Source organism: Bradyrhizobium sp. CCGB12, from assembly GCF_024199845.1.
Taxonomy (GTDB): Bacteria; Pseudomonadota; Alphaproteobacteria; order Rhizobiales; family Xanthobacteraceae; genus Bradyrhizobium.
In genome coordinates this window covers 6,372,933-6,599,889 of sequence record NZ_JANADO010000001.1, presented here as the reverse complement: position 1 = coordinate 6,599,889, position 226,957 = coordinate 6,372,933, and the positions used below count along the sequence as shown (strand labels likewise).

Here is a 226,957-nt window from a genome sequence, read left to right as displayed (position 1 = left end):
TAGAGCCCGCGCTCGGTGCGCAGGCGGATGAAGGCGGAGCGGAATGCATCGTTCGGCACCACGTCGGCATAGTCGCCGCTGACCCGCTGGGTCAGCCGCACGTTGTTGAGCCCGATCTGCTGTCGCCGCGCGATCTCGGGCGAGGTGATGACGTCGAAGGGACGGTTGGCGAACAGCGCCAGATAGCTCGGCACCTCCAGGAATTGCCGGTAGTCGGTGTTGATCCAGATGCCGAAGGTGCGTTCCTTGCGCCGCGTCACCATGTCGGCGCGCGGCCCCATCACGGTGACCACGAGATCGTAGTTCGTGCGGTCGGCCGGCGTGGACGCATCCTTCTCGACCGAGCCGAACAGCACCAGCTCCTCGCCGGCATAGTTCGGAGTCACCGTGACGCGGTGGTTGGAGACCGACACGATCAGCCGCTCGGCACGCGCAGCGCCGCTGAACAGCAGAACGAGACATGCCATGAGCAGCGCGCGCATCATCCGCTCACTCCCAGCTCACGGATGGTGAAGAGATCTTCCGGGCGGATCACGAGCTCGATCGCGAAGCGGACGCCGACCGAGAGGATCAACAGGCCCAGCAGCAGTCGCAGCTGCTCGCCGCGGATCTTCTGGCCGGCACGGGCACCGAATTGCGCGCCGGTGACGCCGCCGACCATCAGGATCAGCGCCAGCACGGCGTCGACGAGGTGATTGGTCACCGCGTGCAGCATGGTCGCGAACAGCATCGTGACCAGGGTCAGCACCATCGAGGTGCCGATCACGGTCGAGGTCGGCACCCGCAGCAGATAGATCATGATCGGGACCAGGATGAAGCCGCCACCGATGCCCATGATGGCGCCGATGAAGCCGATCACGATGCCAACGGCCACCACGGGAATCACCGACAGGTAGATCTTCGAGCGCTTGAACCGCATCTTCAGCGGCAGCCCGTAGATCCAGCTGTGGGTGCGGCGCGGCGGCACCGCGCCGCGCCGGGTCCGCATCAGGGCGCGCAGGCCTTCGGAGAACATCAGGCTGCCGACGGTGGTGAGCAGCACGACGTAAGAGAGCGCGATCATCAGATCGAGCTGGCCGAGCGCACGGAGCTGGGTGAAGGTCCAAACCCCCAGCGCCGTGCCGGTCACGCCGCCGCAGAGCAGGACGCTTGCAAGCGCTGGATCGATCGCGCGCCGCCGCCAATAAGTAATTGCGCCGGAAAACGAGGAGGCCGCGATGTGGCTCGCGACGGAGGCGACCGCGACCGCCGGCGTGATGCCGATGAAGATCAGAAGCGGCGTCATCAGGAAGCCGCCGCCGATCCCGAACATGCCGGACACGAAGCCGACCGCGGCGCCCATCGCCAGCACCAGGAAGACGTTGACCGGAAGATCGGCGATCGGAAGGTAGAGCTGCATTGAACCACGCGCCGGCGAGACGGATCGATTGCCGTGTCCCTCAATAGCGGAATTCACCGCAGGGAGGGACCGGGAATTTGGAGCGTGGTGAATGGGCGTGACCAGGCGCCACGAGAAAGCACACGTGGTTGTCACATCGACGGTGCGCTCCCTCCCCCGCTTGCGGGGGAGGGTTGGGGAGAGGGTATCTCCGCAGTGAGATTCCCCAAGAGGACAGAACCCTCACCCGGCGCGCGGGACGATGCTTCGCATCGCCCGGGACGCGCCGACCTCTCCCGCAAGCGGGAGAGGTGCACTGAGCCCGCGGCTCGTTCTGTCTACCTAAACCTATTTGCTCTCAATGCGCCGCCGAGGCCGACCTCTTGGTCGCGACCGGTTTCGGCGCCGGCTTCGCGCTCGCCTGCGGCGCGCCGTCCCAGCCGCCAGCGGGCGTTGCGACATTGACGGCGTCGTCGGGCTGCGGCTCGGCGCTGAAAGTCTGGATCGCGAGCTTGGCGGCGGCGAGCGATTGCGGGTCGAGACGTTTTGCGACGTCGTCGCGCTTGCCGGACGAATCCGCATCGCCTTGAGCGGCTGCGAGGCTGAACCATTTGTAGGATTCGGCCAGGTTCTGCTCGACGCCGATGCCGCGGGCATAGAGGATGCCGAGGTTGAACTGGCTGTCGGCGACGCCGCGGTCGGCGGCCTTGCGGAACCACTGCGCCGCGCTCTTGTAATTGGCGCCGCGGCCACCGCCATCGGCATCGAGCACCGCGAGATTATGCATCGCCTTGGCATTGCCGCGCTCGGCAGCCTGCGTGTAGTAGCGGCGGGCGATGTCGGCATCCCTCTTCACGCCAAGGCCCTTTTCGTAGAGCGTGCCGAGACGGAAGGTCGCGGGCACCACGCCGGCCTGTGCCGCGCGATCGTACCATTTGACGGCTTCGTCGTAGTTTGTGGCGACGCCCTTGCCCTCGGCAAAGCGCAGGCCGATCTCGTAGGCCGCGGTGGCATCGCCCTTCATCGCAGCGCTGCGCAAGGCGGGGCCGCCGATGGCGTCAGGCAGCTTCTCGCTCGGCGGCACCTGGATGAGGCCGAGCTTGGCGCGGCTTGTGCCGGACAGCGCGCCGGTGACGTCGCTGGAGACAGGCGGGGCCGCGGCAGGCGCCGGCGGGATTTCGACCGAGGCCGAATTGCCCGGATTGGCGGCGGGCGCCGGCGCGGCATTGTTCTGGGATTGCCGTCCAATCGGCGTCGGCGAGGTCATCGACGGTGTGACCTGCTCGGGCGTGGCGGGCTTGGTCTCGACGGGGGGCGGCGGGGCCAGCGGTGTGGGCTGGCTCGAGGTATTTTCCATCGCCTGCGGCGCCGGCGGCGGGCTGCCGCCTTCGAGCAGGTTCATCGCCATCTTGAAGGTGCCGAGCACGATCACGACCACGCTCGCGCCGACCAGCAGCGAGCGGATCTTCGAGGTGATGGTCGAACCGCCGTCCTGGGCCTTGTCCTTGCCGCGACTCGCCGCCTTGGCGCCGCGGCCGGCTTTCTCCGGCGGCTGTGCGGCGGCGGCCTGGGCTGCGCGGCGCGCGGCCGCGATGAAGCTCGATGACGACACCGGCTCCTTCGGCGCAGCAGGAATCTCGCTGATCGCGCTCTCGGAGGCGGCAATGCGCTCCGACGGCGTGGCGACGCGTCCGCCCGGCCGTGTGCCCGGCTCGAGCGGATGATCCGGCGGCAATTCCGGCGCCAGCGCTGCGCGCGCGGGTGCGGTGTGCGGCTCCAGGATTTCGCTGATCGCACGCGGCGGCAAGGGTGGTGCGGCTTGCGGTGCCGCCGGCACCGGCGGCGGCGCGATGGGGGCGGCGGCGTGGAATTCGCGCGGCGCGGCGACGAAGGCGGCCTGCGCGGCGGCGGGATTGGGCAGCTCAGGCTTCGGGTCGTATTTCGGCTGCTGCGGTTGCGGCCGCGGCTCGCGCGCCATCGGCGCGGGCTCCATCGGAGCCGCCATCGCCATCGGCATCGGCTGCGAGGCCGGTGGCGCCGTGCGCACCGCGCGCAGATCGCCCTCGATCATCGAGAGGCGATCGACGACGTGGCCGAGCGCGCTGTGAACGGCGTCGAGCGAATCCTGGGTGCTGCGGTTGGTCTCGGCCTGGCTGAAGCGGATGTCGGAGAGCTCGCGCTTGACGAGATCGACCATGCCGGAATCCGGCGGCGGTGCGGAGCTGCGGCTCTCCGCGAGGGCCGAATAGGTCGCCTGCTGGCGCTCCAGGTGCCTGAGGATGTCGTGCAGGCCATCCTCGACGCGGCTCAAATTGCCGTTGCGCGGATCGGCGGCGGCCTCGATCCGTTCCAGCAGATAGGAGACGCGCTGCTCGAGATGCGCGAAGGTCGAGGCCGAGTCGTTGCCGACCTGCATGCGGTCGAAGCGGTCCGACAGCGCGCGGATCGCAGCTTCCAGATGCTCGGTGCTCTCGGCCGGCTGAGGCCGCTCGCGCGTTTCCAGCGCGGCGGTGAGCGCTGCGATGCGCTGCTCCAGCACCGCAAAACTGTCGCCGTGGCCGGAGGCGCGGGTGATCTGGTCGACCTTGGACGACAGCAGCTGCACGTCTTCGGAGAGACGTGCCAGCGCTTCGTTGGAGGCGACGTTGGAGACGATGGCGCGCAGCGCGGAGATCGCGCCTTCGAGCTGCTGCACGGTCGAGGGATCGTCATTGGCGCGCAGGATCAAATCGAGCTTGGCGCCGAGATTGCGGATCGCCTCGTCGTAGCCGGTGAGCTGCTCCGCCGGCGTCAACGTGCGCAGCACCTGCTTGATGTCGGACAGCGCGTGTTCGATGCCGGACAGGACCTGGCCGTCGGTGCCGTTGGATCGGGTCTCGTCGATACGACGATGCAGCGAGCGGATCTCGTTCTCGATCAATTCGATCGCGCGCCGCGGCATCGCCTCGGTGATGGCGTGCCGGATCTCGGCAAGCTCGCTGCGGAAGGCGGTGATCGCCTGCTCGGTATTGTCGGGCCGCTGGAGCGACTCGATCTGGCTCGTGATCTTGAGCAGATGGCGCTCGAGCGACGAGAAATCCGGCTGTGGCGGGGGCGGTGCGTAGGCGGGGGCGGGTGGCGCCGCCATCGGCGCAATCGACGGCGCGGCGCGCGGCGGCATCTGTCTGGGCGTAAAGCCGTCGAGCTCGCTCTGTCGCGCGGTGATCTCGGCGACCGCGACGTCGAACGAAGCTGGGCTCAGGGGTGGTGAGCTGCGATAGACCTGGGCGGCCGCGCGCTCGACCGCATCGGCCTGGCGCTGGCGCGCCTCGACCGGTGACGATGCCGGCCGCGGCGCCTGAGGCTGCTGCGGTTTCGAGATTTGCGACAGTCGTGCATCGAGCCGCGAGATCGCATCGTTCAGCTGACGCGCGACGCCCTGCTCGCGCGAGACGTCCTGTCGCGAAGCGTCCTGACGCTGCGCGGGCTTTGAAATCCGTTCGATCTGCTGAGTGATCGCGTCGAGCCGCTGATGGATGTCCGCAACTTCTCGGCTTTCCTGGCTCGGTGCTTGCGGCATGTGGTGCGGACGCTGGTCGTAAGGCGCGCGAAAGTTCGGCTGAGCGGTCTCGCCGAGCGTGGAGTTCAGCCAATCGTTGAGCGACATGCCGGCTCTGCGCGCAGCAGCTTCGGCCCGCTCCCGGACGGATGGATCGATGCCGTCAACACTCCACGATACGCGCGAATTCATGACTCTGTCCGGTTCCGACTTCGGCGCCCCACCCGGCACCTCCAGCCTCCCCACGCGTGCCGGTTGCAATCACAACCGAATTTGGCGCGGGTCGTCTGCCTCGAAAACCGACTTTTTCCTGTTACGGTAAATAACGGGTTAAGGAACGCGCCGCCGGTGTCTTAAAGTTGGGCGGGCATGCCAGCCCCGGAACAGGTGCGCTCCCTCCCCCGCGTGCGGGGGAGGGTTGGGGAGAGGGTGCTTCCGCAAAGAAACAATCTCCTAGAGGACAAAGCCCTCACCCGGCGCTTCGCGCCGACCTCTCCCGCAAGCGGGAGAGGTGACCAGCACCACCGATTGTCATCTACCCCTTGCCCTCGCGCTTGCCATCCTCCAGCGGCACCACCGTGGCCTTGCCGCTCATCGCCGACAGTGCCGCCAGGGTCTCCTCGCAGAAGTCGGCCACCATCTGCTCGTGCCGGGCGCCGAGGCGGAGCAGGAGGAGGTTACCGAGATCGAGCCGGCCTTCCGCGGTGCCGTCCGGAAAACGCTTCTTCAGGATGCGCTCGTAATTGGCGTGGCGGTCGCGATGGTGCTCCAGGCGGGCCATCAGGTCGGTGCGCAGCGGCTCGATGTCGATGCTGTCCAGTGCATGAAGGCGAACCAGGAGGTCGTCCTTGGTCGAGGCTGGCGTGCTTGGCCGCGCGGCCCAGTGCCGCAGCGCTGTTCTGCCCTCGGGGGTGAGCGTATAAACCAGCTTGTTGGGCTTGCCTGATTGCACGACCTCGCGACCCTGGATGTAGCCGCGGTCGCGCAGCCTGGAGAGCTCGCGGTAGATCTGCTGGTGGTCGGCCTTCCAGAAGAAGCCGATCGAGGAATCGAACGTCTTGGCGAGCTCGTAGCCCGTCATCGGACGTTCCGTCAGGCATGCGAGGATTGCGTCGCCCAGCGCCATGACCGGCCCTCCTGTCTCACATCCAACCTGCTTGACTTTATGCGCATCGGCGCATATGCGTCAATGTGCATATGAGGCGGCTTGCAAGCGGGTCCAAGACCCGACTGAAAAATCCAGCGGAATCAACCTTCTCGCTACTGTGCATGGGGTTGTTTTCGCACTCTTTGCCCTTGCCCTGGGAGGGACCTGAGAATGACCGGCCTCGATTCCTGGTACGCCTACATGAAGTCTCACGACGGCGCCGCGCTCTGGGACCTCCTGCACCCCGATGCCGTGTTCGAAAGTCCCGTCGTCCACACGCCGCAGCGCGGGCGCGACATCACCTTCAAGTACCTCTCCAGCGCCGAGAAGGTGCTCGGCGGTCCTGGCTTCAGCTATGTCGGTGAATGGCGCAGCGACAACGGGGCTGTGCTCGAATTCAAGAACGTCATCGACGGCATCGAGATCAACGGCGTCGACATCATCAGCTTCGACGGCGAGGGACGCATCACGCATTTCAAGGTGATGGTGCGGCCGCTCAAGGCGATCAACATGCTGCACCGCTTGATGGCGGAGCAGCTTGCAGCCGCACAATCATAACCCCAACATCACCCTTCAAGCCCCATGCCGGGAGAACGCCATGCCGATCTATAAAGCCCCCGTCGAAGACGTGAACTTCCTGCTCAACGACGTCTTCCAGATCGACCGTTACGACAATCTGGCGGGCTTCTCCGATGCCTCGAGCGACGTGCGCGAAGCGATCCTTGGCGAAGCCGCCAAGCTCGCCGAAGAGGTGCTGCAGCCGCTCAATCGTGTGGGCGATCTCGAAGGCTGCAAGCGCACTGAGGACGGCAGCGTCACCACGCCGAAGGGTTTCAAGGACGCCTTCAAGCAAGTGGCAGAGGGCGGTTGGCTCGGTCTGTCGGCACCGACCGAGTTCGGCGGCCAGGGCCTGCCGGTGACGCTGAGCCAGGCGGTCAACGAATTCCAGATCTCCGCCAACATGGCGTTCTCGATGTATGGCGGCCTCACCATGGGCGCGACCGCGGCGCTGCTGGTGCACGGCACGCCGGAGCAGAAGCAGACCTACGTGCCGAAGATGGTGGCCGGCGAATGGACCGGCACCATGAACCTGACCGAGCCGCATTGCGGCACCGACCTCGGCATGCTCCGCACCAAGGCGGTGCGTCAGGCCGACGGCAGCTTCAAGATCACGGGCACCAAGATCTTCATCTCGGCCGGCGAGCATGACCTCGCCCCCAACATCATCCACCTCGTGCTCGCGCGCATCGAGGGTGCGCCCGCCGGCATCAAGGGCGTCTCGCTGTTCGTGGTGCCGAAGTTCCTGGTCAATGCCGACAGTTCGGTGGGCGCGCGCAACGGCGTCGTCTGCGGCTCGATCGAGCACAAGATGGGCATCCACGGCAATTCCACCTGCGTGATGAACTACGACAACGCCACCGGCTGGCTGATCGGCGAAGAGAACAAGGGCATGCAGGGCATGTTCGTGATGATGAACGAGGCCAGGCTCGGCGTCGCCGTGCAAGGTCTCGCGCAGTCCGAAGTCGCCTATCAGAACGCCGTCGCCTATGCCCGCGAGCGCATCCAGGGCCGCGCGCTCACCGGCGCCAAGGCGCCGGACAAGCAAGCTGACCCCATCATCGTGCATCCCGACGTGCGCCGCACGCTGCTCTCGATCCGCGCCTTCAATGAAGCCGCGCGCGCCTTCGTGATGTGGACCGCGCTGAAGAGCGATGTCGCCCATCGCTCCGAAGACCCGAAGGATCGCCAGGCCGCCGACGACCACATGGGCCTGATGACGCCGGTGCTGAAGGGTTTTCTCACCGATTACGGCTTCGCCAATGCGGTGCAGGCGCAGCAGATGTATGGCGGTCACGGCTACATCGCCGAGCAGGGCATGGAACAGTTCGTGCGCGATGCCCGCATCGCCATGATCTATGAAGGTGCCAACGGCATCCAGGCGCTCGACCTCGTCGGCCGCAAGCTGCCGCGCGACGGCGGCCGGGCCATCATGGCCTTCTTCGGCGAGGTCATGGCCTTTGCCAAGGAGAACGGCGGCGACGAGGCGCTCAAGCCCTTCATCGCCCCGCTCTCGGCGTCGCTTGGCCATCTCCAGCAGGCCACGACGTGGCTGATGCAGAATGCGATGGCAAAGCCCGACAATGCGGGCGCTGCCGCAACCGATTACCTGCATCTCTTCGGCTTCGTCGCGCTCGGCTACATGTGGGCGAAGATGGCGAAGGTGACCAATGCCAAGATTGCCGAGAGCGGGGCGACGCCCTATCTCTCGACCAAGCTCGTCACCGGCCGCTTCTTCATGGAGCGGATGCTGCCGGAGACCGCGGCCAATCTCGCGCGCATCCAGGCCGGCTGCGCCACCATCATGGAACTGCCGGCGGAAGCGTTCTGAGCCTGCTTCCGCTGCCGGCTCCCAATCGTATCTGAACATCACATCAGGAGGGCGTCATGCCTGAGGCATTCATCTACGACCACGTTCGCACCCCGCGCGGCCGCGGCAAGGCGGACGGCGCGCTGCACGAAGTCACGGCGCTCGCGCTCGCGACCGTGCCGTTGAAGGCGCTGAAGGATCGCAATAACTTGCCTGAGGATTCCGTCGACGACGTCGTGCTCGGCGTGGTCGATCCGGTCGGTGAAGCCGGCTCCGACATCGCGCGCTTTGCCGCGCTGAAGGCCGGTCTCGGCGAAGCCGTGCCCGGCGTGCAGATCAGCCGCTTCTGCGCCTCCGGCCTCGATGCCGTGAACTTTGCCGCAGCTCAGGTGATGAGCGGCCAGCATGAGCTCGTCATCGGCGGCGGCGCCGAATCGATGAGCCGCGTCGGTATCGGCGCCTCCGGCGGAGCCTGGCCGATGGATCCTTCGATGGCGGTGCCGGCCTATTTCATGCCGCAGGGCGTGTCGGCCGATCTGATCGCGACCAAATACGGCTTCTCCCGCGACGACGTCGATGCTTATGCGGTGCAGAGCCAGCAACGCGCCGGCAAGGCCTGGGACGAAGGCCGCTTCAACAAGTCGGTCGTGCCGGTGAAGGACATCAACGGCCTCACCATCCTCGCCAAGGACGAGCACATGCGTCCCACGACGACGATGCAGTCGCTGGCGCAGTTGCAGCCGTCGTTCACGATGATGGCGCAGATGGGCGGTTTCGACGGCGTCGCCGTGCAGTCGCACCCCGAGATCGAGCGCGTCAATTACGTGCACCACGCCGGCAACTCCTCCGGCATCGTCGACGGCGCCGGTGCCGTGCTGCTCGGCAGCAAGGAAGCGGGCGCGAAGTATGGCCTGAAGCCGCGCGCAAAAATCCGTGCGTTTGCCAATGTCGGCTCGGAGCCGGCGATGATGCTGACCGGTCCGGTCGACGTCACCGAAAAGCTGTTCGCACGTTCCGGCATGAAGAAGTCGGACATCGACCTGTTCGAGCTCAACGAGGCCTTCGCCTCGGTCGTGCTGCGCTACATCCAGGCCTTCGACATCGACAACGCCAAGATCAACGTCAACGGCGGCGCCATCGCGCTCGGCCATCCGCTCGGTGCGACCGGCGCGATGATCCTCGGCACCGTGCTCGATGAGCTCGAGCGCACCAACAAGTCCACCGCCCTGGTCACGCTGTGCATCGGCGGCGGCATGGGCACCGCGACCATCATCGAGCGGGTGTAACGAGCTGCCGTAGGGTGGGCAAAGCGAAACGTGCCCACCACTGATATCTCCGCGAGTGATGGTGGGCACGGCGCAAGAGCGCCTTTGCCCACCCTACGAGATCACCATCAACCGCCGCGCCTGCGATCGGCTGCGGCACCGAGGAGCAACCAACATGTCGTACAAGAACTTCAAGGTTGAGACCGATTCCGACGGCATCGCGCTCGTCACGTGGGACATCCCGGGCCGTTCGATGAACGTGCTCGACGAAACCTCGACCAGCGAGCTCGACGCGATCGTCAAGGCGACCACGGCTGACGCCGCGGTGAAGGGCGTCGTCATCACCTCCGCGAAAGAGGCGTTCTGCGCCGGTGCCGACCTCTCCATGCTCGAAGGCATGAACCAGGCTTACGCGAAGGTTCTCAAAGAGCAGGGCGAGACCGCCGCCAACCAGATGCTGTTCGACCAGAGCCGCCGCTTCTCGCAGGTGCTGCGCTCGATCGAAACCTCGGGCAAGCCGTGGGCGGCTGCGATCAACGGCCTCGCGCTCGGCGGCGGTTTCGAGATCACGCTGTGCTGCCACTATCGCGTCGCAGCCGAGAACCCCAAGACCCGCCTCGGTCTGCCCGAGGTCAAGGTCGGCCTGTTCCCCGGCGCCGGCGGCACGCAGCGCGTGCCACGCCTGGTGCCGCCGCAGGACGCCATGACGATCCTGCTCAAGGGTGATCCTGTTACGGTGGAGAAGGCCAAGGCGCTGAACCTGATCCACGCCATCGTTCCCGCCGCCGACCTCGTCAAGGCCGCGAAGGATTGGATCAAGGGCGGCGGTAAGGCGGTCGCGCCCTGGGACGAGAAGGGTTTCAAGCTCCCCGGCGGCCCGGTGTTCTCCAAGGCCGGCATGATGATGTTCCCCGCCGGCAACGCGATCTATCGCCGCGAGACCTACGACAACTACCCGGCCGCGCGCGCGATCATGAGCTGTGTCTATGAAGGCCTGCAGCTGCCGATCGACGCCGCGCTGCGTGTCGAGTCGCGCTACTTCACCTCGGTGCTGCGCTCGAAGGAAGCGGCTGCGATGATCCGCAGCCTGTTCCTGTCGATGCAGGAGCTCAACAAGGGCGCGCGCCGTCCGAAGGACGTAGCCCCGACCAAGGTGAAGAAGATCGCCGTGATCGGCGCCGGCTTCATGGGCGCCAGCGTCGGCTACGTCTCCGCCCGCGCCGGCCTCGACGTCGTCCTGATCGATCGCGACCAAGAAAGCGCCGACAAGGGCAAGGCGCATGCGCAGAAGGTGATCGAGGAGCAGATCAAGAAGGGCCGCGCCAAGCCTGGTGATGCCGAAGCCCTGCTCGCGCGCATCACGCCGACCGCGGACTATTCCGCGCTGAGAGACGTCGACCTCGTCATCGAGGCCGTGTTCGAGGACCGCAAGGTCAAGGCGGAGACCTTCGCCAAGGCGCAGCAATATCTCAAGCCCGACGTGATCTTCGCCTCCAACACCTCGACGCTGCCGATCACCTCGCTGGCCGAGAGCTTCAAGGACCAGGGCAAGTTCGTCGGCATCCACTTCTTCTCGCCGGTCGAGAAGATGATGCTGGTCGAGATCATCCTCGGCAAGAACACCGGCGATCTCGCGTTGGCGACCGCACTCGATTACGTCCGGCAGATCGGCAAGACGCCGATCGTGGTCAACGACTCCCGCGGCTTCTTCGCCAACCGCTGCGTCGGCCGCTACGTCGCCGAAGGCAACGAGATGTTCCTCGAAGGCGTGCCGCCGGCGATGATCGAGAACTGCGCCAAGATGGCCGGCATGCCTGTCGGCCCGCTCTCGCTCTCGGACGAAGTCGCGCTCGACCTCGGCCTCAAGATCATGAAGGCGACCGAAGCCGATCTCGGCCCCAACGCCATCAATCCCGATCAGAAGAAGCTGATGGTGGAAATGGTCGAGAACCAGGGTCGCCTGGGCCGCAAGAACAGCAAGGGCTTCTACGACTATCCTGAGAAGGGCAAGGGCCAGAAGAGCCTGTGGCCGGGTCTCTCCGCGCTCCAGCCGAAGCAGCTCGATCCTGATACGCTCGACGTCGAGGAGCTGAAGCAGCGCTTCCTGGTGGTGCAGGCGGTGGAAGCCGCGCGCACGGTGGAGGACCATGTCATCACCGATCCGCGCGAGGCGGATGTCGGCTCGATCCTCGGCTTCGGCTTCGCGCCGTTCACCGGCGGCACGCTGTCCTACATCGACTTCATGGGCACGAAGACGTTCGTCGAGCTCTGCCACAAGCTGGAGGCAAAGTACGGCTCGCGCTTCACGCCGCCGAAGCTGCTCGAAGAGATGGCCGCCAAGGGCGAGACCTTCTACGGCCGCTTCGCGCCGAAGAAGGCGGCGGCTTAAGGCGCGCTCGTAGCTCGTAGCCCGGATGAAGCGCAGCGCAATCCGGGAAAGTCTTTCAGCTCGCGAGAGCCCCCGGATTGCGCTTTGCTCCATCCGGGCTACGAAGAAATAAAAGAGGCCGGATCATCGATCCGGCCTTTTTATTTGCCGTTGCCGAACGGCGAGAACGCGCGGCCCGACACCGCATCGTCGGCGAGACTGGCTTTCCAGGTGCCTTCGTCGCCGCGGCCGATGCGGACCTCGAAGCGCCAGCCTTTCTGGTTGGTGAAGGCGATGTCCGTTCCGCTCTTCCCTTTGGCGTAGCTGCACGGATATTCGGTCGGGCGGTCCGGAAAGACGATCTTCCCTTCCTTGCTCTCGAACACGGTCGAGGTGATCTGTGGATGGATCATGAAGATGCAATCGCGCTGCGGCGCGGCCGGTGTCGACAAGCCAAGCATCGCGAGCGGCGCGCCGGCGGCGGCGGTCATGAGGACGATCATGTTCATGAGGCAACTGTCTCCGGGGGCTGTTCCTTCGACGGCGTCGCCGATCGAATGGTTCAGCATGAAAAAGGCCGGATCGTCGATCCGGCCTTTCGCCTGTTGCAGCATGCGAGCGTTTACTTCGCCTGGGCCAGCCCTTCCTTCTTCAGCGCTTCCTGCACCTGGGGCCGCGCCGCGACGCGGGCCTTGTAGGCGGCAAGGTTCGGCATCGCCGAGAGGTCGAACTTCATCCGGTCGCCCCAGGTCAACATCGTGAAGAGATAACCGTCGGCGACCGTGAACTGCTTGCCCATGAGATAGTCCCGGCCGGCGAGCTGGCTGTCGATGTATTTCAGCTTGCCCATCACGCGGTCCCTAAAGAAGGCCTTGGCCTCGTCGTTCAGCGCCGGCGCGAACAGCGGGCCGAAGCTCTTGTGCACCTCCGAGGTGAGGAAGTTGAGCCATTCGAGCAGCTTGTAGCGCTCGGAACTGCCGTGGGCCGGGGCCAGCGCCTTGCTTGATGCCTGATCGGCGATCATCTGGACAATCACGGGACCTTCGGTCACGATCTCACCACTGTCGAGGCCCAGCGCAGGGACCTGGCCCTTGGGGTTCAGCTTCAGATAATCCTCACCATTTTCGAGCTTCTTGGCCCGGATATCGACCTTGACCAGCTCATAGGGCAGGCCGGCTTCCAGGAGCGCGATGTGGGGGGACAGCGAGCAGGCACCGGGCGAATAGTACAGTTTCATGGAATTTCCTCCTCTTGACGCTTGGCTCGTGCGAAAGAACGACTACATGCATCTGCTTGAAATAGTCAAGATTGATGCAGCTGCATCAAATGAGGTAAGAGACGGGCGACGAGCTTGAGCGGGACCATGAAACGCAAACCATCGACCGAGGCAACTTCCGCCTGGATCCGCCTGATGCGGGTGCAGAGCCGCGTGCTCGATTGCGTCGAGCAGGACCTGAAGAAGGCCGGCTTCCCGCCGCTCGCCTGGTATGACGCGCTGCTCGAACTGTCCCGCGCCCCCTCGGGCGAGCTGCGGCCGGTGGAGCTCGAACGCCAGATGCTGATCCCGCAATACTCGACCTCGCGCCTGATCGACCGTCTGGTCGACGAAGGCCTCGCCTCGCGGCGCGAATGCAAGATCGACAAGCGTGGCCAGTTCGTCGAGATCACGGAAGCCGGCCGCGAGTTGCAGAAGCGGATGTGGGGCGCCTATTCCGCCGCAATCGAGAAATATGTCGGTTCGAAACTGTCGGATGCCGACGCCGTCAAGCTCAGCGCTCTGCTCGATCGGTTGGGCTGTTCGTGCGGCGAGATGAAATTGCCGCCCGTCGCCAACGTCAACGAAAGCACACCGTCGCGATGATCGCGCGGCAAACCAGCACGTCCGCGCGCCCGGCGGGTTCGCGGACCTTCCCCGTCACCCACGCGCGTTCGGTCGAAGCGCTTTTGATTAGAGTTTGATATGGCGCGAGACCAGATCGATATGACGCCACTGCAATCGCGCGACGAACTCGTCGCGTGGTTCGAGGCCGGCTGCAAGGACCCGTCCGAATTCCGCATGGGCACCGAGCACGAGAAGACGCCGTTCACGCTCGAAGGCCACCGTCCGGTGCCGTACGAGGGTGTGCGCGGCATCGGCGCGTTGCTCGAGGGCATGAAGCTCCTGCTGGGCTGGGAGCCGATCATGGAGCAGGGCAACATCATCGGCCTCTACGACGTCACCGGCGGCGGTGCGATCTCGCTCGAGCCCGGCGGACAGTTCGAACTCTCCGGCGCGCCGGTCGAGAACGTGCACCAGACCCAGAGCGAGTTGATGGCGCACCTAGCGCAGGTGCGCGAGATCGCAACCCCGCTCGGCATCGGCTTCCTCGGGCTCGGCATGACGCCGTCCTGGTCGCGCGCGGACATCCCGGTGATGCCCAAGGGCCGCTACAAGATCATGACCAATTACATGCCGAAGGTCGGTCAATACGGCCTCGACATGATGTATCGGACCTGCACGGTACAGACCAATCTCGACTTCTCCTCGGAAGCCGACATGGTCAAGAAGCTGCGCGTTTCGCTCGCACTCCAGCCGGTCGCGACCGCTCTATTCGCCAATTCGCCGTTCACCGAGGGCAAGTCGAACGGCTTTCTCTCCTTCCGCTCCGAGATCTGGCGCGACACCGACAATGCGCGTTCGGGCATGATGCCGTGGGCGTTCGAGGACGGCATGGGGTTCGAGCGCTATGTCGACTATGCGCTCGACGTGCCCATGTATTTCGTCAAGCGCGGCGAGCATTATATCGACGTGTCGGGTTCCTCGTTCCGCGCCTTCTTCGACGGCCGCAACAACAACCTTCCCGGCGAGCGGCCGACGCTGTCGGACTGGGCCAACCATCTCTCCACGATCTTCCCGGAGGTCCGACTCAAGCGCTATCTCGAGATGCGCGGCTCCGACGGTGGCCCCTGGGGCCGGTTGCCGGCGCTATCGGCGTTCTGGGTCGGGCTGCTCTATGACGATGTTTCGCTCGACGCCGCATGGGAGATCGTCAAGCACTGGAGCGCGCATGAACGTCAGGCCCTGCGCGACGACGTGCCGCGCTTCGGCTTCAAGTCGCGGATCAAGGATCGCTATCTCTTCGAGATCGCCAAGGAATGCCTCGTTCTGGCACATGCCGGCCTGCGCCGGCGCGGCCGGATCGACCAGCTCGGCCGCGACGAGACCCGGCATCTGGAGCCGCTCGATCGCATCATCGATTCCGGCCGGACGCCGGCCGAGGAGATGCTGGACAAGTTTAATGGTCCCTGGAAGGGTTCGGTGGAACCGGCCTACGCGGAATACGCTTTCTAGTCCCATGGGCTAACGACCGGGCATTGAGCCGTTCATCGCCCGTACAGGTTTGCGGCGATCAAATGATCGGCTGAAAAAACCTGAGCGTCGTCAATAACTCGAAAGCTGTTCCAATGGGGAAGGGCCGCCTGTCCGGGGGCGTCATCGCAAGCGTCGTGGCATGCGCCGCGCTGCTTTCGCTCGCGCTTGCGAGCGTGCCGACGCAGGCCCAGACGGCGTTCGATCGTCCGGGCGGCGATTATTTCAATACGCCGGTCGCGTCAGGCGATCCCGAGGATTGTGCGCTGCTCTGCGAGCGTGACCGCCGCTGCCGTTCCTGGAGCTTCAACTATCCCGATGTCGAAGGCGGCTCGGCCGTGTGCTGGCTCAAGAACACGGTGCCGGCGCGGGTGCCGGGCAGTTGCTGCATCTCTGGTGTGCGCGGCGCCGGCGTGATCGAGCCGCGCATCGAGGGCGTGGAATCGTCGATCGATCGCCCGGGCGGGGACCTGCGCAATTTCGAGCTCAAGGTCGGCGAAGGCGAAGAGGCCTGCAAGGCCGCGTGCACCGCCGACAACAAATGCCGCGCTTTCACCTATGCCCGTCCCGGCTATACCGGCCGGGAGGCGCGCTGCTTTCTGAAGAAGGAAATCAAGCCGCCGCGGCGGAAAGCGGGATTTACGTCGGGCGTGGTGCGGTAGGCGCCGCCATCATTGCGAGCTTAGCGAAGCAATCCGGAATCCCTCCGCGGAACCAGCCTGGATTGCTTCGATGCGCTCGCAATGACGAGGAGGATGGAGCGGCACCTCACTCCGCCGCAACCACCGTAAGCTCCGGCCACAGTGCCTTCCATCGCGCGGCCTTCGCTTCGTAATTGGCGACGGAAAAATTCAGCTCCCGATTCGGCCGCACGATCAATCGCGCGACGTCGTCGAAGCCGTGCGGTGCGTAGATGTCGAAACCCTCGCCCGCGCGTCTCACCCCGATTTGCGTATTCTCTGTGAGGAAGCGGTCGATGCCGTCGGTCGAGCGCATCAACGGCGGATAGGGCAGGCCATGCTTGTCGGGGTACCACAGATGCACGCGCGCCTGGTTGCGGATCTCGACATTGGCGCCGAGATGCGCGAGCCGCGCATGCACGTCCCGGATCACCGCGTCCTCCGCCTCCCATGATGTATCAGGATCGAAATAGAAAATGTCATAGTCGGAAATGCCATGGTCGATCGCGCGCCTGGTGATCACGTTCCACACCGTCTGCACCAGGCACCCCGCTACCAGCCACGCATCCGGCAGCGCCAGACGATGGAGCTGCTCGATGATCGCAACATTGACCGGATTCTTGAGCGCAAGTGCGAGGAAGCGATCGCGATCCATCGCGGCCGTGACCTACAGGCTGGCGTCGAACGCCGCACGTGCCGCCTTCGAAGCGAGGCCGCGCCAGCGCCGCCGCAGAAGAGGCTCGACGATTGCGCGTTTCGCTTTGGACAGCCGGATCAGCACGATCGGATAGTCGGCGTAATGATCGGTGAAATAGAAGATCTTGGGCTGGCTCTCGACCAGCATCGCGCGCTCGTCGATCGGGACATCGGGCATCACCATGCTGTCGCCGTCTTCCTTGAGGCGCGTCAGCATCTTCTTGCGCACTTTCAGTGCGGGCGTGCCGTAGGAGGTGCCGTCCTCGACCTCCGGCCACGTCAGGGCAAATTTTCTGACGTCGTCGAAGGTCATTTGATCAAGACCTCGGGGATCGGTTCAATGCACGGCGGTGAAGAACCGCGCCAGCCTGAAGCCGGACAGCCAGGTCCACACCGGTTGGCCGCGGATACCGAGATCCCAGGAGCCGAGCACGGCATCCGCGCGGCCGACCAGATTGTCGATCGGCAACAGGCCCACACCGCCGGAGCGCAGCGGCACGCGGCTATCGGCGGAGTTGTCGCGGTTGTCGCCAAGCACGAAGAGATGGCCAGGCGGCACCGTCACTTCCGGCGTGTTGTCGAGCGGGCCGTTCTCGCGCATCTTGAAGATCAGGTGCGAGACGCCATTCGGCAGCGTCTCGACATAGCGATAGGCGGGCTCGCTGCCGCCATTGTCGTCCTCGGCAGCGCCGACGCCGTCGGGCTTGAGCTCGGCGGGGCGGTCATTGATGAAGAGCTGGCCCTGCCGCATCTGGATGCGGTCGCCGGGCAGACCCACGACGCGCTTGACCCAGGCCTGCGAGCGATCACCGGGCCAGCGGAACACGACGACGTCGCCGAGCTTCGGCGTCTCCGCGAAGACGCGGCCGGTCTCCGGGAGGTTGATCTGGATCGGCAGCGACGAGGTGCCGTAGCCATAGGGGAATTTCGAGGCGAGCAGCGCATCGCCGATCAGGAGCGTCGGCTCCATCGAGCCCGACGGCACGTAGAACGGTTCGGCGAGTGCGCCCTTGGCAATGAACACGGCGGCGACGATGCCGGCGAGCTGCATCAGCTGCCCGCCCCAGCCGCTGCTCTTCCGCTTGGTGGTGACCGTTGCCTTTTCTTCCACGCTCATGCGCCCGTTCCACCCACTGTAATGCGCTCCATCAAAAGCGACGGCTGACCGACGCCGACAGGCACGCCCTGGCCGTTCTTGCCGCAGGTGCCGATGCCGGTGTCGAGCGCGAGGTCGTTGCCGATCATGCGGATGCGATGCAAATCGGTCGGGCCGTTGCCGATCAGCATGGCGCCCTTCAAGGGCGCGCCCAGCTTGCCGTTCTCGATCTTGTAGGCCTCGGTGCATTGGAACACGTATTTGCCCGAGGTGATGTCGACCTGGCCGCCGCCGAAATTCGCGGCGAAGACGCCGTTCTTCACGGAAGCGAGGATCTCGGCCGGATCGCGGTCGCCCGCGAGCATGTAGGTGTTGGTCATGCGCGGCATCGGCACATGCGCATAGCCCTGGCGGCGGCCGTTGCCGGTCGGCTTCATGTTCATCAGGCGCGCGTTCTGACGATCCTGCATGTAGCCGACCAGGATGCCGTCCTCGATCAGCACGGTGCGGTTGGTCGGCGTGCCCTCGTCGTCGATCGAGAGCGAGCCACGGCGTGAGGCGATGGTGCCGTCGTCGACCACGGTGACGCCTTTGGCCGCGACCTGTTGGCCCATCAGGCCCGCGAATGCGGAGGTCTTCTTGCGGTTGAAGTCGCCTTCGAGGCCATGGCCGACCGCTTCATGCAGCATCACGCCGGGCCAGCCGGCCCCTAACACCACGTCCATCTCGCCGGCCGGAGCCGGAATCGACTCCAGATTGACGAGCGCCTCGCGCAGCGCGCCGTCGGCGGCTTCGCGCCAGGACCTGCTCTCGATGAATTCGGCATAGCCGGCGCGGCCGCCATAGCCCTTGCTGCCGCTCTCCTGGCGGTCGCCCTGGCCGGCGACGACGGAGATATTGACGCGCACGAGCGGGCGGATGTCGCGATAGCTCTCGCCGTCGGGCCGCAGGATCTCGACCACCTGCCAGGTCGCACCCAGGCTGACGCTGACCTGCCGCACCCGCGGATCCCTGTCGCGCAAGTAGGCGTCGATCTCGGCGAGCAGCTTGACCTTGGTCTCGAAGCCCGGCGCATCCAACGGATTGTCGTCGCCATAGAGCCGCACATTGGTGCGCGGGGGCGGCGCGGCAAAGCTGCCGGAATAGCCTCCGCGTACCGCCGCGACGGCATCCGCGGCGCGAATCAGCGCCGGCAACGAGACGTCGGAGGAATGCGCATAGCCGACCGCATCGTCCTTGACGGCGCGCAGGCCAAAGCCCTGCGAGGTGTCATAGGTCGCCTGCTTCAGCCGCCCATTGTCGAACATCAGCGCTTCGGTCTGGCTGTATTCCAGGAACAATTCGCCGTCGTCGGCACCGGCGAGCCCGCGCGCGACCTCGTTGCGAACCTGGTCGCGATCGAGATTGGCACGGTCGAGCAGGGAGGTTGTGGCAGGGTTGGTCATGCGTCCGTCCATTAGCCGGGGATGTGGGGCAAGATAATGGTTTCGGACCGGTTCCGCGAGGGCGCCAAGCCTCACATTACGGAAACAATAGGATCGCTGCCGCGGTTGTTCAGCCGCCCTACGGCAGCTTGTCGTAGCCCTCGCCGAGCCCGTTCAGGCTGAGCGGGAAGCCGATGCCTTCTTCCGGCGTCTCGAAGATGATGAAGGTCGCCGTCTTGGCGCTGCGGAGCTGGCCGAGCAGCTTGTCGTCCATGACCACTTCCGCCACGCAGCCGTTAGGCAGGCAGCGGACAAAACCGGCGCGGCCGACGTCCTGGTTATCGAGCTTGAGCCCGAGGCCGGACGGCAAGAGCACGCCGAGCGGAGCGACCACCCGCATCAGGCGGCTCTTCTGGTCGGCGGTCTTGAGCACGATCACGGTAAGGCCGGCATTGGAGCGGTCTTCGGCCACCACGCTCTGGATCAGGGCGCATTGCTCGGTCTGGGCGCCCGGCGGGGTGTCACAGCGGATCTGCCAGTCGCCATGGACGGAGCGCACCGCGCCCTGCGCATGGGCAAGGCCGGGCAGGGCCAGGAAGGCGACCGCCGCCAGCAGGATGGCCAGCATCGTGAAGCCGCCGGCCTGCCTTGCCATGCATCTCGAAAGCCCCATCGGGTCGGTCCCTCTGCTCGCCTGGATTGCTCGCGCCTGGCGGACTCATACGGGAATGACGGCGTCTTGAAGGCGATTCCCAAGCAAATTCCGCGCCGCCGCGCGCCACCATCGCCGGCACGAATCAGGTTCCTGCGCGGCTGACTGCCAGTGCCTACCGCGGGCAATTCCGCTGTCAAGCCGCAGCATGCCGGGGAACGGTATTTTTGTTTGATGTTACTAGGAAATATCTTGCGGGTGACGTCAGACAGATGAGGCCCAAGACTGCATTGCGATAGATCAAGAATTATGGTTTGAGAGGCTTGATTTCGGCGTTCTAGCGATCTGGCCCCAATTCCTCTTAGAGGTATTCTTGCGCGGCGGTTTGTCAGACGGGCGGATCGAATAAGCGTTTCCCGGAAACAGGGGAGCGCACGTGGGGTGACTTCGTAAGGGGAGCGCGAACGGCATGAGGATGTCGATGGGCCGGATGGGCCGGCAGTTGCTGGGATTGGCCGTGGCGGGTCTGACGCTGGCGACGGGCGGTGTGGCATTCGCCGAGCTCGGGCAACCGGCGCCGTGGGAGTGGACGCTCCAGCAATCCGGCTCGCCGGTGATGGACAACATCGTCTGGTTCCACAACTTCCTGTTCGTGCTGATCACCCTGATCACGCTGTTCGTCCTGGCGCTGCTCGTGATCGTGGTCGTCAAGTTCAATGCGAGGGCCAATCCGGTGCCGTCGCGGACCACCCACAACACGCTGATCGAGGTGGCCTGGACGCTCGTTCCGGTGCTGATCCTGGTCGGCATCTCGGTGCCGTCGTTCCGCCTGCTGTTCCTCGAGCTCGACATTCCGAAGGCGGATATCACCATCAAGGCGACGGGCAAGCAGTGGTATTGGTCCTATGCCTATCCCGACAACGGCAAGTTCGAGTTCGACTCGCTGATGGCCCAGGACAAGCAGCCCCGCCTGCTCGGCGTCGACAATGAGATGGTCGTGCCGGTCAACAAGGTGATTCGCGTTCAGGTTACCGGCGCCGATGTCATCCACGCCTTCGCGATGCCGGCTTTCGGCGTCAAGATCGACGCCATTCCGGGCCGGCTGAACGAGACCTGGTTCAAGGCCACCAAGACCGGCATGTATTACGGCCAGTGTTCGGAACTGTGCGGCAAGGATCATGCCTTCATGCCGATCGCGATCCGCGTGGTCGACGACCAGGAGTTCGCCTCCTGGGTCGAGACGGCGAAGAAGAAATATGCGAGCGGCGGCACCAGCACTTTCGCCTCCGCGGCCGGCCCGACGCAGTAAGCGCCGGGTCAAGGCTCGAGGGACTGAAAGCGACAGAAAGGGCGGGACCTCCAAAGGGTCCGAACGGGACGCAAGGCAGGATTTGAAAATGGCAACGAGCGCAGCGGCACACGGCGATCACGCGCAAGACCACGGACATGACGAGCATGCCCATCCGACCGGATGGCGGCGCTACGTCTATTCGACCAACCACAAGGACATCGGCACGATGTACCTGATCTTCGCGGTCATCGCAGGCGTCATCGGCGCCGCGATGTCGATCGCGATCCGGGCCGAGCTGATGTATCCGGGCGTGCAGATCTTTCACGAGACGCACACCTATAACGTGTTCGTGACCTCTCACGGCCTGATCATGATCTTCTTCATGGTCATGCCCGCGATGATCGGCGGGTTCGGCAACTGGTTCGTGCCGCTGATGATCGGCGCGCCTGACATGGCGTTCCCGCGCATGAACAACATCTCGTTCTGGCTGCTGCCGGCCTCCTTCGCGCTGCTCCTGATGTCGACCTTCGTCGAAGGCGAGCCGGGTGCCAACGGCGTCGGCGCCGGCTGGACCATGTATGTGCCGCTGTCGAGCTCCGGTCATCCGGGCCCAGCCGTCGACTTCGCGATCCTGTCGCTGCATCTGGCGGGCGCCTCGTCGATCCTCGGCGCCATCAACTTCATCACCACGATCTTCAACATGCGCGCACCGGGCATGACGCTGCACAAGATGCCGCTGTTCGTGTGGTCGATCCTGGTGACTGTGTTCCTGCTGCTGTTGTCGCTGCCGGTGCTCGCCGGTGCGATCACCATGCTGCTGACCGACCGCAATTTCCACACGACGTTCTTCGCGCCTGACGGCGGCGGCGACCCCGTGCTGTTCCAGCACCTGTTCTGGTTCTTCGGTCACCCCGAGGTGTACATCCTGATTCTGCCCGGCTTCGGCATGGTCAGCCAGATCGTCTCGACCTTCTCGCGCAAGCCCGTGTTCGGCTATCTCGGCATGGCCTACGCCATGGTCGCGATCGGCGGCATCGGCTTCGTGGTGTGGGCGCACCACATGTATACGGTCGGCATGTCCTCGGCGACGCAGGCCTATTTCGTCGCTGCCACGATGGTCATCGCAGTTCCGACCGGCGTGAAGATCTTCTCCTGGATCGCCACGATGTGGGGCGGCTCGATCGAATTCAGGGCGCCGATGATCTGGGCCGTTGGCTTCATCTTCCTGTTCACGGTCGGTGGCGTCACCGGCGTCGTGCTGGCAAACGCCGGCGTCGACCGCGTGCTCCAGGAGACCTACTACGTCGTTGCGCACTTCCACTACGTGCTGTCGCTCGGCGCCGTGTTCGCAATCTTCGCCGGCTGGTATTACTGGTTCCCGAAGATGTCGGGCTACATGTACAATGAGACGCTGGCCAAGGCTCACTTCTGGGTCACCTTCATCGGCGTCAACCTGGTGTTCTTCCCGCAGCACTTCCTCGGCCTGTCGGGCATGCCGCGCCGCTACGTCGACTATCCCGACGCGTTCGCGGGCTGGAACCTGATCTCCTCGGTCGGCTCCTACATCTCCGGCTTCGGCGTCTTGATCTTCCTCTACTGCGTGATCGACGCTTTCATGAAGAAGGTGCCGGCGGGCGACAATCCGTGGGGTGCGGGCGCAACCACGCTGGAGTGGACGCTGCCCTCGCCGCCGCCCTTCCACCAGTTCGAAGTGCTGCCCCGCGTGCAGTAAGCCATCGTCCGCGGCGCCCGTGACGGGCGCCGCGGCTCTATCACGAAGCGAGTTGAATTAAGTGTCAGTCCTCGACCACAACGCCATCGACATCAATCCCCGCATCTCCGAAGCGGAGGTCGGCGATTACATCGCGCTGCTCAAGCCGCGGGTGATGTCGCTGGTGATCTTCACCGCGCTGGTCGGGATGGCGATGGCGCCCGGAAATTTCCACTGGGTGCTGGCGATCACCTCGCTGCTCTGCATCGCCGTCGGCGCCGGCGCCTCCGGCGCGCTCAACATGGCGCTCGAAGGCGACATCGACGCGAAGATGTCGCGCACGGCGAATCGCCCGATCCCACGCGGCCGCATCACCCGCCCTGAAGCCATGACGTTCGGCATGACGCTGGCCTTCTTCTCGGTGATGACGCTCGGCATTCTCGTCAACTGGATCGCGGGCGCGCTGCTCGCCTTCACCATCTTCTTCTACGTCGTGATCTACACGATGTGGCTGAAGCGCTGGACCGCGCAGAACATCGTGATCGGCGGCGCCGCCGGCGCGCTGCCGCCCGTGGTGGCCTGGGCCGCGGTGACGGGAACGGTCGACGTCGAGCCACTGCTGCTGTTCGCCATCATCTTCTTCTGGACGCCGCCGCACTTCTGGGCGCTGGCGCTGTTCCGCTCCGACGACTATGCGCGCGCCGGCATTCCAATGCTGCCCAACGTCGCCGGTCCCGACGCGACCCGGCTTCAGATCCTGCTCTACACCATCGTGCTGATCGCGGTCGCCGCCGCCCCTTGGGCGCTCGGCTATTTCGACGCGGTCTACGGCATCGTCTCGCTGATCCTCGGCGCCGGCATGCTGGTGCTCGCCGTCAACGTCTATGTGCGCCGCGAGCGAAGCCAGTCGCTGCGCGCGACCCGCAAGCTGTTTGCCTTCTCCATCCTTTATCTGTTCGCGCTGTTTGCGACCTTGCTGGCCGAGGTCGTGTTCCGGGCGCTTGCTCCGATGGCATGGGGCGCATGAGGCAGGGATGGCCGACAAACCCGAGCCAGATGGAATCGTCCTCACCGAGGCGCAGAAGAGGAGCCGTCGTCAGCGCTCCATTGCCATTGCTTTGGCGCTCGGCGTGCTCGTGGTGCTGTTTTTCGCCGTCACCATGGTCAAGGGACCGGCAGTTCTAGTGCGGCCGATGTAGGGAAGATGGATCACGAGCCGACCATATCGCGGGATCAGAGCCGGACGGCCAGCAAGGGCCGGATCGGTGGTCTCGGCCGCGACGCGCTGGTCGCCTCGATCTGCGGCGGCGTGGTGGCGCTGATGGTCGGCGCCTCCTACGCGGCGGTGCCGTTCTACAACTGGTTCTGCCGCGCCACCGGCTTCAATGGCACGACCCAGGTCGCGACCTCCGCGCCGGCCACCGGCCCGATCGCGCGGAAGATTTCGGTGCGTTTCGATTCCAACGTCGCGCCGGGCCTGCCCTGGAAATTCGAGCCCGAGCAGAATGAGATCGAGGTCAATATCGGTCAGGTCACGACCATCTACTACACCGTGACCAACCAGGCCGCGCGCACGACCGCGGGCCAGGCCGCCTATAACGTCGCGCCGCTGACGGTCGGGTCGTACTTCCAGAAGATCAACTGCTTCTGCTTCACCGAGCAGACCATGGCGCCCGGCGAGAAGCGGGAGATGCCGGTCGTGTTCTACGTCGATCCGTCGATCGCCGACGACCATGAGAATGACGGGCTGAACACGATCACGCTGTCCTACACGTTCTATCCGGTGAAGGATCCCGTGGTGAAGCCGCTGGCATCGGGCGAGGACGACAAACGCAAAGGGAATCTCTGATCGCCGGGCTCGTGCTCAGGGGATTGGACGCAAGGGGATAAGTGCCTGATAGGCACGGGATTGAGGAGAGAGACCGCAATGGCAACGGCGCACACCAAGCATCACGACTACCATCTGGTCGATCCCTCTCCCTGGCCGGCGGTCGGATCCGTCTCCGCCTTCATCATGGCGGTCGGTGCGATCACCTGGATGCACCACATGTTCTCGGCTGCGCCGATCGTGTTTGGCGTCGGCACCGTGGGCGTGCTCTACACCATGGCGAGCTGGTGGGGCGACGTGATCAAGGAAGCCCAGTACAAGGGCGACCACACCCGCGTCGTGCAGCTGCATCACCGCTACGGCATGATCCTGTTCATCGCCTCAGAGGTGATGTTCTTCGTGGCCTGGTTCTGGGCCTATTTCAACGCGGCGCTGTTCCCGGCCGACGCCGTCCACGCCACCCGCGACGCGGTGTTCGGCTGTGGCCTCGGCACCCAGGCCGGCGCCTGCGCCGTTCCCGGCACCTGGCCGCCGAAGGGCATCGAAACCTTCGATCCCTGGCACCTGCCGCTTCTGAACACGCTGATTCTGCTCACCTCCGGCACCACGGTGACCTGGGCGCATCATGCGCTGCTCGAGAACGATCGCCAGGGCCTGAAATACGGCCTGATCCTCACCGTCGTGCTGGGTGCGCTCTTCACCTGCGTGCAGGCCTATGAGTACAGCCACGCAGCGTTCTCGTTCGGCGGCAACGTCTATGGCGCGACCTTCTTCATGGCGACCGGCTTCCATGGCTTCCACGTGCTGGTCGGCACCATCTTCCTGCTGGTCTGCCTGTTCCGCGCCTATGCCGGTCACTTCACGCCGACGCAGCATCTCGGCTTCGAGTTCGCCGCCTGGTACTGGCACTTCGTCGACGTGGTCTGGCTGTTCCTGTTCCTCTGCATTTATGTCTGGGGACACGGCGCCGAGACCATGGCCCACGGCGCACACTGAGCCCGCGAGGCAGATGATCAGAAAGGGCGGCCGCAGGGCCGCCCTTTCGCTTTCCGGCCGCCGGAAGCTTCGGCGGAAACTGTGCTAGAGTTTGCCATCATGAACGACACCGCCGGCCCATCCGAGTCCGAAACGACGGTCCTGCAAAGCGCACTGCGCGGGCTTGCCTGCAAATGTCCGCGCTGCGGCGAGGGCAAGCTCTATGCGGGCTTCCTGACGCTCGCGCCGCGCTGCGACCGCTGCGGTCTCGACTATGCTTTCATCGATACCGGCGACGGCCCGGCGATCTTCATCATCATGCTGGCCGGTGCGATCGTCGTCGGCTGCGCGCTGGTCGTCGAGGTCAAGTATCAGCCGCCGTTCTGGCTGCATGCGGTGCTCTGGCTGCCGCTGATCCTCGCCACCACGTTGTTGCCGCTGCGCGCGATGAAGTCGCTGCTGATCGCGCTGCAGTTCCACCACAAGGCGGCGCCGGGCCGGCTCATCGACCGCGCGAAATGAACGGGATTGTGCGCAAGCCTCGCGTGGCCGGCTTCGCGCTGTTCACGCTGCTCCTGATGGCTGTTTGCCTCGCACTCGGCGTCTGGCAATTGCAGCGCCGGACGGCCAAGCACGAGCTGATCGCGGCCCTCACCGAACGGCTTGCGACGTCGCCGGTCGCGCTGCCGGCGCCTGCGCAATGGGCCGCGCTCAATCCTGCCCGCGACGAGTTCCGCCGCGTCAGCTTCACCGCAATCTATGCAGCCTTGCCCGATGCGATGGTCTATTCCTCCGGCTCGGCCGTGCGCAAGGACGCCTCCGGCCCCGGCACCTGGGCATTCCTGCCGGCGCGGCTTCCGAGCGGTGAGATGGTCGTGATCGATGCGGGCTTCGTCGAGAACACGATGCAGGATCGCAGCGTCGAGGATCGTGCGGTGAGGAAGCTCGTCACAGGACAGCCTGTCGTGCTCACCGGCTATCTGCGCTTTCCCGAGGCCCCAGGCTGGCTGACGCCGGCGGAGAACCGCGACAAACGGCTTTGGTTCGTGCGCGATCATCCGGGAATCGCAAGCGCGCTCGGCTGGGGCGCGGTTGCGCCGTTCTATCTCGATCTCGAGCAGCCGGTGCCCGAGAACGGCATTCCGCGTCCCGGTCCGCTCGACGTGCATCTCAAGGACGATCACCTGCAATACGCCATCACCTGGTTCGCGCTCGCAGGTGCCGTGTTGATCGCCTTCGCCGTGTGGGTGAGGGGGCGACGCACGGCCTGAATTTTCCGTAGGTTCCGGGGAGGAGCCCGGGATCGTCCGGGGTTTATTATTCAGCACATATTCACGAGTGTGGGCCTAAGCCGCGCCAGAGATATCCGCGGCAAACAGGATGTTGGCGTGAGCGATATTGATCAGATGGGAATCGTCGTCGACTGGGTGGACGCCTGCCGGAAGGGCGACCTTGCGATGCTGCTCGACCTGTACGCCGACAACGCCGAGATCGAATGCACCTGTAACGGCAAGCGTCGCTATCACGGCCGCAGCGAGCTCGAAGCCTATTGGCAGCCGCAGCTCAGCGCCTTCTCCTCGGCGGGCTTCGGGATGGAGGAGATCCATCCCGCGCCCCACGGTGTCGATCTCGAATACTCCATCGCTGGTGCGCTGCGCATTCGTGCTTCGTTTCGCTTCAGCGCCGAAGGCAAGATTCGCAGCACGCTGTGCGAGCCGGCGCGTCAGAACGCGCATGACGGCTGCGTGTGCTAAAGCATGATCCGGAAAAGTGCGAAGCGGTTTTCCGAAAAGATCATGCTCAAACAATAACCTAAAGCGCGATGACGGTTCATCCGAATCTCATCGTGCTTTAGCGGAAAGCCGGCTGGTCTCGCATCGTCTCGACCGGCAAGCGGCAGCGTACATGGGTTCGTTCGTCCGCGCGCAGCAGTGACAGCGATCCGCTGAGCGCGCGCACGCGCTCATGCATGCCGGTCAGGCCCCGGCCGAAGACGTTGCCCTCGGGAAAGCCGCCGCCGTCGTCGGATATCTCGATGACGAGGGTGTCTTCGAGGACCATGGCCTGTACATGAGCATTGCTGGCCTCGGCATGACGCAGCACGTTGGTCAGCGCCTCCTGGATCACGCGATAGACGGTCTGGGCCAGCGGTCCTTCGATCCCGTTGAGACCGGGATCGATCGTGGCAGTCAGGTCGACATGCGGTGCCTGCTTGCGAAAATTCCGGAGCAGCGTCTGCACGCTGGTCTCCAACCCCAATTCCTCGATATAGAGCGGCCGCAGCCGGTCGAGGATACGGCGGTTGGTCTGCTGGAGCGCCTCGACCGATTGCAGGACGTTTTCCGCCGAATTGCCGAGATTTCCCATGGCAGGCGCAGTCTCGATCAGGGCGATCGTCCCGGCGCGGATGCTGAACAGAAGCGGGCCGAGTTCGTCGTGCAATTCGCGGGCGAGATCACGCCGCTCGTCGTCCTGGAGCCATACCAGGCGGTGCAACAGGTCGCGATTGTCCTGACTCAATTGCGCCAGCGTCGCCGCCAGGGCGTTGGCCTCTTCGCAGCTCTGCCGGATCTCCGGCGGTCCTGCTACCGGGATCGGCGTCGCGTAGTCGCCGCACCGCATCCGCGTGAGACCTTCGCCGAGATTTTGCAGAGGGCGCAGGGCCGACCCCGCGAAAACATAGGCAATGGTGCTCGTGAGCACCATCAGCAAAGCGACCAGGCTCGTCAGCGCGAGAAAGCCGATCCACTTCTCGAACAGGTCGGCCGACAGGTCCGGCAGGAACAAGATATCGCCGACCCGCCTGCCGTCGATCATCACCGGGGACGCCGTATCCATGTCGGGGATGATAAGCAGGTCGATGAACCATTGCGGTACGCCATGCAAGTTGCGCAGGCCGTCCTTCGGAGAGGGCGCAGGACCCTCTTCTACGGCCCGGAATTGGATATCTGAGGCGTTCCCCAGAGAATGGACAAAGTCATCGAGTGTCCGTCGTGGATTGTCAGAGGTGCGCAGCGTGTTGTTGAGCGCGGCAGCCACTGCCCGGGTCGAGCGGCGCCCCGGCTCGCTTTCGTCGGCGAGCTGGCCGGTTGCGAAAGTCTGGAGCAGTATGCCGCCCATGATGAGCGCGGCGAAGAAGCTCGCGCCCAGCGGGAGAAAGAGTTGGGTTCTGAACGAGAGTCGTTGCCACATTAGGTCAATTCTAACGTGCTTTGGTGGAATTCACTCTTTCCATTTGTTCCCGGCGGTCTATGAGTCGAAAAACAAGAGAGCGTGCGATGCAAGATACCGCCAAGCCGGCGACCAAGGTCCTGATCGTCGACGACCATCCCGTGGTGCTGTCCGGTTGCCGCACCCTGTTCGCGTCCGACCATTCGATCCGTATCGACGAGGCGACCGATGCCAAATCCGGGCATCGCGCCTATGTCAGCAAGCGGCCCGACGTCACCGTGATCGACATCAGCCTGCCCGATGTCTCCGGCTTCGAGCTGATGCGACGCATCCGCAAGGATGATCCGGACGCCAAGATCATCATGTTCAGCATGAACGATGATCCGGCCTTCGTGGTGCGGGCGGTCGAGCTCGGGGCGCAGGGCTATGTCTCCAAAGGCGACGATCCCAGGATCCTGCTGAAAGCGGTGCGCAAGGTGGTCGCGGGCGACAATTTCATCTCGCCGCAGCTTGCGGAAGCCGTGACGTTTTCCGGCGCGGCGATCAAGGCCAATCCGGCCTCGCAGATGACGCCGCGGGAGCTCGAGATTCTCCGCCTGCTCGGGCGCGGCGACAAGATCGTCGAGGTCGCCGAGGCGCTCGGCATCTCCTACAAGACCGTGGCGAACACCACGTCCTTGCTCAAGCAGAAGTTAGGGGCCAAGAACCACTCCGACCTGATCCGGATCGCAGTGGAAATCGGGATGAGCTGACCTCCGCCAACGACCGAACCGGCTGCTCCAGGATGCAGCGGTTCGGTCGACGGATCGGCGTCGCCATCGGCCGGGCAATGCATGGACGATGGCTGACACCATCCGCCGACCCAATCGGCCGCCACGGCATTCGTTCCTCGGGCGGGCCATAGTTTCGGGAAAAAGTGGCAGCATGAAGCAAGTCAGTGCCCGTAGCCGCAGGTGAAGGCGTTCGGCACTTCGGGAAAATCAGGAACATCTGTCGCTGCTTGCCGTTTTGGCTCTTGACGATCTGACGACAGCTGACGAAAAGCTTGCGCGAACAAGTCTTGGCGGGTCGGGGGACCCCGGACGAGGCAAACCGGTCTGCACACAACGACAGGCCTTCCAAGAGAAGGGCTGCGGCGATGCCGCAGCCCTTTTTCATTGGGCAAGGTGGGGACCGGAACCGGTTTCCCGATGGCGCAAAACACTTTATGGTGGCCCAAAGCCTCTAGCTTGTAACAACTAATTTCGTAAAATCAAAGGCTTAACGGGCGAGCTGAGGCTTGGTCGGCCTTTGGAGGGCAGTTTGACTCGTTATATCTCGACCCGGGGCGAGGCCCCCGAACTCGGCTTCTGTGACGTGATGCTGACCGGGCTCGCCCGCGACGGCGGCCTGTACGTGCCTGCCACCTGGCCGCAGCTTTCGGCCGAGACCATCGCCGGCTTCTTCGGCCGGCCCTATTGGGAGGTCGCGGTCGACGTGATTCGTCCCTTCGCCGGCGGGGAGATTTCGGACGCCGAACTCGGTCGTATGGCCAACGAGGCCTATGCCACCTTCCGCCATCCCGCGGTGGTGCCGCTGCGCCAGATGTCGCCGCACCAGTTCGTGCTGGAGCTGTTCCATGGCCCGACGCTCGCCTTCAAGGACGTGGCGATGCAGCTGATCTCGCGGCTGATGGACCATGTGCTTGCCAAGCGCGGCCAGCGCACCACCATCGTGGTCGCGACATCAGGCGATACCGGCGGCGCCGCAGTCGAAGCTTTCGCGGGGCTTGAGAATGTCGACCTCATCGTGCTGTTCCCGCACAAGCGCATCTCCGAGGTCCAGCAGCGGATGATGACGACGACGGGGGCTGCCAATGTGCACGCGCTCGCCGTCGAAGGCACCTTCGACGATTGCCAGGCGCTCGTGAAGGGGATGTTCAACAATCATCGCTTTCGCGATGCGACCTCGCTCTCCGGCGTCAACTCGATCAACTGGGCACGCATCGTCGCCCAGGTGGTCTATTACTTCACGTCGGCCGTTGCCGTCGGCGCGCCGGCGCGTGCGGTGGATTTCGTCGTGCCGACCGGCAATTTCGGCGACATCTTCGCCGGTTACGTCGCCAAGCGCATGGGGCTGCCGGTGCGCACCTTGCGTATCGCCGCCAACGTCAACGACATCCTTGCCCGCACGCTCAAGACCGGCATCTACGAGGTGCGCGAGGTGCACGCCACGGCGTCGCCGTCGATGGACATCCAGATCTCCTCGAATTTCGAGCGGCTGCTGTTCGAGGCCGGCCGGCGCGACGCGGCGGGCGTGCGCCGCCTGATGGATTCGCTGAAGCAGTCCGGACGCTTCGTGTTGCCCGATGCGACGCTGGCTGCGATCCGCGAGGAGTTTGATGCAGGGCGCGCCGACGAGATCGAAACCGCGGCTGCGATCCGCGCCGCCTGGCGCGAGGCAGGCGAACTGGTAGATCCCCATACCGCCGTGGCGCTCGCGGTCGCTGACCGCGATACCACCGACACGACGGTGCCGAGCATCGTGCTCTCCACGGCCCATCCCGCCAAATTCCCCGACGCAATCGAGGCGGCCTGCGGCCAGCGGCCGCAATTGCCTGCCTGGCTTGACGGATTGATGACCAAATCCGAACACATGAAGGTGATGAAGAACGATCAGGCGGAGGTCGAGCGGTTCGTGCTGTCGGTCAGCCGCGCCGCAAAGCAGGGAGTTGCCGGATGAGCGTTGAGATTTCCAAGCTTGCCTCCGGCCTGACCGTCGTCACCGACAAGATGCCCCATCTCGAGACCGCGGCGCTCGGCGTCTGGGCCGGCGTCGGGGGACGCGACGAGAAGCCGAACGAGCACGGCATCTCGCACCTGCTGGAACACATGGCGTTCAAGGGGACGACCAAGCGCTCCTCGCGCGAGATCGTGGAGGAGATCGAAGCGGTCGGCGGCGACCTCAATGCTGGCACCTCGACCGAGACGACCTCCTACTACGCACGGGTGCTGAAGGCCGACGTGCCGCTCGCGCTCGACGTGCTCGCCGACATCCTTGCCAATCCTGCCTTCGAGCCGGACGAGCTGGAGCGCGAGAAGAACGTCATCGTGCAGGAGATTGGGGCTGCGCAGGACACACCCGACGACGTCGTGTTCGAGCATCTCAACGAGCTCTGCTATCCCGACCAGCCGATGGGGCGTTCGCTGCTCGGCACTGCCAAGACGCTGCGCGGCTTCAACCGCGACATGCTTCGCGGCTATCTGTCGACGCATTATCGCGGGCCCGACATGGTGGTGGCCGCCGCCGGCGCCGTCGACCACAGCCAAGTGGTCGCCGAAGTCGAGCAGCGCTTCGCGAGCTTCGAGGCGACGCCGGGACCCAAGCCGCAATCCGCGCAGTTCGGCAAGGGCGGCGCCAAGGTGGTCCACCGTGAGCTCGAGCAGGCGCATCTGACGCTGGCGCTGGAAGGCGTGCCGCAGAACGACCTGTCGCTGTTCTCGCTCCAGGTCTTCACCAACATTCTCGGCGGGGGAATGTCGTCGCGGCTGTTCCAGGAGGTGCGCGAAAAGCGCGGCCTCTGCTACTCCATCTACAGCTTCCACGCCCCCTATACCGACACCGGCTTCTTCGGGCTCTACACCGGCACCGATCCGGCCGATGCGCCGGAGATGATGGAGGTCGTGGTCGACATCATGAATGATTCGGTGGAGACGCTGACCGAGGCCGAGATCGCGCGGGCCAAGGCGCAGATGAAGGCGGGCCTGTTGATGGCGCTGGAGAGCTGCTCGTCCCGCGCCGAGCAGCTCGCCCGGCATGTACTCGCCTATGGCCGGCCGCAGACGGTGCAGGAGCTGGTGGCCCGGATCGATGCTGTCAGCGTCGAATCGACCCGGGATGCGGCGCGTGCGCTGCTTTCGCGTAGCCGCCCTGCGGTGGTTGCATTGGGTAGCGGCAGGGGTCTGGACACGGCGGTGTCTTTTGCGGAAGGATTGACCCGGGCGCGCGCCAAGGCGCGGCTGCATTAGGAGCCGCCGCGCAAGGGGCACCCGCGCCGGGAAGCATCACCATGGCCCTCTTTCGCCTGCCATCCAGTGGACCCGCCGCCCTCGCGCCGCGCGGCAACGGGCTGCTGCTGCGCGCCCCGCAGATGTCGGACTTCCTGCAATGGGCTCACTTGCGCGAAAGCAGCCGCGACTACCTCACCCCCTGGGAGCCGATCTGGCCGTCGGACGACCTCACCCGGTCCGGCTTCCGCCGCCGCCTGCGCCGCTACTCCGAGGATATCGCCGCGGACCGTTCCTATCCGTTTCTGATCTTTCGCGAGCTCGACGGCGCCATGGTTGGCGGCATCACGCTGGCCAATGTCCGACGCGGCATCGTGCAGGCCGGCACCATCGGCTACTGGATTGGACAGCCTCACGCCCATCGCGGCTATATGACGGCTGGGCTGCGGGTGCTGCTGCCGACGCTGTTCGGCGAGCTGAACCTGCACCGCGTCGAGGCCGCCTGTATTCCCACCAATGCGCCGTCGATCCGGGTGCTGGAAAAGTGCGGTTTCTCCCGCGAGGGGCTGGCGCGCCGCTATCTCTGCATCAACGGGGTCTGGCAGGACCACCTGCTATTCGGCCTGCTGCATGAGGATTTCCGCGGCTGAGCCGCCACCCCTGCGGCCAAAGTCTTGATCGCCCCGCCTCATTTACTGCCCTATTGCTTGCCTCGTTGCTTGCCTTGGGTTCGCCGATTTTGGCGATATAACGGCGCGGGCCGGCCTGCGATCGGCCGGAATGCTGGAATGGAGTATAGGTGTCGATGGTGAAGGAGCTTCGGTCATCGCGGAATGCGTTGCGGCGCGCGACGGTGGTCGCGTTGACGTTGTCGGTTGCGCTCGCGTTCGTCTCGCCGGTGGCGGCCCAGTCCTTCAGCGACCGCTTCAAGAGCCTGTTCGGCGGCCAGTCCGACGAGCCGGCCCAGCCCAAGCCGGCGCCTGCGCCCGGCCAGCCGACTGACGACGACCTCGATTGCCCGCAGGTCACCGTGCGCGCTGGAGCGTCCACCTATGCGGTTGGCGCCAACGGCAAGCCGGCCGTCGGCAATGATGTCCGCTTCCAGGCCTCGATCACCAAGATGGCCCGTGAATGCGTCCGGAACGGCGGCGATATCGCTGCCCGGATTGGCATCCAGGGTCGCGTCATCGCCGGTCCCGCCGGAGCGCCTGCTACGGTCGAGGTTCCCTTGCGTGTTGCCGTGGTGCAGGGCGGCGTCGGCGAGAAGGTGATTGTTTCGAAGGCCTACCGGACCACGGTCGGAATGACCGAGGGCGGCAGCGTGCCCTTCACCTTCGTCGCCGAGGATCTGGCCTATCCCGTCCCCTCGGCCGCAGTCGCCGACACCTACATCTTCTATGTCGGCTTCGACCCGCAGGCGCTCTCGCCCGAGCCGAAGGGGCGGAGAAAGAAGTAGGCAAAGTCGCGCGACAAGCTCAACGGATCACTACCCGCCTTCTACGCGCTTGCGCCCTGGGGTGGACAATCCAATATTCCGAGACAGCGAGGCTAAAGCAGCCCCGCCTTCGCGGGTATGACACCAGACTTGTGGCTACAGATCGGCCAATCAAAAAGCCGGCGCTCACGCGCCGGCTTTTTGATTGGTGAAGGCAGAATGCTCAGTTCAGCTTCTGCCTGACTTCGCTGATGCCCTTGGCGAGCAGGTCGTCGGCGACCTGGCCCTTGACCGACTGCGACAGGATCGTCGAGGCGGCCTGAACGGCGGCTTCGGCGGCCGCGGCGCGCACATCGGCCAGCGCCTGAGCCTCGGCGAGCGCGATCTTGCTCTCCGCGGTCTTGGTGCGGCGGGCGACGAAGTCTTCCATCTTCGCCTTGGCGTCGGCTGCGATGCGCTCGGCTTCGGCCTTGGCGTTGGCGATGATGTCGGCGGCCTCGCGCTCGGCGGTGGCACTACGCGCCTTGTAGTCGGCGAGCACCTTGGCCGCCTCCTGCTTGAGGCGCGTTGCGTCGTCGAGCTCGGCCTTGATGCGGGCGGCGCGATGATCGAGTGCCGTCATCGCCGTCTTGAAGATCCCGAGATAGCCGAACACGACCATCAGGATCACGAAGGCGACGGCGACCCAAAATTCAGGTTCGAAGAACATCTCGACTAACCCTTCAAGGACGCATCGACCGCGGCATTGACTGACGCAGCGTCGGGAACGACGCCGGTGAGCTGCTGCACGATCTGGCCTGCCGCATCGGCCGCGATGCCGCGGACGTTGCTCATGGCGGCGGCGCGGGTCGAGGCGATGGTCTTCTCCGCCCCGGCGAGCTTGGCCGCCAGCTGTTCTTCCAGCGCCTTGCGCTCGGCGTCCGCCTGCGCATTCGCCTTGTCGCGGGATTCGTTGCCGATCGCCTGTGCCCGCGTGCGCGCCGAAGCGAGCTCGCTTTCATAGGCCTTCAGCGCCGCGTCGGACTGGTCCTTCAGCTTCTGCGCTTCGGCGAGGTCGCCCTCGATTTTGTTCTGGCGCGCCTCGATCGCACCGCCGATGCGCGGCAGAGCGAGCTTGGACACGATCACGTAAAGCAGGACGAAGAAGATCGCGAGCGACACCAGCTGTGAAGCAAAGCTGCTGCTCTCGAACGGCGGGAAACCGCCACCGTGGTGACCACCGTCAGCCTCGGTGTGAGCGCCCGCCGCCGGACCTTTTGCGCCGCCATGACTCTCAGCCATGGAGTTCTCCTGTTGCTGTCACGCGCGCCGTCCCAGGGGCTGGAACGGCGCGAAAAACGTCGTTCTCAGAGCGGAACGAACAGCAGCAGCAGCGCGATCAGCAGCGAGAAGATGCCGAGCGCTTCGGTCACGGCGAAGCCGAAGATCAGGTTGCCGAACTGGCCCTGAGCGGCCGACGGGTTGCGGACAGCTGCGGCGAGGTAGTTGCCGAAGATCACGCCCACGCCGACGCCCGCACCGCCCATGCCGATGCACGCGATGCCCGCGCCGATAAGTTTTGCTGCTGCCGGATCCATTTTAGACTCCTTGGAAGAAAGATTGCGTTGTGGGTGGAAATTCCCCGGACCGCTCAGTGTCCCGGATGAATGGCGTCGTTGAGGTAGATGCAGGTCAGGATCGCGAACACGTAGGCCTGGAGGAACGCGACCAGGAGCTCGAGCGAAGTCAGCGCGACGGTGAGCGCCAGCGGCAGCACGCCGCCGATCCAGCCGACGGCGCCGAGCGAAAAGCCGAGCATGGCGACGAAGCCTGCGAACACCTTCAGCGCGATGTGGCCGGCCAGCATGTTGGCGAAGAGACGGACGCTGTGGGAGACCGGCCGCAGGAAGAACGACAGGATCTCGATGAACATGACCAGCGGCAGGATGTAGATGGGGACGCCGTGGGGAACGAAAATCTTGAAGAATTTCAGGCCGTTCTTGTAGATGCCGTAGATCAGGACGGTAAAGAACACCAGAAGCGCGAGCGCCGCGGTGACGATCAGATGGCTCGACACCGTGAAGGTGTAGGGGATGATGCCGACCAGGTTCGAGACGCAGATGAACATGAACAGCGAGAAGATCAGCGGGAAGAACTTCATGCCTTCCGCGCCGGCCGTCGAACGGATGGTCGAGGCGACGAATTCGTAGGAGATCTCAGCGACAGACTGGAGCCGCCCGGGAACCAGCTGTGTGCTGCTGGCGAGCATCAGGATCGAGATGATCGCGACTGCCACCAGCATGTAGAGCGACGAATTGGTGAAGGCGATCGTATGATTGCCGATATGGCCCAGGGTGAAGAGAGGCTCGATGTTGAACTGGTGGATCGGGTCGATTTTCATCAGCGCGGCATCTCTTGGTCTGCCGGGCTATGCCGGCGGGTCTCGGTCTGCCGGCCGGGCCGGCCCGCACCGGCGAAGCCGGCGCGACAATTCCTCTCCTGTGCGGATCGGCTTACGAACCACCGCGCCTGTTTTGACCCGCGCCCGCCGACCTCACCACATTCACCACGCCGGCGACGAAGCCCAGCAGCGTGAACACGATAAACCCGAAAGGCGACGTCGACAGCAAGCGGTCGAACCCCCAGCCAATCCCCGCTCCGACAATGACGCCGGCGATCAACTCCGAGGATAACCGGAAACCAAGCGCCATCGCCGAGGCTCTGGCCGCTCCGTCTCCACCGTCACCTGCGGGTTGCTCGGTCTTGATCCGGCGGTCGCGAAATTCGGACAACCTCTGATCAAGACTTCCGAGCCGTTCGGAAAGCGCAGCTTCCTCGGACGATTTATCGCGATCCCCATTCTCGCCGTGTCCCGTGCCCTGTGTCATGCAACGAAGACCCGAAACGCCGCGGCTGAATGGAAATTACGCCCGCCACCCTCAAAAGCCGCGCGGACCATACTGATGGCCTATAATCAAGTCAAGCCAAGTCACGATTGCGTCGCTTTCTCTTATGTATCTGATTTGCTTGATGATATTGGCGCGCGCGGCAGCGCTGCACACAGCGTGACGCCGCACCGCAGCAGCTGTCCGCATGATCGGCAGATGCAACCGCCATTTCGCCGCGCTGCCGGGATCAAACGAACCATTGCCGTCGTTGATATCGGTGGTGCGTTTTGGGCGGCGGATCGCCGCGGCGGGGTGTAGAATTGCGAAAGTGCCACACCTGCGCGTCGTGGCGGAGAGCGCGATGAGACCTGTGACGTCATCCACAACATCATGGCTTGCGGCAGGAACGTTCGCCGCGGTGATGGTCGGCTGCGGCGGCGTTGCCGCGCAGTCCGCGCCCGACAGCGAAAACGGCCGTTACAGCATGACGCCCATCACCGAGGGCGTGCTGCGGCTCGACACCCGCACCGGGACCCTGTCGACCTGCTCCAAGAACGGCGCCGGCTGGGCCTGCTACGCCGTGCCCGACGAACGCTCCGCGCTCGATGCCGAGATCGGCCGGCTTCAGGCCGAAGTCGAGAAGCTGAAGGGCCAGCTCGCGGCGGGGCCGACGGTGTCGGGCAAGATCGACGAGCCGCTGCCGAAATCCGATCCGCTCAAGAAGGCGGAGCCGCAAGCACGAGAACCCAAGGTCGCCGAGGGTGAGCGCAAAATCGAGATTCCGCTGCCGAGCGACCAGGATGTCGACCGCGTGATGTCGTTCCTGGAAAAGGCCTGGCGCCGGCTGATCGAGATGGCCAACCGCGTGCAGAAGGACGTGTCGGGGAAGATTTAGTGCGTAGCGAGATGCCGTAGGGTGGGCAAAGGCGTTCTTGCGCCGTGCCCACCATGTTTGATCCGTTGTGTGAATTGGTGGGCACGCTTCGCTTTGCCCACCCTACGGCTACGGCGACTATCGGAGTTGAGAGACTATTGATGACATCAGGCAAATCCGTCACGCGCTCGGCGCCATCGTCAGTGCAAGCCACCACCATCGCATCGTCGCTGCTGACGGTGCAGACGCCGGGGCGCGGCTTCACCGATCTCACCAGCGAGGCCGCGAAATTCCTCAATGAGGCCCACGCGCGTGACGGCGCGCTGACGCTGTTCATCCGCCACACCTCGGCCTCGCTGACGATCCAGGAGAACGCCGACCCTTCCGTCCTCGTCGATCTCAGCACGGCGCTGTCCCGGCTCGCGCCCGAAAATGCGCCCTGGACTCACGACACCGAGGGGCCCGACGACATGCCCGGGCACGTCAAGACGATGCTGACGCAGACCTCGCTCCAGGTCCCGGTTCTGAACGGCAGGCTCGCGCTTGGCACCTGGCAGGCGGTCTATCTCATCGAGCATCGTGCTCGCCCGCACCGCCGCGAGATCGTGCTGCAATTCATCGGCAGCGATCAATAGTCCCACAAAACAAAACCGGCCGCGGAGACCGCGGCCGGTTCGTATCGGTTGAGATCGGTGCTGCCGATCAGATCGCCTTGATGTCGACGTCCTTGGTCTCCGGCAGGAACAGGAAGCCGATCACGACGGTGATCGCCGCGAAGATGACCGGATACCAGAGGCCTGCGTAGATATCGCCGGTCGAAGCCACGATGGCGAAGGCCGTCGCCGGCAGCAGGCCGCCGAACCAGCCGTTACCGATGTGGTAGGGCAGCGACATCGAGGTGTAACGGATGCGGGTCGGGAACAATTCGACCAGCATCGCGGCGATCGGGCCGTAGACCATGGTGACGAAGAGCACCAGGACGAACAGCAGTCCGATCACCGCGGCGACCTGCGGGCGGAAGATGTCGAACGGATGCGACATCTTCACGATACCGGCGTCGCCGGCCTTCGGATAGCCAGCTGCCTGCACGGCGGCGAGGATCGCCGGGTTGCTATCCTTGGCGTTCGTGTAGGGAACTTCCTTGCCGTTGACCATCACCTTCACGCCGGAGCCGGCCGCACCTGGGATCGTCGAGTACTTGACCGACGACTGCGACAGGAAGGCGCGTGCGGTGTCGCAAGGCGAGGTGAAGACGCGGGTACCGACCGGGTTGAACAGATCGCCGCAGCCCGCGGGATCGGCCACCACCTCGACCTTGGTCTGCTCGATGGCCTTTTCCAGCGCCGGGTTGGCGTTGGTGGTGATCATCTTGAAGATCGGGAAGAAGGTGAGTGCCGCGATCAGGCAGCCGCCGAGGATGATCGGCTTGCGGCCGATCTTGTCGGACAGCATGCCGAACACGATGAAGAAGCCGGTGCCGAGCAGCAGCGACCAGGCGATCAGGAGGTTGGCGGTATAGCCGTCGACCTTCAGGATCGATTGCAGGAAGAACAGCGCGTAGAACTGGCCGGTGTACCAGACCACGCCCTGGCCCATCACGCCGCCGAGCAGGGCGAGCAGCACGAGCTTGCCGTTCTGCCAGTTGCCGAAGGCTTCCGTCAGCGGCGCCTTCGAGCCCTTCCCCTCTTCCTTCATCTTCTGGAAGATCGGCGACTCATTGAGGCGGAGACGGATCCAGACCGAGATGCCGAGCAGCAGCACCGAGACCAGGAACGGGATGCGCCAGCCCCAGGCCGCGAAATCGGCTTCGCCGGTCGCGGTGCGGGTGAACAGGATCACCAGCAGCGACAGGAACAGGCCGAGCGTCGCCGTGGTCTGGATGAAGGAGGTGTAGAAGCCGCGCCTGCCGTTCGGCGCATGCTCCGCGACGTAGGTCGCCGCACCGCCATATTCGCCGCCGAGCGCCAGGCCCTGGGCGAGGCGCAGTGCGATCAGGATGATCGGAGCCGCGATGCCGATGGTCGCCGCGCTGGGCAGCAGGCCGACGATGAAGGTCGACAGGCCCATGATCAGGATGGTGACGAGGAAGGTGTATTTGCGGCCGACGATGTCGCCGACGCGGCCGAACACGATCGCGCCGAACGGACGCACCAGGAAGCCCGCAGCGAACGCCAGCAGCGCGAAGATGTCGCGGGTGGCGGGCGGATAGGCCGAGAAGAACTGCGCGCCGATGATGCCGGCCAGCGAGCCGTAGAGATAGAAGTCGTACCACTCGAAGACGGTACCGAGCGAGGAGGCGAGAATGACGAACCGTTCGTCCTTCGTCATTCCTCCCGCGCTCGTCTGAGACACAGCCACTGTCGACATGTTGAGTCGCTCCCCGAAATGCGTTTCCTCGCGCCCCAGATGTCCGGACGTGCCGGATCAACCCAGGTCCTGGCTGCAAGGTAACATCGGCGTGAAACCCGCCCCAATACGACTTTCGGCCTTGCGCACTGACGCGCGGCTGACAATGCGGTATCAGGAGCCAGCACAGGGGCTCGACGGCTTCCCGATTAACCCCTTTGCAGCAAAGGGATAATGTGCACTTGCATGCCACGGCCGCTCAGGGAAGAATTGGCCCGCCGCGGCATCAGTCCGCCGGCTCGGCGCGAACAACAGCAAGAGAACGATGAACGCTCCCTCCACCCATCTCGTCATTGCCGATGACCACCCCCTGTTCCGCGACGCGCTGCGGCAGGCGGTGGCGGGCGTCCTGATCTCGGCCAGGATCGACGAGGCCGGATCGTTCGAGGATCTGACCAAGCTGCTGGAACAGACCTCCGACGTCGATCTGGTCCTGCTCGACCTTTCGATGCCCGGGATCTCCGGCTTTTCGGGCCTGATCTATCTGCGGGCGCAATATCCGGCGATTCCGGTCGTGATCGTCTCGGCTTCCGACGACAGCGCCACGATCCGCCGCTCGCTCGATTTCGGCGCCTCCGGCTTCATCCCGAAGCGTTTCGGCGTCGAGACGCTGCGCGACGCCATCCTCAAGGTGATGGAAGGCGACGTCTGGGTTCCCGCCGACACCGATCTGTCGGCCGCCGCCGACCCCGACACGACTCGCCTGCGCGACCGCTTGGTGACGCTGACGCCGCAACAGGTCCGGGTCCTGATGATGCTGTCGGAGGGGCTCCTCAACAAGCAGATCGCCTACGAGCTCGGCGTCTCCGAGGCCACCATCAAGGCGCACGTCTCGGCCATCCTGCAAAAGCTCGGCGTCGAGAGCCGCACCCAGGCCGTGATTGCCGCCGCAAAGATCGCCGGCGGCCAGTGGAAGCAGGGCACGCCGACGGGCTGAGAGAGGCGCTACAGCGTCGTCAGAAGCGCGCTGGCCGCCCCGATATCCGCTGTTTCGGAGCCTTCGGCAAAACCCTCGAGGGACGATTGGAGCAATCGTTTCGCCTCTTCGCGCCGCCCGCGTTCGGCAAATAGTCCGGCGAGATCGATCGCGGCCCGCAGCTCCCAGGCTCTGGCGCCTTGGCGACGGCTCAATTCCAGGGACTGCACGAAATGAACTTCCGCCTGCTCGGCCCCGGGCTGCGGCAGCGACAGGAGGACCCGGCCCTTCATCCGCAGCAGCTCCGGCATGTAGAGATGATCGCCGCCTTGTTCGACGAGGTGGATCGCATCGTCGATCAGGCGTGCGCTCTGCTCGGTCTGTCCGAGTGCCAATAAGCCTTGGACCATCGCGATGTTGAAGGTCGTGGTGAGCAGCTCGTAGCCGGCGTCGTGGAGCTCGCGCAGACAGGACTTGATCGTCTCGACGCCATCAGCGGCATCTCCACGCCGGATTGCCAGCTCGCCTTTGACGCCGCGGCCGACCGCGAGGTACGGGCCCATCGAGCGCGATTGGGCATGTGCGATGAAACGGTCGATGTTTTCTTCCGCGCCGTCGAGGTCTCCGTTCCAGAGATCGATCGAGACAGCCCAGATCAGCGCGATGCAGAGCGTGATCGGATGATCCATCTGTGCGGCTTCGGTGACCGTCTGCCGCACCAGTTGCTGCGCATGCGCGGGCCGGCCCTGCAACCAGAGCTCGCGTGCGAGCGAAATGCCGGCCCGGTTGCGATGATCGAAGCCGTAGACCGTGCTGATCCGTTCCGTGCCGGGCCCCTGCCAGGCGGCCTCCAGCATCGTCATCGCGTCGCGATGCTCGCCGGCCAGATGCAGCGAGACGCCCAGAAGCGAATGGGCGAGGGCGATCGAGGCGGCATCGCCGAGCGCCTCGGCGACGGTCAGGCTCTGCCGGGCATAACCGAGGGCGGCGTCGAACTCTCCCATCCGCTCGTGGAAGATATGCATGCGGCCGAGCAGCTGAAGCTGGTTGATCTCGTCGCCGCGCGCCTCGGCGATCGCAAGGCTCCGGCTCAAGGCGGCGCGCGCCGCTTCGCTGCCGCCTCGCGTGAACATCAAGGTGAGGCCGAGGGCAGCCTGGATGTGCATTTCCTCGGCGCTGCCGCGCGAGGATGGATCGATCGCAAGCAGCGCCCGTTCCGACCAGCGCCGGCATTCGATCAGGAGCGACATCGCGAGGAAGATCGGTGCCGCCGCAGCGGCGAGCGCGATACCGATACTGATATTACCGTCGCTGCCGAAGCACCAATCGAGCGCGGCGCGCACGTTGTGAAGTGCGGAGAATTGGATCGCCCGTTCGTCGGCGCTCGGCACCGTGGCCCATGTCGAGCCGGCCTGCGCCAGCCATTGCCGGTAGTAGGTGGCGTGGCGGGCGGCGAGGGACGCTTCGTTCGGCTCGATCTCGAGCAAATAGGCGCGCGTGGTGTCGAGCAGTCGGTAGCGCATCATGGCGCCGATCGGACGCGGCGCGACCATGGACTTGGCGACGAGGCTGTCGATGGCGTCGAACAGGTGGGAGCGATCGACGCGCTCGTCCGGGACGACCTCGAGCGCGGCATCGATGGTGAAGTGACCCGCGAACACCGCAAGCCGGCGCAGCACCAGGCGCTCGGTATCGGACAGCAGCCCGTAGCTCCAGTCCAGCGTCGCCTGCAGCGTCTTCTGTCGTGGCGGCGCGGTGCGCTGTCCCTGCCAGAGCAGGTTGAGGCGCTCGTCGAGCAGGGTGGCCGTCTGCTCCAGGCCGTAGGCTTCGACCCGGCCGGCGGCGAGCTCGATCGCCAGGGCCATGCCGTCGAGCTTGCGGCAGATTCTTGCGATGATCGCGGCATTGGCATCGTCGAGCGCGAACTGCGCGCCGCTGGCCGTGGCCCGTTCGAGGAAGAGTTGAAGTGCGGGATAAGTCTGCGCCGCAGCAGCGGTTAGTCCGGACTCGTCCGGGGGAATGGCGAGCGGCGCTAATCGATAGACCTGCTCGCCCTCGACGCGCAGGGCTTCGCGGCTCGTGGCCAGGATGTGGACATGCGGCGCGGCTTGGAAGATCTCCGCGGCCAGCGGCGCCACGGCGGCGATGACGTGTTCGCAATTGTCGAGGATCAGCAGCATCCTCTTGTCCCTGACATGCGCGAGCAGCGCGGGCAGGGGATCGTCGGTCTGCGCCGGCAAGCCCAGCATCAGCAGGATCGAGGTGATCACGAGATCGGGATCGCTGAGCGCGGCAAGATCGACGAAGTGCGCGGCATCGGCGAAAATCTCGAGCAGGTCGTGAGCGATCGCGACCGCAACGGCGGTCTTGCCGACGCCGCCTGGGCCGGCGATCGTGACGAAGCGCGATGTGACGAGCTTGTCCGAGACGGCGGCGATGACATCGTCGCGCCCGACCATCCGTTGCAGTCGGTTCGGCAGCTTCACGGGCGACAGGTCCATCCGCGGTGCGGCGCGCCGCTGTGACGAAATGTCCGACTGGGAGATCGGCGCCACGAAGCAATAGCCGCGGCCGGACAGCGTGGTGATGTAGCGTGCGCCGTCCCTGCCGTCGCCGAGCGCCTTGCGAAGGGCTGCGATGTGAAAGCGCAAGCTGGCTTCTTCAACGGTCAGGCCCGGCCATACCAGCGCCATCAGATCCCACTTGCTGACGACGGCGTTCGGCCGAGACATCAGCGCGATCAGAATGTCGAAGGCTTTTGCGCCCAGCGTCAGTGCGACACCGTCGCGCGTCACCAGCCTTTCATGCGGCGTCACGGTGAATGGTCCGAACGTTAGGGTTCCTGCCGCAAACCCGGCCGGTTCAGTCATCACGAAATCCTGATCCTCTCGAAATGATCCGATAGCCAGACGCGTGCGATCCGGCAAGGCGCCTGCCTGCATCGGCCTCAGACCGTGGATGCAGGCCTTGTGAGGCGCGCGAGGTGAGGCCTCACAACTTCTCACAACTCCAAACGGGTGTCCTGCGGCAGCCGCTGCTAGTCAGTTGCGCAACGGCAAGGAGACCTTCATGACACAAGCGGCAAAGCTGCTCTACACAGCGAAGACACACACCAGCGGCGGTCGACATGACGGCATGTCGCGCAGTTCTGACGGTCGCCTCGACGTCAAATTGTCGCCGCCGGGCGCTGCAGGCATCGGCACCAATCCCGAGCAATTGTTCGCTGCCGGCTGGTCGGCGTGCTTCGAAGGCGCCATGGAGATCGCGGCGCGCAAGCGGAAGGTCGACCTTCCCAGGAAAAGCGCGATCGATGCGGAGATCGATCTCCTGCTCGACGACGGCGCTTACTCGCTGAGGGCGCGCCTCAATGTCAGCCTGCCGGGTCTCGACCCTGAGATCGCGCGCGGCATCGTCGATGAAGCGCATCAGACCTGCCCCTACTCCAAGGCCGTCCGCGGCAATATCGACGTCACGGTCGCGCTGATCTGACGCACCATCACCAAGCATCGAAAGGCAGCACCATCATGAAGCAGATCATCGACCAGCACCGCCGCCAGTTTTTCGGCGTCGCCGCGGGAACCCTCGCTCTTGGCCTCGGCGTGATCGACCTCGCCAACGCCGAGACGAATGCGCCGCGATCCTCCGCAACGAATGCGTCCTTCGGCGCGATCAAGCAGATCGATGCCGGCGTTCTCGATGTCGGCTATGCAGAGGCAGGCCCCTCGAACGGTCCCGTGGCGATCCTGCTGCACGGCTGGCCCTACGACATTCACGCCTTCGTCGATGTCGCGCCGATCCTGGCAAAGGCCGGCTATCGCGTGATTATCCCTTACCTGCGCGGCTATGGCACGACGCATTTCCTCTCCAGTGAGACGCCGCGAAACGGCGAGCCTGCGGCGATGGCCGCCGACATCATCGCGCTGATGGACAGGCTCGATATCAAGAAGGCTGTTGTCGCCGGCTTCGACTGGGGCGCGCGCACGGCCGACATCATCGCCGCGCTATGGCCGGATCGCTGCCGGGCACTTGTCTCGGTCAGCGGCTATCTGATCTCCAGCCAGGCCGCGGGCAACGCACCGCTGCCGCCGCAGGCCGAGCTGCAATGGTGGTATCAATTCTATTTCGCGACCGAGCGCGGCCGCGCCGGATACGAGAAGTACACGCACGATTTCGCCAGGCTGATCTGGAAGCTCGCCTCGCCGCAATGGAAGTTCGACGACGCCACCTTCAATCGAAGCGCAGCGGCGCTCGACAACAAGGACCATGTCGCGATCACGATCCACAATTACCGTTGGCGACTCGGGCTCGCCCAGGGCGAGGCGAAGTACGAGCATCTCGAAAAGAAGCTCGCGGCAGCTCCCGTCATCGAGGTGCCGACGATCACGATGGAAGGCGACGCCAACGGCGCGCCGCATCCGGACCCGAGCGCCTATGCCAAGAAATTCTCCGGCCGGTACGATTTCCGGCTCATCACCGGCGGCATCGGCCACAATCTGCCGCAGGAAGCACCAGAGGCCTTTGCCAAGGCTGTCATCGACGCCGACCGCGCCTGAGCCTCCGTCAGCACCTCGGTCCAGCCAGGCTGGACCGAGCATTGCCCGTTGATCCCAGCTTGATGAAACGTCATGACGCCAACCGAACCTCAGAAGAAAAGATCTCCCTACGCCACGATGATCGTGCTGACCGTCGTCCTCCTCGTCGTGCTCCTGACCTGCGTGCCGTATCTCGTCACGATCGCCTCCGCGGAGGGGCCGGCGGAACAGAGCGGGGCGGACGCCTCGCCGATCTTCGGCGTCACGATTCCGCCGGGCTACAAGCAGTGGGAGCTGATCGCGCCGGCCGAAGAGGCGGCGCCGCTCGATGAGCTTCGCGCCGTGGTCGGCAACCAGACTGCGATCGATGCCTATCAGGACGGAAAGCTTCCGTTTCCGGACGGCACTATTCTGGTCAAGCGCGCCTGGAAGCGGAAACAATCCCCCGAATTTGCGTCCGCGACGATTCCCGGCGCCGCCACCACGGTCCAGGTGATGGTGAAAGATGCCAAAAAATATGCCGCCACCGGCGGCTGGGGATTTGGTCGTTTCATCAACGGCAAGCCGGTGGACGAGGCCCAGCATCGCACCTGCTTCGCGTGCCATGAAGCGCGGGCCAAGGGCCGCGATTACGTCTTCACGCGGCTGGCCCCCTGAACGGCCGAGAGACGATCATGTCCAGGACCTGGTTCATCAGCGGCAGCTCTCGCGGGCTCGGCCGGGCCATCGTGGAAGCCGCACTCACGGCGGGAGATCGCGTGCTGGCTTCGGCCCGCGACCCCAAGCCGCTCGAATCGTTGCTCGCGCGCTTCGGCGAGAGGCTTCGGCTTGCAACGCTCGACGTGACCGACGAGGCGGCAGCGCAAGCAGCCGTCGGCTTCGCCGTGGCGACGTTTGGCGGGGTCGATGTGGTCGTGAACAACGCCGGCTACGGCGATCTCGGATCTGTCGAGGACACGCGCCTGGACTCGTTCCGTCGGCAGATCGAAGTCAACCTGATCGGCACCATCATCGTCACCAAGGCGGCGATCCCCGTGATGCGTCGGCAGCGCCGTGGGCACATCGTCCAAGTCTCATCCGTCGGCGGGCGCATTGGTGCTCCGGCCCGCGCCGCCTATTCGGCCGCGAAATGGGGCATCGAGGGCTTTTCGGAATCCCTGGCGCGCGAGATGGCGTTGATCGGCGTGAACGTGACGCTCGTCGAGCCCGGCGGCTTCCGCACCGGCTTTGCCCAGGCCGCGCATGCGACCTGCGAGGGACGGCCGGAGTACGACGCGGTCGTTGGCGCTGCCGTCAGGATGCAGCGCGATTACGATGGCCGCCAGCCCGGCGACCCCGCCAAGGCTGCAGCCGTCGTGTTGAAGCTGGTCGGCATGGCTCATCCACCTCTGCGCATCGCCCTCGGCAGCGACGCCGTGAACGCCATCGCCGCGACGGACAGGCTTCGTCTCGAGGAATTGGAAACGTGGCGCGCGCTCAGCGTATCGACCGATTATTGACCCGCGCGTCTCACTCCGCCGCCACCATCTGCTGCGTGCGCCACTGGCCGAGCAGGGCGCGGAGCGAAGCCGGCTTCACCGGCTTGTTGAGCACCGCGACCTTCTCATCCCGCGCAGCCATTTGCACGGCGGGGCTGCGGTCGGCGGTGATCAGGATCGCGGGAATGCCGTCGCCGAAGCGGCGGCGGATGTCGCGGATGGCTGCGATGCCGTTGCCGCGGTCGAGGTGATAGTCGACGAGCAGGCCGGTGACGCCTCGTCCGGCGGTCTCGATCGCGGCGATCGCGCCTTCGGGATCGGCAACCGCGATCACCTCGGCGCCCCAGGCCTTCAACAGCGTGCGCATGCCGTCGAGGATCGCCGCATCGTTTTCGATGCACACGATCAGCGCGCCCGAGATCGGCGTGCGCGCCAGCGGCGTCGCGCTGGTCACGGCGGCGGTGTGGGTGATCGCCTTCGCCGTTGGCACCGTCACGGAGAACATCGAGCCGCCGCTCACATTGCCGTCGATGGCGATGCCGTGCTTGAGCACGCGCGCCAGCCGCTCGACGATCGAGAGCCCCAGGCCGAGGCCGCGTGCGATGCGCGCGCCCTGTTCCAGACGGTGGAACTCCTTGAAGATCTCGCCGCGCTTGACCGGCGGGATACCGACGCCGGTGTCGTAGACGCAGATCTTCAGCGACGGGCCTTGGCGGCGGCAGCCGACCAGAACGCGGCCGCGCGGGGTGTACTTGATCGCATTGGAGATCAGGTTCTGGAGCAGTCGCCGCAGCAGCAGGCGGTCCGATTCGACCGGGAGCGAGCAGGGCACGAAGGCAAGCTCCAGGCCCTTGGCGCGCGCAATCGGCGCGAACTCGATCTCCAGCGAGCGCATCAGATCGGCCATCTTGAAGCTCGAGGTCGAGGTCGTCATCGCGCCGGCGTCGAGCCTGGAGATGTCGAGCAGCGCGCCGAGGATCTCCTCGATTGCCTGGAGCGACTCGTCGATGTTCTCGACCAGCCGGGTCTCCTCACCATTGTGCTGGCGCTCGACAAGGCTGGTGACGTAGAGGCGCGCCGCGTTCAACGGCTGGAGAATGTCGTGGCTGGCGGCGGCGAGGAAGCGCGTCTTGGAGATGCTGGCATCCTCCGCGGTGCTCTTGGCCAGCGCCAGCTCCGAATTCAGCCGCGTCAGTTCTTCGGTGCGGTCGCGGACGCGCTTTTCGAGCGTCGCATTGGCGCGCTCCAGTGCTTCCGCCGCCTCGAACGTGGGCGTGACGTCGGTGAAGGTGATGACGAAGCCGCCACCGGGCATGTGATTGGTGAGCACCTCGATCACCATGTGGCGATCCGGCAGGCGTTCGAGATAGGGCTCGCTGTCGGTGGTGTAGGCGGCCAGCCGTCGCTCCAGCATGGCCTCGCGCTCGACCGGGTCGTCCGGATCGCCCACGCCGATGAACTCCAGGATTTCGCGAAGCGGCGTGCCGAACTGGATGAAATGCGGGGGAACGTTGAGGAGATCGCCGAACTGCCGGTTGGAGCAGATCAGTTGCAGGTCGGCATCGAAGACCGCGATGCCCTGACGCACGTGGTTGAGCGCGGTCTGAAGGATCTCGCGGTTGAAGTGCAGCGCTGCATGGGAATCGTCGAGCAGTTTCAGCGCGGCCTTCGCCGAGACCGTCCGCTTGCGCAGCAGCAGCGACATCACGAGCCGCGAAGACGCCGCGCCGATCGAGGAGGCGATCAGGTGCTCGGCGTGCTGCAACAGCTCGAAATCGGCGGGCGCCCCGGATTCGAGCCGCACATTGCGCCGCGCCGAGAAGGCCTCGAACGAATGGCGAGCGCGGTCGGGCCCGAGATATTGCGCCACCGTGGTCTGGATGTCCTGCACGGTGACGGTGGTGCGCCAGCGGCGGAAGCTCGGGGAGATCGGCGCGAGCGTGTTGGGGACAAACAGATCGGCCTGTACCAGCTCGATCGAAGACGGCCGGCGTGCCAGCGAGAGGAGCACATAGGTGAGGATGTTGAGCGACAGCGACCAGATGACACCATGCATCAGCGGCGGCAGGTCGGCGCCGAACAGTGCCTGTGGCCGCAGCGCCTCGATTCCGAACGGTCCATGCTGGAGCAGCAGGATTCCCGTGGTCGAGCCGTCCATGAAGCTCGGGATGAACAGCGTGTAGAGCCACACCATGAAGCCGACCAACATCCCGCCGATTGCGCCGCGCGCCGTCGCCCGCCGCCACAGCAGCCCGCCGAAGAAGCTTGGTGCAAGCTGGGCGATGGCGGCAAACGACAACAGGCCGATCGCTGCGAGCTGGGTGTTGCCGAGTGCGCGGTAGTAGAAATATGCCATCACCATGATGGAGAAGATCGCAAGCCGCCGCGAGCGCAGCAGGAAATCGCTGAAATCGGCGCCGCCGGTGCGTCCCTCCGGCCGTCGTTGCAGCACCAGGGGCACCACGAGGTCGTTCGAGACCATGATGGAGAGCGCGACGCATTCGACGATCACCATCGCGGTCGCCGCCGACAGGCCGCCGACGAAGACGGCGACGCTGAGCAGATCCGCGCCGCCCTCGATCGGCAGGGCCAGCACGTACATGTCGGGGTCGGCCGCGCCGAACGGGAAGCTGATGAGACCGGCGAGCGCGATCGGGATCACGAACAGGTTGATGGCGACGAGATAGAGCGGGAACAGCCAGCGCGCGCGGCCGACCTCGGCGTCGGAGGAATTTTCCACGACGCTGACGTGGAATTGGCGCGGCAGCAGCATGATCGCGCACAGCGACAGCAGCGTCATGGTCAGGAAGTTGCCGATCGACGGCGAGTAGTTGATGGTGCGCACGGCCTCCGGCGTCTTCATGGCCCGCTCGATCAATTCGTGCGGCGAGAACATCCAGAAGGTGACGAAGATGCCGGCAGCGAGGAAGGCGACCAGCTTGATGATGGACTCGGTCGCAACCGCGAGCATCAGGCCGTGCTGATGCTCTGTGGCGTCGGTCTGGCGGGTGCCGAACAGCACGGCGAAGGCCGCCATCGCCAGCGTCACCATCAGCGCCATGTCGCCGAGGATCGGGATATGGGAGAACGCCTGGTCTTCGCTCAGGATCGTTCCGAGCGAGGAGGCCACCGCCTTGAGCTGGAGCGCGATGTAGGGCACCGAGCCGATGATGGCGATCAGCGCCACGGTGGCTGCCACGGCCTGGCTCTTGCCGTAGCGCGCGCCGATGAAGTCGGCGATCGAGGTGATGTTGTGGGCTTTGGCCAGCTGGATCACGCGCCGGAGCACGCCGGCGCCGAGCCCGATCATCAGGATCGGGCCGACATAGATCGCCAGGAAGTCGGTCGAGGTGCGGGTGGCGAAGCCCACCGAGCCGAAGAAGGTCCAGGAGGTGCAGTAGATCGCCAGCGACAGCGGGTAGATCAGCCCGGAGGCGCGGCGTGGCCCGGCCTGCGAGCGGCGGTCGCCGTGGCTCGCCACCAGGAACAGAAAGCCGATGTAGCCGAAGGCGGCGGCGATCACGCCCCAGTCGTGCAGCATGGCGCGCGTGTGTCTCCCTGGGCGCGCTGGCCGCGCCCGATCTCATTTTCCCAGCAAATCTAGCGCGTTGAGCGGTCGCAAGCGACAGCGAAATGCTGCGTTGGGGGCGGGAACTGGGGTTGTCGTTAAGGGGCGGGGCGAGTTGCCCGCTCTCCCTCGCCCCGCTTGCGGGGAGAGGGTGGGGTGAGGGGGGCTCTCCGCGGGGACGGTGGCAGTTAGACTCGCGGAGAGTCCCCCTCACCCGGATCGCATCTGGCGATGCGATCCTGCCTCTCCCCGCAAGCGGGGAGAGGCGAAAGAGAAGCCTACTCCGCTGCCAGCGATTTCTGACGCAGCGGCAGGCCGAGGCGATCCCACACTTGCACCAGGGCCTCGGCGAGCGCATCGATCAGGCCGTCGTCGTGATAGGGCGACGGCGTGATACGCAGGCGTTCGGTGCCCTTGGCGACGGTCGGATAGTTGATCGGCTGAATATAGATGCCGTGCTGTTCGAGCAGGAGATCGGAGGCCTGCTTGCACTTTTCGGGGTCGCCGACGAACAGCGGCACGATGTGGGTGTCGCTCGACATCACCGGGAGGCCTGCGGCATTGAGGATCGCCTTGACGCGGGCGGCGCGGTCCTGGTGGCGTTCACGCTCCCAATTCGAGGTCTTCAGATGCTTGATCGCGGCGGTCGCGGCCGAGCAGATCGCCGGCGGGAGCGCGGTGGTGAAGATGAAGCCCGGCGCGTAGGAGCGCACGGCGTCGATGATCTGCCCATTGGCGGCGATGTAGCCGCCGAGGCAGCCGAACGCCTTGGCCAGCGTGCCTTCGAGGATGTCGATGCGATGCATGACGCCGTCACGCTCGGCAACGCCGCCGCCGCGCGGGCCGTACATGCCGACCGCATGAACCTCGTCGACATAGGTCATCGCGCCATATTTCTCGGCGAGATCGCAGATTTTGGCCAGCGGGGCGACGTCGCCGTCCATGGAATAAAGGCTCTCGCAGGCGATCAGCTTGGGCCGGTTCGAACCAGCTGCTTTCAACAGCTCTTCAAGATGGGCCAGGTCGTTGTGGCGGAATACGACCCGCTCGCAGCCGGACTGCCGGATGCCCTCGATCATCGAATTGTGGTTGAGCTCGTCCGACAGGATCAGGCAGTTCGGAATGAGCTTGGCGATGGTGGCGATGCCCGTCTGGTTCGAGACATAACCCGACGTAAACAGCAGCGCGGCTTCCTTGCCGTGGAGATCGGCGAGTTCGGCCTCGAGCTGGACCAGAGGATGATGCGTGCCGGCGATGTTGCGGGTGCCGCCGGCGCCGGTGCCGACCCGGGTGGCGGTCTCGACCATGGCGCCGACCACCTTCGGGTGCTGGCCCATGCCGAGATAATCGTTCGAGCACCAGATCACGACGTCCCGCTTGCCCTTGGGCGAGTGCCAGACCGCATGGGGAAACCGGCCGGCGGTGCGCTCGAGGTCGGCGAACACGCGGTAGCGCCGCTCGGTGTGAAGGCGGTCGAGGGCGGAATCGAAGAACTGGTTGTAATCCATCGGCAAAACCTGCAGCGGAACCTGGCCCAAGGCGGCCGGTCAATTTTTAGAGCCTTTCCAGCTCCGATGTCCATGCGCCCTCGCACATTTGAGGCAAGGCGAGCGTGCCAATTGATAACGCCGGCCCGGCGGCGATTGTTGATTTGTATCAAGCGCCTAGCACGGGCCTGCCGGCCACGACCGGAATTGCCGGGGAGGCGGGAGCTGCCGTGGACATTTTGTCCATGGTGCGGCTCCCTCCATGATTGCGGCGCTGGTCGCGCCGAGACCATAGCCTCGCGGCGCTGCACGCGATTGGGCGCTTACGTCGTCCTGAACCGGAGCACGCCGTCCTGCGTCTCCGCCGTCAACCGGCCCTCGACGATCATGTAGTTGACGTGGGCGACGAGCTCGCCGGCGGCAAAGCCCATCTGGTGCTCGTCCAGCACATGCTTGTTGAAGACAACAGGCACCAGGGCGCGCGAGGTCTGCGGCACCTCGCGGCAGGCTTCCGCGATCAGGCGGCAGCGCTCCTCGTGGTGGTCGGCGAGCTGCTTGATGCGGGTCTTGAGCCCGTAGAACGGCACGCCGTGGCCGGGCAGCACCAGCAAATCATAGGGCAGGGTGGTGGTGAGGCTGGCGAGCGAGGCGAGATATTCGCCGAGTGAGTTCTGGTCGGGCTCGACCGCCCACACGCTGACATTGGGCGAGATCTTGCTCAGCACCTGGTCGGCGGAGAGGAACAGCTTGTCGTCGGCGCAATACAGCATCACCTGGTCGAGCGCGTGTCCGCCGCCGGTGATCACCTTGAAGCGTCGCGTGCCGATCACGACCTCGTCGCCATGCGAGATGCGGCGGTAGGACGGCGGCAGCACCGAGACGCGCTTGAGATAATCCTGGCCGCGGCCGAGCAGCTTTTCGGTCAACGACTCGTCCATGCCATGGCGGCGGAAGAACAGCCGCTGCGCCTCGCGCCGCTCTTCGGTCCCGCGGTTCTGGTGATAGACCGATTGCAGATATTCGACCTGCGACATCACCAGCGGGCAGTTGAACCGCTCGACGATCCACCCGGCGAGACCGACATGATCGGGATGCGAGTGGGTGACGATCAGGCGCGTGATGTTGACGCCCTTCAGCGGCCCCTCGAACAGTTTGGTCCAGGCCTCGATGGTCTCCTCGTTGCCGAAGCCGGCATCGATCATCGCATAGCCGTCGCCATCGGCGAGCAGGTAGATGTTGACGTGGTTGAGGCGGAACGGCAGCTTCAGCCGCGCCCACAGCACGCCGGGCCTGATCTCCACGACCTCGTCGGGGCCGGGATGCTGTTCCCAGGGATAGCGCAGAGCCTCGGCCGAGGAGTGCGCGGTGTCGGTTTTCGAGTTCATGCTACCGGCTTAGCCCCACTGACTGCGGTGCGCCAGCCGAAAAAGGATGTGGGGCCCGGCCGCATAGCGGTCATTCGGGCAGTTTTCCGTGGCCCGGATATCGCCTTGCTCCTCGCCGGCCGCGCTTCGGACGGACCGCTCACATGAAGCCAGGATTGCGAGGCAGATAGCGGCTCCAGTCGCCGAATTCACCGGCAGAGACGAGCACCATCGGGAACGTGATGCGCATGCCGTGCCCGGCGGCCGCATCCAACGCAGCCGCATTGGTACCAGGCAGAAAAGCTGAGACATCAGCCGCGCCGCTCTCTTCGGCAAGCTTGAGCGCTGTTGCAAAACCAGCGCCCATGTTGCCGGGCCGCGCGACCGCTAAGGGGCCGACGTGTCCACCTGAATGGACATAGGCATAACCGACGCAGTCATCGCCATCATAAAACAGGACGCCGCGGTTATTGGCATCGCTGAGCAGAAACTGGTGATGCTTCGCCCGGGAAAAGCCCAGGGCACTCATATCGATCTCCGCCAATCGTTCGCGGTCAAGCTCCGTATTCCTGATATCCATGCAGCGCAAATGATCCGCCTCGCCGCGACGATTGTTCAGCGAGTCCCGAGCGGCCTTGAAAAAATAGATCGGCAGGCGGGGGTAAAGCCCGTGGCGGATATAGAGTCCTTGCGAGACCGTGTTGAAGGTAAAGGTGATGAGGGCCCGGTTGACGGCACCCACCTTGCCGGCCTGCTCGAAGGTGCGTCGCAGGAGCGCGTCGCCGATCCCACGTCCCTGCTGGTCGGGAGAGACGAACAGTTCGGCGAGAAACCAGAAATCGTCGCAGACCCAGCTGAACGCAAAGCCGACGAGATCACCATCGGCCTCGGCCACCCAAAGGCCGTCCGGATCATCCTTCAGCGAGAACAGCTGGAAATCGGCGGGGCGCAAGCTTGCCATCGGGCCGAAGCCGTGCCGCACGGTGAGGTCGTTGATGCTGCGCACGACGAGTGCTTCGGCGGCCTGCAATTCATCTGCACGCGCAGGTCGAAAGGTAATTTGCATGACGCATCTTCCCGCTGCAAGGCAGGAAAGCATATCATCGCGACCGGCTTGAACAAGCTCAAGCCGGTCGCGCGCTAGCGCGTCGCCGAAAGCTGCTTACGCCGCCCGCATGTTGTTGAGAAACGCGTCGATCTCCACACGCAGCATGTCGGCCTCGCGGCGCAGTGCATCGGAGGCGCCGAGCACCTCGGAGGCGGCGGCGCCGGCCTCGGCGGACGCTGTGGAGACGCCGACGATGTTGCTGGAGACCTCGCTGGTGCCGCCGGCGGCATGCTGGATGTTGCGGGCGATCTCGCGGGTGGCGGCGCCCTGTTGCTCGACCGCAGCCGCAATCGTCGTGGTGACGTCGTTGATCTCGCCGATGATCCGGCCAATGCCCTGGATGGCGCCGACCGCCGAGGTCGTGATGTCCTGCATGCTGGCGATCTGGGTGCGGATCTCCTCGGTCGCCTTGGCGGTCTGGCTCGCGAGGCTCTTCACCTCGGAGGCGACCACTGCGAAACCGCGGCCGGCTTCGCCTGCGCGTGCCGCCTCGATGGTGGCGTTGAGCGCGAGCAGGTTGGTCTGCGAGGCGATGGTCTGGATCAGGTCGACGACGACGCTGATGCGGCTCGCGCTGTCGGCGAGGCCCTGCACCGTCGTATCGGTGGCGCCGGCCTCGTCGACCGCCTTCCTGGCGATCTCCGCCGAGGTCACCACCTGGCGGCTGATCTCGGCGATCGAGGACGACAATTGCTCGGTGCCGGCCGACACGGTCTGCACGTTGACCGAGGTTTCCTCCGCGGCGGAGGCGACCGCGTTCACCAGCGCGTTGGACTCGTCCGCGGTGCTCGACATGCTCTGTGCCGTCGATTGCATCGAATTGGCCGATTGCGCGAGATTGTCGAGCGCGCTGCGCACCGTGCCCTCGAACTCGGCGATCTTCGCCTCCATGCGCGCGGCACGCTCGGCTTTGGCGATGCGATCCTTGTCCTGCTCGCCGGCGAGCGCCCGGGCTTCGATCATGCTGTCGCGGAACACGGTCAGCGTGTCGGTCATCGCACCGATCTCGTCATTGTGCTTCGCGCGTGCGATCTCGGTCTCGAGGTCGCCGGCCGACAGCAATTGCATCGCGCGCTGGAGCCCGCCGATGCGGCGCAGGATGTTGCGGCCGACATAGAGCCAGACGAACAGCGCCGAGCCGACCAGCATCAGCGCGCCCAGCGCCAGCATCGCGGTCGTCGCGAGCGAAATCTCGTGCCGCGCCTGGAAGGTCGATGCGTTGGTTTCCTTCTGCACGCCGTCGACGAGCTGCTGCACGCTGATGCCGAGGCCGACATTGAGCTTGCGGGTCTCGTCCAGGATGGTCTGGCCGTAGTCAATGGCGTCGAGCTCCTTCTGGCGAATTTTGAACACGCCGGTCTTGCCCTCGCCGAACGCGAACAGCTTTTGCACGGTGTCGCGCACCGCCTGCATCGAGGCCATGCTCGGCAGGTCCTCGAGGTTCGACTTGACGCGATCGCGCGTCGCCTTGAACTCCTTCTCGATCGCCTCCCGCGTGTCGCTGTTGTTGGCCGAGAGGGCCGCCATCATGTCGGCCGCCATCAGATTGCCGTTGGTGGAGATCGTCGCGACCTGGGAGACGGTGCGGGCGGCTTCGGTGGCATCGTCGGCGGAAACTTCCGCGGCGCCGAGAATCGCGTTCAGACGCGTCTGCGCATCCAGCATCGCCGGGCCGGCCGCGCCGACGAAGGCGAGCTGGACCTTGCGCAGCGCTTCATACTGCTTGTCGTGCAGCGCCCCGGTCTCGAGCCGCTCGCGCGCGGCCGAAACCAGGCTCTGGGTCGCCTCGTCGATGCTCTTGACGGTGTCGCGCAAGGCGGCCGCGACCTGCTTGTCGGCGCCGAGCTCGATGATCTCGCCGAGCTTGGCCATGGCGAGCTGCTGGATCTCTTTCACCTTCTTGGTGCGCTCGTTCAGCGCCTCTTCGGAAGGTGATGCGAGGAGGCCGGGGCCCTGCGCCGCGAGCGTTGCGCTTTGCGAAGCGAGCTGAAGGCTTGCAGAGAGGCGTGGAATGTCGCGGCCGCTCAGATCCATCATGGTGCTGCCGAGATGGTTGAATACGAAGCCGGCGCCAGCCGCGATCACGAGGCCCATGCCGGCGATCACCGCGAAGGCCGTGAACAGGCTGCCGCGCACGCCCCATTTCGGCAAATTGAGACGCGGCTTGAACCGGCCGAGACTGAAACGCATCGCCATCGAAATTCCCCCACCCTCTTGCTTCTGCTTGTGGGCCGGGAGTATCGGGCGCGCCGGTTAAAAAATCGCAATTCGTGCAATCGCTTGTGTGTGGCTCCGCAGGGCGAAAAAACAGGGGCCGGCAACAATGCCGGCCCCTCACCTTGATAATCTTTTGCTAACAGATCAGTAGCGCGCGACGGCCGGGCTTGCCCAGTTGAAGCGGTAATTGAGGCCCGCCTTGACGGTGTGGTCGTCGGTGGTGAAGTTGCCGGTGCCGACCAGCGGGCCAGCGACGAAGTGCGCGTCGCCGAAATTGTAGTACTGGTACTCGGCCTTGGCCGACCAGTTCGGGGCGAACATGTATTCGAGGCCGGCGCCGACGGTGTAGCCGTTGCGGTGATCGCCATCGATGATGAAGCCGGTCGGCACGCCGCCGATCGTGACCTTCTCGTTGTTGTCCGAATAGGCGTAGCCGCCCTTCACGTAGAGGAGGCCCGGACCCCAGGTGTAGCCGACGCGGCCGGTGATCGAGCCGAGGCCACGCTGGTCGTTGGTGTAGGCCACGCCGCCCGGGAATACCGCGCCGACGCTGCCGGAAAGCCAGGAATATTGGCCTTCGACGCCGACCACGAAGTTCGGGTTGAGCTGCCAGTCCGCGCCGACCTGCACACCGCCAAGGAAGCGGCCGTTGCCGTTGTTGCCGGTGGAGAGGCCGTTGAAATTGTTGTCGCTGGAGAAAGCGCCGCCGAGATGGGCGCCGAGATAGAAGCCCGTCCAGTTGTAGATCGGCGCGGCGTAGGCCGGCGCGGGCGCCTTGTAATAGTTGCGGTTACCGAGATCGGCGCCGACGGCCGGCGCAGCGGCGCCCACCACGAGCAGCGCAACGGTCGCAAACAGAATCTTCTTCATCATCTTTAACTCCAACACGTAATTTCCCCGGCAGGCGCGCTTTCCGCGCTGTCGTTGGTTTTGCAGATAGCTCGCTTTTGACGAAAATGCTGTCACATGCATGGCACAACGGCGGCCAAGGTAACTTATTGGGCTGTAAATGATTTTCGTGCTTAATGGCGGCTTAAGAAGTGGTGAAGGAAGGCTTAACTTCGCGCATCAAAGGTAACTTCCGCGCGCCTCTTGTTAACCAAGACGCCGGCGCGCCTCATCGCGCATCTGCTCGCGAAAGGCGGCACGCCTTGCCGGCCGGTCTTCCTCGCGCACGTCGTGACGATCGAAGATGTCGAACTTCTCGAGGATCGGATAGCGCTCGCTCGCCATCGCGAGCACGCGCAGCACCTTGGTTGCCGATGGCGTCGGGCCGCTGACCTCCCAGCGCCGGATGGTGTCGGCGCCGCCCTTCTCCGGCAATCCGCACAGCCTGGCCATGTCGGCCGCGGTGAGCTTGCGCTCGAGCGCCTCGGAGAGATCGTTGCGGAGTTGCTTCAGTTCGGCGCCGGTCATGTTAATTGCGTCCAGGGAAGTCGCTGAAGGCCATGCACTAGCGCTGATTCGGGTCCATCCGAAGGCGGCGGGTGCGCGCCCCGCGCTCCGGCACTTTCGTCCGCGCACGGAGTTATGAAGGAGAACCCCTGGAAATTTGCCGATGAATGAACACTTGGCATACCGGGGTGTGCATCTGGCGAAAGGATCAGCCATGAAAACCCTTAAACTCGCCGTTGCCGCGCTCATCACGACCGGACTGCTGGCTGCGCCTTTCGCGGCTGAAGCGAAGAAGGCCCGGTCGAGCCGGCATCACAGCACCGGCGTGATGGCGCCGACCTATAGTGGTGCCGGAGCGCCGGCGGCACAGCCCAGGGCGTCCTATGGTTCGTCCGGACAGACGGTCGGCACGGTCACGGCGCCGTCGGTCGGATCGTATAATTGGCCCTCGGTCGGCGTGACCAATTCGACCCCGACCTGGAGCAACACCACCAGATAGACCGATGCGGATCAGTGTGCGCCGCTCGCCATATCGGAGAGTAAGTAGAGCGCGACCAGCAATGTCCCGACCGACAGCATCGTCGTGATCGAGACCGTGGCCGCGACCAGCTTCTCCTCGACCTTGTGCTCGTGGGCGAGGACATAAACGGTCTTCGCCGTCGGTACGGCCGCGCAGACGACCGCCGCGACGGTGTAGAGAGGGTTGAGGCCCAAGACCACACTGAGCCCGTAGACGATCAGGGGCATGACCACCAGTTTCACCGCCGCGAGCCCGAACGACGCCGTCATGTTTGAGCGCAGGCCCGAGACGGACAGGCCGAGGCCGATGGCAAACAGCGCACAGGGCGTGAGCGCGGCCGCGATCATGTTCAGATAGGCTGCGACCGGCACCGGAATCGGCAGGCCCATGATCGCCCACACGAGACCGATGAGGGTCGACAGCACCATCGGATTGAGCAGGATCTGCTTCGCCAGGCCAGTGGATTGCGCAGGCCCGCGCGCCTCCCGTTCCAACAGGATGACCGTGATCGGAAACATCACTCCGGCCACGAACACCGTCGCTACAGCTGCGGGCAGGACGGCGGGCTGGCCGTAGATCGCGTGGAGGATCGGCAGCGCGACGAAGCCGGTGTTGGTCATCGCCGCCGCCATCCCATGGATGGTGCTGCTGGCGAGATCGCGTTTGCCACCCGTGCGGACCGCCAGGAACACCAGCGCGAAGCAGATCAGTGAACCGCCGCCGAATGCGAGCAGGAAGCGCCATTCCAGCAGATTGCGCGCCGGCTCCTGCGCGATGGTGACGACCAGCAGCGCCGGCATGGCGACGTTGTAGGCGAAATGCACCAGCGCGTCGGCAAGCGAGCGGGAGAGATAGCCTGATACACCGGCGAGCCAGCCGGTGACGATGATCGCGAATACGGGAAGAACGAGGCTGGCGACCTCCATCCGGCTTCCCCCTCTGCCAAACGGCGACAAGGGCAGGTTACTCCGGCGATGAATTGTCGTCACCGTGTGATTTGCTTCAACCGATGCTCGCCCGGCAGGTCCTTGTCAATCGCACAGCCGTCCTGGGCGGGCGGTCAAATCGCCAGGGAGGAGTGATCGTCCTCGCTAGATGCCCCTGCCGGCTTGCTTCCCGATCACGCAGCGCCATGCAGCCAGGCGCTCCGCCGGATGCTGATTCATCCAGTCGGCGAGCTGCGGTGCGCCCATCAGGCAGGATTGCACCGAGATCTCGGCAAAGTCGGAGGTCGTCACGATCTGCTCGTGACAATTGGTCGGAGAGGCGAGGCTACAGAGCACGGCGATGATCTTGATCATGCAAGGTTACCCCCGTCGCCGCCGACGAACGCGCGGCCGACCGCTGCCTTGTCTTGTCTCTCGCTCGCCGGGTCAGCCGGCGGGAAAATGCTGTCGTAGATTGCGCGTGCCTCCTGGATGAGGCGCGCACGCTCGCGCTCGGATCTCGAGACAAATCGAATAACTTCGCCCATGTTGGCTCCGAATGTCAGTTGGCAAACCTGTCATGAGATGACATCGATCATTCCATTCGCATGTATGACGCCGTTTCGGCTTTGAAACGACGCAGCCGTTCACGTCGGCACAAAAGCGCGTGAGGCGCTCCGGCGGTCGGACGTCCCGGTTGTTCTCTCGCGTGAATTGTGAAGCCGTGCACCGCCTCATGGTGCGCGAGGACCGGTGCCAGCTTACCCCTTGCTGCCGTCAGCAAGGACAGTCTCGCCAAGCAAATGCCGCTCCATCGAATATGTTTCTCGTTATGCCGCGTGCAAGTTTTGGAACGATCTCGAATTCGGGTGGCGCACGCCTTCGCTCATGTCGCCGACGCACGCTCCTTCCGCCCGGGCACCGCCGCGAGCAGCTCGCGCGCATAGGCATGCTCGGGCGCGGCGAAGAGCTGCGCGGTCGGCTTCAACTCGACGATGGCACCGCACAGCATCACCGCGATGCGATCGCAGATCTGGGCTGCGACACGCAGATCGTGGGTGATGAACAGCATCGACAGCCCGAGGCTCGCGCGCAAAGCGACGGCCAGCTTGTCCCTGTCCCCATCCGATATCGAGGCTCACATAGTCTTATTCGACGCCGCAAGATGAAAGCCTCGCACAAAAAATGTACATCGCGTCCTGTTTTCACTTGATTCCTTGTCTTGCCACGGAGACAAGTCGGCCATGGACAATGCCACACGCTCCGAACGATCCCGCAACGCCGCGCTCGAAGCGGCCATCGCGATCATCGCGCGCGACGGGCCTGGCCGGTTGACGCTGGACGCGATCGCGCGCGAGAGTGGGCTCAGCAAGGGCGGCGTGATGCATCAGTTCCGCACCAAGGAAGCGGTGCTGAAGGCGTTGCTCGACCGGCAGATGGCGCATTTCGAGGAGTTCTCGAACCGCTATCAGGCGAAGGTGAGCGCCACATCCGCAAATCCCGAGCTTGCGACCCAGCTCGCGACGGTGCGCGAAGCGGCCACTGCGCCGAATTCGGCGGCGTTGGCGCTGGTCGCGGCCATGGTCGAGAATCCGCAGCTGATGTCGCTGCCGCGCGACCGCGAGATGAAGCGGGTTGCGGCGATCAAGGCCGAGGCTGCCGATCCGGATCTGGCGTTGTTGCGCTGGGCGGCGGCGAGGGGGCTGCTGCTGAGCGGCCTGTTCGGCATGTCTCCGCTCAGCAAGGCGGAGCATGATCGGCTGTTCGCGCGTCTGCTCGACGATAAGCAGTGGACTGGCCTCGAACAGCCGGCTGAGCCGCGCTCTGCAAAATCCGGCGCGGCGAAGGCTGCGACCCCGCGCAATCATCGTTAACGAACTCCAACCGGACGCTGCCCAAAACCGCGCCGGCGGCCGAATGTGTCAGGTCCTCATTTTCGTACTTTACAAACCAACTAGTCGGTTTTATAAATGGAAGCACTGAGGCGGCCCAAGGCATCTGACATGGCCCCGGACGGTGCCTTGGGCTGGCGATGGTGAAGGCCGCAGCCGCGTCTGGTCCCTGAACGCGGCTGCGGTTGCCACTGCCTCACCTAACGCCGCAAGAGGAGTCTGGAATGGATCGCTCGATCGCACTGCGCGGTCTGGGAACACTGATGCTGTGCACGGCCATGGCCGGCTGCGCCTCGGTGGCACCCGCGCCCTATTCGGAGATGGCGTCCTCGGCTTACATGGCCCCCGACCAGTCGGACGCTTCCGGCCGCGTACCCTACCGCTATTCCACACAGGTCGACTGGCGTGCCTATAACAGAGTGATCCTCGAACCCGTCGTGGTCTATCGCGGCCGGGATCACCAGTTCGGCGACATGTCCAACAAGGACAAGGCGACGCTCGCCGCCTACATGCAGACCTGCTTCGCCGAGCGGCTGCGCGGCCGTTTCACGCTCGTGCGTGAGCGCGGGCCGAACACGCTGCGGATCAGGCTGACGCTCACCGGCGCTGTCACCAACACCCCGGTGCTCGGCACGCTCTCGCGCTTCGACCTCGCCGGCGCGGTCTACAACGGCGTGCAGGCCGCGCGCGACGGCGAGGGGACCATGACCGGTTCGGTCATCTACGGCGTCGAGATATTCGATGCATCGACCTCGCGCCTGCTCTCGGCCTACGTCACCAAGCAATATCCTGGCGCCTACGACATCAAGGCCAGCGTCGGCGCGCTCACGGCCGCCACTGCCGGTCTCGACAAGGGCGCGGACGCGCTGATCGCGCAACTGAACTGACGCCGCGACCCAACCAACGAAAGGTGCTGCTGATGAATTTTCTCCTTCGCTTCGTGGTGCGCGTCGCGATCACGATCGTGATGATGGCGCTTGGCGGCCGCGCCGGCGCCGCGCCGCCCGATCCCAGCGGCACATGGCTGGTCGAAGACGGCCGTGCCCGTATCCGACTCGAGCGTTGCGGAGCCGCGCGCGATCGCATCTGCGGTTTCATCGTCTGGATGAAGGAGCCGGCCGACAAGCGCGGCCAGCCCTATCGCGACAAGGAAAATCCCGACCCCGACAAGCGCGCCCGCGCGCTGCTCGGCCACCAGCTCATCATGGGCTTGCAGGCGATGCCAGATGGACGGTTTGCCGGCGACATCTATAATGCCGAGGACGGCAAGTTCTACTCGGTCTCGCTGTGGCGCGAACCCGCCGACCGTCTCAAGCTCAAGGGCTGCCTGATCAAGTTCTTGTGCCAGACCCAGACCTGGCAGCAGACCCTCGACGTCCTGCCCGGCCAGCTCGTCGGCCTGACCGGCGACCTCAACGGCCCGCGCGCCGACAAGGAATGGGCGCAGGTGCCGGCCCCGAAGCCGATGCAGGCGAAGGCGAAGTAGGGGCCCGACGCCGTGGTCGCCTTCCCGGTCGACGATAGGGCGGACGCTGCTTCCACAATTTCGTCATTGCGAGCGAAGCGAAGCAATCCAGAATCTTTCAGCGGTGAAACTCTGGATTGCTTCGTCGCTTCGCTCCTCGCAATGACGACGTGGGAGGTAGTCGAGGCCAAAAGTCTAGTCCGACTGTTCTGCGTGTTTACGCCAGTGCGAGTGTCTCTTACCTTCCCCTGGAGGGGGAGGTAAGAGCAGCGCCGCGTCTTACCTCAACCCCGCCCGCCGGAATCCTTCCAGATAGTGCTCGCGGTCGGCGTCATTGGCCCATGGCAGTTGCGTCGCGATCCAGTGCAGCGAGATACCGGGCTGGGTGCGCCGGAGCTCACTCAGCGCCATCTCCGCGAGCATCCCGTCACCGGTCATGCCGGCGGAGACTGCGAGCACGCGGTAGGCGCCGGTGAGGTCGCCGCGGTGGCGGATCGCCTCGCGCGCGAGCGCGATGGCCTCGTCATAGTGCCGTTCGGTGAAGCGCGCATAGCCGGCGATGCCGTGGTAGATCGCCAGCGAAGGATCGCGCGGCGAGAGCCGGATCGCCCTCTGCGCCGCCGCGAACGACTCCTGCGACCGTCCGGCATAGGACAGCGCCAGCGCGTAATAGCCCTGGGCGAGCGAGAAGTTCGGATTGAGCGCGAGCGCCCGCTCGAACTCGGACAGTGCGTCGGCCAGCCTGCGTGTCGAGAAGCAGACGGTGCCGAGCGCAGCATGCGCCCAGGCATCCTCATGGTCGCAGCGCACGGCCGCGAGCGCGGCAGCTTCCGCGACAGGCGCCACTGCGGCAAGCTCGGCCCAGCCGAGATGCACACCGAACATGTGGTTTGCCGCCAGCACCGACAGCGCCTGACCATAATTCGGGTCGATCCCGATCGCGCGCTCTAGCAATACGCGGGCGGCCTCGTGATCCTGCCGCGTCACGCGCCAGTAATGCGACAGAGCCCGCATCAGCAGGTCCCATGCATCGAGACTCGACGGCGGCTTGCGATCGGCGCGGAAATTTTCCGCTGCATGGATCTGCGGCTCGATCGCCGCGGCGATGGCGTTGGTGATCTCGTCCTGCACGGCGAAGACGTCGATCAGCTCACGATCATAGCGTTCGGCCCAGAGGTGACTGCCTGACGCAGCGTCGTTGAGCTGCGCGGTGATGCGCACCCGGTTGCCCGCCTTGCGAACGCTGCCTTCGACGATGTAGCGGACGCCGAGTTCCTCGGCGATCTGCCTGGTGTGGACCGCGCGTCCCTTGTAAGTGAAGGACGAATTGCGGGCGATCACCATGAACCAGCGCTGTTTCGACAGCGCGGTGAGGATGTCCTCGCTGATTCCGTCGCCGAAATAATCCTGTTCGTGATCGCCGCTCATATTCTCGAACGCGAGCACGGCAATCCCCGGACGTTCCGCCGCGGTGCGCAAGGGCACAAGCTGGGTATCGGCCGGCGCGGGCGAAGCTGCCACTTCTTCCAGGACGTCGCCGACGAAGCGAAAACCCTTGCGCGGAATGGTCTTGATCAGCCGCTGGGTGGCACCGTCGTCGCCGATCGCCTTGCGTGCAGCGTTGATCCGGCTGTTCAGGGCGGAATCGGAGACGATGCGGTCGCTCCAGATCTGGCTGATCAGGTCATCCTTACTGACCACTCGCGTGCGTTGCACGACCAGATAGAGCAATAGATCGAACACCTGCGGCTGCAAGGGGACGGCGACCCCGGCGCAGGTGAGCTCCCGCAGGTCGCTGTCGAGCACGTTGTTTTCAAAACGAAATCGCACGTTTGTGTCGTCTCAAGCAAAAATCAAAGTCGTCTCAGGCGAAAATCAACCGTCCGCGAAAGTCTTGGACCGTCCGATCCGGCATGGTGCAGCGACCAATGAAGTGCCGACATTTTGGCACAACGGAGCTGTTTATGACCCAAATTGATCACCAGGTTCATTCGATCGGCCCGGAGATTGCGGGCTCACGCATTTTCAAATTCATCGCCTTTCTGTACGGAATTGCGGCTTATCTCGTGTTTTTCGTCACGATCCTCTATGCCATCGGCTTCGTGATGGGGCTGGTGGTGCCGAAGACCATCGACACCGGGGCCGACACGCCGACGGCTGAAGCCGTCATCATCAATCTGCTCCTGATGACGCTGTTTGCTCTTCAACACAGTGTGATGGCGCGCCAGCAGTTCAAGGCATGGTGGACGCAGTTCGTCCCCAAGCCGGTCGAGCGCAGCACCTACGTGCTGCTTGCGAGCCTGTCATTGCTTCTCCTGTTCTGGCAGTGGCGTCCGCTGCCCGCGATCATATGGAATGTCGAGAATCCGGATCTTGCCGTGACGCTGGTCACGGTGGCCTTCGCTGGCTGGGTGCTTGTGTTCACCTCGACCTTCATCATCAATCATTTCGAGTTGTTCGGCCTGCATCAGGTGACGAACCATCTCGTCGGCAGGGAAGCGCCGCCACCGCGTTTCAAGACGCCGCTGCTCTACAAATTCGTCCGCCATCCGATCTATCTCGGCTTCATCATCGCATTCTGGGCGGCGCCGGTCATGACCGCGGGCCATCTGCTGTTCGCCGCCGTGACCACGCTCTACATCTTCGTCGGAATCGCGCTCGAGGAGCACGACCTCGTCGAACTCTTCGGCGACGAGTACCGGCAGTACAAACAACGGGTGTCAATGCTTATTCCCTGGCGCAGATCAGCATAGTCTTCGCCTAGCGCCGCGCGTCCACCGAAAGGAGGACGCGCAGGCGTCCGACGCCTGATATCGATCCCTCATCAACGGAGAGACCAATGAAACATGTCGGAAACTGCTTCTGTGGCGCGGTCACGGTCGAGGTCACGGGCGCGCCGGAGGCAATGGGTTATTGCCACTGCAGCTCCTGCCGCTCGTGGTCGGGTGGGCCGGTGAATGCGTTCAGCCTGTGGAAGCCGGAAGCCGTGCGTATCACCGAAGGCGCCCAGAATGTCGAGACCTTCGCCAAGACGCCGCTCAGCGAGCGCAAGTTCTGCAAGAAATGCGGCGGTCATCTCATGACCAACCACCCGCCACTCGGCCTGGTGGACGTCTTCACCGCCACCATCCCCACGCTCGCATTTTCGCCCGGCGTCCACGTCAACTACGCCGAGACGGTGCTGCCGATGCGCGACGGCCTGCCCAAGCTGAAGGATTTTCCAGCCGAGTTCGGCGGCAGCGGCGAGATGATGCAGGAGTAGGCGTTGCTCTTCCTTCTCTCCTTGCGAGAGACGGTGCACCGTCAACGTGGGGCGCCTACCGCATCCCCGCACGCCGAAACCCTTCCAGATAATGCTCGCGATCTTCCGCACGCTGCATCGGCAGCTCGCGCGTGAGCCAGGCGAGCGAGAGGCCCGGCTGGGCGCGATGCAGGCCTTGCAGCGCGGTTGCCGCGAGCTGAGCATCACCCGACATTCCGGCGGCAGCCGTCAGCACGCGATGCGCCCCGACAAAATCGGCGCGCTGCCGCATCGATTCCCGTGCCAGCTGGATCGACTCTTCATAATTGCGCCCGATGAACTGCGCATAGGCCGCAACTCCGCAATAGATCGCCGCGAGCGGATCGCGCGGACTGAGGCGCAGCGCACGGCGCGCGGCGGCATCGCCCTCCTGCCATCGTCCCGCGTAGCAGAGCGTCACGCCGTAGAAGGCGTGCGCCATCGCGAAATTCGGATTGAGCCTCAAGGCCAGCTCGAACTCGGCCAGCGCGTCGTCGAAGCGGCGGCGGAACAGATAAGTGTAGGCGAGGCCGTGATGAGCCCAGGCGTCCTCGCGATCGGCTTCCACCGCAGCCAGTGCCGCGCGTTCGGCGACCGGCACCGTCGTGGCCATGTCGGCCCAGCCCATATGCGCGCCAAAAATATGACTGGTTGCGAGCAGGCCCAGCGCCTTGCCATAGGCCGGGTCGATTGTGGTCGCCTTTTCCAACAGGCTTTGCGCGGCCGCATTGTCCTCGCGTGTGATGCGCCAGTAATGCGACAGCGCGCGCATCACGAGATCCCAGGCATCGAGGCTGCCCGGCGGCTTTTGCTGGGCGCGAAAGCTTTCGGCGGCATAAAGCTGCGGCTCGATCGCAGCGACGATCGCCTCGGTGATCTCGTCCTGCACGGCGAAGATGTCGGCGAGCTCGCGGTCGTAGCGTTCGGCCCAGAGATGGCTGCCGGTCGAGACGTCGTTGAGCTGGGCCGAGATGCGCAGGCGATCGCCGCTCCGCCGCACGCTGCCTTCGACCACGTAGCGTACGCCGAGCTCGCGCGCGACCTCGTGAATGTGCACGGCGCGGCCCTTGTAGACAAAGGACGAGTTGCGCGCGACGACGAAGAACCAGCGCAGCTTCGACAGTGCGGTGATGATGTCCTCGCTGATGCCGTCGGAGAAATAATCCTGCTCGCGGTCGCCGCTCATATTGGTGAAGGGCAGCACGGCGATCGCGGGCCGGTCGGGCAACGCGAGCGGCGCCTGCGCAGTGCGGCCGGGTTCTGGCGCGGCCGCGCCGCGCATCGCCTCGACGTCGCCGACGAAGCGAAAGCCCTTGCGCGCAATGGTGCGGATCAGCGCCTGGTTCGCGCCATTGTCGCCGATCGCCTTGCGCGCCGCGTTGATCCGGCTGGTCAGGGTGGATTCGGAGACGCTGCGCCCGTGCCAGATCTTGTCGATCAGCTCATCCTTGCTGACCACCCTGTCACGGTTCTCCATGAGATGCACGACCAGGTCAAAAACCTGCGGTTCCACGGCAACGGGAACCTGCTCGCGGCTCAGCTCGCGCAGGTCGGTATCTAGGAGATGGTCCCGGAACATAAATTGCACGTCGAAAACTCAGTCCTCACAACGACATCAGGGAATGTTGAAAACAAAATCGATTTCGACTTGAAGTCTGTGAGTCCGCCGACGGGCCGACACGGTTCACCACGATTGCGTGATGGCAGTCATGCTGGTTGCGGGGAGGCATGCAGCCGGAACCAGAACATGGCGGTGCCGGTCAGATTGTCGCGGGGGCAGGTGCTGAACCTGATATTGCCTTTGGCACAATTCATCACCGTCACCCCGAGGCTCAGCGCGCGCTGCTTCGCATCGCACGCGTCGCGCCTGGGGGATCACCTGGGGGATGACGGGGTGAACAGCACTGCAGCCCGCATGTCGCAGCCCTCAGGCGGGCTGCGAGGTCAGGGGCACTACGGGCAGGAATGGCGCCGGCCGTCGTTGCCGAGATAGGTGCCCGTGTTCGGATTGTAGGACTTGTAGCGTTGCATGCAGTACTGCACGTCGCCTTCCGGCGGCGGTCCATAGGCGACGGGCGGTGGCGGGTAGCCCGGTCCGTCATAATAGGGCGAGCCGTAATAGTAGGGCGCCGCGACGGCGCCACCGATCAGCGCACCGGCTGCGAGCCCACCGACGAACGCACCGCCGCCCCAGCCCCAGCCGCGACGTCCGTACCAGCGCACTTGTTCGACCTGACCTTGGTCGGCGTGTGTCATCGCCAGCGGTTGTCCGATCGGTGCGGACGACGCCGTTGTCAGTGTTGCCGTCGACAGGCCTGCTAGCAGACAAGCTCCAGCAACGAAGCGAAACGATTTCAACATTGTGGTCTCCTCGCCATGCGGCGGCTCTCGTGCCGCACGTCAGTGATAGTGCAACGGGAGAAGCGTGCTGAATTAAAGTTTGGACAGGAATGGGATTCGCGCTTCGTCGCAAGAGCTCCTCGCGATGACGGTGCCGAGACAGCGCGCGACATCGCTCCAACGTCGTACGGGCTTCTCAGGGCGACACCGGGAATATGTGACGAACGATGAATGTCCATTGCCGAACCCCGCGACCCGCGTAAGCTGCCCTCCACAAAACACACCAACGACGAAGAAATGCCCATGCCCGCTTTTCCCGCTTCGACCACCGTGCTCGACTCCATGCTTTTCCGCGACGCCTTCGGCACGCCCGAGATGCGGGAGGTGTTCTCCGATGTCGCGCTGGTGGCGCGCTACGCTGAGGTCGAGGTTGCGCTGGCGAGGGCGGAGGCCAGATGCGGCGTGATCCCGCAAGACGCCGCCGACCAGATCGCGGCACGGACGAATGTTGCCGCGCTCGACTTCGATCTGTTGCGGCAGGAGACCGACATCGTCGGCTATCCGATCCTTCCCCTGGTGCATCAGATGGTGAAGCAATGCGGCGAGGCCGGCCGCTATGTGCATTGGGGAGCGACCACACAGGACATCATGGACACCGCGGTGGTCCTGCAACTCCGCGCCGCGCTCGGGATCGTCGAGCGCGACATCGCAGAGCTGCGCAAGATCCTCGCCGACCTGTCGCGGCGCTATCGCGGCACGCCGATGGCGGGTCGCACCCATCTCCAGCAGGCGCTGCCGGTGACGTTTGGCTACAAGACCGCGATCTGGCTCGCGATGTTCGACCGCCATGCCGAACGTCTGGCACAATTGAAGCCACGGGTCCTGGTCGGCCAGTTTGCCGGCGCCGCCGGCACGCTGGCCTCGCTCGGGGACAAGGGGTTCGAGGTGCAGGAAGCGCTATGCGCCGAACTGAAGCTCGGCGTTCCCGTCTTGACCTGGCACGTCGCGCGCGACGGCTTTGCCGAGGCCGTGAACTTTCTGGCGCTCGTCACCGGTTCGCTCGGCAAGATCGCGCTCGACATCATGATCATGGCCTCGACCGAATTCGCTGAAGTCTACGAACCCTTCGTCAAGGGCCGCGGCGCCTCCTCGACCATGCCGCAGAAGCGCAACCCGATCTCCTCCGAACTGATGCTCGCGGCGTCGAAGGCGGTGCGCCAGCATGCAGGCCTGATGCTGGATGCGATGGTGCAGGATTTCGAGCGTGCCACCGGTCCCTGGCACGCCGAATGGATCGCGATCCCCGAAAGCTTCGTGCTGACCGCCGGCGCGCTGCACCAGGCAAAGTTTGCGCTCGCGGGCCTCATCGTGGACGAGGCGAAGATGAACGACAATCTCGCCATCAGCCGCGGCCTGATCGTGGCAGAAGCGGTCATGATGGGGCTCGCCCCGCAGATCGGGCGGCAGGAGGCGCATGATGTGGTCTATGACGCCTGCCGGCTCGCCAATGACAAAGGCTTGACGCTGGCGGATGCGCTCTCATCCGATTCCCGGGTCTCGAGCCGCATCGACCGCGCCACAATCGAGGCGCTCACCTCACCAAAAAATTACCTCGGCCTTGCGCCCGCCATGGTCGACCGGGTGCTGAAATCGGCAACGCGTTGAAAACCAAGTTGCGTGAAACTGCGTATCTTCTCGGTGTCGCAAGGTGCTCGCGTACTTGCGCCTCGCGATGCTAGGCTTAGATTGAACGAGAGACTTCGGCAGAGGGCCCGGCATGACTGATCACCGCAATTCCGCTACTCCCATCGATCCCGCGAAACTCGACCGGCTGGCTGAGGTGGCGGTGAAGGTGGGCCTGGGCTTGCGGCCGGGACAGGATCTTCTTCTGACGGCGCCGGCGATCGCGCTGCCGCTGGTGCGGCGGATCGCCGTCCACGCCTACAAGGCCGGCGCCGGCATCGTGACGCCGATCCTGTCGGACGAGGAGATGACGCTGGCGCGCTACCGCCACGGTCACGACGACAGTTTCGATCGTGCTGCCGGCTGGCTGTATGAGGGCATGGCCAAGGCATTCTCGGACAACACCGCACGGCTCGCCATCGTCGGCGACAATCCGATGCTGCTGTCCGGAGAGGATCCCTCCAAGGTGGCGCGCGCCAGCAAGGCCAACTCCATGGCCTACCAGCCGGCGCTGGAAAAAATCGTCAATTTCGACACCAACTGGAACATCATCGCCTATCCAAGCCCGTCCTGGGCCAAGCAGGTCTTTCCTGACGATCCCGAGGACGTCGCGATTGGCAAGCTCGCGGATGCGATCTTCGCGGCGTCCAGGGTTAACCGTGAGGACGCGATGGGAAATTGGGCGAGCCACAATGCGGTGCTGCGCGAGCGCACCAACTGGCTCAACGGCCAGCGTTTTCGCGCGTTGCAATACTCGGGGCCGGGCACCGACCTCACCATCGGCCTTGCCGACGGCCACGAATGGGAGGGCGGCGCCTCGCTCTCCAAGAACGGCATCAGCTGCAACGCCAACATTCCGACCGAAGAGGTCTTCACCACGCCGCATTGCCGCCGCGTCTACGGCCACGTCGTGAGCTCGAAGCCGCTGTCCTACCAGGGGACCCTGATCGACAACATCGCGGTGCGATTCGAGGACGGCAAGATCGTCGACGCAAAAGCCTCGCGCGGCGCGGAGGTGCTGAGCAAGGTGCTCGACACCGACGAGGGTGCGCGTCGCCTCGGCGAGGTGGCGCTGGTGCCGCATTCCTCGCCGATCTCGCAGAGCGGGCTGTTGTTCTACAACACGCTGTTCGACGAGAACGCCGCCTCGCACATCGCGCTCGGCCAGTGCTACTCGAAATGCTTCGTCAACGGCGCGCAGCTCACCCCGCAGCAGATCGCCGCGCAAGGCGGCAACCAGAGCCTGATCCATATCGACTGGATGATCGGCTCGGCCGAGACCGATATCGACGGCATTCTCGCCGACGGCAGCAAGGTGCCGGTGTTTCGCAAGGGCGAGTGGGCGAAGTAAAACGTGTTGCGGCCCATCCTTCGAGACGCCCGCCGCTGGCGGGCTTCTCAAGGATGAGGTCTCGTTTCGCGGAGAGATAGCAGACCCTCATGGTGAGGAGCGTCGCCTCATGGCGCGTCTCGAACCGTGAAGGCCAAGCATATTCGTCTCTTCAACGCCTTTCAGGCCGCCGCGTTGCGCAGCATCGGGTTGCTGTCTACGCTGAAGCGGTTGAACAGCGTCGTGAACGGGCTTCCGTCGGTGGCCCGCACGATAGCCTCGGAGGCAGCCACCGCTTCGCAGAGCGCGCCAATCGGATCGTCCGCATCGGGCAGGCCGAGCGCGCCGCGGATTTCCTCGCGGGCCTCGTTGATCTCGTCCTCGTCGTCGAGTGTCGCTTCCAGCGCATCCGCGGCGCGCCGCATCTCCTGGAGATCGCCACCGGCGGAGAATTTGAGGATGTCGAGCCAGTAGGGGCGGGCGACAATGAGCTGAACGAACGCTTCGAAATTCTCCGCGATCATGCCGGCGCGCCCCTCTGATGACACGTAGAGCACATTCTGCGACGGCAGCAGCACGAACGCGCCGCCGGAACCGTCGCTACCGATCTGCCTGGGGTTTTCGACGCCGTCGATGGTGAACCAGGGCTCCTCATCCGGCGTGAACGAGACATCGAGGCTGCCCAGCCAGGCGACGACCTCGCTGTTGGCTGTCAGGACCTCAGGCGTGAGGGGCATTGGCATGGCTCCTTCCATGGTCACTTTCGCGCATTTTGTCGCACCCCGGAAAAGATGGGTTCATGGGCGCGAATTCGCAGCGGAATCGCGACGTTAGCTGCTTCGCACCTGCAACTTACGGCTGATTGTCGGTGCCCGCGTAAGGAAGAATTAAAAGCCGGTCACTAGCGTTGCGGACATCATTGGAAACAGTCCGGGCTTCGACCCGGCCAAACCTTATTTTATTCCCTGAGGAAACAGATGTCGCGCGCAATGATTGAAATCGGCAGTTGCAATGTGGATCTGGAGCTGCGGCCGATCGAGCCGTCCTGGATCATCGAGGGTAACCCGGTATCGCGTTCGCACGTCCTGTCCACCAGCGCCGACGGCACGGCCCAGACCATCATCTGGGCTTGCACCGAAGGGCGCTTCAACTGGTACTACGATATCGACGAGACGATCATGATCATGGAAGGATCGATCGTGCTCGAGAGCGACGGCATGCCGCCGAAGCGCTATGGTCCCGGCGATGTCATTTTCTTCCGTGACGGCGCCCATGCCAAATGGCATGTCGAAGGGCACGTCAAGAAGATCGCCTTTTGCCGCAAGACCAATCCCGTGGTGATCGGATTCCTGATCCGCGTGGTCAACAAGCTCAAGAAGATGTTCGCCGCTAGCGGCGAGCGTCGTCCGGCCTCGCTGATGGGCGCCGGCTAGAGCTCGATCAGTAAAATTTCAAGGACGCTTCCCAGCGGCCACGACGGAAAAGGGACCGGGATCAACATCCCGGCCCCTTTTTTCGTCACGACGGCAGCTCGAGCCGATAGAAATCGGTCGCCGTTTGTGAGAACAGCGCCGTCTTCTCGGTCTCGCTTAGGGGAGACGCGATGCGCTTGAAGGCATTGAAAATCACCTGGTAGCTGCACTGGCCCTTGTCCGGCGGGAAGTTGCTCTCGAACATCGCGCGTTGGGGGCCGAATGCCTCGATGCAGGTTTCGATATAAGGCCGCCAGGCCGCGGCAAGCTCCTCCGATGACGGCGGTCTCGCGCGCAAATGGAAGTCGTAGCCGAGCAGGCACATGGCGAGCCCGCCGAGCTTCACGACCACGTTCTCGCATTTCGCGATCTCGCGGATCGAGGCGCGCCATTGCGGAAACACCTCCTCGCGCCGTCCCGCAAAGCGGCCGACGCCAGCGGGGCCGCCGCAATGGTCGAGCACGATCCTGGTGTCGGGGAAGGCGCGGGCCAGTTCGGTCAGCTCGTCAATCTGCGGATGGAACAGCCAGGCGTCGAAGCTGAGGTTCAGCGGCGCGAGGCAGGCAAAACCCTTGCGGAAGGTCGGATCCCGCAACAATTCCTTCGGCCTGTTCGCATACATGCCGGCGACGACAGGGTCCTGGTCCCAGGCCGAGGAATGCCTGATGCCGCGGAAGCGGCCGTTGCCGGCCGCGATCTCTGCTTCGAGCACCGGCTTGGCCGCGTCGCCCAACAGCAGATTGGCGTGGCTGACGATGCCGGCACAGATCGCCGCCTTGCCATAAGCACCGCTCGCGCTCATCGCGGCAACGCCATTGGCGAACTCGACTTCGCCGACGGGTCGGAACGCCTCCGGGCCATGCGTGCGATACATCGCGCGGCAATCGACATAAACGGTCGCAATGACATCGTGGCCGGTCGCGATATCGGCCGCCATCTCCTCGATGAGATAGCGGTGCCCGCGATTCCAGAGATGATGATGGGGATCGACGATCGGCCGCAAGGGATCGATGATCTCCTCCTGATGCAGCGCGAGCCAGTCCTCGCGCGGCTCGACAAACAGCCCGCTCGTGTTGGCGGGCAACCCGCTTGCAGCCATCGGCGTTCGCTCCCTCGATGTTTTTGTGCCGGGAGCCTAGCACCCCATCTCGTCACGCAGCAGCGCGCGGCATGCAACCGCCCCCGTCATCGCGAGCACAGCGGCGCCGTCAGCACGTAGGAGGTGCGCTCCCTCTCCCGCTTGCGGGGGAGGGGTGGGGTGGGGGTGTCTCCGCGCCGGGATTGTTTGAGGTTTACGGAGAATGTCCCCAAGAGGAGAGAGCCCTCACCCGGCGCTTCGCGCCGACCTCTCCCGCAAGCGGGAGAGGTTGCAGCGAGCCTGTGGTTCGATCGGTGCGCTCAAAAATGCGACGAGCGGCTTAAGCTTTGCGGCGCTTGGCTCTCACATCGACTATCAACCGCCAGTCCGCCGACGCGGCAGGCTTGACCTCCCCGAGCCAATGGAAGGAATTGCCGGTGATCTCCGTAAAGCTCCAGCGCGTCAGCTCGCCGGCGTCGGTTGTGCCTTCCTGCACGATGTCATCGCCTCGCGACCGGCCGATCTGCTGGCGGAACACGCTGCGGCCGGGGTCGAACCAGGAAATCCGCCACGCGGCAATGGTCGGGTCATAGACACGCAGCGTCGTGCCGTACCAATTGCCGGCGATCGGAAAGGCCGGCGCGCCCGCGGGCCGGGGTATGATCCAGACATCCTGCACGGCACGTCCCTCGAGCACCCAGCCAAAATGGATTTTGCCGGGCGCGGTGTGTTCCGTTCCATCGGGCCCATGGGCGGTGATTTCGGCGTCCCAGTCGCCGACGAAGCGGCCGTAAAGCTGGAGCGCCGCCGCATGCTCGGGGTTCGGTCCGTCCGCGTGCAACAATTTCGCAAAGTCGGCCATGGCGATCTCCTGTTGTGGGGAGAACATCACGGACGGGCGGCGGCCGACTTGGAGAAAATTGCGCGTCAGACCCCGTCGAGGATGATCACGGTCGGCTTCGACGGCAGCGCATCTCGCGACATCCGGAACGAGCGCTCGGTGCGGTGGTCGATCTCGAACTGCTGGCCGATCCGGCGCATGAAATCGTCGAGCGGGGTGGCGAAGCGGTGCATCGGCAGCACCACCGAGGCGCGTAGCCGCTTGGTGATCTCGGAGATGCCCTCCAGCGACATGGTGTAGGTACCGTCGATCGGCACCATCACGATGTCGAGCCGGCCGATCTGGGCGAAATGGCTGTCATCGAGCTTGTGGTGGAGATGGCCGAGATGGCCGATGCAGAGGCCAGCAACCTCGAAGATGAAGATCGAATTGCCGTCACGGATCATGTCGGTGCCGGCATCGTCGCCGAAATAGCGGCGGATGTCGGTCGTGACGTTGCGGACGAAGGTATCGCCGATGCGCTCCGAGACGATGGCCGGCTTGCCGTCCTCGCTCCAGCCATGAAGCACATGGGGAATGCGCTTGTTCGGGAACAGGGTGTAGTGGGTGCTGTGGGCCCGGTTCATGGTGACAACGTCGGGGAGCCGCCCGACCTGGTAGGCGCCGCTATAGTCCGTGGCGATGCGCAGGCCGCCGGGCGTGTCGATGAAATAGGTGGAGTGGCCGGCATAGGTGATCTCGACCTCGGCCGAGCCAGCGGCCTGCCGGAATGCGACCGGCATCGCGCGGGGCGCCGCGTTGGCCATCGCCAGGCATTCGCTGCGCTGAGGTGGCTGCTGGGCGAGGGCAGGTGCGAGGAATACGCCGAACAGCGCCAGAGCCGCCGAAACCAGTCGCCACATGCATCCGTTCCCGATGACTTCGGGGGAAAGTCTAGCGTGCTATGCGGCGTGTCGCCAATGGGCAGCGATCAACAGCGCGTCAGTGTCGCACCTCTCGCGCGCGTCTTATTCGCGCCTTGGGCTGAACTTCCAGGTGATGGCGACGAGGCCGGCTGTGATCAGGCCGCTGATGAGGCCGGCGATCGGCAGGGCGAGCAGCAACGCGGCGGTGGCCGCCCAGCCGATCGAGGAGAAGGCCTCGGCAAAGGTCGCGAGCCGCGAGGAGGTCTGGCGGCGGCGGAATTGGCTGCGCCGGGCCTGCACCCGGAACCAGAGCTGGATTGCGGTGGCCGAGGCCGCGCTGACGATGATCGCGCCGCCGCTGATGGCCGCCTGGATTGGCGAGGCGACGGCCAGCGCTGCGACCAGCGGACAGAAGATCGCGGCGATCGCGATCAGCACCACCTCGATCTTGGCGCGGATGACGCCGGACGGCATCAGCGGCGCGGTGGCAACGAGGTCGGGGGCGTCCTCGCCCGAGATGGTCAGCCAGGCAAGGCCGCCGGCGAGCTGTCCGGCCGCCATCACGATGACAGGCGTGATCAACGTCAGCGCCGCGGAGTTGTCGGCAAAATTGCGCCAGAGCAGCAGCGCGGGCGGCACCAGATACAGAAGCTGCATCAGGGTCTGCGAGACCAGCCAGGGATCGCGCCACAGGAGCACGAATTCCTTGCGCCGCAGCGCCTGCTGTCGCGATCCGCCGCGGAAGGGGCGCTCCCTCGCGCGCACGCGGCCCGATGTGCCATACGCGGCCGCATCGATGGCAGTGTCGGCGAAGCGGCCCGAAAAGATCGCCATGACGCTTCCGAGCAGCATCAGCCCGAGCGCCAGAAGCAGCAACAGTGCCTCGCTGTCGCCCATGGTCGCCCGCGCAGGCCACCACCAGATGCTGTCGACGTCGGGCGCGTAGTCGGCGAGGCTGCCCGAGGTCAGGATGGTGAAGCGCGACAGCGTGCCGTAGGACATGATCGCGGCGACCTGGAGCGCGATCACGAAGCCCGCGCCGATGATCGCGGCGACGATCTGGGCGATGAGACGCGTCCGCGCCGGGCCGATCAGCCGGAACAGCAGGATGGTGATGGCGATCGAGATCGCAGCGGCCGACAGACCCATCGCGATCACGACGCCGAACGCGCTAAGCCAGCGCGCCCCGCCGCCGATCACCAGCACGTCGATGAAGGGCGTCGAAAACAGCAACGCGATCATCGTGACGGTGAGCGCGATCGCGGCGATGCGGACCGAGAACAGATTGGCCAGCCTCGCCGGCGAGGACATCATGAGGTCGAGATCGGCGCGTGCGTAAAACACCCGCGTCACCGATTCGATCGCCTGCGACAGCATCAAGGTCCAGGCCAGAAAGATCGTCGCCGAGATCACGATCAGCGAGGATTTGTCGAGCGGCAGTTGCAGCTCCGCGAAGCGGCCGATCACGGCCCAGGCCGGCAGGTGCAGGAGTGCGGCGAAGAAGAGCAGGCCGATCACGGCAGCGCGCGCGCGTTTGCGCCGGCCGCCGGTCATCATCGCGAACCATTCGCGCCAGGCGAGCCGGAGCTCGTGGCGGGCGAACCAGGACAGCGCGGTCGCCGAGCTCATGCGGCGTCCGGAAGTGTCACCAGCGCGATGAAGAGATCCTCGAGGCTGGTATCGGAATGGCCGTTCTGCCGGCGCAGCTCGTCGAGCGTGCCTTGGGCGACCAGATGGCCCGACGCGATCACGCCGATGCGGTCGGCCATGCGTTCGGCGACCTCGAGAATATGCGTGGTCATGATGACCGTGCAGCCCGCTCGGACGCGCTCGCTGAGGAGGCCCTTCACATGGCGGGCGGAGACGGCATCGAGGCCCGTCAGCGGCTCGTCGAGAATGATGAGGCGGGGATCGTGCACCAGCGCGCCGGCCAGCGCCACCTTCTGGCGCATTCCCTTGGAAAAGCCCTCGCAGCGTTCGTGCCGGTGCGGCTCGAGCCCGAGCGAGGTGAGAAGCTCCTGCGCGACCGGCTCCGAGGTTGATGGCGCGATGCCCCAGAGGCCGGCGACGAATTCGAGATATTCGAGCGGTGTCAGCTTGTCATAGATCATCGGCTCATCGGACACCCACGCCATCACCTGCTTGGCGGCAACTGGGTTGTGGAGCGCATCGATGCCGAAGATCGAGACCGCACCGGTATCGGGCCGCAACAGGCCGGCAACCATGCGCAGCGTGGTGGTCTTGCCGGCGCCGTTGGGGCCGACCAGCGCGTAGAATTCGCCGGCGCGAATGGTGAGATCGAGGCCATCGACCGCCAAGCGGTCAAAACGCTTCGTTAACCCTCGGACTTCCAGCGCCGACTTGTCCGGCTTCATGACGGCCACCATCCGGTTTTGCATCGCTCGCGACCATGCCCCCAAGATGTTTCGGCACCGTGAATCTACGGCCTACAAATTCCGCCATCCGGTTTCGACTAAAGGCAAGTCACCGTTTGTTGACAGCGCTTTGCGGTTCAGGCTGAATTGGCGACGGGACAAATGGTGCTAACGCAGCGAAACGACTGCGTAGCGACTGGACACAAGATGCGACGAGGCGGTCAACAAGAACCGTCGGTTGCATCGGGAGGATGCGCGGCGATGCTGGATTTCGTTCAGCAGCTGGTCAGCGGTGTTGCGCTCGGCTGCGTCTACGGCCTGATCGCGCTCGGCTTCGTGCTCGTCTACAAGGCCACCGAGGTCGTCAATTTCGCCCAGGGCGATTTGATGATGCTCGGCGGCTTCTTCGCATTCACCTTCATCGGCATGATGGGCCTGAACTACTGGATCGGCTTTGCCGGTGCAGTGGCGGCCATGGCGCTGTTCGGCATGCTGGCGGAGCGCGTGGTGGTGCGGCCGATCCTCGGCTATCCGCAATTCTCCATCATCATGGCGACGATCGGCCTCGGCTATTTCCTGCGCTCGATCGCCGGCATGATCTGGGGCACCGATGATCTGAAGATCGAGACGCCGTTCAGCGCGGGCGTGCTGCGCATGGGCGCGCTGGTGCTCGCCTACGACAAGCTCTCGGTGATCGCAGCGACCGTGATCCTGTGCACGCTGCTGTGGCTGTTCTTCAACAAGACCACGCTCGGCACGGCGATGCGCGCCAGCTCCGAGAACATGCTCGCGGCCTATTACATGGGCATTCCGGTCAAGCGCGTGGTGTCGATCGTCTGGGCGATCAGCGCGGCGGTGGCGACCTGCGCCGGCGTGCTGCTGGCGCCGATCACCTTCATCCATTCCAATGTCGGTCTCGTCCTCGGCCTGAAGGCGTTTCCCGCCGCCGTGCTCGGCGGCTTCGGCTCGATCCCGGGTGCAGTCGTCGGCGGCGTGCTGATCGGCGTGATCGAGAGCATGGCCGGCTTCTACCTGCCGGAGGGCTGGAAGGACGTCGCGCCCTACCTCGTGCTGCTGACCGTGCTGCTCCTGAAGCCTGAAGGCCTGTTCGGCCACCACGTCCGCAAGAAGGTCTGAACGCCATGCGCTTCCTGTTCAAGACCGACTATGAAGACGACATCAAGCTGTTTCCGCATTCGGGCTACCTCGTCTCCTATGGCATCCTGCTCGCGCTGCTGCTAATCGCGCCCTACGTGCTCTCCAGCTATCTGATGAGCCAGCTCGTCTTCGTCTGCATCTATGCGACCGTCGGTGTGGCGCTTCTGATTCTGACCGGCTTCACCGGCCAGGCCTCGCTTGGGCACGCCGCGTTCCTCGCGATCGGGGCCTACACCGCGGCCTATTTGCAGAAATACAACGTGCCGTTCCCGGTCTACTTCCTCGCCGCCGGGGCCCTGACCGGCATCGTCGGCGCGTTGGTCGGCTTTCCCGCCCTGCGCCTCACCGGCATCTACCTCGTCATCGCCACCATCTCGTTCGCCTTGATCGTCGAAGAGATCCTGGCGCGCTGGGAGAGCGTGACCCACGGCAACGAGGGCATGCGGGTCAAGACGCTGTCCCTGCTCGGCGTCGCGGTGCCGCGCGACAGCCCGACTTTCTATTATCTGTGCCTTGCCGTGCTGGTGCTGACGATCGTCGGGACGCTGAATTTGCTGCGCTCGCCCACGGGTCGCGCCTTCGTCGCGATCCGCGACAGCGAGACGGCGGCGCGCAGCATGGGCGTCAACGTCGCGCTCTACAAGGTGAAGTCGTTCGCGATCTCGGCGGCGATCACCGGCTTTGCCGGCGTCCTGTTCGCGCACAAGCTCTCCTTCATCTCGCCGGAGATGTTCACGCTGCAGCTCTCGATCGAGTTCATCATCGTGATCCTGATTGGCGGCACCTTCAGCCTGCACGGCGCGGTGCTGGGCGCGATCTTCATCGTCATGATCGATCCGTTCCTGACCTATTTGAAGGACGACATGCCCGGCATCATCGCCGGCATCGCGGCGACATTCGGAGCGGGTACGGCGACTGCGGCCAACATCCAGTCCAAGGTCGCGGCCTTCGCCTCGCTCAACGGGCTGAAGGGCGCGATCTATGGTATCATCATCGTGCTGTTCGTGCTGTTCGAGCCGCTCGGGCTCTACGGCCGCTGGTTGAAGATCAAGCTCTTCTTCCAGCTGTTCCCGCTCTACAAGCGCGCCACCTTCAAGCGGCAGAAGATCTACGTGAAGTCGGAGCGCAACCGATGAGCTATTTTCGCGCCGAGAACCTGTCGCTGCACTTCGGCGGCCTCAAGGCCGTCGATGCGGTCTCGTTCGCGGTCGAGAAGGGCGAGATCCTGTCGATCATCGGTCCCAACGGCGCCGGCAAGAGCTCGATCTTCAACCTGATCTCGCGGATCTACCGGCCCACTTCGGGCCGCATCTTCTTCGAGGACCGGGACATCACCGAGCAGCCGCCCTACGACATCGCCAAGCTCGGCATCGCCCGCACCTTCCAGAACATCGAGCTGTTCGAGAACGCGACCGTGCTGTCGAATCTCCTGGTCGGCCGCCACCGCCATTCCACCACGCAGCTCTGGCAGGAGCTGCTGTTCCTGCCGAGCGTGCGCGCCAACGAGAAGGTGCACCGCCGCCGGGTCGAGCAGGTCATCGAATTCCTCGATCTCGAACCTTATCGCGACAAGCTCATCTCCGGCCTTCCCTACGGCGTGCGCAAGGTGATCGAGCTGGCGCGCGCGCTGTGCTCGGAGCCGAAGCTGATCTTGCTCGACGAGCCGTCCTCCGGCCTCAATGTCGAGGAGACCGACGACATGTCCTTCTGGATCCGCGACTTGAAGAACGAGCTCGGCGTCACCGTGCTGATGGTCGAGCACGACATGTCGCTGGTCAATCGCGTTTCCGACCGCGTCATCGCGCTGAACTATGGCCGAGTGCTGGCGATGGGCTCACCGGCCGAGGTGCAGCAGCACCCCGATGTCGTCGCTGCGTATCTGGGAGCCTGAGGCGATGGATGCGACCGCGACCCCCGAAACCATCCTGAAGCTCTCGAACGTCGAGAGCTATTACGGGCCGATCATGGCGATCCGCGGCATCTCGCTCGAGGTGCCCCGCGGCCGCATCGTCACGCTGCTCGGGGCCAATGGCGCCGGCAAGACCACGGTGCTGAAGACGATTTCGGGCATCCTCGATCCGCAGAAGGGCGCGATCGAGTTCATGGGCAAGCCGATCCAGCGCATGGAAGCCGACAGGATCGTGAGGCTCGGCCTCAGTCACGTGCCGGAGGGGCGCGAGGTCTTCCCGTTCCTCTCGGTGCGCGAGAACCTGATGATGGGCGCCTATCCGCGCCGGGACCGCGACGGCGTCGCGGAGGATCTGGAGCGCGTCTACGGCTATTTCCCGCGCCTGAAGGAGCGCATCAACCAGCCCGCCGGCCAGCTCTCCGGCGGCGAGCAGCAGATGCTGGCGATCGGCCGCGCGTTGATGAACCGGCCGACGCTGCTGCTGCTCGACGAGCCTTCGCTCGGCCTGTCGCCGCTGCTGGTGAAGGAGATCTTCACCATCATCCGACGCGTCAACGAGGAGCAGGGCATGTCGATCCTGCTGGTCGAGCAGAACGCCAAGGTGGCGCTGGAGACGGCGCATTACGGCTATGTCCTGGAGATCGGCCGGATCGTGATGAACGACACCTGCGACCGCTTGATGCATTCCCAGGACATCCAGGAATTCTACCTTGGCGCCAAGGAAGCGGGCGCGCGCGGCGAGCGGCGCTGGAAAAAGAAGAAGACGTGGCGGTGAGGAAGAGCTGGCAGTAAGATGAGATTGCCCATCCGCAAAATAGACCGCCGGCAAGGCAGGCAGCGGAGGCAGGCGACAAGGAGGAGAGGCGCATGGCCCGACCGGCGGTGCTGACGGTCGCTGATACGATCGCGAAGAGCTTTCTGTGCGCCGCCGAGACGCGGGGCGACAGGCCGGCGATCCGCGAGAAGAAATTCGGCATCTGGCAGCCGACGAGCTGGCGCCAATGGCTGGAGATCTCCAAGGAGGTCGCCTATGCGCTTCGCGCGATCGGCTTCATGCCCGGCGACGTCTCCTCGATCATCGCCAATGCCGTTCCCGAGTGGGTCCATGCCGACATGGGGATCCTCTGCGCCGGCGGCGTCGCCTCGGGCATCTACCCGACCGATGCATCGTCCCAGGTCGAGTATCTCGTCAACGATTCCGGCACGAAAGTGATCTTCGTCGAGGACGAGGAGCAGCTCGACAAGGTCCTCGCCTGCCGCGCCCGCTGTCCCGGCTTGCGTAAGATCATCGTGTTCGACATGGAGGGCCTCAGCGGCTTCTCCGACGACATGGTGATGTCGCTCGACGAGTTCCGCGCGCTCGGCCGCAACCACATGGTCGGCCGTGAGGCGTTGTGGCAGGAGATGATCGACAGTCGCAGCGCCGGCGACCTCGCGATCCTCGTCTACACGTCCGGCACGACGGGACCGCCCAAAGGCGCGATGCATGCCAACCGCAGCGTGACGCATCAGATGCGGCACGCCAACGACTTCATCCCGGCGCAGGAGGACGATGAGAGGCTGCTCTTCCTGCCGCTCTGCCATGTCGCCGAACGCATTGGCGGCTACTACATCTCGGTCGCGCTCGGCTCGGTGATGAACTTTGCCGAAAGCCCGGAGACCGTACCGGACAATTTGCGCGAGGTGCAGCCGACCGTCTTCCTCGCAGTGCCGCGCATCTGGGAAAAATTTTATTCCGCCATCACCATCGCGCTGAAGGATGCAACGCCGCTCCAGCAATGGGTCTATCGCCGCGCCATCGACATCGGCTACCGTATGGTCGATTGCCGGCTCGAGGGCAAGACGCCGCCGCTGTCGCTGCGCATCGCCAACCGTCTCGCCTATCGCATCGCGTTCCGCAACATCCGCCGCATGATCGGGCTCGACCGCTGCCGCATCGCCTTCACTGGCGCGGCGCCGATCGCGCCGGAGTTGATCCGCTGGTATCTGGCGCTCGGCATCGACATGCACGAGCTCTATGGCCAGACCGAGAATTGCGGGGTCGCGACCATGATGCCGGCAGAGCGGATCAAGCTCGGCTCGGTCGGCACGGCCGTACCCTGGGGCGAGGTCGCGCTGTCGCCCGACGGCGAGATCCTGATCAAGGGCGACTTCCTGTTCATGGGCTATCTGAACCTGCCGGAAAAGACCGCCGAGACCATCGATTCTCGCGGCTGGCTGCACACCGGCGACGTTGGGACCATCGACAATGAAGGCTTCGTCCGGATCACCGACCGCATGAAGGACATCATCATCACCTCCGGCGGCAAGAACATCACGCCGTCCGAGATCGAGAACCAGCTCAAATTCTCGCCCTACATCTCGGACGCCGTCGTGATCGGCGACAAGCGGCCGTACCTCACCTGCCTCGTGATGATCGACCAGGAGAATGTCGAGAAGTTCGCGCAGGACCACGACATCCCTTTCACCAACTATGCCAGCCTGTGCCGGGCGGTGGAGATCCAGGATCTGATCTGGCGCGAGATCGAGCAGGTCAACGGCAATTTCGCCCGCGTCGAGAGCATCAAGCGCTTCTATCTGATCGAGCGCCAGCTGACGCCTGAGGACGAGGAGCTGACGCCGACCATGAAGCTGAAGCGCGGTTTCGTGAACAAGCGCTACGCCGCCGAGATCGAGGCGATGTACCGCGAGCGTGCCGTGGCTTGAGCATGATCCGGAGGATCATGCTCAAGAGAGATGGATTTGAGAAAACGGCGAAGGCTTGAGAGGCCCGATCCTTCGCTCAACACGGGCCACTGAAGGAGGAGACTGCAATGTCGAAATCGCTGAAGGCGCTGGGCCTGGCGGTGAGCGCCCTTGCGCTGACCTGTCTGCCGGCCGCCGCTCAAACCAAGGTCACCAATGAAGGCATCTCGGCAGGCGAGATCGTCATCGGCACCCACCAGGACCTGTCGGGTCCGATCAAGGGCTGGGGCGTGCCGGTCTCCAACGGCATGAAGATGGCGGTCGAGGAGGTCAACGCGGCGGGCGGGATCCAGGGCCGCAAGATCAAGCTGGTGGTCGAGGATAGCGGCTACGATCCGAAGAAGGCTGTGCTGGCTTCGCAAAAGCTGATCGAGCGCGACAAGATTTTCGCGATGGTGGGACCAATGGGATCGCCGACCGTGCTCGCTGCGCAGGATATCCTGCTCGACGCCGGCGTGCTTCAGCTCTTCCCGCTGACGGCGGCCGAGTTCACCTTCAAGTTCGATGCGGCCAAGCCGCAGGAGCGGCTGAAGTTCAACAACCTCCTGCCCTATGTCGAGAGCACGCGCGCAGCGCTCAAATACATGATTGAGGCAAAGAATTTCAAGAAGCCGTGCATCATGCATCAGGACGACGAGTACGGAAAAAACGTGCTCGATGGTTTTAATCAGCAGCTCGCCGCCATGAAGGTGCAGCCGGCCTCGATCACGAGCTACAAGCGCGGCGCCTCCGACTTCTCGGCGCAGGTCGCCAAGATGAAGTCCGACGGCTGCGACCTCGTCGTGCTCGGCGCGGTCCTCCGTGAGCCCATCGGCACCATGACCGAGGCCAAGAAGCTCGGCTGGGAGGTCACCTTCCTCGGTGCCACGCCCGTCAACGTGCTCGAAGTGCCGGCGCTCGGCAAGGACGTGGTGGAAGGCTTGTATGCCGCTTCGAACTTCGAAATTCCCTACGAAGACACCGCGAAGGGAAAGGTGAAGGACTGGCTCGTCAACTACAAGAAGATGTTCAACGCCGACGCCAACACCCAGGCGATCATCGGCTACAATGCGGTGATGACGTTCGCGCATTATGCCAACAAGGCTGGCAAGGATCTCACTGGCCAGAAGATGCTCGACGCGCTGGAGTCCGGCGACAAGTTCCAGGATATCTTCAGTTCGCCGCCGACCGTGTTCTCGAAGACCAACCATCTCGCCACCACTGTCACCCAGGTGCAGCAGGTGAAGAACGGTCGCTGGGTCCTGGTGAAGGACAATCTGATGTTTTGATCTCTTGCTTTCACCCTCCCCTGGAGGGGGAGGGTCGATCGCGCGAAGCGCGAGCGGGGTGGGGTGATCTATCAACACGGGCACCATTCGTTGCCGAGAGACCTTCACCCCACCCCGTCTCACACCTCGCTGCGCTCAATGTGAGCCGACCCTCCCCCTCCAGGGGAGGGTAAGAGTTCACGATCCCCCGCCCGCGGTGCCCGAGTTCACCGGGGCCAGTTCGTCTTCGCGGCAGCGCCAGCCATCGGCGGCCTTCACGAACGCAAAAGTCCGCTGGATCCGCAGGCGACGCGTGACGTTGAAGGCTTCCGCGGAACGCTCCTTGTTGCCGGCTCCCGGCTGCGGGCGACCCGTCCTGGCGTCCCAGCAGGTGCCGGTACAGGTGGATGCGACCTTGCTGCACATGGTGAAGGGCGCCAGCACGGCCATCTCGATCTCGCCCGTGACCTGCGCCTCCTGGTCGGTCACCTGGCTGTCGAGCGCGTAGACGCGGTTGATGCGGAGGAAGTTGCCGCAGGAATTGGCCGCATGGATTCGCGCGGCGCAGAAGTCGACCGCGTCGGTGTCGGGCGAGCGGGCTGCGACCTGCCGGCCGAACACCTTCTTGGGATCGCCTTTGGCCGCGCGAATCTCATCGGTCCTGCGCTTCAAATCCTCGGCGAGACAGTCTTCCGCGGGCTCCAGTTCCTGGAGCGGCACGTTCTCCTTGCCGACCAGATTGCATTTGCGATCCCGCTCTCGGGTCCACCTTCCATATTCGGCGAAGGCAAAGCGTGCGGCGGTCGGGTCCAGCTTGCCGATCAGGCCGCGCACCTGGCCATTGAGCTCGGTTTCGGCAAGCGCCAGCGACGGGTCCGCGCAGATCAGCGCGCCCGCCGCGGTGTTGGCCGCCAGACAATCGAAATCCGGATCGCGCACGATCGCAGCGCGCTCCTCGGTCACCTTGAGCAGGCAGGCCTTCACCCGGTCGAAATCGTCGGTGCGGATCGCCGTCTGGCCGACGATGCCGCAGCTGAGGTTGCGCTGGCGACTCCAGATCGCGTTCTCCTCGATCGCGGGCAGGCGATCGGGCAGGCGGGCGAGTCGCCCCTCAATCGCCGTGTTCAGCTGCTCGGCGGCGGCGGCAAGCTCGGCATCACCGCAAAACAATTGGTTGCCGGGGTCGCGAATCTGCTGGCAATTGTTCTTGGTGAACAGCGGCAGCCTGTCGGCGATGGAGCGGTCGGATTGCGCGAAGCCCGGTGCCGCCGGCAACGCCAGCAGCGCAAGCACAGACAGCACGATGAACCGCATTCCGGTCGCCCCCGCAAAGCCGTGGCCATGCTAGCGCCCTGGATCGCGCGGCGAAATGGGTTTGTGGCGCGAAGGTTTAAATGAGGACCGTAGCCCGGATGGAGCGGAGCCTAATCCGGGACTCGTGCAACAGGCGACAGCGGCCCCGGATTTCGCTGCGCTCCATCCGGGCTACAAGAAGATCAACGCGCCTCGGCGGTCGCCATCGAGGCCCGCACCGGTTCGTCGACATACTTCATCACGGCCGACTGGTAGAGCACGAACAGCGGTTGGTAGATTCGTGCAGCGTCGTCCTCGACCATCGCCATGCGGCGATTGTCGAGCATGAGCCAGTGGCCGTCGAGCCGTGCAGCGGCCACCGCATGCGCTCTGCCGGCTCTGACGTCGCGCACCACGACGATGCGGAGGTCTTCAGCGGCAACACCGGCGAGCCGCAGTGCGGCGAGCTTGGCGACGGCATAGTCTTCGCAATCGCCGGCGCCGCGCTGGAAGGCCGCGAGCGGCGCGCTCCAGACGTCGTCGGTGCCGTCATCGGCGGCCCGGATGGCGAGGTTGATGGCGCGGTTGGTTTCGCCGAGCCGCGCACGGCCGTCGCGACCGCGGGCCTGGTCGACGATGGCGAGCAGCTTCAGGGCCGCAGGCGATGCGCAATTGTCCCGGTCGCCGTCGCACAGCGCGAGCTGCACCATGTCGTCGTCGAGCCTGTCCTTCAACGCGAGCCATTTCTGCCGCAGGCTGCCGGCGGAGATGGCGAAGGCGAACACGCCGAACGGTTCGGCGGATTTGCGCACGAGGACGCCGGCGCCCGGCGACAGCAGCGTGCCGGCGCGAAGCTCGGCGGCCGATCCGAACAGGATCAATCCGCACATGACAAGGATTGCGCGCCAGGCGCGCGAGCGAGCAGCGGTCTCCATCTGACATCCCCTTCCCAGGCTTCGCGAGATCCCCCGATCTCGACGTGCCGGGCTTTGTTGCTTTCGCGGAGATAGTGCGAGACTGGCCGTTTTGTTCTGCTTAACGCGCCCGGCAGGGGTTCCAAAACCGGGGAACAGGCTGAAACGGGCCTGCCCACATTGCGTAAAATTTTACGAATCAGGGGCTAGGTCTGCGCGCCGCCTGCCCGCGAAATGGAAGCAATTGCAGGTCCTGGTTGTGTGGCCGCCAATTTCGCGCCCTATGGCTAACGGCCCCGCTATTTCCCGGGTTCTGTTAGTTAGGTCACAGATTTGGCTCCGTATTTGCCCCAGTGTGGAGCGGGGCACTACGAAGAAAAGATGACACAAGTATTCGTTGTCAGATTTATACGATGCAATACATGGGGGTACTGAAAATGGACGCGGATAAGCATAATTATGCTTTTAGATATTTTGAGAATCCTCCCGTTTCCTCTATGGAAGCGCAGTCCGATAGCGCCCCCAGCCGTTCGGTGACGCGAAATCACACAAGCAATAGATGGTTTCGCTAAGGACTCGGTAATGCTATGCAAGCTTAGGCGCTCGATACTTCTTTAGATTTTAACCCTTTTTACGGTGCCCGGTTGAATTACGCTGGCAAATTTGACGCCGCGATGTCTTTGGACGGCCTGGGTTCCCGCTCGCCCACCGATGTCCATGTCGATTCATTTTTTGCCAAGCCCTTTATTGCAAAAGGGCATGGTCACTTGCCTGATGGCGCGTTCGTTGTTCCCGACCCCAACCTGATCTTCAACGGCGAGTTCAAGCGCGCGGGCCTCGACCTCGTACTGTCCCATGAGGGGCATGAGTTTGTCGTTCACGATTATTTCAGGGGCGACAAGCGCGCGGCGATCGCCTCGCCCGACGGTGCCCATCTCACCGGCGACATCGTCAACGCACTCACCGGCCATGTCCAGGTTGCGCAGGCCGCGCCCGGCGCCGCTGCGGCCCAGGTCATCGGCCACGTCACCAAGCTCGTGGGCAGCGCGACCGCGATTCGCAACGGCGTCTCGGTCATCCTGAACAATGGCGACAATGTCGAGAAGGGCGATGTGGTCTCGACCGGCGCCGATTCGACGCTGGGCATCACCTTCATCGACGGCACCGTGTTCGGCCTGTCCTCCAATGCGCGGATGGTGCTGAACGAGATGGTCTACGACCCCAACGGCTCCAGCAACTCCTCGCTGCTGAGCCTGGTCGCCGGCACCATCACGTTCGTCGCCGGCGAGACCGCCAAGCACGGCGACATGAAGATCGACACGCCCGTCGCCACCATGGGCATCCGCGGCACGGCGGTGCTGACCCAGATCAACTTCGTCGTTCCCGCCGGCGGCGGCGACCCGCAGCCGCAGGCGAGCTTCCAGGTGCTGGTCGAGCCGAACGGCACGACGGGCTCCTACATCCTGTTCGACAAGGTCACGCTGCTGCCGATCGCGACGGTCAACCAGGCCGGCCAGATGATCCAGATCAGCGGCGGCAACGTCCAGATCACCAATGGACTGCTGTCGCCGGACGTGCAGAAGCTGATCACGGACGTGTTCACGCTGAAGTTCACCGACAACAACACCAACACCAAGCTGACCACGAACTTCACCGACACGATCACGCCGATCAGCCAGGACGTGGTGTTCAAGTCCGGGTCGGGCCCCGCCGCGATCGCGACGTTCGTCAACTTCAATCCGCGGGGAGAGGTCGGCCCCGGCATCTCCACGCCGACGGCATTCCGTATTCCCGGCCAGCCGCTGGCACAAAGCCTCGATCTCGGCGGCAATGTAAAGACGGCGTTCTCGCTGACCGAGCGCGCGGACACCACCGGCGATACCACGCCCGACACGGTCTCCGGCCGGATCACCTTCGTCGATCAAAACCTCGGCGACCGTCCGTCGGTATCGGTGAGCCTCGCCGAGGCGCCGAACTACGTCTACAAGAACGCCGGCCAGCAGGACGTCACCGGCTCTCTCTCCGCGCTCCAGAAGCAGGACATCGCGGCGACGCAGATCCAGATCGGCGTCGTCGCCGATGGCGCCAACAACAACAACGGCTCGGCGGTCTGGACCTACACGATTCCAGACCACGTCTTCGACTTCCTCGCGGCGGGCGAAACGCTGACGCTGACCTACATGGTCCGCGTCGATACCAATTTCGTGGTGAATCCCGAGTCCAAACTCATCCCGATCACCATCACGATCACGGGCACCAACGACAAGCCCACTGTCGCGACGTCGGGCGGCACCGTCATCGAGAAGGTCGGGACCGGCAACGAGGCCCTGGACACGATCACGGGCACGGTCACCTTCACCGACGTCGATCTGACGGATCGGCCGATCGTGAGCGCGGCGCTCTCGCCCACTCAGCCGTTCAAATATCTCGATGCCGAAGGTAACGATATCACCGCGACGTTGACGCCGGAACAACGCGCCGCCATCGCCGCCGTCGAGGCGCCGCTCACCGTGGTGCAGGGCGCGGGAAACAGCAATAACGGTTCGGCCACCTGGACCTACAGCGTCGCCGACCATCTCTTCGATTTCCTCGCCGAAGGCGAGAAGCTGACCCTCAATTATGTGGTGCAGGTCGATGACGGGCACGGCGGCGTGGTCAGCACACCGATCTCCGTGTCCATCAACGGCGCCGACGTCAATGTCGAGGGCACCAACGACGTGCCGACGATCGTCGAAGACTCGACCACGCCGACCGGCGCGGTGCAGGAGGATACGGCGGCGACCTTGCTGGCCGACGGCACCGTCGCCTTCAACGATCCCGATCTCACGGACGTGCACACTGCGAGCTTCGCCCTGAAGTCGACGCTTTCGAGCGCACATCTGCCCGGCTTCAACAACGGCACCTCGCATATCGGCACTTTCGCGCTTGCGGCGGTGAGCGAGAGTCCCGGCGTCAGCTCGCGAGGATCGGTAGGTTGGACCTTCACCGTCGCCGATAACGATCCGGTGCTCCAGTCGCTGGCCAAGGGTCAGACCATCACGCAGGTCTATACCGTGACCGTCGACGATCACCATGGGGGGACCGTCACCCAGGACGTCACGGTCACCATCACCGGCACCAACGATGCGCCGACGATCACGAGCAGCGCCGCGGCGGCAACGGGCAAAGTCGCCGAGGACACCGGTCTGACGCTGTCGGTCGCAGGCACGCTGGCGATCCAGGATCTCGATCTGATCGACACCCACACCGCGCAGGCCGCGTTCAAATCGTCGACCTCGAGCGCGCATCTGCCGGGTTTCGACGACGACACGCCGCTCGGCACGTTCACGATCGACTCGGCGGTGGCCGAGTTCAACACCGACACCGACAACAGCGCGACGCTGGGCTGGCACTTCAGCCTCGACAATTGCAATCCGGTGCTGCAATCGCTGGCGCAGGGCCAGTCCATCACCCAGGTCTACACCGTCACCTTCACCGACGACCACGGCGCGCAGGTCTCGCAGGACGTCACCGTCACGATCGACGGCGCCAATGACGCGCCGACGATCACCAGCGATGCAGCGGACGCCGCCGGGGCGGTGACCGAAGATACAGGCGCAACGCTGTCGATCGACGGCACGCTGGCGATCCAGGATGTCGACCTGATCGACACCCACACCGCGCAGGCCGTGTTCAAGTCGTCGACGTCGAGCGCTGATCTGCCGGGCTTCGACGACCACACGCCGCTCGGCACCTTCACGATCGATTCGGCGGTGGCCGAGCTCAGCACCGACACCGACAACAGCGCGACGCTGGGCTGGCACTTCAGCCTCGACAATTCCAATGCGGTTCTGCAATCGCTGGCGCAGGGCCAGACCATCACCCAGGTCTATACCGTCACCTTCACCGACGATCACGGCGCGCAGGTCTCGCAGGACGTCACCGTCACGATCAACGGCGCCAATGACGCGCCGACGCTTGCCGATGCAACGCTGGCGTCCGTCGCCGGCAATGACACTGATCCGGACGGCGCGACGATCGGCAGCCTCTTCGCGGGCAAGTTCAGCGATATCGACGCCGGCTCGAGCCTGAAGGCGATTGTCGTGACGTCGGATACGGCGGCGGCCAGCCAGGGCGTCTGGCAGTACGAGCTCGCCGGCACGCATCAATGGGTCGATGTCGGTTCGGTTGGCGACACGCATGGGCTGGTGCTGAGCCCGGATACGCTGATCCGGTTTGTGCCGGCCGACGGATTCACGGGCACGCCGGACGCACTTGGCGTCCATGCGCTCGACGATACCTACGCCGGCGCCATCACGACCGACGCGTCGACGCCGGCGACGATCGATCTCACGGCCACGGGCACCGGCGGCACGACGCCGGTGTCGCACGACCTCACCAACATCGGGACGAGCGTGACGGCGGCGCCCGCCGTTGGCCCGGTCATCGACACCGAGCACTTCCAGATCGAGCATGTCCGCGAGAACAGCACCGACATTATCTACGATCTCGTGGTCACTGACACCGATGCCGGTGCCGCGACCGATGACTTCACCGTCACGGTGTCGACGGCGCATCCGAATCTCAGCCGGGTCGACTTCCATCCGGCGTCCGGCTCGCTCGACGCCATCAACACGGGCTTCGAGACCGGCATCACCTACAATCCGACCGGAGCCAGCACCGATCAGTACCCCACGCCGCCGGAGGCCGACCAGATCACGCTGACGGTGACGGACAAGACCACGGGTCTGTTCGATACCGTCCACTTCATCTTCAACGAGACCGGCGACACCAGCCAGGGCATCATCCTGGAAGGCACCGCCGGCAAGGACGTCATCTTCGCGGCCGATACCAACGACACGCTGACCGGCGGTGGCGCCAAGGATCAGTTCGTGTTTGCACCGGGCGCGATCGGGTATGACGATGCCGGGCACCTCGTGACCGATTTCTCGCACACCATCACCGACTTCACGGTGGGCCTGGACAAGATCGATCTGCGCCAGTTCTCGGATGTCAACTCCATCGACAGTCTCCACATCGTCCAGCAGCAGGGCTCCGGCGACACGCTGGTCACGTGGCAGCAGCAGGTCATGCAGCCGGAGGGCGCCCCGGTTACGGAGACCGAGTCGCTGCTGCTGAGGAACGTGATCGCGGCGAATCTCAAGGCCAGCGATTTCATCTTCCACATCACCTGATCTCCGCCCGGGGGTCTCCCGTCGGCTCGCGGTTCGACCGCGGCAAAAAATCCATGCTCCTCCATCGCCAGGGGAATAGCCAATTGCCGGTGGACGTTCCATGATCGGCGCGCACGGCGTGATGTAGGTCAGGAAGCCCGACCCGAATGAAGCGTCTGAAAATCCTGCGGCGGTGGTTTGCGCGCAAGTTCGGCTTTGCGCGGCTGATGTGCCTTGCGCTGCTGGTCCTGTTTGCAGGCGCTCGTCTCTGGGATCCGCCGCCGATCCAGGAATTGCGGCTGCGCACCTTCGACATGTTCCAGTTGATCGATCCCAGGCACAAGGCGGCGCGGCCGGTCGTCATCGTCGACATCGACGACAAGAGCCTCGCCAAGCTCGGGCAATGGCCGTGGCCGCGGACGCGGATTGCCGATTTGATCCAAAACCTCACCAACAACGGCGCGGCGGCGATCGGCTTCGACGTGGTGTTCTCGGAGGCCGACCGGCTCAATCCGGATCTGGTCGCGAGCCAGATGCGCGATCTCGACGACGCCACCCGCGCCAAGCTGCGCGAGCTGCCGACCAACGACCAGATCCTCGCCGAGGCGATCAAGCGCTCGCGCGTGGTGCTGGGCGAGACCGGGCAGCGGGCGATCTCGTCCGAGCTCGACAAGTCGCTGCCCCTCACCGGCGTCGCGACCGTCGGCGAAGAGAACGCCGAGCGCTTTTTGTTCGAATTTCCGGGCCTGCTCCGCAACGTGCCGGTGATCGAGAAGGTCGCCGCCGGCCGCGGCCTGTTCACGATCAAGACCGAGCGCGACGGACTGATCCGCCGGGTGCCGATGATCATGCGCGCCCAGGGCAACATCATGCCCTCGCTCAGCCTGGAAATCTTGCGCGTCGTCACGGGCACGCCGACGCTGCTGGTCCGGACCGACAAGACCGGCGTGCGGGCTATCAGGCTCAAGGGCGTCGAGATTCCGACCGACAGAAACGGTCAGCTCTGGGTGCACTATGCCCGGCAGGATCCCTCGATCTACGTCTCGGCCGCCGACGTGCTCGACAACACCGTGTCGCCGAACAGGATCACTGGCAAGCTGGTGCTGGTTGGCACCTCCGCGGTCGGGCTCAATGATATTAAGACCACCCCGGTGTCCTCGACCATGCCGGGAGTCGAGATCCATGCCCAGGTGCTGGAGAGCATCCTGAGCGGTGCGGTGATCTCGCAGCCGAACTATGCGCTCGGCGTCGAATTGCTCGCCGCGCTCGTCATCGGCCTGCTCGTCATCATCTTCACGCCGAATTTCGGGCCCGTGCGACTGGTGCTCGCGGGGGCGACCTTCGCCGCCATCCTGGTCGGGGTGTCCTGGTTCTTCTACGCGCAGTACCGCTACCTCATCGACTTCACCTACCCGCTGCTTTCGACCACCGCGATCTACCTGACGCTGATCTTCGCCAGCTTCGTGCGCGAGCAGCGCCAGCGCGTGCAGATCCGCGGGCAGTTCGCGCAATACATGTCGCCGGTGCTGGTCGAGCAACTCGTGCAGTCGCCGGAAAAGCTCGTGCTCGGCGGCGAGGAGCGCGAGATGACGATCATGTTCTCCGACGTGCGCGGCTTCACCACGATCTCGGAGAGCTACAAGCACGATCCGCAAGGGTTGATCGCGCTGATGAACCGCTTCCTGACGCCGCTGACCGACGTGATCATCGAGCGCAAGGGCTATATCGACAAGTACATGGGTGACGCCATCATGGCGTTCTGGAATGCGCCGCTCGACGATGCCGAGCACGAGGTCAACGCCTGCGAAGCGGCGATCCAGATGCTGGAGCAGATCGATACGGTCAACAAGGAGCGCCAGCAGGAAGCCGCCGAAGGCGGCCACGTCTACATTCCGCTCAATGTCGGCATCGGCCTCAACACCGGCATCGGCGTGGTCGGCAACATGGGCTCCGACCTGAAGAAGAACTACTCGGTGCTCGGCGACAGCGTGAACCTGGCCTCGCGCCTGGAAGGGCAGACCAAGGAGTACGGCTTCCCGATCATCGTGGGCTCCAGGACCGCGCTCGCCGCCAAGGACAAGTTCGCGATCCTCGAGCTCGACTTCATCATGGTCAAAGGCAAGACCGAGCCGGAGGTGATCTACGCCATCGCCGGCCGCGAGGACGTGATGCATTCGGGCGCCTTCCAGCGCCTGCGCAACATCACCATCGAAATGCTCGGCTGCTACCGCGGCCGCAACTGGCAGGGCGCACTGGACGCCATCGAGCGCGGCCGCCGCAGCGAGGACGCCGACACGCTGGAGAAGCTGTTCAGGCTTTATGAAGCGCGGATCAGGGATTTCCAGCTCAACCCGCCGGCGGAGGGATGGACCGGGGCATATGCGCTGCTGACGAAGTAAGGGCGGGCGGGGTCAGTGGGCGTTGCCGGCGCCACAAATCGCTGTCGTCCCCGGACAAGTGCAGCGAAGCGGAGCGCCGATCCGGGACCCACCAATCCGATCGATCCGCCCTCGGGCTGCCGCTTCCATATCCGCTGCTCGTTTGCGGGGCCGCTCTGCGCAAATGCGACACCAAAGCTCACCGCGCTGGATAATATGGGCCATGAGGCCGCGTGCTACATGGCTATGCCGCGTTCAGGCGTTCAGGCCATAGCCGTGCGCCCAGGGGAGAAATCGCATGACGAGACCGACACCGAAAGAGATCAAGCCGATCGCGCTAGTTGCCGGCGTTCCCGTGGATGACGAGATCGCGACGCGCATCTCCAATTCCATCGGGCCCGCCTTCGAAGGCTTTGCCGCTATCGCCGGCACACTGCCGTTCGACCTCGAGCCTGCACTCTATCCTGTCGCGCAGACGCAGAAGGTGTCGAAATGAGCTCCGAGCCCGCCTTGATGACGCTCACCGAGGTCGCACGCGCGATCGCGATGAAGCAGCTGTCCTCGCAAGAGGTGACGCGCGCGCTGCTGCAGCGTATCACGCAGTGGCAGCCGCATCTCAACGCCTTCATGTCAATTGAGGCGGAGCAGGCGCTGAAGGCGGCCGACGCCGCCGACGCGGAACTCGCCAAGGGCAACGCCCGCGGCCCGCTGCATGGCGTGCCGCTCGCCCACAAGGACATGTATTACGACGCGGGCCATGTCGCGACCTGCGGCTCGCTGATCCGCCGCGATTTCGTGCCGACCGTGACGTCCACCGCCTTGCAGCGGCTGAAGGATGCCGGCCAGGTCCGTCTCGGCACGCTGCATCTCGCCGAATTCGCCTACGGCCCGACCGGACACAACGCCCATTACGGTCCGGTGCGCAATCCCTGGAATGTGGCCCACATCACCGGCGGCTCGTCCTCCGGCTCCGGTTCGGCGGTTGCCGCGCGTTTGACTTATGCGGCGCTCGGCTCGGACACCGGCGGCTCGATCCGCATGCCCGCGCATTTCTGCGGCGTCACGGGATTGAAGACCACCGTCGGCCGCGTCAGCCGCGCCGGCGCGATGCCGCTGTCGCAATCGCTCGACACCGTCGGCCCGCTCGCCCGCACCGCCGAGGATTGTGCGCTGCTCCTGGCGCTGATGGCCGGCGCGGATCCCGCAGATTCGACCTGCAGCCACGAGCCGCTGTCGGACTATGTCGCCGCGGCCAAGGGCTCGCTGAAGGGCCTCAAGATCGGCGTGCCCACGTCCTTCTATGTCGACGATCTCGACAGCGAGGTCGCGCGCGTGCTGGACGAGACCATCGCGGTGCTCAAGCGCGAAGGCGCCGACATCGTCAAGGTCGAGCTGCCGGACCAGCGGCAATTGTCGTCGGCGAGCCAGCTGGTGCTCGCGGCTGAAGCCGCCGCCTTCCACAAGCGCTGGATGATCGAACGTCCGCAGGACTATGGCTCGCAGGTCTTGATGCGGCTTCAGAACGGGCTCGCCGTTCCCGCCATCACCTATCTGGAGGCGATGCGCTGGCGCGGGCCGGCGCTCGCCGCGCACAACGCGGCGACGGCCAACGTCGATGCGGTGATCGCACCAGCATCTCCGGTGCCGGCGCCGACGATCGAGGAGAGCGATGTCGGTGGTGGTCCGAATGCGCCGGCGCTGTTGCAGCGGCTGACGCTGTTCACCCGCCCGGTGAATTTCCTCGGCCTGCCGTCGCTCACCGTGCCCTCAGGCTTCACCAAAACCGGCCTGCCGGTCGGCATGCAGCTGATCGGTCGCTCCTTCGACGAAGCGACTTTGTTGACCATCGGCGCCGCGTTCCAGCGCGTCACCGACTATCACGATCGATTGCCGAAACTGCCGTCATGACGAAACTCGTCGAGATCGCACGCAGAGATTCCTCCAGGCCGACATATAGTTGTCACGGTCCACCGCGCGCCCTCGCTGGACCCGTCCTACTGTGCATGGGGTTGTTTCGACATCTTTTCCGAGCCGAGGCAGTCGGTCACGGCTCCTCACAGCATTCACACCCCATTCATCCCCATTCCGGTTCCATGCGGTTGTTCACGCCAGAGGGACCTCATTAATGTACATTTCGAACGAAGGCCTGCTCGTCATCCTGTTCGTCGGCCTGGTCGCCGGCTGGCTCGCCGGAAAGATCGTACGGGGCGCTGGGTTCGGGATCATCGGCGATATCGTGATTGGCATCGCCGGCGCGCTGGTGGCTAGCCTCCTGTTTCCGAAACTCGGCATCCGCCTCGGCACCGGCCTCGTCTCCGAAATCGTCTATTCCGCCATCGGCGCGGTCATTCTGCTTCTGGTGGTGCGGCTGGTGCGTGGTGGGGGCAGGTTCTAGCGCCGGCGTTGAGGCGGGCCGGAACTTTCAGCCTCTCCCTTCCCCCGGAAGCGGCTGAAAGCCTGCAAGAAAAAGCCGCAAGCCTGTGAAATTCCGGACTTGCGCGGAAGGCTATCAGGGGTAGATGTGGCCCGTCAGGGCTCCGGATTAACTTGACTGTGTTGGACGGCTGGAAAACAGATGTTAATCCGAGGCGAGTACCCCTGAATCGCCTTTGAAATCAGGGGCTTTGCCCCGTCGCCCGAAAGAGATCAGACTGATGGCAGCCATCCCAGGCGTCCGCCGTTCGGAGCTCGGTGACGCCTTGCGCGCTTGTCGCACCGCGTTCATCGGCGTCGGCTTGATGAGCTGCATGATCAACCTGCTCTATCTGACCGGGTCGATCTTCATGCTGGAGGTCTATGACCGGGTGCTGCCGAGCCGCAGCATCCCGACCCTGGTCGGCCTGATCATCCTCGCCAGCTTCCTCTACATGGCGCAGGGCGTGCTCGACATGATCCGCAATCGCATCCTGGGGCGGATCGGTACCTCGCTCGACGAGGCCCTCAACAAGCGCGTGTTCGATACCATCGTTCGCCTGCCGCTGCTGGTCGGTAGCCGCAACGAGGGCCTCCAGCCGTTGCGCGACCTTGACAATGTCCGCTCCTTCCTCGGCGGCATGGGCCCGAGCGCGTTCTTCGACCTGCCCTGGCTGCCGCTCTATCTCGCCATCTGCTTCGCCTTCCATGTCATGATCGGCGTCACCGCGCTGATCGGCGCCATCATCCTGGTCGGCCTGACGCTGGTCACCGAATTCATGTCCCGCCAACCGGCGCGTGAGGCGATGGGACTTGCCGCCCAGCGCAACGATCTCGCCCAGGCCAGCCGCCGCAACGCCGAGGTCATGGTGTCCATGGGCATGGCCGGCCGGATGAACCAGCGCTGGAGCGAGGCCAACGAAAAATATCTTGCCGGCAATCAGCGGGCGAGCGACGTCGCCGGCGGTCTCGGCGCTGTCGCAAAGGTGCTGCGCATGATGCTGCAGTCGGCCGTGCTCGCGGTCGGCGCCTATCTCGTCATCCACCAGGAGGCGACCGCAGGCATCATCATCGCCGGCTCGATCCTCTCCGCCCGCGCGCTCGCACCGGTCGATCTCGCCATCGCGCATTGGAAGTCCTTTGTCGCAGCGCGTCAGAGCTGGCAGCGCCTCACGCGCCTGCTGGAACAGATGCCGGCGCAGGCGATGCCGACCCAGTTGCAGGCGCCCACCAGCCGGCTCTCGGTCGAAGGCGTCGCCATGGTGCCGCCCGGCGACCAGCGCCTCATCGTCCAGGACATCACCTTCGCGCTCGCCGCCGGCAATGGCCTCGGCGTGATCGGGCCGAGCGGTTCCGGCAAGTCCTCGCTGATCCGCGCGCTGGTCGGCGTCTGGCAGCCGGTGCGCGGCAAGGTGCGGCTCGACGGCGCGGCGCTCGACCAATGGTCATCCGACCTGCTCGGCCGCCACATCGGCTATTTGCCGCAGGACGTCGAGCTGTTCGGCGGCACCATCGCGCAGAACATCAGCCGCTTCGATCCCGAGGCGACGTCCGACGGAATCATCGCCGCGGCCAAGGAGGCCGGCGTGCATGAGATGATCATCAAGATGCGCGAGGGCTATAACACGCAGGTCGGCGAGCAGGGCGCGGCGCTCTCCGCAGGCCAGGCGCAGCGCGTGGCGCTGGCCCGCGCACTCTACGGCAATCCGTTCCTGGTCGTGCTCGACGAGCCCAATTCCAATCTCGACACCGAAGGCGACGAGGCGCTGACCCGCGCCATCCGCGGCGCGCGTGAGCGCGGTGCCATCGTCGTCGTAGTGGCGCATCGGCCGATCGGGGTCGAGGCGGTCGACCAGATTCTGGTGCTGCGCGAAGGCCGCATGCAGGCCTTCGGGCCGAAGGAGCAGGTGCTCGCCCAGGTGCTCCAGCCGCGCGTGACCCCGCCGGCCCCGATCAAGATCGTCAGTGAAGGCGGAGTGCCCAAGCCATGAGGCCGCGAAGCGCAGGGCTTCTTCTCCCTCGCCCCGCTTGCGGGGAGAGGGGCGGGGTGAGGGGGGCTCTCCACGTGGGAGGTGAGAGTTGGACTCGCGGAGAGTCCCCCTCACCCGAATTCGCGCTTTGCGCAAATTCGACCTCTCCCCGCAAGCGGGGCGAGGTGAAAGAAAGCGCCGTGGGAGACAAGCCATGAGCACGTTGGCGATCGGCGGCCCGAAGCCTGCCGTGAAGAAGAACGTACGCGATTCGATCAAGTTTCACCTGATGCTCGGGCTCGGGATTGTGCTGGTCTTGGTCGTCGGCCTCGGCGGCTGGGCCTCCACGGTGCTGATTTCGGGAGCGCTGATCGCGCCGGGCCAGATCGTGGTCGAATCCAACGTCAAGAAGGTGCAGCATCCGACCGGCGGCGTGGTCGGCGAGGTGCGCGCCCGCGACGGCGACCTAGTCAAGGCCGGCGACATCGTGGTGCGGCTCGACGACACCGTCACCAGGGCCAACCTCGCTATCGTCACGAAGAATCTCGACGCCGCGCAGGCGCGTGCGGCGCGATTGCAGGCCGAGCAGCGCGGGGTCGACAAGCTCGAATTTCCGCAAACGCTCCTGGAGCGCGCCAGCGATCCTGACGTCAAGCTTCTGCTTTCCGCCGAAGGCAAGCTGTTCGACGTCCGCGTCAACGGCCGTACCGGGCAGAAGGCGCAGCTGCGCGAGCGCATCACGCAGCTCAACGAGGAAATCGCGGGTCTCAGCGCCCAGGAGAAGGCGAAGGATCAGGAGATCGCGTTGGTGCAGAACGAGCTCACCGGTGTGCGCGACCTCTACGACAAGCGCCTGGTGCAGATCTCGCGCCTGACCCAGCTCGAGCGCGATTCGGCACGTCTCAACGGCGAGCGCGCGCAGTACATCGCCTCGCGCGCCCAGGCCAAGGGCAAGATCACCGAGACCGAGCTCCAGATCATCCAGGTCGACAAGGACGTGGTGAGCGAGGTCTCCAAGGATCTACGCGAGACCAACGACAAGATCGGCGAGCTGATCGAGCGCAAGGTCGCCGCCGAAGACCAGCTTCGCCGCGTCGACATCCGCGCGCCGCAGGCCGGCATGGTGCTGCAATCGACGGTGCACACGGTCGGCGGCGTCGTCACCGCCGGCGACACATTGATGCTGATCGTGCCGCAGGCCGACGACCTCCAGGTCGAGGCTAAGGTCAATCCGGTCGACATCGACAAGCTGCAGATCGGCCAGAAGACGCTGTTGCGCCTGTCTGCCTTCAACCAGCGCACCACGCCCGAGCTCAACGGCGTCGTCAGCCGCGTATCGCCGGACGTCACCACCGACCAGCGCACCGGCCAGAGCTATTACACCATCCGCGTCTCGATGCCGCCCGAAGAGGTCGCCCGGCTCGGCGACGTCAAGATGATCCCCGGCATGCCGGTGGAAGCCTTCGTCCAGACCGGCGACCGCACCATGCTGTCCTATCTGATGAAGCCGCTGCACGACCAGCTGATGCGCGCCTTCCGGGAGAAGTGACGCGCGAAAAGCGCGTCGTCGCGGAGTGCGCCTGGCGACTATCTGGGATTGGATCGGCAGGCTCGATCTCGTAGGGTGGGCAAACGCGCAACGCGCCGTGCCCACCGCGTTTCGTGCGATGGTCAAGATGGTGGGCACGCTCCGCTTTGCCCACCCTACGGCACCTCCTTCTTGCTATAGTTCGACTCAAGCCATAGCAACCCGGCGGTCGAACCATGCACTCCCCTCCCTCCATCGCCACCGAATCCTTCACCGACGCCGGCCTTGCCGTCGCCCGCCTCGAGGAGATCTACGAGCGCAACACGAAGTTCCTGCGCGACCGGTTCGAGGCTTATGTCAACGGCGAAGCGATCACCACGCGGGTGCGGGCCTATTACCCCTTTGTCCGCGTCACCACCGCGACGCATGCGCGGCTGGATTCGCGCCTGTCCTATGGCTTCGTTGCCGGGCCCGGCGTGCACGAGACCAGCGTGACGCGGCCGGATCTCTTCCGGACCTATCTCACCGAGCAGATCGGCCTCTTGATCCAGAATCACGGCGTGCCCGTAGAGATCGGCGAGTCCGCCGAGCCGATCCCGATCCACTTCGCCTATCGCCGCGATATCAACATCGAGGCCGCGATCACCACCAGCGAGAACTCGCCCGTCACGCGAGCGATGCGCGACGCATTCGACGTGCCCGATCTCGCGACGATGGACGATTCGATCGCCGACGGCACGTTCGAGCTCCAGCCCGGCGCACCCGAGCCGCTGTCCCTGTTCCGGGCCACCCGCGTCGATTACTCGCTGCGCAGGCTCTACCACTACACGGGCACGGACCCCGAATATTTCCAGAACTTCGTGATCTTCACCAACTACCAGTTCTATGTCGACGCCTTTGCGCAGCTTTGTCAGCAGCGGCTTCAGTCCCGCGAGGCCGGCCTCGAATCCTTCATCGCACCCGGCAACGTCGTCACGCGCGCCGGCGGCGTGATGACGGGTGTTGCGCCCGTGCGTGCGCCGCAGATGCCGGCCTTCCATCTGGTCGAGCCCGGCTATCGCGGCATCACCCTGATCAACATCGGCACCGGCCCGTCGAACGCACGCAACGTCACCGATCACGTCGCGGTGCTGCGTCCGCACGCCTGGCTGATGCTTGGCCATTGCGCGGGCCTGCGCAACACGCAGCGGCTCGGCGATTACGTGCTTGCTCATGGCTATGTGCGCGAGGATCACGTGCTCGATCGCGAGCTGCCGCTGTGGGTGCCGATCCCGGCGCTGGCCGAGATGCAGGTCGCGCTCGAGGAGGCGGTCGAGGACGTCACGGGGCTCGAAGGTTTCGAGCTGAAGCGACTGATGCGCACCGGAACGGTGGCGAGCGTCGACAATCGCAACTGGGAGATCTCAGGGCCGGCGGTGATCCGCCGCATGTCGCAATCGCGCGCTGTCGCGCTCGATATGGAATCGGCTGCAATCGCCGCCAACGGCTACCGCTTCCGCGTCCCCTACGGCACGCTGCTCTGCGTCTCCGACAAGCCACTGCATGGCGAGATCAAGCTCGCCGGCATGGCCAGCGAGTTCTACCGCCGCCGCGTCGGCCAGCACCTCGAGATCGGCCTGAAGGCGCTGGAGCGGCTCAAGCAGCAGGAATCGGAGCGGCTGCATTCGCGCAAGCTGAGAAGCTTTGCCGAAGTGGCATTCCAGTAAGGACAACAGAACTGTCGTACGAACGCTGACGACTCCGTGAGCGCAGTGTCCCGGAATATTCCCGCCGAGGCAGGGGTTATCACGTCGTCCGGGGCCGCTTGAATAGGACAGGAGACAGACATGATCACCACGATGATCAGACTCGTCACGCTGGGGACGTTTGCGGCGCTGCTGGCTTCCCCTGTGTACTCAGCGGGCGGAGGTGGCGGCGGAGGAGGAGGTGGTGGAAATGGTGGCAGCGACCCCTTTGGTAGTACCTATTCAGCTCCTCCCAGGGCTACTCAACCGGTCTATCCAAAGCGTTCCGGAACAAAGTCCGGCCAAAAGGCGAAGAAGCCGAACAACCAGTCCAGCATCGGCGATCCCGCTTTCGCAGCCGGCTACCGCGTGGCCTATGACACCATCTACGAGCGCAACGACTATGCCGCCGCGATCGCGCAGTTGAAGTCGCTCGGCCATGACGATCATCCGAACGTCGCCAACCTCATCGGCTACTCCTATCGCAAGCTCGGCGACTACGAGCAGTCGCAGGTCTGGTACGAGCGCGCCTTGCGGGTAGATCCGAACCACGTGCTGACCTGGCAATATTATGGACTGTGGCAACTCGAGCGGGGCAACCGCGAGCAAGCGCTCTATCACCTCGGCCGGATCGCATCCATTTGCGGGACGGACTGCGAGGAATATCGATCGCTGGCCGCGGCACTGGACAAGCCGACCGGCACGGCGCTGGTCTACTGACGTCGGAGCGTGGCCGACTTGTAGGCGCGCGAGCGTCGCATGACCGCCATGTCCCAGGCGCGGATGGTGACAAGGCGTCAGATTTTCAGCATTGTTCCGGTCGGGGGCGCGAACGGGACAATGGGATGCCGCTGACGCGCGACAAGATCATCGGCCATGACCTCGAACGGCTGGCCTTTCGCTTCACCATGCTGAACGACGGCGAGGTCGTGCAGTGTCAGATCAGCGACGCCGCCATGGACGAGCTCGCGGGTATGCAGGGCACCGAAAGCAGCGCACGCCAGGCGCAGTTCCTGTCGCTGCGCGAGACCATCGAGCGGATCGCGTCGGACCTTTACGACGATGCGCCGCGGTTCCAGGGTTATGTGGTGCGAATCTTCATGAGGCATTTGGAGAGGTAGGCCGCACACATACGTCGTCCTGGCCTTCGCCAAGACGACACCCGAGATGGGGTGCCGCCGTTCACTCCTCCAGCTTCCTCAGCAACAATTTCAGCGCGGTCGCCGCGAACACCTGCATGTTGCCGAACCGGTCGCCGCTCGCCGTCTCCAGCGTCGTCACCTCTGTAGCCGGCCCTGCGACTGCCATGCAGCTATGGCCGGCGGCATCGCCGTAGCGATTACCGGTGGGGCCGGCTGCACCGGTCTCAGACAGGCCCCAGTCGGAGCCGAAGCGGTGGCGCATCTGTTCGGCGAGGAGTTTTGCGTAGGGCTCAGAGGAGGAGCGAAGCCTTTCATTCCCTCATCTGAAATATCCATCAGCACGCGCCGGGCATCGCGGGTGTAGACCACCGCGCCGCCGAGGAAATAGGCCGAGGCGCCGGGCACCGCGAGCAGGCTGACCGAAATCAAACCGCCGGCCGAGGACTCGGCCACAGCAATGGTCTGTTTGCGCGCGATCAGTTTGGCCGCAACCTGTTCCGCAATGCCGACGAGCTCTTTCATCCCTAAACCCTCATTCCTTCGCAACCGAGCTCAGCCTTCCTAGCATATGACAGGAGCCTTGGCCGAGTTGCAGGCGGCGGGCAGGCCTGCTTGAATGGCCGGATGCAAGGCCGCCGCGAAGCGCGGCCCAAGACAACACGAGGAAAGCCGAAGGAGACGTGATGGCGTCCCTGATCGCCGGTGCCGTCGATTGCGACGTGCATCCGGCCGTGCCGCATCTGACCAGCCTGTTGCCGTACCTGAACGACTATTGGCGCGATCAGGTGACGACGCGCGGCATGGTCGACCTCGTCTCGCAATCCTATCCGCAGAACTCGCCGATCGTGTCGCGCCCCGATTGGCGCCCGGAAAACGGCAAACCGGGCGAAAGTCTGGAGGACATGCAGCGCCATGTGCTCGATCCTTTCCAGCTCAAGCTAGCCATCTGCAATCCTCTTTATGGCGTGCAGATGGTATTCTCCGAGGACATGCAGGCGGCCTTCTGCCGCGCGCTGAACGATTGGCTCGTCAAGGAGTGGCTCGATCGCGATCCGCGGCTGCGAGGGTCGATCGTGATTCCCACGCAAAGCATCGAGAAGGCCGTCGCCGAGATCGAGCGCTGCGCGCAGGATCGGCGCTTCGTGCAGGTGCTGATGCTGGTCATGGGCGACACGCCGCTCGGCAAGCGCGCGCTGTGGCCTATCTACGAGGTTGCGGAACGTCTGGAACTTCCGATCGGCATCCACGCCGGTTCCGCCTATCACAATCCGCCGACCGCCGTGGGGTGGGGTTCCTATCACATCGAGGATTATGTCGGTCAGGCCCAGGCGTTCCAGACTCAGCTCACCAGCCTGATCGTCGAGGGCGTGTTCGCCAAATATCCGCGGCTGAAAATGGTGATGCTGGAATCCGGCGTCTCCTGGATCTCCCCTTATCTCTGGCGCCTGCACAAGTTCTGGCGCGGCGTGCGGATGGAGACGCCTTGGGTCGATCGCGCGCCGCTGGACATTGTGCGCAGCAACATCCGCTTCTCGTTACAGCCTTTTGATGCGCCGCCGGATGAGGCGACATTAAATCGCCTGTTTGATCATATGCAGTCCGACGAATTAGTCCTATTCTCCACGGACTATCCGCACTGGCAGTTCGACGGCCAGGACGCGCTGCCCGAAGGTCTGTCCCCCGATCTCGTGCGCAAGATCATGATCGACAATCCGCATGCAACCTATCCCCGCCTGACTTAGCCCGCTGCCAAAGGAGGCAAGGCGATGAATGTCCAATTCCGCGAGAGCTCCGAAGCTGCTTCCCCACTGACTGCGAAAACCGCGATCGCGGATTGCGACATCCATCCGGCCCGCGCCACCCGGACCGAGCTCTACCCTTACCTCGCCAAACGCTGGCAGCATCACCTCGAAATCTACGGCGTCCATGCCTATCAGGGCATGGTGGAAGGCCCGCCCTATCCTAAGGCCCAGCCCAACGCCTCGCGCCGTGATGCCTATCCGCCGGAGGGCGGCCCGCAGGGCTCCTCGCTTCCCTTCATGCAGAAACAGCTGCTCGATCCCAACAACGTGCAGCTCGGGGTGCTCAATCCGCTCAATACCGGGCAGGGCATCCGCAATCACGAGCTCTCGGCCGCCTTGTGCTCGGCGATCAACGACTGGCAGATCGACAAATGGACCAGCAAGGACAAGCGGCTGAAGGCGTCGATCGTCGTCGGCAATGAGGATGGGCTGTCGGCCGCCGCGGAAATCCGCGAGCGTGCCGGCGACAAGAACTTCGTCCAGGTGCTGCTGCTCAGCCGCAATGTCGAGCCGCTCGGCCAGCGCCGTTATTGGCCGATCTACCAGGCCGCGGAAGAAGCGGGCCTTCCCGTCGGCGTGCACGCCTTCGGCTTTGGCGGCAATCCGATCACGCCCTCGGGCTGGCCGTCCTATTACATCGAGGAGATGGTGGGGCACTCGCAGTGCCAGCAGTCGGCGCTGGCGAGCCTTGTGCTGGAAGGCGTGTTCGAGCGGTTCCCGAAGCTGAAGATGGTGATGATCGAGGCTGGCTTCGGCTGGGCGCCGTCGCTGGCGTGGCGGCTCGACAAGGCCTGGCAGCGCCTGCGCAGCGAGGTGCCGCATGTGAAGCGGCCACCGTCCGAATATATCCGCGAGCAGGTGTGGTGGACGACGCAGCCGATGGAGGACCCGGAGCGGCGCGAAGACCTGTTCGACGTCATCAACTGGATCGGCTGGGACCGGCTCCTGTTCGCGACCGACTATCCGCATTGGGACTATGACGAGCCCTCGCGCGTGTTGCCGGCAGGTGTCAGCGAGACCAATCGCGAGGCGTTCTATCTCGGCAATGCCAAGAAGCTCTACGGACTGGCTTGATGGCGCGTCATGTGATCGCCGCGGTCGACGAGCTTCCGCCGGGGACGCGAAAATTCCTGGAGATCGACGGACGGCCGATCGCCGTCTTCAACATCAAGGGTGAATATTTCGGCCTGATGAACCGCTGCCCGCATCAGGGCGCGGCGCTGTGCGAGGGGCCGCTGATCGGGCTCGCGCAATCCAGGGATCCCGGCGAGATCGAGTACACCAAGCTCGGCGAGATCATCCGATGCCCCTGGCACGGCTGGGAGTTCGATATCCGCACCGGCCAGTCCTATTGCGACCCCCGCCGCTTCCGCGTGAAGGCCTATCCCGCCCATGTCGAGCCGGGCGCCAGCGTGGTGAAGGGGCCGTACGTCGCCGAGACCATTCCGGTCAGGATCGAGAGCGACTACGTGGTGGTGGAGCTGTAGTCTCGCCCCGCGGACGGTGCGCTCCCTCGCCCCGTTCTTACGGGGAGAGGTGAAGGCCCATCAGTGCCCCGCGACCGGCTCCGGCACGGCATCATAGGCCGGCACCACCTTGCCGCCGCCGCGATACACCGTCGAGGCCGCGATGATGCCGAGCAGGGCTGCGAACATCAGCCAGAACCCGGGCGAGGCCTTGTCGCCGGTCCGCTCGATCAGCCAGGTCGAGGCGAGCGGCGTGAAGGTGCCGAACAGCGCGGCGGCGAGCGCGAACGCGAGCGAGAAGCAGGTGGTGCGCACATGCGCCGGCACGATCTCGACGAGCGCGCCGAGCATGGTGCCACTGTAGACGCCGAAATAGAACGAGAACATCATCTCGACCGCGAGCAGCTTGCCGAAGGTCGGCGCCGCCACCAGCCAATGCAGTGCCGGATAGGCGGTGACGAGGGCGAGGCCGGCGATGGCGAGCAGCACCGGCTTGCGGCCGATGCGATCTGACAGCGCGCCGCCGACCGGATTCCAGATGAAGTTGCTCACCGCGACCAGCAGGGTCACGAGCAGCGCGTCCTGCGTCGACAGTTTCAGCACGGTCTTGCCGAAGGTCGGCGTGTAGACGGTGACGAAATAGAACGTCGTCGTGGTCAGGATCGCGATCATCATGCCGAGGATGACGATGCGCCAGTTGGCGAGCGCGGAGGCGAACACCTCGCTGGCCGTCGGGTGACTTTTCATCGCGAGGAAGGCCGGCGTCTCCTCGAGCGTCCGCCGCAGGAGGAAGATCAGCGGAATGATCAGGCATCCCACGAAGAAGGGAATGCGCCAGCCCCAGGCGGCCACGGTGTCGGCCGGCATCACCTCGGAGAGGATGAAGCCGAGGATCGAGGCCACGAAGATCGCGACCTGCTGGCTCGACGACTGGAACGAGGTGTAGAAGCCGCGATTGCCGGGCGTTGCGATTTCCGCAAGGTAAACCGACACGCCGCCGAGCTCGACACCCGCCGAGAAACCTTGCAGCAGCCGGCCGATCAGGACGATGACCGGTGCCGCGATGCCGATGGTCGCGTAGCTCGGGCAGAACGCGATGACGACGGTGCCGAAAGCCATGATGCCGAGCGTCACGATCAGGCCCTGGCGGCGGCCGATGCGGTCGATGTAGGCACCCAGCACGATTGCGCCCACGGGGCGCATCAAGGCGCCGAGCCAGAACACACCAAAGGTGTTGAGCAGCGAGGCGGTCTCGTTGGTGGAGGGGAAGAACGCCTTGCCGATCGCGGCGGCATAGAAGCCGAACAGGAAGAAATCGAACTGCTCGAGGAAATTGCCTGACGTCGCGCGCAGGATTGCGCCGATGCGCGACTTGATCGCGGGTGGATTGGTTGATGCGGCTGATCCCGCCATGGCGTTCTCCCCTTGGAAAGGCGTGGCCGGCCGGAACTCGTTTTCACGGCAAGGCGACAGATTGATGCTGCGACAATCTGTCCTATCCCTTCCCGCGCGAGGCGGGGCGAGTCAACCGATTTTGCCGGGGAAGCTGATGATTTTTCAGGCTTTATTTTGCGTTGCAACGATCATCCAGTCCCGGAAAGCGACCAATTTTGGCGCCTCGCGGCGACCTTCCGGCGAGACCAGGTAGAAGCCGGCATCCGCCGGCAGCGCGATCTTGAAGGGCACCACGAGGCGGCCCTTGGCAATGTCGTCCTGGACGTAGGACGTCCGCCCCATCGCAACCCCGATGCCGTCGATCGCGGCCTGGATGGTCATGAAGATCATGTCGAAGGTGATGCCGGGCTGCCTTGCGATATCCGAGGGAAGGCCGGCCGCCGTCAGCCACAGCCGCCAATCGTCGCTGTTGGCGTTGGAGGTGTGCAGCAGCGGATGGTTTCTCAGATCCTCCGGCCGGCGTAGCGGCTTGTCGCCGCGCAACAGTGAAGGGCTGCACACCGGAAACAGCTCGTCCGCCATCAGCCAGTCGGCACGCAGGCCCGGCCACTGGCCGCGGCCGTAGCGGACCGCGGCATCGACGTCGTCGCGCTGGAAATCCACCAGGCTCGTCGATGTCGTGATGCGGACATCGATGCCGGGATGCTGCTCCTGGAAATCGGCGAGCCGCGGCAGCAGCCATTTTGCGGCGAGCGAAGCCAGCGTTGAGACCGTCAGCACCTTGTCGTCGTCCTTGCGCAGCAGGCGATCGGTGGCGAGCCGGAGGTCGTTGAAGGCGGCGCGGACGCCGGGGAGGTAGTCACGCGCTTCCGGCGTCAGCGCCAGCGCGCGGTTCTGCCGGACGAACAGGCGGATGCCGAGCTCCTCCTCGAGCCTTCGGATCTGATGGCTGATCGCGGTTTGGGTCACGTTCAATTCAGTCGCCGCCAGCGTGAAGCTGAGATGGCGCGCGGCGGCCTCGAACGCCCGCAATCCGTTCAGGGAGGGCAATCTGGCAGTCATTTGGCAGCAGGATACATGACGTTATTTCATGCGAAAAGGTACAAATTGTCGTTTGTCGCGTCGCAATAGGAAGCACATATTAGCGAACAAGTTAGCTCCAGGAGCTGAAGATGTCTACTTTGACCCAGAATTCGATGACAAATCATCATGCGCCAGGTCTGCTCCACCAGATCGGCGATACCCTCCACATCTGGCATGAGCGCTACCGCAACAGGCGCGAGCTCTCCAACTGGACCGCCCGGGATCTCCAGGACGTCGGGTTGTCGTGGAGTGACATTGCCTATGAGGCCGACAAACCCTTCTGGCGGGCCTGATAGGCCGCCAGGCCGGCGCCGCCTGACTGTGGGGGCGCCGGCGGTCCCTCTTTCCGTGGCATGTGTCATGAGCACCCTTCGCCTCGAAGACCTCGCGCAATATTCGGATACGCTGCGCACCCGGCAGGGTGAGCCCGTCACCGTCCGCTTCGTCGCGCCGCGCGACACCGACGAGCTCCAGCACTATTTCCGCTCGCTCTCGACCCGCTCCCGCTACAACCGCTTCTTCGGCGCGATCAGCGAGTTGCCAAAGGGGCTGCTGCACGAGTTCCTCGAGGTCGGTGAGCGCGAGCGCTTCACGGTCGCTGCGACCATGATGGTCGACGGCTTCGAGACCATCGTGGCGGAAATGCGCTATGCGCTCCATGCGGAAACCGCGACGGTCGAGTTTGGGCTGTCGGTCGATGACCGCTGGCACGGCCATGGCATCGCGACCGCGCTGCTCAAGAACCTGGAATGCCGCGCCGCCGCGCTGGGCGCCGAGCACATTTTCGGCGACACGCTGCGCTCCAACGAAACCATGATCTCGCTCGCGCGCAAATCCGGCTTCGCCTTCGTCAATCATCCCGACGATTGGAAGCTGGTGCGCTTCGACAAGGAGATCACGGTTGCACCGAAAGACATTCCCTGTGCGAGTTGGCGGCTCGCCGCGCTTTCCCGTCAGGCCGACAGCCCCTCAGCCTCGGCCTGACACCACTGCAAGCCCGGCCTGGCCAAGCCAGCGCCGGGCATTTTTTTGCGAAGAACGCCGTCAATCGCGCCTAGTGGCGGACATAACCGTGCAGGTCTTATTCCTCTGCAATCCGAATATCTCGGTCGCTCAGAGCGGACAGTATCGCTTCGACGTCTTCAGGTTCCATTTTGGGTGGGATCAACTCGTTCAGTTGATCAAAAGTAATATATCCTGTCATCTCCGCCATGATCACGGCCTTCCGCACGACCTCAGACCAGTTCATTCAGTCCTCCTGAAGATAGAGTCCCTACTAAATGGAATGATTAGCCTGTTCAGGCTGGAGAGCTGCTACTTCCCTGTGAACACTGCCTTGCGCTTCTCGATGAAGGCCTGCACGGCCTCCTTGTGATCGGCGGTGGTGGTGAGACGGATCAGCCGTTCGGCCTCGTGGTCGCGGGCGGTTTCGAAGTCGAACAGCACGGCTTCGTCGAGATTGTCCTTCATGTAGCGCAGCGCGAGGCGCGGGCCTTCGGCGAGCGACTTTGCCAGCGCGAAGGCCTCAGTCTGTAATTTGTCATCCGGCACGACGCGGTTGACCAAGCCGATGGCCTCGCACCTGACAGCATCGATGCGATCGCCGGTGAACATCAATTCGCGCGCCCGCGCGGTGCCGACCAGCCGGGTCAGCAGCCATGCGATGCCGTAATCACCGCTGAGCGCGATGCGGGCATAGCCGGTGGCGACAAAGGCCGATTGCGCGGCGATGCGGATGTCGCAGGCCATGGCGATGGCAAGCCCCGCGCCGACCGCGGGGCCGGGCAGAGCAGCGATGGTCGGCTTGCGCAACGACACCAGCGCGCCTGTCAGCAGCCGCTGCCGCTCCTGGAGATCGGCGACCTTGTCGTCGAAGGACATTTCGAGCTTCTTCGGGTCGCGATGCGCGCCCATGCCCTTGACGTTGCCGCCGGCGCAGAACGCTTCGCCCGCGCCGGTGAGCAGCAGCGCGCCGACGCCGGGATTCTCGCCGCAGCTCCGGATCATGGTCCGCAGCGCCGGTGTCAGCGCATCCGACAGCGAGTTGCGTGCCTCAGGCCGGTTCAGCGTGATGACGGCAACGCGGTTGCGGATGACGCAGAGGAGTTCGTTCGTGCCGGTATCGATGCTGGTTTCCGTGGTCATGTCGCTCCCTCTCGATCGTCATTGCGAGGAGCGAAGCGACGAAGCAATCCAGTCTGTTTCCGCCGAGACATCTCTGGATTGCTTCGCCTCGCTCGCAATGACGGTTGTTGTTGCCTTATCGCCTCAAAATGTCTCCACCCAGGGCCGCAGCTCCAGCTCCCAGCTCCAGGCGCTGCGCGGCTGCTGCAAAACGCTCCAATAGCTCTGCGCGATCGCGTCGGGGTCGAGCATCGAATCCGGCTTGTCTGCAGGCTCGGTCCGCGCCGCGCTCTTGATACCGCCGTCGATGACGAAATGCGCGACATGGATGCCCTGCGGCGACAATTCGCGCGCCAGGCTCTGCGCCAGCCCGCGCAGCGCGAACTTGCCCATCGCGAACGAGGCCGACTGCGCATAGCCCTTGACGCTGGCGGAGGCGCCGGTGAACAGGATCGCGCCGTGCTTGTTCGGCAGCATGCGCTTGGCCGCCTGCTGCGCCACCAGGAAGCCGCCATAGGCGCTGACCGCAATCGCCTGCGCAACATCGGCCGGGACGAGATCGACGAATGGTCCGCGCGTGCGGCCGCTGGCATTGTAGACGACGATGTCGGGCGTGCCGATCTCGCGCTCGACGAGGCCAAACAGCCGCTCGACCTCCTCTGGCTCGGTGGCGTTGCAGGCATAGGCTTTCGCGCCGGTCTCGGTGCAGAGTGCGCCGACCTTTTCGATCTTGCGCGCGGCAAGGGCGACGCGGATGTTCTGGGCGGCAAACAGCCGCGCCAGCGACGCGCTCAATCCTTCGCCGGCGCCGACGATGAGCGCGATCTTGTATTTTGGGTGTTCCATGGCGTGATCTCTCGGAAACGGGGAGCCGTTGATCTATGCATGGTCCGCGCGAACAACCAGCCGGGGCGTTCACAATTCCGCAGAGCGAATTGCTCCCTCGCGGCGATCATGCCGCCCTGACGATTTGCCGCTTTATGCACGTCCGCCTCTGGAGCATGATCGACATCATCCCAAGCGGCAAGCGCCAAAACAAGCGTTAAGAATTGCCGTCGGGCGGAATCGAAGAGGACGATCATGCACAAGCCGGTCCCAGCGGAGCCAGAAAATGCCGCGGCCGAGCCGTCCGGCCTGCTGGCACCTGACACGTCAGGCATGAATTTCTACCGCGCCGATCCGGCGCTGACGGACCTCCTGCGCATCCATCTGCCGGATACGCTGTTCCGTCACATCGAGCCGCATCTCGACCGTCTAGGCGAACTCGCCGGCGGCCCGCTCGACGAATGCGCACGGCTTGCCGATCGGCACACGCCCATTCTGCACCAGCGCGACAAGTTCGGCCGCGACGTGCAGTGGATCGAATACCATCCGGCCTATCGCGAACTGGAGAAGGCCGCGTTCGGCGAGTTCGGCATCCATGCGCTCTCGCTCCGCAAGGGCATCATGGGCTGGCCGGACAAATATCCTGTCGTGGCCAAGCACGCCTTCACTTTCCTGTTCAACCAGACCGAATTCGGCATGGGTTGTCCGATCAACGTCACCGACGGCTGCGCAAAACTGCTGGCGAATTTCGGCAGCGACGCATTGAAGGCCAAATATCTCGACGGTCTGACGCAGACGGACATGAGCAAGCTGACCCAGGGCGGCCAGTTCATGACCGAGAAGGAGGGCGGCTCCGACGTCGGCACGCTGACGACGCGCGCTGTGCAGGAGGAGGGGCATTGGCGCCTCTACGGCGAGAAATGGTTCTGCTCGAATGCGGACGCCAAGGTCGTGATGCTGCTGGCGCGCCCTGAAGGTGCCGGCCCCGGCACGCGCGGGGTCGGCCTGTTCCTGATGCCGCGCTTCCTCGACGATGGTTCCCAGAACCACTACCGGATCGTGCGTCTCAAGGACAAGCTGGGCACGCGCTCGATGGCCTCGGGCGAGATCAAGTTCGAAGGCGCGATCGCCTATGCCGTCGGCAAGCTCGACCGTGGCTTCGTGCAGATGGCCGAGATGGTGAACTCGTCGCGGCTTTCCAACGGCGTCAAGTCCACCGCGCTGATGCGCCGCGCCTATCACGATGCGATGACGGTCGCGAAGAGCCGCGTGGTGTTCGGAAGTCGCATCATCGACCTGCCGCTCGGCCGTCGGCAGATGCTGAAGATCATGCTGCCGGTCGAGCAGGCGCTGTCGATGAGCTTCCTCACCGCCGATGCGCTCGACCGCGCCGAAGCCGGCAGCCAGGACGCGGCGGCACTGCTGCGCATCCTCACCCCGACGCTGAAATTCCGCGCCACGCGCGATGCGCGGAAGGTGTGCGGCGATGCGCTCGAGATGCGCGGCGGCATCGGCTATATCGAGGAATTCGCCACCGCCCGCCTGCTGCGCGATGCCCATCTCGGCTCGGTCTGGGAAGGCACCGGCAACATCGTGGCGATCGACGCGCTCAGGCGCGCGGTCGGCCGCCACGGCGCCGAGTCCGCGCTCGCGGCCGATCTGCATGCCCGGCTCGACGACAGCGCCTCCGTGCCGCAGGCCTGGCGCGACAATCTGCGCGGCCTCACCGATCGTGCGGTCGGCTTTGCGCGCGAGGTCGCAGGCAAGGCCGACAACGAGGCCGATGCGCGGCGCGCCACCAGCCTGCTCTATCACGTCGCAGGCGCGGTTGCGCTCGCCTGGGAAGCGCACCGCATCCACGAGATGCGCGGCGATGCGCGCCGGCTGCTGCTGTCGCGTCTCGTGATCGACCATCGTGTCCTGCCGAGCGATCCGTTCCGGCTGACGGAAAATGCCGTGCAGACGAAGATCGCCGCGCTGCTGCTCGGCGATCGCGCAGGCAGCATGAGCGAGGTTGGCGAACTGGTTCTGGCAGCGTAGGCTGCACTCGACGATCAAACAAGAACACGCCAGGGAGTGCTCGATGAAGGCCGCCGTCCTCTATGAAGCCAACCAGCCGCTCGTCATCGAGGATGTCAGCCTGCCGAAGCCGGGCCCGCGCGAGGTCCTGATCCGCACCGCGGTTGCCGGCCTCTGCCATTCCGACCTGCACTTCATGGAAGGGCTCTATCCGCATCCGCTGCCCGCTGTGCTTGGGCACGAATCCGCCGGCGTGGTCGAGCAGGTCGGCTCCGACGTCACTTACGTCAAGCCGGGCGATCATGTCGTCACTTGCCTCTCGGTGTTTTGCGGCACCTGCGACAACTGCACCACGGGCCGCACCGTGCTCTGCACCGATACCACGGTCAAAATGCTGCCGGGCGCCTCCAACCGGATGCAGTGGTCGAAGCCGGAGAAGCTGCATCAGTTTCTCAACCTCTCGTCCTTTGCCGAGCAGATGCTGGTGCACGAGAACGCGATCGTCAAAATCCGGAAAGAAATGCCGCTCGATCTCGCCGCGCTGATCGGCTGCGGTGTCATCACCGGTTACGGTGCAGTGGTGAATACGGCCAAGGTAACGGCCGGCGAGACCGTGGCGGTGATCGGCTGCGGCGGCGTCGGCATGGCCGCGATCAACGGCGCGCAGATCGCCGGCGCCGGCCGCATCATCGCCATCGACACCAATCCGGCAAAGCTCCAGCTCGCGACCAAGCTGGGGGCGACGGATATCATCAATCCCGCCGACGGCGACGTCGTGAAGCAGGTGCGCGACCTCACCAATGGCGGCGTACATCATTCCTTCGAGGTGCTCGGCCGCAAGGAGACCGCGGAGCAGGCGTTCGGGATGCTGGCGTCCGGAGGCACCGCCACCATCGTCGGCATGATCCCGTTCGGCCAGAAGATCGAGCTGCACGGCTTCGATTTCCTGCGCGAGCGCAAGATCCAGGGCTCCTCGATGGGCTCCAACCATTTCCGCGTGGACATGCCACGCCTGGTGGATTTCTACCTGCGCGGCCGGCTGCACCTGGAGGACTGGATCTCGGCCAAGCTGAAGCTGTCGGAGATCAACGAGGGCTTTGCCAACATGAAGGCCGGCAAGACGCTGCGCAGCGTGATCGTGTTCGATAGCTGACGGAAGGCGTAGCCCGGATGGAGCGCAGCGCAATCCGGGATCTTCGTTGCGGATCGGCTGCCCCGGATTTCGCTGCGCTCCATCCGGGCTACATGCCGCCTCACCGCGACACGTGCGCGGACACCGCGAGCCACTTGCCGTTTTTCTTCGCCCAGCAATCGGTGTAGCGCCCCGTGGCCTGCTGACCGTCCGCCGTGGTGTAGCTGGTCGCCGCGTGGATGATGGCGAAGTCGCCCATGATGCGGATGATGACGTCGTGCGCATGTAAATTGCGGATCGCGATCGGCCGCGCCGTCTGCTCCAGGAAGGCGGCGCGGTCCACCAGCGTCTTGTCGGGATTGGAGCAGTAGAACTCCGGCGCCAGGATCTGGTCGAAACGCTTGACGTCGCAGGTCTGCACCGAGGCGACATAGTCGCGGTTGAGCGCGGTGAGTTGTTCGAGGTCTTGGCTCATGGCGTTCCGCTCTCTTTTGGAGATCGTAGTTGGTTTACTCCGTCATTGCGAGGAGCCCATGCGACGAAGCAATCCAGAATCTTTCCGCGGTGACAGTCTGGATTGCTTCGCTGCGCTCGCAATGACGAGGCGATACTAGTCGTCAAACGTCTTCGGCGGCACGAATCCGCCGAGCTCGCGCTCGATCAGCTCGGCGAGCTTCAGCGGCGTGCGGTCCTCGAGGAAGGGGCCGATGATCTGCACGCCGACCGGCAGGCCGTCCTTCGACAGGCCGAGCGGGATGGCCGTTGCCGGCAGGCCCGTCAGCGTGGCGATGCCGGGCCAGGCGAGCTGGTCCGGATAGACAAAGTCCTTGCCGTCGATATTGATCCGCCGCGCCTCCTGCTGCGGCGAATGATCATGCGGATAGGCCGCCGTCGGCATGATCGGGCAGATCACCGCGTCGAATGTTCGGAACAATTGCCGCCATTGCGCGCGCAGCCCGCCGCGGGCGCCCTCGTCGAACACCCAGGCCTGATGCGAGCAGGTCATGCCGCGCAGCCGCTCGGCCGCAAGGCTCTTGTCGTCGGGCGAGAGCTGCGCCGTCCCGGCACGCGCGCCGGCGAGAATGTCCGGCGGAAGGAACGCGCCGAGAAAGCTCATCAGCATGCGCATGTAGAGACGCGAGGCTTCCCTGAAATCCGGAAACAGCGGGCTCTCTCGCGCGACGTTCGTGCCGAGGCCCGACAATCGTGCCGCCAGCTTTTCGATCGCACTGCGAATGTCGGCATTCGCAGGCAGCAACGGGTGGCTGTCGATCACCAGCACGCGGAAATCTTTGAGCGCGTTGTGCCGCGCCTCCGGCAGCGCGAGCTTGTATCCGATGCCGAGATCCAACGGATCGGGGCCCGCCATCACCTCGAGGAGCAGCGGCAGATCGGCCGCGCTCCGCGCCATCGGACCGATCACCGCCATGTCGCGCTCCATCGGGATGGCCGGAAATGGCGGTGGCGTATGGCCGCGCGTTGGGCAGAGATTGTAGGTCGGCTTGTGGGCATAGACCCCGCAATGGAAGGCGGGCACCCGCAGCGAGCCGCCGATGTCGGAGCCGAGCGAGAGCGGTCCGTAGCCGGCCGCGAGCGCCGCAGACGAGCCGCCCGATGAGCCGCCGGGCGTGCGGCCGAGATCGAACGGATTGTTCGTCGTGCCGTAGATCTCGTTGTAGCTCTGCCAATCTGCCAGTCCTTCGGGCACGTTGGTCTTGCCGAGGATCACGCCGCCGGCGTTCTTCACCCGGGTGATTGCGAGCGCATCCTCCGCCGGCTTGAAATCCTTCTGCGGCGTCCAGCCCCAGGTCGTGGGCAGGCCGGCGACGTTGAAGGATTCCTTCACCGTCAGGGGAAGGCCGAGCAGCGGCTTTCTTTCGCCGCGCGCCAGCGCCGCGTCCGCCTCGCGCGCTGCAACGAGCGCGCGATCGAAATCGCGCACGCAGATCGCGTTGATCTTGCCGTCGTGCCGTCCGATGCGGTCGATCGCGTCCTGGGCGAGCTCGACCGCGGAGACCTTCTTCGTGCTCAATGCCGCGGACAGCTCGACGGCGCTCTTGAAACTCCATTGCGATTTGGCCACGGCACTTCTCCTGTTCTTATCGTCGGAGGATGATGCGCAGTTTGCCCGAATCTCGCAACGGCTGTTTGATGGCGATTGATGTGCGGGCGCGATCGCGACGCGATAACCTTCCGCCGTCGTCCCGGCGTAGGCCGGGACCCATATGTGGACGGCCCCCGTGGCACAAGAGCTTTGTGAGGTTTGATCGGATCGCTTGCATCCATATGTGCGGCCTGTTGATGCAGCTTTGTAGCCGCTGGCCAAGATGGTTTCCGCAACACGAGTTCCAATCACCGCTGCGACCTTGCTCGGCCAATGGGTCCCACGGATTTGCTCGCGTCTCGGGTCGACCGATCACACCATCTCCTCTGCTCCTGCAGCTCCGGTTCGGTCGGCGGACTAAGTCGCCGGCCGGCCGAATCTCTCAACTACGCGGCAACGGCCATTTGGGCATCGATCCGCGCGCTATCGTAGCTTTCCCCCGTGGTCATCAGTTTCCAGGCGATGCGAGCCATCTTGTTGGCCAGCGCCACTGCGGCCAGCTTCGGCGTCTTGCGCTTCAACAGCTCGATCAGCCAGCGAGGCCCGCGATCTCGGGTTTTGGCCATCTTCACCACCGAGGTTGCCCCGACCACCAGCAGCTGACGTAGCCTCTCATCACCTGCCCGGGTGATCTTGCCGAGCCGGGTCTTTCCCGCAGTGGAATGGTCCTTGGGCGTCAGGCCGAGCCAGGCTGCGAACAGCCGCCCCGAGCGGAAGGCGTGTGGGTCGGGCGCCTTCATCACCAGCGCCGCCGCCGTGACCGGACCGATCCCCGGGATCTGCGCCAATCGCCGGCTCGTGGCATCGGCCCGGTGCCAGGCCAGCAGCTTGGCCTCGACCGCCTTCAGCTCGACCTGCACCTGGTCATATTGGCGAGCCAGCATCGCAAACAGCTCGCGGGCCAGCGCCGGCACGCCTTCGTCCTGGCTGATCGCCGCCAGGAACGCGGCGAGCTTGTCCAGCCCCTTGGCCGCGATCAGACCGAACTCCGCCGCATGCCCGCGGATCGTGTTGGAGAGTTGCGTGCGACGCGCGACCAATTGCTCGCGGACGCCCAGCAGCATCAGTGCAGCCTGCTGCTCCGCCGTCTTCACCGCCACATACCGCATCCGCGGCCGGCTCGCCGCCTCGCACAGCCCTTCCGCATCGCGCCCGTCGTTCTTGTTGCGCGGCACGTAGGGCTTCACCAGCTGCGGCGCAATCAGCTTGAACGTGTGTCCCAGCCGGCCGAGCTCGCGTGCCAAGTGGTGGGCGGCCCCGCAAGCCTCGATCACGACCACCGTCGGCGGCAGCTTGGCAAAAAACTCCAGCATCGCCTTGCGGCTGAGCCGCTTGCGCAACACGACCTGCTCGGAGGCGTCAACGCCATGGAGCTGGAAAATATACTTCGACGTATCCATTCCAATGCGGATAATCTGACCCACGGACGGCTCCTGTGAATGAGTGTGTGACAACCTCATTCTGGCACACTGATGCCGTAGGGGGCCGTCCACCCCATCACCGCGTGATCTATCGAGGGCGCGTGGTGCAAGTTGCCGCCGCTCATTAACCGAAAATCTCCGCCAAATTTCTCCCTGTGGTTATGGGTCCCGGCCTTCGCCGGGACGACAGCAGAGGCCTACGCTGCCCCGATCACGATCCCCACCGCCAGCACGATGGCGCCTCCGAGCACGATCTGGAACACGGCCTGCAGGAACGGCGTGTCCATGTAGCGCGAGCGGATGAAGGCGATCGCCCAGAGTTCGAAGAACACGACGACGCAGGCGATCGCGGTCGCGATCCAGAATGCGTTGGCCCAGCTGTCGGGCACGAGATAGGGCGCGGTGTGGCCGAGGCCGCCAAGCGTCGTCATCGCGCCGCAGGTGAGGCCGCGCAACCAGGGCGATCCGCGCCCCGTGAGCGAGCCGTCGTCGGACAGCGCTTCCGCAAAGCCCATGCTGATGCCGGCGCCGATGGAGGCGGCAAGGCCCACCAGAAAGGTCTGCCAGTTCTGGTGGGTGGCGAAGGCGGCGGCGAACAGCGGCGCCAGCGTCGAGACCGATCCGTCCATCAGGCCGGCGAGGCCCGGCTGCACATATTGCAGCACGAACATGCGCCGCCGCGTCCGGTCTTCCTCGGCGCGGACGTCCGGCTTCAGGATCTCATCGGTGAGCGCGACGGCGCGATGCTCATGATGCTTCTCTTCCTCGGCGAGATCACCGAGCAGGCGGCGCACGCCGACGTCCTCGGCCTGCTCGGCGGCGCGCGCGTAGAAGCGCTCGGCCTCGAGCTCCATGGTCTCGACCTCTTTGCGGATCGTGTCGAGCGGCAGGTTCTTGGTCAGCCAGATCGGACGACGGCGCAGAAAGCCTTTGACATCCTCGCGGCGGATCGGCGGCAGATGCGCACCGAAACGCGCCTCATAGAGCTGGAGCAGGCGGTGCCGGTGGCCGCGTTCCTCCTCGGCCATCTCCTCGAAGATTTTTGCCGTGTCCGGATAACGCTCGCGCAAGTCCTCGGCGAAGGACATGTAGATGCGGCTGTCCTCCTCCTCGGAGGAGATCGCGACCGCAAGCACCTCGCGCTCGGTCAGATCGGCAAAATTCTTCACGACGGCTCTGATCATTAGTTTAGAATTATTCTAAACTATATAGGGCGTCGCGGTTCCCCGGTCAAATCAGCAGGTGCGGGCCTTGGCGAGGAAGTCCAGCAGCAGCCGGCTGACGTCCGCCGGCCGCTCCTGCTGCACCCAATGGCCGGCGCCGTCGACGAGATGGCAGCCGAGCATCTTCGTGCAGCCGCGTCCCTGCATCGCCTCGAACACGCCGGGGCGCTGATAGGTGCCCCAATCCTGCTTGCCCGAGATGAAGCAGGAGGGCACGTCGATGCTGCGGCCCGCGAACAGCTGCATCTCGTTGTTGAGCATGCCCGTCGTGCCGTAGCGATACCATTGCAAGCCGCCCTGGAAGCCGGTGCGGCCATACTCGGCGCTGTAATAGGCAAGGTCGCTGTCCGGCAGCCATTTGTTGGCGGCGATTGCGGCGGGCGATGGCATCTCCTTTGCCACCGTCTCGGCCATGGTCTCGCCGGCATCCATCACGTAGTAGGTCGGCAGCTTTGCGAGCTCGCCCGCCGACCACGATTTGAGCGGACAAGGCTTGTTGTCGATCCAGTCCGCGCTCTTGTGGTGGTAATAGGCGCGCAGGAAATCATGCAGGCCCTGCGGCGCTTGCTGCATGTCGGCATTGGCCGCGCGCGTCGAATAGTACCATTGATAATGTTTGCGCGGACGCGGCAGCGCGGCGAGCTCGCGATGCACGGGGTCTTCGACTGCAGGTTTTGCCGGCCCGTCGACCGTGTCGAAGGGGAGCACCGGCGCTCCGCCAAACGGCGTACTCATCAGCGTCACCGAGCGAAACACATCGGGCCGGATCAGCGCGCACCACGCCGCGACCGGGCTGCCGAAATCATGTCCGGCTAGGTCCACCTGCTTGTAACCAAACGCCGACACCAGGGCGAGCGCATCGCGGACGAGGTTGAGAAGCGAGAAGGGCGTGAGATCGCCGTCGTATTCGGCGGTCCATCCCGAGGTGCGGCCGTAGCCGCGCTGGTCCGGCGCGATCACGTGATAGCCGGCAGCAGCGAGTGTTGGCATCACCTTGCGCCAGGAGAAGGCGAGCTCGGGAAAGCCGTGCAGCAGGAGGATGCACGGGCGCCCCTTGGTCTCGAAGCCGGCCTCCAGCACATGCACGCGCAAACCGTTGATGCCGTCGACGTAGCGCGAGCGAATGCCGGCGGGCAGGGGGATGTCGGGGAGATCGGTCATTGTTGGTTTCCTCCTTACCCTCCCCTGGAGGGGGAGGGTCGATCGCGCGATGCGCGAGCGGGGTGGGGTGATCTTTCCACACGGGCAGTGTTCAACGAGGAGAGACCGTCACCCCACCTCGGCTCGCATTCCGCTTCGCTGCATGCGAACCGATCCTCCCCCTTCAGGGGAGGATGGGAGTTCGCGGCCCGAGCCGTGTCTCACTCACACCGCCGCGCAAACGAACCCGCTGCCCTTGCGCTTGATCTTCCCCACCGAGGGCGAGGGGAAATGCGCCGTGCAGCACAGCGTGTCGGTGTCGCAATAACGCTCCAGAAAGCTGCGGCGTGTTTTTGCCGCCGTGGCCTGATCGACGTCGAATTTCATCGACAGCTCGGGATAGAGCGCCTGCAACGGCGAGTGGATGAGGTCGCCGGCGAACACCGCGTCGTCCTTGCCGCGTCCGAACGTGAAGGCAGAATGGCCCGGCGTGTGGCCCGGCGTCGGCAGGATGCGAACGTGATCGCCGATCTCATGATCATTGCCGACGAGCTCGTGCCTGTTAGCCTCGACCACCGGCAGCACGCTGTCGGCGAAGGGCGGCACTTCCGCCTTCGCGTTCTGCTCGGACCAGTAGTCGAACTCCTGCTTGGCGAAGACATAGCGCGCCTTGGGGAAGGTCGGCACCCAGCGGCCGTTCTCCAGCCGCGTGTTCCAGCCGACGTGATCGACATGCAGATGCGTGCACATCACGAAGTCGATGTCGTCCACCGAGACGCCGGCGGCGGCAAGACCGCGCATATAGGTATCGTCGGTCTTCATGTGCCATTTCGGCCGCTGCGGCCGCGGCTTGTCATTGCCGATGCAGCTGTCGATCAGGATGGTGTGATGCGGCGTCTTCACAACGTAGGACTGGAAGCACAGGATCAGCGTGTCCTGCTCGTCCAGTGCCTTGGCCTGCCGCATCCAGGCCCGGTTTTCGTCTAGCACCTCGGCGGTCAGTCCGGGAATGAACTCCAGCGCCGGGAAGAACGGAGCTTCCTGCTCGATGACGCGATGGATGGTGAGATCGCCGACCGAGTATTTGAGGCTCATGAGAACTCCTGCGATTTACAGCATGATCCGGACCCGAAGGGCCGCGCTAGCGCGGCTTTTCCTCGCGACAAACGCGGAACGCGTTTGCGCGGAGATCATGCTCAAACTAGGCAGCAGGCGGCACCGAGATCTTCACCGAGGGCCGCTCCAGCATCTTCTGGTGGAAGGCGTCGAGCTTCGGATAGGCCTTGCGCCAGCCGCAATCGGCGAAGCGGAAGTCGGCATAGCCGAGCACGCAAACGAGGCCGATCTGCGAGATGTCGAACGGGCCGTTCAGCACCTCAGGCATGTTCTCGAAGCGCGCCATGCCGGTCCAGGCCCTGTTCCAATGGTCGTCCGACCAGGCCTGCCATTGCAGGCCCTGCGGCCGCACCATCTTCTCGTAGCGGCACAGCAGCATGGAATCGAGCATGCCGTTGATCAGCGAGTGGTTGGTCTTGGCCTTCCAGCGCCGCGGACCGTAACCCGGGATCAGGCTGCCGCCGGCCATCTCGTTGAGGTATTCGACGATGACGTAGGAGTCCAAGATGACGTCGCCGTCATTGGTGATCAGCACCGGCAGCTTCTTCAGCGGCGTGATGCGCGAATAGTCCTCGTTGGCCGTGCCCGGCGCGACGGTTGCGGGCGTCAGCTCGATCTTGTCGATCAGCCCAAGCTCGATCGCGGCGATGCGCACCTTGCGGGCAAAGGGCGAGGCGGGGGAGAAGGTGAGTTTCATCGGAAATGTCCTGCGGTCGATCTTGTGCGAACGGCGTCTCCACCGTCATGGCCGGGCTTGACCCGGCCATCCACGCGCTTCCGCGAGGCTAGACTGACGTGGATGCCCGGGACAAGCCCGGGCATGACGACGGTGGTGTAGTCGGGCGTGTCCGAGCTTACGCCGCGATGATCTCCTGGCGTTGCTCGCCGAGACCCTCGATGCCGAGCGCGACGACGTCGCCGACATTGAGGAAGGTCGGCGGCTTCATGCCGAGGCCGACGCCAGGCGGGGTGCCGGTGGTGATGATGTCGCCGGGCAGCAGCGTCATGAACTGCGAGACATAGGAGACGCACTTGGCCATCGAGAAGATCATGGTCTTGGTCGAGCCGGTCTGGCGGCGCTGGCCGTTGACGTCGAGCCACATCGACAGGTCCTGCACGTCCTTGATCTCGTCCTTGGTGGCGAGCCACGGCCCGACCGGGCCGAACGTGTCGTGCGACTTGCCCTTGGTCCACTGGCCCAGGCGCTCGGTCTGGAAGTGGCGCTCGGAGACGTCGTTGCAGACGCAATAGCCGGCGACGTAGTTCAACGCATCGGCTTCCGAGACATATTTGGCGCGGGTGCCGATGATCGCGGCGATCTCGACCTCCCAGTCGAGCTTGGTCGAGCCGCGCGGCTTCTCGACCGCGTCGTTCGGGCCGGACAGCGAGGTGTTCGCCTTCATGAAGATGATCGGCTCGGTCGGGATCGCAGCGCCGGTTTCCTTGGCGTGGTCGCTGTAATTGAGGCCGATGGCGACGAATTTCGAAATGCCGGTGACCGGGGCGCCGAAGCGCGGCTTGCCGGAAACGGCGGGCAGCGAGGCGGGGTCAAGGCCTGCCAGCTTCTTCAGGGATTCCGGCGAATAGGCGTCGCCAGTGAGGTCCTTCAGATGCGCCGACAGGTCGCGCAATTGGCCGGATTTGTCGATCAGGCCGGGCTTTTCCGCACCCTTCTCGCCATAACGAACAAGCTTCATTCTCGTTTCTCCCTTGGGATGGACTGATCGGTTAATAGCTTCATGGAACAGGGCGGCGGGAAATTCAACCGCCTATGGCGCGGCGCATTGCAGCCCTTCCCTCGTAGGGTGGGTTAGCACGCGGCTGCGCGAAGCGCAGTCCGAGCGTAACCCGCCTCTTCTGCTTCTGTGGAAACCGCCGGTGGCGGGTTACGCCTTCGGCTAACCCACCCTACGACAGCGTCATTGCATCGCCACAAACCGGAACGCATCCCCGTCTCGCCTGATATGTCCGGCCGAAAAATGACCGCCGATCACCAGCGTCGGCGTGTCGGCGAAACGCGAGAACACCTTGTGCCGGCTTGCCGCCGATTGAGCCGGGTCGGAATCGACGACCGAGCACCAGTCGAGATGCGCCATCTGGCAGGGATGATGGGCGACGTCGCCGGTCAGAAGTGCCTGCTCGCCATCGGATTCGATCAGGACGCTCATATGCCCCGGGCTGTGACCTGGGGTCGGGATCATCTTGATCTCCGCGCAGAGCCGGTGATCGCTCGGGATCAGCTCGACCTGGCCGGCATCGACCACCGGCCTCACGGAATCGTCGAACACCGCGACCTTGTCCGGCTCGGCCGTATAATCGCGCCAGTACTCATATTCGGTCTTTCCGAATACATAGCGCGCCTTCGGGAAGGTCGGCACCCATCGGCCGTCGACCAGCTTCGTATTCCAGCCGACATGATCGACATGAAGATGCGTGCACAGCACGGTGTCGATGCTGTCAGAGGGAAAACCCGCCGCAATCATGGTCTCCAGGAACGGCGTGCTGCGGTTGTTCCAGGTCGGGACGCCGCGGCCCTGCTTGTCGTTGCCAAGGCCGGTGTCGACCACGATCCGGCGCGAAGGCGTCTCCACCACCAGCGAATGGATCGACATTTTCAGTCGGCCTTCTTCGGTGGCGAAATGCGGGATCAGCCAGGGCAGCTTCCGGATCTCGTCATTGGTCGCTGCCGGCAGGATGAAGCGGGTCGAGCCGACCGTCTCCATTTCGACGAATTTCGTGATCTTGACCTTGCCGAGCGCCCACTGCATCCGGCGTTTCCCCCGTGTTCTTGCTCTTGTGTTGGAACATGCGCATTTCCGCCATCAAGCGCAATGGATCATCTGAGGTGATGTGGCGTTATCGCGGGGAACCGGACACAAGCCGAAGAGGAAGCCATGCCAGAGCTTGCGATTTCCGCGGAGAAGGTCGCCTTCATCATCGAGAAGGCACGCTCATTCGACGTCAAGGAGGCGGCTTCCGATCCGGATTCCGGCTCGAACCCGAGCGATGACGATGCGGTCGACGTCCTCGAGGACGACGGCTCCGATCCGGTCGTCCACGAGCTCGGCAGCTTCATGATCGCGTTGAACGAGGACGAGCAGATCGATCTCGTTGCGCTGACCTGGCTCGGCCGCGGCGACGGCACGATCGATGATTGGGAGGATCTGCGCGCCCGGGCCGTGGAGGCGAGGGGGGAGTATCAAAGCCCGCGCCGTGAAACGGTGCACTATCTGCTCGGCGAACCCATGCTGGGCGATCTGCTGGCGGACGGGCTCGATGAATTCGGCATCGACTGGACCACTGAGCGTCTCACCGCCGATTCCTCCGATCCCAGCGAACGGGACGAGGACGAAGCGACGAAGCAGCGGTGATGATCTTACCTCGCCCCGCGTGCGGGGAGAGGTCGGCGCGAAGCGCCGGGTGAGGAGGAGTCTCAGCGAATCCAACTCTCACCGTGCTTGCGGAGAGAGCCCCTCACCCCAGCCCTCTCCCCGTAAGAACGGGGAGAGGAAGAGGGTCTCTTACAGCGTGCCGGGGAACGCCCCGCCATCCAGCAAGATGTTCTGCCCGGTGATGAAGCCGGCCTTGGCGCCGCACAGGAAGGCGCAGGCATAGCCGAACTCGTCGGGCTGGCCGAAGCGCCCGGCCGGGTTGAGCTTGGCGCGTTCGGTCAGGATCTGCTCCGCCGTGACGCCGCGCTTGTCGGCCTCGGCCTTCGCGGTGCCGGTCAGACGATCCGTCTCGAACGGGCCCGGCAACAGGCCATTGATGGTGACGTTGTTGATCACGGTCTTGCGCGACAGGCCGGCGATGAAGCCGGTGAGGCCGGCGCGTGCGCCGTTGGAGAGGCCGAGGATGTCGATCGGCGCCTTCACTGCGGCCGAGGTGATGTTGACGATGCGGCCGAACTTGCGCGCCATCATGCCGTCCACCGTCGACTTGATCAGCTCGATCGGGGTGAGCATGTTGGCGTCGATCGCCTTGATCCAGTCGTCGCGGGTCCAGTTGCGGAAATCGCCGGGCGGCGGGCCGCCGGCATTGTTGATCAGGATGTCGGGATCGGGGCAGGCCTTCAGCACCGCCTCGCGGCCCGCCGGCGTGGTGATGTCGCCGACGATCTCGGTGACCGTCACGCCGGGATAGGCCTTTCGGATTTCGTCGGCCGTCTTCTTCAGGGCCTCGGCGCCGCGTGCGGTCAGCGTGACGTGAACGCCGGCCTCCGCCAGCGAGATGGCGCAGGCGCGTCCGAGGCCCTTGCTGGATGCGCAGACGATGGCGCGGCGACCTTTGATCCCAAGATCCACTGTTTCACTCCCGTAATGTCAGGCAGGTTTTGGATGCGGCCACTTTAGCCAACATCGGTGCCGCTGATAAGGGATGGGCCCGCGTCAAAATGCATGCGCGTCGGCGCGGCGATGCAAATCCGCCTGATCAGATGCGGCGCTCTTGCTTGAGGCGGTCGATCGCGGCCGCGGCTTCCGGCGGCAGCGACTTGAATCCCATCTGTCCCATCGTCGAGAACAGCGGCCGCAGATGCGAGCCGGCGAGAAAGGGCGGCTGGTGGTTGGCCGGCACGATCTGGTCGAACACCAGCACCAGCGTGGTGGCGACGAGGCCAACCCTGATGGCACCAAGCGCGGCGCCGCCGAGCCGATCTCCGATGCCGGCCTCGCCGATGGTGTCGTTCAGTGCGATGCGGCCGATATGCCCGAGCAGCATGCCGACCACCACGAAGATGGCGAAGAACCAGATCCAGTTCTGGAGCAGCGGCGAATTCGGATTGGCTGCGATCTGTGGCGCGATCAGCGGCATCAGCCCCACCGCCATTGGCGCGGCGAGGAGATAGGCGAGGATGGTCATGGCGCTGCGGAGCAGGCCGGTCCTGAAACCGAGGCCGACGGCGATGGCGAGTGCCGAATAGACCGCGAGATCGAAACTGTTCATGAGCACGAGCCACTTCAGGGGAACATTTGCGCGCTGGAACGAATGAACGCCGAACCGATCATTCCGGTTTCAGGTCGCTAAAATCGTCTGTATTTTTGGCTCCAGAAGCTCAGGGAAATCACCATGTCAGACCTATTCGACGTCAGTAAAGAAACCATCCTTGTGACAGGCGCGAGCCAGGGGCTGGGGCGGCAATTTGCCCGGGTGCTGGCGGCCCATGGTGCATCCGTCGCGCTCGCGGCGCGGCAGGTCGACAAGCTGAAGAGCCTGGAAGAAGAGATCCGCGGCAAGGGCGGCCGCGCCGCCGCCGTCACGCTCGACGTCACCGAAACCGCTTCGATCGCTGGGGCGGTCGATGCCGCGGAAGCCGCGCTCGGCCCCGTCACGGTGCTGATCAACAATGCCGGAATCGCCATCGAGAAGCTCGCGACCGAGCAGACCGAGGCTGACTGGGACGCCGTGATCGGCGCCAATCTCAAGGGCGCCTATTTCCTCGCGACGGAAGTGGCGCGACGCATGATCGCGCGCAAGCGGTCAGGTAATATCGTCAACATCGCCTCCGTGCTCGGCACCGGCGTGCTCAAGGCGGTCTCGCCTTACGCGATCTCCAAGGCCGGCATCCTCCAGGCGACGAGGGCGATGGCGCTGGAGCTTGCGGGCCAGGACATCCGCATCAACGCGCTTGCGCCCGGCTATATCGACACCGAGATGAATCACGCTTTCTGGTCGACGCCCGCAGGCGAGCGCCTGGCCAAGCGCATCCCGCAGCGCCGTGTCGGCGCCGAGTCCGATCTCGACGGCGCAATCCTGCTGCTGGCGTCGAATGCGTCGCGGTACATGACGGGGGGCGTGGTGACGGTGGATGGCGGCTTCTTGCTGAATTGAGTAGGGCTGTATTGTTTGGGAAGGCGCCATTTACCCCGGCATCGTCCCGGCGAAGGCCGGGACCCATAACCACGAAACGTAATTTGGCGAAGACTCGGAGTTATCAGCTCGCTCCACATCCTCTCTCTGGGGTTATGGGTCCCGGCCTTCGCCGGGACGACAGCGGAGGATGACGCGGCAGCGCCGTCTAACTCGCCCGCATTTCCCCCCTGATCATGTCCGCCGCCTTTTCCCCGATCATGATGGTCGGCGCATTGGTGTTGCCGCCGATCAGTGTCGGCATGATCGAGGCGTCGACGACGCGCAGGCCCTCCATGCCATGCACCTTCAAGGTCGGATCGACCACGGCAAGCGCATCCGTGCCCATCTTGCAGGTGCCGACGGGATGATAGACCGTGTCGACGCGTTCGCGCAGCACGCTGCGGATGTCGTCGTCGCTGCGCACGTTGGCGGTGAACATATCCCGGGTCTGAAGCGCGCGCAGCGCCGGCGTCTCCATCAGGCGGCGCGTGGTCTTGAAGCCCGCGACCATGGTCTCGAGATCGTCGTCCTCGCCGAGGAAATTCGGGTCGATCAGCGGCGCCTGCATCGCGTCGCCGCTTGCGAGCGCGACGCTGCCGCGGCTCTTCGGGCGGAGCAGGCAGACGTGGCAGGAAAAGCCGGTGCCGCCATGGCGCTTGCGGCCGTGGTCGTCGACCATGGCCATGCCGAAATGCAGCTGGATGTCGGGGATGTCGAGATCGGGCCGTGTCTTCAGGAAGCCGCCGCATTCGGCGAAGTTGGAGGTAAGGGGGCCGCGGCGCTCGCGCCGATATTGCAGGATGGCGCGGATCAGCCGCGGCGTGCCCTTGAGCGAGATGCCGGCGAAATAGGGACTGTCGGACATGTAGCCGAAGATGAAGTCGGGATGGTCCTGGAGATTCCGTCCGACGCCCGGCAGATGATGCACGCTTGCAATGCCGTGCGTGCGAAGCGCCGCGGCATCGCCAATGCCCGACAGCATCAGGAGCTGCGGCGACTGGAATGCGCCGGCAGCCAGGATCACCTCGCGCCGCGCGTGAAGCCGCTTCACCTCCTTGCCCTGACGATATTCGACGCCCACCGCGCGCCGGCCCTCGAACAGGATACGCATCGCATGCGCTTGCGTCTCGACGCGCAAATTCGCCCGCTTGCCCATGTGTGGATGGACATAGGCGCGCGCCGCGCTCCAGCGCTCGCCGTTCTTCTGCGTCACCTGGTAGATGCCGAGGCCTTCATGGTCTTCAGTGTTGAAATCCTCGCGGATGCCGAACTGCGCTTCCTGCGCCGCCTGCAAAAAGATCTGCTGCACCGGATTGCCGGAGCGAAGCTTGTTTACCGCGAGCGGTCCGCCCTTGCCGTGATATTCGCCGTCGAAATCGGCATTGTTCTCGGACCGCTTGAAATAGGGCAACACGTCGGCGTAGGACCAGCCGGCATTGCCGAGAAAAGCCCAGTGATCGTAGTCGGCGCGGTGGCCACGGATATAGACCATGGCGTTGATCGCGGATGAGCCGCCGAGACCCTTGCCGCGCGGCTGATAGCCGATGCGGCCGTTCAGCCCCTTCTGCGGCACGGTGTTGAAGGCCCAGTTGTTGACGTTGCCGGCGACCATCAGCACCAGCGCGCCCGGTGTGGTCACGACCCAATTGTCGCAAACGCCGCCGGCATCGAGCAGTGCGACGGATGTCCCCGCATCCTCCGACAGTCGCCCCGCCACCGTGCAGCCGCCGGAGCCCGCGCCCACGACGATGAAATCGAATGTGTCAGTCACTGATGTCCCCCTGGCATTTTTCTTGTCGTCATTGCGAGCGCAGCGAAGCAATCCAGCATCCCTCCGCGGTGGCAGCCTGGATTGCTTCGCTGCGCTCGCAACGACGGCGTTAGTCGCCCCCTACGACATGAACCGCATCAACTTCTCCAGCCGCGCGATCTTGCCGCCATAGGGCGGGTAGAGATCGGCGAGGCGGTTGAACTTGGAGCGATAGAACACCGGCTTCAGCTTGCTGAACGTCCGAAAACCCCATTCGCCGTGATAGGCGCCGGTGCCGGAGGCGCCGACGCCGCCCATCGGCTGGTTGATTTGCGTGAAGTGGAACAGGCAGTCGTTGATCGTGACGCCGCCGGAGATGGTGCGCGACAGCACCTCGTCGCGCGCGGTGCGGTCCTTGCCGAACCAGTACAGCGCCAGCGGCCGGTCGCGGGCATTGACGAAGGCGATCGCCTCCGACAGTTGGCGATAGCCGAGCACCGGCAGCACGGGCCCAAAAATCTCCTCCTGCATCACCGTCATCGCCTCGGTCGCACCGGCGATCAGCGTCGGCGGGAATTTGCGGTGTGCCTTCCAGTTGGGATCGTCAGGCTTTGCCGGTTGCAGGATTTTTGCGCCGCGCCGGGCCGCATCCGCGACCAGGCCTTCTAGCCGCGCATAGTGTCGGTCGGAGATGACGGAGGTGTAGTCCTTGTTGGCGGGATCGGTGCCGAACATGCGCCGCATCTGCGCGCGCACCTTCTCGGCAAAGGATTGCACCACATGCTCCGGCACCAGCACATAGTCCGGCGCGATGCAGGTCTGTCCCGCATTGAGCAGCTTTCCGTAGGCGATGCGCTCGGCCGCCTCGTCGAGATCGGCCGAGGCGTCGATGATCGCGGGCGATTTTCCGCCGAGCTCGAGCGTAACAGGCGTGAGATTACGCCCTGCGGCTTCTGCGACCAGCCGCCCGACCCGCGTCGAGCCGGTGAAGACGAGATGATCGAACGGCAGGCTCGCAAAACCCTTGGCGACCTCGTCCTCGACACCGGCGACAAGTAGCTCTGTTGCATCGAATCTCTGCGCGACCGTCTCCTTCAGCAGCGCCGAGAAATGGGGGACCAACTCGCTCGGCTTGATGATGACGCGGTTGCCGGCGGCGATGGCGCCGATCGCGGGCGCGAGCGTGAGCTGGAGCGGATAATTCCAGGGCGCGATGATGCCGACGACGCCGAGCGGCTGCGGCATCAAGCGGTTGCGCGCGGGCAGGAATTGCAGCGCGGTGGCGACGCGCTGCGGCGCCATCCAGCTCTTCAGGTGCTTGGTGGCATGCCGGATCTCCGAGAACAGCAGCATGGTTTCGGCGATGGTGGTCTCGACCGCCGAGCGATGGCCGAAATCGGCCGAGATCGCCTGTCGGAAGCGCTCCTCGTTGTCGGCGACCACGGCGCGCAGCCGCGCCAGCCGGTCGAGCCGCTGGGCGCAATCAGGCGCCGGCTCGGCCCGCGACCGCGCGACCATGGCATGTAAGGCGTCCTCGAGGGCCCGCAGCGGGGTGCTGGTCAGGGATTGGTCCAAAGTGTGATCCAAGGCGTGGTCCAACGCACGGTCCAAGGTACGGTCCATGGCGGTCCTCCCTAAATGGGGGCAGCCCCCCTGATTTTGTTGCGGCCAAGCTGGCTCTTTGTGGAACTTCTGGCAAGTGCATGCCAAACGGTCCTGAAATCGGTCCAGCCGCCTGTCATAAAGTCGAAAAAAACGTTCCCGCGGCCCTTTCCAAAGGCGGCCCGCCTTGATACATACGCCCCGCACCCGACGGGCTTTGCCCCGGGTTTGCCTTCCAAGGAAGCCTTTGGGACGGATGAAGCAAGCCACGCGAACAGCGCGGCCCTCAATCCACCGTCCCCGGCCTTTTGGCAAAGGCAAAGCAAGTGTTTAACGCGGGGTGGAGCAGCCCGGTAGCTCGTCAGGCTCATAACCTGAAGGTCATAGGTTCAAATCCTATCCCCGCAACCAAATTTGGATTTTACCGGATCCGATACGAAAATGGCCCGCGAGAAGCGGGCCATTTTTGTTTTGGGGGACGCCGACCGTCTCAGATCAGGACGAGTCTTCGGTCAGTGCGGCCCACTCCGGCAGCTTGACGGTGCGTCGGCGAACCGGCCGAAGCTGGCCGGTCGGGAAAAGCCTCGTGGCAACCGCGACGTCTGCTCGCGCTCGACGTTTGATCATGCGCAACGAAGTGCACCGTCACCGAAATCAGACAGCGCTTCGCGGTTCTGACCCGGCCGCGCCGGACTGGAAGGACGCCAGATATTCGTGGATCGACTTATCAGGGATCGCCTTGCGCGCAACCAGGTGGTGAACGCAGTTCGCAGCAAGGTCGAAAGAGCCGTAGCAATGATGAGCAATCATTGCGAGGTGTTTCAGTTGGTCGACCGTCATGTCGGCTGGCCGCATGAAGTTTCGCACATAGACGATGTCCGCCTCCAGCAACTGGTTCATGGCCGCATAGGGGTTTGACGGATCGCTCAAGGGCGCGATCATGCGCCGATTGATCGCTGCAAAGGCGTGGGGAACGAATCCCTGCTTGCGCAATTCGACATCGATATCGCCGAATGTCGGCTGGTCCTTGTAGAGGCAGAGAAACGAGACCTCGGTCTGGATGACGACCGCCTGCTTCAGCTTTCGCCGCCCGCTTCCGAACACGGCCAGCTCGGAGCCCTGAACGTCGATTTTCAGGAAATCCAGATCCTGGATTTCGGCGATATCGTCGAGCCTGTGGGTCTGGACCGGATGTTCACTGACCACGCTGCCCCATTCGGCGAATTTCGCGAAATGCGACAGCGCATTCTGATCCGGGAGCAGCAGGCTTGTCATTCCCGGCATTCGACAGAGACGCAGCTTTGCCTTGTGCCCGTTTCCGACGACGTAGTGATAGTAGCTCTCCAGGTCGCTCTTGCGGGCATTGAGGGCGGCGAGCGCCTCGTCCTGCGGTTCAAACCCAACGACGGTGCAAAGTCTTCGTTGCAGCATCGCCTTGTAGGGCGGCTCACCATCAATCGGATTGGCCCCGACATCGACCACCGAGGTCAGCCGCGCCGGCTGGATGAGATCGTTCAGAAGGTCCGGTTCGTTGGTGCTCATGTGACCGCCGCGGCGTGTTGTTCTTCGGGCCGATCGGACGGTGATGCAATGAGGACTCTCAGAACTCAGGCGTCGAAAGGCATAGGTTTGACAGCAGTGTCCGTTGTCTCTTGCGCTAGATATAGCAGATTGCAATGCGGGACCAATGGCTTCCTTTGGACAATGCCGCTAGAGGCGATCAGTCGGCAGCAATGCGCCCGCGCGGCTGTCGCGTGCGGGCGCCGATGACCTTCTTGAACGAAGCGCAATGCCCTTTGAGGATCAGCCCCTGTGCGGGCAGACCATCGTCAGATGGAGCAGCGTCGGCTTGTCCGAGCCCTTCTTGTACTCCCACTCCAGCCGGATCTCGTGCCGGTGGGCATAGGCATCGCTCGGCGCGTGGACGATGATGTTGGTCTTCATCGGGATTGGCGGTTCGGAGTTGAAACATTTCCGGACGCAAGCATCGAGCAGGTCGCATCGTGTCAGGGGAATGACGCCCGGCTCGTCTCTGGACAGCGGGACCGTGTTGGGCTGAGTGCTGAGATCGAGACGAGCACGGCCCTTCTCCTTGTGCCAGTACTTGGCGCTGCCCTCAGGCCAGTTCGAGGCCGGTGTCAGAATCAGGTGGTACTGGCCGTATTCCAGGGTCGGCAGGTCGATGTCCTCCGATGCCTTGAGCTTGGCCACGCTTTTTTTCATGTTCGCCAGAGGGTAGTAGTTGCGGTTCATCAACTCTCTGAACTGCTTGCCGTTGTAGGTCTTAGTGCCCATCGCCCCATTCCTGTTGTGACTGCGCCGCTCCGAAAAATAACCATTGCCGCCCCAGCGGTGCCCTGGCGCAGCGAAACCTCATGCTTCATGACTGATCGACCATGGCTAAGTATCATCGTGGGCTGTGCTTCGTCCAGCAAGCCGGCAGAGTCGCATCGCTCGGAGAGCTCATTGCGAAGACGTCTTCGACTGCTACTCTGTTCGCCCGCTGGGGATGGTCTGCCGTCTTCCTGAGACATTGAAGGCACTCGGATGCACTGTTTGACGTGTCAGTCGACGATCGATCCGGATGATGGTCGATGTCCGAAATGCGGTGCCGCCGTAAACCGGCAAGCAGACCCGGAGAGCGAGCGCCGGTTCGTCACCATTCTTCGCGCCGATGTGATCGATTCGACGGGCCTGGTCGCCGAGCTCGAGCCGGAAGAGGCCGTCTCGCGGCTTGAACCAGCACTTGCCGCCATGCGGGGCGCGGTGCGCCAGTTCGGTGGCATCGTCAGCAAGGAGCTAGGGGACGGGCTCGCCGCTGTATTCGGTGCGCCGATCGCCGACGACAATCACGCTCCGCTCGCCTGCCACGCGGCGATAGAGCTGGTCCGGCGCGTCGTAGGTCTGGGGGACCCCGGACTTCAGGTCCGGGTTGGCCTCCACTCGGGCCATGTCGTGGCCTACATGGTCGCCAGCGAATTTTCCAAGGTCTACGAGATCGGCGGGGCCGCCCAGCATCTGGCCGCCCGGCTGGAGTCGGCGGCGGAGGCGAATCAGATCTACGTTTCCGAGGCCTGCCAGAAGCTTGCAGAGGGGCACGTTCGTTTCGACTTTCTTGGTCGCAAGGCGCTGCGCGGGTTCAATGAGCCGCTTCCTGTTTACCGGCTTCTGGGCGCCAGCGATCTTTCCAGCTGGCGGGTTCGGCGCGCGCGCAGCGTCTCCCGGTTTGTCGATCGCACGACGGAGCGGGCGCTGCTGTGGCGCGCTGCGGAAAGAGTTGCCGCAAGCCGGCAAACGGTTCTGCTGATGGGCGACGCCGGCATTGGAAAGTCTCGCCTTGCCCACGAGTTTGTGCAGGACCTCCGGGCCGGCGGCTGGCGGCTGATCGACACGGAGTGCAGCCCGAATCTGCAGGGCGCGCCCTACAGCGCGCTCAAGCGCCTGTTGCTGTCGGTCCTTGATGCAGCTGCGCGGGATCAGACCAGAACGGACGATCCCAGAGATGCGTTGCCGCTAGTGCAGCAGCTGGCTATCGCCGCGGTCCTGGACCGGCCGGTTTCCGATCCGCAATGGGACGAATTGGAGCCTCACGCGCGCGGTCGCGCGATTTCGGATGCCAGCTGCGCGATCGTCGAGAGCGTCGCCCGTCGCCAGCGCACGGTCCTTTTGATCGAGGACCTGCACTGGGTCGACCGGGCCAGCGATAGCGTTATTGCCACCCTCTCGGCGCTGCAATGCCCCGATCTGCTCGTGTTGCTGACGACGCGGCCCAACGGAACGCCGGTGTGGATCGCGCGATGCCACGCGGAAATCGTGGCGATGCAGCCTCTCGATGACGAATCGGGACGGGCCATGCTCGCGGAGATGCTTGGTCCCTCCACGACGAATGCGGACCTGAAGAATCGCATCATCTCGCATACGGCCAATATCCCGTTGTTCATCGAGGAAGTCTGCCGCAGCCTAAAGGACAGCGGCACGCTTCGCGGCCAATGGGGAGACCTTTCCCTCGCGCGTTCCGTTGACGAGCTCGGTATCCCCAGCAGCATTCAGGGCGTGATCGCGGCGCGGCTGGATCGCGTGTCACGGCAAGAGCGGTCGCTTCTCCAGATTGCCGCCGCAATTGGACGTCGGGCGAGCCAAGTCATGCTGCGGAGAGTGGCAGCACTCCCGGAGGAGGACTTGCAGAGGTGCCTGGCCGCGCTTGATCGAGCCGAGTTGCTTGTCAGGATCGACAGCGAGTTGGAGGACTCATTCGAGTTTCGGCACGAAATGGTCCGGCAGGTGACCTATGATTCGATGGTCGAAAAAGCGCGCGAAGCGATACATGCCGGCATTCTCGCGGCTCTGGAGACCGATGAGGCATGGGCCGATGGTGCGGACACCCTCTGCTATCACGCCACGCGGGCAAAGGATTGGCAGAAGGCGTTTCACCACGGCAGGGGTGCTGCGCGAAAATGCCTAGCGCGGTCAGCGTTTGCCGATGCCGCCAACTATTTCGTGATCGCGATGAATTCTCTGGACAAGACGGATCTGACGCGTTCGCGGGAGGCAAGTGCCATCGACCTCCGGCTGGAGGCACGCCTGGCGTTCATGGCATCCGGTCAGGTGTCCGATTGGCTGGATCACGGAAAGGAGGCCGAGCGGCGCGCCAACGCGATCGACGATATCGAGCGTAAGGTCGCCGCGATGACGGTCTCGGCTGCCGCCCAAAACTTCTACGGTACGCCTGTCGAAGCGGTTGCGATCAGCGAGGACGTTATCGTCCTTGCCAAGGAATGGGGCAATGTGGGGTGGCTGAATGCCGCCGAATATGGGCTCGGACAAGCGTATTTTCTTGCCGGGCGTTATCAAGAGGCCGAGCGGGCCTTTGCGCGAGTCCGTACCCAATTGCAGGGGCCGGATGCCTGTCCGCCGATCGGCACGCCCCCGAAATACACACTTCTGCTCTGCTGCATGATGAAGAGCTTCACCCACATCGTGATGGGCGAGTTCGACGTCGCCGAGCAGCTCCAGCAACAGGCGGCTGCGATCGCGGAGGAGACGGGCCGCCCCTACGACCGCGTCGCCGCCGCCTATAGCGGCGGCTGGCTCGAGCTCGGCCGCAACGAGCCGGCGGCGGCTGCCGCCGTTCTCGAAGCCGGTTTTGTCCTCGCGCAGAAGCACGGCATCCGCCTGTTCGTGCCGGTGCTGGCCTGCCATCTCGGCATCGCCTATCTGGAGCAGGGCCTGTTCGACCGGGCGCGGGGCATGCTGACGGAAGCGCGGGAGGAGGCGAAGGCGGTCGGCTATACCTCGGCGGTGCTGCGCAGCTCGATCTATTTGGCGCTCGCCACCCACCATCTCGGCGACATCAGGGCCGCGCGGAACATGCTGCGCGAGGCACGCAACACGGCGCGGCAGCAGGGGTTTTCGGGCCTCGAGGCCGAAGCCCTGTTCGGCGAAGCCATGGTGACGCCGCCCTCCGACGCCGACAGCAAGGCGGCCATTCGCGCGGCCCTGCGTGCCAGCATCGCGATCGCCTCCGAGAGCGGCGCCCGGCCGCTTCAGCACAAGGCCGAGGCGATGCTGAACGAGATGCTGGCGAGAGGCGGCGAACTCACCTGACCGCGTCCCACATGGTCGTGCGATCGTTCCGCCGGGCCGCTTTTCTTGCCCGACGCGACGTTTGGATTTCGTAGGCAGATCAGTGATTTACGAGATCGCCTCTACTGTGCATGGGGTTGTTTTCGCCATTCTTGATGGGGCAGGCCGCTGCCGTGCTAATGAATCGCGGCATACATGATCCTCTCCTCCGTCGCGTCGAGCGCAGAGAATTCCTCCACGACCTTGCCCTGACGCGAGACCAGGATGCGGTCGGAGAGCGCCATGATCTCCGGCAGATAGGACGAGATGACCACGACCGCCTTGCCCTCGTCGGCGAGCTGGTTGATCAGCTCGTGGATTTCCACGATGGCACCGACGTCGACGCCCCGGGTCGGCTCGTCGAAGATGATCAGGTCCGGCTCCTGCACCAGCGACTTGGCAATCACGACCTTCTGCTGATTGCCGCCGGAAAGCTCGACCACCTTGGCCTGGTCGCCGATGGCGCGCACCCTGAGTTTCTCGATCCAGCTCTTTCCCACCGTATCGGTCTCCCGCCGCGACAGCAGCATGCGTCCTCTCGGAAACTTCGACAGCAGGCCGAGATAGATGTTGCGCGCGATCGAGGACGTCTCAAAGAAGCCCTCGACCTTGCGGTCCTCGGTGACATAGGCAATGCCGGCCTTCACCGCCGGCGCCGGCACCCGGTAGCGTACCGGCTTGTCGTGCAGCAGAATCTCGCCGCCGTGGAAGAAGTCGCGCTTGAGCACGCCGGAGACGATCTTGAACGTCTCGGTGCGGCCCGCGCCGACGAGGCCGAACACGCCGGTGATCTGTCCCGCGAAGACCGACAGCGAATTGTTCTTCACCATCGGCGCCATCTTCAGATTCTGGACCGTGAGTACGCGCGCGCCGGCCGGCCGCACGGTGCCCTTCCGCGCGCCGTAGAGCGTGTTGGAGAGGTCGCGCCCGACCATGGCCTGCACGATGGCGGCACGGTCGAATTTGGCCGCGTCGTCCGTCACGACGTGCTTGCCGTCGCGCAGCACCGTGATGCGGTCGGCCAGCAACAGGGCCTCCTCCAGGGCGTGCGAGATGAAGACGATCGAGACGCCGCGCTTCCTGAGATCGCGGACCAGGTCGAAGAAGTACTTCTTCTCCTCCGGCGTCAGCGATGCGGTCGGCTCATCGAAGATGATCACCTTGGCGCGGTGCAGGACCGCGCGCGCGATCTCGACCATCTGCTTCTTGGCCGCGCCGAGGCCGCTTACGGTGGCGGTCGGCGTGACGTCGAAATTGAGCGATTGCAGAAACTGCTGCGCGGCGATGTAGATGCCGCGCAGGCGGTTGTAGAACTTCTCCTGCCCGAGAAATAGATTCTGTGCCACCGTCATGGTCGGCACCAGGCTGTTCTCCTGGAACACCATGGCGATGCCGAGGTTGCGCGCCTCAAGCGGCGTTCTTGGTGCGACGTCGGCGCCGTCGATTGTCATGGTGCCCGAGGTCAGCGTCACCACGCCCGCCATCACCTTGGTCAGGGTGGACTTGCCCGCACCGTTCTCGCCGACCAGCGCGTGGATTTCACCGCGGCGGAGGTCGAAGTCGACCCCGTCGATGGCGGGCACGCCGGCGTAGAGCTTTGTCGCCTTGCGTAGCGAGAGCATGACGTCGCTCATGAGCAAAACTCCTCGGCAAGGCCATCGAGTGGCAGTCGCAGTACGCGGCCAGGTCCTTTCGCGATCAGAATGAGATCGCGGCCCATCTCGATCGCCGCAACGACGCCGTGATTGACGCCGTCGACCCGGCTGTGCAGCGAATAAAGCGGCTGGCCTTCGGCGTTCAGGCGAATGACGAGGCCGTAGGAGCGCGGCGGCGCCCACGGCTTGATCACGCCCATGGTCTTGATGTGCGCGCCCTGCATCGGCTCCTTGAACGAGAAGCCCGACCGCAGGCGCGGTGCGACCCAGTAAGCGGGATCAATCTCGGCCATCATGCGGCGGCGGTAAGCCGGCTCGCGCAGCACGAATTCGATCAGCTGGGTGCGCGCGGTGAAGGCGGTGAGCCAGTAACCGCCGCCGGAAGCCTTCGACAGCCGTGACGGATAGACCGGCAGGTGACCGAGCACGGCCCGCGGCGATGTGCCCGGCGCCTCCAGCATGAGACGATGGCGCCAGCTCTCGCTGACCAGCACGCCATTGCCATGTGCGCAGGCACCGAAGGCATGGCCGAGTCCTTGGGCCAGAATTGTCACGCTCTTGCTGGCGGGATCGAGCCTGAACACCCGGCCGCTCCGGTTGAGCTCCATCAGGTCGCGCGCCCAGTCGTCGACGCCGCAGGTCGCCGAGCCGTCCGTTGCGATGAGCGTGTTGTCACTCGCCAGCGCCAGTGCGTTGACTGCATTGAAGGCAGCATCCGCGAATGTCACGTTGGGCTGCTCGGCAGAGGGGTCTGCGTAAAGACGCACCTCGCGTCCTCCGAGCGCCACGGCAAGGCCGCCGCCGGGGAGGGCACACAGCGCCGAGATCGGCCGCGCGAAGCTGCGGACTTCCGACGCCGCGCTGCCGTCGAGACGCATCAGCCGCTGTCCGTCCGCGATGAAGAGATTGCTTCCATCGGTGGCGAGGTCTTCGGGAGCCTCGCATGTCAGCAAGGTCTCGGCGGATTCCAGCTTCTGGTTGGGCTTCAAAGCGCCGTCGAAGGACGGCACGGTGATGGTAGCGTCGCCGCGGCCGAGAAATCGGTTGGCGAATTCCCTGACGGCTGCGATCACGACTGCTTCCCCCACCGCTTGTCATACTGGACGAAGTTCGGATCGGCGTTGTCGAGCTTGTAGCGGCCGATCCGGTTGTTGAGGATGCCGCCGAGATAGAGATAGCCGCGATGCTCGCGCATCGAGGTGATCATCGGATGGTTCTCGCCGTGCAGGTCCCAGAACGATTCGAGGATCCTGCCCTGCTCGTTGAATTTGACCACGCAGCCGGTGTTGATGTTGGGGAACAGCCATTCGTCCACGGGCACGCGCTTGCCCATGCGGCGCCGGAAGCCCGGCATCTTCCAGGCAAGGTCGAGCGAGGGGCTGCGCATGCCGACCAGCGCCAGCCAGTAATTACCGTCCGAAGCGAGATTGATGTTGTCGGGGTAGCCCGGCAGATTGTCCATGACGATCTCGACCTTGCCCTTCTTCGGTCCCGCGAAATAGTAGCGCTTGATCGAGCAGCCGAAGGTTTCGGCGAACAGGATCGACTGGCCGTCGCTGGCGACGCAGATGCCGTTCGGGAATTTGAGGCCGCGCAGCTCCGTGCGCGTCACGCCGGTCTTGGTGTCGTAGGAGATGATACGGCCGTTGCCGCGCGCCTCGAGGCCGTCGATCGGCCACTCGTCCATCTCGTAACGCACGGTGGCTTCCGAAAAGAAGATCAGGCCGTCGTCGGTGATGTCGAGATCGTCGGCGAGCCGGAGGCGGCTGTCGTCGTTGACCGAGCGCATGCTGCGATTGGTCTCGTCGGTCGCCTTTTCGACCGTGCCGTCGGGCTTGATCCGGTAGAGCCCCATGCCGCCGATGCAGACGTAGAGATTGTCCCGCCGGTCGAAGGCCATGCCGAGCGGCTGGCCGCCGATATGGGCGAAGACCTCCATCTTCTGATAGTCGGGCGCCAGGAAGCGCATGATGTCGCCATGGCGCGAGCCGGCATAGAGGTTGTCGTGGCGATCGAGGATGACATCCTCCGGCGCCTCGATGCGGCCGAGGCCGATCGCCTCGACATTGCGCAGCTTGTCGTTCTGCTCGAACGGGCCGCCTTGTCCGATCTCGGTCGGCGGAGGCGGCGGCAACGAATGGTAGGTCGGCGCGACGTAGACCTTGCTGATGATGCGCGTCCGGTTCTTCTGCCAGCGGATATCGACCATGGCAGCGACGAGCAGGATGCCGGCGAGCGCCATCCGGTTGACGCCGCCGCGCGCGTTCATGGTGGTCAGGCCGTTGGTGATCAGCAGCACGATCAGCACGCCGACCGCCGATTTGGCGACCGAGCCCTTGCCGCCGCCGAGTGTGATGCCGCCGAGCACGGTCGCCGTCAGCACGATCACTTCGAGCCCGACGCCGATATCGCCGCCGACGGTGCCGAGGCGGGATGCGAAGAACAGCGCACCGATGCTGGTTAGCACGCCGCTGGCGACGTAGCAGAGTGCGATCGTACGGCGAACGGGAATGCCCGAGTTGTACGCCGAACGGCGCGAGCCGCCGATCGCGGTGATATGCCAGCCCGGGCGGAGCCGCGTCATGAAGATGTGACCGAAGATGGCGATGACGATGTAGACAAGCGCCACGGTCGGAATGCCGAACACGCTGCCGCCACCGATGAAATCCCAGGACGGGATGTCGGGGAAGGCCGACGCGATCGCGTTGGAGTAACGCTGGATCAGCAGATCATAGGCCGAGCGGTAGATGATCAGGGTGATCAGCGTGGTGATGAAAGCGCGCAGCCTCAAGTATCCGATCAGCACGCCGTTGACGGCGCCGAGCAGGGCACCGCAGAGCAGCGTCGCCGCCACCACCGCCGGCACCGGCCAGCCCAGCACGTCCAGGCAATAGAGCGCACAGAAGTCCGTCAGCGCGAAGATCGAGCCGACGGACAGATCGATGCCGCCGACGATGACGACCAGCGCCAGCCCGAGCGCGATGAAGCCGATCTCTCCGGCCTGGCGCGCGGTGTCGGCAAGACTGGCCGGCGACAGGAAGTTGTCGATGGACCGGCTGAGCGCGAGGCCGACGATCAAAAGAAGAATGACCGGAATGGCTGTCTCGGTCCATCGCTTGGACAGGATTTCGCCGAGGAGATGGTCAGGCCAGTAGCGGTAACGCAGGCTTGTGAGTGTGTCGCGCATCGGCATCCAGCAGGGCGTGGAGAATGTTCGGGAGCGAGATCCCCGGGCTGAATGTCCCGGGGATCGAGAGCGTCAGCGCAAAGCTATTTCTTGAGGTCGCTGAGGTTCCAGCAGGCCATCTGGCTGTCGGCGTTCTCCTTGGTGATCGGAATCAGCGTGGTGTATTCCGAGCCCTTGACGGAACCGGGCTTCACGCCGGACGACAGCAGCCACTTGATCGTGCCGGCCATCTGCGCGGCCTGGGTCGGTACGTCGTAGCTCATGTTGAGATCGAACGCGCCGGACTTGACCAGCTCGCAGGCGCCCTTGCGCTCGCCGCCGCCCGAAGTTGCCACGAACACCTTGCCGGTGAGGCCTGCTTCCTTGACGGCCGCCGCGGTGCCGATGTCCATGCCGTCCCAGAACCCGACGATGCCGCAGAGATCGGGATTCTGCTTCAGCACCGTCTGCGTGATCGCCTTGGCCTTGGCGGCGTCCCAATCGGCGGCCTGGCTCGACACCACCTTGATTTCGGGATGCTTGGCCAGAACGTTCTCGACGCCCTTGAGCGTATAGGCGCTCGCTGCCGCCGACAGCGCGCCCTGGATGATCGCGATCTTGTTCGACTTGCCCTCGCAGGCCTTCACCACGCCTTCGGTCTGGCGCTCGCCGATCTCGACCCAGTTGGCGCCGACGAAGGCGGAGCTACGATAGGCCGAGCCCATGTTGATCTGGATGACGTAGATGCCTTCGTTCTCTGCGCGCTGCAGCAGCTTTGCGTAGGTCTGCACGTCAGGGTTATGGACCACGATCACCGCCGGCTTCTCGGAGATCAGCGACGTCACGGCCTGCGCGCCGGCGTTGGTGTTCCAGTTGGCATCGCGGATCACGAACTTGACGCCGAACGGCTCGAGCTCCTTCTTCAGGCCGGCATACCAGCCCTCGGTGAGGTCGAAGTTCATGGCGACGGGAACGTAAGCCACGGTCTTGCCGGCCAGCGCTTCCTTGAACGGCTTCTGGAACGGCTCGTCGAGGCCCTGCTGGGCGAGAGCCGGTGCGGTCATGGCCGCAAGACCCAGTGCGGCAACGAGTGCCTTGGTCGGGGTGCCGAAATGCTTCATTGCTTCCTCCTTCGTTGTGGTTGTCGTTGTAATCGGTAGTTCAGATGTCGCCCTGCTGTGCCGTTTCTTCGTTGCGCGGATTCAGGAAGGAATCCGTGATGACGGCGAGCAGCAGCACCACGCCCTTGATGAGGTTCTGCCCGGCGTAGGAGATATCCATGATGGTCATGCCGTTGAGCATCGTGCCGATCACGAGCGTGCCGATCACGACGTTCAGCACGCCGCCGCGGCCGCCTGAGAGGCCGATGCCGCCGAGCACGACGACCAGGATGACATCGTAGATCAGCGTCGAGTTGAAGATGCGGGTCGGCATCGAGTTGACCGATGCCGCCATCACGAGGCCCGCGAAGCAGCCGATCAGTGCAGTGATCACATATTGCAGGACGATGATCGGGCGCGATGGAATGCCGGTGACGCGCGCAGCGAAAGGGTTGTCGCCGATCGCGTAGATGTAGGCACCCCAGCGCGTCCTTCGCAGCAGGAACGCGACGACGATGCATGCGATCGCGAACATCACGATCGATGTGGGGATGCCGAGGATCGTTCCCTGCCCGAGCTTCTCGAAGCCGTCCATGCCGGGGCTCCATTGCACGACGTCGAGCTGGAACAAGGCGGCCTGCCCGAGGCCGGCGAGGAGGAGGCCGGTGGCGAGCGTGGCGAACAGCGAGGGGACTTCGGCATAGGCGATCAGCCAGCCATTGACGAGGCCGAAGGCGATCGTGAGCAGCAAGGCGGTCAGCAGCGAGGCCGGCATCGAGTGACCGTTCTGCACCATTTGCAGGACCAGCCCCGGCGGGACCGCGAGCGCCGCGATCAGCGAGATGTCGATGCCGCGCCCGATCACGACGATGGCCATCGCAAGACCGAGGATGCCGAGCACGGAGACGTTCTGCAGCAGCGTCAGCATGTTTTCCGGCGTGAGAAAGCCGCGCAGGAAAATCGAAAACACCAGGAACAGCAGGGCGAAGACGGCGAAGACGATTTCCTGCTGATTGAACCGAATGCGCTTCATCCCAGTCTTGCCTTTCTGCGACGTCGACCTCTGCGGGGCCGTTATGACGATCGGGTCGTGATGCGATATGTCTGCGGGAGCGGTGTCAAGCTCTCGGTGAGTGCCTTGACCCGATCCTGATCGTTAGAATCGATCGAGATGTGGACAAGCGTGTTCAGCCTGGCGTCCTTCTCGACGACGATGTCTGCCATGGTGTCCGGTCCGAAGATGCGGTCGATCTCGGTCCTGACCTTCTCCTGGACTGCGAGGTCGCGCAGCGTGGGCTTGAAGATCTTGCCGACCGCGGTAACCGGAAGCGCTTCGAGCAGCACGACGCGCTTCGGTTTTGCAGGCGGCTCGTTGACATTGCGTTCGAGATGCTCGCGCAGCTGTGCGAGGTCGATGGTCTGTCCCGGCGACGGTACCACGAAGAGAATGGGCACCTCGCCGGCATAAGCGTCGGGCATGCCGACGGCCGAGCTCATCTGGACGCCGGGGAAGGCGTTGGCGACGTCCTCGATCGCGGCGGGGTCGATGTTGTGACCGCCGCGGACGATGAGGTCCTTCTCGCGACCGGTCAGCACCAGGCGCTGATCTGCCGTGAGGTAGCCGACATCGCCGGTGACGATCCAGTGATCGTCGGTGAGCACGCCCTTGTTGTGCTGGGGATCGAGATAACCGGGAAACACCTGCGGTCCTCGGGCGAGCACGAGACCGCTGGTGAGCGGCGGGCATTCCGTCCTCAGGCCGACATCGTCGAGCGCGACGATTCTCGTCTGCGCAAACGGCGCCCGGAAGCCGACGCTGCCTTGCACGGGTGTTCCGCGGCCCGGATTGAAGGCGATCGCCGCCGCGGTCTCCGTCATGCCGTAGGTCTCGAACAGCGTGATCCCGGTTCGCGCCTGAAACCTCTCGCTGACCGCCTTCGGCGCCACGGCCCCACCGGTGAGCGCCATGCGAACCGAGCTGATGTCGGAGGAGCCGATCGGCACTTCCGCAAGCGCGGCAATCGACGTCGGCACGCCGCTGACGATGGTCGCGCGAAATCGCTCGACCGTGTGCCAATAGTCGCGGATGGCATCGGGACTTCGGAGGCTGTAGGGCGAGGGAATGATTACATGGCCGCCGGCTGCGAGGATCGACAGGCCGAGCGTCATCGTGCCGCCGACGTGAAACAGCGGAAAGCCGTTCACGGCTGCATCCAGCTCATCCAGTCCGTGGACCTGCGCAAAGCTCCAGGCTGCATGGATCTGGTTGCCATGCGTCAGCCGAACCAGCTTCGGCCGTCCGGTGGTCCCGCCGGTGTGGAACAGGGCGCAAATCGCCTCGCGATCCGCCGAAGGCTCGAAGTCCAGCGTATCGCGCGCTCCCGCGATCGCCTCGTCGAAGTTTAGAAACCCTTTAGGCAGGATGCCGCTCGTACCGATCACAAAAATGGACTTCAGCGACGGGACGCGCTTTGCGACATTGGCCGCCTTGGCCCAGATCGCGCGATCGGCCGCTTCGGCAGGGATGACCAGCACGGTTGCGTTCTGCGCCTCGAGCAGGTCGACGATCGCGTCCTCGTTGAGGAGATAGTTGATCGAGCTGGCAACGCCCGCGACCTGCGCGCCGAGTAGCGCCGGAAACAGCGGCCGCAGGATGGGGCAGAGGAACGCGGCGGTGCCGCCGCTCGTGCCAATCCCGTGCAACCTGAACAGATTGGCCGCACGCGTGATTTCCGCGAGCAGTTGCGGATGCGTCAGCGTCACGTCGCCCGGTTCGCGCGAGCCCTTGGTCAAGACCGTCAGCGCAGGCCGGTCGGGATGCAGGCGTGCAGTGGCGTCGAAGAGATCGAGCAGATTGCGGGCGGGGACGAGGGAGTCGTAAGGCCGCTGCTCCAGCGCCTCGATGTCGGCGATGGTTTGAACCGGCTGCGTGAACCGTATCGTGATCGGTGACATGGCGCTGCTCACGAGCATCGCCATTCAGGCGGCACGACAAGCTGTGCAGCAGTTGGTTGGACCTGACGCAAGCGAACGTTTCCCGCCTATTTTGTGGGCTGCTTTTTGGTCTTCATAGGCCACATGCCGAAACGCGGCTTGCTCCGGAGCGCAAAGCTTTTGCTTCTCCGCGCAAACAGTCTTGCGCGTAGGCGGCGGGCATCTACAATCCCGATGCTCGGCCAGCTTGTGCGATGCACAAACGACGTTCATCTTGGCTGCGCAACGGATGGGCGCACGATGAACCTGGTCTTCTCGACGGACGAGCTGGAGCCGTCCAAGCGCTACGCGGCATGGCAAGGCGCCATCTGCGATGTGTACGTTCATGTCGACGTGAAAGCCGAGCAGCGATCCGACTATCAAGGTTTCATCCGCGAGGCGCGGTTCGGCGCCGTCACGATGACGGACGTGCTGCTTTCGGAGCAGCGCATCTCGCGCCGCGAGCGGCACATCGCAAAGCTCGACAAGGATTGCTACTATGTCGAATTTGTCCAGCAGGGCCGGATCAATGTTCTCCAGGCCGGGCAGACCCTGCTGTCGAACCCCGGCTTCAGCACGATCTTTTCGGCCTCCGAGGCCTATGATCTCGAATGTCTCGGCAGGGTACGATCGCTCTACCTCGAAATCTCGCGCAAGGAGTTCGCGACGCGCTTCAGCGACGGCCGTCTGCCTGTCATCACGACGATGGCGACGAGCCGCGGCCTTGGCCGGATTGCCGCCGAGTTCTGTGCGACGCTTGCCGCGGAAGGGGCGCCGCTGGACGAGACCGTGAGAACCCGGCTCGGCGGTGAGCTGATGGACGTGCTGGCGCTCGCACTCGACATGGGCGACCGCGACGAATTCTCGGAGGAGGCGAGCGCGCAGCAGGCCCGCCTGCGCTCGGTCAAGGCCTGGATCGAAGCTCACCTCACCGATGCAGACCTGTCGCTGGAAAAGATCGCGAAGAGCAATGGCGTGTCGCTCCGGCATCTGCACTACCTCTTCCGGCTCACCGATGTGTCGGTGTCCGAATGGATCTTGGATCGCCGGCTGCAGCGCTGCTACGACGTGCTGACCCGTCCTGAGCTGCGGTCGCTATCGATCACGGAAGTGGCGTACCAGTTGGGTTTCAGCAGTTCGTCGTATTTCAGCACGGTTTTCCGCAAGAAGTTCGGCCACAGCCCATCGGACCTGCGGCGGCGCTAGTGGACCTGCACCGCGCCAGCGCGATGCAGGTCCGTCGTCGTCGGCGTCACTTCACCAGCGGGCAGCCGCCATCCTTCAGCGGCCGGAACGCCTGATCGGCCGGCACTTCGGCGAGCAGCTTGTAATAGTCCCACGGAGCCTTGGACTCTTCGGGCTTCTTCACCTGGAACAGGTACATGCTGTGCACCATGCGGCCGTCCTCGCGCAGCACGCCGTTGTCGGTGAAGGCGTCGCGCACCGGCAGCTCGCGCATCTTGGCCATCACGGTCTTGGTGTCACGGGTGCCGGCGGCCTGCACGGCCTTGAGGTAGTGCAGCGTCGCGCTGTAGGTCGCGGCCTGGTTCATCGTCGGCATGCGCTTGACGCGCTCCAGGAAGCGCTTGCCGAAAGCGCGGGTCTTGTCGTTGAGATCCCAGTAATAGGCCTCCGTGATGATCAGCCCCTGCGCAAGCTTGAGGCCCAGGCTGTGCACGTCGGAGATGAACATCACGATCGCAGCCAGGTTCTGGCCGCCGGCAACGATCCCGAACTCGCCGGCCTGCTTGATCGCATTGATGGTGTCGCCGCCGCCGTTGGCGAGCCCGATGATCTTGGCCTTGGAGGCCTGGGCCTGGAGCAGAAATGACGAGAAGTCCGCCGTGTTGAGCGGATGCTTGACGCTGCCGAGCACCTTGCCGCCCGCCGCCTTCACCACGTCACCGGTGTCGCGCTCGACCGAATGGCCGAACACGTAGTCGGCGGTGAGGAAGAACCAGGTGTCGCCGCCGTTCTTGACGATGGCGCTGCCGACCGTGTGCGCGTTGGCGTAGGTGTCGTAGGTCCAATGCGCGGTGTAGGGCGAGCAGGATTTTCCGGTGATGTCGGAGCTGGCCGCATCCGTCACGATCATGATCTTCTCGTACTGCTTCGACAGCTCCATCACCGCGAGCGCGGTCGCCGAGGTCGGCAGGTCGATGATCATGTCGACGCCCTCGGTCTCCCACCATTTGCGGGCGATGGTGGAGGCGACGTCCGGCTTGTTGAGCACGTCGGCCGCGACCATGTCGATCGGCTTGCCGAACATCTGCCCGCCAAAATCCTCGATCGCCATTTTGGTGGCCTCGACATTCCCCTGGCCGCCGATGTCGGAATAGACCGAGGAGAAGTCGGAGAGCACCCCGATCTTGAGCGGTGCCTGCTGGGCGAAGGTGGGAGAGATCAGGGCAGCCGACAGCAAGCCGGCCGCAGACACGAGTGCTGCGATAGGTCTCATGGATACGTTTCCTCTTGTATGGGACTATCCTGTCCCTTTGTCCGACAAAGTTAGAGCCGGGTTACTGCGGAGTCAATTTGCTGCGGATGCAGCTTCGTTGACGTAGTTTGACGCACCTATGTCCAAGAACTATAGTTTGTCGGACAATCGACATTGGAGGCCATCTTGCCTGTCGCGCCGCTGTTTCGTCCGATCGATGTCGCGCCGGCCTACCAGAAGGTCGCCGACGCCATCGAACGCGAGATCGTCAATGGCCGGATCAAGCCTGGCGATCCCATCGGCACCGAGCACGAGCTTGTCCGCCAGTTCGGCGTCAACCGCTCAACCATTCGCGAGGGGATCCGTGTGTTGGAGGAGGGCGGGCTGATCCGGCGCGATTCCTCGCGCCGCCTGCACGCCTGCCTGCCGCGCTACAGCAACCTGACCAGCCGCCTCAGCCGCGCGCTGGTGCTGCATGAGGTCACCTTCCGCGAACTCTACGAGGCCTCGATGACGCTGGAGGTCGCGAGCATCGAAGGCGCGGTGGAGCGGGCGAGCGAAGAGAACTTCGCCGAGCTCGCCGACAATCTCGCGCGCAGCGAGGCCGTGGTCGGCGATCCCGCGATGCTCGCCGAATGCGATGCCGAATTCCACGTGCTCGTCGCAAAAGCCTCGCAGAACCGCGTGCTCCAGCTCGCGCGCGAGCCGGCGGCGCAATTGTTCTATCCGACCACCGAGATGATCGTGACCGGCGTCGCCGAGGGTGGCCCGCGCCTCGTCGCCGCGCACCGCCATCTGATCGACGCGATCCGCCGCCGCGACCGCGAGGCCGGCGTGCTGTGGACGCGCAGGCACTTGCAGGATTGGCGCCGCGGTTTTGAGAAGATCGCCTCGCTCGATCGGTCGGTCGAGCACATGTACATGGAGCATGCGCAGGCGGCGCGGCGCAGGTAGGGCCAAAAACAAGACGCAAGATTTCAAACAAGAAATCCGGACAATAAAGACATCATACGGAGGAAACACATGACCGGCGACACCGCAGCCACCATCTCGAAAGCGCGCGAGCATTCCATCGGTGATCTCCTGCGCCGCTCCGCGGGGCGCGAGCCGAACAAGCTCGCGGTGAGCTGCGGCGATGTGAGCTGGAGCTTTGCCGAGATGGACGCGATCTGCAACCGGCTCGGCCGCGGCCTGCTGGGCCTCGGCGTCAAGAAGGGCGATCGCATCGCGGTGCTCTCGCGCAACTCGCACGCCTTCGCGGCGCTGCGCTTCGCATTGGCGCGGATCGGTGCGGTGCTGGTGCCGATCAACTTCATGCTCAATCCGGACGAGATCAACTTCATCCTGAAGAGTTCTGGCGCGAAGCTGCTGGCGACGGGACCGGATTTCGTCGAGCCGGCGCGCGCGGCCAGCGCCAAGGATTGCGCGATCGAGAAGATGATCTGGCTGCCGGGTGAGGATCCGGCCGCGGCACCTCCGGGCCTCACCACCTTCGACGATCTCCTCAGCCCCGACGGCTCGTTCCTGGAGGCATCCGTCGACAGCCGAGATCTCGCGCAGATCGTCTACACAAGCGGCACGGAATCGCTGCCCAAGGGCGCGATGCTGACCCATGAAGCCGTGATGTGGCAGTATGTCAGCTGCATCATCGACGGCGGCATGAGCGTGGAGGACAGATTCCTGCATGCGCTGCCGCTCTATCACTGCGCCCAGTTAGATGTGTTCCTCGGGCCGCAAATCTATCTCGGAGCCTCCGGCGTCATCACGGGCAAGCCGACCGCCGACAACATCCTGGCGCTGATCCAAGCTCACAGGATCACCTCGTTCTTCGCGCCGCCGACGATCTGGATCGCGATGCTGCGCTCGCCGAACTTCGACAAGACCGACCTGTCGACCTTGCAGAAGGGCTATTACGGCGCCTCGATCATGCCGGTGGAGGTGCTGCTCGAGCTCCAGCGCCGCCTGCCCGCCGTAAAATTCTGGAATTTCTACGGCCAGACCGAGATTGCGCCGCTCGCGACCGTGCTGCGACCAGAGGACCAGCTGCGCAAGGCCGGCTCGGCCGGCAAGCCGGTGCTCAACGTCGAGACCCGGGTGGTCAACACTGCGATGGAGGACGTCAGGGTGGGCGAAGTCGGCGAGATCGTGCACCGCTCGCCGCATCTCTTGTCCGGCTATTACAACGATCCCGTGAAGACCGCGGCGGCGTTTTCGGGCGGCTGGTTTCACTCCGGCGATCTCGCCACTGTCGACGACGAGGGGCACATCACCGTGGTTGACCGCGTCAAGGACATGATCAAGACCGGCGGCGAGAACGTCGCGAGCCGGGAGGTCGAGGAGATGGTCTACCGCATCCCCGCCGTCTCCGAGGTTGCCGTCGTCAGCCTGCCCGATCCGCGCTGGATCGAGGCGGTAACCGCGATCGTCGTGGTCAAGAGCGGCGAGAAGCTGGACGAAGAGTCGGTCATCAAGCATTGCGCCGGCCAGATGGCACATTTCAAGGTGCCCAAGCGCGTCATCTTCGTTGATAGCCTGCCGAAGAACCCGAGCGGCAAGCTGCTCAAGCGAGAGCTGCGCCAGCGCTTCGTCGGCGGCGAGACGCTCGACAAGGCGATCCAGAAGAATTTTGGCACCTGAGACGGAGCGGTCGCCATGAAAGCCTGGCAGATTGCGCGCGACTGGTCGATTGAGGGAATGGAGCTCGCCGATCTGCCTGAGCCGTCGCCCGGCCCGGGCCAGGTCGCGGTGCGGATGCGGGCGGCGTCGCTGAACTATCGCGACCTGCTGACGGTGCAGGGCAAGGGCGGCATCTCCCGATTGCCGCTGATCCCGTTCTCGGACGGGGCGGGTGAGGTGATTGCAGTCGGCGACGGCGTGACTCGCATCGCAGTCGGCGATCGCGTCTGCCCGATGTTCTTCCAGTCCTGGATCGACGGCAAGATCTCGGCGACCAGCCGCCGCTACGCACTCGGCGGTACGCGGCCGGGCGTGCTGCAGGAGGTGATGGTGCTCGACGCCGAGGGTGTCAGCCGAATCCCCTCGCACCTATCCTTTCAGCAAGCGGCGACGCTGCCCTGCGCCGGACTTACGGCTTGGCGCGCACTGTTCGAAGAAGCTCATGTGCAGCCTGGTGATACCGTGCTGGTGCAAGGCACCGGCGGCGTGTCAATCTTCGCGCTGCAGTTTGCAAAGCTCGCAGGCGCGAGCGTGATCGTGACCTCTTCAAGCGACGAAAAGCTGGAACGCGCCAGGGTGCTCGGCGCCGACCACACCATCAACTATCGTTCGGTGCCGGAATGGGGCAAGGCCGCAGCGGAGTGGAGCGGTGCCGGCGTCGATCACGTCGTCGAAGTCGGCGGCAAGGACACCTTCGGGCAATCGCTTGAAGCGGCGCGCGTCGGAGGGACCATTCTCGTGATCGGCGTGCTCACGGGCTTCTCACAGCAGATCGCGATTCCGAGCCTGTTCGCCAAGAATTTGCACGTCATCGGCCTCTCTGTCGGCAGCCGACGCATGTTCGAGGGCATGACGACCGCGATGGGCCGCAATGGCACGAAACCGGTGATCGACCGCGTGTTTGGCTTCGATGCCGTGCCGGATGCATTGCGGTTGATGCAGCAGGGCGGTCACTTCGGCAAGATCGTGGTCGAATTCCCCTAGCCGGCGTCGCCGGCCAGCTTCCTGACGTCGTCTGGCGTCTGCCCGAAGCGACGGCGAAACACGCGATGGAAGTAGGATACGTCGTGGAATCCCGCGAGATGCGCGATCTCGATGATCTTGCGCGTGCGCATGGCGGGATTTCGAAGCAGCCGCTCGGCGCGCAGCAACCGCTGCTCCAGCACGAAGCCGCTATAGGTGATGCCGGCCTTCTCGAACAGCAGCTGGATGGTGCGCGCGCTGATCCTGTGCGCGGCCGCCAGATCGGACAGTGACAATCCAGGGCTGCCCAGCTGCGCCAGAATGTCTGATTTCAGTGTTTCGAAACGCGCCGCCGCAAGGCCGCGCATTCGGGCTTCTTCGGCGACATCGCCGCGTGCCCCAATCATCAGCACGGAGAGGTCGAACAGGTGCTGCGAGACTGCGTCGAGCTCCGCGGGTGCGAGCTTGTCGGCATGCGCATGCGCGAGGTCATAGTACCGCAGGAACATCGACGTGATCGCATTGGCGCCGGGGATTGACTGCGCAATGAGGTCCTCGGCATTCGGACAAGCGCGCAGCAGCGCCTTGCGCGGCAGCAGCGCGGTCTGGAAATTGCCGTACTCCATTTGCGTGATTTGGGCGCCCTTGATCGAGGGATCGCCGATCGTGATGTCGCCGGCGGCGACCTCCAGCGGGCGCTTGCCCATGGCCCCGCGCAACGCCGAATTGGGTGACATCGTGATGACCAATTCGTCGTTCGTCCCCAATGACACGAAAGACATCGGCGAGCCGAACGAGGCCGACAGCCTGATGCGGGGAAGAATGGCCGGTGCAATGGTCCGGTGGACGCGGCCTTCTCCGATCGGCACGAAATCGACATTCGCCACCTGACGACAAAATTGCTCGCGCCATCTTTCGTAGGCCGGACCGTTCGGGTCGCCATCGAATGAGAGTTGGGGCTGCGACATCAGTGGAGCGGGAATCGTTTGTTGGCGGGCACTTGGAGGTTGCATCCTTGCCGTCAGGCCAAGGTACCGGCAACCAGAAAACCCCGAGATTGCACGAAAAGCCACTCGCAACTGCGCGCTGAGCCAGTGACCAGGTGCCGCAGCCAGGTGTGCCCGGATCGCAACAGGCGATACGCGATTTGCCGGCTTTCGCGTCAGTCCATCCAGCGCTTCGCTGCTCCCCACGAACCGGGGCCGCACTCCCGCCTATTGTCCCGCTCGCAATGACTGGGCGATTGGAAGGGAATTGACTCGATGACACGTCTAGCGAGGGGACTGCTGCCTGTTCTTCTGGCGCTTGGCTGTGGTGTGGTTTCCGCCACGGCTGCGACAGCCGACGAGATCGCTCCGGTGGTCAGCTGGACCGGCTTCTATGCGGGCGTTCACGCCGGTTACGGCACCGGCGATGGCAATGCTGCGTCGGTCGATCCCGGCGCACTTCTGGCACTGTTTCCCGGTGTGAACAATCTGACCTCGACAGCGTCTACGCCGTTCACACTCGGTGTCGGTCAGTCCGGTGGGCTGGGCGGATTGCAGGCCGGCTACAATTGGCAGGCCGGCCATCTGGTCGCTGGTGTCGAAGCCGACGTCAGCGTCTCCGGGATTGGCGGGCGGGCATCGGGCTCTTATACGCTGCGACCCGTTTTCCTCGTCGGCGATTTCGACAATTACACCGGCACGGTGACGGTGACCCAGGACATCGATTATCTCGGCACGCTGCGCGGTCGCCTGGGTTACGCCAGCACCAATTGGCTGCTTTATGCGACCGGCGGTCTTGCCTGGGCGCATGTCAAGGCAAGCCTCGACAGCAGCCATGCGCGTCTGACCAACAATCTGCTGATCGCGGGCTTTCCCGGAGCGTTGGATGGTCACGCTTCGGCAAGCGGCATCAATCTCGGATATGCGGTCGGTGGCGGCGGAGAATGGTCGTTCGCGCCGCGCTGGTCGCTCAAGGCAGAGTATTTGTATCTCAACCTTGGGCGCCAGCTCTCCTTATCCATTCCCGGGACCAGCCTGCCGGCCAGCGACATCGAGCTTCATACGTTTCGGATTGGTCTGAATCGGCAGTTTGCGCCGTGACGTCGGCGCGGCGGCCGGTCTCAATACTTCTTCACCGCCGCCCCGAAAGCCAGCCAGAGCGCCATAGAGGCGAGCCCGAAGCCGCCGAGCAGCAGGAAGGTCGGGCCGTAACCGATCCATTGCGCGATCCAGCCGCCGAGCGCGGGACTGAGGCTGGCGCCGACGCCCTGCACCGTGATGACGGCGCCCTGGCCGAGATTGATGCGGCCGGTGCCGTTGAGCGAGCGGGCCACCATGCCGGGGACCGCAACCGTCTGGAGGCCGGTGCCGATGCCGTCGAGCACCTGCATCGGCACGACGCCCCACCATCCCGTGACGAAGAAGGCAAGCACGCCGCGGATGGGCAGGAACATGAAGGATACCAGGATTATCGGCCAGTAGTTGCGCTTGCTCGCCGCCTTCATCGCGATCAGCGAGGTCACGATCATCACACCCTGCGCGATCACCACGGTGGTCGCGACGAAGCTCGGGCCGTTGGCCTGTCCCTCGGCCACCGCTGCAAGGCCGTAGAGCGGCACGATGGCGGCGTTGCCGAGATGGAATAGTGCGAGCGCCAGCGCCAGGACCAGCAGCGCCCGGTGCTTGACCAGGATCGTGAGCGCATCCGGCGCGCTGTCGGGATCATCCTCCTTGCAGCCGCGGGCGGCGCGGTCGTCGATCGCCTTGGCGGGGATCATCATCACGCAGGCGATCGCGATGGCGCCGAACACGGCCGCCAGCACGAACACGGCGAAATAGCCGAACCTGTAGCCGAGATAGCCCGACAGCGCGGCGCCCACCATGTTGCCGGCGTGATTGTACGCCTGGTTGCGGCCGTTGAGTGCATTGAAGCCCTTCTGCTTGGCGATGCCGAGCGTGATGCCCGTGACCGCCGGCACGATTGCGGCGCTCGCCAGCGACTGCGCAACTTGCGAGAACGTCACCGCCCAGAAGTTTTGCGAGATCAGGATGATCGCGGAGGCAAGGACGACGCAGATGCCGGGAATGACGACCCATAGCCGCTTGTTGCGGCTGGAATCGATGAAGCCGCCGATCGGCGTCGTGACCAGCATGCCCGCGACATTGCCGATCGTCATCGCGGTGCCGATCAGGCCGGTCGCCCAGCCGCGCTCCTGGAGGAAGACGCCGATGAACGGTCCGATGCCCGACTGCATGTCGGCCATGAAGAAGTTGAGCGCAAACAGGGGCCAGATACGAGACGTTGAAGGGCGCGATGTCATCGAGACGCTGAACTTGATGCTGCCGATCGGGTGGGATCTCGCATGAGGCGGAGACTGCGGGCCCGTGTGTGCCCGAGGTGGACCAGAACCTAACCTGCGCTGACCGGCATGGTTCCGACCGCACTTGCGATTGCAGGACCGCGATCTCATTTCATCTGTGCGACGGTCTCATTCTATGGATTTCGGCCATGCCCCTCTGGACCTGCGAAACCTGCGGCGCGCAATTCCCGGTCAGCGAGAAACCGCCCACATCGTGTCCGATCTGCGAGGACGAACGGCAGTTCGTGAACTGGAAGGGCCAAGCCTTCCTCACGCGGGACGCGCTGGCGGAACGTCATCACATGACTTGGCGCGACGATCTCGGCCTGACCGGCCTTTCGCTCGAGCCGAGCTTTGCCATCGGCCAGCGCGCGCTGCTGGTCCCGCTGGCGGATGGTTGCGTGATGTGGGACTGCGTGCCGCTGGCGACGCCGGAGGCGATCGCGCATGTACGTTCACTCGGCGGACTGAAGGCGGTCGCGATCTCGCATCCGCACTATTATGGCGCGTTGGCCGATTGGAGCGATGCCTTCGGCGGCATTCCGGTCTTTCTACATGCCGATGACCGCCAGTGGGTGACGCGTCCGCATCCATCGATCGTGCACTGGACCGGCGAGAGCCATCGTATCTCCGACGACGTGCTACTCCTGCGTACCGGCGGCCATTTCGCGGGCGCCACCGTGCTGCATTGGTCGCGCGGTGCCGACGGCTGGGGCGCGCTGCTCACCGGGGATATCGCGCAGGTGGCGATGGACCGCCGGTTCGTCAGCTTCATGTATTCCTACCCCAACTACATGCCGCTCAACGCCGCCGCGGTGCGGCGGATCGCTGCTGCAGTCGAGCCGCTCGCCTTCGATCGCATCTACGGTGCCTGGTGGGGCCGCAACATTGCCGCGGGCGCCAAGGCTGCGTTTGCGGCCTCGGTGGAGCGCTACATCGCAGCCATTGCCTGATGTGCGTCGGCCAGAATCCCGTTGCCCCTTCCAAATAAATGTACTACTAGTACAGTTATTGGCGCGCAACGGGGCATTTGTCGGTCCGGCACGATCGATGCATCTTTGTTGCGGCGGGCGCATGCTGCGGCCGCGTGAGCTGGAGTTGGACGCATGACCGGGCAGCGCGACTACGAGATCTTCGAGGCCGGTGACGTCACGCTGCAATCGGGCTCCGTCTTTCCCGCGATGAAGCTTGCCTACAAGACCTACGGCACGCTCAGCTCGGCGAAAGACAACGCCATCCTCTATCCGACCTCGTTCAGCGCGCAGCATTTCGACACCGAATGGCTGATCGGGCCCGACGGCGTGCTCGACCCAACGCGCTACTTCATCATCATCCCGAACCTGTTCGGCAACGGCCTGTCCTCCTCGCCGTCAAATTCGGGCGTGCCATTCCCGCAAGTCAGCTATCACGACGCCATTGCGATCCAGCATCGGCTGCTCACCGAACGCTTCGGCATCACAAAACTCGCGCTGGTCTATGGCTGGTCGATGGGCGGCATGCAGACCTATCACTGGGCCGCGCTGCATCCCGACATGGTCGCGCGTGCCGCTGTGGTTTGCGGCAGTGCGCGCTGCGCGCCCTATAATCACGTCTTCCTTGAAAGCGTGAAGGCCGCGCTCACTGGCGACCCCGCCTTCCGCGACGGCCGCTTCGTCGAAAAGCCTGTTGCCGGCTACCGCGCCATGGGCCGCGTCTATGCCGGCTGGGCGATGTCGCACGGCTTCTATCGCGACGAGCTCTGGCGCGAGGCGGGCTTCACGTCCCTCGAGGATTATCTTGTCGGCGTCTGGGATTCGACCTTTGCCCGCCGCGACGCCAACGATCTCCTGGCGCAGGCCGGCATCTGGCAGCGCGGCGACATCAGCGCATGCGCGGCGTTCGGCGGTGATCTCGATCGCGCGCTCGCCGCGATCAAGGCGCATATGCTGCTGATGCCGGGCGCGACCGACCGCTATTTCGACGCTCGCGACAACGAAGGCGAGCTTCCCAAGCTGGTCAATGCGAAGTCCGCCGTGCTGCATCCGATCCCGTCTCTGCATGGCCATCGCGCCGGCAATCCCGTTAACAATCCGCGCGATCAGGCCTTCATCAGGGACGAGATCGCGGCGCTTCTCAGCAAGTAGAGCAGGCCTCAGGTCATGACTGACGCGACCGTTTCAGATCCCGGCCATCGATTGAAGCCGCTGAGTCCGGTCATGCTGCGCGAATTGTCTGTGCGCTCCAACGTCAGGGGGGCCGCGCAGAGCCTTGGCCATTACGGCGCGATCGTGCTGATGGGCACGCTGATCTGGATCGTTAGCTCGCGCCATGGCGTGCTCTGGGCGCTGCCGCTGATGGCGACACAGGGCTATCTCGTCGCTTTTCTGTTCATGGCGGTGCACGAGACCGCGCACAAGACCGCGTTCAAAAGCCGCAGCCTCAATCTCACTGTAGGCTATCTCTCGGCCTTCATCATCGGATTGCCTTATGAATATTACTGCCTGTTTCACTGGGACCATCACCGCTACACCCAGGATCCTCAGAAGGACCCGGAGCTGATCGTCGGCGTGAAGCCGACCTCCGACACCCAGCTCGCGATCGCCTATAGCGGCTTGCTCCAGGTCGCCGGCCGTCTCCGGCTGATGCTCGGCCATGCCGTCACCGGCAGGGTCATCGTACCCTGGATCCCCGAGACCAAGCGCGCCATCATCGTGGGAGAGGCGCGCGCCTATGTCGCGCTCTATGCGCTCCTCTTCGCGCTATCGCTATGGTTCGCCTCAGCGCTGCTGCTCTGGATCTGGATCGTCCCGCTCGTCATCGGGCAGTTCTTCCTGCGGCCCTACCTCTACGCCGAGCATACCGGCTGCGACCGCACCCGTAGCGCCTTCCAGAACACCCGCACCACCTATACCGGCGCGATCGTCAAATGGTTTGCGTGGAACATGCCCTACCATGTCGAGCATCACGCCTATCCCACGATCCCCTTCCATGCGCTGCCCAAGCTCAACGAGCTTGTCGATGGCGAGATCGTCCATCGCGGCCACGGCTACCTCAGAACCACGCGCGAGACCTGGGCCTGGTTTCGCCGGCAGCGGCAGGGCGGCTAGCTCAACGCAAAACTCCGGCCGCGGTGCGACCGGAGCTTTGTCGATTGTGCGAGTATCAGTAGTACGCGCAGACATTCACGACGCGGACGCGCATGCCGTGACGAGTGCGGACGAGGCGCTCCTGGTAGCAGTTGCTGACGCCGGTGTTGAGGTAGACGCCGCCAATGCCGAAGCCGGGACCCCAGCCATGACCCCAGTGGTGATGATGGAAGCCGCCGGCCGAAGCGGCGGTGGGGGCGAGCGCGGCAGCGCCGAGCGAACCGGCAGCGATCAGACCAAGTGCAAGCTTACGAAACATCTTCATTCTCCATGTGGCGCTGGGCCATTGTTGTGTCCCTGCATCTCGGTCGGGTCGAAGCGGGAATGCGTTCACGGCGTCGGCTGAGAATCGTGTTTCAGGATTGTTTCGTGGGCTGCGGCAAAATGTGCCGACGTCAAGCTTTCCTAGCCGCCGCGCGATAGCGTGCGGCCATCGCCTGCGCCAGCTCGGCCATCTTGTCGCGGAGATCGGCGGGCTCCAGCACTTCGGCCTCGGGGCCCAGTCGCAACAATTCGGCCGCGGCATGCCACGACGTCTTGCCGACCGGCACTCTCGCGAGGCGCCAGCCATCCGCGTCGACGGTTTCGTCAAGCCGCGTGCGCGCCTTGACGAAAGGCTGGCTCAGCGCATCGAGCAGCTTGACGCCGAACGGCGAGAGCCGGACGAGCGCGACATTGGGATGCATCTCGGCTTCGAGACGAAGCGTCGCATCCCGCCAATAGCCGGCGAGATCGAAATCGGCGGGACGATCGAAACCATCGTCCATCGCCGTGCAATCGAGTACCCGCGCGACGCGATAGGTGCGCACGCTGCCGTCGACTTGCCCTGCGAGATACCAGCTGCCGCCCTTCAACACGAGGCCGAGCGGGGCGACGCGGCGCTGCTTTTCCGCGCGCCAGCTCTGGTAGCGGATCTTGATTAGCGTCCCGCGCAAAGCCGCGCCGGCGATGGTGCGCAGATGTTTTGGCTGTTCGGCCTCGCCGAACCAGCCCGGCGCGTCCAGGTGAAAGCATTCCTGCATCCGCCCGGCGTCCTCGCGCAGATTCGCAGGCAGCGCCGCCATCAGCTTGTTCTGTGCGGCGAGCATCGCGGCGTCGAGCCCGAGCGCCGCGGCGGGGCCCGGCAATCCCGCCAGGAACAGCGCGCCCGCCTCGCTCTGCGACAGGCCGTTCAGCCGCACGCGGTAGCCGTCGAGCAGGCGATAGCCGCCCTCCGCGCCGCGATCGGCATAGACGGGCACGCCTGACGCCGCGAGCGCGTCGATGTCGCGATAGATCGTGCGCACCGAGACCTCGCAGGCTTCCGCAAGCTCGGGGGCGGTGACTTGCCCCCTGGCCTGGAGGGTGGTGAGGATCGACAGCATCCGGCTCGCGCGCATGATCCCTTAAACCATACCTGACACAGGATGTCAGGTATGGTCCGCTACAAGCTGCGCCATCGCCAAAGGCCAGATGGGAGACCCGCCATGACCGATCCGAACCGCGTCACGCTGTATTATTCGCCGCAAAGCCGCGCCACCGGCACGCGGGTGCTGCTGGAGGAGCTTGGCGCGCCCTATGATCTCCATGTCCTCAACATGAAGGCGGGCGAGCAGCGCAAGCCCGCCTACCTCGCCATCAATCCGCTCGGCAAGGTGCCGGCGATTCGTCACGGCGAGGCGCTGGTGACCGAGCAGGTCGCGATCACGATCTATCTCGCCGACCTCTTCCCGCAGGCGGGGCTGACGCCGGCCCTGAACGATCCGCTGCGCGGCCCATATTTGCGCTGGATCGCCTATTACGGCGCATCGTTCGAGCCTGCGCTGATCGACAAGTTCATGCAGCGCGAGCCGGCGCCGATCACGCAGTCGCCCTATGCCGATTACGACACCATGCTGGGCGCCCTCGAGGCGCAGCTGTCGACGGGGCCGTATCTGCTCGGCGAGCGCATGACGGCGGCAGACGTGTTGTGGGGCGTCGCGTTCAGCTGGACCATGATGTTCGGCATCGTTCCGAAGAAGGACGTCTTCGTCCGCTATGCCGAGCGCATGACCTCGCGGCCCGCGTTCCGGAGCATCAATGCGGCGGATGATGAGATGGCCGCGCAGCATGCCAAGATGGTTGGTGGTTGAATGATCCAGGTTTGCCGATGACGAAGCCAATGCACACGACCAACTGCTTCAACACCTTCATCCGAGTTGCTGAAGACTGTCCCGCGCGTACTGGCGAGGAGCCGCCGCTGCGCGCGGGAAAGCCGACGGTGGCGTGCCTCCAATATGGGATGATCGCCAAGGCGCCCTACAAATACACGTCCGACGACGTGATCTTCGCGACGTCTGCGCCGGGGCGCGAACTCGATGTGAAGGCGACGAAAGCGGAGAAGCAAGCAGTCCGTGACGCGTTCTTCTCCCGGGGGCAGGCGTGCATGAGAGCATCGACGCTGGGCAAGCGCTTCGGCTGGGGCGTTCATGCCGACAGTGAGGGCCGGATCGCGATTTACGCCGTCGACAGCAAGCGCTACCAGGCGCTCGTCCGCGATCCCATGCTCACGCAGGTGCGCGCGATGCGGTCGAAGCGGGCGTGATCAGAATTTTGGCGGCCGCTTCTCCGCGAACGCTTTGATGCCTTCCTTGATCTCGTCGCCGCGCATGCTGTCGCGGTGGCGCTGGTCGGCAGCTCGCTCGTCGAGCTCGCCGCGGGCGAATTCGTTGATCGCGCGCTTCATGCCGCGCATCGCCTGCGGCGCGTTGCCGGCGAGGACGCCAGCGAGCTTGTCGACTTCTTCATCGAGGGTCTCTTCCGGCACCATCGCGGTGAGATAGCCGATCCGCAGCATCTCCGGCGCGCTGATCCTCGACGCCGTGAGGAACAGCTTCTTCGCGTTGTCGACGCCGAGCCGGGTCACGTAACGCTTGATGCCGCTCGTGTAGTAATGCAGGCCCAGCCGCGCCGCCGGCATGAACATCTCGGCGGTGTCGACGCCGATGCGGAAGTCGCAGGCCAGCGCGAGGTCGGTCGAGCCGCCATAGACGCCGCCGTTGAGCCGGCAGATCGTCGGCACGCCGAGATCCTCGAGCCGGTTGACGACCACCTCGAACGCCGAGCCTGCGCTCTGCTGCTCATGGGCGCTGACGGCGCGCTCCGCCACTGAATTGAGATCGTAGCCCGCGGAGAAGGCGCGCCCGGTGCCGGTCAGCACCAGCACGTGAATGGCGGGATCGGCCTCGATCCGGTCGAACAGTTTGACCAGTTCGCCGAGATCCTCCGCCTGGAGCCGGTTGAGATGCTTTGGCCTGTTGAGGCGGATGGTGGCGCGCGCGCCGGTGATTTCGAGCACGGGGCCAGAGGCTGCGTCGGCTGTGTCCGACATTCTTGTCTCCATTACTTGTTTTCGAGCGCGCGGCGTTTGGCTTCCGCGTCGATGGTCTCGGCGAGATCGGGGTGCCGCGCCATCAGCACGCGGAAATCGACGAGGTCGAGCACCAGCAGCCGCGACACTTTCGTGGTCGAGACATTGGCGCCGCGCAAATTGTTGCCGAGCAGCGCCATCTCGCCGAAGAAGGCGCCCTCGCCGAGCTGCACCTTCTTGCCGGGCAGGTCGACCTCGACCTCGCCGGCGGCAATGAAATACATGCAGTCGCCCTGCGCGCCCTTGCGGATGATCATGGTGCGCGCCGGCAGCTCCATGGTGCGCAGCATGTGGGTGACGTCAGCAATGGCCGCGGGTCCCAGCGCCGCGAAGAACGGCACCCTGCTCACGGATTCCCAGGTCTTGAGGAAATTGTCGCGCCGGGTCTCGGCCGCAAAGCCGGTGGCCAGGATGCCGGTCCAGAGGCCGAACACCCCGAGGCCGGAGATCATCACCAGCGCCGCCACCATGCGGCCGAGCGGCGTGACCGGCACGACGTCGCCATAGCCCGTCGTCGTCAGTGTGACGACGGCCCACCACAGCGCCGCGGGGACGCTGCCGAACGTCTGCGGCTGCACGTCCCGCTCCAGGAAATATTCGGCGACGGACGCGAGGAAGACCACCATCAGGAAGATCACGAGCACGCTGACCAGCGGTCCTGATTCCAGCACCAGCACGCGGCGAAGCTGCCGCAAGCCCGGAATGCCCGGCACCACCTTCAGCACCCAGAGCACGCTGAGCAGCCACGCCGTCTTCGGCTCGACGCCGAAAACCAGCGCGACCGGCACCGCCAGCGCACCGACCGCGTCGACGATGCCGGCAGAAGAGGACATGTAGAGCGAAAGCCGCCCCTGGCGCGACATGTGGCGCAGCCGGACCAGCCATTCGAACACGAAATAGACGAGGCAGGCCCACAGCAGCATATCGACCCAGCGGTGCGCCACCTCATAGGCCGGGTTGACCGTCAGCAGCACCATGCTGAGCAATCCGACGCCGACTGCCACATAGGCCGCCTTGGTCATGTTGCGGCCGGCCGTGGCGGCCGCGAACTGGGCCAGAGCGGAGATCAGCGGGTTGGACATGAGGAAGGGTGGCTCAGTTTGGCTCGTGCGGTCCCAGCTGGACCTTGGCGCCAAAGTGCCTGCCCTGGCCGGGGCCGTCAACGACGGGCTCGGGCCGCAGCAAATGAGGAGATTTGTGGCGAAGGGCGGCGGCCCAAGCCGCTACCTGAAATGTGGCGGCTCGTCGTAGCCGCGGCGACTGCTGAAGAACAGCAGCACCATCAGGCCGACGCCGACAACAATGGAGAATCCCGCGCCCAGCGCCAGCGCCACATAACCCTCTGTCGGGATCGGCTCGCCCTCGACCGCCATTGCGGAATAGGCGAAATAGCCGGCCGCCGCCAGGATTCCGAGAAGGATGATGATGAGGAGTATACGCATGCCGCGTTCTCCGGGTTGTATCTGGAAACCAACGGTTGCGAGTGAAGCGGGTTCCCGGGTTCCGATGGCCGATCGACCGCCAGCATGTCCGTCAACCCGGCCCGAGGGGCATCAAATCAGCGGATCAGGCGCTCTGCGCTGTCTTGACCACCACGACATTGCTGTCGTCGTGCTGGGGCGGGCCGGTATCGCGGGCGGCCTTTTCGCTCTCGCCGGCATGACGTTTCAGATAATCGCGGCGCATGCCGATCTCGTCGCGGACGAATTCGTAGCCGAGCTTGAAGGTGTCGAGCCCGTCGGTACTGATCGTGCCGTCTCGCAAGCCAATAACGGCCCCGCGTAAAATGCCTTCCAGCTCGTCCTGGAGGCATTCGAGCTGATCCAGCGAATGGGCGTGCTCGATCCGCTCGCCGACGTCGAGGATGGCGGTGGAGAGCTCGCTGGCCTTCTCCGGCGCGATCCTTGTGATCTTGGCGTAGATCGCGGCGAAGATCGAGCCGATGACGCTGAGCGCGGCGGCGCCCAGATACATCAGGTCGCTATACTTATCCATGAACGACTTGGTGTCGTCGTTGATGTAGTCGGCGGCGCCTCGATGCGCGACCACGAAGGCGTCCTTCTCGACCGAGGCCGGCTCAATCCTGGTGGCAAAGCCGTTGTCGAGCCCGAGTGCGGCTTTGTTCTCGTAGACGATGCGCGCGAGCTCGCCTGCTGTGGACGGGGACATCCTGGATTGCGCGACCAGCAGCCATTCGAGCCCGATCGTGTCGAGATCGTCGTCGGGAATTTGCGGGGACGTCGACACCGTGCCCGCCGTCAGCGTCTCGTCGGAAATGCCGGGGAATTTACGCGCCAGGGTCTTGGCTTCGTCGATCGCGTTCAGCGTGAAGCCCCCGCGTTTGGCGACTTGCTCATAAGACTTGTCGCGCACCGCCTTCGAGGCGTGGACGATGGCGATCACCGCGCTGAAGCCGTTTGCCGGGGCAAACAGCTTGTCGAGCGTTGCGCCCTGCGGCGCCAGCTGGATCTTCGCGGCCTCGGGGCCGTCGGGGATGTCGAGGATGCTGCGGACGAAGGCGAGCGAGGATTCGTTCTCGGCGATGACCGCGACCTTCTTCTTCTTCAGCTCGGCGAGCGACTTGATCTTCTTGTTGCCGGGACCTAGCAGGAGCACGAGATCGTGCTCGAGGATCGCGAGCGCGCGTGCCCGCAGCGGGACCTTGGCGTCCGTGCGCAGCACGGCGAGGTCGGCCTGCTTGCGGTCGAACTGCGCGATCGCCTTGGCGTTGTCCGCGTTGTTGACGATCTTGATCCGGAAGCGCGAGGCGTTGTTTTTCAGGAGAGCGGCGAACTTGGCCGCGAACAGCGCCTCGTCGCTGTTGGGGCCGCCGACGGCAAAGGTCAGCGTTTCCGAATTGTGCACCAGCGTGCGGCCGGCCCAGACAGTGGCGAGCGACAGCAGCAGGGTCAGCACGATGTAGAGAAAGACCTGCTGCTGATTGGTCTTGATCACCTTGGGGCGCCGCGGCGGCGGCTCGGTCAGTGATGCGGTGGGGCCTTCAGTACTCATGGCAGCACTCTGGCCTTATTCTTTGGGTGGCGCCGCGTGGATGGGAAGCGCAGCGGGCGCCCTGAAATTCGTAAACATCTGAAAAAAAGAACGATATTCTCTGCCATCAATGATAGCGCGAAGGCAGCGGAATGCAAATTTCGAGCCGGAGGTAACCTTACTCTACGCCGCCGCGGCGATTGGTCATCCTATCACCAGTTAGCCACAGTTGGCGATTTTCCGGTTCCCCCGGCTGCATTCCTCCGCGGGAGATGTCATAAATCGCGTATCCCGGCGATTTGACCGGTCCAAGAAGAAGCTGCGCTGAACGCTCCAATTTTTCTTGTCACGTCAATGAGGGCGTCAGCTTTGTCGTTTCCACCCATGGCATCGGCGGTTCCGGTTGAAGCGCTCATTGGCTGGATGCTGCTGCTCACCTTCAAGCACATCATCGCCGATTTCGTCCTCCAGACCGCCTGGATGGCGCACGGCAAGGACCAGAAGCACGGCTGGGCGCTGCCGCTTCTGGTGCACTGCCTCATTCACCTTGCGGTTGCGCTGCCGCTGATCCTGATCGTGGCGCCGAGATTCTGGTTCGTGGCGTTCATCGACTTCGTGATCCACATCACGATCGACCGCGCCAAGGGGTTCGTCTCGGCCAATTTTGGTGTCGACCTCGCGCATCCCTGGTTCTGGACCCTGATCGGCGTCGACCAGGCGCTGCACCATCTCACCGGCTTCGGCCTCTCCATCTTCATGGCGGCGAACTGAGGCCGGCGGCCCTTCGGGGTGCTCGGCTTCATGGTTCGAGACGCGCCCTAAGGCGGCGCTCCTCACCATGAGGGTCCGGGATTTCGCCGCGAACTAAGGCCCTCATCCTGAGGGCCGCCGAAGGCGGGGGTCTCGAAGGATGGCCTCTGGGAAGCTCCCGCCGAGCCCTCCGATTCGCTGCCGGCGCGCAAGGACCCCGGGTGACTACCGGGCAGGGTGGTTAACCTTTCGTTAGAGAATTGCGCTGCATCTTCCCCACACGAGGGAGAACTGCAATGTTTTCAAGCCGCGATTCCTTTGAAAGCGATTTCTGCCCGGTCCGCGACGAGCTCCTTGGCGAGATGTACCGCGCCAGCGAGAGTGGCCTGCCGAGGTTGGTTGAGAGTGTTTCCCCTGACGCGCGCGCCAGGCTGGCGCTGTTCTGCTATCGCCGCAGCCATCTGCATTCGCTGGCGGTCGCGATCGCGGCGAGCTGTAGCGAGCGCGATCTGATCGAGAATGGTGGCCGCGTCGGCTCGACGCTCTACGCCCTGTCGCGCGCAGGAACGGCAAAATCCTCGCCGTCGCTGCCGGGCGGCCGCAAGCCGATCACGCTGTCGACCAAGCCGCTCTCGGTGCTGGCACCGCTGGACGACGAGATCGACGACGAGATCAGCGAGGCCATTCCGGCCTAAACGATAGCTAGAGCTGGCAGCCCGAACTTCCGCCGCGCCATCGCGCATTCGGCGTCACCGGGCATGCAGGTGCGGCATACTTCCGGCCGCACCGCATAGATGCCGCACGCGGTCTCCTTGCCGATCTCTCCACGCAACGCCGAGCAGCGATCGCCCTCGCAGCGCATGCCGGATTGACGCGCGTTGACGAGCACCTCCGGGATCGCCGCAAGCTCTTCGTCGCTCTCGATCGAGAAGCGCGGCCAGTTCGCCGAATAGCCACAGCAGGCGCCGCAACTCTGGCAACAGCTCGTGAGATCGATGGGGGAGCTCTCTTCCATCCTCGTCACGTGTCCTTCGGCGGGCCCCAGACGAGGCTCTGCCGCCATCTTGCGCGCAGCACGTCGCGCCGCTCCGGATACTTATCGTCGAGGTAGGTCGCCTCCACCACGCGGTCGGTACGGAAGCTGCGGAAGTCGCTGCGCAGCTCGCACCAGGCGGCGAGGAGACGCACGGCTTCGAGATAGCCGACCGAGATCGGCCAGATCATGCGCTCGCTGGGGCGGCCCTGCTCGTCGCGATAGCGGAGCATGATCTTCTTGCCTTCGTGGATCTGGGTGCGCGTGCGCGCCATGTCCAGCCGGTCCGGCTCGCTGTTCCAGCTTGGCCGCGCCCGGCTCGCCGGCTCCAGCACGAAGGGACGCAGGCGCTCGGGGACGGTGTCGGCGATCTTGGCCATCAGGTCTTCGGCAGCGCGCGCCAGTGCGGAGTCGGCGTGGCCCGCGACCCATTGCGCGCCCAACACCGCCGCCTCGATCTCGTCAGGCGTCAGCATGAGTGGTGGCAGGTCAAAACCCTTTTCCAGGATGTAGCCCATGCCCGCTTCGCCGCGGATCGGGACACGCTGGCCGATCAGGGTTGCGATGTCGCGATAGATGGTGCGCTTCGAGGTCTCGAGCTCGGCCGCGATCGCGTCCGCCGTCAGCGGCTTACGCGTGCGCCTCAGCACCTGGATGATCTGAAACAGCCGGTCGGCGCGTCTCATGACGGGTCTCTTGTCGGTGATCTTTTCAAAAGGGGGCGCGCGGCTGCTGACAGGATGTTGGCAGCAGGGGAGTTTTATACCGGGACATCACATCGACTGAAGAGGATTTGTCCATGATCATTCCAACCCATTTCGGCCCGGGCGTTCCGATGTGGCGCGCCCAGATGTGGCAGGCCTGGGCGTTCAGCCGCCTCATTTCGCTCGATCTCATGGCCGCCGACCTCCGCTTTGCGCTGGCGCGCGTTGTGACGCGCTCGCTGATCCAGGCCGCGGACGCGCTGGTCCGTCATGTCATGGGCCGCGCCTGGCGAGGGGCCCGCTTAGCAGAAGATATCACGGCTGCTGCCACCATGGTGGCAGCAGCCGGTCGCTAGGTTCCGTCAGCTTTCGACAGGTTCAGGAGAGGTTTCATGATTACGCTCTACGGCTTTGGCACCGGCTTCGGCCTGCCGGAAATCAGCCCCTTCGTCACCAAGACCGAGGTGCAGCTCAAGATGGCGGGACTGCCTTACCGGAAGGAGCGCGCGATGCCGCCCGCTTCCCCCAAGGGGCAGCTGCCGTTCATCGACGATGGCGGCGAGGCCGTGGCCGATTCCACCTTCATCCGCGCCCATATCGAACGCCGCTACGGCTTCGATTTCGACGCCGGCCTGTCGCTGGCCGAGCGCGCGCAGGCTTGGGCGTTCGAGCGGATGATCGAGCATCATGTCTATTGGGCGCTGGTCGGCGCGCGCTGGGTCGATCCGGTCAATTTCGCCAAGGGCCCGTCGCATTTCTTCGACGGCGCGCCTGAGCACAACCGCGAGAAGTTGCGCGAGGATGCGCAATTCCGCGTCGCCGAGAATTATCTGCTCTCCGGGCTCGGGCGCCACGCGCCCGATGACGACGTCGATCTTGCGGTGCGCTCGCTGTTCGCACTCTCGGTGCAGCTCGGCGACAAGTCCTATCTGATGGGTAACAAGCCGTGCGGCGTCGATGCCACCGCCTTCGGCGCACTCGCCGGCATCCTGACGCCGTTCTTCGAATCGCCCTTGCGCCAGCGCGCCGAGGGATTTCCGAACCTCACCGCCTATGTCGATCGCATGATGGACAATTACTATCCGGAGTTCGCCTGGATCCCGCTGCGGCAGGCGGCGTAGCAATCGGCCTCGCCACGAGCTCGTGCACCTCTCCCGCTTGCGGGAGAGGTCGACACGCTCGCAGAGCGTGGCGGGTGAGAGCTCTCTCCTCTGGGGGATTTTTTCGTATGCTTCAGCCGGTCCCGTTGCGGAGACACCCTCTCCCCAGCCCTCTCCCGCAGGCGGGAGAGGGGGCGCAGCGACACCGGGGTGGCAGCTCGTTCTTGCAGCCAAAAACAAAAGAGCCGGCCCATCGGGCCGGCTCTCGTCGTCTCGAAATTTTCGCTACGCCTACTTCACCAGCGAGTACTTGCCGTTCTTCACCGTGAGCAGGATGCGCGAGCGCTCGTCGAGGCCGTAGCGGTCCTTTTCGGTGAAGTTGTAGACGCCCTGGCTCGCCGCAAGCTCCTTCTCCGTCAGTAGCGCCTGGCGGATCGCTTCGCGGAATTCCGGCGTGCCGGGTTTTGCCGTCTTCAGCGCGGTCGGGATGATGCGCTTGAGGATCTCAAAGGCGTCGTAGGAATGGCCGGCGAACTGGCTGCGGCTGTTCGGGCCGTACTTTGCCTCATACGCGGCGTTGAGCGCGAGACCCGGCTTCTTGGTGGCGGCTTCGTCCGGCTGGTCCTCGGGGTCCATCACGGGGCCGGAGGCCATCAGCACGCCCTCGGCGGCTTTGCCGGCGATGCGGATGAAGTCCATGCTGGCCGCGCCATGGGTCTGGTAGATCAGGCCCTGATAGCCGCGCTCGCGCAGCTCGGTCTGCGGCAGCGCGGCCGCGGTGCCGGAGGCGCCGACCAGGATCGCATCGGGATTGGCGGCGACGAGCTTCAGCACCTGTCCGGTCACCGAGGTGTCGGGGCGGGCGAAGCGCTCCTCGTCGACGATGGTCATGCCCATCGGCACGGCCTGCGCCTTCAGATCGTTGAACCAGAGGTCGCCGTAGGAATCGGAATAGCCGATATAGCCGAGGGTCTTCACGCCCTTGGACTTCATGTGGTCGTACAGCACCTTGCCCACGATCGGGATCGGCTGCGGCATCGCCACCGACCACTTCATGCGTTCCGGGGTGATCGGGAAGGGCGCCAGGCCGAAATGCGGAATGCCGGCCTCGTTGGCGACGTTGGAGACCGCGATCGTCGGCGGCGTCAACGCCGAGCCCATGATGATGTCGGCCTTGGACTCGGTCACGAAGCGGCGGGCGTTGGTGGTGGCGGTGGTGGGATCGCCGCCGTCGTCGAGCACGATCACCTTCAGTGGCACGCCGCCGATTTCCTTCGGCACGAATTCCAGCGCGTTGCGCTCGGGAATGCCGAGGGCCGCGCCCGGACCGGTCGTGGTGGTGGTGATGCCGATGGTGATCTCGCTGGTCTGGGCCAGCGCAGGCAATGCCGGCAGCGCCAGCGCGGCCGCTGTGATGGCGGCGGTCAGGTAAAAGCGTTTCATCTATTCCTCCCTTGACGTGTTTCCTTGAAAGCAGAAATCGGGGGGTAATTCAGCCCCCTCTTTTGGTGATGCGGCGATTTAGCTCCGGACCTAACTCCCCGTGAATTTGGCGGCCATTTCCGCCGGAAACGGTGCCGATTTCAGCTTGTCGGGGTTGTCTGGATCGCGGCCGACCAGGACGCGGGTCTCGAACCCCTCGATCGCCAGCGCCTCGCCCTTGAAGACGTTGTGCTTCACCTCGAAGCTCGAGCGCTTGATGCTCTCGATGCTGGTTTCGATGGTGATCCAGTCGCCATAGGTCGAGGGGATGTAGAACTTGGCCCGCGTGTCGACCATGGGAATCCCCACCAGGCCGTATTTGCGGACCAGGTCCTGCTTGGAAAACCCGGCGACCTCGAACAGGGTCGACGTCGAATCGTCGAACATCGCGAAATAGCGCGGGTAGTAGACGATGTTGGCGGGGTCGCAGTCGCCCCACTGGATCTGGACGTCGCGCCGGTTCACGAACATGCGTCGCGCCTTGCTCTGCTGATCTTACTTCGGCGCCATGCGCAGCGAGCCGTCAAGGCGCACCACTTCGCCGTTCAGGTACGGATTCTCGACCATGTGCAGCGCGAGCGCGGCGAATTCGTCGGCGTTGCCGAGCCGGCGTGGGAAGGGGATCGCGGCGGCGAGCGAGTCCTGGGCTTCCTGCGGCAGGTTGGCGAGCAGCGGCGTCAGGAACAGGCCGGGCGCGATCGTCAGCACGCGGACGCCGAACTGCGCCAGCTCGCGTGCGATCGGCAAGGTCATGCCGACGATGCCGCCCTTCGAGGCCGAATAGGCCGACTGCCCGATCTGGCCGTCATAGGCGGCAACGGAGGCGGTGTTGATGATGACGCCGCGCTCGCCGGTCGCCTGCGGCTCGAGCTTGGACATCTCGGCGGCGGCGAGGCGCAGCATGTTGAAGGTGCCGATCAGGTTGACCTTGATCACCTTGTCGAAATCGGCGAGCGCCATCGGGCCGTCGCGGCCGACGACGCGCTTGGCAACGCCGATGCCGGCACAATTGACCAGCACGCGCGGCGCGCCAACAGCCTTGGTCGCCTGTGCAATCGCGGCCTCAGCCGAGGCGGCATCGGACACGTCGCAGGTCACGGCAACGCCCTTGATCTCGGCCGCAACGGTTTCCGCAAGCTTGGCATTGAGGTCGCACACCGCGACTTTTGCGCCCTGCGCCGCCAGCTTTCGCGCGGTTGCCGCGCCGAGCCCCGATGCACCGCCGGTGACGATGGCTGCCTGATCCTTCAACAACATGGCGTTCTCCTGTAGCGATGGTTTCTTACGCGACCGATATCACACGGTCCGATGGATTGGCAGCGTAGAGCTCTTCGATCAGCTCGCCGCGATGCTCGAGCACCGCGCGCTGATTGATCGAGCCCTTGTCGGTGACTTCGCCCTTGTCGATCGAGAGCGGCGTATCCAGCAGGATCGCGCGCGTGACCCGCGTCGAGGAACCGGTGGCTTGGCTGAGGAAGCCCGTCAGCCGCTCACGGAACGCCTCGCGCACCAGTCGGTCGCGGGCGGTGACGGTGAGGTTGTCGGCCGGCAGTGTCGGGTTGATCAGCCGGCAGCCGTCGAGATCGAGCAGCACGATCGCGGAGATCTCGTCGCGGTTGATGCCGGCGATGACGACGTCGCGCACCAGCGGTGCGCAGGCCGCAACGAAGCGCGCGCGCAAGGGGCCGACGCTGACCCAGGTGCCGCTGGCGAGCTTGAAATCCTCGCTGACGCGGCCGTCGAAATCGAAGCCGGCGTTCAGATCGTCGGGGTCGGCCGGCTTGAGCGCGTCGCCCATCTTGTAAAAACCCTCCTCGTCGAAGGATTTTGCGGTGATGTCCGCCTGGCGCCAGTAGCCGGGCATCACGTTTGGGCCTTTGGCGCGCACCTCCATCTTGCCGTTGTTCGGCACCAGTTTTGCGTCATTGCCCGAAACGGGCAGGCCGACATGGCCCGAGCGACTGGTGCGCGGATTGACCGACATGAAGAACGGCGCGGTCTCGGTCGCGCCGAGACCGGTCAGCATCGGCACCCGATAGCCCTTTTCCTTTACTGCGAGCTCGTCGAGGCTGTCCCAGACGAACGGCGACAGCGCCGCACCCGAGAAGAACATCGCATGCAGCCGGTCGAAGAACTTTGCGCGCAGGCCCTGGTCGTCGCGCAGATAGGGCAGCAGCGATTCGTAGCCCTTGGGCACGTTGAAATAGACCGTCGGCGAAATCTCCTGGAGATTGCGCACGGTCTCCTCGATGCCGCCGGGCATCGGCTTGCCGGCGTCCAGATACATCGAGCCGCCATTGTAGAGCGTCAGCCCGATATTGTGGTTGCCGCCAAAGGTGTGATTCCAGGGCAGCCAGTCGATGATCACAGGCGGCTCGTCCTTGAGGAAGGCAAGCGTCTCGCGCAGCATCACCTGGTTGGCGCAGATCATGCGCTGGGTGTTGATGACGGCCTTGGGATTGCCGGTCGAGCCCGAGGTCAGCAGAAATTTTGCGATGGTGTCGGGGCCGATCTGTTCGTGCACCGCGTCGAGGTCGCCCCGGATCGGTGTCGCCATGAGGTCGGCGAGCAAGGTGACGTCGCGGCCCGGCACCTGGCCATAGGACGCGGCGATCTCGGTGCCGAGCGAGACGTTGGCGGCCAGTGCATCGGCGAACCTGTCGCCATCCTCCGCGAAGACGAGGCCGGGCGTCAGCAGCTTCATCAGGTAAGAGAGCTTGCCGTAATCCTTCGACACCAGTGAATAGGCCGGCGACACCGGGCAGAACGGGATGCCGGCATAGTACGCGCCGAAGGCGAGCAAGGCGTGGTCGATCGAATTGCCGGAGAGGATGACGACCGGCCGCTCTGCCGACAGGCCGCGCGCAATCAGGCTTGAAGCAATGTGCCGGCTCGCGGTGAGAAGCTCGGCGTAGGTGATCTTGCGCCAGCCGCGGCCGCCCTCGCGCTCGGCCATGAAGACGCGGTCGGGCGTCGTGTTCGCCCAATGATGCAGGCGGTCGGTGATGCGGACGGGATAGTCGCCGAGCGGCTGCTTTGGCCGCAGGTAGATCGTGCCATCGTCGCGGCGTTCGATGTCGACGACGGGATCGCCGAACGAGATGGGCCGCAGCGGGAAAGTGCTCGCGCCGCGTTCCATGCTGGAAGAGGACGGCTGCGCGCTCATGACTTCGGCTTCACCTTTGCGGTCTTGTGTTCGAGGAATTCGCGGATCCTGCGCTTGGCTTCCTTGTCGCTCTGCGCGACCGTCGCCATCAGCGATTCCATCAGCAGGCCGGTCTGCGGATTGGCCTCCGCGATCATCGGCAGCGCCTGAAGCACGGCGAAATTCGTCAGCGGCGCGTTGGCGGCGACCTTGGTGGCGAGCTCCAGCGCCTTGCCGAGGCCGTTGCCGGCTTCCGTCACATATTGCGCAAAGCCGTAGGAGGCGCCTTCGGTCGCGCTATAGACGCGGCCGGTCAGCATCATGTCCATCATCCTGGCGACGCCGATCAGCCGCGGCAGCCGCACCGAGCCGCCGCCGCCGACGAAGATGCCGCGCTGGCCCTCCGGGAGCGCGAAATAGGTCGAGGGCTCGGCGACGCGAATATGCGCAGCGCAGGCAAGTTCGAGGCCGCCGCCGATCACGGCGCCCTTGAGCGCAGCGATGACGGGCACGCGGCTGTACTGGATGCGGTCGAACACCCGGTGCCACATCTGGGAATGGAGAAGGCCGCCGGTCGCGTCATGTTCGGTCAATTCCGACAGGTCGAGACCACTGGAGAAATGGTCGCCGATCCCGTGGATGACGACCGCGCCGATGTCCTCGGGCAGGGATGCAAAACACTCGCCGATTTCCAGGATGATGCCGTCATTGAGCGCATTGCGCTTGGCCGGCCGGTTAAGACCCACGGTCAGAACCCGGTCCGCCCGCTCGATCCTCAAAAGCCCGGAGGCGCCCGCGTTGGGGGTCTCGGCGTTTCCCTGTGTCATTTGCGTCCTTGTCAGAATAGTTATGTTGTATAACGATTTTGGCGGGAGTCAAGGCGGGGAGCCCTCCCAGGCGGCAGGGCGGCTGCGCTCGCCTCGGCTCCCCGAGGAACGGGAGTAACCGCTCGCTGTCATCAGCCCATCGCGACCTGGTCGTCCTTGGCTCCGTGCTCGCGTCGGTCGAGCCACATCGTGCCGAGCGCGAACGCCAGCCACCCGAAATTGTAGGCAAAGCCCATGATCAGGATGACCCAGCCGGGAATCGGTCCGACCGCAGCGCGATCGATAAGTTCCGTCAAGGTGACCGCGGGCGTAGGATGGATTGCAATCTTGCCGTAATAGGCGGTCGCCTGGATGGCGAGGATCCAAACGTAGTTCCGACGCAACCGCCGTCCCGCAGCGCGGACAAGCGAGATGTGGTGGCGGGGTGCCGTGTAGTCGCGCGCCAGGATAGCCTTCCAACTGTCGTCGTGCGCTTCACCGGTGAAAATTGGCGCATAGAAATTCTTCTCCAGCCAACGAGCCCGGGCACGCCAGACATTGAAATAGCGATAACGCCGCGCTTCCATCCCGAGGAAAACGGCAAGGAGCAGTCCGACAAGTACGAGTGGCAGAGGCGAAGCCTCCGGGCTCGAAAAGGTCGTCGACAGCGCGATGCCCATCGTGACGATCGACCAATTGGTCGTGTTGTCGAGCCGCGTTCGCCAGATCGTCGAGCGATAGACCTCGCCGCGGTAGAGATGAGCGATGGCGCCCATTTCGGCGGAATCGAAGGCATGTTGGGAGCTTGGTTCGCTGGAAGCCATAAGAGACATGGTGGGACTCCCGTGGTCTACACAACTTTGTGCAGATCACATCCTGAACCAGGTCCGTCCCCGGGCAAAGACAGAATCCTCACATCACCTGGTGCACGTCGATCACCACGCGGTCCGCATGCCTCGCGGCTGACCCCACGAAGATGTGGTCCATCAGCCAGCGATACTTTTCATGCCCGGTCTCGAATTTCGGCACGGTGCGGAAATAGATCAGCTTCGGATCGACAGCCTCGCCGCGCTTGAGCTTCTGCAGCAGCTCGACCGGGCCGAAGCGCATGCCCTTGTTCTCCACATAGACGGTCGCGCCATCGTCGGTCTCGAAGGCGTATCTGGCTTCGAGATCGATCAGCTCGTTGGGGCGGATGGTCTGGAAATCGGCGCCGAAGGGAAGCACCTTGCCGGTGACCGCGCCCGTCACCTCGCCGCCGATGATCGGAATGATGCGGCGGACGCCAATCCCGGTCTCGCCGGCGGTAACGACGTCGCCGATATGAGCGGTGATGGTGAAGACGTATTTGGTTTCGAGCGTGGGGGTCATCAGTCACCTCTAATGTATCGCAGTGCGCCGCTGCCCTTCCTTCTCCCCTTGTGGGAGAAGGTGGCGCGAAGCGCCGGATGAGGGGTCTCTCTCCACCAGCAAGCTCGTGGAGAGAGACCCCTCACCCGGCTCGCCGCTATCGCGGCGAGCCACCCTCTCCCACAAGGGGAGAGGGGAAGCGACCGCACCGCGCAGCATTCAATCGTATCACGGCTAGTGCGCCATCATCCGCGTCGGCAGCCAGGTCGCCAGCAGCGGGAAGGCGATCAGGATCAAGAGCCGCACGAGATCGGTCGCCACGAACGGAATGACGCCCTTGAAGATGGTGGAGAAGGAGACGTCCTTCACCACGCTCTTGATGACGAAGACGTTCATGCCGACCGGCGGATGGATCAGGCCGAGCTCGACGGTCATCACGATGATGACGCCGAACCAGATCGGGTCGAAGCCGAGATGCATGATCACGGGGAAGATGATCGGCACGGTCAGGATGATCATCGCCATGGCGTCCATCAGGCAGCCGAGCACGAGATACATCACCATGATCAGCGCCAGCACGCCATAGGGACCGAGGCCGAGCCCGGTCAGGAGTTCCGTGACCTTCTGCGGCGTCTGCGTCACCGTCAGGAAATAGCCGAAGATCAGGGCGCCGATCAGCACGGTGAACACCGCGGCCGCCGTGCGCGTTGCCTGAAGCAGCGAGGCCAGCACCTTCTCGCGGTCGAGCCGGCCCGTCAGCACGCCGATGATGAAGGCGCCGGTGGCGCCGACGCCGCCGGCTTCCGTCGGCGTGAAGCGCGGCAGGAAGGGCAGGCCGTAGAGCCCGCCGATGACGAAGACGAACAGCAGCACCGGCGCCCAGATGTCCTTCAGCCCGGCAATGCGCTCGCGCCACGGCAGCACCTTGCCCTTGGGCAGGAAATCGGGGCGGAAATAGCCGATCAGGCCGATCGTGATCATGTACATGGTCATCGCCAAAAGGCCCGGAATGATGCCGGCGATGAAGAGTTTTCCGATGTCCTGCTCGGTGATGATGCCATAGACCGCGAGCACGGTGGAGGGCGGCAGCATGGCGCCGAGCGTGCCGCCGGCGGCGATCACGCCGGTGGCAAAGGATTGCGGATAGCCGAAGCGGCGCATCTCGGGATAGGCGACGGCGGAGAAGGTCGCGGCGGTCGCGACCGAGGAGCCGCAGATCGCGGCAAAGCCGCCGCAGGCGCCGACGGTGGCGATGCCGAGCCCGCCGCGCAGATGGCCGACAAAGCCGTTGGCGGCGCGGAACAGCTCGCGGCTCATGCCGCTATTGCTGACGAAGGCGCCCATCAGCAGGAACATCGGGATGACGCCGAACGTGTAGTCGGTGACCGTGCGCATCGAGGTCTGCCCGACCAGCTTCAGCGCCGCCGTCCCATTGACGAGATAGGCGAAGCCGGAGACGCCGACGAGGCCCATGGCCATGCCGACGGGGACGCGCAGCAGCATCAGGACGAAGAGGGAAACAAAGCCGAGTACGGCGACGGCATCGGTGCTCATGATTACTCGGTCGCCTTCAGCTTGGGGTCATGCATCTCTTCGGGATGGAAGATCAGCCGGTAGGTGCGGATCGCGATCAGCAGCACGGCCGAGACGTCGCCGATCCAGGCGATCGCGAAGAACGGCCAGGTCGGCATGTGCATGTCGAAGGTCTGGACGTTGTCGTTGTAGGTGCCGCGCACCTTGTCGAACAGCGTCCAGGTCTGCACGGTGACGACGAACAGCAGCACCAAAGTTGCGAACACGTCGATCCAGCGCTGGTAGCGCGGTCCGACATTGCCCCAGACGAGGTCGACCGTGATGTGGGTGCCGCGATAGGAGGTCGCCGCGATGCCCCAGAAAATCAGGATGCCGAGCAGCATGCGGCCGATGTCGAAACTGTCGGGGATCGAATAGTTCAGCGTGTTGCGGAGCAGCACCGACAGGAAAATGTCGAGCGCGACGATGCCGACGAAGCCGGCCGCGATCCATTCGATCGCATCGATGAAGCGGTCCATCCAGCCGCGCTTTGTGGGAAGTGTCTCGTCCTGTGATGTCATTCTCGCTCTCGATCCTGCGTCGGTCCTTCGCCTCTCCCCGCCTGCGGGGAGAGGCCGGAATGCGCGCGTAAGCGCGGATTCCGGGTGAGGGGGACTCTCCGCGAGTCCGACTGTCACCGTCCCCGCGGAGACTCCCCCTCACCCCAACCCTCTCCCCGCAAGCGGGGAGAGGGGGAGGAAGCGTCGTGCGCTCCTAACGGCGCACTTGCAGAAGAATGGCGGCGAGACGTCTCCCGCCGCCACATCCATTCCAACGAAGGGCTACTCCGCCAGCGCGTTGTATTTCTTCAGCGACGCCTTCAAATCCGCGAGCGCGGCGTCGGGATCGGCGCCGGCTTTCTTGGCGCCGTCGGACCAGGTCTTGACCAGCGGCTCGGCGGCCTTCTTCCAGGCGGCGGTCTGCTCGGCCGTCAGCTTGTAGACCTCGTGATTGGATTCCGCCTTCACCTTGTCGATGCCGGCGTCCTCGAACTTGCCCCAGTGCTCGCCGACGACGCCCGCCATCTCGACCGTGCAGTTCTTGTCGATCGCGGCCTTCTGCTTGTCGGACATCGCGTTGTACTTGTCCTTGTTGATCACGAACACGAAGGTCGTGGTGTAGAGCGGCGCCTCCATGTCGTACTTGGTCACCTTGTCGATGCCGAACAGCACCAGGGAGCCCCAGGGGAAGGTGACGCCGTCGGCCACGCCGCGCTCGATGATGTCGCGGACTTCGGGCGCGGAGGACTGCACGTTGGTACCGCCGAGCGAGGTGACGAAGTTCGCCATGGTGGCGTGGGCGGGACGGATCTTCAGGCCCTTCACGTCCTCGGGCACCACGATCTTCTTGGTGCGGGAGTGGAAGGAGGAGGGCGAGTGGACGAAGGCGAGGCAGTATTTGACGTCCTTCATCTCCTTCTCGGCATATTTGCGGTACCAGGCGTCGAGCCCCATCGAGCCGCCCTTGGCGTCCGAGATCAGGAACGGCAGCTCGCCGGCGCCGATGATCGGGAAACGGCCGGGCTGGTAGCCGGGATTGACGTAGGTGACGTCGGCGATGCCGTCGCGCGCCATGTCGTAATGGTCGAAGGCCTTGCCGAGCTGCTGGGCCGGAAACACCTTACCCGTGATGGTGCCGCCGGAATCCTTGTTCACCGCGGCCACCCAGTCTTCCAGCGACTTTTGCAACGGGTGTGAAGCCGGCACCCAGTGCGAGACCTTCAGATCGACGGTCTTGTCCTGCGCGAACGCAGGCGTCACGCTTGCTGCCAGCAGCAACGCCAGACAGGCTTTCCTCATCACGCGTCTCTCCCTGTTTTCGACGGCGGGCTTCGATGGCCCGGTCTCGTTAATTAACATGTTATCTAATTGGCCGGCGTGTTCAAGCCAGAACTGGCGCGCGTCTTGTCGCGTCATCTACGTCAGCCATGTTGCATGGATTTGTCGCTGCTCGGACGACGACCGCTCCCCTTTTGCCCAACCGTTATATGATATAATTATCGTCTGCGGGCCGGCGCGACAAGCGGGCCGCGACGAAAGCCTACAGGATCGGGAGGAGCAAGTATTGCGGACAAAAGTCGCAATCATCGGGGCCGGGCCGGCCGGATTGTTGCTTGGGCAACTGCTGCACGCATACGGCATCGACAATGTCATCCTGGAGCGGCAGAGCCCGGACTACGTGCTCGGCCGCATCCGCGCCGGCCTGCTGGAGGAGGGAACCGTCGCGCTGCTCGACCAGATCGGCGCCGGCGCGCGGGCCCATGCCGAAGGCTTGGTGCATGACGGCATCGAGCTCGCCTTCTCCGGCCGCCGTCACCGCATCGACATGAAGGGGGCGACCGGCAAGACGGTGATGATCTACGGTCAGACCGAGGTCACGCTCGACCTGATGAATGCGCGCAACTCCGCCGGTCTTGTCTCGGTCTACGAGGCCAAGGACGTGCAGCCGCATGATTTTGACGGCAGTCACCCGCGCGTAACTTATGTCAAGGACGGCGTCACCCATACGCTCGATTGCGATTTCATCGCCGGCTGCGATGGCTTCCATGGCGTCAGCCGCGCCAGCGTTCCGGCCACAGCGATCGAGGAGTTCGAGCGGGTCTATCCGTTCGGCTGGCTCGGCATTTTGTCCGATACACCGCCGGTCAGCCACGAGTTGATCTATTCCAACCACGCGCGCGGCTTTGCGCTCTGCACAATGCGCTCGACCAGGCGCAGCCGCTACTATGTGCAGTGCGCGCTCGACGACCATGTCGACCAATGGCCGGACGACCGCTTCTGGGACGAATTGAAGCGCCGGCTCGACCAAGAGGCGGCCGACAGTCTCGTCACGGGGCCCTCGATCGAAAAGAGCATCGCACCGCTACGCAGCTTCGTCGCCGAGCCGATGCGCTTCGGCCGGATGTTCCTGTGCGGCGATGCCGCGCACATCGTGCCGCCGACCGGCGCCAAGGGGCTGAACCTGGCTGCCAGCGACGCGCATTATTTGTCGAGCGCGCTGCGCGAGTTCTACGACGAAAAATCCAGCGCCGGGGTCGACGCCTATTCCGCCAGGGCGCTGGCACGGGTCTGGAAAGCCGTGCGCTTCTCCTGGTGGATGACCTCGATGCTGCACAAATTCCCCGACACCGGCACCATCGGCGCCCGCATCCAGCTCGCCGAGCTCGACTATGTCACGCAGTCGCAGGCCGCGATGACGTCGCTGTCGGAGAATTATGTGGGGCTGCCGTTTTAGGGCACGCCGCTGCCACATACTCCGTCATTGCGAGCGTAGCGAAGCAATCCAGACTGCCTCCGCAGAAAGATTCTGGATTGCTTCGTCGCATCAGCGCAAAATTGCTACGCAATTTTGTCGCGAGCTCCTCGCAATGACGGGAGTGCCCGTTTCAAACGCCCGCGCAAATCCCGTTTAAAACTTTGTAGGCGGTGAAACCGTCATCCACATCGCGTTCAATGCCGGCAACTCACCAGCGAGGCGCGAGACACCCATGACCTCCACCGACATCCCCGACGGCTTCGAACCGCTGTTCCGCAAGAGCCCTCTTACCGAACCCTGGGAGCCGCTTTACTCCAAGACGACCGACAAGGCCATGATCATCGGCCTGCGGCTGGCAAGGCCGCACACCAACGGCCGCGGCCTGATCCATGGCGGCCTCATCACGGCGCTCGCCGACAATGCCATGGGCTACAGCTGCGCGCTGTCGACGAACTGGACCACCTCGTTCGTGACGGTCTCGCTCTCGGTCGATTTCGTCGGCTCCGCCGAGATCGGCCAGTGGTGTTCGATCGAGAGCGATGTGATCAAGACCGGCAAGACGATCTGCTTCGCCCAGTGCCTGGTGTGGGCCGATGGCGTCGTGATCGCGCGCGCGAGTGGGACGTTTCGCGTGGTGCCGAAGAAGGGGTGACGCTCTCTCGTGCCCCGGACGCAGTGCAACGCTTCTTCAGCGGTGCGCTGCAGAGCCGAGATACGTGAGTAGGCCGCCATGTCGCCCCTTGCTCCGTCATTGCGAGCCAACGGGTCCGCGCGAAGCGCGGCCCGATGACAGGCTCCGCGAAGCAATCCAGACTGCCTTCGCGGAAAGATTCTGGATTGCTTCGCTGCGCCCGCAATGACGATGTGAGGATAGCGGTGCGGCACACCTCGCTGTTGTGCCCCCGGATGCAACGCTTCGCGCCGCGTCCGGGACACGAGTTACCCAAACCTCCACTCCGTGGTCTCCACCACGAGATCGATGAACGCGCGCACCTTGGCCGAGAGCAGGCGCGAGGTCGGGTAGACAATGTGGATCGGCAGCGCCGGCTGCTCATATTCTGCGAGCACGATTTTCAGTCGCCCGCGCTTCAGTCCCTCGGCGGCCTGATAGGCCAGCACGCGTGTCACGCCGCCGCCGGCCTCGGCATATTGCAGGGCGGCGTCGGCGCTGTTGCTGGTGAAGCGCGGGCTCGGCGACACATCGACGTCGCGGCCGTCCTGCACGAAGCGCCAGCTTGCGGATGCGCCGAACGCGATGGTCTGATGCGCGAGCAACGCTTCCGGCGTCTTGGGTTCGCCGTGACGCTTGAGATAGCCGGGTGCGGCCACCACGATCCGCCGCATCTCGCCGACCTGGCGCGCGACCAGCGAGGAATCGGCGAGATGGCCGATTCGTACCGCGGCATCGACGGCGTCCTCGACGAGGTTCACCAGATGATCCGTCAGTCGCAATTCGCAGGCGACCTCGGGATGACGCTTGAGATAGGCGGTCATGACCGGCCCGACATGCAGACGGCCGAAGCCGACCGGCGCCGACACCACGAGGCGCCCGCTCGGCCGGTTGCGCTCCTGCCGCGCCGAGCCGTCGGCTTCCTCGACATCAGCGAGGATTCGCCGCGCGCGCTCCAGATAGCGCGTGCCGACATCGGTCAGCGTCACCTGCCGCGTGGTCCGCTGCAACAGTCGCGCGCCGAGATGCTCTTCCAGCGCCGCGATCAGCCGCGTCACGGCCGAAGGTGACAGGCGCAGCTTGCGCGCCGCCGGCGCAAAGCCGCGCAGATCGGCGACGGTGACGAAGACGTGCATGGCTTCGAGCCGGTCCATGCCATTATTGCATATACTGCAACGATGAAGTGTCAAGTGGCGAGATTGTTTTAGCATCCGGCAGGCCCATCTTGGGGAGTGAAAGACGTAGGAATGCGCCGGAATTTCAGGAGACGTTCCGATGACGACAGCAGCCGATACCTATGCCAGCGACGTCGCCTTCTCGCCGGCGGTGAAGTCGATTCAGGCGCGCAAGGGCTCGCGCGAGGCCTATGCCCGCAGCGAGCAGCGCGGCTGGCGCACCGAGGTCGACGACAACCTCGCGACCTTCCTTGGTGATGCCAATAGCTTCTATTTCGCGACCGCTTCGGGGGACGGCCAGCCCTACATCCAGCACCGCGGTGGGCCAAAAGGTTTTCTCAAGGTGCTGGACAAGCAGACGCTCGCCTTCGCCGACTATGCCGGCAACCAGCAGTTCATCACCCAGGGCAACCTCTCGGAGAATGCCAGGGCCTATATCTTCGTAATGGACTACGCCCATCGCCGCCGGGTGAAGATCTGGGGCGAGGCGCGCGTGGTCGAGGACGACGAGGCGCTGACGACGTCGCTGATGCCCAGGGGATATCGTGCCCGCCCCGAGCAGGTGATCCTGTTCAAGATCGCGGCGTGGGACACCAACTGCCCGCAGCACATTCCGCAGAAGTTCGACGCGGCGGATGTGGCGGCTGCGCTTGCGGAGAGGGATGCGAAGATCGCAGAGCTCGAGGCGGAGGTTGCGGCGCTGAAGGGGGAGAAGGCGAGAGGAGCGTCATAACGCGCCGCTGGCGCTCGTCTTCTCCCAAAAGACAGAAGAAACCCTCAACGCCGAGCTCTCTTGAATTCGACAAGGCTGAAAGGGCCGATGCCGGTGATGCCCGTGAAAATGAAGCCTGCCGGAATAACAAGCCTGCGATACTCGGAGTACGTGCGCTCGCGTCCGCCGGGGCCGCGCAGCATGTTGAGGTCGCTCATGACGCAGGAGCGGTGCTCGGGATCCGTCGTAGCGAGCTCGGGCAAGATCCTCTCGATGACAATCAGCGTTCCGCCGGGCGCCAGCGCGTCCCGGCAGTTGCGCAGAATGAGGGCGCAGCGGTTGTCGTCCCAATTGTGAAGGATGCTCTTCATCAGGATGGTGTCGACGCCGCCGGGAATCTTCTCGAAGAAACTGCCGGCGACGAACCTGCAGCGGGAGGCGAGACCAAGCCGATCGAAATGTGCGTGCGCGTCCGCCTCGCATCGCGCAAGATCGAAGGTGATGCCCTCGAGATGCGAGACGCGCTGGAGCACGCCGCCGATCAATTCGCCGATGCCGCCGCCGACATCCATCACGACGCGTGCGGCCGCAAAATCATGGGCCGCCACGATCTTTGGAACCATGGTCCGCGTGAGATTGACCATCGCGGCGTTGAACCGGCGCGTCCATTCAGTCGCCTGGCCTGTCGCGGCATACCGGTCTGCACCGTCGCCGCGCAGCTGCGTCGCGGTTCTTCCGGTACGAACCGAATCCACCAGTCCGCTCCAGGATTGCGCGAGCATCTCGCCCTCGAAGAGAACCCAGTCCTTGAAGGATGGCTCGGCCGCCGCGTCGAGCTGCCGGCCGAGCTCGGTCATGGCGAACCGGTCGCCGTCAACCTGCTTGCAGAGCCCAAGCGTTGCTATGCCGATAAGCAGTCTGCGCAGCGCACCTTCATCGGCGGACACGAGCCGGGCGAGTTCGGCCACCGGCTTCTCGTCATCACCGATAGCCTCGGCGAGATCGAGCTTCGCTGCAGCATAGATCACCGCGGTGATGCGATGGGATTGCACGAGATCGTGCACGGATGCTGGCCAGCTCATATGTTTCCCTCTGTCTGTTCAGTCGGTGGGAACGAACCCCGTTTCCTGCACGATCGCCTTCCACCGGTGGGATTCGGATGCGATCAACTGGGCGAAATCTCCCATGGCGATTGCGTGCGGATCGACGGCCAGCTTTTCCATGCCGGCCTTGACCTCGTTGGTGGACTGCGCCGCCTGGATCGCGGCATTGAGCTTGGCGACGATCGAGGGCGGCGTCTTCGCTGGAACGAAGAAGCCCAGCCATGTGAGATCCTCGAGCGCCGGGTATCCCGCTTCCCTCACCGTCGGCACTGCCGGAACGAACTGGCAGCGGCGGGGCCCGGTTGTGGCCAGCGCACGGAGATCGCCGGATTGAACCAGTCCAAGCGAGCTGCCGATCGGCATCAGGGCGGCCGCGATCACGCCCTTGGTCAGATCGTGAATCGCTCCAACACCCTGATAGGGTACGTGAAGAAATTCGATACCGGCGCTTCGTCCCAGCATCATGCCGAGAAAATGCAGCGTGGTTCCGACGCCGGGCGTGCCATAGGTGGCGAGCTGCGGATTGGCCCGACACCAGACGACAAAGTCGGCAACCGTCCTGACCTCAGCGGGTACCTTCGGTCCTACGGTCAGAAAGGCAGGGGCCGACGCTACCGCCGACACCGGTGTGAAATCGCGTGGCTGGTATCTCAGCGTCTTGTAGATGTGCGGGAACAATACCATGAAGCCGAGCGGCCCGAACAACATGACCGATCCGTCGGCGTTGGCGCTCTTCACCGCCTCTACCGCGATACGCCCTGCTGCTCCGGGCCGGCTCTCGACCACGATGGTCGACGCATAGTCGCCCATCTGTTCAGCCAGGAGCCGCGCCAGCGCGTCGAGCAGCCCCGGCGCGGTGGTCGTCAGGATGTGCGCGGTTCTTGCGAGCGGCTGCGCGAGCATCGGCGGCACGCCAGATGTAGCGCAGATCGCGAGACCGGCCGACGCGGTCAATATGTCGCGGCGCGTGATCATGAGCTGTCTCCCTGCGCGGCCCAGCGCTTTCGCGCGCGTTCTACCCCTGGTTTATCATGCCCGGGGGCCAACAGGCTTGGTCGCCAGCTTACTTTTTCCTTAGCGGCGGCTTATTCTCCGGTCGGCGGATTTCAACGATCGACCGCGCGTGCGGGGAAGTGACTTGCGCTATATCTTTGACGATTATTCACTCGATACCGAGCGACGCGAGCTATGCCGCGGGGCGGGGGTCGTTTCCATCGCGCCGCAGGTGTTCGATCTCATCGCCTATCTGATCTGCAATCGCGAGCGCGTCATCACCAAGGAAAATCTCGTTGACGTCATCTGGCAGGGCCGGGCCATCTCGGACGTCGCCCTGACCACGTGCCTCAACGCGGCGCGGAAGGCAATCGGCGACTCCGGAGACGAGCAGCGCCTCATCAAGACGTTTCCGCGCAAGGGTGTTCGTTTCATCGCGTTGGTGTGCGAGGCGCCGGCGACGATCAACGTCAGTGGCTCATCCGGGCTCATGTCAGGTAAGCCGTCGCTTGTCGTTCTGCCCTTTGCCAATCTGAGCCCGGACCCCGCGCAAGATTATTTCGTCGATGGCGTGACCGAGAGCCTGACGACCGATCTATCTCGGCTGGCCGGCGTCTTCGTGATCGGCCGCAACACGGCCTTCGCTTACAGGGGACGGCATGTCGATCTGAAGCAGGTCGGGCGCGAACTCGGCGTTCGCTACGTGCTCGAGGGCTCGGTGCAGCGGGTCGAAACCAGGATGCGCATCAACGCCCAGCTCATCGATGCCGAAACCGGCAACCATGTATGGGCAGAACGTTTCGACAAGCAGATCGCCGACCTCTTCGACATGCAGGACGAGATTGGCGCCCGTCTTGCCAATCAACTCGGAACGGAGCTCGTCACGGCGGAGGCACGGCGTGCCGCGCGGGCGCCGCATCCGGATTCGATGGACCTGTATTTTCAGGGCATGGCCTATCTCAATCGCGGAACGGACCCGGCAAGCCTGTCGCAGGCGCGCCCGTTCTTCGAACAGGCCCTTCGCCTGGACGCCGGGAATATCGAGGCCATGGTTGGCATGGCCGATGTCGATACAATGCGGTCAACGTCCATGCTGATCGACCGCAGAGAACCTCTGCGGTTGGTCGAGACTTTCTTGGTCGGGATCATTGCTCGCACGCCCAGTCACGCGCGGGCCCATTGCCTGATGGGTGTCGTCCAGATTTTCACAAAACGGGCCGTCGAGGGCATTGCCGAATGCGAGCGAGCGTTGACGCTGGATCGGAACCTGGCCACCGCCCATGCCTGGATTGGACTTGGGAAGTGTAATCTCGGTCGCGCAGAGGAGACCGAAGGTCACATCGCGGAAGCGTTCCGACTCTCTCCCCGCGATCAGAAGGCCTCCTCCTGGTTGAATACGGCGGGCGTCGCGCAATCATATCTCGGGGCCGACGAAGCTGCCGTTCAGTGGTTCAGGCGGTCAATCGAGACCAATCGGAATATTGCGCCGTTCGTCCACTTCTTTCTCGCTGCAGCGTTCGCCCATCTCGGTCGCATCGAAGACGCACGGACATCGGTGCGGGCGGGGCTCGCTCTCGACCCGAATTTCAGCGTGGCTCAATTTCACCAGAGTTCGCCGACGGATCATCCAACGTGCCTCATGCAGCGAGAACGGATCGCCGACGGTTTGCGCAAGGCAGGACTTCCCCGGGAATGAAGCTTTTGCTCGCTTGCCCTCCCCTGGAGGGGAGAGTAAGCGAATCAGATCACACTCTCACCTTCGTGCTGGAAGCCGAGATAGCTCGCCGCCACGCGCTCGTTCGCCGCGATGTCGCTGGCCTTGCCGCTGAGCACGAACTCGCCGAGCTCCATCACATAGGCCTGGTCCGCGATCTTCAGCGCGGCCTGTGCGTTTTGCTCGACCAGTAGCACGGAGACGCCGCTGGCGCGCAGCTCGGTGACGATGCGGAAGATGTCGGCGACGATGATCGGGGCGAGGCCGAGGCTCGGCTCATCCAGCATCAGGAGCTTCGGCTCGCCCATCAGCGCGCGGCCCATCGCGAGCATCTGCTGCTCGCCGCCGGAGAGCGTGCCGGCGAGCTGCTTGCGACGCTCCTTCAGCCGCGGGAACAGCGTGTAGACCCGCTCCATCGAGGATTTCGCCTTGCTTCGCTCGATCCGGAAGGCGCCCAGCTCGAGATTGTCCTCGACGTTCATGGTCACGAACAATTCGCGGTGCTCGGGAACGAGGCCGAGGCCCATCGCGACGCGGTCCTCGATGTCGAGTCGGGCGAGATCCTGGCCGGCGAAGGTGACGCGGCCCTTCAGCGGCAGAATGCCCATGATGGCCGAAAGCAGCGTGGTCTTGCCGGCGCCGTTGGCGCCGACGATGGTGACAATCTGGTTGGCCCCGACCTCGAGCGAGACCGAACGCACGGCCTCGACCTTGCCGTAGGCGACATGCGCGTCGGTGACGGACAACAGCGCGCTCATGCCGCCACTCCGAGATAGGCCTTGATGACTTCGGGATTGGTCTTGATCGTGGCGGGGGTGCCCTCCGCGATCTTGGTGCCGAAATCGAGCACCACGATGCGGTCGGCGAGGTTCATGACGAAGCCCATGTCGTGCTCGACCAGCAGCACGCTCATGCCGCCGTCGCGCAACTCGCGCAGCAGCGCCGCCAGCTGCTGCTTTTCCATGTGGCGCAGGCCCGCGGCCGGCTCGTCGAGCAACAGTAGCATCGGATCGACGCAGAGCGCGCGGGCGATCTCGACGATGCGCTGCTGGCCGAGCGAAAGGCTGCCTGCGAGCTGGTGCATCTGCTCGGCAAGTCCGACGCGCTCGATCTGGCGCGCGGCTTCCGCGAGCAGCTTGGCCTCGTCAGCGCGGTCGAGCCGCAGCATCGAGGAGATCGGCCCCGAATGGCCGCGCAGATGCGCGCCGATCGCGACGTTCTCCAGCACGGTCATATCAGGCACCAGCTTGACGTGCTGGAAGGTGCGGGAGATGCCGAGCTTGACGATCTCCTGCGGCGGCGCTTTGTCGACCTTCTTGCCGAGCACCGAGATCGAGCCTGAAGTCGCCGACAGCACACCGGTGATCAGGTTGAACGTCGTGCTCTTGCCGGCGCCGTTCGGGCCGATCAGCGCGACGATCTCGCGGGCCTGGACGTCGAAAGAGACGTTGTTGACCGCGACCACGCCGCCGAACTGCTTTCGTGCCTTGTCGACCTGAAGCAGGATGCTGGCCTCGCCGGGCGCGCGGGGGCGATGCTCCAGCTTCAGCGAGGTGTCCGGCTTCCTTCCACCGGTGCGCTCCGGCAGGAACGACATCAGCCACGGCCAGAGGCCGCCGGGCGCGAGTTGCAGCAGCGCCACCAGCATGATGCCGAACACGATGGTCTCGACCTGGCCGGAGCCGGGCAGGATCAGCGGCAGATAGCTCTGCAGCACCTCTTTCAGGATCACGACGATGGCTGCGCCCAGCACGCCGCCCCAGACATAGCCGGCGCCGCCGACCACCGCGATGAAGAGATATTCGATGCCCATATGCGCGCCGAACGGCGTCGGGTTCACCGCGCGCTGCAGATGGGCGTAGAGCCAGCCGGAGAGGCCGGCGAGCACGGCGGCATGGATGAACACCAGCAGCTTTGCGCGCGGCGTGTGCACGCCGAACGCCTCGGCCGCGACGTGCCCGCGGCGCAGCGCGCGGATGGCGCGGCCCGTGCGGGAGTCCAGCAGGTTCATCGTGAGCAGGGCCGACAGGATCACGGCGACCCAGATCGCGTAGTAGATCGAGCCGGGCGAGAGCATCTTGAACGTGCCGATCGACAGCGGCGGGATTGCCGAGATGCCGTCGTTTCTCCCTAAGAATTCCAGCTTGCTGAAGAGGTAGAACAGCCCTAACCCCCAGGCGAGCGTGCCGAGCGGCAGATAGTGGCCGGACAGGCGGACCGTGATCAGGCCGAGCAGCACCGCCAGCGATCCGCTGACGACGAGCGACAACGGCAGCGTCAGCCACGGCGACAGGCCGTAGGCCGTCGACAGCACCGCGGTGGTATAGGCGCCGAAGCCGACGAAGGCTGCCTGCCCGAAGGAGGTCAGGCCGCCGACGCCGGTGAGCAGCACGAGGCCCATGGCGACGAGGGCGGCAAGGCCGATATTGTCGAGCAGCACGATCCAGAACGGAGGCATGCCCGGGACGAACGGGATCGCCGCCATGACGAGCGCGAAGACGAGGATGGGAAGCCGGCTCTGCATCTTGGCGTCAGTCCTTCTCTTCCTCGACCGCGGGCGCGGCGAGCGAGCGCAGCAGCAGCACGGGGATCAGCAGCATGAAGACGATCACCTCCTTGTAGTTGGAGGCATAGAAGGACGAGAACGCCTCGACGATGCCGACGACCAGTGCTGCGACGGCGGTGAGGGGATAGCTGACGAGGCCGCCGATGATCGCGGCGACAAAGCCCTTCAGGCCGATCAGGAAGCCCGAGTCGTAATAGAGCGTCGTGATCGGCACGATCAGGATACCCGACAGCGCGCCGATCACGGACGCCAGCAGGAAGGCGATCTGCCCTGACAGTGTGGTGCGGATGCCGGCCAGCCGCGCCCCTAACCGGTTTACGGCGGTCGCGCGCAGCGCCTTGCCGTAGAGCGTCAGCCCGAAGAACAGCCAGAGGGCGACGATGAAGGCGATGGTGATGGCGTAGACGGTGATGCTCTGGCCGGTGAAGCGCAGCGCGCCGGCGGTAAAGGCGCCGGACAGCACGGCCGGTCCGCGCTGGCCTTCGGCACCGAAGAACAGCAGGCCAAGTCCCTGCAGCGCGAGATGGACGCCCACCGATGCGATCAGCAGCACCAGCACGGAGGTGTGCGCCAGCGGCTGGAACGCGATGCGGTAGAGATACAGACCGATCATCGCCACGATCACCAGCGACAGCGCGATGCAGATGGCAACCGGCGGCTTCTGCGCGGCGAAGTACAGGGTCAGCGCCAGCACGATGGCCGGCAGCACGATGTTGGTGACGAAGCTGCGCAGGATCAGCCGCCCGTGCAGCGCCTTGCGCGCCACGAACAGGTCGAAGGCGAAGGCGCCGACACCGAGGGCAAGCGCCAGCTTTGCCGTGCCCGGCATCTGGCCCGCGGCCAGAGAGGCATAGGTCAGCGCGCCATAGGTGACGAATTCGCCCTGGGGAATGAGGATGACCCGGGTGACGGCGAACACCAGCACCAGCGCAAGGCCGAGCAGCGCATAGATCGCGCCATTGGTGATGCCGTCCTGCACCAGGAACAGCATGATGGTGGTATTCAAGACCGGACGCTCCCCCTAAAAGATCAGGGACCGGTCCTCCCGATTGCGGTGGACGGTCCGCTCACAGCCATTGAAAAACGCTGACGATATTTGATATGGTCCATAACAATTATCAAATATAACTTCAAGGGCGGGCAAACGACCCGCCCCGAATTTAGCGGGAATACGAGCACGAGGCGATGACCGTTTCCAAAACCGCTGAAAAGTCCTCTGAAAAGCCGGCCGACCTGGCCAAGGGCCGCAAGGACGCGGCTGACCCCCAGCCTGAGGCGCTCCAGCTCGGCGAACTCTCCGAACAGCTCGGCTATGTGCTGAAGCGGGCGCAGCTCAAGGTATTCGAGAACTTCCTGCGCTGCATGGCCTCGCTCCAGCTCACGCCGGCACAATTTTCCGTGCTGCTGCTGGTCGAGAAAAATCCGGGGCGTAACCAGACCGAGATCGCCTCGACGCTCGGCATCCTCAGGCCGAATTTCGTGGCGATGCTCGACAATCTCGAGAGCCGCGACCTTTGCGCGCGGATCCGCTCCACCAACGACCGCCGCTCGCACATCCTGGTGCTGACCGACAAGGGCAAGGCGGTGCTGGCCCGCGCCAAGAAGCTCGTCGCCACCAAGCACGAGGCGCGGCTGAACGATCTGCTCGGCCAGGCCAACCGCGAAGCCCTGCTCGCGATGCTGTCGAAGATCGCCAACGAGTTTTGAGCGGGACGGCTGTCACCGCCCGTCATTGCGAGCGCAGCGAAGCAATCCAGAGTGTCTCCGCGGAGGGATTCTGGATTGCTTCCGCTGCGCTCGCAATGACGTTGGAGGAACGGGCGCCCCTCAATCCACCAAGATCACGCGAATATCGTTCACGTTCGTCAGTGTCGGACCGGGCTGTAGCAGATCGCCGGTGGCCTCGAAGAACGTGGTCGCATCGTTGTTGTCGAGATAGGCCTGCGGCGCGAGGCCCTGCGCCTTCATCTTGGCGAACGTCGCCGCGTCGATCAGCGCGCCGGCGGGGTCGGTGGGGTGGCCGGCGCCGCCGTCGGCACCGTCAGTGTCGCCGGCGAGCGCCGAAATATTTGGCGTGTCCTTCAACAGGTCCGCGAGCGCGAGCGCATATTCCTGGTTCGGCCCGCCGCGCCCGTTTCCGCGCACGGTGACGGTGAGCTCTCCGCCGGAGAGGATCGCGACGCGCTTGCCTTGCGCGCGTGCTTGAAGCGCGAGCCTCGCATGATCGGCGGCGACCTCACGCGCCTCGCCTTCGAGATCGGCGCCGAGGTCGATGGTCTCGTAGCCGGACTCGCGCGCGAGCTTCACCGCGGCGTCGAGCGACTGCTTGGGCCGCGCGATCAGCTCGAAATGCGCGCGCGCAAAGGCCGCGTCACCCGGCTTGCAGCTCTCGTTGGCGGCATCGTCAAGCGCGCGGCGTACCGCATCGTCGATGTCGAGCTTGTACTTCGCCACGATCGCGCGCGCATCCGCAAGCGTCGTCGGATCCGGCACGGTGGGGCCGGAGGCGATCGCGGAGGGATCGTCATGCGGCACGTCGGAGATCGCGAGCGTCACGATCTCGGCGGCATGTTTTCCGGCGCGCGCGAGACGGCCGCCCTTGATCCGCGACAGGTGCTTGCGCACGACGTTCATCTCGCCGATCGGCGCGCCCGAGCGGAGCAGCGCCTTGTTGACCGCCTGCTTCTGCGCGAAGCTGATGCCGTCCACCGGCGCGATCCAGTTCGCCGAGCCGCCGCCGGTGAGCAGCACCAGCAGCAGATCGTCAGGGCCGGCCTCGCCGGCGAGTGCGAGCGTGTCGGCTGCGCCCTTGAGGCCGGCTTCGTCAGGCACGGGATGGCCGGCCTCGACCACGCGGATGCGGCGCGTCGGCACGCCGTAGCCGTGACGCGTGGTGGCGATGCCGACGAGGCGCTCCGGCGCGATCCTCAATGTGTCGAGATAGTGCCGCTCCGCGGCCGCCGCCATCGCGCCCGCGCCCTTGCCGGCGGCGAGGCAGATCACGCGTCCTCTTGGTGCGGGGCGCAAATGCGGCGCCAGCACGACGTTGGGATGGGCGGCGGCAACGGCGGCGTCGTAGAGCGCGCGGAGCAGGGGACGGCGGTCGGTCATGACGATGGCCTTCGGGGGACTAAAGCTGTGGCGGCGAAATCGCCTTCCATCTGCCTACCGCATCACGCGCGAAAGCGTAAGCAGGCTTTGCCACCATTCGATTGTGCAATCGCGTGATCACGATCGGGACGCAAGAAAAAAGCCCCCTGCGATCATCTCGCAGGGGGCTTGACGTCGTCGCGGGTGAGGCGGCTAGCCGCCCACGTCGGCGCTGATTACGTCGCCGAACAGCTCCCATTTCTCGCCCTTGAACTTCTCCAGCTGGAGCTGGCTGATCGGCGCAAAGTCGGTCGCGGAGGTGTTGATCTGGACGCCCGGCAGCAGCACCTCGGTGCGGAAGTTCTTCAGGCTCGCGGCCTGCTTTATGACGTTCTCACGCGTGAGATTGTCACCGCATTGCTTGAGGACCTGGACGAGGGTCTGCGCGACGCCGTAGCCGACGATCGTGCCCTTGTCGAGCTTGTCGCCCTCGGGAAAGTACTTGTTCATGAAGGCCAGGAACTCCTTCATGCCGGGATCGTTCGCCCACGCCGGATCCGCGGCGTCCTTGAGATAATCGGCGGAGATAATGTCCTGGCCGTTCTCGAAGCCGGCCGGCTTCATCACGCTGCCGACGTTGGCGGAGACGTTGTTGAGGAAGTGCAGCGGCTTCCAGCCGATCTCGGCGTTCTTCTTGATCGCCTGCGCTGCGAATTTCGGCGTCGTGATGTTCATGAACACGTCGGCGCCGGTTGACTTCATCTTGACGATGTGGCTGTCGATGGTCGGCTCGGAGGTCTCGTAGCTTTCCTCGATCACGATCATCGAGGCAGCCTTCGCCCCTAGGCCGTCCTTCAGGCCCTTGAGATAGTCCTTGCCGTAATCGTCGTTCTGGAAGAGCACGGCGATCTTGGCGTCCGGCTTGTTCTTGAGCAGCCACTTCGCGTAGATCTGCGTCTCGCTCTGGTAGTTGGGCTGCCAGCCCATCGTCCACGGGAAGTTCTGCGGATCGTTCCACTTGGTGGCGCCGGTGGCGACGAACAGCTGCGGCACCTTCTTCGAGTTCATGTATTTCTGAATCGCCGAGTTCGGCGGCGTGCCGAGCGAGTTGAAGACGAACAGCACCTCGTCGCTCTCGACCAGCTTGCGCGCCTGCTCCACCGTCTTCGGCGGCGAATAGGCGTCGTCGTAGCTGATGAAGTTGATCTTGCGGCCGTTGATGCCGCCCTCTTCGTTGATCTTCTTGAAATAGGCGGCCTCGGTCCGCCCGATGATGCCGTAGGCGGAGGCCGGTCCGCTGTAGGGCATGATGTTGCCGATCTTGATCTCGGTGTCGGTCGCGCCGGTATCGTATTTCTTCTGGGCCGATGCAGTGGATGTCGTGGCCGCAAAGAGCGCGAGCGCCAGTGATGCAACCGCAAGCTTGCCGGTGACAGCGGGCATTCCAATCTCCCTATTTTTTTTGGTGTGTGTGCGTTCCTTTTCTTGGCTTGATTGTTTTTTGGTGACGCTGCCGCAATTCAATACGATTTGGCCGGCGCCTTCAACAAAAAGCCCCTGCGGCGGCGTCGCAGGGGCTGCGTCTTTAGTAGTCAAGGACGGGATGTCCTCGTGTGCGACTGCGAGAAGGCGCAGCTGTCTTGAGTTGCCTAACAGAAGGCCGGCGATTTTGGGTTGTGCGACTTCAGTGGCTGAGCTGGCTCGAGATGATGTCGCCGAACAGCTCCCATTTCCGGCCCTTGAAACGCATCATCTGGAGCTGCTCGATCGGGGCGAAATCGTCCGGCGCAGTGTTGACCTTGATCCCGGGCAGCAGCGTATCGGGTTCGAAATCCTTCAGGCTTGCGGCCTGCTTCATGACGTTCTCGCGGGTGAGATCGTCGCCGCACATTTCCAGCACCTTGACCATGGTCTGCGCGGCGGCATAGCCGAACACGACGCCGGCATCGAGCTTGTTCGCCTTTGGCGCGTACTGCGCGAGGAAATTGTAGAACTTCTTCATGCCGTCATCGGCGTTCCACTGCGGGTCGGAGCCGTCCTTGGTGTAGCTCGCCGACAGGATGCCTTGCGAGATCTCCAAGCCCGCCGGCTCGATCACGCCGCCAACCGAGGTCGAGACGTTGGAGATGATCTGCATCGGATGCCAATTGATCTCCGCCGCCTTCTTGATCCCCTGCGCCGCGAATTTCGGGCTGGTGATGCTGATGAAGACGTCAGCGCCCGTGGCTTTCAGCTTCACGACATGCTCGTCGATCGCCGGCTCGGACGTGTCGTAGGGTTCTTCCAGCACGATCATCGAGGCCTTGGGCCCCAGGCCGTCCTTCAGTCCTTTAAGGTAGTCCTTGCCGAAATCGTCGTTCTGGTAGAGCACGCCGATCTTCGCGTCCGGTTTCTCCTTCATGATGTATTTGGCGTAGATGCGCGCCTCGCTGACGTAGCTCGGCTGCCAACCCATGGTCCAGGGATATTGCTTGGGATCGTTCCACTTGGAGGCGCCGCTCGCCACGAACAATTGCGGCACCTTCTTCTCGTTCATGTATTTGCGGATGGCGCCGTTGGTGGAGGTGCCGAGCGAGCCGAAGATCAAGAGCACGCCGTCGCTCTCGACCAGCTTGCGCGCCTGCTCCACCGTCTTCGGCGGCGAGTAGGCGTCGTCATAGGAGATGAACTTGATCTTGCGGCCGTTGATGCCGCCCTCGGCATTGATCTTGTTGAAATAGGCTTCCTCGGTCCTGCCGATTGCGGCATAGGCGGAGGCGGGGCCGCTATAGGGCATGATGTTGCCGATCTTGATCTCGGTGTCGGTCGCGCCGGTATCGTATTCCTTTTGCGCCAGCGCCCCGCCGCTCATCGCAGTGCACAACGCGAGCGCGGCCGAGAGGACCGCAACCTGAAAGCGAACGGCAGTCATTGTTCTCCTACCCCGAGGTGGATCGGCGCCGCATTGAACAAGATTGACGCTTGGCGTCAACAAAAAGCCCCCGCGGTCGCCCGCGGGGGCATTTCGACTTTTAGCTATTGCGTCAGCGGATCACTCGGAGGTGACGTCGCCGCTGATGATCTCGCCGAACAGTTCCCACTTCTCGCCCTTGAACCGCTGCATCTGGAGCTGGGCGATCGGGGCGAAATCGGTGGCGCTGGTGTTGAGCTTGACGCCGGGCAGCATAGTATCTGGCACGAAGTCCTTCAACGACGCCGCCTGCTTCATGATGTTGGCGCGGGTCAGATCGTCGCCGCACATTTCCAGCACCTTGGCCAGGGTCGACGCGGCGCCATAGCCATAGACCATGCTGGTGTCGGACTTGTCGGCGCCCGGCATGTACTTGTCGACGAACTCGTTCCACTTCTTCATGCCGGGGTCGTTGGCCCACTGCGGGTCCGTCGAGTCCTTGGCATAGGCCGCCGACAGCACGCCCTGCGCGTTCTCGAAGCCGGCCGGCTTCATCACGCTGCCGACGGAGATCGACACGTTGGTGAGAATCTGGAGCGGCTTCCAGCTCAGCTCGGCGGTCTTCTTGATGGTCTGGGCCGCGAACTTCGGCGTGGCGTAGATCAGCAGCACGTCGGGATTGGCGGCCTTGATCTTGACGATGTGGCCGTCGATCGACGGCTCGGACACCTCGTAGCTCTCCTCCATGATAATCATGGACGAGGCCTTGGCGCCGAGGCCGTCCTTGGTGCCCTTGAGGTAGTCTTTGCCGAAGTCGTCGTTCTGGTACAGGATCGCGATCTTGGCGTCCGGCTTCTCCTTCATCAGCCATTTCGCGTAGATCTGCGCTTCGCTCTGGTAGGAGGGCTGCCAGCCTATGGTCCAGGGGAAGTTCTTCGGATCGTTCCACTTGGTGGCGCCGGTGGCGACGAAGAGTTGCGGGATCTTCTTGGCGTTGAGGTATTTCTGGATCGCGGTGTTCGAGGGCGTGCCGAGCGGATTGAAGACGGCCAGCACCTCGTCGCTTTCGACGAGCTTGCGGACCTGCTCGACCGCCTTGGGCGGCGAATAGCCGTCGTCATAGGTGACGAAATTGATCTTGCGGCCGTTGATGCCGCCCTTGTCGTTGATCATCTTGAGATAGGCTTCCTCGGTCTTGCCTATGATGCCATAGGCCGACGCCGGACCGCTGTACGGCATGATGTTGCCGATCTTGATCTCGGTATCGGACGCGCCGGTGTCGTATTTCTTTTGGGCGAGTGCAGCGCCGGAGGTGAGGGTAATGGCCGCCGTTGCCGTGACCAGCGCGGCGGCTCGCAGTGTTCTTCCGAAAATCAATTGGGTCTCCTTCTTCAATGAACGCCTTGATGAGAGTCTTCAGTTTTTTCTGAGCTTGCCGGCGAGTTGCTGGCCCAGGATTGCGATCTGCCTTGCGCCGTGCGGCACGAGGTAGATGACGAGGAACAGGAGCACGCCGAACACAGCGCCGGAGAGGCCCTTGGAGACGCTTTCCGCGATGTTCGGCACGAAGATGATGAAGGCTGCGCCGACGAACGAGCCGGGCAGCCAGCCGACGCCGCCAACGACCATGCCGAGGAACAGCGAGATCGCGAGGTTGATCGTGAAGCTGTCCGGCGCCACGAACTGCACCGCGATCGCACCCAAGGCACCGGCGATGCCGGTGACGGCGGCGGACACGCCGAACGCCAGCGTCTTGTAGAGCGCGACGTTGACGCCCATCGAGGACGCTGCGATCTCGTTGTCACGGATCGCCATGAAGGCGCGCCCCGAGCGGGAGCGCAGCAGGTTCACCGAGAAGACGTAGATCGCGAGCGTGACCGCAAGCGTGAAGTAGTAGAGCCACATGTCCTGCGACATCGGCAGCCCGAACGGCGCATCCGGCTTGGTCACCACGAGCCCCTGCACGCCGCCGGTCCAGTGCTCGAGGAAATTGAGCTTCAAGAGCTGCGGCATAGCGGTGGCGAGCGCAAAGGTCGCAAGCGCCAGGTAGACGCCCGACAGCCGCAGCGCCGGCTGGCCGAACAGGAAGCCGAAGCCGAAGCAGACCACGCCGGCGACCGGCAGCGTCAGCGCATAATTGATGTTGAGATGCTCCATCAGGACCGCCGCCGTATAGGCGCCGACGGCGTAAAACGCGCTCTGGCCGAGCGAGAACTGCCCGCTGCCGCCCGTGAGGATGTTGAGCGCCAGCACGGCAAGCCCGTAGATCAGGAGCATCGTCATCTGGAAGATGATGAAGTTCTTGACGAAAATCGGGGTAATGAGCAGCGCCGCAACCACCAACAGCGAGGTGGTCGTGCTCAGCGTCATGGCCCGCTTCGGAACGGCTTCGACCGCCTCGTGGCCTTCGGCAACGACTTCTTCTGCTGCGCTCATGATCAAACTCGCTTGACGATGTGCCGGCCGAACAGGCCAGCGGGTTTGACGACCAGGACGGAGATGATCAGCGCGAGCGCGATCGGGAGTTTCAGCTCGTTGCCGACGCCGGGAATGTAGGTGCCGACGAGGTTTTCGAAGATGCCCATCAGGAAGCCGCCGACCACGGCGCCGAACGGGCTCGACAGACCGCCCAGCACCGCCGCAGCAAAGCCATAGAGCAGGACGCCGACCATCATGTTGGGCTCCAGGAACACGACCGGCGCGATCAGCATGCCGGCAATCGCGCCGATGGCAGAAGCCATGCCCCAGCCGAGCGCGATCATCCAGGAGGTATTGATACCGACGAGCCGCGCAGATTCAGGTAGCGAGGCGGCTGCCCGCATTGCGAGCCCGATCCGCGTGTACTGAAAGAAGAAGAAGAGCGCGACCAGGAGCAGCAGGGTGACGCCGATCATGCCGGCCTGGTGGGTCGAGATCAGCTGACTGCCAAGGAACGGCGAGGAGCCGAACGGCGTCGGATACTGCTTGATGGTGAAGTCCCAGATCAGACCGGCCGAGGAGTTGATGATCGCGAACAGCGCGATGAAGCCGGCGACGTTGGTCAAAATCGGCGCCTTGGCAAGCGGCTTGAACAGGATGCGCTCGATGGCGATGCCGCCTGCGAATGCGAAAGCCAACGTAAGGAAGAATGCGCCCCAATAGGGCACGCCCCATTGCATCAGCTGCCAGGAGATGAAGGTCGAGAACATCGCCATCTCGCCTTGCGCGAAGTTGAGATGGTCGATGGCCTGGTAGATCATGACCACGGCGAGCGCCATGCAGGCGTAGATCGCGCCCGTGGCGATGCCGGCCAGGACCTGGTTGGTGAACAGCTCCATTGTCCCGGCTCCCTCAGTAACCCAGATAGGATTTGCGGATTTCTTCGTTGTTCGCGATGTCCTTGGCGTCGCCCGACATCACGATGCGGCCGGTTTCGATCACATAGGCTTTGTCGGCGAGCTCCAGCGCGAGCTGCGCATTCTGCTCGACCACCAGGATCGACACCTTGTCCTCGCGGTTGATCTTGCCGAGGATCCCGAACAGGTCGCGCACCACCAGCGGCGCAAGGCCGAAGGACGGCTCGTCGAGCAGCATCAGTCGCGGCCGCAGCATCAGGGCGCGGGCGACCGCGAGCATCTGCTGCTCGCCGCCGGAGAGCGTGCCGGCCTGCTGCGTGTGGCGTTGCTTCAAGACCGGGAAATGCGCATACATGCGCTCGATGTCGGAGACGATGCCGGCGCTGTCCTTGCGGGTGATGGCGCCGAGCTGGAGGTTCTCCTCTACCGTCATGGTGGTGAAGGTGCCGCGGCCCTGCGGCACATGGGCGATGCCGAACCGCACGATGTTCTCGGTCGAGCGGTTGTTCAGCGGCTTGCCGTCGAACTCGATCTCGCCGGTCGAGCGCACCATGTTGCAGATCGCGCGCAGCGTCGTGGTCTTGCCGGCGCCGTTGGCCCCGAGCAGCGTCGTCAGCGAGCCCTCGTTGAGCGAGAAGGACAGGCCGTGGAGCGCCTGGACCTGGCCGTAATAGGCGCGCAGGTCCTTGACGTTGAGCAGCGTCGTCATTGGTCCTTGCTCCCGAGATAGGCCTTGATGACGTCGGGATCGGCCTGCACCTGGGCGGGCGTGCCTTCCGCGAGCTTCTTGCCGAAATTCAGCGCGACGACGTGGTCGGCGATCGACATCACGAGGCCCATGTGATGCTCGACCAGGAGCACGGTCATATGGCGCTCGTCACGGATCTTGCGGATGAGGTCGCCGAGCACATGGACTTCCTCATGGTTGAGGCCGCCGGCGGGTTCGTCGAGCAGCAGGATCTTCGGGTCGGCCGCCAGCGCACGCGCCAGCTCGACCCGCTTCTGCGTACCGAACGGTAGGCCGGACACAACGGTATGGGCGACGTCCTCGAGGTTGAGATAGGCGAGGATCTCGTGAACCTTCTTGTTGACGGCGCTCTCGCTGCGCCGGACCCAGGCAAGCTTCAGGGAGTCGCTGATGATGTCGCTGGAGGTCTTCGAATGGGCGCCGACCCGGACGTTGTCCATCACCGAAAGGTTGGGAAACAGCGCCACGTTCTGGAAGGTGCGGCCGATGCCGATCTCGGCGATCCGGTGCGGCGGCCGCGACAGGATGCTTACGCCTTCCATCAGGATGTCGCCGGACGACGGCTGATAGAGCCGCGAGAGGCAGTTGAAGAGCGTGGTCTTGCCGGCGCCGTTGGGGCCGATCAACCCGAGGATGGCTCCCTTGTGCATGTCGAACGACACGCCATTCAGCGCGATGATGCCGCCGAACACGACGCTGACGTCGCGAACCGCGAGCAGGGGCGATGTCCCCTGTGCGAGCTGTGCCTGCGTCATCTCGTCTCGCCCACGTGATTCAGTGGGCGAAGGGGCGATGCGAACCGCTCCCGGTGATGACAAAGGCTATCTGATCCCCTCGGCCACACGTGCAACTCTTCCTCCTGATTTCAGCTTTTTGCTGACTTCTTTTTTGGAATGCGGCATCAGACCCCCGAGTGCCGCTTCGATGTTCCTTACCATCGTGAGCAGACGCGGTCCAATGTCGTTGATCAAACGCTCTTCCGTGAAACGGAATGCGGGCGCGCCGCAATTGAATGCGTAGGGTCCGGTTCCGTCGTTGAGCTTGAGCGCGACGCCGGCGGCGCCGATGTCGTCGTGCCAGTCGCCGACGGAGATCGCAAAGCCGTATTTCGCCACGGTCTCGCCGGAACGTTCCAGTCCATCGCGCATCTTCGGCCAGCGGCTGCCGTAATGCTCGCGCAGCAGACGCGAGAGCTCTGCGCGATCGTCGGCGTCGAGCGCCCAGAAATAGGCGCGACCCATCGCGCTGGTTGCAATCGGCACGCGCGAGCCGACGTCAAGTTGAACTCCGACCGTCTCGGTGCCGCGGCTCTGCCCGAAATAGATCATGCTGTGACGGTCGCGGCCGCCGACGGCGACGGCGCCGCCGGTCGCGCGCATCACATCCTCGCGGAACGGCTCGGACAAATGCCGAACACCGAGATTGGCGAGCGCAGCGTAGCCGAGCGACATTGCGGCGGGCGTGAGCTGGTACTTCTCGAAGCGGGGAACCGGCGTCAGATAGCCGAGCTTGGTCAGCGTATAGGTCAGCCGCGACACGGTCGGCTTGGGCAGATTTGTCCGCGCCGCGATCTCTTGATTGCCGAGGAGGCCGTCATTGGGTTGGAATGCGCGCAATACGTCCAGTCCGCGGGAGAGCGCGACGACGAAATTCCGATCGGTCGCAGTCTTCTTTCCTGTACGCTTCATCCCAGATCTGCTTCTTGCGCGGAGTCGTTGACAACGTCCGTGCTTCAAAATAACCCTGCCGTCAAGATGCGGAATTAAATTCCGCACCGCGAAATCGAACAAAAGTAAATCCCCACCAAGGAGGGACACCGTGAGCGAAGTGGTCAAGCTTGAGCGTCATGATGAGGTCGGCATCGTCACGGTCAACAGTCCTCCGGTCAATGCGCTGAGTGCCGCAGTCCGCGGCGGCATCTTCGAGTGCATCAAGGCCGCGGTCGCCGATCCCGCCATCAAGGGCATCGTGCTGACCTGCGCCGGCCGCACCTTCATTGCAGGTGCAGACATCACCGAATTCGGCAAGCCGCCGAAGCCGCCCGCCCTCAATGACGTCCTGTCCGAAATCGAGAATTCGCCGAAGCCGGTCGTTGCCGCGATCCACGGCACCGCGCTCGGCGGCGGTCTCGAGGTCGCGCTGGCCTGTCATTTCCGCGTCGCCGTGAAAGAGGCCAAGCTCGGCCTGCCCGAAGTCAAGCTCGGCCTGCTGCCGGGCGCCGGCGGCACCCAGCGTCTGCCGCGTGCGGTCGGGCCCGAGCTCGCGGTCAAGATGATCGTCGGCGGTGATCCCATCGGTGCGGCTGAAGCGCTCAAGAACGGCCTGATCGAGGAGATCGTCGAAGGCCCGGCCTCCGGGGGCGAAGCCTTCGTGCGCAAGCTGCTGGCTGAGAAGCGTCCGCTGCGGCGCCTGCGCGACGACGATTCCAAGATCGCGGCGGCCAAGGCCGATCGCTCGATCTTCACCAATGCGGTCGCTGCCATGACCAAGAAGGCGCGCGGCCTGGAAGCGCCGTTCGCCGCTGCCGACGCCGTCGGCTATGCCATCGACCTGCCGTTCGACGAAGGCCTGAAGAAGGAGCGCGAAGGGTTCCTCAAGCTCGTCGCCAGCGACCAGTCCAAGGCGCAGCGCTATGCCTTCTTCGCCGAGCGCGAAGCCGCCAAGATCGCGGGCGTCCCCGAAGGCACCAAGTCGCGGCCCGTGAACCGCGTCGCTATCCTCGGCGCCGGCACCATGGGCGGCGGCATCGCGATGTCCTTTGCCAATGCCGGCGTTCCCGTCACCCTGATCGAGACCGGTGAGGAGCAGCTCAAGCGCGGCATGGGCATCATGCAGAAGAACTGGGAAGCGACTGCGGCGCGCGGCGGTATCCCGGCCGATGCACCGGCCAAGCGCATGGCGCTGATCAACGGCGTCGTCGGCATCGAGAATGTCGGCGATGCCGACCTCGTCATTGAAGCCGTGTTCGAGACCATGGCAGTGAAGAAGGAAGTATTCGGCAAGCTCGACCAGTACGTCAAGCCTGGCGCGGTGCTTGCCTCCAACACCTCGTATCTCAACATTGACGAGATCGCGAAGTCGACCAAGCGTCCGCAGGACGTGCTCGGCATGCACTTCTTCTCGCCGGCCAACGTCATGAAGCTGTGCGAGATCGTGCGCGCCGACAAGACCGCGCCGGATGCGCTGGTGACTGCGGTGACTATCGCGCGAAAAATCGCCAAGGTGCCGGCCGTGGTCGGCGTCTGCGACGGCTTTGTCGGCAACCGCATGCTGGCCCAGCGCGGCAAGCAGTCGGAAAAGCTGTTGTTCGAAGGCGCGCTGCCGCAGCAGGTCGACGCGGTCGTAACCAAATTTGGCATGCCGATGGGGCCGTTCGCGATGGGCGACCTTGCCGGCCTCGACATCGGCTGGCGCTCGCGCAAGGACCGCGGCATCAAGTCGGAGATCGCGGACGCGCTCTGCGAAGCCGGCCGCTTCGGCCAGAAGACCGGCAAGGGCTACTACAAGTATGAGGCAGGTTCGCGCGCGCCGCTGCCCGATCCGGAGGTCGAGAAGCTGATCGACGAGACGCTGCTGCGTCTGGGGCGCAAGAAGCGCGTCGTCAGCGACGAGGAGATCCTCGAACGCATGATGTATCCGATGATCAATGAGGGCGCGAAGATCCTCGAAGAGGGCATCGCCGCGCGCCCCTCGGATATCGACGTGGTCTGGCTCTACGGCTATGGCTGGCCGATCTACCGCGGCGGCCCGATGTTCTGGGCCGACAGCGTCGGCCTCAAGCACATCGCCGATCGCCTGGCCTTCTACGCCAGGGAGACCAACGATCCGAGCCTCGAGCCCGCCCCGCTGCTGAAGAAGCTCGCGGCGGAGGGCAAGACCTTCGCCTCGCTGGCCGCGGCGTCGAAAGCGGCGTGATGGTTGCTGCCGCTCTGGGCGTCATTCCGGGATGGCCCGAAGGGCCAGACCCGGAATCCATTTCGCCTCTGAGTGTGCTGCCTGATGGATTCCGGGCTCGCGACGTTGTCGCGCCCCGGAATGACGACTGATTGTGGTGCAGAGAATGACCCATCCCGGCCAACAGTTTTACCCCGAGGGCGTGCGTTGGGACGACCCGATCGCCCAGGGCTCGCTGCCTGATCTCCTGTCGAATGCTGCGGCGAATTACGGCCCGCGCACCGCGCTGGAATTCCGCGACCATCCGGTCACCTACACCGAGCTCGCCGCGATGGCCGAGCGTGCCGCTGCGGCATTCCTTCGGGCCGGCTGCGGCAAGAATTCCTCCGTCGCGCTGTTCCTCGGCAACACGCCGGACCACCCCGTCAATTTCTTCGGCGTGCTGAAGGCAGGCAGCCGCGTTGCGCATCTGTCGCCGCTCGATGGCGAGATCGCGCTGACGCACAAGGTCTCCGACTCAGGCTCGCGCCTGCTCGTCACCTCGAACCTCCAGGCGCTGCTGCCGACCGCGCTGAAATTCCTGGAGAAGGGACTGATCGATCGCCTCGTCGTCTGCGAGGACGACGATTGGGGCAAGGTCGGCACGCCGCAGGCGGCGATCCCCGACGATCCCCGCATCGTCACCTTCAAGACCTTCGTCGAGGGCGCGACCGCGCCGGCGGAATGGCCGAACGTGGCGGCGGACGATGTCGCGCTGCTGCAATATACCGGCGGCACCACCGGCCTGCCCAAGGGCGCCATGCTAACACACGGCAATCTCACTTCGGCGGTGTCGATCTACGACGTCTGGGGCAAGCCGTCGCGGGCCGCGCGCGGCGACGTGATCGAACGCGTGATCTGCGTGCTGCCGCTGTTCCACATCTATGCGCTCACCGTCGTGCTGTTATCCGCGCTCAGCCGCGGCAATCTGATCTCGCTGCACCAGCGCTTCGACGTCGAAGCCGTGATGCGCGACATCGAGGTCAAGCGCGCGACCTATTTCCCGGGCGTGCCGACGATGTGGATCGCGATCGCGGCGCTGCCTGATCTCGACAAGCGCGACTTCTCCTCGCTCGCCACCATCGGCTCAGGCGGCGCGCCGCTGCCGGTGGAGGTCGCGAATTTCTTCGAGCGCAAGGTCGGCAAGAAGCTGCGCAGCGGTTGGGGCATGACCGAGACCTGCTCGCCCGGCACCGGCCATCCGCCAACGGGCCCCGACAAGCCCGGCTCGATCGGCCTGATGCTGCCCGGCATCGAGCTCGACGTCGTCGCGCTCGACGATCCCACCAAGGTGCTGCCGCCGGACGAAGTCGGCGAGATCCGCATCAAGGGCCCGAACGTCACCAAGGGCTACTGGAACAAGCCGGAAGGATCCGCGGATGCCTTCGTCGACGGCCGCTTCCTCACCGGCGACATCGGCTACATGGATACGGACGGCTATTTCTTCCTGGTCGACCGCAAGAAGGACATGATCATCTCCGGCGGCTTCAACGTCTATCCGCAGATGATCGAGCAGGCGATCTACACCATTCCGGGCGTGCACGAGGTGATCGTGCTCGGCATTCCCGACCAGTACCGCGGCGAGGCCGCAAAGGCCTTCATCAAGCTCAGGGCCGACGCAAAGCCGTTCTCGCTCGACGAGCTGCGCACGCAGCTCGCCGGCAAGCTCGGCAAGCACGAATTGCCGGCCGCGGTCGAATTCGTCGACGATCTGCCGCGCACGCCGGTCGGAAAGCTGTCGCGCCACGAGTTGCGCCAGCAGCAGAAACCGTCACAATCCACTACAACCGCATCAGGAGGTCGCTCTTGACCGACGCCGTCATCGTTTCCACCGCCCGCACCCCGATCGGCAAGGCCTATCGCGGCATGCTCAACGCCACCGAGGGCGCGACCCTGCTCGGCCACGCCATCGGCGAGGCCGTCGCCCGCGCCAAGGTCGATCCCAAGGAGATCGAGGACGTCGTGATGGGCGCAGCGCTGCAGCAGGGCGCGACCGGCGGCAACATCGCGCGGAAGGCGCTGCTCCGCGCCGGCCTGCCCGTCACCGTCGCCGGCACCACCATCGACCGCCAATGCGCCTCGGGCCTGCAGGCGATCGCGCTGGCCGCGCGATCGGTGATCTTCGACGGTGTCGAGATCGCGGTCGGCGGCGGCGGCGAGTCGATCTCGCTGGTGCAGAACGACAAGATGAACGGCTTCCATGCCCAGGACCCGGCGCTGCTCAAGATCAAGGGCGAGGTCTACATGCCCATGATCGACACGGCCGAGGTCGTCGCCAAGCGCTACGGCATCTCCCGCGAGAAGCAGGACGAATATTCGCTGGAGAGCCAGCGCCGCACCGCCGCCGCGCAGCAGGGCGGCAAGTTTAGGGATGAGCTCGCGCCCATCACCACCACGATGGCGGTCACCGACAAGGCGACCGGTGCCGTGTCGATGAAGGAGGTGACGCTGTCGCAGGACGAAGGTCCGCGCCCCGAAACCACCGCTGAAGGCCTCGCCGGCCTCAAGCCGGTGCGCGGCGAAGGTTTTTCGATCACCGCCGGCAATGCCAGCCAGCTCTCGGACGGCGCCAGCGCCTCCGTCATCATGAGCGACAAGGAAGCCGCCAAGCGCGGCCTTGCGCCGCTCGGCATCTTCCGCGGCTTCGTCTCCGCCGGCTGCGAGCCGGACGAGATGGGCATCGGCCCGGTCTTTGCCGTGCCGCGCCTGCTCAAGCGCCATGGCCTCACCGTCGACGACATCGGGCTCTGGGAGCTCAACGAAGCCTTCGCGGTGCAGGTGCTGTATTGCCGCGACAAGCTCGGCATCGACCCCGAGAAGATCAACGTCAACGGCGGCGCGATCTCGGTCGGCCATCCCTACGGCATGTCCGGCGCGCGCCTGACCGGCCACGCTTTGATCGAGGGACGCCGCCGCAAGGCGAAGTACGCGGTCGTCACCATGTGCGTCGGCGGCGGCATGGGCGCGGCGGGACTTTTTGAGGTGTTGCAGTAATTTTCTGTCGTCCCGGCCTAGTGCGCAATTGCGCACGGGAGCCGGGACCCATACTCCGCAGCAGGAGTGTGGAACGTAAATCGTAGTGGTGGCCTTCGCAAAACGAAGGCCAGTGGTTATGGGTCCCGGCTCCCGTGCGCTTTGCGCACTAGGCCGGGACGACGATAAGAAGCTCACAGGAGGATCCGATGGATCTCGCATTCACGAAAGAAGAGCAGGCGTTTCGCGAGGAAGTGCGGTCATTCTTCCGCGACAACGTGCCGCCGGATACGCGGCGCAAGATGGTCGAGGGCCGCCACCTCTCGAAGGACGAGATGGTGACGTGGTGGCGCATCCTCAACAAGAAGGGCTGGGGCGTCAGCCACTGGCCGACGCAGTATGGCGGAACGGGCTGGACCAGCGTGCAGCACTACATCTTCAATGAGGAGCTGCAGTCCTATCCGGCGCCGCAACCGCTCGCCTTCGGCGTCAGCATGGTCGGCCCGGTCATCTACACCTTCGGCAACGAGGAGCAGAAGAAGCAGTATCTGCCGCGCATCGCCAATGTCGACGATTGGTGGTGCCAGGGCTTCTCCGAGCCCGGCTCCGGCTCCGACCTCGCCTCGCTCAAGACCAAGGCCGAGCGCAAGGGCGACAAGTGGATCATCAACGGCCAGAAGACCTGGACCACGCTCGCCCAGCACGCCGATATGATCTTCTGCCTCTGCCGCACCGACAACAACGCTAAGAAGCAGATGGGCATCTCTTTCATCGTCTTTTCGATGAAGTCGAAGGGCGTCACCGTGCGCCCGATCCAGACCATCGACGGCGGCGTCGAGGTCAACGAAGTCTTCTTCGACGACGTCGAGGTGCCCGTCGAGAATTTGATCGGCGAGGAGAACAAGGGCTGGGATTACGCGAAATTCCTGCTCGGCAATGAGCGCACGGGCATCGCCCGCGTCGGCGTCTCCAAGGAGCGGCTCCGCCGCATCAGGGATCTCGCCTCCAAGGTGGAGTCCGGCGGCAAGCCGATCATCCAGGATCCCGCCTTCCGCGAGAAGCTGGCGGCCTGCGAGATCGAGTTGAAGGCGCTCGAGCTCACGCAGCTCCGTGTCGTCGCCGACGAAGGCAAACACGGCAAGGGCAAGCCGAACCCGGCGTCCTCGGTGCTGAAGATCAAGGGCTCCGAGATCCAGCAGACCACCACCGAGCTGTTGATGGAAGTGATCGGCCCGTTCGCCGCGCCCTACGATATGCACGGCGACGACGGCTCCAACGAAGCCATGGACTGGACCGCCCAGATCGCGCCGAGCTACTTCAACAACCGCAAGGTCTCGATCTACGGCGGCTCCAACGAGATCCAGCGCAACATCATCGCCAAGGCGGTGCTGGGGCTCTAACCGTCGTCATTCCGGGGCGCGCATCAGCGCGAACCCGGAATCTCGCGCCACAACCTCTGGATTCCGGGTCCCCGCGCTGTCGCGCGTGTCCCGGAATGACGAAGCAAAAATTCCGGGTACGAGGAACGAAAGAAATGGATTTTGACCTGAACGAGGAGCAGCGGCTTCTCAAGGAAAGCATCGACGGCCTGCTGACCGATTCCTACGATTTCGAGCAGCGCAAGAAGTACATGAAGGAGAAGGGCGGCTGGAGCAAAGCGGTCTGGCTCAAGCTCGCCGAGCAGGGCCTGCTCGGCCTGCCGTTCAGCGAGGCCGATGGCGGCTTCGGCGGCGGCGGGGTCGAGACCATGATCGTGATGGAAGCGCTCGGCAAGGCGCTGGTGCTCGAGCCATATCTGGCGACGGTCGTGATCGGCGGCGGCTTCCTGCGCCATGCCGGCACCGACGCGCAGAAGGCCGCGCACCTGCCCGGCATCATCGACGGCAGCAAGACCCTGGCCTTCGCCCAGCTCGAGAAGAACTCGCGCTACGATCTGTTCGACGTCACCATGACCGCGAAGAAGAAGGGCGACGGCTGGGTCATCGACGGCGAAAAGTTCGTCGTGCTCAACGGCGAGAACGCCGACACGCTCGTCGTCACCGCGCGCACCAAGGGCGACCGCCGCGATCATGGCGGCATCGGCGTGTTCCTGGTGCCGGCCAACGCCAAGGGCGTCGGCAAGAAGGGCTATCCGACCCAGGACGGACTGCACGCCGCCGACATCACCTTCACCGGCGTCGAGATCGGCCCGGATGCCGTGCTCGGCAACCCCGAGGATTCGCTCGCGCTGATCGAGCGCGTGGTCGACGAGGCCCGCGTCGCGCTCTGCGCCGAGGCGGTCGGCCTGATGGACGAATCGCTCAAGACCACGGTCGAGTACATCAAGACCCGAAAACAGTTCGGCGTCGCGATTGGCTCGTTCCAGTCGCTGCAGCACCGCGCCTCCGACATGTTCGTCGCGGCCGAGCAGGCGAGATCGATGTCGATGTTCGCGACCATGGCCGGTGATTTCGAGGACGCCACGGGGCGCTCCAACGCCATCGCCGCGGCCAAGGTGCAGATCGGCAAGTCGCTGAAATTCGTCGGCCAGCAGTCGATCCAGCTCCATGGCGGCATCGGCATGACCATGGAGGCGAAGATCGGCCACTACTTCAAGCGCCTCACCATGATCGAGAACTCGTTCGGCGACACCGACTACCACCAGCGCCGCGTCGCCGATGCGGGCGGGTTGATCTAACGGCTGTCATCCCGGGGCATCGCGAAATGAACCCGGGATCTCGCCACATCGTCATTGCGAGGAGCCCTTGCGACGAAGCAATCCAGACTTTCTCCGCGGAAAGATTCTGGATTGCTTCGCTGCGCTCGCAATGACGGAGGTCGCATCGAGGCAACAACAATGAAAAACACCCCGTTCGACCTCACCGCCAGGGTGGCCGTCGTCACGGGCTTCAGCCGCCGCACCGCGACCACGCCGCTCCGCCGCATCGGCGAACCCGACGAGATCGCCGTCGCCTACCTCGCCTCCGACGCCTCGAGCTTCATGACCGGCCAGACCATCGTCATCGACGGCGGCGTCACCACGGCGGCGGTGTAGTCGCTGCGTCCCTCACTATGGACGGCGCGCATTGTCTCGCGCGGCCAGGACGCTTTCGATGGCGCGCACGACGATCAGGGCCGATCGTTCATCGAGATGCACGCCGTCCTGCCAGCGCAGTTCGCCCAAGGGCGGATCGATCGGCAGCCAAAGCCCGCGATCCGGGAAGGCTTCGTTGACAATCTGCTTCGTCATCCGAATCAGACGTGAGCCCTCGATCTCCGGTGCGAACGGAACGTGGATGAGGAAGACGCGGGTGCCGCGCCGTTGCAGATCGCCGATGAGTTGCCGGATGCGGACCACATTCGCGCGTGCCGGCGCGGTGGGGTCGCCTTCGTTCATCTGCTCCAGCGCGCGGTCGAGATAGACCTTGTTATCGAAGGTAGCAGGCGGTTGGCTGAGCAGGCGATCGTGCTCGGCGCGCGCCCGGGCGGCATCGGGGGCCGCGTGATTCCAGGTCTCATATGCCGCGACCGCCGTTCGCACCGGGCGCAGCAGCAGCACGTCCGCGCGCGCGCCGCCGGAGAATTTCTCGGTCAGCGCGCTGTCGGCCTCGCGCGAAAGGATGTTCGTCTCGATCAGGACGACCTTGGGCAGGCTTGCCTGCCCTGCGACGATCTCGAGCCCGGTCACCGGCGAGCCGCCGGCCAGTGCCAGGTTGCGGACGCGGGGAAGCGAGAAATACTCCTCCTTCAGACGCCACGTCACCGAGCTGCCGACCAGCACGATATCAGGCGTGGGCTCCCGCACATAGCGGTTGAGGGTGACGAGGCTGCCGTCGCGGGTGGTGACGGCCGGTTGCTGTAGGGCCGCGCCGAAGCGTGCGGTGGCGAGGCCGCAGGCGAGCAGCAGCGCCGCCGCGACAACAGCGCATTTGATCAGCCATGAAAACCTTGCATCCTGCCGCATGTCAGAACTGGAAGTAGATGAAGGCGCTGTCGGGCCCGGCTTCGAGATAAGCAAGCGCCGCCAGCGCACCGTAGAGATACGGCTCCCATCGCCGCAACCGGCCTTCGATGAGCGCGCCGATGCCGAGATGCTGGATGATCACCGGCAAGGCGTAGAGCAAAGCGAGGTTGGTGAACAGTTTTGGCGGATTAGGCGCGTCCGTCGCGATGAACATTCCCTTGAGGTAGCCGAGCGCGTGGTCGAAGTTCGGCAGCTTGAAGAAGATCCAGAGCATCGTGACGCAGAAGAACACGAAGCCCATCCGGATCACCCGCACCGCGGGACTTCCATCGCCCAGAAGTTTCAGGAAAGGCCGCTCGATGACCAGCAGCAGCCCGTGCGCCATGCCCCACAGCGCGTAGCTCAGGCTCGCGCCATGCCAGAGCCCGCCGAGCGTCATCACGATCATCAGGTTGAGATAGGTTCGCACCCGTCCATGCCGGTTGCCGCCGAGAGGAATGTACAGATAGGTCCTGAGCCAGCTCGACAACGAAATGTGCCAGCGCGTCCAGAACTCCGAGAACGATGTCGAGATATAGGGCAGGTTGAAGTTCACGGGCAGGCGATAGCCGAACAAGAGGCCGAGGCCGAGCGCGATCGCGGAGTAGCCGAAGAAGTCGGCGTAGATCTGGTAGCTGTAGAGGAATACGAGTAGCCAGCGGTCCTGCGTGCGCAGCGTCTCGTAGAGCGGAAAGTCCATATAGGACGTCATCTCGTTGAGATTGTTCGCCACATACAGCTTGAAGAAATAGCCGACGAGAATCCATTTCGCGGCCTCGACGAAGGCGACGTCACCGATCCGCTTGGGAACGATCTGTGGCATGAACTGGGCCGCGCGCGTGATCGGTCCGGACACCAGCTGCGGGAAGAAGATGATGTAGAGGAACACCTCGCTCAGGCGTGCCGGGCGTTTCTCGCGCGTCAGGTCGACCAGCAGGCTGATGTTGTGGAACACGAAGAACGAGATGCCGATCGGCAGCGGCAGCCGCAGCAGGAAATCGACCGGCGCGACGCCGGTCAGATGGGTCGCGGCAGCATCGACGAACAGGAACTTGTACTTGAAGAACGCCAGCAGGCCGAGGTTGAAGACGATGCCGGCCGGCATCCAGACCCTTCGGTTCTCGAACGCGAGCACCAGGCAGACATGGGTTCCAAGCACCGCGACCAGCAGCAGCGGCAGCAGCTCGGGCTGGCCGAAGCCGTAGAAGAACACGCTCGCGGCGACGAGCAGTTGCACCTGGAAGCGGCGTAGGGGCGGCAGGTAATAGGCGCCGAACACGACCGCGACGAAGACGCCAAACTGAAAAGAGGTGAAAGTCATGCCGCCCCGTTTTACCCGGTCCGGCGTGTACCATCTTTGCGGAAGCGGTCCTAGTCTTGCGCGGGGGGCTGCTTCTTACCCTCTCCCCTTGTGGGAGAGGGTGGCTCGCCGCGTAGCGGCGGGGCGGGTGAGGGGTTCTCACCACATGTGACGCTCTCGCAGTATCTCTCGCCGATAGAACCCCTCATCCGGCGCTTCGCGCCACCTTCTCCCACAAGGGGAGAAGGGAGGCCATCGGCGCCCTATCATCCAACCTTGACCTTCCGCCTCCAATCCGCTCCCTTTGGCGCGACACAATGATCCCCTCGGGGACAACGCCAGGAAAACACCAAGGTAAGCCGCCATGTCTTTCGTCCTCGCCATCGACCAGGGCACCACCTCCTCGCGCGCGATCGTGTTTCGCGGCGATATTTCCATTGCGGCGAAGGCGCAGCAGGAGTTTCCGCAGCATTTCCCGGCCTCGGGCTGGGTCGAGCACGAGCCGGAGGATATCTGGACCTCGACCGTGATGGTCTGCCGCGACGCGATCGAGCAGGCCGGCATCACCGCCAAGGACATCGCCGCGATCGGCATCACCAATCAGCGCGAGACCACCGTGGTGTGGGATCGCGCCACCGGGCAGGCCGTGCACCGCGCCATCGTCTGGCAGGACCGCCGCACTGCCGACATCTGCGCAAAACTGAAAGCCGATGGCCGCGAGCCCGTGATCTCTGAGAAGACCGGCCTGATCATCGATCCCTATTTCTCCGGCACCAAGGTCGCCTGGATCCTCGACCACGTCCCCGGCGCGCGGGCGCGCGCCGCACGCGGCGAATTGATGTTCGGCACCATCGACTGCTACCTGCTCTGGCGCCTCACCGGCGGCAACGTGCACGCCACCGACGCCACCAACGCCTCGCGCACGCTGCTGTTCAACATCCACCGAGGGGAGTGGGACGACGAGCTCTTGGAGATCATCGGCGTGCCGCGCTCGATGCTGCCCGAGGTGAAGGACTCCTCCGCGCGCTTCGGCGAGAGCACGCCCGACCTGTTCGGCGGCCCCATCGTCATCTCCGGCATCGCCGGCGACCAGCAGGCCGCCACCATCGGCCAGGCCTGCTTCCGCCCGGGCATGATGAAGTCGACCTACGGCACCGGCTGCTTTGCCCTGCTCAACACCGGCACCACGCCTGTGGTATCGAAAAACAAGCTGCTCACCACCGTCGCCTATCAGCTCGCGGGTAAGCGCACCTACGCGCTGGAAGGCTCGATCTTCGTCGCAGGCTCCGCGGTGCAATGGCTGCGCGACGGCCTCGGCATCATCAAGCACGCCGCCGAAACCGGACCTCTCGCCGACCAGTCGGACTCCATGCAGAGCGTCTATCTCGTCCCCGCCTTCGTCGGCATGGGCGCGCCCTACTGGAATCCGCGCGTGCGCGGCGCCCTGTTCGGCCTCACCCGCAACACCGGCCCGGCCGAGCTTGCGCATGCCGCACTCGAAAGCGTCTGCTACCAGACCTTCGACCTCTGGGCAGCGATGCGCGCGGACTGGCCGAGCTCGGAAACCGCCAGCGTCGTGCTCCGCGTCGACGGCGGCATGACCGCATCCGACTGGACCATGCAGCGCCTCGCCGACCTCCTCGATGCCCCTGTCGATCGCCCCGTGATCCAGGAGACGACCGCGCTCGGCGCCGCCTATCTCGCCGGGCTCCAGGCCGGCGTCTATCCCGAGCCGACAAAGTTCGCCGACAACTGGCGCCTCGAGCACCGCTTCAAGCCGAACATGAGCCAGGCCACGCGCGAGCGGAAGCTCGCGGGATGGGCAAGGGCGGTGAAGGGCGTGCTGGCGAGCGACGAGGGGGAGGGGTAGCGGCGAACTTCGTAGCCCGGATGGAGCGAAGCGCAATCCGGGACCGCTGTCTCCCCACCCGTCATTGCGAGGAGCCCTTGCGACGAAGCAATCCAGTCTGTCTCCAGGAAAGATCCTGGATTGCTTCGCTACGCTCGCAATGACGGGGTTAAAGTCTCGCATGAAAACGGAATAACGAAGAATGATCCTCCCCGACGGCTATTCCGACGTGCCCTCCGGCAAGATCGCTGCCGTCGTCACGCATCTGGAGATGACCGCACCTCCGGCGCGCCGCGACGATCCGCCCGGAGCGTGGTCCCTGCGCGAGGTCGATGCCCCCGTGCTTCATTGGTATCGCGACCTCCACCGCCGCGTCGGCGAGGAGTGGCTGTGGTTCTCGCGCGCGCGCATGAACGACGCGGAGCTCGCCGCGATCATCCACGCACCGGGGGTAGAGGTCTACGCGCTGGTCGTGGACGGTCGCGATGAAGGCCTGCTGGAGCTGGACTTTCGCGAGGCGGGCCAGTGCGAGCTGGTCTATTTCGGTGTCACCGCACCCTTGATCGGGACTGGCGCCGCCCGCTTCCTGATGAACCGCGCGCTGGACCTCGCATGGTCGCGCGACTTGCGCCGCGTCTGGGTGCACACCTGCACCTTCGATCATCCCTCCGCCGTCGCGTTCTACCAGCGCTCCGGCTTCCGCCCCTTCCGCCGCCAGGTCGAGATCGCCGATGATCCGCGCCTCGACGGCACGGCGCCGCGCGATGCGGCGAGGCATGTGCCGATCATTGAATAGTGCGCGGCTGTCTCCCCACCGTCATTGCGAGCGCAGCGACGCAATCCAAGCCGGCTCCGCTGAAAGACTCTGGATTGCTTCGCTGCGCTCGCAATGACGGAGTGTGAGCGCCGCCGTCCTTCTTCGAATCGGGATATCAATGTGCGGCGGCGTTGCGTCGTAGCCCGGATGGAGCGCAGCGTAATCCGGGACAGCGTCCCGGCCTTCCGCTCCGCTCATGCAGGCCACGACCTCAAGACACCTCCTGCTTCCCCCGCGCCAGCGAAAACCCGCGCTGCATCGCGTTGAAGCACGTCAGTCCCGTCTGCTCCGACCGGCAGGTAAATCCCGCGCGCTGCCAGACATCGCCATAGGCGAGCACCGGCAGCGAGGCGTCCATTACCGTGTCGCCGGCGCAGATGCGCCCAGCGGTGCCCTTCGCGCTCATCTTGAAGGCGTGGCCATAATCGAGCTCGCAATCGGCGGGGCGGCGCGGTCGGGTCTCCATGTTCATGATGTCGCAGCGGAGCATGCCTTTGTCATTGGCTTGGCCGTTATCGGCATAGAACTGGCAGGCGATGTTCTTCGACGGTGTCAAAAAGCCGATCGGGCGGTCCTGGGCTTGAACCGAGGTGGCTGCGACGAAGAGCGCGAGAAGACAAGAATACAGATGCAGCATGGGTGCTATTAGCTCCGATCTGTCATGCCCGGACTTGATCCGGGCATCCATCGCTTTCTAATCTGAGGAAAGATGGATTGCCGGGTCAAGCCCGGCAATGACGTGAGGTGCACCATGTTCCTGATCGGCCAATACGATTCCCCCTTCGTCCGCCGCGTCGCGATCGCGCTGCGGCTCTACGGGCTCGCCTTCGAGCACCGGCCGTGGTCGACCTTCGGCGATGCCGACAAGATCGCGCCCTATAATCCGCTGCGCCGGGTGCCGACGCTGGTGCTCGACGACGGCGAAGCGCTGATCGAGAGCATGATCATCCTGGACTATCTCGACGACCTCGTCGGTGAGGGCAAGGCAATGCTGCCGCGTAGCGGCGCCGAGCGCCGCAAGCACTTGCGCATCTGTGCGCTCGCCTCCGGCCTCGGCGACAAGGCGGTCAGCCTGCTCTATGAGCGGGTGCTGCGGAAGGAGCAACTCGCGCTATGGGTCGAGCGTTGCCAGGCGCAGATTGCAGACGTGCTCGAAGCCGAGCGTGCCAAGGTGACGACACCGTACTGGCTGGGTGACCGCATCGGCCATGCCGACGTCGCGGTCGCCTGCGTCGTCCGCTTCACCCAGGAAGCGCATCTGCAGCTGTTCGAGCCGTCGCGCTATCCGGCGCTTTCAGCGCATGCCGATCGCTGCGAGGCCCTGGCGCCGTTTAGGGAGATCGTGCAGCCACTGGCGCCGCCGAAAGGGTGAAAGTTGTGTAGCCCGGATGGAGCGGAGCGAAATCCGCGACAGTGTCCCCGCATTCCGCTGCGCTCTATGCGAGCTACGATCCCGATCTTATTTCCGCGTGCACGGCTTGATCTCACCCGCCGCGGATCTCAACACGATCGGATTTGGCGACAGTCTTATGCCGAAGAACAGTTGCGAGCCGGACACCTTGTCGTCCGCCCCCTCGTGTGCGTCCAGGTCAAGCTTGGCTGCGATCTCGGATGTCAGCTTGGCCCGCTCTTCCATCGAAACCTTGTTTTGATATTTGATCTCGTAGACGACATCGGCCTCCAGCACGGATCGCGTCTGGCACACGACGCCGCCACTGGAGATATTCAGGGTGACCGCATCCTCGCATTCGTTCTTCAGCAATGCGTTCCGGGTCGACATCAGCGACTCGTCGGAAATCAGCAGGATGTTGGCGTTCTCGAGCTTGAGGTGAATCGAATCGACCTGCTGCATGCCCGCGACCGCGGACAGCTTGTCCCTGACCTGGGCGGACACGTCGAGATTCTTCTCGAGCGACTGCTTCAGGTCCCGATCCACGGTCGGTGACTTCTGGATCTTGCCGGTCAGGAGCATGGGATCGATGTCGCAGGTCGGATGCAATTCCAGCCGGCCGTTGCTCAGATATTCGATCGTGTTGATGGTGCCGGGACCGCCGAACGTGCTCGGCGGCACCACCTCGAAATATCCGGTCTCCGAGAGAATGGCCGTGATCGTCTGCTTCTTTCGCGGAAACCCGGCCCAGGCTGCGATCATCACCAGCCCGATCGCGACGAAGACCCCGCTACAAAGCCAAAGCCATTTGCGGCTTGCTACTTTCCCGGACAGCACAGCTGATTTCGTTCGCCGCATGGCACGTAGCCTTTCGGACAATCCGCCGCGGCAATCGTAGGCAGCACGACAAGAGTGATCGCAGCGACGAACAGTGCAATGACCTGTTTCATATGTTCGATCCCAAGCAAACCACCGGTTTGAAGGTAGTACGCCGAGAGAATATCGGATCCAGGTTGAGTGACAAGTGATCCAGTTCACAGGCGGCGAATTCCCGCGAGGCGCAAGCCGGTGATGCGAGCCGTGCGGTTTTCACGATGGTTGCACGCACACAGCTTCTCCAATGTCGTCCTGGCGTTCGCCAGGACGACACCGAGGGTGGTACGCGTTCCGGAATGACGGCGATGAGCGAGGGGGGGCGGGCGCGGCAGGGCGACGATGGAATAATACAGGTGTTTTGCCCGACGGAGCAAGCCTGTTTCGGATAGACAGAAATTGGTCAAGCTTTTCAACCCCATCGCTACTGTGCATGGGGTTGTTTTCACTTTTTTAGTTTTGGAGCGTAGGCGCGCCTAGCCCGCGCCCGCACGCTTCTTCTGCCAGACGAGGTGCACCGCACAGGTGCAGCCCGGAGGATGCGAGGCGAGGTCCTTCGACATCTCGTCGTTCGCGGGCGTTGCTGCGAAGGCCTTGTCCTCTTGCGACGGGATGTAGTTCAGCACCGGCGCGAGCCAGCGCTCGGTCTCCGCCACGCTCATGCCCTTGCGTGCCGCGTAGTCCTCGACCTGGTCGCGCTCGATCTTGCCGACGCCGAAATAATAGCTTTCGGGGTTCGCGAAATAGAGCCCCGATACGGACGAGCCCGGCCACATCGCGAAGCTCTCGGTCAGCTTCACGCCGGCGGTCGCTTCCGCATCGAGCAGCTCGAACAACGTCGCCTTCTCGGTGTGATCGGGCTGCGCAGGATAGCCGGGTGCCGGGCGGATGCCCTGATACTTTTCGAGGATCAGCTCCTGGTTGGAGAGCGCCTCGTCCGGTGCATAGGCCCAGAACTCGCGGCGGACGCGAGCATGCATGCGCTCGGCGAAGGCCTCGGCGAGGCGGTCCGCCAGCGCCTTGCAAAGGATCGAGGAGTAGTCGTCATTCGCCATTTTGAAGCGGTCAGCGACCGCATCCTCGCCGATCCCGGCGGTAACGACGAAGCCGCCGACATAGTCGGGCACGCCCGTGCCGGCAGGCGCGACGAAGTCGGCAAGCGCCGCGTTGAAACGGCCCTCGCGCTTCTCGAGCTGCTGGCGCAGCGTGTGCAGCGTCGCGATGCTCCTGGTCCGGCTCTCGTCGGCATAGAGCACGATGTCGTCGCCTTGCGCGTTGGCCGGCCAGAAGCCGATCGTCGCACGTGCCCGGAACCATTTCTCCCTCACGATGGTGTCGAGCATCTTGCGCGCATCGTCATAGAGCGAGCGCGCGACCTCGCCCACCTTGGCGTCGTCGAGAATGGCGGGGAAGCGGCCGGCGAGCTCCCAGGTCTGGAAGAACGGCGTCCAGTCGATATAGGGTACGAGCTCGGCGAGGTCGTATTCATCGAAGCTGCGGATGCCGAGGAAGGTCGGCTTCACCGGCTTGTTCGCGGCAAAGTCGACCGGCACGCGGTTGGCACGGGCGGCCGACAGCTTCAGCCGCTTCTTGTCGGCCTGCGCGCGCAGATGCGCCTCCGAGATTTTTGCGTATTCGGCGCGGACTTCGGCGGCGTAAGCGTCACGTTTCTCCGGCGAGAGCAGCGAGGAGGCAACGCCGACGGCGCGGCTGGCGTCGTTGACGTGCACGACGGGACCGGCGCGATAGCTCGGGTCGATCTTCACCGCGGTGTGCACGCGGCTGGTCGTGGCGCCGCCGATCAGGAGCGGCAGCTTCAGGCCTTGACGCTGCAATTCGCCGGCAAAGAATGCCATCTCGTCGAGCGAGGGCGTGATCAGGCCGGAGAGACCAACGATGTCGGCTTTCTCCACCTTCACGGTCTCGACGATCTTGGCCGCCGGGACCATCACGCCGAGATCGATGACCTCGTAATTGTTGCACTGGAGCACAATGCCGACGATGTTCTTGCCGATGTCGTGGACGTCGCCCTTCACGGTCGCGAGCACGATCTTGCCGGCGGACGAGGAGCCCTCGTTGCCGATGCCATTGGCAAGGTTGCGTGCCTTCTCTTCTTCCATGAACGGCATCAGCCAGGCGACCGCCTGCTTCATCACGCGGGCGGACTTCACGACCTGCGGCAGGAACATCTTGCCGTCGCCGAAGAGGTCGCCGACCACGTTCATGCCGGCCATCAGCGGGCCCTCGATCACGTCGAGCGGGCGCGAGGAGTTCTTGCGGGCCTCTTCGGTGTCCTGCTCGATGAACTCGGTGATCCCGTGCACCAGCGAATGCGACAGCCGCTTCTCCACCGGCCATTCGCGCCAGGCGAGATCGGCTTCCTTGCTCTCCGTCTTCTTGCCGCGGAATTTTTCGGCCAGCGCCAGCAGGCGTTCGGATGCACTGGGATCGCGGTTGAGGACGACGTCCTCGCAGGTCTGGCGCAGCTCGGGGTCGATGTCGTCATAGACGATCATCTGTCCGGCATTGACGATGCCCATGTCCATGCCGGCCTTGATGGCGTGATACAGGAACACCGAGTGCATGGCCTCGCGCACCGGTTCGTTGCCGCGGAAAGAGAACGACAGATTGGAGACGCCGCCCGAGATGTGCGCGCCCGGCAGGTTCTGGCGAATCCAGCGCGTCGCCTCGATGAAGTCGACCCCGTAATTGTTGTGCTCCTCGATGCCGGTGGCGATCGCAAAGATGTTCGGATCGAAGATGATGTCTTCCGGCGGGAAGCCGACCTTGTTCACCAGGATGTCGTAGGCGCGCTTGCAGATCTCAGTCTTGCGCGCGAACGTATCGGCCTGGCCGACCTCGTCGAACGCCATCACCACGACGGCCGCGCCGTGACGGCGGGCGATCTTCGCCTCGTGAATGAACTTCTCCTCGCCTTCCTTCATCGAGATCGAGTTCACCACCGGCTTGCCCTGCACGCATTTCAGGCCGGCCTCGATCACTGAGAATTTCGAGGAATCGACCATGACGGGCACGCGCGCGATGTCGGGCTCAGCGGCGACGAGGTTGAGGAAGGTCACCATCGCCGCTTCGGAGTCGAGCAGGCCCTCGTCCATGTTGACGTCGATGATCTGCGCGCCGTTCTCGACCTGGTCGCGCGCGACCTGGAGCGCGGCGGTGTAGTCGCCGGCGGTGATCAGCTTGCGGAATTTCGCAGAGCCCGTGACGTTGGTGCGCTCGCCGACATTGACGAAGGGAATGGCATCCGTCAGCACGAACGGCTCGAGGCCGGAGAGCCGCAGGCGCGGTTCGATCTCTGGCACGATGCGCGGCTTGTGCGGGGCCACGGCGGCAGCGATCGCCGCGATATGGTCCGGCGTGGTGCCGCAGCAGCCGCCGACGATGTTGACGAGACCGTCGCGTGCGAACTCGCCGATCAGGCGGGCCGTGTAGTCCGGCGTTTCGTCGTACTGGCCGAATTCGTTGGGCAGGCCGGCATTGGGATAGGCGCAAACGAGCGTATCCGCGACGCGGCCGATATCGGCGATATGCGCACGCAGATCCTCGGCGCCGAGCGCGCAGTTGAAGCCGATGGTGACGGGCTTGGCATGCCGCACCGAATTCCAGAAGGCTTCCGGCATCTGGCCGGAGAGCAGGCGGCCGGATTTGTCGGTGATGGTGCCCGACACCATCACGGGCACGTCGATGCCGCGCTCTTCGGTGATCTCGGCGATTGCGTAGAGCGCCGCCTTGGCGTTCAGCGTGTCGAAGATGGTCTCGACCAGCAGCAGGTCGACGCCGCCGTCGAGCATGCCGTTGATCTGCTCGCCATAGGATTTGCGCAAATCGTCGAAGGTGACGGCGCGGTAGCCGGGATTGGAAACGTCGGGCGAGATCGAGGCGGTGCGGTTGGTGGGTCCGATGGCACCCGCAACGAAGCGCGGCTTGCCGTCTTCGGCTTCGACGCGCCTTGCGGCATTGCCGGCGAGGCGGGCGCCTTCGCGCGCCATCTCGTAGACGATGTCGGTGAGGTCGTAATCGGCCTGCGCGATCGAGGTTGTGGAGAAGGTGTTGGTCGCGACGATGTCGGCGCCGGCGCGCAAATACGCGGCGTGGATGTCCTCGATCGCCTGCGGCTGGGTCAGGATCAGGAGGTCGTTGTTGCCGCGCAGATCGCGATGAAAATTCTTGAAACGCTCGCCGCGGAAGGCGGCTTCGTCGAACTGGAGATTCTGGATCATCGTGCCCATGGCGCCGTCGAGCACGAGGATGCGTTCGCGCGCGGCATTGAGCAGGGCAGTTCGTTTGGGAGAGGTGGGCACGGTCATGTTGTCTTAAGCCGCCTTCTGCGCGCTCTTGGCGCGAATGCCGAGCAAATGGCTGATCGCGAACACGAGATCGGCGCGGTTCATGGTGTAGAAGTGGAAGGTGTCGACGCCGTGCTTGGCCAGCTTCTGCACCTGGCCGGCCGCGACGGTCGCGGCCACCAGCTTGCGGGTCTCGGCGTCGTCATCGAGGCCCTCGAACTTCGCGGCGAACCAGTCCGGCACCGAGGTGCCGGCACGGGTGACGAAATTGCGGGCCTGCTTGAAATTGTGCATGGGCATGATGCCCGGCACGATCGGGATGTTGATGCCGCGGGCGCGGACGCGGTCGAGATAGCGGAAGTAGAGATCGTTATCGAAGAACACCTGCGTGATCGCGCGCGTCGCGCCGGCGTCGACCTTGGCCTTCAGCGTGTCGATGTCGGCGTCGAAGTCGCGCGCTTCCGGGTGCTTCTCGGGATAGGCGGAGACCGACACCTCGATATCGCCATGCCGCTTCTTGATCCCCGCGACGAGGTCGGCGGAGCTCTGGTAGCCGTCGGGATGGCTGGAATAGGGCGTGCCGATGCCGCCAACGGGATCGCCGCGCAGGCCGACGATGTGGCGGACGCCGACCTCGTGATAGCGGTCGACGATCTCGTCGATCTCGCCGCGCGAGGCGCCGACGCAGGTCAGGTGCGCCGCCGGCAGCAGCGCGGTCTCCTTGAGGATGCGGGCGATGGTCGAATGCGTGCGCTCGCGGGTCGAACCGCCGGCGCCGTAGGTCACCGAGACGAATTTGGGGTCGAGCGGGGCGAGCCGGTTGATGGTGTCCCAGAGATTCCGCTCCATCTCTTCGGTCTTGGGCGGAAAGAACTCGAAAGAGATCGCAGGCCGCTTCAGGTGCCCGTCGGCCGTCGCTGGAGTCGTCACGTCAGTCATGGCACCACTCACTCCAATTTCAGGCGGCGGCCGGTCTACCTTGGGAGGGCCTAAGATAGGGCAAAGACTATCTGGCCGACAGCCCATTGCAGATGGGAAATTGCCCATCCTGTCCTAACAATAGTGAATTTGAGCAGAAAGTGAGCTCTGGGTGGGAAGTCTATCGAAGAGTGTAATATACTGAAAAGTATCTATATTTTTTGATATGATTCTCTTCTAGCATCTATTCCGCAGGGTGGGCAGGCATGATTCGAATTTTAGGCATGATGACTGTCCCACTCGGTCGTCCTAGGTTGTTCGCCGGTCCGTACACGTCAGGCCTGCGCAGCCTGCCATTGCCGCCGCACGGCTCTCCATTACGTTAGCGCGCCATGATCCCGCTCTCAGTCCTCGACCTCTCGGTCGTCACCACGGGTACCAAGCCCGCCGCGGCACTGCGCAACAGCATTGATCTGGCGCGCCACGTCGACGGCCTCGGCTATGTCCGCTACTGGCTCGCCGAGCATCACAACCTCGCGTCCGTCGCGAGCCCCGCGCCCGATGTGATGATCGGGCAGATCGCGGCGGTGACGAAGCGCATCCGGGTCGGCTCCGGCGGCGTGATGCTGCCCAATCACGCGCCGCTGGTGGTGGCCGAGCGCTTCAAGATGCTGGAGGCGCTATTTCCCGGCCGCATCGACCTTGGTCTCGGCCGCGCCCCCGGCACCGACGGCGCCACCGCCTACGCGCTGCGCAGCCGGCTCGATCGTCGCGAAGGCGACGATTTCCTGGAGCGGCTGCACGAATTGATCTTGTGGGAGACCCGCGAATTCCCCTCGGGCCATCCCTACCACAACGTCGTTGCCATGCCCGACGACACCAGGCTGCCGCCGATCTGGCTGCTCGGCTCGAGCGACTATTCCTCAGAGCTCGCCGCGCAGGTCGGCATGGGCTTCGCCTTCGCTCATCATTTCGCCTCCCACGATGCGATCGATGCGATGGTGCATTACCGTAACCGCTTCCAGCCCTCGGCCTGGCGCGAAAGGCCGCATGCGATCCTCGCGGTCGCGGCCATCGCGGCCGACACCGACGAGGAGGCCGAAAGGCTCGCCAGCTCCTTCGACCTCAACCGCCTTCGCCGCGACCGCGGTCAATATCTGCCGCTGCCGAGCGTCGAGGAAGCGCTGGCCTATCCCTATACGGATTCCGAACGTGTCTCGATCCTCCGCAACCGCTCGCGCCTGTTCGTCGGCAGCCCGGCAACCGTGCAGAAGAAGCTTCAGCCGCTGATCTATGCGAGCAAACCGGACGAGCTGATGGTGATCACCGCCGTGTATGACCACGAGGCGCGGAAGAAGTCCTACTCGCTGCTGGCGCAGGCGTTCGGGCTTAGAGTGGCGGCGTAGCGCACCCTCCCCCTCCAGGGCAGGGCAATCGCATATGGGCGATTTCGCCTGTAGCCATCCTTCGAGACGCCCGCCGCTGGCGGGCCCTCAGGATGAGGATTGAGTGCGCGGCTGCAGTTTTCAGCGAGCACCGCTGCTGCTTAGAGCCTTTCATTGCTTAATTGAATCGGAGGGGATTCCGGTTTTTGGCGGATTGTGATTCAAGATGCTGACTGGATTGGAGGCCAGCATCGCATGACCCGACCTCTTTCCCTGGATCTTCGCGAGCGTGTGGTGGCTGCGGTTTTGGCGGGCGAGAGCTGCCGGTCTGTGGCGGAACGGTTTGGTGTTGCGGTCTCGTCGGTTGTGAAGTGGTCACAGCGGCAGCGGGCGACCGGCTCGGTTGTGCCTGGCAAGATGGGCGGTCACCGCAAGCCTGTGCTCGATCCGCACCGCGCCTTCATCGTCGAGCGGATCACTCAAACGCCGCACCTGACGCTGCATGGTCTGAAGGCGGAACTGGCAGCCCGTGGGGTCAAGGTCTCACACAACGCGGTCTGGCTGTTCCTGCGCCGGGAAGGGCTGCGGTTCAAAAAAAACACTGTTCGCCCTCGAACAGGCTCGCGCCGACGTCTCGCGTAGGCGCCAGCGTTGGCGATCCTGGCAGGCCGGACTTGATCCGGGCCGGCTCGTCTTCATCGATGAGACCTGGATCAAGACCAACATGGCCCCTTTGCGGGGCTGGGGCCCCAAAGGGGCACGCCTGCGCGGCTTCGCCCCACACGGTCACTGGCGTACCCTCACATTCCTCGGCGCGCTCCGCCATGACCAACTCACGGCACCCTGCGTCTTCGACGGCCCGATCAACGGCGAATGCTTCCGCGCTTATGTGAAGCACCTTCTCCTGCCAACCCTGCGCGAAGGCGACATCGTCATTCTCGACAATCTCGGAAGCCACAAGTCCAAAGCTGTCAGGCAGATGATCCAGGCTGCTGGCGCCAGGCTCTGGTACCTGCCGCCATACTCGCCCGACCTCAACCCGATCGAACAGGCCTTCTCCAAGATCAAACACTGGATGCGGCAAGCTCAGAAGCGCACCATCGAGGACACTTGGCGCCACATCGGTCACCTCGTCCACGACATCCAGCCTCGCGAATGCGCCAACTACTTCGCCAACGCCGGTTACGCTTCAGTCAAAATGTGAAACGCTCTAGCCTCATCCTGAGGAGACCGCGAAGCGGTCGTCTCGAAGGACGAGGCGCGCGATCAGGCCGCGCAAAATGCCATATGCGATTGCCCTAACCCTCCAGGGGAGGGTTGCAAATCAATCCTGTGTCTCGCTGAACGTCGCCCGGAACGGATGGCCGGGATACACGCCGACGATGCGGAATTCGCGCGAGAAGAATTTCAGCTCCTCGATTGCGAAGGCGAGACCTTTGTCATCGGGGTGGCCGTCGACATCGGCATAAAACTGCGTGGCGAAGAAATTGCCGTCGACCATGTAGCTCTCGAGCTTGGTCATGTTGACGCCGTTGGTGGCAAAGCCGCCCAGCGCCTTGTAGAGCGCGGCGGGCAGATTGCGCACTCGGAAGACGAACGTCGTGACCAGCGGGCTCGTGCCTTGATTTGCCCATTTCGGCTCGCGCGCCAGCACCACGAAGCGCGTGGTGTTGTGGGCCTCGTCCTCGATGTCCTCCGCAAGGATGTCGAGGCCGTAGATCTTTGCGGCCAGGCGCGAGGCGATCGCGGCGACGGACTTGTCGTTGCGCTCGGAGATGTCGCGGGCGCTGCCGGCGGTGTCGGCATGCACGATCGGCTTGATGCCAAGCTTGCGGATGATGCGCCGGCACTGGCCGAGCGCATGCACATGGCTCTCCACGCTCTTGATGTCCTCGAGCCTGGTGCCCTTCACCGCCATCAGCTGATGCCGGACCGGCAGAAACCATTCGCCGACGATGAAGAGGCCGGAGGCCGGCAGAAGGTGATGGATGTCGGCGACGCGGCCCGCGACCGAATTCTCGATCGGGATCATGCCGAGACCGGCCTCGCCCGACGAGATCGCCGACAGCGCGTCCTCGAAGGTGGCGCAGGGCATCGGCTCGGCGTCGGGATAGGCCTCGACGATGGCGATATGGGAATTGGCTCCGGGCTCGCCCTGGAATGCGATCTTCATCTTGCTCATGGTGGGCCTTGTAACAGCGGCTCAGGATTTGGAAAGGATGCTGCGTGCGGTTTCGAGATCGGGCGGCGTGTCGACGCCGCGGGGCACGCTGTCGACGATCATGATGTCGATGCGCATGCCGGCTTCCACCGCTCGGAGCTGCTCCAGGCTCTCCTGACGTTCCAGAGGCGAAGGCGGCAGCGCCACGAACCGGTCCAGCGCCGCGCGGCGGTAGGCATAAAGGCCGATGTGATGGTAACGCGGTCCGTTGCCATAGGGAGCCGTGGCGCGGGTGAAATAAAGTGCCCGCAGCCGCCGCGGCCCGATCGGCGAGCCAATGGCCTTCACGACGCTTGGGGCGAGGTCCTCCTCCTCGGTGTGGATCTGCGAGGCCAGAGTCACGATGTCGACGGCGGGGTCGTCGAAGGGCGGCAGCACCTCGCGGATGGTCTGCGGCGTGATCGTCGGAAAATCGCCCTGGAGATTGATCACGATCTCGACCCTGCCTTCCGGGTCGAGCTTCTGCATGGCCTCGTGGATGCGGTCCGAGCCGGACGGGTGGTCGGAGCGGGTCATCACGGCCTCGCCGCCATGGGCGGTCACCACGGATGCGATCTCGTCCGTATCGGTTGCGACCGCGACCCGGCCGATTGCAGCGGCCTCCGCGCGACGCAGCACATGCACGATCATTGGCAGGCCCGCGATATCGGCGAGCGGCTTGCCGGGCAGGCGGGTGGCGGCCATGCGGGCCGGGATCAGCACCAGGATGCGGGGATCGATCATTGGGTTCAAAGGTCTGGGGTCAAGGGCCTGGAAACGGGGCGTTTTCCGCGCCGAGAAATGGAGTGGGGACGGGCCGAAAACGGGGTCGCTTATACGGGTTGCCAGACCCCGGGCAAACCGATATCTCAATGGCAAAACTCGGGGAAACAATAAGGAACGTTTTGATTCTCCCGAGGCTCGTCCTGGCGGCCGCCCGGCCGCCGTTTTCCTTCTTGCGGTGGGGCCTGGCCGGAAATGGACTCTTTCGAACTCAACAAGATTCTCGGTGCCGTGCTCGGCACATGTCTCTTTCTGCTGGTGACGAGCTTCACCGCCCAGGCTCTGTTCTCGCCCAAAATGCCGGAAAAGC

Annotated in this window: 203 protein-coding genes, 1 tRNA gene and 4 pseudogenes (2 of these 208 only partly in view); 97 read left to right on the top strand and 111 right to left on the bottom strand. The window is 64.4% G+C overall.

Features of this window, described 5'->3' with window-relative positions; genetic code table 11:
* The 4 genes from NLM27_RS30225 to NLM27_RS30210 all read right to left on the bottom strand — a co-directional run.
* Positions 1–485 carry the 5' portion of a TIGR02186 family protein gene (locus NLM27_RS30225; protein ID WP_375142285.1) on the bottom strand. Its footprint begins 286 nt before the window's first position, so the window shows 485 of its 771 coding nt (coding positions 1–485); it begins with the start codon at positions 483–485; its stop codon lies off the left edge, out of view.
* Positions 482–1,399, bottom strand: coding sequence for a sulfite exporter TauE/SafE family protein (locus tag NLM27_RS30220; protein WP_254146750.1), 918 nt, complete (start codon positions 1,397–1,399; stop codon positions 482–484). The genes NLM27_RS30225 and NLM27_RS30220 overlap by 4 nt, the downstream gene beginning before the upstream one ends.
* Positions 1,400–1,736: 337 nt before the next feature.
* Entirely contained in the window at positions 1,737–5,108 is a 3,372-nt protein-coding gene (locus tag NLM27_RS30215; RefSeq protein ID WP_254146749.1) for a hypothetical protein, read from the bottom strand.
* 343 nt (positions 5,109–5,451) lie between these two features.
* Positions 5,452–6,042 carry a PadR family transcriptional regulator gene (locus tag NLM27_RS30210; RefSeq protein WP_254146748.1) on the bottom strand — a complete coding sequence of 197 codons (591 nt, stop codon included), beginning with the start codon at positions 6,040–6,042 and terminating at the stop codon, positions 5,452–5,454.
* A gap of 192 nt (positions 6,043–6,234) precedes the next feature.
* On the opposite strand from NLM27_RS30210, the gene NLM27_RS30205 reads away from it, so the two are divergent.
* From NLM27_RS30205 to NLM27_RS30190, 4 genes are all read left to right on the top strand, one after another.
* On the top strand, positions 6,235–6,621 hold the full coding sequence (locus tag NLM27_RS30205; RefSeq protein ID WP_254146747.1) for a nuclear transport factor 2 family protein: 387 nt from the start codon (positions 6,235–6,237) through the stop codon (positions 6,619–6,621).
* 40 nt (positions 6,622–6,661) lie between these two features.
* Positions 6,662–8,452 carry an acyl-CoA dehydrogenase C-terminal domain-containing protein gene (locus NLM27_RS30200; protein WP_254146746.1) on the top strand — a complete coding sequence of 597 codons (1,791 nt, stop codon included), beginning with the start codon at positions 6,662–6,664 and terminating at the stop codon, positions 8,450–8,452.
* A 56-nt stretch (positions 8,453–8,508) separates the two neighbouring features.
* Positions 8,509–9,717: an acetyl-CoA C-acetyltransferase gene (locus NLM27_RS30195; RefSeq protein WP_254146745.1), complete on the top strand. Its 1,209-nt coding sequence runs from the start codon at positions 8,509–8,511 to the stop codon at positions 9,715–9,717.
* 154 nt (positions 9,718–9,871) lie between these two features.
* Positions 9,872–12,085, top strand: a complete 2,214-nt coding sequence (locus tag NLM27_RS30190) for an FAD-dependent oxidoreductase (protein WP_254146744.1) — start codon at positions 9,872–9,874, stop codon at positions 12,083–12,085.
* Positions 12,086–12,225: 140 nt separating this feature from the next.
* On the opposite strand, the gene NLM27_RS30185 is transcribed toward NLM27_RS30190, so the two are convergent.
* Both NLM27_RS30185 and gstA read right to left on the bottom strand, forming a co-directional pair.
* Positions 12,226–12,573, bottom strand: a complete 348-nt coding sequence (locus tag NLM27_RS30185) for a hypothetical protein (RefSeq protein WP_254146743.1) — start codon at positions 12,571–12,573, stop codon at positions 12,226–12,228.
* A gap of 113 nt (positions 12,574–12,686) precedes the next feature.
* Positions 12,687–13,301 (bottom strand): glutathione transferase GstA, encoded by a 615-nt coding sequence (gene gstA, locus NLM27_RS30180; protein ID WP_254146742.1) that lies wholly within the window; start codon positions 13,299–13,301, stop codon positions 12,687–12,689.
* A 126-nt stretch (positions 13,302–13,427) separates the two neighbouring features.
* Here gstA and NLM27_RS30175 point away from each other — a divergent pair, with 126 nt between their 5' ends.
* The 3 genes from NLM27_RS30175 (at position 13,428) to NLM27_RS30165 (ending at position 16,075) form a co-directional block, all read left to right on the top strand.
* Complete coding sequence (locus NLM27_RS30175; RefSeq protein ID WP_254146741.1) at positions 13,428–13,925, top strand: MarR family winged helix-turn-helix transcriptional regulator; 498 nt, start codon at positions 13,428–13,430, stop codon at positions 13,923–13,925.
* Positions 13,926–14,024: 99 nt separating this feature from the next.
* Positions 14,025–15,395: a glutamate--cysteine ligase gene (locus NLM27_RS30170; protein ID WP_254146740.1), complete on the top strand. Its 1,371-nt coding sequence runs from the start codon at positions 14,025–14,027 to the stop codon at positions 15,393–15,395.
* Positions 15,396–15,508: 113 nt separating this feature from the next.
* A complete protein-coding gene (locus NLM27_RS30165) occupies positions 15,509–16,075 on the top strand; it encodes a PAN domain-containing protein (protein ID WP_254146739.1) in 567 nt (188 codons plus the stop codon).
* A gap of 106 nt (positions 16,076–16,181) precedes the next feature.
* On the opposite strand, the gene NLM27_RS30160 is transcribed toward NLM27_RS30165, so the two are convergent.
* From NLM27_RS30160 to NLM27_RS30140, 5 genes are all read right to left on the bottom strand, one after another.
* On the bottom strand, positions 16,182–16,748 hold the full coding sequence (locus NLM27_RS30160; RefSeq protein ID WP_254146738.1) for a nucleotidyltransferase family protein: 567 nt from the start codon (positions 16,746–16,748) through the stop codon (positions 16,182–16,184).
* A gap of 12 nt (positions 16,749–16,760) precedes the next feature.
* Positions 16,761–17,102, bottom strand: coding sequence for an MmcQ/YjbR family DNA-binding protein (locus NLM27_RS30155; protein ID WP_254146737.1), 342 nt, complete (start codon positions 17,100–17,102; stop codon positions 16,761–16,763).
* A 24-nt stretch (positions 17,103–17,126) separates the two neighbouring features.
* Complete coding sequence (lepB, locus tag NLM27_RS30150; RefSeq protein WP_254146736.1) at positions 17,127–17,906, bottom strand: signal peptidase I; 780 nt, start codon at positions 17,904–17,906, stop codon at positions 17,127–17,129.
* A complete protein-coding gene (tldD, locus tag NLM27_RS30145) occupies positions 17,903–19,330 on the bottom strand; it encodes a metalloprotease TldD (protein WP_254146735.1) in 1,428 nt (475 codons plus the stop codon). Before tldD ends, lepB begins: the two co-directional genes overlap by 4 nt.
* 118 nt (positions 19,331–19,448) lie before the next feature.
* Entirely contained in the window at positions 19,449–19,982 is a 534-nt protein-coding gene (locus tag NLM27_RS30140; RefSeq protein WP_254146734.1) for an invasion associated locus B family protein, read from the bottom strand.
* Between the two features lie 448 nt (positions 19,983–20,430).
* Between NLM27_RS30140 and coxB the strand changes: the two genes are divergently transcribed.
* The 9 genes from coxB (at position 20,431) to NLM27_RS30095 (ending at position 27,520) form a co-directional block, all read left to right on the top strand.
* The gene (gene coxB / locus NLM27_RS30135) at positions 20,431–21,270 is read left to right on the top strand and encodes a cytochrome c oxidase subunit II (RefSeq protein ID WP_254146733.1); all 840 of its coding nucleotides are present in this window, start codon (positions 20,431–20,433) and stop codon (positions 21,268–21,270) included.
* A gap of 88 nt (positions 21,271–21,358) precedes the next feature.
* Positions 21,359–22,984 (top strand): cytochrome c oxidase subunit I, encoded by a 1,626-nt coding sequence (gene ctaD, locus NLM27_RS30130; RefSeq protein WP_254146732.1) that lies wholly within the window; start codon positions 21,359–21,361, stop codon positions 22,982–22,984.
* Positions 22,985–23,045: 61 nt separating this feature from the next.
* The gene (locus NLM27_RS30125) at positions 23,046–23,990 is read left to right on the top strand and encodes a heme o synthase (protein ID WP_254146731.1); all 945 of its coding nucleotides are present in this window, start codon (positions 23,046–23,048) and stop codon (positions 23,988–23,990) included.
* A 7-nt stretch (positions 23,991–23,997) separates the two neighbouring features.
* Positions 23,998–24,162, top strand: coding sequence for a CoxF protein (locus tag NLM27_RS30120; RefSeq protein WP_254146730.1), 165 nt, complete (start codon positions 23,998–24,000; stop codon positions 24,160–24,162).
* Between the two features lie 5 nt (positions 24,163–24,167).
* Positions 24,168–24,812 carry a cytochrome c oxidase assembly protein gene (locus NLM27_RS30115; protein ID WP_254146729.1) on the top strand — a complete coding sequence of 215 codons (645 nt, stop codon included), beginning with the start codon at positions 24,168–24,170 and terminating at the stop codon, positions 24,810–24,812.
* A 78-nt stretch (positions 24,813–24,890) separates the two neighbouring features.
* Positions 24,891–25,787 (top strand): cytochrome c oxidase subunit 3, encoded by an 897-nt coding sequence (locus NLM27_RS30110; RefSeq protein ID WP_254146728.1) that lies wholly within the window; start codon positions 24,891–24,893, stop codon positions 25,785–25,787.
* Between the two features lie 99 nt (positions 25,788–25,886).
* Entirely contained in the window at positions 25,887–26,288 is a 402-nt protein-coding gene (locus NLM27_RS30105; protein ID WP_254146727.1) for a DUF983 domain-containing protein, read from the top strand.
* Positions 26,285–27,037, top strand: a complete 753-nt coding sequence (locus tag NLM27_RS30100; RefSeq protein WP_254146726.1) for an SURF1 family protein — start codon at positions 26,285–26,287, stop codon at positions 27,035–27,037. The genes NLM27_RS30105 and NLM27_RS30100 overlap by 4 nt, the downstream gene beginning before the upstream one ends.
* A 117-nt stretch (positions 27,038–27,154) precedes the next feature.
* Positions 27,155–27,520, top strand: coding sequence for a nuclear transport factor 2 family protein (locus NLM27_RS30095; protein WP_254146725.1), 366 nt, complete (start codon positions 27,155–27,157; stop codon positions 27,518–27,520).
* A gap of 97 nt (positions 27,521–27,617) precedes the next feature.
* Here NLM27_RS30095 and NLM27_RS30090 read toward each other — a convergent pair whose 3' ends face one another.
* Positions 27,618–28,958 (bottom strand): histidine kinase, encoded by a 1,341-nt coding sequence (locus NLM27_RS30090; protein ID WP_254146724.1) that lies wholly within the window; start codon positions 28,956–28,958, stop codon positions 27,618–27,620.
* Positions 28,959–29,044: 86 nt separating this feature from the next.
* On the opposite strand from NLM27_RS30090, the gene NLM27_RS30085 reads away from it, so the two are divergent.
* The 5 genes from NLM27_RS30085 (at position 29,045) to NLM27_RS30065 (ending at position 34,379) form a co-directional block, all read left to right on the top strand.
* Positions 29,045–29,689, top strand: coding sequence for a response regulator transcription factor (locus tag NLM27_RS30085; protein WP_027561968.1), 645 nt, complete (start codon positions 29,045–29,047; stop codon positions 29,687–29,689).
* A gap of 550 nt (positions 29,690–30,239) precedes the next feature.
* Complete coding sequence (gene thrC / locus NLM27_RS30080; protein ID WP_254146723.1) at positions 30,240–31,658, top strand: threonine synthase; 1,419 nt, start codon at positions 30,240–30,242, stop codon at positions 31,656–31,658.
* Positions 31,655–32,944, top strand: a complete 1,290-nt coding sequence (locus NLM27_RS30075) for a pitrilysin family protein (RefSeq protein ID WP_254146722.1) — start codon at positions 31,655–31,657, stop codon at positions 32,942–32,944. The genes thrC and NLM27_RS30075 overlap by 4 nt, the downstream gene beginning before the upstream one ends.
* Positions 32,945–32,985: 41 nt before the next feature.
* A complete protein-coding gene (locus tag NLM27_RS30070; protein WP_254146721.1) occupies positions 32,986–33,573 on the top strand; it encodes a GNAT family N-acetyltransferase in 588 nt (195 codons plus the stop codon).
* Between the two features lie 155 nt (positions 33,574–33,728).
* Positions 33,729–34,379, top strand: coding sequence for a hypothetical protein (locus tag NLM27_RS30065; protein WP_254148965.1), 651 nt, complete (start codon positions 33,729–33,731; stop codon positions 34,377–34,379).
* Between the two features lie 202 nt (positions 34,380–34,581).
* Here the strand turns inward: NLM27_RS30065 and NLM27_RS30060 are convergent, their stop codons facing one another.
* The 5 genes from NLM27_RS30060 to NLM27_RS30040 form a co-directional block, all read right to left on the bottom strand.
* Positions 34,582–35,067 (bottom strand): ATP F0F1 synthase subunit B, encoded by a 486-nt coding sequence (locus tag NLM27_RS30060; RefSeq protein ID WP_254146720.1) that lies wholly within the window; start codon positions 35,065–35,067, stop codon positions 34,582–34,584.
* A gap of 5 nt (positions 35,068–35,072) precedes the next feature.
* On the bottom strand, positions 35,073–35,639 hold the full coding sequence (locus NLM27_RS30055) for a F0F1 ATP synthase subunit B (RefSeq protein WP_254146719.1): 567 nt from the start codon (positions 35,637–35,639) through the stop codon (positions 35,073–35,075).
* 65 nt (positions 35,640–35,704) lie between these two features.
* The gene (locus NLM27_RS30050; protein ID WP_007599451.1) at positions 35,705–35,935 is read right to left on the bottom strand and encodes a F0F1 ATP synthase subunit C; all 231 of its coding nucleotides are present in this window, start codon (positions 35,933–35,935) and stop codon (positions 35,705–35,707) included.
* Between the two features lie 53 nt (positions 35,936–35,988).
* Positions 35,989–36,738 (bottom strand): F0F1 ATP synthase subunit A, encoded by a 750-nt coding sequence (locus tag NLM27_RS30045; RefSeq protein ID WP_254146718.1) that lies wholly within the window; start codon positions 36,736–36,738, stop codon positions 35,989–35,991.
* A gap of 112 nt (positions 36,739–36,850) precedes the next feature.
* Positions 36,851–37,225: an AtpZ/AtpI family protein gene (locus NLM27_RS30040; RefSeq protein WP_254146717.1), complete on the bottom strand. Its 375-nt coding sequence runs from the start codon at positions 37,223–37,225 to the stop codon at positions 36,851–36,853.
* 75 nt (positions 37,226–37,300) lie between these two features.
* Between NLM27_RS30040 and NLM27_RS30035 the strand changes: the two genes are divergently transcribed.
* The 3 genes from NLM27_RS30035 to NLM27_RS30025 all read left to right on the top strand — a co-directional run bounded on the left by NLM27_RS30035 (position 37,301) and on the right by NLM27_RS30025 (position 38,734).
* On the top strand, positions 37,301–37,543 hold the full coding sequence (locus NLM27_RS30035) for a hypothetical protein (RefSeq protein WP_254146716.1): 243 nt from the start codon (positions 37,301–37,303) through the stop codon (positions 37,541–37,543).
* A 43-nt stretch (positions 37,544–37,586) separates the two neighbouring features.
* Positions 37,587–38,120 (top strand): hypothetical protein, encoded by a 534-nt coding sequence (locus NLM27_RS30030; RefSeq protein ID WP_254146715.1) that lies wholly within the window; start codon positions 37,587–37,589, stop codon positions 38,118–38,120.
* Between the two features lie 140 nt (positions 38,121–38,260).
* Positions 38,261–38,734 (top strand): secondary thiamine-phosphate synthase enzyme YjbQ, encoded by a 474-nt coding sequence (locus tag NLM27_RS30025; protein ID WP_254146714.1) that lies wholly within the window; start codon positions 38,261–38,263, stop codon positions 38,732–38,734.
* 67 nt (positions 38,735–38,801) lie between these two features.
* On the opposite strand, the gene NLM27_RS30020 is transcribed toward NLM27_RS30025, so the two are convergent.
* On the bottom strand, positions 38,802–40,427 hold the full coding sequence (locus tag NLM27_RS30020; protein ID WP_254146713.1) for an MFS transporter: 1,626 nt from the start codon (positions 40,425–40,427) through the stop codon (positions 38,802–38,804).
* A gap of 343 nt (positions 40,428–40,770) precedes the next feature.
* Between NLM27_RS30020 and NLM27_RS30015 the strand changes: the two genes are divergently transcribed.
* Positions 40,771–41,442, top strand: a complete 672-nt coding sequence (locus tag NLM27_RS30015) for a response regulator transcription factor (RefSeq protein ID WP_254146712.1) — start codon at positions 40,771–40,773, stop codon at positions 41,440–41,442.
* Between the two features lie 8 nt (positions 41,443–41,450).
* On the opposite strand, the gene NLM27_RS30010 is transcribed toward NLM27_RS30015, so the two are convergent.
* Positions 41,451–44,291, bottom strand: a complete 2,841-nt coding sequence (locus NLM27_RS30010; RefSeq protein WP_254146711.1) for a winged helix-turn-helix domain-containing protein — start codon at positions 44,289–44,291, stop codon at positions 41,451–41,453.
* Positions 44,292–44,490: 199 nt separating this feature from the next.
* Between NLM27_RS30010 and NLM27_RS30005 the strand changes: the two genes are divergently transcribed.
* The 4 genes from NLM27_RS30005 (at position 44,491) to NLM27_RS29990 (ending at position 47,452) form a co-directional block, all read left to right on the top strand.
* Positions 44,491–44,910 (top strand): organic hydroperoxide resistance protein, encoded by a 420-nt coding sequence (locus NLM27_RS30005; protein ID WP_254146710.1) that lies wholly within the window; start codon positions 44,491–44,493, stop codon positions 44,908–44,910.
* 35 nt (positions 44,911–44,945) lie between these two features.
* The gene (locus tag NLM27_RS30000; protein WP_254146709.1) at positions 44,946–45,974 is read left to right on the top strand and encodes an alpha/beta fold hydrolase; all 1,029 of its coding nucleotides are present in this window, start codon (positions 44,946–44,948) and stop codon (positions 45,972–45,974) included.
* A 72-nt stretch (positions 45,975–46,046) separates the two neighbouring features.
* Positions 46,047–46,610, top strand: coding sequence for a cytochrome P460 family protein (locus NLM27_RS29995; RefSeq protein WP_254146708.1), 564 nt, complete (start codon positions 46,047–46,049; stop codon positions 46,608–46,610).
* A 17-nt stretch (positions 46,611–46,627) separates the two neighbouring features.
* Positions 46,628–47,452, top strand: coding sequence for an SDR family NAD(P)-dependent oxidoreductase (locus NLM27_RS29990; protein ID WP_254146707.1), 825 nt, complete (start codon positions 46,628–46,630; stop codon positions 47,450–47,452).
* Between the two features lie 10 nt (positions 47,453–47,462).
* Here NLM27_RS29990 and NLM27_RS29985 read toward each other — a convergent pair whose 3' ends face one another.
* From NLM27_RS29985 to NLM27_RS29955, 7 genes are all read right to left on the bottom strand, one after another.
* A complete protein-coding gene (locus NLM27_RS29985; protein WP_254146706.1) occupies positions 47,463–50,972 on the bottom strand; it encodes a PAS domain-containing hybrid sensor histidine kinase/response regulator in 3,510 nt (1,169 codons plus the stop codon).
* A 305-nt stretch (positions 50,973–51,277) separates the two neighbouring features.
* A complete protein-coding gene (gene hemA, locus NLM27_RS29980) occupies positions 51,278–52,507 on the bottom strand; it encodes a 5-aminolevulinate synthase (protein WP_254146705.1) in 1,230 nt (409 codons plus the stop codon).
* A gap of 302 nt (positions 52,508–52,809) precedes the next feature.
* Positions 52,810–53,871, bottom strand: a complete 1,062-nt coding sequence (locus NLM27_RS29975; protein ID WP_254146704.1) for an MBL fold metallo-hydrolase — start codon at positions 53,869–53,871, stop codon at positions 52,810–52,812.
* Between the two features lie 139 nt (positions 53,872–54,010).
* Positions 54,011–54,916 (bottom strand): GNAT family N-acetyltransferase, encoded by a 906-nt coding sequence (locus NLM27_RS29970; RefSeq protein ID WP_254146703.1) that lies wholly within the window; start codon positions 54,914–54,916, stop codon positions 54,011–54,013.
* Between the two features lie 96 nt (positions 54,917–55,012).
* Positions 55,013–57,154 carry a methyl-accepting chemotaxis protein gene (locus tag NLM27_RS29965; protein ID WP_254146702.1) on the bottom strand — a complete coding sequence of 714 codons (2,142 nt, stop codon included), beginning with the start codon at positions 57,152–57,154 and terminating at the stop codon, positions 55,013–55,015.
* A gap of 165 nt (positions 57,155–57,319) precedes the next feature.
* Positions 57,320–58,045, bottom strand: a complete 726-nt coding sequence (locus NLM27_RS29960; RefSeq protein WP_254148964.1) for an outer membrane protein — start codon at positions 58,043–58,045, stop codon at positions 57,320–57,322.
* 225 nt (positions 58,046–58,270) lie between these two features.
* Entirely contained in the window at positions 58,271–58,591 is a 321-nt protein-coding gene (locus NLM27_RS29955) for a hypothetical protein (protein ID WP_254146701.1), read from the bottom strand.
* A 193-nt stretch (positions 58,592–58,784) separates the two neighbouring features.
* Between NLM27_RS29955 and NLM27_RS29950 the strand changes: the two genes are divergently transcribed.
* On the top strand, positions 58,785–59,069 hold the full coding sequence (locus NLM27_RS29950; protein WP_254146700.1) for a hypothetical protein: 285 nt from the start codon (positions 58,785–58,787) through the stop codon (positions 59,067–59,069).
* A gap of 11 nt (positions 59,070–59,080) precedes the next feature.
* Here NLM27_RS29950 and NLM27_RS29945 read toward each other — a convergent pair whose 3' ends face one another.
* From NLM27_RS29945 to NLM27_RS29935, 3 genes and pseudogenes are all read right to left on the bottom strand, one after another.
* Positions 59,081–60,016, bottom strand: a complete 936-nt coding sequence (locus tag NLM27_RS29945; RefSeq protein WP_254146699.1) for an AEC family transporter — start codon at positions 60,014–60,016, stop codon at positions 59,081–59,083.
* A gap of 165 nt (positions 60,017–60,181) precedes the next feature.
* Positions 60,182–60,391: a hypothetical protein gene (locus NLM27_RS29940; protein ID WP_254146698.1), complete on the bottom strand. Its 210-nt coding sequence runs from the start codon at positions 60,389–60,391 to the stop codon at positions 60,182–60,184.
* A 511-nt stretch (positions 60,392–60,902) separates the two neighbouring features.
* Positions 60,903–61,112: pseudogene (locus tag NLM27_RS29935) on the bottom strand (microcin ABC transporter ATP-binding protein); the annotation flags it as partial.
* A gap of 148 nt (positions 61,113–61,260) precedes the next feature.
* On the opposite strand from NLM27_RS29935, the gene NLM27_RS29930 reads away from it, so the two are divergent.
* The 3 genes from NLM27_RS29930 (at position 61,261) to NLM27_RS29920 (ending at position 63,394) form a co-directional block, all read left to right on the top strand.
* Positions 61,261–61,890, top strand: coding sequence for a TetR/AcrR family transcriptional regulator (locus NLM27_RS29930; protein ID WP_254146697.1), 630 nt, complete (start codon positions 61,261–61,263; stop codon positions 61,888–61,890).
* 242 nt (positions 61,891–62,132) lie between these two features.
* Entirely contained in the window at positions 62,133–62,795 is a 663-nt protein-coding gene (locus tag NLM27_RS29925; RefSeq protein WP_254146696.1) for a DUF3313 domain-containing protein, read from the top strand.
* A gap of 32 nt (positions 62,796–62,827) precedes the next feature.
* Complete coding sequence (locus NLM27_RS29920) at positions 62,828–63,394, top strand: DUF2147 domain-containing protein (RefSeq protein WP_254146695.1); 567 nt, start codon at positions 62,828–62,830, stop codon at positions 63,392–63,394.
* A 258-nt stretch (positions 63,395–63,652) separates the two neighbouring features.
* Here NLM27_RS29920 and NLM27_RS29915 read toward each other — a convergent pair whose 3' ends face one another.
* Complete coding sequence (locus tag NLM27_RS29915; protein WP_254146694.1) at positions 63,653–65,203, bottom strand: winged helix-turn-helix domain-containing protein; 1,551 nt, start codon at positions 65,201–65,203, stop codon at positions 63,653–63,655.
* 134 nt (positions 65,204–65,337) lie between these two features.
* On the opposite strand from NLM27_RS29915, the gene mddA reads away from it, so the two are divergent.
* Both mddA and NLM27_RS29905 read left to right on the top strand, forming a co-directional pair.
* Positions 65,338–66,126, top strand: a complete 789-nt coding sequence (mddA, locus tag NLM27_RS29910; protein ID WP_254146693.1) for a methanethiol S-methyltransferase — start codon at positions 65,338–65,340, stop codon at positions 66,124–66,126.
* An 86-nt stretch (positions 66,127–66,212) separates the two neighbouring features.
* Positions 66,213–66,635, top strand: coding sequence for a GFA family protein (locus tag NLM27_RS29905; RefSeq protein WP_254146692.1), 423 nt, complete (start codon positions 66,213–66,215; stop codon positions 66,633–66,635).
* 55 nt (positions 66,636–66,690) lie between these two features.
* Here the strand turns inward: NLM27_RS29905 and NLM27_RS29900 are convergent, their stop codons facing one another.
* Both NLM27_RS29900 and NLM27_RS29895 read right to left on the bottom strand, forming a co-directional pair.
* Positions 66,691–68,241 carry a winged helix-turn-helix domain-containing protein gene (locus NLM27_RS29900; protein ID WP_254146691.1) on the bottom strand — a complete coding sequence of 517 codons (1,551 nt, stop codon included), beginning with the start codon at positions 68,239–68,241 and terminating at the stop codon, positions 66,691–66,693.
* A 365-nt stretch (positions 68,242–68,606) separates the two neighbouring features.
* Complete coding sequence (locus NLM27_RS29895; RefSeq protein WP_254146690.1) at positions 68,607–69,014, bottom strand: BA14K family protein; 408 nt, start codon at positions 69,012–69,014, stop codon at positions 68,607–68,609.
* Between the two features lie 282 nt (positions 69,015–69,296).
* On the opposite strand from NLM27_RS29895, the gene pcaB reads away from it, so the two are divergent.
* Together pcaB and NLM27_RS29885 are read left to right on the top strand one after the other, a co-directional pair.
* Positions 69,297–70,658: a 3-carboxy-cis,cis-muconate cycloisomerase gene (gene pcaB, locus NLM27_RS29890; RefSeq protein WP_254146689.1), complete on the top strand. Its 1,362-nt coding sequence runs from the start codon at positions 69,297–69,299 to the stop codon at positions 70,656–70,658.
* 112 nt (positions 70,659–70,770) lie between these two features.
* Complete coding sequence (locus NLM27_RS29885; RefSeq protein ID WP_254146688.1) at positions 70,771–72,027, top strand: aminopeptidase; 1,257 nt, start codon at positions 70,771–70,773, stop codon at positions 72,025–72,027.
* A 161-nt stretch (positions 72,028–72,188) separates the two neighbouring features.
* On the opposite strand, the gene NLM27_RS29880 is transcribed toward NLM27_RS29885, so the two are convergent.
* A complete protein-coding gene (locus NLM27_RS29880) occupies positions 72,189–72,743 on the bottom strand; it encodes a hypothetical protein (RefSeq protein ID WP_254146687.1) in 555 nt (184 codons plus the stop codon).
* 240 nt (positions 72,744–72,983) lie between these two features.
* Between NLM27_RS29880 and NLM27_RS29875 the strand changes: the two genes are divergently transcribed.
* Positions 72,984–73,439, top strand: a complete 456-nt coding sequence (locus NLM27_RS29875; RefSeq protein ID WP_254146686.1) for a cupin domain-containing protein — start codon at positions 72,984–72,986, stop codon at positions 73,437–73,439.
* A gap of 85 nt (positions 73,440–73,524) precedes the next feature.
* Here the strand turns inward: NLM27_RS29875 and NLM27_RS29870 are convergent, their stop codons facing one another.
* The 5 genes from NLM27_RS29870 to NLM27_RS29850 form a co-directional block, all read right to left on the bottom strand.
* Positions 73,525–74,577: an amidohydrolase gene (locus NLM27_RS29870; RefSeq protein ID WP_254146685.1), complete on the bottom strand. Its 1,053-nt coding sequence runs from the start codon at positions 74,575–74,577 to the stop codon at positions 73,525–73,527.
* Positions 74,578–74,896: 319 nt separating this feature from the next.
* Positions 74,897–75,418 (bottom strand): hypothetical protein, encoded by a 522-nt coding sequence (locus NLM27_RS29865; protein ID WP_254146684.1) that lies wholly within the window; start codon positions 75,416–75,418, stop codon positions 74,897–74,899.
* A gap of 65 nt (positions 75,419–75,483) precedes the next feature.
* Complete coding sequence (locus NLM27_RS29860; protein ID WP_254146683.1) at positions 75,484–76,299, bottom strand: MBL fold metallo-hydrolase; 816 nt, start codon at positions 76,297–76,299, stop codon at positions 75,484–75,486.
* A gap of 105 nt (positions 76,300–76,404) precedes the next feature.
* Positions 76,405–77,931: a permease gene (locus NLM27_RS29855; protein ID WP_254146682.1), complete on the bottom strand. Its 1,527-nt coding sequence runs from the start codon at positions 77,929–77,931 to the stop codon at positions 76,405–76,407.
* Positions 77,928–78,677, bottom strand: a complete 750-nt coding sequence (locus tag NLM27_RS29850) for an ABC transporter ATP-binding protein (RefSeq protein ID WP_254146681.1) — start codon at positions 78,675–78,677, stop codon at positions 77,928–77,930. Before NLM27_RS29850 ends, NLM27_RS29855 begins: the two co-directional genes overlap by 4 nt.
* Before the next feature lie 261 nt (positions 78,678–78,938).
* On the opposite strand from NLM27_RS29850, the gene NLM27_RS29845 reads away from it, so the two are divergent.
* From NLM27_RS29845 to NLM27_RS29820, 6 genes are all read left to right on the top strand, one after another.
* Positions 78,939–79,814 (top strand): branched-chain amino acid ABC transporter permease, encoded by an 876-nt coding sequence (locus NLM27_RS29845; RefSeq protein WP_254146680.1) that lies wholly within the window; start codon positions 78,939–78,941, stop codon positions 79,812–79,814.
* Positions 79,815–79,819: 5 nt separating this feature from the next.
* Complete coding sequence (locus NLM27_RS29840) at positions 79,820–80,971, top strand: branched-chain amino acid ABC transporter permease (RefSeq protein WP_254146679.1); 1,152 nt, start codon at positions 79,820–79,822, stop codon at positions 80,969–80,971.
* Positions 80,968–81,726 (top strand): ABC transporter ATP-binding protein, encoded by a 759-nt coding sequence (locus NLM27_RS29835; RefSeq protein ID WP_254146678.1) that lies wholly within the window; start codon positions 80,968–80,970, stop codon positions 81,724–81,726. Before NLM27_RS29840 ends, NLM27_RS29835 begins: the two co-directional genes overlap by 4 nt.
* Before the next feature lie 4 nt (positions 81,727–81,730).
* Positions 81,731–82,519 carry an ABC transporter ATP-binding protein gene (locus NLM27_RS29830; protein ID WP_254148963.1) on the top strand — a complete coding sequence of 263 codons (789 nt, stop codon included), beginning with the start codon at positions 81,731–81,733 and terminating at the stop codon, positions 82,517–82,519.
* A gap of 92 nt (positions 82,520–82,611) precedes the next feature.
* Positions 82,612–84,450 (top strand): long-chain fatty acid--CoA ligase, encoded by a 1,839-nt coding sequence (locus tag NLM27_RS29825; protein ID WP_254146677.1) that lies wholly within the window; start codon positions 82,612–82,614, stop codon positions 84,448–84,450.
* Positions 84,451–84,557: 107 nt separating this feature from the next.
* The gene (locus NLM27_RS29820; protein ID WP_254146676.1) at positions 84,558–85,757 is read left to right on the top strand and encodes an ABC transporter substrate-binding protein; all 1,200 of its coding nucleotides are present in this window, start codon (positions 84,558–84,560) and stop codon (positions 85,755–85,757) included.
* 177 nt (positions 85,758–85,934) lie between these two features.
* Here the strand turns inward: NLM27_RS29820 and NLM27_RS29815 are convergent, their stop codons facing one another.
* Both NLM27_RS29815 and NLM27_RS29810 read right to left on the bottom strand, forming a co-directional pair.
* Positions 85,935–87,050, bottom strand: a complete 1,116-nt coding sequence (locus NLM27_RS29815) for a lysozyme inhibitor LprI family protein (RefSeq protein ID WP_254146675.1) — start codon at positions 87,048–87,050, stop codon at positions 85,935–85,937.
* A gap of 182 nt (positions 87,051–87,232) precedes the next feature.
* Positions 87,233–87,964, bottom strand: coding sequence for a transglutaminase-like cysteine peptidase (locus NLM27_RS29810; RefSeq protein ID WP_254146674.1), 732 nt, complete (start codon positions 87,962–87,964; stop codon positions 87,233–87,235).
* 623 nt (positions 87,965–88,587) lie between these two features.
* On the opposite strand from NLM27_RS29810, the gene NLM27_RS29805 reads away from it, so the two are divergent.
* From NLM27_RS29805 to NLM27_RS29760, 11 genes and pseudogenes are all read left to right on the top strand, one after another.
* The gene (locus NLM27_RS29805; protein ID WP_375142284.1) at positions 88,588–93,117 is read left to right on the top strand and encodes a VCBS domain-containing protein; all 4,530 of its coding nucleotides are present in this window, start codon (positions 88,588–88,590) and stop codon (positions 93,115–93,117) included.
* A 146-nt stretch (positions 93,118–93,263) separates the two neighbouring features.
* The gene (locus tag NLM27_RS29800; protein ID WP_254146672.1) at positions 93,264–95,495 is read left to right on the top strand and encodes a CHASE2 domain-containing protein; all 2,232 of its coding nucleotides are present in this window, start codon (positions 93,264–93,266) and stop codon (positions 95,493–95,495) included.
* An 80-nt stretch (positions 95,496–95,575) separates the two neighbouring features.
* A pseudogene (locus NLM27_RS43870) lies at positions 95,576–95,776 on the top strand (oligopeptide/dipeptide ABC transporter ATP-binding protein); the annotation flags it as partial.
* Positions 95,773–95,970 carry a hypothetical protein gene (locus NLM27_RS29795; RefSeq protein ID WP_254146671.1) on the top strand — a complete coding sequence of 66 codons (198 nt, stop codon included), beginning with the start codon at positions 95,773–95,775 and terminating at the stop codon, positions 95,968–95,970. The pseudogene NLM27_RS43870 and the gene NLM27_RS29795, both read left to right, overlap by 4 nt.
* The gene (locus NLM27_RS29790; protein ID WP_254146670.1) at positions 95,967–97,382 is read left to right on the top strand and encodes an amidase; all 1,416 of its coding nucleotides are present in this window, start codon (positions 95,967–95,969) and stop codon (positions 97,380–97,382) included. The genes NLM27_RS29795 and NLM27_RS29790 overlap by 4 nt, the downstream gene beginning before the upstream one ends.
* 217 nt (positions 97,383–97,599) lie before the next feature.
* Positions 97,600–97,869 (top strand): GlsB/YeaQ/YmgE family stress response membrane protein, encoded by a 270-nt coding sequence (locus NLM27_RS29785; RefSeq protein WP_091890659.1) that lies wholly within the window; start codon positions 97,600–97,602, stop codon positions 97,867–97,869.
* Between the two features lie 259 nt (positions 97,870–98,128).
* The gene (locus NLM27_RS29780; protein WP_254146669.1) at positions 98,129–99,877 is read left to right on the top strand and encodes a type I secretion system permease/ATPase; all 1,749 of its coding nucleotides are present in this window, start codon (positions 98,129–98,131) and stop codon (positions 99,875–99,877) included.
* Positions 99,878–100,070: 193 nt separating this feature from the next.
* A complete protein-coding gene (locus tag NLM27_RS29775; RefSeq protein ID WP_254146668.1) occupies positions 100,071–101,405 on the top strand; it encodes an HlyD family type I secretion periplasmic adaptor subunit in 1,335 nt (444 codons plus the stop codon).
* Between the two features lie 215 nt (positions 101,406–101,620).
* Positions 101,621–103,090 (top strand): AMP nucleosidase, encoded by a 1,470-nt coding sequence (locus NLM27_RS29770; protein WP_254146667.1) that lies wholly within the window; start codon positions 101,621–101,623, stop codon positions 103,088–103,090.
* A 120-nt stretch (positions 103,091–103,210) separates the two neighbouring features.
* A complete protein-coding gene (locus NLM27_RS29765) occupies positions 103,211–103,828 on the top strand; it encodes a M48 family metallopeptidase (protein ID WP_254146666.1) in 618 nt (205 codons plus the stop codon).
* A 125-nt stretch (positions 103,829–103,953) separates the two neighbouring features.
* Positions 103,954–104,229 carry a DUF1488 family protein gene (locus NLM27_RS29760; protein WP_254146665.1) on the top strand — a complete coding sequence of 92 codons (276 nt, stop codon included), beginning with the start codon at positions 103,954–103,956 and terminating at the stop codon, positions 104,227–104,229.
* Between the two features lie 61 nt (positions 104,230–104,290).
* Here NLM27_RS29760 and NLM27_RS29755 read toward each other — a convergent pair.
* Positions 104,291–104,772 (bottom strand): annotated as a pseudogene (locus NLM27_RS29755) (CinA family protein).
* Between the two features lie 161 nt (positions 104,773–104,933).
* Here NLM27_RS29755 and NLM27_RS29750 point away from each other — a divergent pair.
* The 3 genes from NLM27_RS29750 to NLM27_RS29740 are packed head-to-tail and all read left to right on the top strand — an operon-like array spanning position 104,934 to position 107,539.
* Positions 104,934–105,992 carry an amidohydrolase family protein gene (locus tag NLM27_RS29750; protein ID WP_254146664.1) on the top strand — a complete coding sequence of 353 codons (1,059 nt, stop codon included), beginning with the start codon at positions 104,934–104,936 and terminating at the stop codon, positions 105,990–105,992.
* A gap of 24 nt (positions 105,993–106,016) precedes the next feature.
* On the top strand, positions 106,017–107,126 hold the full coding sequence (locus NLM27_RS29745) for an amidohydrolase family protein (RefSeq protein WP_254146663.1): 1,110 nt from the start codon (positions 106,017–106,019) through the stop codon (positions 107,124–107,126).
* Positions 107,126–107,539, top strand: a complete 414-nt coding sequence (locus NLM27_RS29740) for a Rieske (2Fe-2S) protein (protein WP_254146662.1) — start codon at positions 107,126–107,128, stop codon at positions 107,537–107,539. Before NLM27_RS29745 ends, NLM27_RS29740 begins: the two co-directional genes overlap by 1 nt.
* A gap of 60 nt (positions 107,540–107,599) precedes the next feature.
* Here the strand turns inward: NLM27_RS29740 and NLM27_RS29735 are convergent, their stop codons facing one another.
* Both NLM27_RS29735 and NLM27_RS29730 read right to left on the bottom strand, forming a co-directional pair.
* Positions 107,600–108,931, bottom strand: a complete 1,332-nt coding sequence (locus NLM27_RS29735) for an MFS transporter (RefSeq protein ID WP_254146661.1) — start codon at positions 108,929–108,931, stop codon at positions 107,600–107,602.
* Between the two features lie 144 nt (positions 108,932–109,075).
* Entirely contained in the window at positions 109,076–109,975 is a 900-nt protein-coding gene (locus NLM27_RS29730) for a transcriptional regulator GcvA (protein WP_254146660.1), read from the bottom strand.
* A gap of 110 nt (positions 109,976–110,085) precedes the next feature.
* On the opposite strand from NLM27_RS29730, the gene NLM27_RS29725 reads away from it, so the two are divergent.
* Together NLM27_RS29725 and NLM27_RS29720 are read left to right on the top strand one after the other, a co-directional pair.
* Positions 110,086–110,289 carry a DUF1127 domain-containing protein gene (locus tag NLM27_RS29725; protein ID WP_254146659.1) on the top strand — a complete coding sequence of 68 codons (204 nt, stop codon included), beginning with the start codon at positions 110,086–110,088 and terminating at the stop codon, positions 110,287–110,289.
* A 67-nt stretch (positions 110,290–110,356) separates the two neighbouring features.
* Positions 110,357–110,980, top strand: a complete 624-nt coding sequence (locus tag NLM27_RS29720; protein WP_254146658.1) for a GNAT family N-acetyltransferase — start codon at positions 110,357–110,359, stop codon at positions 110,978–110,980.
* A gap of 97 nt (positions 110,981–111,077) precedes the next feature.
* Here NLM27_RS29720 and NLM27_RS29715 read toward each other — a convergent pair whose 3' ends face one another.
* The 3 genes from NLM27_RS29715 to NLM27_RS29705 all read right to left on the bottom strand — a co-directional run bounded on the left by NLM27_RS29715 (position 111,078) and on the right by NLM27_RS29705 (position 112,966).
* On the bottom strand, positions 111,078–111,245 hold the full coding sequence (locus NLM27_RS29715) for an RNA polymerase sigma factor region1.1 domain-containing protein (protein WP_254146657.1): 168 nt from the start codon (positions 111,243–111,245) through the stop codon (positions 111,078–111,080).
* Between the two features lie 65 nt (positions 111,246–111,310).
* On the bottom strand, positions 111,311–112,141 hold the full coding sequence (locus NLM27_RS29710; RefSeq protein ID WP_254146656.1) for an enoyl-CoA hydratase: 831 nt from the start codon (positions 112,139–112,141) through the stop codon (positions 111,311–111,313).
* 123 nt (positions 112,142–112,264) lie between these two features.
* The gene (locus NLM27_RS29705) at positions 112,265–112,966 is read right to left on the bottom strand and encodes an SDR family NAD(P)-dependent oxidoreductase (RefSeq protein ID WP_254146655.1); all 702 of its coding nucleotides are present in this window, start codon (positions 112,964–112,966) and stop codon (positions 112,265–112,267) included.
* A 234-nt stretch (positions 112,967–113,200) separates the two neighbouring features.
* Here NLM27_RS29705 and NLM27_RS29700 point away from each other — a divergent pair, with 234 nt between their 5' ends.
* Together NLM27_RS29700 and NLM27_RS29695 are read left to right on the top strand one after the other, a co-directional pair.
* Positions 113,201–114,985 (top strand): acyl-CoA dehydrogenase family protein, encoded by a 1,785-nt coding sequence (locus NLM27_RS29700; RefSeq protein ID WP_254146654.1) that lies wholly within the window; start codon positions 113,201–113,203, stop codon positions 114,983–114,985.
* A gap of 43 nt (positions 114,986–115,028) precedes the next feature.
* Entirely contained in the window at positions 115,029–116,117 is a 1,089-nt protein-coding gene (locus tag NLM27_RS29695; protein WP_254146653.1) for a Zn-dependent alcohol dehydrogenase, read from the top strand.
* A 100-nt stretch (positions 116,118–116,217) separates the two neighbouring features.
* Here NLM27_RS29695 and NLM27_RS29690 read toward each other — a convergent pair whose 3' ends face one another.
* The 9 genes from NLM27_RS29690 to NLM27_RS29650 form a co-directional block, all read right to left on the bottom strand.
* The gene (locus tag NLM27_RS29690; RefSeq protein ID WP_254146652.1) at positions 116,218–116,571 is read right to left on the bottom strand and encodes a nuclear transport factor 2 family protein; all 354 of its coding nucleotides are present in this window, start codon (positions 116,569–116,571) and stop codon (positions 116,218–116,220) included.
* Between the two features lie 135 nt (positions 116,572–116,706).
* The gene (locus tag NLM27_RS29685; RefSeq protein ID WP_254146651.1) at positions 116,707–118,179 is read right to left on the bottom strand and encodes an amidase; all 1,473 of its coding nucleotides are present in this window, start codon (positions 118,177–118,179) and stop codon (positions 116,707–116,709) included.
* Positions 118,180–118,586: 407 nt separating this feature from the next.
* Positions 118,587–119,624, bottom strand: coding sequence for an IS110 family transposase (locus NLM27_RS29680; protein ID WP_254144077.1), 1,038 nt, complete (start codon positions 119,622–119,624; stop codon positions 118,587–118,589).
* A gap of 194 nt (positions 119,625–119,818) precedes the next feature.
* Complete coding sequence (gene mbfA / locus NLM27_RS29675; RefSeq protein WP_254148962.1) at positions 119,819–120,790, bottom strand: iron exporter MbfA; 972 nt, start codon at positions 120,788–120,790, stop codon at positions 119,819–119,821.
* Positions 120,791–120,856: 66 nt separating this feature from the next.
* The gene (locus NLM27_RS29670) at positions 120,857–122,005 is read right to left on the bottom strand and encodes an alpha/beta fold hydrolase (RefSeq protein WP_254146650.1); all 1,149 of its coding nucleotides are present in this window, start codon (positions 122,003–122,005) and stop codon (positions 120,857–120,859) included.
* 204 nt (positions 122,006–122,209) lie between these two features.
* Positions 122,210–123,079, bottom strand: coding sequence for an MBL fold metallo-hydrolase (locus NLM27_RS29665; protein WP_254146649.1), 870 nt, complete (start codon positions 123,077–123,079; stop codon positions 122,210–122,212).
* A 106-nt stretch (positions 123,080–123,185) separates the two neighbouring features.
* Positions 123,186–123,797: a glutathione S-transferase family protein gene (locus tag NLM27_RS29660; RefSeq protein ID WP_254146648.1), complete on the bottom strand. Its 612-nt coding sequence runs from the start codon at positions 123,795–123,797 to the stop codon at positions 123,186–123,188.
* Between the two features lie 157 nt (positions 123,798–123,954).
* The gene (locus NLM27_RS29655) at positions 123,955–124,797 is read right to left on the bottom strand and encodes a fumarylacetoacetate hydrolase family protein (protein WP_254146647.1); all 843 of its coding nucleotides are present in this window, start codon (positions 124,795–124,797) and stop codon (positions 123,955–123,957) included.
* 222 nt (positions 124,798–125,019) lie between these two features.
* Positions 125,020–125,868, bottom strand: coding sequence for an MBL fold metallo-hydrolase (locus tag NLM27_RS29650; protein WP_254146646.1), 849 nt, complete (start codon positions 125,866–125,868; stop codon positions 125,020–125,022).
* 126 nt (positions 125,869–125,994) lie between these two features.
* Between NLM27_RS29650 and NLM27_RS29645 the strand changes: the two genes are divergently transcribed.
* Positions 125,995–126,471: a DUF3775 domain-containing protein gene (locus NLM27_RS29645; protein ID WP_254146645.1), complete on the top strand. Its 477-nt coding sequence runs from the start codon at positions 125,995–125,997 to the stop codon at positions 126,469–126,471.
* Positions 126,472–126,621: 150 nt separating this feature from the next.
* On the opposite strand, the gene NLM27_RS29640 is transcribed toward NLM27_RS29645, so the two are convergent.
* Both NLM27_RS29640 and NLM27_RS29635 read right to left on the bottom strand, forming a co-directional pair.
* A complete protein-coding gene (locus NLM27_RS29640; RefSeq protein ID WP_254146644.1) occupies positions 126,622–127,404 on the bottom strand; it encodes an SDR family oxidoreductase in 783 nt (260 codons plus the stop codon).
* 127 nt (positions 127,405–127,531) lie between these two features.
* The gene (locus NLM27_RS29635; RefSeq protein ID WP_254146643.1) at positions 127,532–128,044 is read right to left on the bottom strand and encodes a CvpA family protein; all 513 of its coding nucleotides are present in this window, start codon (positions 128,042–128,044) and stop codon (positions 127,532–127,534) included.
* Positions 128,045–128,167: 123 nt separating this feature from the next.
* Between NLM27_RS29635 and NLM27_RS29630 the strand changes: the two genes are divergently transcribed.
* The gene (locus NLM27_RS29630) at positions 128,168–128,929 is read left to right on the top strand and encodes an SDR family oxidoreductase (protein WP_254146642.1); all 762 of its coding nucleotides are present in this window, start codon (positions 128,168–128,170) and stop codon (positions 128,927–128,929) included.
* A 187-nt stretch (positions 128,930–129,116) separates the two neighbouring features.
* On the opposite strand, the gene NLM27_RS29625 is transcribed toward NLM27_RS29630, so the two are convergent.
* Both NLM27_RS29625 and NLM27_RS29620 read right to left on the bottom strand, forming a co-directional pair.
* Positions 129,117–130,721 (bottom strand): GMC family oxidoreductase, encoded by a 1,605-nt coding sequence (locus tag NLM27_RS29625; RefSeq protein WP_254146641.1) that lies wholly within the window; start codon positions 130,719–130,721, stop codon positions 129,117–129,119.
* A 120-nt stretch (positions 130,722–130,841) separates the two neighbouring features.
* Complete coding sequence (locus tag NLM27_RS29620; protein WP_254146640.1) at positions 130,842–132,323, bottom strand: coniferyl aldehyde dehydrogenase; 1,482 nt, start codon at positions 132,321–132,323, stop codon at positions 130,842–130,844.
* 313 nt (positions 132,324–132,636) lie between these two features.
* Here NLM27_RS29620 and NLM27_RS29615 point away from each other — a divergent pair.
* Positions 132,637–132,713, top strand: a tRNA-Met gene (locus tag NLM27_RS29615).
* Positions 132,714–132,956: 243 nt separating this feature from the next.
* Here NLM27_RS29615 and NLM27_RS29610 read toward each other — a convergent pair.
* Positions 132,957–133,844: an FkbM family methyltransferase gene (locus tag NLM27_RS29610; RefSeq protein WP_254146639.1), complete on the bottom strand. Its 888-nt coding sequence runs from the start codon at positions 133,842–133,844 to the stop codon at positions 132,957–132,959.
* Between the two features lie 261 nt (positions 133,845–134,105).
* Positions 134,106–134,597 (bottom strand): hypothetical protein, encoded by a 492-nt coding sequence (locus NLM27_RS29605; protein WP_254146638.1) that lies wholly within the window; start codon positions 134,595–134,597, stop codon positions 134,106–134,108.
* Between the two features lie 252 nt (positions 134,598–134,849).
* On the opposite strand from NLM27_RS29605, the gene NLM27_RS29600 reads away from it, so the two are divergent.
* Positions 134,850–137,906, top strand: coding sequence for an AAA family ATPase (locus tag NLM27_RS29600; RefSeq protein ID WP_254146637.1), 3,057 nt, complete (start codon positions 134,850–134,852; stop codon positions 137,904–137,906).
* 155 nt (positions 137,907–138,061) lie between these two features.
* Here the strand turns inward: NLM27_RS29600 and NLM27_RS29595 are convergent, their stop codons facing one another.
* The 6 genes from NLM27_RS29595 to NLM27_RS29570 form a co-directional block, all read right to left on the bottom strand.
* Positions 138,062–139,558 (bottom strand): sugar ABC transporter ATP-binding protein, encoded by a 1,497-nt coding sequence (locus NLM27_RS29595; protein WP_254146636.1) that lies wholly within the window; start codon positions 139,556–139,558, stop codon positions 138,062–138,064.
* Positions 139,555–140,652 (bottom strand): hypothetical protein, encoded by a 1,098-nt coding sequence (locus NLM27_RS29590; protein WP_254146635.1) that lies wholly within the window; start codon positions 140,650–140,652, stop codon positions 139,555–139,557. Before NLM27_RS29590 ends, NLM27_RS29595 begins: the two co-directional genes overlap by 4 nt.
* Positions 140,649–142,772, bottom strand: a complete 2,124-nt coding sequence (locus tag NLM27_RS29585) for an SMP-30/gluconolactonase/LRE family protein (protein WP_254146634.1) — start codon at positions 142,770–142,772, stop codon at positions 140,649–140,651. Before NLM27_RS29585 ends, NLM27_RS29590 begins: the two co-directional genes overlap by 4 nt.
* Positions 142,773–142,849: 77 nt before the next feature.
* Positions 142,850–143,866 carry a sugar ABC transporter substrate-binding protein gene (locus NLM27_RS29580; RefSeq protein WP_254146633.1) on the bottom strand — a complete coding sequence of 339 codons (1,017 nt, stop codon included), beginning with the start codon at positions 143,864–143,866 and terminating at the stop codon, positions 142,850–142,852.
* A 40-nt stretch (positions 143,867–143,906) separates the two neighbouring features.
* Positions 143,907–144,878, bottom strand: a complete 972-nt coding sequence (locus tag NLM27_RS29575) for an ABC transporter permease (RefSeq protein ID WP_254146632.1) — start codon at positions 144,876–144,878, stop codon at positions 143,907–143,909.
* A gap of 41 nt (positions 144,879–144,919) precedes the next feature.
* Positions 144,920–146,800 carry an AMP-binding protein gene (locus NLM27_RS29570; RefSeq protein ID WP_254146631.1) on the bottom strand — a complete coding sequence of 627 codons (1,881 nt, stop codon included), beginning with the start codon at positions 146,798–146,800 and terminating at the stop codon, positions 144,920–144,922.
* A 279-nt stretch (positions 146,801–147,079) separates the two neighbouring features.
* Here NLM27_RS29570 and NLM27_RS29565 point away from each other — a divergent pair, with 279 nt between their 5' ends.
* Positions 147,080–148,024, top strand: a complete 945-nt coding sequence (locus tag NLM27_RS29565) for a helix-turn-helix domain-containing protein (RefSeq protein ID WP_254146630.1) — start codon at positions 147,080–147,082, stop codon at positions 148,022–148,024.
* Between the two features lie 46 nt (positions 148,025–148,070).
* Here NLM27_RS29565 and NLM27_RS29560 read toward each other — a convergent pair whose 3' ends face one another.
* Complete coding sequence (locus NLM27_RS29560) at positions 148,071–149,276, bottom strand: ABC transporter substrate-binding protein (protein ID WP_254146629.1); 1,206 nt, start codon at positions 149,274–149,276, stop codon at positions 148,071–148,073.
* 165 nt (positions 149,277–149,441) lie between these two features.
* Here NLM27_RS29560 and NLM27_RS29555 point away from each other — a divergent pair, with 165 nt between their 5' ends.
* From NLM27_RS29555 to NLM27_RS29545, 3 genes are all read left to right on the top strand, one after another.
* On the top strand, positions 149,442–150,209 hold the full coding sequence (locus tag NLM27_RS29555) for a FadR/GntR family transcriptional regulator (RefSeq protein WP_254146628.1): 768 nt from the start codon (positions 149,442–149,444) through the stop codon (positions 150,207–150,209).
* A gap of 69 nt (positions 150,210–150,278) precedes the next feature.
* Complete coding sequence (locus NLM27_RS29550; RefSeq protein ID WP_254146627.1) at positions 150,279–151,892, top strand: acyl-CoA synthetase; 1,614 nt, start codon at positions 150,279–150,281, stop codon at positions 151,890–151,892.
* Positions 151,893–151,907: 15 nt separating this feature from the next.
* Positions 151,908–152,915 carry an NAD(P)-dependent alcohol dehydrogenase gene (locus tag NLM27_RS29545; RefSeq protein ID WP_254146626.1) on the top strand — a complete coding sequence of 336 codons (1,008 nt, stop codon included), beginning with the start codon at positions 151,908–151,910 and terminating at the stop codon, positions 152,913–152,915.
* Here the strand turns inward: NLM27_RS29545 and NLM27_RS29540 are convergent.
* Positions 152,912–153,862, bottom strand: a complete 951-nt coding sequence (locus NLM27_RS29540; RefSeq protein ID WP_254146625.1) for an AraC family transcriptional regulator — start codon at positions 153,860–153,862, stop codon at positions 152,912–152,914. The two genes, NLM27_RS29545 and NLM27_RS29540, sit on opposite strands and share 4 nt — an antisense overlap.
* Positions 153,863–154,156: 294 nt before the next feature.
* Between NLM27_RS29540 and NLM27_RS29535 the strand changes: the two genes are divergently transcribed.
* Entirely contained in the window at positions 154,157–154,981 is an 825-nt protein-coding gene (locus tag NLM27_RS29535) for an outer membrane protein (RefSeq protein ID WP_254146624.1), read from the top strand.
* Between the two features lie 20 nt (positions 154,982–155,001).
* Here the strand turns inward: NLM27_RS29535 and NLM27_RS29530 are convergent, their stop codons facing one another.
* On the bottom strand, positions 155,002–156,201 hold the full coding sequence (locus tag NLM27_RS29530; protein WP_254146623.1) for an MFS transporter: 1,200 nt from the start codon (positions 156,199–156,201) through the stop codon (positions 155,002–155,004).
* Between the two features lie 188 nt (positions 156,202–156,389).
* Between NLM27_RS29530 and NLM27_RS29525 the strand changes: the two genes are divergently transcribed.
* The 3 genes from NLM27_RS29525 to NLM27_RS29515 all read left to right on the top strand — a co-directional run bounded on the left by NLM27_RS29525 (position 156,390) and on the right by NLM27_RS29515 (position 159,326).
* Positions 156,390–157,193 carry an MBL fold metallo-hydrolase gene (locus NLM27_RS29525; RefSeq protein WP_254146622.1) on the top strand — a complete coding sequence of 268 codons (804 nt, stop codon included), beginning with the start codon at positions 156,390–156,392 and terminating at the stop codon, positions 157,191–157,193.
* Positions 157,194–157,346: 153 nt separating this feature from the next.
* Complete coding sequence (locus NLM27_RS29520) at positions 157,347–158,363, top strand: alpha/beta fold hydrolase (protein ID WP_254146621.1); 1,017 nt, start codon at positions 157,347–157,349, stop codon at positions 158,361–158,363.
* 15 nt (positions 158,364–158,378) lie between these two features.
* On the top strand, positions 158,379–159,326 hold the full coding sequence (locus NLM27_RS29515; protein ID WP_254146620.1) for a fatty acid desaturase: 948 nt from the start codon (positions 158,379–158,381) through the stop codon (positions 159,324–159,326).
* Positions 159,327–159,381: 55 nt separating this feature from the next.
* Here NLM27_RS29515 and NLM27_RS29510 read toward each other — a convergent pair whose 3' ends face one another.
* Positions 159,382–159,624 (bottom strand): hypothetical protein, encoded by a 243-nt coding sequence (locus NLM27_RS29510; protein WP_254146619.1) that lies wholly within the window; start codon positions 159,622–159,624, stop codon positions 159,382–159,384.
* A gap of 136 nt (positions 159,625–159,760) precedes the next feature.
* Complete coding sequence (locus NLM27_RS29505; protein WP_254146618.1) at positions 159,761–160,744, bottom strand: YafY family protein; 984 nt, start codon at positions 160,742–160,744, stop codon at positions 159,761–159,763.
* Between the two features lie 87 nt (positions 160,745–160,831).
* Here NLM27_RS29505 and NLM27_RS29500 point away from each other — a divergent pair, with 87 nt between their 5' ends.
* Both NLM27_RS29500 and NLM27_RS29495 read left to right on the top strand, forming a co-directional pair.
* Positions 160,832–161,476, top strand: a complete 645-nt coding sequence (locus NLM27_RS29500; protein ID WP_254146617.1) for a glutathione S-transferase family protein — start codon at positions 160,832–160,834, stop codon at positions 161,474–161,476.
* A 17-nt stretch (positions 161,477–161,493) separates the two neighbouring features.
* The gene (locus NLM27_RS29495) at positions 161,494–161,928 is read left to right on the top strand and encodes a DUF6157 family protein (RefSeq protein ID WP_254148961.1); all 435 of its coding nucleotides are present in this window, start codon (positions 161,494–161,496) and stop codon (positions 161,926–161,928) included.
* On the opposite strand, the gene NLM27_RS29490 is transcribed toward NLM27_RS29495, so the two are convergent.
* The 4 genes from NLM27_RS29490 to NLM27_RS29475 form a co-directional block, all read right to left on the bottom strand.
* Positions 161,929–162,714, bottom strand: a complete 786-nt coding sequence (locus NLM27_RS29490; protein WP_254146616.1) for an enoyl-CoA hydratase/isomerase family protein — start codon at positions 162,712–162,714, stop codon at positions 161,929–161,931. It lies immediately after the preceding gene.
* An 11-nt stretch (positions 162,715–162,725) separates the two neighbouring features.
* Complete coding sequence (locus tag NLM27_RS29485; RefSeq protein ID WP_254146615.1) at positions 162,726–163,835, bottom strand: cyclic nucleotide-gated ion channel; 1,110 nt, start codon at positions 163,833–163,835, stop codon at positions 162,726–162,728.
* A gap of 141 nt (positions 163,836–163,976) precedes the next feature.
* A complete protein-coding gene (locus NLM27_RS29480) occupies positions 163,977–164,195 on the bottom strand; it encodes a hypothetical protein (RefSeq protein ID WP_254146614.1) in 219 nt (72 codons plus the stop codon).
* Between the two features lie 124 nt (positions 164,196–164,319).
* Positions 164,320–165,765, bottom strand: coding sequence for a TAXI family TRAP transporter solute-binding subunit (locus tag NLM27_RS29475; protein ID WP_254146613.1), 1,446 nt, complete (start codon positions 165,763–165,765; stop codon positions 164,320–164,322).
* 402 nt (positions 165,766–166,167) lie between these two features.
* On the opposite strand from NLM27_RS29475, the gene NLM27_RS29470 reads away from it, so the two are divergent.
* Together NLM27_RS29470 and NLM27_RS29465 are read left to right on the top strand one after the other, a co-directional pair.
* Positions 166,168–166,515: a DUF3307 domain-containing protein gene (locus tag NLM27_RS29470; RefSeq protein ID WP_254148960.1), complete on the top strand. Its 348-nt coding sequence runs from the start codon at positions 166,168–166,170 to the stop codon at positions 166,513–166,515.
* A 275-nt stretch (positions 166,516–166,790) separates the two neighbouring features.
* Positions 166,791–167,189: a hypothetical protein gene (locus tag NLM27_RS29465; protein WP_254146612.1), complete on the top strand. Its 399-nt coding sequence runs from the start codon at positions 166,791–166,793 to the stop codon at positions 167,187–167,189.
* On the opposite strand, the gene NLM27_RS29460 is transcribed toward NLM27_RS29465, so the two are convergent.
* Together NLM27_RS29460 and NLM27_RS29455 are read right to left on the bottom strand one after the other, a co-directional pair.
* Positions 167,186–167,509, bottom strand: coding sequence for a YkgJ family cysteine cluster protein (locus tag NLM27_RS29460; RefSeq protein WP_254146611.1), 324 nt, complete (start codon positions 167,507–167,509; stop codon positions 167,186–167,188). The genes NLM27_RS29465 and NLM27_RS29460 overlap by 4 nt on opposite strands.
* Before the next feature lie 5 nt (positions 167,510–167,514).
* Positions 167,515–168,213: a YafY family protein gene (locus NLM27_RS29455; RefSeq protein WP_254146610.1), complete on the bottom strand. Its 699-nt coding sequence runs from the start codon at positions 168,211–168,213 to the stop codon at positions 167,515–167,517.
* 113 nt (positions 168,214–168,326) lie between these two features.
* On the opposite strand from NLM27_RS29455, the gene NLM27_RS29450 reads away from it, so the two are divergent.
* Both NLM27_RS29450 and NLM27_RS29445 read left to right on the top strand, forming a co-directional pair.
* Positions 168,327–168,587 (top strand): hypothetical protein, encoded by a 261-nt coding sequence (locus NLM27_RS29450; RefSeq protein WP_254146609.1) that lies wholly within the window; start codon positions 168,327–168,329, stop codon positions 168,585–168,587.
* Between the two features lie 36 nt (positions 168,588–168,623).
* Positions 168,624–169,352: a glutathione S-transferase family protein gene (locus NLM27_RS29445; RefSeq protein ID WP_254146608.1), complete on the top strand. Its 729-nt coding sequence runs from the start codon at positions 168,624–168,626 to the stop codon at positions 169,350–169,352.
* 270 nt (positions 169,353–169,622) lie between these two features.
* Here the strand turns inward: NLM27_RS29445 and NLM27_RS29440 are convergent, their stop codons facing one another.
* From NLM27_RS29440 to NLM27_RS29395, 10 genes are all read right to left on the bottom strand, one after another.
* Positions 169,623–170,774: an ABC transporter substrate-binding protein gene (locus tag NLM27_RS29440; RefSeq protein ID WP_254146607.1), complete on the bottom strand. Its 1,152-nt coding sequence runs from the start codon at positions 170,772–170,774 to the stop codon at positions 169,623–169,625.
* A gap of 90 nt (positions 170,775–170,864) precedes the next feature.
* On the bottom strand, positions 170,865–171,284 hold the full coding sequence (locus NLM27_RS29435; RefSeq protein ID WP_254146606.1) for a thioesterase family protein: 420 nt from the start codon (positions 171,282–171,284) through the stop codon (positions 170,865–170,867).
* A gap of 24 nt (positions 171,285–171,308) precedes the next feature.
* Positions 171,309–172,070 (bottom strand): SDR family NAD(P)-dependent oxidoreductase, encoded by a 762-nt coding sequence (locus NLM27_RS29430; protein ID WP_254146605.1) that lies wholly within the window; start codon positions 172,068–172,070, stop codon positions 171,309–171,311.
* Positions 172,071–172,095: 25 nt separating this feature from the next.
* Positions 172,096–173,979 (bottom strand): feruloyl-CoA synthase, encoded by a 1,884-nt coding sequence (locus NLM27_RS29425; RefSeq protein ID WP_254146604.1) that lies wholly within the window; start codon positions 173,977–173,979, stop codon positions 172,096–172,098.
* A complete protein-coding gene (locus NLM27_RS29420) occupies positions 173,976–174,785 on the bottom strand; it encodes a crotonase/enoyl-CoA hydratase family protein (RefSeq protein WP_254146603.1) in 810 nt (269 codons plus the stop codon). The genes NLM27_RS29425 and NLM27_RS29420 overlap by 4 nt, the downstream gene beginning before the upstream one ends.
* 131 nt (positions 174,786–174,916) lie before the next feature.
* On the bottom strand, positions 174,917–175,597 hold the full coding sequence (locus NLM27_RS29415) for a DUF2270 domain-containing protein (protein ID WP_254146602.1): 681 nt from the start codon (positions 175,595–175,597) through the stop codon (positions 174,917–174,919).
* A 79-nt stretch (positions 175,598–175,676) separates the two neighbouring features.
* The gene (locus NLM27_RS29410) at positions 175,677–176,135 is read right to left on the bottom strand and encodes a DUF3237 domain-containing protein (RefSeq protein WP_254146601.1); all 459 of its coding nucleotides are present in this window, start codon (positions 176,133–176,135) and stop codon (positions 175,677–175,679) included.
* 213 nt (positions 176,136–176,348) lie between these two features.
* Positions 176,349–177,668 (bottom strand): TRAP transporter large permease, encoded by a 1,320-nt coding sequence (locus NLM27_RS29405; protein WP_254146600.1) that lies wholly within the window; start codon positions 177,666–177,668, stop codon positions 176,349–176,351.
* Between the two features lie 2 nt (positions 177,669–177,670).
* A complete protein-coding gene (locus NLM27_RS29400) occupies positions 177,671–178,207 on the bottom strand; it encodes a TRAP transporter small permease (protein ID WP_254146599.1) in 537 nt (178 codons plus the stop codon).
* 261 nt (positions 178,208–178,468) lie between these two features.
* A complete protein-coding gene (locus NLM27_RS29395; RefSeq protein ID WP_254146598.1) occupies positions 178,469–179,485 on the bottom strand; it encodes a TRAP transporter substrate-binding protein in 1,017 nt (338 codons plus the stop codon).
* A 265-nt stretch (positions 179,486–179,750) separates the two neighbouring features.
* On the opposite strand from NLM27_RS29395, the gene pobA reads away from it, so the two are divergent.
* A complete protein-coding gene (gene pobA, locus NLM27_RS29390) occupies positions 179,751–180,920 on the top strand; it encodes a 4-hydroxybenzoate 3-monooxygenase (RefSeq protein WP_254146597.1) in 1,170 nt (389 codons plus the stop codon).
* Positions 180,921–181,173: 253 nt separating this feature from the next.
* Entirely contained in the window at positions 181,174–181,593 is a 420-nt protein-coding gene (locus NLM27_RS29385; RefSeq protein ID WP_254146596.1) for a PaaI family thioesterase, read from the top strand.
* A 287-nt stretch (positions 181,594–181,880) separates the two neighbouring features.
* Here NLM27_RS29385 and NLM27_RS29380 read toward each other — a convergent pair whose 3' ends face one another.
* A complete protein-coding gene (locus tag NLM27_RS29380) occupies positions 181,881–182,765 on the bottom strand; it encodes a LysR family transcriptional regulator (RefSeq protein ID WP_254146595.1) in 885 nt (294 codons plus the stop codon).
* Between the two features lie 121 nt (positions 182,766–182,886).
* Here NLM27_RS29380 and NLM27_RS29375 point away from each other — a divergent pair, with 121 nt between their 5' ends.
* On the top strand, positions 182,887–183,519 hold the full coding sequence (locus NLM27_RS29375; RefSeq protein WP_254146594.1) for a pyridoxamine 5'-phosphate oxidase family protein: 633 nt from the start codon (positions 182,887–182,889) through the stop codon (positions 183,517–183,519).
* A gap of 44 nt (positions 183,520–183,563) precedes the next feature.
* Here NLM27_RS29375 and NLM27_RS29370 read toward each other — a convergent pair whose 3' ends face one another.
* Positions 183,564–184,580, bottom strand: coding sequence for a methyltransferase (locus NLM27_RS29370; protein WP_254146593.1), 1,017 nt, complete (start codon positions 184,578–184,580; stop codon positions 183,564–183,566).
* An 18-nt stretch (positions 184,581–184,598) separates the two neighbouring features.
* Positions 184,599–185,576, bottom strand: coding sequence for a tripartite tricarboxylate transporter substrate binding protein (locus NLM27_RS29365; RefSeq protein ID WP_254146592.1), 978 nt, complete (start codon positions 185,574–185,576; stop codon positions 184,599–184,601).
* Positions 185,577–185,724: 148 nt separating this feature from the next.
* Here NLM27_RS29365 and NLM27_RS29360 point away from each other — a divergent pair, with 148 nt between their 5' ends.
* The gene (locus NLM27_RS29360; protein ID WP_309144770.1) at positions 185,725–187,290 is read left to right on the top strand and encodes a winged helix-turn-helix domain-containing protein; all 1,566 of its coding nucleotides are present in this window, start codon (positions 185,725–185,727) and stop codon (positions 187,288–187,290) included.
* A gap of 44 nt (positions 187,291–187,334) precedes the next feature.
* Here the strand turns inward: NLM27_RS29360 and NLM27_RS29355 are convergent, their stop codons facing one another.
* The 3 genes from NLM27_RS29355 to NLM27_RS29345 are packed head-to-tail and all read right to left on the bottom strand — an operon-like array spanning position 187,335 to position 190,880.
* On the bottom strand, positions 187,335–188,066 hold the full coding sequence (locus tag NLM27_RS29355) for an ABC transporter ATP-binding protein (RefSeq protein WP_254146590.1): 732 nt from the start codon (positions 188,064–188,066) through the stop codon (positions 187,335–187,337).
* Positions 188,063–189,832 carry an ATP-binding cassette domain-containing protein gene (locus NLM27_RS29350; protein ID WP_254146589.1) on the bottom strand — a complete coding sequence of 590 codons (1,770 nt, stop codon included), beginning with the start codon at positions 189,830–189,832 and terminating at the stop codon, positions 188,063–188,065. The genes NLM27_RS29355 and NLM27_RS29350 overlap by 4 nt, the downstream gene beginning before the upstream one ends.
* A 7-nt stretch (positions 189,833–189,839) precedes the next feature.
* On the bottom strand, positions 189,840–190,880 hold the full coding sequence (locus NLM27_RS29345; protein WP_254146588.1) for a branched-chain amino acid ABC transporter permease: 1,041 nt from the start codon (positions 190,878–190,880) through the stop codon (positions 189,840–189,842).
* A 179-nt stretch (positions 190,881–191,059) separates the two neighbouring features.
* On the opposite strand from NLM27_RS29345, the gene NLM27_RS29340 reads away from it, so the two are divergent.
* Positions 191,060–191,581: a MarR family winged helix-turn-helix transcriptional regulator gene (locus tag NLM27_RS29340; protein WP_254146587.1), complete on the top strand. Its 522-nt coding sequence runs from the start codon at positions 191,060–191,062 to the stop codon at positions 191,579–191,581.
* Between the two features lie 120 nt (positions 191,582–191,701).
* Here the strand turns inward: NLM27_RS29340 and NLM27_RS29335 are convergent, their stop codons facing one another.
* From NLM27_RS29335 to NLM27_RS29295, 9 genes are all read right to left on the bottom strand, one after another.
* A complete protein-coding gene (locus tag NLM27_RS29335; RefSeq protein WP_254146586.1) occupies positions 191,702–192,985 on the bottom strand; it encodes a glycerate kinase in 1,284 nt (427 codons plus the stop codon).
* Between the two features lie 192 nt (positions 192,986–193,177).
* Positions 193,178–194,407, bottom strand: a complete 1,230-nt coding sequence (locus tag NLM27_RS29330; protein ID WP_254146585.1) for an ABC transporter substrate-binding protein — start codon at positions 194,405–194,407, stop codon at positions 193,178–193,180.
* A gap of 241 nt (positions 194,408–194,648) precedes the next feature.
* Entirely contained in the window at positions 194,649–195,875 is a 1,227-nt protein-coding gene (locus NLM27_RS29325) for an ABC transporter substrate-binding protein (protein ID WP_254146584.1), read from the bottom strand.
* A gap of 120 nt (positions 195,876–195,995) precedes the next feature.
* Entirely contained in the window at positions 195,996–197,231 is a 1,236-nt protein-coding gene (locus NLM27_RS29320; RefSeq protein ID WP_254146583.1) for an ABC transporter substrate-binding protein, read from the bottom strand.
* 39 nt (positions 197,232–197,270) lie between these two features.
* Complete coding sequence (locus tag NLM27_RS29315) at positions 197,271–198,290, bottom strand: branched-chain amino acid ABC transporter permease (RefSeq protein WP_254146582.1); 1,020 nt, start codon at positions 198,288–198,290, stop codon at positions 197,271–197,273.
* 2 nt (positions 198,291–198,292) lie between these two features.
* The gene (locus NLM27_RS29310) at positions 198,293–199,171 is read right to left on the bottom strand and encodes a branched-chain amino acid ABC transporter permease (protein WP_254146581.1); all 879 of its coding nucleotides are present in this window, start codon (positions 199,169–199,171) and stop codon (positions 198,293–198,295) included.
* A 13-nt stretch (positions 199,172–199,184) separates the two neighbouring features.
* Positions 199,185–199,898 (bottom strand): ABC transporter ATP-binding protein, encoded by a 714-nt coding sequence (locus tag NLM27_RS29305; protein WP_254146580.1) that lies wholly within the window; start codon positions 199,896–199,898, stop codon positions 199,185–199,187.
* On the bottom strand, positions 199,895–200,692 hold the full coding sequence (locus NLM27_RS29300; protein ID WP_254146579.1) for an ABC transporter ATP-binding protein: 798 nt from the start codon (positions 200,690–200,692) through the stop codon (positions 199,895–199,897). The genes NLM27_RS29305 and NLM27_RS29300 overlap by 4 nt, the downstream gene beginning before the upstream one ends.
* A gap of 66 nt (positions 200,693–200,758) precedes the next feature.
* Entirely contained in the window at positions 200,759–201,625 is an 867-nt protein-coding gene (locus NLM27_RS29295; RefSeq protein WP_254146578.1) for an IclR family transcriptional regulator, read from the bottom strand.
* 130 nt (positions 201,626–201,755) lie between these two features.
* On the opposite strand from NLM27_RS29295, the gene NLM27_RS29290 reads away from it, so the two are divergent.
* The 6 genes and pseudogenes from NLM27_RS29290 to NLM27_RS29265 all read left to right on the top strand — a co-directional run.
* Positions 201,756–203,852, top strand: coding sequence for a 3-hydroxyacyl-CoA dehydrogenase NAD-binding domain-containing protein (locus NLM27_RS29290; protein WP_254146577.1), 2,097 nt, complete (start codon positions 201,756–201,758; stop codon positions 203,850–203,852).
* A gap of 145 nt (positions 203,853–203,997) precedes the next feature.
* Positions 203,998–205,680, top strand: coding sequence for a dicarboxylate--CoA ligase PimA (gene pimA, locus NLM27_RS29285; protein ID WP_254146576.1), 1,683 nt, complete (start codon positions 203,998–204,000; stop codon positions 205,678–205,680).
* Entirely contained in the window at positions 205,677–206,864 is a 1,188-nt protein-coding gene (locus NLM27_RS29280; RefSeq protein ID WP_254146575.1) for an acetyl-CoA C-acyltransferase, read from the top strand. The genes pimA and NLM27_RS29280 overlap by 4 nt, the downstream gene beginning before the upstream one ends.
* Positions 206,865–207,052: 188 nt before the next feature.
* On the top strand, positions 207,053–208,243 hold the full coding sequence (gene pimC / locus NLM27_RS29275) for a pimeloyl-CoA dehydrogenase large subunit (RefSeq protein ID WP_254146574.1): 1,191 nt from the start codon (positions 207,053–207,055) through the stop codon (positions 208,241–208,243).
* Between the two features lie 134 nt (positions 208,244–208,377).
* Entirely contained in the window at positions 208,378–209,520 is a 1,143-nt protein-coding gene (pimD, locus tag NLM27_RS29270) for a pimeloyl-CoA dehydrogenase small subunit (protein ID WP_254146573.1), read from the top strand.
* 216 nt (positions 209,521–209,736) lie between these two features.
* A pseudogene (locus NLM27_RS29265) lies at positions 209,737–209,877 on the top strand (SDR family oxidoreductase); the annotation flags it as partial.
* Positions 209,878–209,892: 15 nt separating this feature from the next.
* Here the strand turns inward: NLM27_RS29265 and NLM27_RS29260 are convergent.
* Positions 209,893–210,855, bottom strand: a complete 963-nt coding sequence (locus tag NLM27_RS29260; protein ID WP_254146572.1) for a hypothetical protein — start codon at positions 210,853–210,855, stop codon at positions 209,893–209,895.
* Entirely contained in the window at positions 210,788–212,146 is a 1,359-nt protein-coding gene (locus NLM27_RS29255) for an MBOAT family protein (RefSeq protein WP_254146571.1), read from the bottom strand. Before NLM27_RS29255 ends, NLM27_RS29260 begins: the two co-directional genes overlap by 68 nt.
* A gap of 343 nt (positions 212,147–212,489) precedes the next feature.
* On the opposite strand from NLM27_RS29255, the gene glpK reads away from it, so the two are divergent.
* A complete protein-coding gene (glpK, locus tag NLM27_RS29250; RefSeq protein WP_254146570.1) occupies positions 212,490–213,995 on the top strand; it encodes a glycerol kinase GlpK in 1,506 nt (501 codons plus the stop codon).
* Between the two features lie 181 nt (positions 213,996–214,176).
* A complete protein-coding gene (locus tag NLM27_RS29245) occupies positions 214,177–214,770 on the top strand; it encodes an N-acetyltransferase (protein WP_254146569.1) in 594 nt (197 codons plus the stop codon).
* Between the two features lie 232 nt (positions 214,771–215,002).
* Here NLM27_RS29245 and NLM27_RS29240 read toward each other — a convergent pair whose 3' ends face one another.
* The gene (locus NLM27_RS29240) at positions 215,003–215,428 is read right to left on the bottom strand and encodes a DUF6636 domain-containing protein (RefSeq protein ID WP_254146568.1); all 426 of its coding nucleotides are present in this window, start codon (positions 215,426–215,428) and stop codon (positions 215,003–215,005) included.
* Between the two features lie 114 nt (positions 215,429–215,542).
* Between NLM27_RS29240 and NLM27_RS29235 the strand changes: the two genes are divergently transcribed.
* Positions 215,543–216,163, top strand: a complete 621-nt coding sequence (locus NLM27_RS29235; RefSeq protein WP_254148959.1) for a glutathione S-transferase family protein — start codon at positions 215,543–215,545, stop codon at positions 216,161–216,163.
* Positions 216,164–216,250: 87 nt separating this feature from the next.
* Here the strand turns inward: NLM27_RS29235 and NLM27_RS29230 are convergent, their stop codons facing one another.
* The 3 genes from NLM27_RS29230 to metF all read right to left on the bottom strand — a co-directional run bounded on the left by NLM27_RS29230 (position 216,251) and on the right by metF (position 222,300).
* Positions 216,251–217,039, bottom strand: a complete 789-nt coding sequence (locus NLM27_RS29230) for a hypothetical protein (RefSeq protein WP_254146567.1) — start codon at positions 217,037–217,039, stop codon at positions 216,251–216,253.
* A 491-nt stretch (positions 217,040–217,530) separates the two neighbouring features.
* Complete coding sequence (gene metH / locus NLM27_RS29225; protein WP_254146566.1) at positions 217,531–221,382, bottom strand: methionine synthase; 3,852 nt, start codon at positions 221,380–221,382, stop codon at positions 217,531–217,533.
* Between the two features lie 6 nt (positions 221,383–221,388).
* A complete protein-coding gene (gene metF, locus NLM27_RS29220) occupies positions 221,389–222,300 on the bottom strand; it encodes a methylenetetrahydrofolate reductase [NAD(P)H] (protein ID WP_254146565.1) in 912 nt (303 codons plus the stop codon).
* Between the two features lie 371 nt (positions 222,301–222,671).
* On the opposite strand from metF, the gene NLM27_RS29215 reads away from it, so the two are divergent.
* Complete coding sequence (locus NLM27_RS29215; RefSeq protein ID WP_254146564.1) at positions 222,672–223,685, top strand: LLM class flavin-dependent oxidoreductase; 1,014 nt, start codon at positions 222,672–222,674, stop codon at positions 223,683–223,685.
* A 234-nt stretch (positions 223,686–223,919) separates the two neighbouring features.
* Positions 223,920–224,868, top strand: a protein-coding gene (locus NLM27_RS29210; protein ID WP_254141712.1) for an IS630 family transposase whose coding sequence is annotated in 2 segments (ribosomal slippage) — positions 223,920–224,255 and positions 224,257–224,868 — 948 coding nt in all. Because the reading frame shifts where the segments join, the coding sequence is not laid out codon by codon here.
* A 120-nt stretch (positions 224,869–224,988) separates the two neighbouring features.
* Here NLM27_RS29210 and NLM27_RS29205 read toward each other — a convergent pair.
* Both NLM27_RS29205 and NLM27_RS29200 read right to left on the bottom strand, forming a co-directional pair.
* Positions 224,989–225,846, bottom strand: a complete 858-nt coding sequence (locus tag NLM27_RS29205) for a prephenate dehydratase (protein WP_254146563.1) — start codon at positions 225,844–225,846, stop codon at positions 224,989–224,991.
* A gap of 21 nt (positions 225,847–225,867) precedes the next feature.
* On the bottom strand, positions 225,868–226,608 hold the full coding sequence (locus tag NLM27_RS29200) for a 3-deoxy-manno-octulosonate cytidylyltransferase (RefSeq protein ID WP_254146562.1): 741 nt from the start codon (positions 226,606–226,608) through the stop codon (positions 225,868–225,870).
* 234 nt (positions 226,609–226,842) lie between these two features.
* Here NLM27_RS29200 and NLM27_RS29195 point away from each other — a divergent pair, with 234 nt between their 5' ends.
* Positions 226,843–226,957, top strand: partial view of a cytochrome c family protein gene (locus tag NLM27_RS29195; RefSeq protein ID WP_254146561.1) — the start only. It continues 440 nt past the right edge of the window; only the first 115 of its 555 coding nucleotides appear in the window; its start codon is at positions 226,843–226,845; its stop codon lies beyond the right edge, outside the window.

What these genes read in the sequence shown, in the direction of transcription:
- NLM27_RS29415 (WP_254146602.1), bottom strand. Translation starts at nt 175,597, where the DNA reads ATGTCTCTTATGGCTTCCAGCGAACCAAGCTCCCAACATGCCTTCGAT.
- NLM27_RS29520 (WP_254146621.1), top strand. Translation starts at nt 157,347, where the DNA reads ATGACCGGGCAGCGCGACTACGAGATCTTCGAGGCCGGTGACGTCACG.
- NLM27_RS29955 (WP_254146701.1), bottom strand. Translation starts at nt 58,591, where the DNA reads ATGACCGGCGCCGAACTGAAGCAACTCCGCAACGATCTCTCCGAGGCG.
- NLM27_RS30190 (WP_254146744.1), top strand. Translation starts at nt 9,872, where the DNA reads ATGTCGTACAAGAACTTCAAGGTTGAGACCGATTCCGACGGCATCGCG.
- NLM27_RS29645 (WP_254146645.1), top strand. Translation starts at nt 125,995, where the DNA reads ATGCCAGAGCTTGCGATTTCCGCGGAGAAGGTCGCCTTCATCATCGAG.
- NLM27_RS29335 (WP_254146586.1), bottom strand. Translation starts at nt 192,985, where the DNA reads ATGACCGACCGCCGTCCCCTGCTCCGCGCGCTCTACGACGCCGCCGTT.
- NLM27_RS29845 (WP_254146680.1), top strand. Translation starts at nt 78,939, where the DNA reads ATGCTGGATTTCGTTCAGCAGCTGGTCAGCGGTGTTGCGCTCGGCTGC.
- NLM27_RS29720 (WP_254146658.1), top strand. Translation starts at nt 110,357, where the DNA reads ATGAGCACCCTTCGCCTCGAAGACCTCGCGCAATATTCGGATACGCTG.
- NLM27_RS29885 (WP_254146688.1), top strand. Translation starts at nt 70,771, where the DNA reads ATGACTGATCACCGCAATTCCGCTACTCCCATCGATCCCGCGAAACTC.
- NLM27_RS29635 (WP_254146643.1), bottom strand. Translation starts at nt 128,044, where the DNA reads ATGAACAGTTTCGATCTCGCGGTCTATTCGGCACTCGCCATCGCCGTC.
- NLM27_RS29420 (WP_254146603.1), bottom strand. Translation starts at nt 174,785, where the DNA reads ATGACACAGGGAAACGCCGAGACCCCCAACGCGGGCGCCTCCGGGCTT.
- NLM27_RS29905 (WP_254146692.1), top strand. Translation starts at nt 66,213, where the DNA reads ATGAAACATGTCGGAAACTGCTTCTGTGGCGCGGTCACGGTCGAGGTC.
- NLM27_RS29435 (WP_254146606.1), bottom strand. Translation starts at nt 171,284, where the DNA reads ATGTTCGTGAACCGGCGCGACGTCCAGATCCAGTGGGGCGACTGCGAC.
- NLM27_RS29530 (WP_254146623.1), bottom strand. Translation starts at nt 156,201, where the DNA reads ATGACATCGCGCCCTTCAACGTCTCGTATCTGGCCCCTGTTTGCGCTC.
- NLM27_RS29405 (WP_254146600.1), bottom strand. Translation starts at nt 177,668, where the DNA reads ATGAGCACCGATGCCGTCGCCGTACTCGGCTTTGTTTCCCTCTTCGTC.
- NLM27_RS29330 (WP_254146585.1), bottom strand. Translation starts at nt 194,407, where the DNA reads ATGCCCGCTGTCACCGGCAAGCTTGCGGTTGCATCACTGGCGCTCGCG.
- NLM27_RS29945 (WP_254146699.1), bottom strand. Translation starts at nt 60,016, where the DNA reads ATGGAGGTCGCCAGCCTCGTTCTTCCCGTATTCGCGATCATCGTCACC.
- NLM27_RS30210 (WP_254146748.1), bottom strand. Translation starts at nt 6,042, where the DNA reads ATGGCGCTGGGCGACGCAATCCTCGCATGCCTGACGGAACGTCCGATG.
- pimA (WP_254146576.1), top strand. Translation starts at nt 203,998, where the DNA reads ATGACCCATCCCGGCCAACAGTTTTACCCCGAGGGCGTGCGTTGGGAC.
- NLM27_RS29445 (WP_254146608.1), top strand. Translation starts at nt 168,624, where the DNA reads ATGATTACGCTCTACGGCTTTGGCACCGGCTTCGGCCTGCCGGAAATC.
- NLM27_RS30200 (WP_254146746.1), top strand. Translation starts at nt 6,662, where the DNA reads ATGCCGATCTATAAAGCCCCCGTCGAAGACGTGAACTTCCTGCTCAAC.
- NLM27_RS30045 (WP_254146718.1), bottom strand. Translation starts at nt 36,738, where the DNA reads ATGAAAATCGACCCGATCCACCAGTTCAACATCGAGCCTCTCTTCACC.
- NLM27_RS29785 (WP_091890659.1), top strand. Translation starts at nt 97,600, where the DNA reads ATGTACATTTCGAACGAAGGCCTGCTCGTCATCCTGTTCGTCGGCCTG.
- NLM27_RS29545 (WP_254146626.1), top strand. Translation starts at nt 151,908, where the DNA reads ATGAAAGCCTGGCAGATTGCGCGCGACTGGTCGATTGAGGGAATGGAG.
- mddA (WP_254146693.1), top strand. Translation starts at nt 65,338, where the DNA reads ATGACCCAAATTGATCACCAGGTTCATTCGATCGGCCCGGAGATTGCG.
- NLM27_RS30090 (WP_254146724.1), bottom strand. Translation starts at nt 28,958, where the DNA reads ATGTGGCAACGACTCTCGTTCAGAACCCAACTCTTTCTCCCGCTGGGC.
- NLM27_RS30165 (WP_254146739.1), top strand. Translation starts at nt 15,509, where the DNA reads ATGGGGAAGGGCCGCCTGTCCGGGGGCGTCATCGCAAGCGTCGTGGCA.
- NLM27_RS30215 (WP_254146749.1), bottom strand. Translation starts at nt 5,108, where the DNA reads ATGAATTCGCGCGTATCGTGGAGTGTTGACGGCATCGATCCATCCGTC.
- NLM27_RS30175 (WP_254146741.1), top strand. Translation starts at nt 13,428, where the DNA reads ATGAAACGCAAACCATCGACCGAGGCAACTTCCGCCTGGATCCGCCTG.
- NLM27_RS29495 (WP_254148961.1), top strand. Translation starts at nt 161,494, where the DNA reads ATGACGAAGCCAATGCACACGACCAACTGCTTCAACACCTTCATCCGA.
- NLM27_RS29810 (WP_254146674.1), bottom strand. Translation starts at nt 87,964, where the DNA reads ATGGAGACCGCTGCTCGCTCGCGCGCCTGGCGCGCAATCCTTGTCATG.
- NLM27_RS29865 (WP_254146684.1), bottom strand. Translation starts at nt 75,418, where the DNA reads ATGGCCGACTTTGCGAAATTGTTGCACGCGGACGGACCGAACCCCGAG.
- NLM27_RS29875 (WP_254146686.1), top strand. Translation starts at nt 72,984, where the DNA reads ATGTCGCGCGCAATGATTGAAATCGGCAGTTGCAATGTGGATCTGGAG.
- NLM27_RS29460 (WP_254146611.1), bottom strand. Translation starts at nt 167,509, where the DNA reads ATGGAAGAGAGCTCCCCCATCGATCTCACGAGCTGTTGCCAGAGTTGC.
- NLM27_RS29580 (WP_254146633.1), bottom strand. Translation starts at nt 143,866, where the DNA reads ATGAAGCATTTCGGCACCCCGACCAAGGCACTCGTTGCCGCACTGGGT.
- NLM27_RS29310 (WP_254146581.1), bottom strand. Translation starts at nt 199,171, where the DNA reads ATGGAGCTGTTCACCAACCAGGTCCTGGCCGGCATCGCCACGGGCGCG.
- NLM27_RS29765 (WP_254146666.1), top strand. Translation starts at nt 103,211, where the DNA reads ATGATCACCACGATGATCAGACTCGTCACGCTGGGGACGTTTGCGGCG.
- NLM27_RS30060 (WP_254146720.1), bottom strand. Translation starts at nt 35,067, where the DNA reads ATGTTCTTCGAACCTGAATTTTGGGTCGCCGTCGCCTTCGTGATCCTG.
- hemA (WP_254146705.1), bottom strand. Translation starts at nt 52,507, where the DNA reads ATGGATTACAACCAGTTCTTCGATTCCGCCCTCGACCGCCTTCACACC.
- NLM27_RS29565 (WP_254146630.1), top strand. Translation starts at nt 147,080, where the DNA reads ATGAACCTGGTCTTCTCGACGGACGAGCTGGAGCCGTCCAAGCGCTAC.
- NLM27_RS29655 (WP_254146647.1), bottom strand. Translation starts at nt 124,797, where the DNA reads ATGAAGCTTGTTCGTTATGGCGAGAAGGGTGCGGAAAAGCCCGGCCTG.
- NLM27_RS29925 (WP_254146696.1), top strand. Translation starts at nt 62,133, where the DNA reads ATGGATCGCTCGATCGCACTGCGCGGTCTGGGAACACTGATGCTGTGC.
- NLM27_RS29535 (WP_254146624.1), top strand. Translation starts at nt 154,157, where the DNA reads ATGACACGTCTAGCGAGGGGACTGCTGCCTGTTCTTCTGGCGCTTGGC.
- gstA (WP_254146742.1), bottom strand. Translation starts at nt 13,301, where the DNA reads ATGAAACTGTACTATTCGCCCGGTGCCTGCTCGCTGTCCCCCCACATC.
- NLM27_RS30120 (WP_254146730.1), top strand. Translation starts at nt 23,998, where the DNA reads ATGGCCGACAAACCCGAGCCAGATGGAATCGTCCTCACCGAGGCGCAG.
- NLM27_RS30220 (WP_254146750.1), bottom strand. Translation starts at nt 1,399, where the DNA reads ATGCAGCTCTACCTTCCGATCGCCGATCTTCCGGTCAACGTCTTCCTG.
- NLM27_RS29595 (WP_254146636.1), bottom strand. Translation starts at nt 139,558, where the DNA reads ATGAGCGACGTCATGCTCTCGCTACGCAAGGCGACAAAGCTCTACGCC.
- NLM27_RS29840 (WP_254146679.1), top strand. Translation starts at nt 79,820, where the DNA reads ATGCGCTTCCTGTTCAAGACCGACTATGAAGACGACATCAAGCTGTTT.
- NLM27_RS29465 (WP_254146612.1), top strand. Translation starts at nt 166,791, where the DNA reads ATGTTTTCAAGCCGCGATTCCTTTGAAAGCGATTTCTGCCCGGTCCGC.
- metF (WP_254146565.1), bottom strand. Translation starts at nt 222,300, where the DNA reads ATGACTGACGTGACGACTCCAGCGACGGCCGACGGGCACCTGAAGCGG.
- NLM27_RS29790 (WP_254146670.1), top strand. Translation starts at nt 95,967, where the DNA reads ATGAGCTCCGAGCCCGCCTTGATGACGCTCACCGAGGTCGCACGCGCG.
- NLM27_RS29800 (WP_254146672.1), top strand. Translation starts at nt 93,264, where the DNA reads ATGAAGCGTCTGAAAATCCTGCGGCGGTGGTTTGCGCGCAAGTTCGGC.
- NLM27_RS30020 (WP_254146713.1), bottom strand. Translation starts at nt 40,427, where the DNA reads ATGACGAAGGACGAACGGTTCGTCATTCTCGCCTCCTCGCTCGGTACC.
- NLM27_RS29425 (WP_254146604.1), bottom strand. Translation starts at nt 173,979, where the DNA reads ATGAGCGCGCAGCCGTCCTCTTCCAGCATGGAACGCGGCGCGAGCACT.
- NLM27_RS29585 (WP_254146634.1), bottom strand. Translation starts at nt 142,772, where the DNA reads ATGCCGATGCGCGACACACTCACAAGCCTGCGTTACCGCTACTGGCCT.
- NLM27_RS29500 (WP_254146617.1), top strand. Translation starts at nt 160,832, where the DNA reads ATGACCGATCCGAACCGCGTCACGCTGTATTATTCGCCGCAAAGCCGC.
- NLM27_RS30005 (WP_254146710.1), top strand. Translation starts at nt 44,491, where the DNA reads ATGACACAAGCGGCAAAGCTGCTCTACACAGCGAAGACACACACCAGC.
- NLM27_RS30010 (WP_254146711.1), bottom strand. Translation starts at nt 44,291, where the DNA reads ATGACTGAACCGGCCGGGTTTGCGGCAGGAACCCTAACGTTCGGACCA.
- NLM27_RS29715 (WP_254146657.1), bottom strand. Translation starts at nt 111,245, where the DNA reads ATGAACTGGTCTGAGGTCGTGCGGAAGGCCGTGATCATGGCGGAGATG.
- NLM27_RS30040 (WP_254146717.1), bottom strand. Translation starts at nt 37,225, where the DNA reads ATGACACAGGGCACGGGACACGGCGAGAATGGGGATCGCGATAAATCG.
- NLM27_RS30085 (WP_027561968.1), top strand. Translation starts at nt 29,045, where the DNA reads ATGCAAGATACCGCCAAGCCGGCGACCAAGGTCCTGATCGTCGACGAC.
- NLM27_RS29695 (WP_254146653.1), top strand. Translation starts at nt 115,029, where the DNA reads ATGAAGGCCGCCGTCCTCTATGAAGCCAACCAGCCGCTCGTCATCGAG.
- NLM27_RS29650 (WP_254146646.1), bottom strand. Translation starts at nt 125,868, where the DNA reads ATGCAGTGGGCGCTCGGCAAGGTCAAGATCACGAAATTCGTCGAAATG.
- NLM27_RS29670 (WP_254146650.1), bottom strand. Translation starts at nt 122,005, where the DNA reads ATGACCGATCTCCCCGACATCCCCCTGCCCGCCGGCATTCGCTCGCGC.
- NLM27_RS29395 (WP_254146598.1), bottom strand. Translation starts at nt 179,485, where the DNA reads ATGAGGAAAGCCTGTCTGGCGTTGCTGCTGGCAGCAAGCGTGACGCCT.
- NLM27_RS30030 (WP_254146715.1), top strand. Translation starts at nt 37,587, where the DNA reads ATGAGACCTGTGACGTCATCCACAACATCATGGCTTGCGGCAGGAACG.
- NLM27_RS30160 (WP_254146738.1), bottom strand. Translation starts at nt 16,748, where the DNA reads ATGGATCGCGATCGCTTCCTCGCACTTGCGCTCAAGAATCCGGTCAAT.
- NLM27_RS30000 (WP_254146709.1), top strand. Translation starts at nt 44,946, where the DNA reads ATGAAGCAGATCATCGACCAGCACCGCCGCCAGTTTTTCGGCGTCGCC.
- NLM27_RS29665 (WP_254146649.1), bottom strand. Translation starts at nt 123,079, where the DNA reads ATGAGCCTCAAATACTCGGTCGGCGATCTCACCATCCATCGCGTCATC.
- NLM27_RS29610 (WP_254146639.1), bottom strand. Translation starts at nt 133,844, where the DNA reads ATGAGCACCAACGAACCGGACCTTCTGAACGATCTCATCCAGCCGGCG.
- NLM27_RS29795 (WP_254146671.1), top strand. Translation starts at nt 95,773, where the DNA reads ATGACGAGACCGACACCGAAAGAGATCAAGCCGATCGCGCTAGTTGCC.
- NLM27_RS29430 (WP_254146605.1), bottom strand. Translation starts at nt 172,070, where the DNA reads ATGTTGTTGAAGGATCAGGCAGCCATCGTCACCGGCGGTGCATCGGGG.
- NLM27_RS29480 (WP_254146614.1), bottom strand. Translation starts at nt 164,195, where the DNA reads ATGCGTATACTCCTCATCATCATCCTTCTCGGAATCCTGGCGGCGGCC.
- NLM27_RS30100 (WP_254146726.1), top strand. Translation starts at nt 26,285, where the DNA reads ATGAACGGGATTGTGCGCAAGCCTCGCGTGGCCGGCTTCGCGCTGTTC.
- NLM27_RS30055 (WP_254146719.1), bottom strand. Translation starts at nt 35,639, where the DNA reads ATGGCTGAGAGTCATGGCGGCGCAAAAGGTCCGGCGGCGGGCGCTCAC.
- lepB (WP_254146736.1), bottom strand. Translation starts at nt 17,906, where the DNA reads ATGAGCGTGGAAGAAAAGGCAACGGTCACCACCAAGCGGAAGAGCAGC.
- NLM27_RS30035 (WP_254146716.1), top strand. Translation starts at nt 37,301, where the DNA reads ATGGCCTATAATCAAGTCAAGCCAAGTCACGATTGCGTCGCTTTCTCT.
- NLM27_RS29815 (WP_254146675.1), bottom strand. Translation starts at nt 87,050, where the DNA reads ATGCGGTTCATCGTGCTGTCTGTGCTTGCGCTGCTGGCGTTGCCGGCG.
- NLM27_RS29325 (WP_254146584.1), bottom strand. Translation starts at nt 195,875, where the DNA reads ATGACTGCCGTTCGCTTTCAGGTTGCGGTCCTCTCGGCCGCGCTCGCG.
- NLM27_RS29365 (WP_254146592.1), bottom strand. Translation starts at nt 185,576, where the DNA reads ATGATCACGCGCCGCGACATATTGACCGCGTCGGCCGGTCTCGCGATC.
- NLM27_RS29630 (WP_254146642.1), top strand. Translation starts at nt 128,168, where the DNA reads ATGTCAGACCTATTCGACGTCAGTAAAGAAACCATCCTTGTGACAGGC.
- NLM27_RS29240 (WP_254146568.1), bottom strand. Translation starts at nt 215,428, where the DNA reads ATGCTGCATCTGTATTCTTGTCTTCTCGCGCTCTTCGTCGCAGCCACC.
- NLM27_RS29470 (WP_254148960.1), top strand. Translation starts at nt 166,168, where the DNA reads ATGCTGCTGCTCACCTTCAAGCACATCATCGCCGATTTCGTCCTCCAG.
- NLM27_RS30105 (WP_254146727.1), top strand. Translation starts at nt 25,887, where the DNA reads ATGAACGACACCGCCGGCCCATCCGAGTCCGAAACGACGGTCCTGCAA.
- NLM27_RS29540 (WP_254146625.1), bottom strand. Translation starts at nt 153,862, where the DNA reads ATGTCGCAGCCCCAACTCTCATTCGATGGCGACCCGAACGGTCCGGCC.
- NLM27_RS29780 (WP_254146669.1), top strand. Translation starts at nt 98,129, where the DNA reads ATGGCAGCCATCCCAGGCGTCCGCCGTTCGGAGCTCGGTGACGCCTTG.
- NLM27_RS29525 (WP_254146622.1), top strand. Translation starts at nt 156,390, where the DNA reads ATGCCCCTCTGGACCTGCGAAACCTGCGGCGCGCAATTCCCGGTCAGC.
- NLM27_RS30070 (WP_254146721.1), top strand. Translation starts at nt 32,986, where the DNA reads ATGGCCCTCTTTCGCCTGCCATCCAGTGGACCCGCCGCCCTCGCGCCG.
- NLM27_RS29230 (WP_254146567.1), bottom strand. Translation starts at nt 217,039, where the DNA reads ATGCGGCGAACGAAATCAGCTGTGCTGTCCGGGAAAGTAGCAAGCCGC.
- NLM27_RS29660 (WP_254146648.1), bottom strand. Translation starts at nt 123,797, where the DNA reads ATGAAACTCACCTTCTCCCCCGCCTCGCCCTTTGCCCGCAAGGTGCGC.
- NLM27_RS29215 (WP_254146564.1), top strand. Translation starts at nt 222,672, where the DNA reads ATGATCCCGCTCTCAGTCCTCGACCTCTCGGTCGTCACCACGGGTACC.
- NLM27_RS29450 (WP_254146609.1), top strand. Translation starts at nt 168,327, where the DNA reads ATGATCATTCCAACCCATTTCGGCCCGGGCGTTCCGATGTGGCGCGCC.
- NLM27_RS30140 (WP_254146734.1), bottom strand. Translation starts at nt 19,982, where the DNA reads ATGGGGCTTTCGAGATGCATGGCAAGGCAGGCCGGCGGCTTCACGATG.
- NLM27_RS30170 (WP_254146740.1), top strand. Translation starts at nt 14,025, where the DNA reads ATGGCGCGAGACCAGATCGATATGACGCCACTGCAATCGCGCGACGAA.
- NLM27_RS29375 (WP_254146594.1), top strand. Translation starts at nt 182,887, where the DNA reads ATGACGACAGCAGCCGATACCTATGCCAGCGACGTCGCCTTCTCGCCG.
- NLM27_RS29700 (WP_254146654.1), top strand. Translation starts at nt 113,201, where the DNA reads ATGCACAAGCCGGTCCCAGCGGAGCCAGAAAATGCCGCGGCCGAGCCG.
- NLM27_RS29950 (WP_254146700.1), top strand. Translation starts at nt 58,785, where the DNA reads ATGAAAACCCTTAAACTCGCCGTTGCCGCGCTCATCACGACCGGACTG.
- NLM27_RS29440 (WP_254146607.1), bottom strand. Translation starts at nt 170,774, where the DNA reads ATGAAACGCTTTTACCTGACCGCCGCCATCACAGCGGCCGCGCTGGCG.
- NLM27_RS29380 (WP_254146595.1), bottom strand. Translation starts at nt 182,765, where the DNA reads ATGGACCGGCTCGAAGCCATGCACGTCTTCGTCACCGTCGCCGATCTG.
- NLM27_RS29965 (WP_254146702.1), bottom strand. Translation starts at nt 57,154, where the DNA reads ATGGCGATGCGTTTCAGTCTCGGCCGGTTCAAGCCGCGTCTCAATTTG.
- NLM27_RS30110 (WP_254146728.1), top strand. Translation starts at nt 24,891, where the DNA reads ATGGCAACGGCGCACACCAAGCATCACGACTACCATCTGGTCGATCCC.
- NLM27_RS29305 (WP_254146580.1), bottom strand. Translation starts at nt 199,898, where the DNA reads ATGACGACGCTGCTCAACGTCAAGGACCTGCGCGCCTATTACGGCCAG.
- pimC (WP_254146574.1), top strand. Translation starts at nt 207,053, where the DNA reads ATGGATCTCGCATTCACGAAAGAAGAGCAGGCGTTTCGCGAGGAAGTG.
- NLM27_RS29705 (WP_254146655.1), bottom strand. Translation starts at nt 112,966, where the DNA reads ATGGAACACCCAAAATACAAGATCGCGCTCATCGTCGGCGCCGGCGAA.
- NLM27_RS29870 (WP_254146685.1), bottom strand. Translation starts at nt 74,577, where the DNA reads ATGGCTGCAAGCGGGTTGCCCGCCAACACGAGCGGGCTGTTTGTCGAG.
- NLM27_RS29490 (WP_254146616.1), bottom strand. Translation starts at nt 162,714, where the DNA reads ATGTCGGACACAGCCGACGCAGCCTCTGGCCCCGTGCTCGAAATCACC.
- NLM27_RS29750 (WP_254146664.1), top strand. Translation starts at nt 104,934, where the DNA reads ATGGCGTCCCTGATCGCCGGTGCCGTCGATTGCGACGTGCATCCGGCC.
- NLM27_RS29775 (WP_254146668.1), top strand. Translation starts at nt 100,071, where the DNA reads ATGAGCACGTTGGCGATCGGCGGCCCGAAGCCTGCCGTGAAGAAGAAC.
- NLM27_RS30115 (WP_254146729.1), top strand. Translation starts at nt 24,168, where the DNA reads ATGGATCACGAGCCGACCATATCGCGGGATCAGAGCCGGACGGCCAGC.
- coxB (WP_254146733.1), top strand. Translation starts at nt 20,431, where the DNA reads ATGAGGATGTCGATGGGCCGGATGGGCCGGCAGTTGCTGGGATTGGCC.
- NLM27_RS30195 (WP_254146745.1), top strand. Translation starts at nt 8,509, where the DNA reads ATGCCTGAGGCATTCATCTACGACCACGTTCGCACCCCGCGCGGCCGC.
- NLM27_RS29410 (WP_254146601.1), bottom strand. Translation starts at nt 176,135, where the DNA reads ATGACCCCCACGCTCGAAACCAAATACGTCTTCACCATCACCGCTCAT.
- pimD (WP_254146573.1), top strand. Translation starts at nt 208,378, where the DNA reads ATGGATTTTGACCTGAACGAGGAGCAGCGGCTTCTCAAGGAAAGCATC.
- NLM27_RS29370 (WP_254146593.1), bottom strand. Translation starts at nt 184,580, where the DNA reads ATGAGCTGGCCAGCATCCGTGCACGATCTCGTGCAATCCCATCGCATC.
- NLM27_RS29960 (WP_254148964.1), bottom strand. Translation starts at nt 58,045, where the DNA reads ATGAAGAAGATTCTGTTTGCGACCGTTGCGCTGCTCGTGGTGGGCGCC.
- NLM27_RS30185 (WP_254146743.1), bottom strand. Translation starts at nt 12,573, where the DNA reads ATGAACATGATCGTCCTCATGACCGCCGCCGCCGGCGCGCCGCTCGCG.
- NLM27_RS29200 (WP_254146562.1), bottom strand. Translation starts at nt 226,608, where the DNA reads ATGATCGATCCCCGCATCCTGGTGCTGATCCCGGCCCGCATGGCCGCC.
- NLM27_RS29725 (WP_254146659.1), top strand. Translation starts at nt 110,086, where the DNA reads ATGTCTACTTTGACCCAGAATTCGATGACAAATCATCATGCGCCAGGT.
- NLM27_RS29505 (WP_254146618.1), bottom strand. Translation starts at nt 160,744, where the DNA reads ATGCGCGCGAGCCGGATGCTGTCGATCCTCACCACCCTCCAGGCCAGG.
- NLM27_RS30155 (WP_254146737.1), bottom strand. Translation starts at nt 17,102, where the DNA reads ATGACCTTCGACGACGTCAGAAAATTTGCCCTGACGTGGCCGGAGGTC.
- metH (WP_254146566.1), bottom strand. Translation starts at nt 221,382, where the DNA reads ATGACCGTGCCCACCTCTCCCAAACGAACTGCCCTGCTCAATGCCGCG.
- NLM27_RS29850 (WP_254146681.1), bottom strand. Translation starts at nt 78,677, where the DNA reads ATGAAGCCGGACAAGTCGGCGCTGGAAGTCCGAGGGTTAACGAAGCGT.
- glpK (WP_254146570.1), top strand. Translation starts at nt 212,490, where the DNA reads ATGTCTTTCGTCCTCGCCATCGACCAGGGCACCACCTCCTCGCGCGCG.
- NLM27_RS29515 (WP_254146620.1), top strand. Translation starts at nt 158,379, where the DNA reads ATGACTGACGCGACCGTTTCAGATCCCGGCCATCGATTGAAGCCGCTG.
- NLM27_RS29730 (WP_254146660.1), bottom strand. Translation starts at nt 109,975, where the DNA reads ATGACTGCCAGATTGCCCTCCCTGAACGGATTGCGGGCGTTCGAGGCC.
- NLM27_RS29820 (WP_254146676.1), top strand. Translation starts at nt 84,558, where the DNA reads ATGTCGAAATCGCTGAAGGCGCTGGGCCTGGCGGTGAGCGCCCTTGCG.
- NLM27_RS29930 (WP_254146697.1), top strand. Translation starts at nt 61,261, where the DNA reads ATGGACAATGCCACACGCTCCGAACGATCCCGCAACGCCGCGCTCGAA.
- NLM27_RS29740 (WP_254146662.1), top strand. Translation starts at nt 107,126, where the DNA reads ATGGCGCGTCATGTGATCGCCGCGGTCGACGAGCTTCCGCCGGGGACG.
- ctaD (WP_254146732.1), top strand. Translation starts at nt 21,359, where the DNA reads ATGGCAACGAGCGCAGCGGCACACGGCGATCACGCGCAAGACCACGGA.
- NLM27_RS29985 (WP_254146706.1), bottom strand. Translation starts at nt 50,972, where the DNA reads ATGCTGCACGACTGGGGCGTGATCGCCGCCGCCTTCGGCTACATCGGC.
- NLM27_RS29830 (WP_254148963.1), top strand. Translation starts at nt 81,731, where the DNA reads ATGGATGCGACCGCGACCCCCGAAACCATCCTGAAGCTCTCGAACGTC.
- NLM27_RS29385 (WP_254146596.1), top strand. Translation starts at nt 181,174, where the DNA reads ATGACCTCCACCGACATCCCCGACGGCTTCGAACCGCTGTTCCGCAAG.
- NLM27_RS29975 (WP_254146704.1), bottom strand. Translation starts at nt 53,871, where the DNA reads ATGAACTCGAAAACCGACACCGCGCACTCCTCGGCCGAGGCTCTGCGC.
- NLM27_RS29255 (WP_254146571.1), bottom strand. Translation starts at nt 212,146, where the DNA reads ATGACTTTCACCTCTTTTCAGTTTGGCGTCTTCGTCGCGGTCGTGTTC.
- NLM27_RS29690 (WP_254146652.1), bottom strand. Translation starts at nt 116,571, where the DNA reads ATGAGCCAAGACCTCGAACAACTCACCGCGCTCAACCGCGACTATGTC.
- NLM27_RS29475 (WP_254146613.1), bottom strand. Translation starts at nt 165,765, where the DNA reads ATGAGTACTGAAGGCCCCACCGCATCACTGACCGAGCCGCCGCCGCGG.
- NLM27_RS29485 (WP_254146615.1), bottom strand. Translation starts at nt 163,835, where the DNA reads ATGTCCAACCCGCTGATCTCCGCTCTGGCCCAGTTCGCGGCCGCCACG.
- NLM27_RS29245 (WP_254146569.1), top strand. Translation starts at nt 214,177, where the DNA reads ATGATCCTCCCCGACGGCTATTCCGACGTGCCCTCCGGCAAGATCGCT.
- NLM27_RS29205 (WP_254146563.1), bottom strand. Translation starts at nt 225,846, where the DNA reads ATGAGCAAGATGAAGATCGCATTCCAGGGCGAGCCCGGAGCCAATTCC.
- NLM27_RS29560 (WP_254146629.1), bottom strand. Translation starts at nt 149,276, where the DNA reads ATGAGACCTATCGCAGCACTCGTGTCTGCGGCCGGCTTGCTGTCGGCT.
- NLM27_RS29920 (WP_254146695.1), top strand. Translation starts at nt 62,828, where the DNA reads ATGAATTTTCTCCTTCGCTTCGTGGTGCGCGTCGCGATCACGATCGTG.
- NLM27_RS29855 (WP_254146682.1), bottom strand. Translation starts at nt 77,931, where the DNA reads ATGAGCTCGGCGACCGCGCTGTCCTGGTTCGCCCGCCACGAGCTCCGG.
- NLM27_RS29990 (WP_254146707.1), top strand. Translation starts at nt 46,628, where the DNA reads ATGTCCAGGACCTGGTTCATCAGCGGCAGCTCTCGCGGGCTCGGCCGG.
- NLM27_RS30075 (WP_254146722.1), top strand. Translation starts at nt 31,655, where the DNA reads ATGAGCGTTGAGATTTCCAAGCTTGCCTCCGGCCTGACCGTCGTCACC.
- NLM27_RS30065 (WP_254148965.1), top strand. Translation starts at nt 33,729, where the DNA reads ATGGTGAAGGAGCTTCGGTCATCGCGGAATGCGTTGCGGCGCGCGACG.
- NLM27_RS29710 (WP_254146656.1), bottom strand. Translation starts at nt 112,141, where the DNA reads ATGACCACGGAAACCAGCATCGATACCGGCACGAACGAACTCCTCTGC.
- NLM27_RS29315 (WP_254146582.1), bottom strand. Translation starts at nt 198,290, where the DNA reads ATGAGCGCAGCAGAAGAAGTCGTTGCCGAAGGCCACGAGGCGGTCGAA.
- NLM27_RS29340 (WP_254146587.1), top strand. Translation starts at nt 191,060, where the DNA reads ATGACCGTTTCCAAAACCGCTGAAAAGTCCTCTGAAAAGCCGGCCGAC.
- NLM27_RS30015 (WP_254146712.1), top strand. Translation starts at nt 40,771, where the DNA reads ATGAACGCTCCCTCCACCCATCTCGTCATTGCCGATGACCACCCCCTG.
- NLM27_RS29895 (WP_254146690.1), bottom strand. Translation starts at nt 69,014, where the DNA reads ATGTTGAAATCGTTTCGCTTCGTTGCTGGAGCTTGTCTGCTAGCAGGC.
- NLM27_RS29605 (WP_254146638.1), bottom strand. Translation starts at nt 134,597, where the DNA reads ATGGGCACTAAGACCTACAACGGCAAGCAGTTCAGAGAGTTGATGAAC.
- NLM27_RS29355 (WP_254146590.1), bottom strand. Translation starts at nt 188,066, where the DNA reads ATGAGCGCGCTGTTGTCCGTCACCGACGCGCATGTCGCCTACGGCAAG.
- NLM27_RS29575 (WP_254146632.1), bottom strand. Translation starts at nt 144,878, where the DNA reads ATGAAGCGCATTCGGTTCAATCAGCAGGAAATCGTCTTCGCCGTCTTC.
- NLM27_RS29735 (WP_254146661.1), bottom strand. Translation starts at nt 108,931, where the DNA reads ATGGCGGGATCAGCCGCATCAACCAATCCACCCGCGATCAAGTCGCGC.
- NLM27_RS29970 (WP_254146703.1), bottom strand. Translation starts at nt 54,916, where the DNA reads ATGCAAATTACCTTTCGACCTGCGCGTGCAGATGAATTGCAGGCCGCC.
- NLM27_RS30025 (WP_254146714.1), top strand. Translation starts at nt 38,261, where the DNA reads ATGACATCAGGCAAATCCGTCACGCGCTCGGCGCCATCGTCAGTGCAA.
- NLM27_RS29570 (WP_254146631.1), bottom strand. Translation starts at nt 146,800, where the DNA reads ATGTCACCGATCACGATACGGTTCACGCAGCCGGTTCAAACCATCGCC.
- NLM27_RS29550 (WP_254146627.1), top strand. Translation starts at nt 150,279, where the DNA reads ATGACCGGCGACACCGCAGCCACCATCTCGAAAGCGCGCGAGCATTCC.
- NLM27_RS29860 (WP_254146683.1), bottom strand. Translation starts at nt 76,299, where the DNA reads ATGTGGCGACTGGTTTCGGCGGCTCTGGCGCTGTTCGGCGTATTCCTC.
- NLM27_RS29995 (WP_254146708.1), top strand. Translation starts at nt 46,047, where the DNA reads ATGACGCCAACCGAACCTCAGAAGAAAAGATCTCCCTACGCCACGATG.
- NLM27_RS29400 (WP_254146599.1), bottom strand. Translation starts at nt 178,207, where the DNA reads ATGACATCACAGGACGAGACACTTCCCACAAAGCGCGGCTGGATGGAC.
- NLM27_RS29835 (WP_254146678.1), top strand. Translation starts at nt 80,968, where the DNA reads ATGAGCTATTTTCGCGCCGAGAACCTGTCGCTGCACTTCGGCGGCCTC.
- pcaB (WP_254146689.1), top strand. Translation starts at nt 69,297, where the DNA reads ATGCCCGCTTTTCCCGCTTCGACCACCGTGCTCGACTCCATGCTTTTC.
- NLM27_RS29600 (WP_254146637.1), top strand. Translation starts at nt 134,850, where the DNA reads ATGCACTGTTTGACGTGTCAGTCGACGATCGATCCGGATGATGGTCGA.
- NLM27_RS29760 (WP_254146665.1), top strand. Translation starts at nt 103,954, where the DNA reads ATGCCGCTGACGCGCGACAAGATCATCGGCCATGACCTCGAACGGCTG.
- NLM27_RS29620 (WP_254146640.1), bottom strand. Translation starts at nt 132,323, where the DNA reads ATGGACCGTACCTTGGACCGTGCGTTGGACCACGCCTTGGATCACACT.
- NLM27_RS29455 (WP_254146610.1), bottom strand. Translation starts at nt 168,213, where the DNA reads ATGAGACGCGCCGACCGGCTGTTTCAGATCATCCAGGTGCTGAGGCGC.
- NLM27_RS29880 (WP_254146687.1), bottom strand. Translation starts at nt 72,743, where the DNA reads ATGCCCCTCACGCCTGAGGTCCTGACAGCCAACAGCGAGGTCGTCGCC.
- NLM27_RS29940 (WP_254146698.1), bottom strand. Translation starts at nt 60,391, where the DNA reads ATGATCAAGATCATCGCCGTGCTCTGTAGCCTCGCCTCTCCGACCAAT.
- NLM27_RS29350 (WP_254146589.1), bottom strand. Translation starts at nt 189,832, where the DNA reads ATGCAGAGCCGGCTTCCCATCCTCGTCTTCGCGCTCGTCATGGCGGCG.
- tldD (WP_254146735.1), bottom strand. Translation starts at nt 19,330, where the DNA reads ATGACCAACCCTGCCACAACCTCCCTGCTCGACCGTGCCAATCTCGAT.
- NLM27_RS29300 (WP_254146579.1), bottom strand. Translation starts at nt 200,692, where the DNA reads ATGACGCAGGCACAGCTCGCACAGGGGACATCGCCCCTGCTCGCGGTT.
- NLM27_RS30205 (WP_254146747.1), top strand. Translation starts at nt 6,235, where the DNA reads ATGACCGGCCTCGATTCCTGGTACGCCTACATGAAGTCTCACGACGGC.
- NLM27_RS29295 (WP_254146578.1), bottom strand. Translation starts at nt 201,625, where the DNA reads ATGAAGCGTACAGGAAAGAAGACTGCGACCGATCGGAATTTCGTCGTC.
- NLM27_RS29235 (WP_254148959.1), top strand. Translation starts at nt 215,543, where the DNA reads ATGTTCCTGATCGGCCAATACGATTCCCCCTTCGTCCGCCGCGTCGCG.
- NLM27_RS29745 (WP_254146663.1), top strand. Translation starts at nt 106,017, where the DNA reads ATGAATGTCCAATTCCGCGAGAGCTCCGAAGCTGCTTCCCCACTGACT.
- NLM27_RS29770 (WP_254146667.1), top strand. Translation starts at nt 101,621, where the DNA reads ATGCACTCCCCTCCCTCCATCGCCACCGAATCCTTCACCGACGCCGGC.
- NLM27_RS29825 (WP_254146677.1), top strand. Translation starts at nt 82,612, where the DNA reads ATGGCCCGACCGGCGGTGCTGACGGTCGCTGATACGATCGCGAAGAGC.
- NLM27_RS29510 (WP_254146619.1), bottom strand. Translation starts at nt 159,624, where the DNA reads ATGTTTCGTAAGCTTGCACTTGGTCTGATCGCTGCCGGTTCGCTCGGC.
- NLM27_RS30050 (WP_007599451.1), bottom strand. Translation starts at nt 35,935, where the DNA reads ATGGATCCGGCAGCAGCAAAACTTATCGGCGCGGGCATCGCGTGCATC.